This window comes from Gemmata obscuriglobus, assembly GCF_008065095.1.
Lineage (GTDB): Bacteria > Planctomycetota > Planctomycetia > Gemmatales > Gemmataceae > Gemmata > Gemmata obscuriglobus.
Genome location: NZ_CP042911.1, coordinates 1,376,217 through 1,606,902, shown reverse-complemented (window position 1 = coordinate 1,606,902; position 230,686 = coordinate 1,376,217). Strand labels below are relative to the sequence as shown.

Annotated in this window: 196 protein-coding genes, 1 tRNA gene and 7 pseudogenes (1 of these 204 running past the window's edge); 78 read left to right on the top strand and 126 right to left on the bottom strand. The window is 69.4% G+C overall.

Annotated features, from left to right (window positions below; all coding sequences use genetic code 11):
• Positions 1 to 1,112, top strand: the 3' portion of a protein-coding gene (locus GobsT_RS06680) for a sigma-54-dependent transcriptional regulator (protein WP_010042835.1). The gene continues 280 nt to the left of window position 1, outside the view; the window shows 1,112 of its 1,392 coding nt (coding positions 281-1,392); its start codon lies off the left edge, out of view; the stop codon is at positions 1,110 to 1,112.
• Positions 1,113 to 1,335: 223 nt separating this feature from the next.
• Positions 1,336 to 3,153, top strand: coding sequence for a hypothetical protein (locus GobsT_RS06675; RefSeq protein WP_010042837.1), 1,818 nt, complete (start codon positions 1,336 to 1,338; stop codon positions 3,151 to 3,153).
• 79 nt (positions 3,154 to 3,232) lie between these two features.
• Here GobsT_RS06675 and GobsT_RS06670 read toward each other — a convergent pair whose 3' ends face one another.
• Entirely contained in the window at positions 3,233 to 4,114 is an 882-nt protein-coding gene (locus tag GobsT_RS06670; RefSeq protein WP_010042839.1) for an XrtA system polysaccharide deacetylase, read from the bottom strand.
• Between the two features lie 547 nt (positions 4,115 to 4,661).
• On the opposite strand from GobsT_RS06670, the gene GobsT_RS06665 reads away from it, so the two are divergent.
• Complete coding sequence (locus tag GobsT_RS06665; RefSeq protein ID WP_010042843.1) at positions 4,662 to 5,426, top strand: hypothetical protein; 765 nt, start codon at positions 4,662 to 4,664, stop codon at positions 5,424 to 5,426.
• 152 nt (positions 5,427 to 5,578) lie between these two features.
• Positions 5,579 to 9,991, top strand: coding sequence for a tetratricopeptide repeat protein (locus GobsT_RS06660; RefSeq protein ID WP_010042846.1), 4,413 nt, complete (start codon positions 5,579 to 5,581; stop codon positions 9,989 to 9,991).
• Positions 9,992 to 10,794: 803 nt separating this feature from the next.
• Here GobsT_RS06660 and GobsT_RS06655 read toward each other — a convergent pair.
• From GobsT_RS06655 to GobsT_RS06635, 5 genes are all read right to left on the bottom strand, one after another.
• Positions 10,795 to 10,989 (bottom strand): hypothetical protein, encoded by a 195-nt coding sequence (locus tag GobsT_RS06655; protein ID WP_010047387.1) that lies wholly within the window; start codon positions 10,987 to 10,989, stop codon positions 10,795 to 10,797.
• A 110-nt stretch (positions 10,990 to 11,099) separates the two neighbouring features.
• Entirely contained in the window at positions 11,100 to 11,468 is a 369-nt protein-coding gene (locus tag GobsT_RS06650; protein WP_010047390.1) for a TraR/DksA family transcriptional regulator, read from the bottom strand.
• Between the two features lie 913 nt (positions 11,469 to 12,381).
• Positions 12,382 to 14,088, bottom strand: a complete 1,707-nt coding sequence (locus GobsT_RS06645) for a SulP family inorganic anion transporter (RefSeq protein WP_010047393.1) — start codon at positions 14,086 to 14,088, stop codon at positions 12,382 to 12,384.
• Positions 14,089 to 14,199: 111 nt separating this feature from the next.
• Positions 14,200 to 15,654: a sigma-54-dependent transcriptional regulator gene (locus GobsT_RS06640; protein WP_010047397.1), complete on the bottom strand. Its 1,455-nt coding sequence runs from the start codon at positions 15,652 to 15,654 to the stop codon at positions 14,200 to 14,202.
• 18 nt (positions 15,655 to 15,672) lie between these two features.
• Entirely contained in the window at positions 15,673 to 17,124 is a 1,452-nt protein-coding gene (locus tag GobsT_RS06635; protein WP_010047400.1) for a sensor histidine kinase, read from the bottom strand.
• Between the two features lie 350 nt (positions 17,125 to 17,474).
• On the opposite strand from GobsT_RS06635, the gene GobsT_RS06630 reads away from it, so the two are divergent.
• The 5 genes from GobsT_RS06630 (at position 17,475) to GobsT_RS06615 (ending at position 28,733) form a co-directional block, all read left to right on the top strand.
• The gene (locus tag GobsT_RS06630) at positions 17,475 to 20,567 is read left to right on the top strand and encodes a DUF2309 domain-containing protein (RefSeq protein WP_010047401.1); all 3,093 of its coding nucleotides are present in this window, start codon (positions 17,475 to 17,477) and stop codon (positions 20,565 to 20,567) included.
• Entirely contained in the window at positions 20,560 to 22,041 is a 1,482-nt protein-coding gene (locus tag GobsT_RS06625; protein ID WP_109571242.1) for a proton-conducting transporter transmembrane domain-containing protein, read from the top strand. Before GobsT_RS06630 ends, GobsT_RS06625 begins: the two co-directional genes overlap by 8 nt.
• A complete protein-coding gene (locus GobsT_RS38640; RefSeq protein WP_010039332.1) occupies positions 22,038 to 23,432 on the top strand; it encodes a proton-conducting transporter transmembrane domain-containing protein in 1,395 nt (464 codons plus the stop codon). The genes GobsT_RS06625 and GobsT_RS38640 overlap by 4 nt, the downstream gene beginning before the upstream one ends.
• A gap of 45 nt (positions 23,433 to 23,477) precedes the next feature.
• Entirely contained in the window at positions 23,478 to 24,467 is a 990-nt protein-coding gene (locus GobsT_RS38635) for a phosphoglycerate dehydrogenase (protein ID WP_010039334.1), read from the top strand.
• Positions 24,468 to 24,866: 399 nt separating this feature from the next.
• The gene (locus GobsT_RS06615) at positions 24,867 to 28,733 is read left to right on the top strand and encodes a hypothetical protein (RefSeq protein ID WP_010039335.1); all 3,867 of its coding nucleotides are present in this window, start codon (positions 24,867 to 24,869) and stop codon (positions 28,731 to 28,733) included.
• Positions 28,734 to 28,954: 221 nt separating this feature from the next.
• Here the strand turns inward: GobsT_RS06615 and GobsT_RS06610 are convergent, their stop codons facing one another.
• Positions 28,955 to 31,498 carry an excinuclease ABC subunit UvrA gene (locus GobsT_RS06610; protein WP_010039337.1) on the bottom strand — a complete coding sequence of 848 codons (2,544 nt, stop codon included), beginning with the start codon at positions 31,496 to 31,498 and terminating at the stop codon, positions 28,955 to 28,957.
• A gap of 526 nt (positions 31,499 to 32,024) precedes the next feature.
• Between GobsT_RS06610 and GobsT_RS06605 the strand changes: the two genes are divergently transcribed.
• Positions 32,025 to 32,393: a TIGR03066 family protein gene (locus tag GobsT_RS06605; RefSeq protein ID WP_010039341.1), complete on the top strand. Its 369-nt coding sequence runs from the start codon at positions 32,025 to 32,027 to the stop codon at positions 32,391 to 32,393.
• 367 nt (positions 32,394 to 32,760) lie between these two features.
• Positions 32,761 to 33,090 (top strand): hypothetical protein, encoded by a 330-nt coding sequence (locus tag GobsT_RS06600; RefSeq protein ID WP_010039343.1) that lies wholly within the window; start codon positions 32,761 to 32,763, stop codon positions 33,088 to 33,090.
• Between the two features lie 32 nt (positions 33,091 to 33,122).
• Here GobsT_RS06600 and GobsT_RS06595 read toward each other — a convergent pair whose 3' ends face one another.
• The 5 genes from GobsT_RS06595 to GobsT_RS06575 form a co-directional block, all read right to left on the bottom strand.
• Complete coding sequence (locus tag GobsT_RS06595; RefSeq protein ID WP_010039345.1) at positions 33,123 to 33,752, bottom strand: hypothetical protein; 630 nt, start codon at positions 33,750 to 33,752, stop codon at positions 33,123 to 33,125.
• Positions 33,753 to 33,906: 154 nt separating this feature from the next.
• Positions 33,907 to 34,335 (bottom strand): hypothetical protein, encoded by a 429-nt coding sequence (locus tag GobsT_RS06590; protein ID WP_010039347.1) that lies wholly within the window; start codon positions 34,333 to 34,335, stop codon positions 33,907 to 33,909.
• A 90-nt stretch (positions 34,336 to 34,425) separates the two neighbouring features.
• Positions 34,426 to 34,968, bottom strand: a complete 543-nt coding sequence (locus GobsT_RS06585) for a hypothetical protein (RefSeq protein WP_010039349.1) — start codon at positions 34,966 to 34,968, stop codon at positions 34,426 to 34,428.
• 97 nt (positions 34,969 to 35,065) lie between these two features.
• Positions 35,066 to 35,605, bottom strand: a complete 540-nt coding sequence (locus GobsT_RS06580) for a hypothetical protein (protein WP_010039351.1) — start codon at positions 35,603 to 35,605, stop codon at positions 35,066 to 35,068.
• Positions 35,606 to 35,717: 112 nt separating this feature from the next.
• Positions 35,718 to 35,999 (bottom strand): hypothetical protein, encoded by a 282-nt coding sequence (locus tag GobsT_RS06575; protein WP_010039353.1) that lies wholly within the window; start codon positions 35,997 to 35,999, stop codon positions 35,718 to 35,720.
• A gap of 563 nt (positions 36,000 to 36,562) precedes the next feature.
• On the opposite strand from GobsT_RS06575, the gene GobsT_RS06570 reads away from it, so the two are divergent.
• Entirely contained in the window at positions 36,563 to 37,420 is an 858-nt protein-coding gene (locus GobsT_RS06570) for a hypothetical protein (RefSeq protein WP_148087634.1), read from the top strand.
• Positions 37,421 to 37,641: 221 nt separating this feature from the next.
• On the opposite strand, the gene GobsT_RS06565 is transcribed toward GobsT_RS06570, so the two are convergent.
• Positions 37,642 to 40,170, bottom strand: coding sequence for a PAS domain S-box protein (locus GobsT_RS06565; protein ID WP_010039357.1), 2,529 nt, complete (start codon positions 40,168 to 40,170; stop codon positions 37,642 to 37,644).
• Positions 40,171 to 40,504: 334 nt separating this feature from the next.
• On the opposite strand from GobsT_RS06565, the gene GobsT_RS06560 reads away from it, so the two are divergent.
• The 4 genes from GobsT_RS06560 (at position 40,505) to GobsT_RS06545 (ending at position 44,025) form a co-directional block, all read left to right on the top strand.
• Positions 40,505 to 41,464: a WD40 repeat domain-containing protein gene (locus GobsT_RS06560; protein WP_010039360.1), complete on the top strand. Its 960-nt coding sequence runs from the start codon at positions 40,505 to 40,507 to the stop codon at positions 41,462 to 41,464.
• A 198-nt stretch (positions 41,465 to 41,662) separates the two neighbouring features.
• A complete protein-coding gene (locus GobsT_RS06555) occupies positions 41,663 to 41,866 on the top strand; it encodes a hypothetical protein (RefSeq protein WP_010039362.1) in 204 nt (67 codons plus the stop codon).
• Between the two features lie 69 nt (positions 41,867 to 41,935).
• Positions 41,936 to 42,091 (top strand): hypothetical protein, encoded by a 156-nt coding sequence (locus GobsT_RS06550; protein WP_010039364.1) that lies wholly within the window; start codon positions 41,936 to 41,938, stop codon positions 42,089 to 42,091.
• 122 nt (positions 42,092 to 42,213) lie between these two features.
• Complete coding sequence (locus tag GobsT_RS06545) at positions 42,214 to 44,025, top strand: RNA polymerase sigma factor (protein ID WP_010039367.1); 1,812 nt, start codon at positions 42,214 to 42,216, stop codon at positions 44,023 to 44,025.
• A 233-nt stretch (positions 44,026 to 44,258) separates the two neighbouring features.
• On the opposite strand, the gene GobsT_RS06535 is transcribed toward GobsT_RS06545, so the two are convergent.
• The 5 genes from GobsT_RS06535 to GobsT_RS39440 form a co-directional block, all read right to left on the bottom strand.
• Complete coding sequence (locus tag GobsT_RS06535) at positions 44,259 to 44,573, bottom strand: TrmH family RNA methyltransferase (RefSeq protein ID WP_010039368.1); 315 nt, start codon at positions 44,571 to 44,573, stop codon at positions 44,259 to 44,261.
• A gap of 557 nt (positions 44,574 to 45,130) precedes the next feature.
• Complete coding sequence (locus tag GobsT_RS06530) at positions 45,131 to 46,069, bottom strand: SPFH domain-containing protein (protein WP_010039369.1); 939 nt, start codon at positions 46,067 to 46,069, stop codon at positions 45,131 to 45,133.
• Between the two features lie 187 nt (positions 46,070 to 46,256).
• Positions 46,257 to 47,168, bottom strand: coding sequence for an SPFH domain-containing protein (locus GobsT_RS06525; protein ID WP_148087633.1), 912 nt, complete (start codon positions 47,166 to 47,168; stop codon positions 46,257 to 46,259).
• Positions 47,169 to 47,312: 144 nt separating this feature from the next.
• Positions 47,313 to 49,271 carry an alpha/beta hydrolase family protein gene (locus tag GobsT_RS06520; RefSeq protein WP_246862607.1) on the bottom strand — a complete coding sequence of 653 codons (1,959 nt, stop codon included), beginning with the start codon at positions 49,269 to 49,271 and terminating at the stop codon, positions 47,313 to 47,315.
• A complete protein-coding gene (locus GobsT_RS39440; RefSeq protein WP_246862606.1) occupies positions 49,252 to 49,563 on the bottom strand; it encodes a hypothetical protein in 312 nt (103 codons plus the stop codon). The genes GobsT_RS06520 and GobsT_RS39440 overlap by 20 nt, the downstream gene beginning before the upstream one ends.
• 332 nt (positions 49,564 to 49,895) lie before the next feature.
• Here GobsT_RS39440 and GobsT_RS06515 point away from each other — a divergent pair, with 332 nt between their 5' ends.
• From GobsT_RS06515 to GobsT_RS40420, 7 genes and pseudogenes are all read left to right on the top strand, one after another.
• On the top strand, positions 49,896 to 50,087 hold the full coding sequence (locus GobsT_RS06515) for a hypothetical protein (protein ID WP_148087632.1): 192 nt from the start codon (positions 49,896 to 49,898) through the stop codon (positions 50,085 to 50,087).
• Positions 50,088 to 50,181: 94 nt separating this feature from the next.
• Positions 50,182 to 50,727 carry a hypothetical protein gene (locus tag GobsT_RS06510; RefSeq protein WP_148087631.1) on the top strand — a complete coding sequence of 182 codons (546 nt, stop codon included), beginning with the start codon at positions 50,182 to 50,184 and terminating at the stop codon, positions 50,725 to 50,727.
• A gap of 215 nt (positions 50,728 to 50,942) precedes the next feature.
• Positions 50,943 to 51,530: pseudogene (locus GobsT_RS40430) on the top strand (adenylyl-sulfate kinase); the annotation flags it as partial.
• Positions 51,428 to 51,640, top strand: a pseudogene (locus GobsT_RS40955) (hypothetical protein); the annotation flags it as partial. The pseudogenes GobsT_RS40430 and GobsT_RS40955, both read left to right, overlap by 103 nt.
• Positions 51,641 to 52,095: 455 nt before the next feature.
• Positions 52,096 to 52,776, top strand: coding sequence for an alpha/beta hydrolase (locus GobsT_RS06500; protein WP_010039376.1), 681 nt, complete (start codon positions 52,096 to 52,098; stop codon positions 52,774 to 52,776).
• Positions 52,777 to 53,609: 833 nt separating this feature from the next.
• Entirely contained in the window at positions 53,610 to 54,284 is a 675-nt protein-coding gene (locus GobsT_RS40425) for an ISAs1 family transposase (protein WP_010034323.1), read from the top strand.
• A complete protein-coding gene (locus GobsT_RS40420) occupies positions 54,220 to 54,756 on the top strand; it encodes an ISAs1 family transposase (protein WP_157506518.1) in 537 nt (178 codons plus the stop codon). Before GobsT_RS40425 ends, GobsT_RS40420 begins: the two co-directional genes overlap by 65 nt.
• Before the next feature lie 5 nt (positions 54,757 to 54,761).
• On the opposite strand, the gene GobsT_RS06485 is transcribed toward GobsT_RS40420, so the two are convergent.
• Complete coding sequence (locus GobsT_RS06485) at positions 54,762 to 55,262, bottom strand: hypothetical protein (RefSeq protein ID WP_148087630.1); 501 nt, start codon at positions 55,260 to 55,262, stop codon at positions 54,762 to 54,764.
• Between the two features lie 365 nt (positions 55,263 to 55,627).
• The gene (locus GobsT_RS06480) at positions 55,628 to 57,781 is read right to left on the bottom strand and encodes a zinc ribbon domain-containing protein (protein ID WP_109571244.1); all 2,154 of its coding nucleotides are present in this window, start codon (positions 57,779 to 57,781) and stop codon (positions 55,628 to 55,630) included.
• A 561-nt stretch (positions 57,782 to 58,342) separates the two neighbouring features.
• Between GobsT_RS06480 and GobsT_RS06475 the strand changes: the two genes are divergently transcribed.
• A complete protein-coding gene (locus tag GobsT_RS06475; RefSeq protein WP_010051022.1) occupies positions 58,343 to 59,002 on the top strand; it encodes an HNH endonuclease in 660 nt (219 codons plus the stop codon).
• Positions 59,003 to 60,137: 1,135 nt separating this feature from the next.
• Positions 60,138 to 60,314 carry a hypothetical protein gene (locus tag GobsT_RS37560; protein ID WP_010051692.1) on the top strand — a complete coding sequence of 59 codons (177 nt, stop codon included), beginning with the start codon at positions 60,138 to 60,140 and terminating at the stop codon, positions 60,312 to 60,314.
• 111 nt (positions 60,315 to 60,425) lie between these two features.
• On the opposite strand, the gene GobsT_RS06470 is transcribed toward GobsT_RS37560, so the two are convergent.
• Positions 60,426 to 61,301 carry an immunity 49 family protein gene (locus tag GobsT_RS06470; RefSeq protein ID WP_010051693.1) on the bottom strand — a complete coding sequence of 292 codons (876 nt, stop codon included), beginning with the start codon at positions 61,299 to 61,301 and terminating at the stop codon, positions 60,426 to 60,428.
• A gap of 176 nt (positions 61,302 to 61,477) precedes the next feature.
• Between GobsT_RS06470 and GobsT_RS39420 the strand changes: the two are divergent.
• Positions 61,478 to 61,825: pseudogene (locus GobsT_RS39420) on the top strand (helix-turn-helix domain-containing protein); the annotation flags it as partial.
• Positions 61,826 to 62,113: 288 nt separating this feature from the next.
• On the opposite strand, the pseudogene GobsT_RS06460 reads toward GobsT_RS39420, so the two are convergent.
• Positions 62,114 to 62,618 (bottom strand): annotated as a pseudogene (locus tag GobsT_RS06460) (DUF6444 domain-containing protein); the annotation flags it as partial.
• 902 nt (positions 62,619 to 63,520) lie between these two features.
• Between GobsT_RS06460 and GobsT_RS06455 the strand changes: the two are divergent.
• The gene (locus tag GobsT_RS06455) at positions 63,521 to 64,363 is read left to right on the top strand and encodes a hypothetical protein (protein WP_148087629.1); all 843 of its coding nucleotides are present in this window, start codon (positions 63,521 to 63,523) and stop codon (positions 64,361 to 64,363) included.
• Between the two features lie 46 nt (positions 64,364 to 64,409).
• Here the strand turns inward: GobsT_RS06455 and GobsT_RS06450 are convergent, their stop codons facing one another.
• From GobsT_RS06450 to GobsT_RS06440, 3 genes are all read right to left on the bottom strand, one after another.
• Positions 64,410 to 65,465: a gluzincin family metallopeptidase gene (locus tag GobsT_RS06450; protein ID WP_010034237.1), complete on the bottom strand. Its 1,056-nt coding sequence runs from the start codon at positions 65,463 to 65,465 to the stop codon at positions 64,410 to 64,412.
• 536 nt (positions 65,466 to 66,001) lie between these two features.
• Positions 66,002 to 67,735, bottom strand: coding sequence for a vanadium-dependent haloperoxidase (locus GobsT_RS06445; RefSeq protein ID WP_050790204.1), 1,734 nt, complete (start codon positions 67,733 to 67,735; stop codon positions 66,002 to 66,004).
• A 455-nt stretch (positions 67,736 to 68,190) separates the two neighbouring features.
• A complete protein-coding gene (locus GobsT_RS06440) occupies positions 68,191 to 69,522 on the bottom strand; it encodes an IS701 family transposase (protein WP_010034245.1) in 1,332 nt (443 codons plus the stop codon).
• 280 nt (positions 69,523 to 69,802) lie between these two features.
• Here GobsT_RS06440 and GobsT_RS06435 point away from each other — a divergent pair.
• A protein-coding gene (locus GobsT_RS06435) for an IS5 family transposase (protein ID WP_010038832.1) occupies positions 69,803 to 70,626 on the top strand; the annotation gives its coding sequence in 2 pieces (ribosomal slippage) (positions 69,803 to 69,848 and positions 69,848 to 70,626; 825 coding nt in all).
• 59 nt (positions 70,627 to 70,685) lie between these two features.
• Here GobsT_RS06435 and GobsT_RS06430 read toward each other — a convergent pair.
• The 9 genes from GobsT_RS06430 to GobsT_RS06390 form a co-directional block, all read right to left on the bottom strand.
• Entirely contained in the window at positions 70,686 to 71,387 is a 702-nt protein-coding gene (locus tag GobsT_RS06430; RefSeq protein ID WP_010034247.1) for a hypothetical protein, read from the bottom strand.
• Positions 71,387 to 74,473 (bottom strand): DEAD/DEAH box helicase, encoded by a 3,087-nt coding sequence (locus tag GobsT_RS06425; protein ID WP_010034248.1) that lies wholly within the window; start codon positions 74,471 to 74,473, stop codon positions 71,387 to 71,389. The genes GobsT_RS06430 and GobsT_RS06425 overlap by 1 nt, the downstream gene beginning before the upstream one ends.
• Before the next feature lie 11 nt (positions 74,474 to 74,484).
• Positions 74,485 to 75,198, bottom strand: a complete 714-nt coding sequence (locus GobsT_RS06420; protein WP_010034253.1) for a hypothetical protein — start codon at positions 75,196 to 75,198, stop codon at positions 74,485 to 74,487.
• On the bottom strand, positions 75,195 to 75,665 hold the full coding sequence (locus GobsT_RS06415) for a hypothetical protein (protein WP_148087628.1): 471 nt from the start codon (positions 75,663 to 75,665) through the stop codon (positions 75,195 to 75,197). The genes GobsT_RS06420 and GobsT_RS06415 overlap by 4 nt, the downstream gene beginning before the upstream one ends.
• Before the next feature lie 604 nt (positions 75,666 to 76,269).
• Entirely contained in the window at positions 76,270 to 77,640 is a 1,371-nt protein-coding gene (locus tag GobsT_RS06410) for an AAA family ATPase (protein WP_010034258.1), read from the bottom strand.
• A gap of 3 nt (positions 77,641 to 77,643) precedes the next feature.
• Positions 77,644 to 79,110: a hypothetical protein gene (locus tag GobsT_RS06405; RefSeq protein ID WP_010034265.1), complete on the bottom strand. Its 1,467-nt coding sequence runs from the start codon at positions 79,108 to 79,110 to the stop codon at positions 77,644 to 77,646.
• Positions 79,107 to 80,054 (bottom strand): hypothetical protein, encoded by a 948-nt coding sequence (locus GobsT_RS06400; RefSeq protein ID WP_010034268.1) that lies wholly within the window; start codon positions 80,052 to 80,054, stop codon positions 79,107 to 79,109. The genes GobsT_RS06405 and GobsT_RS06400 overlap by 4 nt, the downstream gene beginning before the upstream one ends.
• Before the next feature lie 98 nt (positions 80,055 to 80,152).
• Positions 80,153 to 80,869: a M48 family metallopeptidase gene (locus tag GobsT_RS06395; protein WP_010034273.1), complete on the bottom strand. Its 717-nt coding sequence runs from the start codon at positions 80,867 to 80,869 to the stop codon at positions 80,153 to 80,155.
• Positions 80,869 to 83,316 (bottom strand): type I restriction endonuclease subunit R, encoded by a 2,448-nt coding sequence (locus GobsT_RS06390; protein ID WP_010034275.1) that lies wholly within the window; start codon positions 83,314 to 83,316, stop codon positions 80,869 to 80,871. Before GobsT_RS06390 ends, GobsT_RS06395 begins: the two co-directional genes overlap by 1 nt.
• Before the next feature lie 106 nt (positions 83,317 to 83,422).
• Between GobsT_RS06390 and GobsT_RS06385 the strand changes: the two genes are divergently transcribed.
• The gene (locus GobsT_RS06385; RefSeq protein WP_010034279.1) at positions 83,423 to 85,030 is read left to right on the top strand and encodes a GmrSD restriction endonuclease domain-containing protein; all 1,608 of its coding nucleotides are present in this window, start codon (positions 83,423 to 83,425) and stop codon (positions 85,028 to 85,030) included.
• 221 nt (positions 85,031 to 85,251) lie between these two features.
• Here the strand turns inward: GobsT_RS06385 and GobsT_RS06380 are convergent.
• Positions 85,252 to 86,739, bottom strand: a pseudogene (locus tag GobsT_RS06380) (type I restriction-modification system subunit M); the annotation flags it as partial.
• Between the two features lie 740 nt (positions 86,740 to 87,479).
• Between GobsT_RS06380 and GobsT_RS37555 the strand changes: the two are divergent.
• On the top strand, positions 87,480 to 87,656 hold the full coding sequence (locus tag GobsT_RS37555; protein ID WP_010034285.1) for a hypothetical protein: 177 nt from the start codon (positions 87,480 to 87,482) through the stop codon (positions 87,654 to 87,656).
• Between the two features lie 111 nt (positions 87,657 to 87,767).
• On the opposite strand, the gene GobsT_RS40415 is transcribed toward GobsT_RS37555, so the two are convergent.
• Positions 87,768 to 87,971, bottom strand: a complete 204-nt coding sequence (locus tag GobsT_RS40415) for an Imm49 family immunity protein (RefSeq protein WP_071529229.1) — start codon at positions 87,969 to 87,971, stop codon at positions 87,768 to 87,770.
• Positions 87,972 to 88,037: 66 nt separating this feature from the next.
• On the opposite strand from GobsT_RS40415, the gene GobsT_RS06370 reads away from it, so the two are divergent.
• On the top strand, positions 88,038 to 88,373 hold the full coding sequence (locus tag GobsT_RS06370; protein WP_168217247.1) for a helix-turn-helix domain-containing protein: 336 nt from the start codon (positions 88,038 to 88,040) through the stop codon (positions 88,371 to 88,373).
• A 288-nt stretch (positions 88,374 to 88,661) separates the two neighbouring features.
• On the opposite strand, the gene GobsT_RS06365 is transcribed toward GobsT_RS06370, so the two are convergent.
• The 11 genes and pseudogenes from GobsT_RS06365 to GobsT_RS06315 form a co-directional block, all read right to left on the bottom strand.
• A complete protein-coding gene (locus tag GobsT_RS06365; protein WP_148087627.1) occupies positions 88,662 to 88,886 on the bottom strand; it encodes a hypothetical protein in 225 nt (74 codons plus the stop codon).
• A gap of 299 nt (positions 88,887 to 89,185) precedes the next feature.
• A complete protein-coding gene (locus tag GobsT_RS06360) occupies positions 89,186 to 90,346 on the bottom strand; it encodes a DUF1501 domain-containing protein (protein ID WP_029600648.1) in 1,161 nt (386 codons plus the stop codon).
• A 74-nt stretch (positions 90,347 to 90,420) separates the two neighbouring features.
• Positions 90,421 to 91,746: a DUF1800 domain-containing protein gene (locus tag GobsT_RS06355; protein ID WP_029600649.1), complete on the bottom strand. Its 1,326-nt coding sequence runs from the start codon at positions 91,744 to 91,746 to the stop codon at positions 90,421 to 90,423.
• A 3-nt stretch (positions 91,747 to 91,749) separates the two neighbouring features.
• Entirely contained in the window at positions 91,750 to 94,557 is a 2,808-nt protein-coding gene (locus tag GobsT_RS06350) for a sigma-70 family RNA polymerase sigma factor (RefSeq protein WP_010034300.1), read from the bottom strand.
• A 170-nt stretch (positions 94,558 to 94,727) separates the two neighbouring features.
• Positions 94,728 to 97,568 carry a sigma-70 family RNA polymerase sigma factor gene (locus GobsT_RS06345; protein WP_010034307.1) on the bottom strand — a complete coding sequence of 947 codons (2,841 nt, stop codon included), beginning with the start codon at positions 97,566 to 97,568 and terminating at the stop codon, positions 94,728 to 94,730.
• Positions 97,569 to 97,690: 122 nt separating this feature from the next.
• The gene (locus tag GobsT_RS06340) at positions 97,691 to 100,567 is read right to left on the bottom strand and encodes a sigma-70 family RNA polymerase sigma factor (protein WP_162097337.1); all 2,877 of its coding nucleotides are present in this window, start codon (positions 100,565 to 100,567) and stop codon (positions 97,691 to 97,693) included.
• 234 nt (positions 100,568 to 100,801) lie between these two features.
• A complete protein-coding gene (locus GobsT_RS06335) occupies positions 100,802 to 103,699 on the bottom strand; it encodes a sigma-70 family RNA polymerase sigma factor (protein ID WP_010034310.1) in 2,898 nt (965 codons plus the stop codon).
• A 420-nt stretch (positions 103,700 to 104,119) separates the two neighbouring features.
• Complete coding sequence (locus GobsT_RS06330) at positions 104,120 to 105,277, bottom strand: transposase (protein ID WP_010033207.1); 1,158 nt, start codon at positions 105,275 to 105,277, stop codon at positions 104,120 to 104,122.
• 100 nt (positions 105,278 to 105,377) lie between these two features.
• Positions 105,378 to 106,040: pseudogene (locus tag GobsT_RS06325) on the bottom strand (N-6 DNA methylase); the annotation flags it as partial.
• Between the two features lie 93 nt (positions 106,041 to 106,133).
• Positions 106,134 to 108,785 (bottom strand): S8 family peptidase, encoded by a 2,652-nt coding sequence (locus tag GobsT_RS06320; RefSeq protein ID WP_010034315.1) that lies wholly within the window; start codon positions 108,783 to 108,785, stop codon positions 106,134 to 106,136.
• An 8-nt stretch (positions 108,786 to 108,793) separates the two neighbouring features.
• Positions 108,794 to 109,777 (bottom strand): ATP-binding protein, encoded by a 984-nt coding sequence (locus GobsT_RS06315; protein ID WP_029600650.1) that lies wholly within the window; start codon positions 109,775 to 109,777, stop codon positions 108,794 to 108,796.
• 300 nt (positions 109,778 to 110,077) lie between these two features.
• On the opposite strand from GobsT_RS06315, the gene GobsT_RS40410 reads away from it, so the two are divergent.
• On the top strand, positions 110,078 to 110,752 hold the full coding sequence (locus tag GobsT_RS40410; RefSeq protein ID WP_010034323.1) for an ISAs1 family transposase: 675 nt from the start codon (positions 110,078 to 110,080) through the stop codon (positions 110,750 to 110,752).
• Positions 110,688 to 111,224, top strand: coding sequence for an ISAs1 family transposase (locus tag GobsT_RS40405; protein ID WP_157506518.1), 537 nt, complete (start codon positions 110,688 to 110,690; stop codon positions 111,222 to 111,224). Before GobsT_RS40410 ends, GobsT_RS40405 begins: the two co-directional genes overlap by 65 nt.
• Positions 111,225 to 111,900: 676 nt before the next feature.
• Here GobsT_RS40405 and GobsT_RS06300 read toward each other — a convergent pair.
• The 9 genes from GobsT_RS06300 to GobsT_RS06260 all read right to left on the bottom strand — a co-directional run bounded on the left by GobsT_RS06300 (position 111,901) and on the right by GobsT_RS06260 (position 120,221).
• A tRNA-Sec gene (locus GobsT_RS06300) sits at positions 111,901 to 111,996 on the bottom strand.
• 195 nt (positions 111,997 to 112,191) lie between these two features.
• Positions 112,192 to 113,571: a sigma-54-dependent transcriptional regulator gene (locus GobsT_RS06295; protein WP_010034325.1), complete on the bottom strand. Its 1,380-nt coding sequence runs from the start codon at positions 113,569 to 113,571 to the stop codon at positions 112,192 to 112,194.
• Positions 113,568 to 115,010, bottom strand: a complete 1,443-nt coding sequence (locus GobsT_RS06290; protein ID WP_010034326.1) for a sensor histidine kinase — start codon at positions 115,008 to 115,010, stop codon at positions 113,568 to 113,570. Before GobsT_RS06290 ends, GobsT_RS06295 begins: the two co-directional genes overlap by 4 nt.
• 15 nt (positions 115,011 to 115,025) lie before the next feature.
• Complete coding sequence (locus tag GobsT_RS06285; RefSeq protein ID WP_010034329.1) at positions 115,026 to 116,288, bottom strand: anion transporter; 1,263 nt, start codon at positions 116,286 to 116,288, stop codon at positions 115,026 to 115,028.
• Positions 116,289 to 116,304: 16 nt separating this feature from the next.
• Complete coding sequence (locus GobsT_RS06280; protein ID WP_010034332.1) at positions 116,305 to 116,502, bottom strand: hypothetical protein; 198 nt, start codon at positions 116,500 to 116,502, stop codon at positions 116,305 to 116,307.
• A gap of 294 nt (positions 116,503 to 116,796) precedes the next feature.
• Positions 116,797 to 118,017 carry an MFS transporter gene (locus tag GobsT_RS06275; RefSeq protein WP_010034336.1) on the bottom strand — a complete coding sequence of 407 codons (1,221 nt, stop codon included), beginning with the start codon at positions 118,015 to 118,017 and terminating at the stop codon, positions 116,797 to 116,799.
• A 46-nt stretch (positions 118,018 to 118,063) separates the two neighbouring features.
• A complete protein-coding gene (locus GobsT_RS06270) occupies positions 118,064 to 118,600 on the bottom strand; it encodes a hypothetical protein (RefSeq protein WP_010034339.1) in 537 nt (178 codons plus the stop codon).
• A 74-nt stretch (positions 118,601 to 118,674) separates the two neighbouring features.
• Positions 118,675 to 119,493, bottom strand: coding sequence for a hypothetical protein (locus GobsT_RS06265; protein ID WP_010034341.1), 819 nt, complete (start codon positions 119,491 to 119,493; stop codon positions 118,675 to 118,677).
• Positions 119,494 to 119,864: 371 nt separating this feature from the next.
• Positions 119,865 to 120,221 carry a hypothetical protein gene (locus tag GobsT_RS06260; RefSeq protein WP_010034343.1) on the bottom strand — a complete coding sequence of 119 codons (357 nt, stop codon included), beginning with the start codon at positions 120,219 to 120,221 and terminating at the stop codon, positions 119,865 to 119,867.
• Between the two features lie 123 nt (positions 120,222 to 120,344).
• Between GobsT_RS06260 and GobsT_RS40830 the strand changes: the two genes are divergently transcribed.
• From GobsT_RS40830 to GobsT_RS40950, 12 genes are all read left to right on the top strand, one after another.
• The gene (locus GobsT_RS40830) at positions 120,345 to 121,637 is read left to right on the top strand and encodes a tyrosine-type recombinase/integrase (protein WP_081471430.1); all 1,293 of its coding nucleotides are present in this window, start codon (positions 120,345 to 120,347) and stop codon (positions 121,635 to 121,637) included.
• A 147-nt stretch (positions 121,638 to 121,784) separates the two neighbouring features.
• A complete protein-coding gene (locus GobsT_RS06250) occupies positions 121,785 to 122,042 on the top strand; it encodes a hypothetical protein (RefSeq protein ID WP_010034352.1) in 258 nt (85 codons plus the stop codon).
• A 1,351-nt stretch (positions 122,043 to 123,393) separates the two neighbouring features.
• Positions 123,394 to 123,948 carry a sigma-70 family RNA polymerase sigma factor gene (locus GobsT_RS37545; RefSeq protein WP_010034354.1) on the top strand — a complete coding sequence of 185 codons (555 nt, stop codon included), beginning with the start codon at positions 123,394 to 123,396 and terminating at the stop codon, positions 123,946 to 123,948.
• A 16-nt stretch (positions 123,949 to 123,964) separates the two neighbouring features.
• Positions 123,965 to 124,444 carry an HK97 family phage prohead protease gene (locus GobsT_RS06240; RefSeq protein ID WP_010034357.1) on the top strand — a complete coding sequence of 160 codons (480 nt, stop codon included), beginning with the start codon at positions 123,965 to 123,967 and terminating at the stop codon, positions 124,442 to 124,444.
• Positions 124,445 to 124,578: 134 nt separating this feature from the next.
• Positions 124,579 to 124,803 carry a helix-turn-helix domain-containing protein gene (locus tag GobsT_RS06235; protein ID WP_010034360.1) on the top strand — a complete coding sequence of 75 codons (225 nt, stop codon included), beginning with the start codon at positions 124,579 to 124,581 and terminating at the stop codon, positions 124,801 to 124,803.
• Positions 124,804 to 124,820: 17 nt separating this feature from the next.
• A complete protein-coding gene (locus GobsT_RS06230; RefSeq protein ID WP_010034362.1) occupies positions 124,821 to 125,279 on the top strand; it encodes a hypothetical protein in 459 nt (152 codons plus the stop codon).
• 21 nt (positions 125,280 to 125,300) lie between these two features.
• The gene (locus GobsT_RS06225) at positions 125,301 to 126,146 is read left to right on the top strand and encodes a hypothetical protein (protein WP_010034364.1); all 846 of its coding nucleotides are present in this window, start codon (positions 125,301 to 125,303) and stop codon (positions 126,144 to 126,146) included.
• Between the two features lie 58 nt (positions 126,147 to 126,204).
• Positions 126,205 to 126,588, top strand: coding sequence for a hypothetical protein (locus GobsT_RS06220; protein WP_010034365.1), 384 nt, complete (start codon positions 126,205 to 126,207; stop codon positions 126,586 to 126,588).
• Positions 126,589 to 126,649: 61 nt separating this feature from the next.
• Positions 126,650 to 126,940, top strand: a complete 291-nt coding sequence (locus GobsT_RS06215; protein WP_010034366.1) for a hypothetical protein — start codon at positions 126,650 to 126,652, stop codon at positions 126,938 to 126,940.
• 30 nt (positions 126,941 to 126,970) lie between these two features.
• A complete protein-coding gene (locus GobsT_RS06210) occupies positions 126,971 to 127,909 on the top strand; it encodes a hypothetical protein (RefSeq protein ID WP_010034368.1) in 939 nt (312 codons plus the stop codon).
• 59 nt (positions 127,910 to 127,968) lie between these two features.
• Entirely contained in the window at positions 127,969 to 129,237 is a 1,269-nt protein-coding gene (locus GobsT_RS06205) for a pentapeptide repeat-containing protein (protein WP_071529232.1), read from the top strand.
• 92 nt (positions 129,238 to 129,329) lie between these two features.
• Positions 129,330 to 129,650 (top strand): HNH endonuclease signature motif containing protein, encoded by a 321-nt coding sequence (locus tag GobsT_RS40950; protein ID WP_063744555.1) that lies wholly within the window; start codon positions 129,330 to 129,332, stop codon positions 129,648 to 129,650.
• Between the two features lie 485 nt (positions 129,651 to 130,135).
• Here GobsT_RS40950 and GobsT_RS06195 read toward each other — a convergent pair whose 3' ends face one another.
• From GobsT_RS06195 to GobsT_RS06185, 3 genes are all read right to left on the bottom strand, one after another.
• Positions 130,136 to 130,528, bottom strand: a complete 393-nt coding sequence (locus GobsT_RS06195) for a hypothetical protein (RefSeq protein ID WP_148087623.1) — start codon at positions 130,526 to 130,528, stop codon at positions 130,136 to 130,138.
• A gap of 592 nt (positions 130,529 to 131,120) precedes the next feature.
• A complete protein-coding gene (locus GobsT_RS06190) occupies positions 131,121 to 131,843 on the bottom strand; it encodes a hypothetical protein (RefSeq protein WP_148087622.1) in 723 nt (240 codons plus the stop codon).
• Between the two features lie 90 nt (positions 131,844 to 131,933).
• A complete protein-coding gene (locus GobsT_RS06185; protein ID WP_148087621.1) occupies positions 131,934 to 132,143 on the bottom strand; it encodes a hypothetical protein in 210 nt (69 codons plus the stop codon).
• 67 nt (positions 132,144 to 132,210) lie between these two features.
• On the opposite strand from GobsT_RS06185, the gene GobsT_RS06180 reads away from it, so the two are divergent.
• Positions 132,211 to 133,339 (top strand): IS3 family transposase gene (locus GobsT_RS06180; RefSeq protein WP_417936319.1). Its coding sequence is split into 2 segments (ribosomal slippage): positions 132,211 to 132,489 and positions 132,491 to 133,339, totalling 1,128 coding nucleotides; the frame shifts between segments, so codons are not numbered across the junction.
• Between the two features lie 115 nt (positions 133,340 to 133,454).
• On the opposite strand, the gene GobsT_RS06175 is transcribed toward GobsT_RS06180, so the two are convergent.
• The gene (locus GobsT_RS06175) at positions 133,455 to 133,688 is read right to left on the bottom strand and encodes a helix-turn-helix domain-containing protein (RefSeq protein ID WP_010034376.1); all 234 of its coding nucleotides are present in this window, start codon (positions 133,686 to 133,688) and stop codon (positions 133,455 to 133,457) included.
• A 178-nt stretch (positions 133,689 to 133,866) separates the two neighbouring features.
• On the opposite strand from GobsT_RS06175, the gene GobsT_RS06170 reads away from it, so the two are divergent.
• The 4 genes from GobsT_RS06170 to GobsT_RS06160 all read left to right on the top strand — a co-directional run bounded on the left by GobsT_RS06170 (position 133,867) and on the right by GobsT_RS06160 (position 134,879).
• Positions 133,867 to 134,061, top strand: a complete 195-nt coding sequence (locus GobsT_RS06170; RefSeq protein WP_010034379.1) for a hypothetical protein — start codon at positions 133,867 to 133,869, stop codon at positions 134,059 to 134,061.
• Positions 134,062 to 134,125: 64 nt separating this feature from the next.
• The gene (locus GobsT_RS06165) at positions 134,126 to 134,338 is read left to right on the top strand and encodes a hypothetical protein (RefSeq protein ID WP_010034385.1); all 213 of its coding nucleotides are present in this window, start codon (positions 134,126 to 134,128) and stop codon (positions 134,336 to 134,338) included.
• 66 nt (positions 134,339 to 134,404) lie between these two features.
• Complete coding sequence (locus GobsT_RS37535) at positions 134,405 to 134,563, top strand: hypothetical protein (protein ID WP_010034388.1); 159 nt, start codon at positions 134,405 to 134,407, stop codon at positions 134,561 to 134,563.
• A 28-nt stretch (positions 134,564 to 134,591) separates the two neighbouring features.
• On the top strand, positions 134,592 to 134,879 hold the full coding sequence (locus GobsT_RS06160) for a hypothetical protein (protein WP_010034393.1): 288 nt from the start codon (positions 134,592 to 134,594) through the stop codon (positions 134,877 to 134,879).
• Between the two features lie 801 nt (positions 134,880 to 135,680).
• Here the strand turns inward: GobsT_RS06160 and GobsT_RS06155 are convergent.
• The 4 genes from GobsT_RS06155 to GobsT_RS06140 form a co-directional block, all read right to left on the bottom strand.
• Positions 135,681 to 136,241, bottom strand: a complete 561-nt coding sequence (locus GobsT_RS06155; protein WP_157506527.1) for a response regulator — start codon at positions 136,239 to 136,241, stop codon at positions 135,681 to 135,683.
• A gap of 156 nt (positions 136,242 to 136,397) precedes the next feature.
• On the bottom strand, positions 136,398 to 137,135 hold the full coding sequence (locus tag GobsT_RS06150; RefSeq protein ID WP_010034403.1) for a hypothetical protein: 738 nt from the start codon (positions 137,133 to 137,135) through the stop codon (positions 136,398 to 136,400).
• 76 nt (positions 137,136 to 137,211) lie between these two features.
• On the bottom strand, positions 137,212 to 138,369 hold the full coding sequence (locus GobsT_RS06145; protein ID WP_010034405.1) for a C1 family peptidase: 1,158 nt from the start codon (positions 138,367 to 138,369) through the stop codon (positions 137,212 to 137,214).
• 65 nt (positions 138,370 to 138,434) lie between these two features.
• Positions 138,435 to 139,040: a hypothetical protein gene (locus GobsT_RS06140; protein ID WP_010034406.1), complete on the bottom strand. Its 606-nt coding sequence runs from the start codon at positions 139,038 to 139,040 to the stop codon at positions 138,435 to 138,437.
• A gap of 1,766 nt (positions 139,041 to 140,806) precedes the next feature.
• Here GobsT_RS06140 and GobsT_RS06135 point away from each other — a divergent pair.
• Positions 140,807 to 142,090, top strand: a complete 1,284-nt coding sequence (locus tag GobsT_RS06135) for a DUF4214 domain-containing protein (protein ID WP_010053197.1) — start codon at positions 140,807 to 140,809, stop codon at positions 142,088 to 142,090.
• A gap of 318 nt (positions 142,091 to 142,408) precedes the next feature.
• Here the strand turns inward: GobsT_RS06135 and GobsT_RS06130 are convergent, their stop codons facing one another.
• Positions 142,409 to 143,233 carry a DUF1559 family PulG-like putative transporter gene (locus tag GobsT_RS06130; RefSeq protein WP_010040460.1) on the bottom strand — a complete coding sequence of 275 codons (825 nt, stop codon included), beginning with the start codon at positions 143,231 to 143,233 and terminating at the stop codon, positions 142,409 to 142,411.
• 558 nt (positions 143,234 to 143,791) lie between these two features.
• Here GobsT_RS06130 and GobsT_RS40945 point away from each other — a divergent pair.
• The 4 genes and pseudogenes from GobsT_RS40945 to GobsT_RS40940 form a co-directional block, all read left to right on the top strand.
• Positions 143,792 to 144,088, top strand: a pseudogene (locus GobsT_RS40945) (acyltransferase family protein); the annotation flags it as partial.
• Between the two features lie 26 nt (positions 144,089 to 144,114).
• The gene (locus GobsT_RS39405) at positions 144,115 to 144,303 is read left to right on the top strand and encodes a hypothetical protein (RefSeq protein ID WP_010040464.1); all 189 of its coding nucleotides are present in this window, start codon (positions 144,115 to 144,117) and stop codon (positions 144,301 to 144,303) included.
• 229 nt (positions 144,304 to 144,532) lie between these two features.
• Positions 144,533 to 145,624, top strand: coding sequence for an acyltransferase family protein (locus GobsT_RS06120; protein WP_010040466.1), 1,092 nt, complete (start codon positions 144,533 to 144,535; stop codon positions 145,622 to 145,624).
• A 284-nt stretch (positions 145,625 to 145,908) separates the two neighbouring features.
• Positions 145,909 to 146,859: an acyltransferase gene (locus tag GobsT_RS40940; RefSeq protein WP_071529283.1), complete on the top strand. Its 951-nt coding sequence runs from the start codon at positions 145,909 to 145,911 to the stop codon at positions 146,857 to 146,859.
• A gap of 186 nt (positions 146,860 to 147,045) precedes the next feature.
• Here the strand turns inward: GobsT_RS40940 and GobsT_RS06110 are convergent, their stop codons facing one another.
• The 4 genes from GobsT_RS06110 to GobsT_RS37530 are packed head-to-tail and all read right to left on the bottom strand — an operon-like array spanning position 147,046 to position 152,780.
• Positions 147,046 to 148,359, bottom strand: a complete 1,314-nt coding sequence (locus GobsT_RS06110; RefSeq protein WP_148087620.1) for a hypothetical protein — start codon at positions 148,357 to 148,359, stop codon at positions 147,046 to 147,048.
• Positions 148,360 to 148,369: 10 nt separating this feature from the next.
• Positions 148,370 to 148,612: a spike base protein, RCAP_Rcc01079 family gene (locus GobsT_RS06105; protein WP_033198379.1), complete on the bottom strand. Its 243-nt coding sequence runs from the start codon at positions 148,610 to 148,612 to the stop codon at positions 148,370 to 148,372.
• Positions 148,613 to 148,656: 44 nt separating this feature from the next.
• Positions 148,657 to 151,134, bottom strand: coding sequence for a glycosyltransferase (locus GobsT_RS06100; protein ID WP_081471650.1), 2,478 nt, complete (start codon positions 151,132 to 151,134; stop codon positions 148,657 to 148,659).
• A gap of 29 nt (positions 151,135 to 151,163) precedes the next feature.
• Positions 151,164 to 152,780 (bottom strand): hypothetical protein, encoded by a 1,617-nt coding sequence (locus GobsT_RS37530; RefSeq protein ID WP_029600913.1) that lies wholly within the window; start codon positions 152,778 to 152,780, stop codon positions 151,164 to 151,166.
• A 111-nt stretch (positions 152,781 to 152,891) separates the two neighbouring features.
• Here GobsT_RS37530 and GobsT_RS06090 point away from each other — a divergent pair, with 111 nt between their 5' ends.
• Both GobsT_RS06090 and GobsT_RS06085 read left to right on the top strand, forming a co-directional pair.
• A complete protein-coding gene (locus GobsT_RS06090; protein WP_010040478.1) occupies positions 152,892 to 153,290 on the top strand; it encodes a DUF1304 family protein in 399 nt (132 codons plus the stop codon).
• 120 nt (positions 153,291 to 153,410) lie between these two features.
• On the top strand, positions 153,411 to 153,596 hold the full coding sequence (locus tag GobsT_RS06085; RefSeq protein ID WP_010040480.1) for a hypothetical protein: 186 nt from the start codon (positions 153,411 to 153,413) through the stop codon (positions 153,594 to 153,596).
• Between the two features lie 103 nt (positions 153,597 to 153,699).
• On the opposite strand, the gene GobsT_RS06080 is transcribed toward GobsT_RS06085, so the two are convergent.
• A complete protein-coding gene (locus GobsT_RS06080; RefSeq protein WP_010040482.1) occupies positions 153,700 to 154,860 on the bottom strand; it encodes a hypothetical protein in 1,161 nt (386 codons plus the stop codon).
• Positions 154,861 to 155,502: 642 nt separating this feature from the next.
• Positions 155,503 to 155,976 (bottom strand): hypothetical protein, encoded by a 474-nt coding sequence (locus GobsT_RS06075; protein WP_162097362.1) that lies wholly within the window; start codon positions 155,974 to 155,976, stop codon positions 155,503 to 155,505.
• A gap of 239 nt (positions 155,977 to 156,215) precedes the next feature.
• On the opposite strand from GobsT_RS06075, the gene GobsT_RS06070 reads away from it, so the two are divergent.
• Positions 156,216 to 156,659 (top strand): hypothetical protein, encoded by a 444-nt coding sequence (locus GobsT_RS06070; RefSeq protein ID WP_033198376.1) that lies wholly within the window; start codon positions 156,216 to 156,218, stop codon positions 156,657 to 156,659.
• A 1-nt stretch (position 156,660) separates the two neighbouring features.
• Here the strand turns inward: GobsT_RS06070 and GobsT_RS06065 are convergent, their stop codons facing one another.
• The 14 genes from GobsT_RS06065 to GobsT_RS06000 all read right to left on the bottom strand — a co-directional run bounded on the left by GobsT_RS06065 (position 156,661) and on the right by GobsT_RS06000 (position 165,925).
• Entirely contained in the window at positions 156,661 to 157,806 is a 1,146-nt protein-coding gene (locus GobsT_RS06065; RefSeq protein WP_010040486.1) for a hypothetical protein, read from the bottom strand.
• A 1-nt stretch (position 157,807) separates the two neighbouring features.
• A complete protein-coding gene (locus tag GobsT_RS06060; protein ID WP_010040488.1) occupies positions 157,808 to 159,052 on the bottom strand; it encodes a hypothetical protein in 1,245 nt (414 codons plus the stop codon).
• On the bottom strand, positions 159,027 to 159,329 hold the full coding sequence (locus tag GobsT_RS06055) for a hypothetical protein (protein WP_010040491.1): 303 nt from the start codon (positions 159,327 to 159,329) through the stop codon (positions 159,027 to 159,029). Before GobsT_RS06055 ends, GobsT_RS06060 begins: the two co-directional genes overlap by 26 nt.
• Positions 159,326 to 159,793 (bottom strand): hypothetical protein, encoded by a 468-nt coding sequence (locus GobsT_RS06050; RefSeq protein WP_010040493.1) that lies wholly within the window; start codon positions 159,791 to 159,793, stop codon positions 159,326 to 159,328. Before GobsT_RS06050 ends, GobsT_RS06055 begins: the two co-directional genes overlap by 4 nt.
• A gap of 11 nt (positions 159,794 to 159,804) precedes the next feature.
• The gene (locus GobsT_RS06045) at positions 159,805 to 160,182 is read right to left on the bottom strand and encodes a hypothetical protein (protein WP_010040495.1); all 378 of its coding nucleotides are present in this window, start codon (positions 160,180 to 160,182) and stop codon (positions 159,805 to 159,807) included.
• Positions 160,183 to 160,189: 7 nt separating this feature from the next.
• Complete coding sequence (locus GobsT_RS06040) at positions 160,190 to 160,693, bottom strand: hypothetical protein (RefSeq protein WP_033198377.1); 504 nt, start codon at positions 160,691 to 160,693, stop codon at positions 160,190 to 160,192.
• 2 nt (positions 160,694 to 160,695) lie between these two features.
• On the bottom strand, positions 160,696 to 161,076 hold the full coding sequence (locus GobsT_RS06035) for a hypothetical protein (RefSeq protein ID WP_010040499.1): 381 nt from the start codon (positions 161,074 to 161,076) through the stop codon (positions 160,696 to 160,698).
• 1 nt (position 161,077) lies between these two features.
• Complete coding sequence (locus GobsT_RS06030) at positions 161,078 to 161,539, bottom strand: hypothetical protein (RefSeq protein WP_010040506.1); 462 nt, start codon at positions 161,537 to 161,539, stop codon at positions 161,078 to 161,080.
• Between the two features lie 4 nt (positions 161,540 to 161,543).
• Complete coding sequence (locus tag GobsT_RS06025; protein ID WP_010040508.1) at positions 161,544 to 161,891, bottom strand: hypothetical protein; 348 nt, start codon at positions 161,889 to 161,891, stop codon at positions 161,544 to 161,546.
• A gap of 2 nt (positions 161,892 to 161,893) precedes the next feature.
• Entirely contained in the window at positions 161,894 to 162,121 is a 228-nt protein-coding gene (locus GobsT_RS06020) for a hypothetical protein (RefSeq protein WP_010040510.1), read from the bottom strand.
• 105 nt (positions 162,122 to 162,226) lie between these two features.
• On the bottom strand, positions 162,227 to 162,517 hold the full coding sequence (locus GobsT_RS06015) for a hypothetical protein (RefSeq protein ID WP_010040512.1): 291 nt from the start codon (positions 162,515 to 162,517) through the stop codon (positions 162,227 to 162,229).
• Between the two features lie 40 nt (positions 162,518 to 162,557).
• Entirely contained in the window at positions 162,558 to 163,763 is a 1,206-nt protein-coding gene (locus GobsT_RS06010; protein WP_010040514.1) for a phage major capsid protein, read from the bottom strand.
• Positions 163,764 to 164,000: 237 nt separating this feature from the next.
• Positions 164,001 to 164,714, bottom strand: coding sequence for a hypothetical protein (locus GobsT_RS06005; protein WP_010040516.1), 714 nt, complete (start codon positions 164,712 to 164,714; stop codon positions 164,001 to 164,003).
• A gap of 62 nt (positions 164,715 to 164,776) precedes the next feature.
• Positions 164,777 to 165,925: a hypothetical protein gene (locus tag GobsT_RS06000; RefSeq protein WP_010040518.1), complete on the bottom strand. Its 1,149-nt coding sequence runs from the start codon at positions 165,923 to 165,925 to the stop codon at positions 164,777 to 164,779.
• Positions 165,926 to 166,549: 624 nt separating this feature from the next.
• Here GobsT_RS06000 and GobsT_RS05995 point away from each other — a divergent pair.
• From GobsT_RS05995 to GobsT_RS05975, 5 genes are all read left to right on the top strand, one after another.
• Positions 166,550 to 168,733, top strand: a complete 2,184-nt coding sequence (locus tag GobsT_RS05995) for an ATP-binding protein (RefSeq protein ID WP_202903399.1) — start codon at positions 166,550 to 166,552, stop codon at positions 168,731 to 168,733.
• A gap of 103 nt (positions 168,734 to 168,836) precedes the next feature.
• A complete protein-coding gene (locus GobsT_RS05990) occupies positions 168,837 to 169,184 on the top strand; it encodes a hypothetical protein (protein ID WP_010040523.1) in 348 nt (115 codons plus the stop codon).
• Between the two features lie 63 nt (positions 169,185 to 169,247).
• A complete protein-coding gene (locus tag GobsT_RS05985; protein WP_010040525.1) occupies positions 169,248 to 169,670 on the top strand; it encodes a hypothetical protein in 423 nt (140 codons plus the stop codon).
• A 22-nt stretch (positions 169,671 to 169,692) separates the two neighbouring features.
• A complete protein-coding gene (locus tag GobsT_RS05980; RefSeq protein WP_010040528.1) occupies positions 169,693 to 170,103 on the top strand; it encodes a hypothetical protein in 411 nt (136 codons plus the stop codon).
• On the top strand, positions 170,100 to 170,486 hold the full coding sequence (locus tag GobsT_RS05975) for a hypothetical protein (protein ID WP_010040536.1): 387 nt from the start codon (positions 170,100 to 170,102) through the stop codon (positions 170,484 to 170,486). Before GobsT_RS05980 ends, GobsT_RS05975 begins: the two co-directional genes overlap by 4 nt.
• Before the next feature lie 13 nt (positions 170,487 to 170,499).
• On the opposite strand, the gene GobsT_RS05970 is transcribed toward GobsT_RS05975, so the two are convergent.
• The 29 genes from GobsT_RS05970 to GobsT_RS05835 form a co-directional block, all read right to left on the bottom strand.
• On the bottom strand, positions 170,500 to 170,955 hold the full coding sequence (locus GobsT_RS05970; protein WP_010040538.1) for a response regulator: 456 nt from the start codon (positions 170,953 to 170,955) through the stop codon (positions 170,500 to 170,502).
• Between the two features lie 1,056 nt (positions 170,956 to 172,011).
• Entirely contained in the window at positions 172,012 to 172,605 is a 594-nt protein-coding gene (locus GobsT_RS05965; protein ID WP_081471961.1) for a GNAT family N-acetyltransferase, read from the bottom strand.
• A 147-nt stretch (positions 172,606 to 172,752) separates the two neighbouring features.
• Positions 172,753 to 173,304 (bottom strand): hypothetical protein, encoded by a 552-nt coding sequence (locus tag GobsT_RS05960; protein WP_148087619.1) that lies wholly within the window; start codon positions 173,302 to 173,304, stop codon positions 172,753 to 172,755.
• Entirely contained in the window at positions 173,246 to 174,133 is an 888-nt protein-coding gene (locus tag GobsT_RS05955; protein WP_010049280.1) for a hypothetical protein, read from the bottom strand. Before GobsT_RS05955 ends, GobsT_RS05960 begins: the two co-directional genes overlap by 59 nt.
• Positions 174,130 to 174,792 (bottom strand): hypothetical protein, encoded by a 663-nt coding sequence (locus tag GobsT_RS05950; RefSeq protein WP_010049283.1) that lies wholly within the window; start codon positions 174,790 to 174,792, stop codon positions 174,130 to 174,132. Before GobsT_RS05950 ends, GobsT_RS05955 begins: the two co-directional genes overlap by 4 nt.
• 260 nt (positions 174,793 to 175,052) lie before the next feature.
• Entirely contained in the window at positions 175,053 to 175,295 is a 243-nt protein-coding gene (locus GobsT_RS05945) for a hypothetical protein (RefSeq protein WP_148087618.1), read from the bottom strand.
• A 194-nt stretch (positions 175,296 to 175,489) separates the two neighbouring features.
• Entirely contained in the window at positions 175,490 to 176,089 is a 600-nt protein-coding gene (locus GobsT_RS05940) for a hypothetical protein (RefSeq protein WP_010049287.1), read from the bottom strand.
• Positions 176,090 to 176,506: 417 nt separating this feature from the next.
• Entirely contained in the window at positions 176,507 to 176,884 is a 378-nt protein-coding gene (locus GobsT_RS37525; protein ID WP_162542174.1) for a hypothetical protein, read from the bottom strand.
• 25 nt (positions 176,885 to 176,909) lie between these two features.
• Positions 176,910 to 179,708: a phage portal protein gene (locus GobsT_RS05930; protein ID WP_010049288.1), complete on the bottom strand. Its 2,799-nt coding sequence runs from the start codon at positions 179,706 to 179,708 to the stop codon at positions 176,910 to 176,912.
• A 249-nt stretch (positions 179,709 to 179,957) separates the two neighbouring features.
• Positions 179,958 to 180,188: a hypothetical protein gene (locus GobsT_RS05925; RefSeq protein ID WP_010052869.1), complete on the bottom strand. Its 231-nt coding sequence runs from the start codon at positions 180,186 to 180,188 to the stop codon at positions 179,958 to 179,960.
• Between the two features lie 297 nt (positions 180,189 to 180,485).
• Entirely contained in the window at positions 180,486 to 180,641 is a 156-nt protein-coding gene (locus GobsT_RS37520) for a hypothetical protein (RefSeq protein WP_010052865.1), read from the bottom strand.
• A gap of 108 nt (positions 180,642 to 180,749) precedes the next feature.
• Positions 180,750 to 181,109 carry a hypothetical protein gene (locus GobsT_RS05920; RefSeq protein ID WP_010052862.1) on the bottom strand — a complete coding sequence of 120 codons (360 nt, stop codon included), beginning with the start codon at positions 181,107 to 181,109 and terminating at the stop codon, positions 180,750 to 180,752.
• 351 nt (positions 181,110 to 181,460) lie between these two features.
• Positions 181,461 to 182,246, bottom strand: coding sequence for a TIGR02996 domain-containing protein (locus GobsT_RS38630; protein ID WP_010047352.1), 786 nt, complete (start codon positions 182,244 to 182,246; stop codon positions 181,461 to 181,463).
• A gap of 4 nt (positions 182,247 to 182,250) precedes the next feature.
• Positions 182,251 to 182,958, bottom strand: coding sequence for a DUF6948 domain-containing protein (locus tag GobsT_RS40400; RefSeq protein ID WP_010047356.1), 708 nt, complete (start codon positions 182,956 to 182,958; stop codon positions 182,251 to 182,253).
• A gap of 5 nt (positions 182,959 to 182,963) precedes the next feature.
• Positions 182,964 to 183,767, bottom strand: a complete 804-nt coding sequence (locus GobsT_RS05905; RefSeq protein ID WP_010047359.1) for a DUF6948 domain-containing protein — start codon at positions 183,765 to 183,767, stop codon at positions 182,964 to 182,966.
• A gap of 173 nt (positions 183,768 to 183,940) precedes the next feature.
• Positions 183,941 to 185,461 (bottom strand): hypothetical protein, encoded by a 1,521-nt coding sequence (locus tag GobsT_RS05900; RefSeq protein WP_029601194.1) that lies wholly within the window; start codon positions 185,459 to 185,461, stop codon positions 183,941 to 183,943.
• A 66-nt stretch (positions 185,462 to 185,527) separates the two neighbouring features.
• Positions 185,528 to 186,946 carry a 50S ribosomal protein L10 gene (gene rplJ / locus GobsT_RS05895; protein WP_010047364.1) on the bottom strand — a complete coding sequence of 473 codons (1,419 nt, stop codon included), beginning with the start codon at positions 186,944 to 186,946 and terminating at the stop codon, positions 185,528 to 185,530.
• Positions 186,943 to 187,497, bottom strand: coding sequence for a hypothetical protein (locus tag GobsT_RS05890; RefSeq protein ID WP_010047366.1), 555 nt, complete (start codon positions 187,495 to 187,497; stop codon positions 186,943 to 186,945). Before GobsT_RS05890 ends, rplJ begins: the two co-directional genes overlap by 4 nt.
• A gap of 103 nt (positions 187,498 to 187,600) precedes the next feature.
• On the bottom strand, positions 187,601 to 187,936 hold the full coding sequence (locus GobsT_RS05885) for a hypothetical protein (RefSeq protein WP_010047368.1): 336 nt from the start codon (positions 187,934 to 187,936) through the stop codon (positions 187,601 to 187,603).
• Between the two features lie 230 nt (positions 187,937 to 188,166).
• A complete protein-coding gene (locus tag GobsT_RS39390; protein ID WP_010047371.1) occupies positions 188,167 to 188,322 on the bottom strand; it encodes a TIGR02996 domain-containing protein in 156 nt (51 codons plus the stop codon).
• Positions 188,323 to 188,326: 4 nt separating this feature from the next.
• Positions 188,327 to 189,082 (bottom strand): DUF6948 domain-containing protein, encoded by a 756-nt coding sequence (locus tag GobsT_RS05875; RefSeq protein ID WP_010047373.1) that lies wholly within the window; start codon positions 189,080 to 189,082, stop codon positions 188,327 to 188,329.
• A gap of 4 nt (positions 189,083 to 189,086) precedes the next feature.
• Positions 189,087 to 189,797: a DUF6948 domain-containing protein gene (locus GobsT_RS05870; protein WP_033199489.1), complete on the bottom strand. Its 711-nt coding sequence runs from the start codon at positions 189,795 to 189,797 to the stop codon at positions 189,087 to 189,089.
• A 5-nt stretch (positions 189,798 to 189,802) separates the two neighbouring features.
• Positions 189,803 to 190,525, bottom strand: a complete 723-nt coding sequence (locus tag GobsT_RS40395) for a DUF6948 domain-containing protein (RefSeq protein ID WP_010047375.1) — start codon at positions 190,523 to 190,525, stop codon at positions 189,803 to 189,805.
• Positions 190,526 to 190,654: 129 nt separating this feature from the next.
• Positions 190,655 to 192,190, bottom strand: a complete 1,536-nt coding sequence (locus GobsT_RS05860; RefSeq protein WP_010047377.1) for a hypothetical protein — start codon at positions 192,188 to 192,190, stop codon at positions 190,655 to 190,657.
• Positions 192,105 to 192,860 carry a terminase small subunit gene (locus GobsT_RS05855; protein ID WP_010047379.1) on the bottom strand — a complete coding sequence of 252 codons (756 nt, stop codon included), beginning with the start codon at positions 192,858 to 192,860 and terminating at the stop codon, positions 192,105 to 192,107. Before GobsT_RS05855 ends, GobsT_RS05860 begins: the two co-directional genes overlap by 86 nt.
• Before the next feature lie 625 nt (positions 192,861 to 193,485).
• Positions 193,486 to 194,331, bottom strand: coding sequence for a hypothetical protein (locus tag GobsT_RS05850; protein ID WP_010053397.1), 846 nt, complete (start codon positions 194,329 to 194,331; stop codon positions 193,486 to 193,488).
• Positions 194,332 to 195,170: 839 nt separating this feature from the next.
• Positions 195,171 to 197,894, bottom strand: coding sequence for a phage/plasmid primase, P4 family (locus GobsT_RS05845; RefSeq protein WP_109571250.1), 2,724 nt, complete (start codon positions 197,892 to 197,894; stop codon positions 195,171 to 195,173).
• Between the two features lie 542 nt (positions 197,895 to 198,436).
• Positions 198,437 to 198,958, bottom strand: a complete 522-nt coding sequence (locus GobsT_RS05840; protein WP_010052829.1) for a TIGR02996 domain-containing protein — start codon at positions 198,956 to 198,958, stop codon at positions 198,437 to 198,439.
• A 294-nt stretch (positions 198,959 to 199,252) separates the two neighbouring features.
• Positions 199,253 to 199,855: a helix-turn-helix domain-containing protein gene (locus GobsT_RS05835; RefSeq protein ID WP_010052831.1), complete on the bottom strand. Its 603-nt coding sequence runs from the start codon at positions 199,853 to 199,855 to the stop codon at positions 199,253 to 199,255.
• Positions 199,856 to 200,007: 152 nt separating this feature from the next.
• Between GobsT_RS05835 and GobsT_RS05830 the strand changes: the two genes are divergently transcribed.
• A complete protein-coding gene (locus GobsT_RS05830) occupies positions 200,008 to 200,307 on the top strand; it encodes a hypothetical protein (protein WP_010052833.1) in 300 nt (99 codons plus the stop codon).
• Positions 200,308 to 200,892: 585 nt separating this feature from the next.
• Positions 200,893 to 201,204: a hypothetical protein gene (locus GobsT_RS05825; RefSeq protein ID WP_010053134.1), complete on the top strand. Its 312-nt coding sequence runs from the start codon at positions 200,893 to 200,895 to the stop codon at positions 201,202 to 201,204.
• Here the strand turns inward: GobsT_RS05825 and GobsT_RS05820 are convergent.
• Positions 201,131 to 201,367 carry a hypothetical protein gene (locus GobsT_RS05820; protein ID WP_010053136.1) on the bottom strand — a complete coding sequence of 79 codons (237 nt, stop codon included), beginning with the start codon at positions 201,365 to 201,367 and terminating at the stop codon, positions 201,131 to 201,133. The genes GobsT_RS05825 and GobsT_RS05820 overlap by 74 nt on opposite strands.
• A gap of 111 nt (positions 201,368 to 201,478) precedes the next feature.
• Here GobsT_RS05820 and GobsT_RS05815 point away from each other — a divergent pair, with 111 nt between their 5' ends.
• The gene (locus GobsT_RS05815; RefSeq protein ID WP_010053138.1) at positions 201,479 to 202,258 is read left to right on the top strand and encodes a hypothetical protein; all 780 of its coding nucleotides are present in this window, start codon (positions 201,479 to 201,481) and stop codon (positions 202,256 to 202,258) included.
• 219 nt (positions 202,259 to 202,477) lie between these two features.
• Here GobsT_RS05815 and aat read toward each other — a convergent pair whose 3' ends face one another.
• Together aat and GobsT_RS05805 are read right to left on the bottom strand one after the other, a co-directional pair.
• Positions 202,478 to 203,197: a leucyl/phenylalanyl-tRNA--protein transferase gene (gene aat, locus GobsT_RS05810; RefSeq protein WP_010053774.1), complete on the bottom strand. Its 720-nt coding sequence runs from the start codon at positions 203,195 to 203,197 to the stop codon at positions 202,478 to 202,480.
• A 286-nt stretch (positions 203,198 to 203,483) separates the two neighbouring features.
• Positions 203,484 to 204,050: a hypothetical protein gene (locus GobsT_RS05805; protein WP_010051486.1), complete on the bottom strand. Its 567-nt coding sequence runs from the start codon at positions 204,048 to 204,050 to the stop codon at positions 203,484 to 203,486.
• A gap of 225 nt (positions 204,051 to 204,275) precedes the next feature.
• Here GobsT_RS05805 and gyrA point away from each other — a divergent pair, with 225 nt between their 5' ends.
• Positions 204,276 to 207,008 carry a DNA gyrase subunit A gene (gene gyrA / locus GobsT_RS05800; protein ID WP_109571251.1) on the top strand — a complete coding sequence of 911 codons (2,733 nt, stop codon included), beginning with the start codon at positions 204,276 to 204,278 and terminating at the stop codon, positions 207,006 to 207,008.
• A 111-nt stretch (positions 207,009 to 207,119) separates the two neighbouring features.
• Here gyrA and GobsT_RS37515 read toward each other — a convergent pair whose 3' ends face one another.
• Positions 207,120 to 207,296 carry a hypothetical protein gene (locus GobsT_RS37515; RefSeq protein ID WP_162542175.1) on the bottom strand — a complete coding sequence of 59 codons (177 nt, stop codon included), beginning with the start codon at positions 207,294 to 207,296 and terminating at the stop codon, positions 207,120 to 207,122.
• A gap of 124 nt (positions 207,297 to 207,420) precedes the next feature.
• On the opposite strand from GobsT_RS37515, the gene GobsT_RS05795 reads away from it, so the two are divergent.
• Together GobsT_RS05795 and GobsT_RS05790 are read left to right on the top strand one after the other, a co-directional pair.
• Complete coding sequence (locus GobsT_RS05795; protein ID WP_010049112.1) at positions 207,421 to 208,434, top strand: NAD-dependent epimerase/dehydratase family protein; 1,014 nt, start codon at positions 207,421 to 207,423, stop codon at positions 208,432 to 208,434.
• A gap of 528 nt (positions 208,435 to 208,962) precedes the next feature.
• Complete coding sequence (locus tag GobsT_RS05790; protein WP_010049113.1) at positions 208,963 to 211,596, top strand: TIGR02996 domain-containing protein; 2,634 nt, start codon at positions 208,963 to 208,965, stop codon at positions 211,594 to 211,596.
• A 106-nt stretch (positions 211,597 to 211,702) separates the two neighbouring features.
• Here the strand turns inward: GobsT_RS05790 and GobsT_RS05785 are convergent, their stop codons facing one another.
• The 4 genes from GobsT_RS05785 to GobsT_RS05770 all read right to left on the bottom strand — a co-directional run bounded on the left by GobsT_RS05785 (position 211,703) and on the right by GobsT_RS05770 (position 214,905).
• The gene (locus GobsT_RS05785; protein ID WP_010049115.1) at positions 211,703 to 212,017 is read right to left on the bottom strand and encodes a hypothetical protein; all 315 of its coding nucleotides are present in this window, start codon (positions 212,015 to 212,017) and stop codon (positions 211,703 to 211,705) included.
• 287 nt (positions 212,018 to 212,304) lie between these two features.
• Entirely contained in the window at positions 212,305 to 213,228 is a 924-nt protein-coding gene (locus tag GobsT_RS05780; protein WP_162097397.1) for a DUF1559 domain-containing protein, read from the bottom strand.
• Between the two features lie 214 nt (positions 213,229 to 213,442).
• Entirely contained in the window at positions 213,443 to 214,648 is a 1,206-nt protein-coding gene (locus tag GobsT_RS05775) for a LolA-like protein (RefSeq protein ID WP_010049119.1), read from the bottom strand.
• The gene (locus GobsT_RS05770) at positions 214,645 to 214,905 is read right to left on the bottom strand and encodes a hypothetical protein (RefSeq protein WP_010049121.1); all 261 of its coding nucleotides are present in this window, start codon (positions 214,903 to 214,905) and stop codon (positions 214,645 to 214,647) included. Before GobsT_RS05770 ends, GobsT_RS05775 begins: the two co-directional genes overlap by 4 nt.
• A gap of 738 nt (positions 214,906 to 215,643) precedes the next feature.
• Between GobsT_RS05770 and GobsT_RS05765 the strand changes: the two genes are divergently transcribed.
• The 4 genes from GobsT_RS05765 (at position 215,644) to GobsT_RS05750 (ending at position 219,739) form a co-directional block, all read left to right on the top strand.
• A complete protein-coding gene (locus GobsT_RS05765; RefSeq protein WP_010036086.1) occupies positions 215,644 to 216,501 on the top strand; it encodes an FkbM family methyltransferase in 858 nt (285 codons plus the stop codon).
• A 328-nt stretch (positions 216,502 to 216,829) separates the two neighbouring features.
• The gene (locus GobsT_RS05760) at positions 216,830 to 217,837 is read left to right on the top strand and encodes a transposase (protein ID WP_050790225.1); all 1,008 of its coding nucleotides are present in this window, start codon (positions 216,830 to 216,832) and stop codon (positions 217,835 to 217,837) included.
• 99 nt (positions 217,838 to 217,936) lie between these two features.
• Complete coding sequence (locus tag GobsT_RS05755; protein WP_033197911.1) at positions 217,937 to 219,400, top strand: IS66-like element ISGob3 family transposase; 1,464 nt, start codon at positions 217,937 to 217,939, stop codon at positions 219,398 to 219,400.
• Positions 219,401 to 219,418: 18 nt separating this feature from the next.
• Complete coding sequence (locus GobsT_RS05750; protein WP_148087617.1) at positions 219,419 to 219,739, top strand: hypothetical protein; 321 nt, start codon at positions 219,419 to 219,421, stop codon at positions 219,737 to 219,739.
• Between the two features lie 125 nt (positions 219,740 to 219,864).
• On the opposite strand, the gene GobsT_RS05745 is transcribed toward GobsT_RS05750, so the two are convergent.
• From GobsT_RS05745 to nikR, 3 genes are all read right to left on the bottom strand, one after another.
• A complete protein-coding gene (locus GobsT_RS05745) occupies positions 219,865 to 220,740 on the bottom strand; it encodes a metallophosphoesterase family protein (RefSeq protein ID WP_010036099.1) in 876 nt (291 codons plus the stop codon).
• A gap of 97 nt (positions 220,741 to 220,837) precedes the next feature.
• Positions 220,838 to 221,710, bottom strand: coding sequence for a hypothetical protein (locus GobsT_RS05740; RefSeq protein ID WP_010036101.1), 873 nt, complete (start codon positions 221,708 to 221,710; stop codon positions 220,838 to 220,840).
• A gap of 93 nt (positions 221,711 to 221,803) precedes the next feature.
• Positions 221,804 to 222,253 carry a nickel-responsive transcriptional regulator NikR gene (nikR, locus tag GobsT_RS05735; RefSeq protein WP_010036102.1) on the bottom strand — a complete coding sequence of 150 codons (450 nt, stop codon included), beginning with the start codon at positions 222,251 to 222,253 and terminating at the stop codon, positions 221,804 to 221,806.
• A gap of 106 nt (positions 222,254 to 222,359) precedes the next feature.
• Here nikR and GobsT_RS05730 point away from each other — a divergent pair, with 106 nt between their 5' ends.
• The 3 genes from GobsT_RS05730 (at position 222,360) to GobsT_RS05720 (ending at position 226,500) form a co-directional block, all read left to right on the top strand.
• Positions 222,360 to 223,361, top strand: coding sequence for a DUF1559 domain-containing protein (locus GobsT_RS05730; RefSeq protein ID WP_010036103.1), 1,002 nt, complete (start codon positions 222,360 to 222,362; stop codon positions 223,359 to 223,361).
• A 49-nt stretch (positions 223,362 to 223,410) separates the two neighbouring features.
• Positions 223,411 to 224,079: a DUF4198 domain-containing protein gene (locus GobsT_RS05725; RefSeq protein WP_010036104.1), complete on the top strand. Its 669-nt coding sequence runs from the start codon at positions 223,411 to 223,413 to the stop codon at positions 224,077 to 224,079.
• Positions 224,080 to 224,160: 81 nt separating this feature from the next.
• Entirely contained in the window at positions 224,161 to 226,500 is a 2,340-nt protein-coding gene (locus GobsT_RS05720) for a 2OG-Fe(II) oxygenase (protein WP_010036106.1), read from the top strand.
• A 19-nt stretch (positions 226,501 to 226,519) separates the two neighbouring features.
• Here the strand turns inward: GobsT_RS05720 and GobsT_RS05715 are convergent, their stop codons facing one another.
• Positions 226,520 to 227,296, bottom strand: coding sequence for a hypothetical protein (locus tag GobsT_RS05715; RefSeq protein ID WP_010036107.1), 777 nt, complete (start codon positions 227,294 to 227,296; stop codon positions 226,520 to 226,522).
• A 1,209-nt stretch (positions 227,297 to 228,505) separates the two neighbouring features.
• Here GobsT_RS05715 and GobsT_RS05710 point away from each other — a divergent pair.
• On the top strand, positions 228,506 to 229,474 hold the full coding sequence (locus tag GobsT_RS05710) for an integron integrase (RefSeq protein ID WP_010036109.1): 969 nt from the start codon (positions 228,506 to 228,508) through the stop codon (positions 229,472 to 229,474).
• Positions 229,475 to 230,306: 832 nt separating this feature from the next.
• Positions 230,307 to 230,435, top strand: a complete 129-nt coding sequence (locus GobsT_RS40390; RefSeq protein ID WP_261341489.1) for a hypothetical protein — start codon at positions 230,307 to 230,309, stop codon at positions 230,433 to 230,435.
• Positions 230,436 to 230,686 lie beyond the last annotated feature (251 nt).

Here is a 230,686-nt window from a genome sequence, read left to right as displayed (position 1 = left end):
AGACCGCCGTGGAGGCGATGAAGGCCGGGGCGTTCGACTACGTGCTGAAGCCGTTCCGGCTCCAGCAGGTGCTGCCGGTGCTGGACCGGGCGATGGAGGTGCGGCGGCTGCGGCGCGAGAACGCGAACCTGCGCCGGTACGTGCAGCGGCTCACGTTCGAGTCCGACCGGTACCGGATCGTCGGGTCCGGCCCGGCGGTGCGGAAGGTCGTCCAGCTCATCGAGAAGGTCGCGCCCACGACCGCGACGGTCCTCGTCCGCGGGCCGAGCGGCACCGGGAAGGAGCTGGTGGCGCGGGCCGTCCACGGGAACAGCGCCCGCCGCGACAAGCCGCTGGTGACGGTCAACTGCGCCACCCTGCAGGAGACGCTCCTGGAGAGCGAGCTGTTCGGGCACGAGAAGGGCGCGTTCACCGGCGCCGACCGCCCCAAGCCCGGCCTGTTCGAGGTGGCCGAGGGCGGCACCCTGTTCGTGGACGAGGTCGCGGAGATGGCGCCCGCGCTCCAGGCGAAGCTGCTCCGGGTGCTGGAGGACGGGCACTACCGCCGGGTCGGGAGCACCCAGGAGAAGCGGGCCGACGTGCGCATCATCGCGGCCACCAACAAGCCGCTCGAGGCCGAGCAGAAGGCCGGGCGGTTCCGCGAGGACCTGTTCTTCCGGCTCAGCGTCATCACCGTCGACCTGCCCGCGCTCAAGGACCGGCGGGAGGACGTGCCGGAGCTGATCCAGCACTTCCTCCACACGCGGCAGGTGGGCCGCGGGCCGATGACCGTCGACCCGGCGGCGCGGTCCCTCCTGTGCCGGTACGACTGGCCCGGGAACATCCGCGAGCTGGCCAACGTGCTGGAGCGGGCGCAGATCCTGGCCGAGGGGAGCGTCATCACGCCCGACGACCTGCCGGACAACCTCGCCGCGGGGAGCGGGCCGCCCGCCGCGGGCGAGGAGCCGGCCCCGACGACCGGCCCGGACGACCTGGACCGCGTCGAACGGCACCACGTCCGCGACGTGCTGCACCGGCACGGGGGGAACAAGGTGCAGGCGGCCAAGGCGCTGGGCGTGAGCCGGCGCACGCTGTACCGGCTGATCGACAAGTACAAGCTCAGCGGCGAGTGACGCCGGGGCGTGCTGAAGACCGATCGTTTGTAGCGCCTCGGCTTGTCGTCACAGCGCGCGGCCCGCGCCCGCTCCGTTCGGCATCCGCAGCTCCCCAACGGCACCTGGGCCCCGCCCGCCCCCGCCCCCGCCCCGGGCGGCGCCGCCCCCGGGGCTATTCGCGCGCCGCGCACCGCGTTATCATGCCCGCATGGCGCCACCCGCGCCGCACCGAGGTCATGCCATGTCCCTCCTGTTCCGCGCCGCACTCGCGGCGGCCACTCTCGGCTCGCTGCTGGCGCTCGCGCCGGCCGCCGGGGCGGCGCCGGTCCCCGGCGCCGCCGGGAAAGCGGTCACGTTCCCGTTCCCGGCGAACGCGCCGGTCGCGGTCCAACTCACCGGCGTCGGGGCCGCCCGCGAGCGGCTCTCGGCCATGCTCAAGGCGGCCCTCCCGGACGAAGCCAAGGAGCTCGACAAGCAGATCGACGAGGCGCTGAAGCCGGCCCTCGCGGACCGCAAGCTGACCGCCGTGCCGAAGGACGGCCGCGTGTTCGTCGTGGTGAGCGACATCGCCAGCCTGTTCGAGGGCGAGCCCGCGTTCGCGGTGCTGGTGCCGGTGAGCAGCTACAAGGAGTTCAAGGCCACGTTCCTCACCGCCGACGAGCGCAAGACGCTCGGCGAGGGCAAGGGCGTGGACGAGGCGAAGCTGAGCCTGATGGGGGCCGAGCACACGGTCTACATGGTGGACCTGAAGGAGTACGTCGCGCTCACGCCCGACAAGGGCACCGCGGACGTTTACGCCGGCAAGTTCACCCGCGCCACCACCGCCGCGATGCCGGCCGAGCTGGCCCGCTCGTTCGTGGGCAGCGACCTGGCCGTCTACCTCAACGCCGACGCCATCAACGGCAAGTACGCGGAGCAGATCAAGGGCTTCAAGATGCTCATCGACTTCGGCCTCCAGCAGGCCGAGATGGGCGGGATGCTGCCCGGCGTCAACAAGAAGCAGCTCGCGGCCGCGAAGGTGATGCTCGGCGGCGCGTTCCAGGCGCTGGAGGACTGCCGCGGGGTGGTGCTCGGGGCAGAGTTCCGGCCCGAGGGGCTGAACCTGCGGTTCCAGGCGCAGTTCGCCGACGACACCGCCAGCGCGGCGGTGCTGAAGGCCGAGAGCCCCGGGGCGCTCGCGGACATCGGCAAGCTCCCGGCCGGGCTGGGCCAGTACGCCGCGACGAAGTTCGGCAAGAGGTTCCACGACATGATGAAGGGCCTGAACCCCGAGTTCGCCCCCGCGGACGACGACGAGAACGGCAACGCGGCGCTGGAAAAGCACCTCACGGCCCTCCACGCGGCGGGGCCGCAGGGCGAGGTGAGCGGGTCCGGCGGGGCCGGGACGAACTTCACCGCCGCGAAGTACACCGACGCGAAGAAGGCCGTGGCGGCGCTGACCGGGTGCTACGAGGCGATGGCCGCCGGCGGGCGGCTCAACAGCGCGATACTCAAGGGCGCCCCGAAAATCACCAAGGACGCCCGGAAGCACGGGGCGTTCACCTTCACCGAGGTGCGGGTCGCGTTCGACTTCGAGGCCACCGTGAAGGACCTCCCGGAGGGGCTGAAGGAGAACACCATCGCCCAACTGAAGCGGGCGCTGACCGAGCAGATGACGCTGTGGATCGGCACCGACGGCAAGACCGTGATCCAGGTGACCGCGAAGGACTTCGGCGCGGCGGCGGCGGCAGTGGACGCGTTCCTCGACCCGAAGACGCCCGTGGGCGAGACGGACGGCTTCAAGCTGACCCGCAAACAGCTCCCGGCCGACGCGAACGCCCTGGTGCTGGCCGAGACGGGGCAACTGGTCACCGTGCTGCTCGACTCGCTGAAGGCGATGCAGGACACGGTCCCCGGGTTCCCGCGGCTCGGGAAGGTGCAGCCGCTGAAGGGGGAGCCGACGTTCATCGGGATCGCGGTCACGCTGAAGGACGCCGCGACGCTGAACGTGTTCATCCCGGGCGAAGCGCTGGCGGCCGGGAAGAAGATCATCTCCCGGCTGTTGACGAACGTCGAGTAGTCCGACCCGTGGCGCCCGCCCGCGCGGCCGCGCGGGCGGGCCGGAAACGCCGCACCAAATCGGGCCGCGGCTCCGGTCGCTAGGCGACGCGAAACCGCGGAAGCGGGACGCCGCTCGCCCGGATCGCGCGCACCGCATCGATCGCCCGGGTGAACGGGAACGCCCGCAAGAGGCTCGCCAGCCGGGCGGTCGTGCGGTCCACCCCCACATACGTCCGCCAGCGCGACAGCCGCTTCAGCGGGAGCCGCGGTTGCCCGGGATCGAACTCCCACGGGTGGAAGTACAACATCCCCACGTTCGGCCCCGCCGCCCGCGCCGCCTGCCGCAACCCGGCCCGCATCACCGCCAGCGGGAACAGCCGGAAGTACCCCCCGCCCGCGACCGGAAGGTTCACGCCGCCAACACGATAGGTCAGCGGCGGTAGTTCCAATATCTCGCCCGCCGCCCCCTGCGCGACGAACGGCCCCCGGGGCGCGTCCGGCACCCCGTACCGGTCGTGGCGCACCGGGAAAATGGAGCTGTCGTACACGAACCCGCAGTCCGCGAGCGCGTCGACCGCCCAGCCGGTTTCGCGCATCACGCTAAAGGTCGGCGCGCGGAACCCGAACACCGGGGCGCCGGTCACCTGTTCCAGCGCGTCCTTACTGGCCCGCAGGTCGTCGCGGAAGCTCGCGGGGGTGAACCGGTGGACCCGCCGGTGATCCCAACTGTGCGACCCCACCTCGTGCCCGGCCGCGTGAATGTCCCGCACCAGCCCCGGGTGCGACCGGGCGATCTCACCGACCACGAAGAACGTGGCCAGGACCTGCGCCTCGGCGAGTTGTGCGAGGAGCCGCCGGGTCGCGGCCTCCATGCGGGTCGCGTAGTCGGCCCGAAGCTCGGCGGGGCAGTTGAGCCCCACCGCGGCCTCGATCCGGAAATGCTCCTCAATGTCGAAACTCGCGACGTTGGCCGCACTCACTCTCCGCCCCCTTTCAACCACCCCACCCGGTCCGGCCCGGGCCGCCCGACCGAAAAGGTAGCACCGGGCCGCCGGCGGGCTCAAGTCGGCCGCGCCCAGGACCGAGTGTTAACTTCTGGATGCGCTGCCGTTCGTCCCAGTGTTCAGGGGCGGAAATGAACCCGGTGCGCAAGATTTCACACGCCGCCAGCGTACTACCCGAGGCGACGTGCGAAATCCTATCCGGAACAGTAGTTGCGTTCGCCGGCATCGGCGATTTCTGATTTTGCAGATTTGACATTGCGTTTGCCACGCGAAATCGGGATTCTACCGGGAATCGGGTTGACACTGTAGGGGGCATCCCGCTTTCCTAATGTGGTAGACCCGCGGACGACCGCGAGAGTCGCAACGCCGGGCGCCCCTTCAACGCCCGTCCCGGTTCGATCAGAAGGCGAACGCGGCTGGTCGCACGGCTCCGTCACCCCTCTCGGTAAGGTGGGGTGGTTCGAGGTCCGGGCAAGTGCTATCACTCGTTCCGCCCAACCGCTTCAGACAGGAGCACACCGTCATGTTTCTGCGCCAGTTCCGTCGGACCATCGCGAGCTTGGCGGTTGTCGCCGCAATTGCCGCCTCACCGGCCGAATCGAAGGCCGGCGTGCAGATCCTCGTTGAGGAGATCAACAACGGTTCCGTCGTCGGCTCCCAGTACGCGACCCTCTCCGGGTCCGGGATCACGACCTTCAACGGCACCGCGTTCACCAACGTGCTCGTGACGGTCAGCTCGAACAGCGCGGCCGGCAGCCCGATCGCCTCGCTGACCCCCTCGTTCAGCGGCCAGTTGACCGACAAGTTCAACGTCGCCCTGGACCAGTTGCGGATCACCGTGACCGACGACGGGTTCACCCCGAACGGCAACCTGGGCACGCTGCGGGTCGAAACCAGCGGCTCCACCGGGTTCGCGAGCGGGACCGAAGCCGTGTCCAGCACGACCCGGCTCTACAACCCGAACGCGGGCTCCCAGGTGCCGGCGAGCAGCATGACCCAGCTCGCCAACGGGCAGACGATCGCCGGCCCGATCAACCTGACCACCCCGAACGGCATCAAGGTCACCGGCGAGAGCGAGGTCAACGGCCTGGTCAGCCCGTTCGCGATCCAGCAGACCCTGACCGTGTCGTTCAGCGGCGACATCCCGGCGGGCGCCACGTTCGGCGCCACCGGCGGCGCGAGCGTCACCGCGGCCGCCGCCGTTCCGGCCCCGGGCGGGCTGGTCCTGGCCTGCTTCGCGCTGCCGCTGATCGGCCTCCGCCGCGCCTTCCGCAAGCCGGCCGAGTGACCGCCGGGCTGTGCGGTTCCAGGTCGAGCTAAAATGTGCTACTTTGGACGGGGGTAACGGTTGTTACCCCCGTCCGCGTTTTTTGGGGCCGGTAGCAGCCCGCGCGAGCCCTCCCCGCCCGCCGGCCCGCCCCGATCCGCCAGAGGTGAACTGTGCGCCGAACCTTGTACTGGAAGCGGCTCCTGATCGTTGTGACGGCGCTACTCATGTGCGGCGGGGCGACGTTCGCCCTCCACCGGGTCCAGCTCCGCAGCCAGGTGACCGTTTACAAGGAAGCCGCCGAGCGGGCCGAAGCCGGGATCGACGGCGACCCCAAGAAGCGCGGCGAGGTCATCGACCTGTACGCCAAGTACCTCAAGTTCCGCCCCGCCGACGAGGGCGCGTACCAGAAGTTCGCCGCCCTCCTGTTCGCCCAGGCGAGCGCAGAGCCGGCCGCCGGCCCCCGCGCCGTGGCGGGGGTGGAAGGGTTCCTGCGGGCGTTCCCGGCGCACCCGGACGAGCGGCGCCAGTTGGCGGAGATGTACGCCAAGAGCGGGCGCCACATGAACGCCCAACAGCACGTCGACATGCTGCTCAACGCCCCCGACGCCCCGGCCGACGACGTCGCGACGCGCGAGCTGGCCGCCGAGTGCGACTGGGCGCTCGGGAAGAAGCCGGAGGCGATCGCGCACCTCCGGAAGGCCATCGCCACGAAGAAGGCCCCGGTGCGGGTGTACAAGCGGGCGCTGGAGCTGACCCACCAGTACACGGTCGACCCGCAGCGCGAAACGAACCTGGGCGACCTGCTCCGGGCGCTGCGCGAGGAGGAGCGGTTCCGCAACGACCCGGAGGCGTGCCTCGCGGCCGCCCGGTTCAAGCTGTTCCTCGGCTGGAACGACGCCCGCGCCAACGCCGAGTACGCGCTGCACAACATCCCGGGCGGGGAGCAGAACCCGGACGCCCTGTTCACGATGGCCGAGGTCGAGATCGCCGAGCTGAAGGCCACCAGCGACGCGCCGGCGAAGCTCAAGGAGATCGAGTCCCTGCTGCGCCGGGCGCGGGACCGCGACCCGAAGAACATCGCGGTCGGCTCGCTGCTGTGCGACGTCCTGGTCCGCCAGGGCAAGCGGGACGACGGGCTCGAGGTGCTCCGCGCCACCGCGAAGCTGCTGGACCCGAAAGAGAACGACTACGTGATGGTCGCCGACCGGCTCATCGACCTGGGCGAGGCGGAGGACTCGGCCCGGATGACGGACGTGATCGCCGCCGACGAGGCCCGCAAGGCGGTGGTGCCGTACCTCCGCGGGCGGCTGGCGGCGCTCAAGAAGGACTGGAGCACCGCCCTTCGGCTGCTCGAAGAGGCCCGCCCGAGCATCGCCCGGGCGCCGGCGCTCAACAAGAAGCTGCTGGTCGCGCTGGCCGCGTGCTACGCCGCCGTGCTGAACCCCGACAAGCAGCTCGAGTACTGCCGCACGGTGCTGGCGACGGAGCCGGACTACCCGCCGGCCGTCGTCGGCGAGGCCGAGGCGCTGGCCAAGCTGAACCGCGTCGGCGAGGCCCTGCCCCGGTACCGGCGGATCGTGAACGGCTACCGGCTGAACGAGCACCGCACGGAGCTGGTGCGGCTCGAACTGTACCACGTGCTGGCGCAGCCGGGCGCCAGCGGGGAGCGCGACTGGGACCGGTTCAACGAGGCGGTGAAGCCGGTGCCGGTCGCGGAGCGGCCGGTGGAGATGCAGGTGCTGTGCTCGGACGCGCTGGCCGCACAGGGGAAGACCGACCAGGGCGCCGACGAGCTGCGCCTGTGGATCGACAAGAACCCCAAGAGCCCGAAAGCGAACGCCGCGTTCGTGGCGCTGGCCCGGCTCAACACCGGGGGGACCGCGGAGTCCGCGCTGGCGGTGCTCGAGGAGGCCAAGACCAAGTTCGGCGACTCGGTGGACCTGCGGCTGGCCCAGGCCGGGCTGCTGGTCGCGCGCAACCGGGTGCCCGAGCCGGACAAGTTCGCCGCGCTGGCCGACGGCCCGCCGGGGATCGCCAAGCCGGACCAGTTCCGGCTGTGGTACGGCCTGGGCCAGGCGGTCGGGCGGGTGGCCGACCTGCAGCCCGACGGGGCGCAGGCGCAGGGGCTCCGTGAGGTCGCGCTGAAGCTCCTGCGCGCCGCCGCCGACCTGGTGCCGGGCGACCTGGGCTGCCGCACGGTGCTGCTGGACAACGCCATCGCGGCCGGGCGCGCGGACCTGGTCGCGCAGGCGCTCACCGAGATCGAAACGATCGAGGGCGGCGGCGGCCCGTACGCCGCGCTCGGGCGGATCGCAGTCGAGCTGCCGCAGGTGAAGAAGATGACCGACAAGGCGGCCCGGGACGCGGCCGCCGCCCGGCTCCGCGAGCTGGGCCGCCGCGCCCAGATCGCCCGCCCCGGCTGGGGCCGCGCGTACGTGGCCCTGGCCGAGCTGGACTACATGCAGGGGCTCAACGACGCGGCGCTGGAGAACTACCGGAAGGCGATCGACAACGGGGAGCGCCAGGAGTTCGTCATCCGCCGGACGATCGAGCTGTTCCGGGTGAAGAAGCAGGACGACCTGGCGGTCGGGGTGCTCAACAAGCTGCGCACCGAGATCCGCCTGCCGGACGACCTGGAGCGGTACCGCGCGATCCGCGACCTGCTGGCCGCCCCGGAGGTGCCCCGCAACTCGAAGGCGACCGTGGACGGCATCGCCCCGGTCGACAGCAAGGACCACCGGCTCCAGTTGCTCCGCGGCGCCCTGCTGGCCACGATCCGCGAGGACGCCGGGGCCCTGACCGCGTTCAGGCGGGCGGTGGAGCTGAACGACCGGTCGCCGGAGACGTGGGGCTCGCTGGTGTCCCAGCTCGTGCGGACCGGGGACCTGCCCGGCGCGACGCAGGCGGTGGCCCAGGCCGAGGTGAAGCTCGCGGCGGCCCCGGCGGCGACCCCCGAGGCGCGCGCCGAGCTGCAAGTCGCGCTGGGCGGGTTGCACGAAATGGTGGGCGACCGCAAGGCCGCGCTCGGGCACTTCGAGGCCGCGGCCGCCGCCGCCCCGCTCGACCTGAACGCCACCCGCCAGTTGATCCAGTTCCACCAGCGCACCGGCCAGGCGGCGACCGCCGACCGGCTCCTCGCCGCCGCGAAGGACTCGCCCGCCCAGGACACGGCCCGCTGGGCCCGGCGGCACCTCGCGCTCACCACGATCGCGCGGCCGAACGCCTACGTGGTGCGGAACGAGGCCCTGGCGCTCGTGGAGCGGAACCTGAAGGACGCGCCCAAGGACCCCGAGGACCTGAAGGCCCGGGCGGTCATCTGGACGGTGGACCCGGCGACCCGCGGGGCGGGCATCAAGGTGCTGAAGGAGCACGGGGACCAGGGCGACCTGACGCCGGACGAGTGCTACCTGCTGGGCCGGCTCGCGTTCGACGTGGGCGAGTACGCCGAGGCCGAGGACCACTTCAAGCGGGCGGCCCGCATCCGCCCCGGGGTGACCGCCGAACACATCGCGGCCCTGGTGCGCGTGCAGGTGGCCCTCTCCCCGCTCGGCCAGTTGGGGCGCGCCGAGGCGACGCTGGACCGGCTCAAGATCAACAACCCCGGGAGCTGGGAGGCGGTCCGGGAGGAGGCCCGGCTGCTGCACCGCAAGAGCCGCGACGCCGCCACCGTCGCGGACACGGCCGACGCGAAAAAGCTGGTCGAGAAGGCCCGCGCGGTGCTCAAGAGCTTCAAGGGCTGGGACGAGCCGGACGCGATCGTTTCGCGCACCGGCCCGGTGTTCGAAGAGATCGGGCTGCCGGACGAGGCCGAGGCGCTGTACAAGAAGGTGGCGTCCGGCACCGCCCCCGACGCCCACCAGCCGCTGGCGATCCTCTACATCCGCCAGAAGCAGCCCCAGCAGGCCATCGCCCTGGCGTTCGAGCGCGAGCGGAAGGCCCCGGTCCTGCTGACCGCGCAGCTCCTGACCGGCGCCGTGCGCACCAAGCGCCCGGACGCCGCCACGGAGGCGAAGGTCGAGAAGTGGCTCGACGAGGCGCTGGCCAAGTCCGCGGCCGACCCCGAGCTGGAAGCCGCGCTGATCGGCGCCAAGGCCGAACTGGCGGACGCCCGGGGCGAGTACGCGACCGCGATCCGGGAGTACGAGCGGTCGGCCGCGAAGCTCGCCCGGGGCCGCGACTCGAAGGGCCGCAAGGACGTGATCACCAACAACCTGTGCATGCTGCTCGCGCTGCACCAGCCGGCCCGCGCCGACGAGGCGGTGAACCTGATGTCGGAGCTGATCGCGATCCGCGGCCCGGTCCCGGCGTTCCTCGACACCCGGGCGGTCGCGTACCTGGTGAGCAGCCGCCCCGAGCTGGCGATCAAGGACCTGGAAATGGCGCTCACCCAGTACGACCGGGCGGCGTACCACTTCCACCTCGCGTGGGCCTACGACCAGAACGTGCTGGCGGCGCAACGGACCCGGGCCGTTGACGAGGTGGACGCGGCCCGCCGCCTGGGGCTCACCGCCGACGACCTGCACGCGATCGAGTTCAAGAAGTACGAGCAGCTCCAGACCAAGTACCCGCCGCGGGTGAAGTGACGAACCCGCCGCCCCGGGTTGCGCGAGCACCGATCAACACGCGTGTGGTCGCTTCCCGAGCCGCGCGGCTCGGGAAGCGACCACATGCGTGTTGATCGCCACTCACGCCGGTTTCTGTAACGGGTCGCGGTGGGACCGGTGGTAGACGCGTGATGTCGCGCCCGCGTCACCGCGGTTCCGGCCTTGGGGAGTGTGGTCCGCTCACTCCGTGCAGAGGTATTATCACGGTTCTGGCACGGCGGCGGCTTCGGTAATCTGGACGCAACTGCAAATCAATAGACTCGTTGCGCAATAGGGCCGGTTTTCGCCGTAGGTCCTTGCTTGAAAACGAGTTGCGGCATTGAATGTGAATTCGCCACAAACTCTTTCTAAACAAGGACTTGCTGCCTATTGCGCTACGAGTCTAATTATGCAGTTGCGTATGTGTTGTTCTGGTACACGTGCCCGATGGTCGTGTCGCTTTGTTGACGAGCCGCGACCGCCAGGAGCGGTGACACGTATACCGCTCCCTGGCGGTCGCGGCTCGTCAACAAAGCGACACCGCAGATGGGTTCATGTATGGGATACTCGGTTCCGACGTGGATGGTCCGACTCACGACCGGAGCCCCGCGAGGGGCCTATTGACCCTCGCAGGGCGTTTCGCAGGCGCTACATTCCCTCGACCACAGCCGCGACCGATCCGTGATAACACCGCTCACCGAGTGAGCGGACCACACTCCGGGCCAGAACCGCGGCGCGAACTTGAAACTGCTGGACTTGGTACCCACGCGCACCACGCACGGGGGCGATTCACGTGCGCCGGATCAGCCCGCGACGGGCACCGGGGCGAAGGTCGGAACCGGTTTCGCGGCCGGGGCCGGGGCCGCAACGGGTTCCGATTCGCGGGTCGCGAGGTACGCGACCGAGACGGCGATCGTGCTGAAAACGCTCAGGGCGGTCAGCGAGCACATCGCGGAGATGGCAACCAGTTCCCACATTTCCAGTCCGACCGGCATCATGGTAGTATCCCCGCCACCTGTGAGTGAGGTACTGGGACTCGCCGGGGCGGGTGGTGCGCCGGTCGGCGGTCCGGAATCTCCAAATCGTGTTCAGTCCAATCCGGTCCGGGTCAGCCGTTGTGCCCCGCCTCGGCGGCGCGGGCGCACTTGATGCAGTTACGGGCGTACGGGATCGTGGCCAGCCGCGTCCGGGCGACCGCGCGTCCGCACCGCTGACATCTGCCGAACGTCCCCTCGTCGAACCGCGCGAGGGCGGCCTGCGCCTCGCCGAGGATCTGCTCCTCGGACAGCAGGACGCTGCGGGCGACCTCCTCGTCGCCTTCGTTACCGGCGGCGGTCGCGGCGGCGGTTCCCGGACCGACCGGGCGCTGCGCCTCGGCCGTCAGTTGCGCGACGCCGTTGGACAGCCGGTCGACCAGAACTTCCAGTTGCTTGCGGCAGGCGCCGAGGACATCCTCGCGCGGCGTCGTGGCACTCATGGTGGCTCCTTCGAGACTTCCTGTTGTGTGCGTGCCGGTACTAACGCAACGCCCGTGCCGCACCCCGCGAGAACGCGGCAATGAGCTGAAAACGCTAGGAAAACAAGGCTTTTGACGCGACGCAAGCGGGCACGCGGGCGCCGCGGTGTGCGGCCGTGACACGCCCGCGCGCGGGTGCGCCACAGCGGGTGTGCGGCCCGCCGGGCCGACGCGCGGCGCCCGCCCCGGGCGGGAGCGCAACAGCGAGACGGGGTGCGGATCGTTTGGCGACAGCGGCCGCTCGGTCCGTCGAGCGGCGGCGAATCGGTCGCACGAGTTCGCACCACGTCGAGCGGTTCGGTCCCGTTGGACGCGCGGTGCTGTAACGGGGGTTACAGCACCGCACGGGTGGTCACTGACGCACCCGCGCCTTTTGGGTGCGGCGGCACTCGGCTGTAACGGGGGTTACAGCGCCACGCGGGCGGGCACTGGTGGGGCATCGGCCGGTCGGCGACGGGACATCTGCTGGCGGTTGAGTGGCCGTTCGCTGGGGACATCGCTACCCGCGAATCCCGCTCTCAAGCTCTGGCAGTGAGCCTCGGGGCAACGGATTCCGGTTTCAACCGCGTTCGACGGATGTGACGCAACGCGATTTCGCCGCAGCACTTACGGTCGATTTATCGTGTGCGCGCGGGAGCAACCTTCAAACAAGAACCCGGGCGCCGGGCGCTCCCGACGCGGGCGCGATTTTTGGAAACGCTGCAATGAGAGAAATGAGGTGGAGAACAGCCCGACGTGCCGGTCGCTCCGTCCGCAGCGGTTTCGGGAACGGAGCGGGTTTTGATGCGGCGGCCCCGGAACGGGTCCGGGCGGACCGCGCCGGGGCTCCCACAGGGGTTGAAACGTGGTCGCCGTCCGGCGCGGCCCGTGGCCCCTACACCGCCGCGGGGGTCGACTCGCGGCCGGCGCCCTTTCGCGCCGCCAGCGGGTGCCCCGAGAGCGGCACGTGCTCCTCCAGGCCGATCACCTTCAGCCGCTTCCCGAGGTGCGCGAAGTCGTCCTCGAGCTGGTGCAGCTTCTCCATCACCGTGTGGTCCACCAGCCGGGTGCGCGACAGGTCGAGCACCACCTCGTCGCGGCGCTCGGCCTCGCGGAAGATGACGGCCCGCACGCCGAGCCAGTTGGAGAACACGGCGGCCCGCCGGACCACCAGCACGACCAGCCGGTCGCCCTCCGGCACCGCCTCCACGTCGCACGTGAACAGCCCGCGCACCGAGCACCCGTGCCACACGTGGAACGCGACCTTGAGCCCGATGCCGACGCCGATGCCGATCAGCAGGTCCGTCGCGAGCGTCGCCAGGATGGTCCCGACGAAGACGATGAACTGCTCGCTGCCCACCTTGTAGGTGCGGACGAACTCGACCGGGTTCGCGAGCCGGAACCCGGTGTACACGAGCATCGCCCCCAGGGCCGCCAGGGGGATGTGGTGGATCAGGTTCGGGAACAGCAGCACGAACCCGAGGAGGAACAGCCCGTGGAACAGGTTCGCCGCCTTCGTGCGCCCGCCGCTGTCGATGTTCGCCTTGCTGCGGACGATCTCCGAGATCATCGGCAGCGCGCCGATCGCCGCACACAGCGTGTTCGCCGCCCCCACCGCCAGCAGGTCGCGGTCGAAGTTGGTCTTGCGGCGCCACGGGTCCACCAGCTCGATGGCCTTGGCGCTGAGCAGCGATTCGAGGCTGCCGATGAGGCAGAACAGGACCACGTACTGGATGCCGGTGGCGGTCAGCACCCCGCGGAAGTCCGGCACCGCGAACGCCTCGGCCGGGTTCTGGAGCACCTCGGGCATGTCCACCAGGAACCGCGGGCCGACCTCGAACTCGGCCCGGTGGTTCATGTCGAAGAAGCTGTCCGGGAACAGGTACGTGTGCTTGTGCTCGAGGTCGAACGCCAGCCCGAGGGCGACCGCGGCCACCAGCACGACGAGCTGCGCCGGCACCTTCCGCACCCACCCGGCCTTCACCAGCGGCAGCCCGAACAGGATCAGCAGCCCGACGAGCCCGATGAGCGCGATCTCGGGGTTGATGCGCCCCAGCGCCGCCGGCAGCCCGGCGTACAGCTCGAGCGGCCCGGCCCCCTTCTCCGGCGCCACCCCGAGCACCTCGTAGGCCTGCTTGGCGATGATGATGAGGCCGATCGAGGCGAGCATCCCGTGGACCGGGGTGAGCGGGAAGAAGTCCGCCAGCCGCCCGGCCCGGACCAGCCCGAGGAGGATCTGGACGACGCCCGCGGTCACGCCCACGCCCAGCGCGAGCTTGTACCCGAGGAACGCCCGGTCCGCGTCCGACAGGTCGGCCCCGAACTCGGCCCCGAGCTCGGTCACCGCCCCGTACACGATCACGATCAGCCCGGCCGCCGGCCCCTTGATCGTGAGCTGCGCGTTACTGATGAGGGTGCAGAGGACGCCGCCGACGACCGCGGTCCAGATGCCGGCGATGGGCGGGAACCCGCTGGCCCGGGCGATCGCGAGGCACAGCGGCATCGCGATCAGGAACACCAGGAACCCGGCGACGGCGTCGAACTTGAGGTTGGGCAGGAGGCCCGGCGCGAGCGGCGGGGGGGCGTTGGTCGGTGCGGCCACGGAAGTTGCCCTCGGGTGTGTTGGTCCGCCACAAGGCAACGCTCGTGCCGTTATGAAAAACACTTGAGAACACGCGAATCAGCCCGCGTGGCCCCGACAGCCGGTGATCGCTCAGGCGTCACCCTGCTCGTCGTCGGACCACACCGAGCGGGCGATGCTGATCCCCAGGGCGCGGATCTTGTTGCGGAGGCTGCCCCGTGTGATCCCCAGAACGCGGGCCGCCTGGAGCTGGTTCCCGTCGGTGTGCTTGAGCACCCGCACCAGCACCTCGCGCTCCATGCGCTCGAGGGCCTCGGCGTACAGGTTCTCGCTCCCCGCCCCGATGCGGCCGCCGACGAACTGGTCCCAGTCGAACGCCCCGTTTTCGCCAACCGTCGCGGGCGCGGCGCCGGCCGTCGGGTTGCGGACGTGCTCCGGGAGGAAGTCCGCGAGCAGCGCGGACCCGCTCATCCGCAGCACCGACTGCTTCAGCACGCTCTGCAGCTCGCGCACGTTCCCGGGCCACGGGTACGCCCGCAGCGCCGCCGCCGCCGCCGGCTCCACCTCCGCCACCGGCTTCCCCAGCTCGTGCCCGAACCGCTTCAGGTAGTGGTCGACGAGCAGCGCCACGTCGTCGCCCCGCTCGCGCAGCGGCGGGAGCGTGATCGTGAACACGTTCAGCCGGAAGTACAGGTCGCGGCGGAACCGCCCGTCCTCCGTCATCCGCTCCAGGTCGGCGTTGGTGGCGGCGATCAGCCGCACGTCGGTCTGGACGGTCTCCGCCCCGCCGATGCGCTCGAACCGCTGCTCCTGAATCAGCCGCAAGATCTTGGCCTGGGTGAGCGGCGTCATCTCGCCCACCTCGTCGAGGAAAATGGTGCCGCCGTGGCACTGCTCGAACTTCCCGATGCGCTTGCGCTCGGCGCTGGTGAACGCGCCCTTCTCGTGCCCGAACAGCTCGCTCTCCAGGAGCTGCTCGGGGATGGCGGCGCAGTTGATCGCCAGGAACGGCTTGTCCGCCCGCCGCGAGTGCTGGTAGATCGCCCGGGCCACCAGCTCCTTGCCGGTGCCGCTCTCGCCCAGCACGAGCACGGTCACGTTCTGGCCGGCGACCCGGCCGACGGCCTTGTACACCTCCTGCATCGCGGGGCACCGGCCCAGCAGCACGTCGCCCGGCACGGGCGCCGGCTCCACCTCGGGCATCACCGCGGGGGTGCGCATCAGCCGGCTGGACTGCGCGGCGCGGCCGATCAGTTGCCGCAGGTCGGCCAGCTCGAGCGGCTTGAGGAGGTACTCGTAGGCCCCCTCCTTCATCGCCTCGATGGCGAGGTCGGTGGTGCCGTGCCCGGTCACCAGCACGACCGGCACCCGGGCGTCGATCGCGCGCGCGCGGCGGAACGTGTCGAGCCCGGAGGCGTCCGGGAGGTGGACGTCGAGCACCACCACGTCGGGGCGGTCCCGGGCGAACTCCGCGAGCCCCTCGGCGGCGGTGGTCGCGGTGCGAACGGCGTAGTCCCCGTCGCGGAACGCGCGCTGGAAGGCGTGTCGGATCGCGGACTCGTCGTCGATCACCAGCAGCGTCGGCATGGGTGCGCACCAGGGGGTTCAGGGCGCCGCGGGCTCGCGGCCGGCGCCGGCGGGGAGCCGAACGAAGAAGCTGGCCCCGCCGCCCGCGCGGTTCCCGGCGTTCATGGTCCCGCCGTGATCTTCCACGATCCGCCGGGAGATCACCAGCCCCAGCCCCAGGCCGGTGTCTTTGCTGCTCGCGAACGGCACGAACAGCCGCGGCAGCATGGTTTTACTGATTCCCGGGCCGGTGTCGGACACCTCCACCTCGATCCCGCCGCCGGCCGCGCGGGCGCGGACGGTCAGCGCCCCGCCGGTGGGCATCACGTCGAGGGCGTTGAGCACCAGGTTCACGAACACCTGCTGGAGCTGCCCCGCGTCGGCGGTCAGCACCACCGGAGGGCCGGGCAGCTCCAGCCGGGTGGCCACGCGCTGCTGCTCGGCGCGCCCCCGGACCAGCCCGAGGACCGACTCGAGCACGGCGCCCAGGTCGGTCGGCCGGCGCTCCAGCTTGGGCGGCCGGGCGAACTCCAGGAACGTCTGGAGGGACCGCTCCATGCGCCGGATCTCGGACTCGATGATCCGCAGGTCCTCGGCCGACAGCGGCGGGGCGGCGCCCTCCAGCCCCGTCTGCACCAGCATCTTGATGGAGGTGAGCGGGTTCCGGATCTCATGCCCGACGCCCGCGGCGAGCTGCCCCACCGCCGCCAGGTGCTCGGAGCGGATCACCTCCAGCTCGCGCTCGTGGAGCGCCTGCATGACGCCCTCGATGCGCGCCGTGAGGGACTCCAGCTCGTCGTGCAGGCCGCCGAACCCGGGGTCGCCCGTCAGCAGGATCTCGGGCTGGTTCGGCCCGAGCTTCCCGGCCGCGTCGCGGATCTGCACCTGGAGCCGCCGGATCGACTGGCTCAGGAGCCGGGCGACGCCGTACCCGAACACCACCCCGGCGACCGCCCCGAGCCCCGCGACCACCGCCATGCCCCACGCGAGCCGGCTCAGCACCCGCTCGTGCTGGGAGGTGGTCTCCTCGACCCGCTGGTCGTTGAACGCCTCGATGTCGCGGCACGGGTACAGCACGTTCGCCTCGAGGAACTGGGTCGCCGCCTCGACCTGCCGGGCGTGCTCGGGCGCCCCCTTCGGGGGCATCGACTCCCACAGTTTCAGGTACCGGGCGAACCCGTCGTCGAGCTGGGCGGACAGGTCCTGCTCGCGCGGGTGGTTGGCGAGCTGGCGGATGTCGGCGAGGTGGACCAGGGCGCGGGCGTGCAGGTCCGTGACCGACTCGATCTGGTTGCTCTCGAGGGCGATCAGCGTGTTCAGGCACCCGCGCAGGTCGGACGCCGCCCGCCGGCTGGACACGTTCTCGCGCAGCACCCCGGTGATGGTCACCTGCTGGTGGAACAGCGACACCGCGGCGAACGCGCACAGGGCGACGAGGCACAGCGTGCCGAGCAGCACCGGCCACAGGAACCGCCAGCGGAGTGCGTTCATGGGTGGCCCTTTCGGATTCGGCCGCTGGCCGCCGGGCGACCAGGGTGGCGCCCGCGCGACCAGCACGAAGGACAGACGCTCATGCAAAACGGGAAACGTTCTCGGGCGAGCCGTTGGGGCTTCGGGTCAAAAGTCCGATCGTCGAAAGTCGGCCGCAACGTTACAAATCCGGTGAGAGAATGGTTTGTGACGTTACGACTTGCGGACCTGACGACTTGTGACCCGAAGTCCTGTAGACTTCGCACGGGCCGAACGTGAACAACGGCCCCATCCAGCACGCAGCGCGCCGGCACGCCAATTGCGTGCCACATTACCCCCATACACCAATTTATGCCCAGGCGAGTACACTGGTGGTCGTGAAGGACCTACATCACCCGGACCACGCGCCGCGCGACGGGCACACCAGCACACCTGCGGACCGCTTCAGGGCCGCGGTTGAGCACGGCGCGCACCTGCTGCCCGCGCAGGGGCCGATCAACGTCTTCATCCACCACAACACGCTCCACGCGTTCGAGGCGCTGCCGTTCGAGACGGCCGTGGCCCATGGCGCCGCGGTGTTCGGGTGCGAGCCGTACCTGACGGAGGCGCGGTACCGGGACGCGCTCGCGAAAGGGCGCATCCGGTTCTCGGACCTGCGCGAGGTGCTGGCCGACGACCTCGGGGGCCTCGCGCTCGCCCCGGTGAAGCCGCACGGCACGCGGCTCGACCTGCGCCTGGCCATGCTGCAGTACCCGCTGGCGGGCGGAACGGCCGACGAGCTGCGGTGGCTGATCGCCGAGACGGACGCGCTGACCCGGGTGCGGCCGGAGGCGTCGGCCGCGGCGCGGGGGCGGCTCGTGTCCGAGACCCGGCGCTGGGTGATGCGCGACCTCCGCGGGCGCAACGGCACCAACCCCGCCTGGATGCGCGACCTGTTCGCGCGGTTCGGCCTCGCGGGCATTGAGACGTGGCCCGAGGCGACGTGGGAGGCGTTCGCGCTCGAGGCGCTGTGGGCGCTGTGCCGCGAAGGCGCCCGCGCCACCGCGGACACCCAAGCGCCCGCGCCGCCCCCGATCCGGCACCGCGACCTGCTGCTCCGGGCCGGCGCCGCGGACACGGACCTGTGGGTCCACGACGTGCTGACCCGGTTCACCGCGGCGTTCCTCGATCAGGGCGTCTCGCACTGGCCGCTGCCGGGCCGCGAGCTGGGCTACTTCAAATCCTTCTGCGCGCTGTACTCGCACTCCGGCGGCCCGCCGGACCGGTGGATGGCCGGTCTGCCGGCCGAGGCCAGGGCGCTGCTCGCGGCCGGCACCGACCCGGCGGCGGCGGCGTGCGACGCCCTCGCCGCGCTGGGCGTGCCCGAAAGCGAGTGGGACGCCTTCGTCGGCGCGACGCTGCTCCCGCTCCGCGGGTGGGCCGGGATGGTGCACCAGGTCGAGACCCGCGGCGACCGGGTCGCGCTCCCGGTGCCGGGCGGGAGCCTGGTCGAATTCGTGGCGGTGCGGCTGTTACTCGAGAAGCACGCGGCGGCTTACGCGGCCCGCGAATCGCTCGGCGACACCGGCCCGCTGGCGCGGCTCCGCGAGCGGCTCCGGGCCGCCGCGAAGCCCGGCGGCCCGCGGGGCGAAGACGAGCGGGCGTTTCCGGTGTTCCAGCTCGCGCAGCTCCTCGGCTGGGGTGCCGGCGAGCTGGCGGCCCTCGGGCCGGACGGGTGGGCCGCGCTGTTCGCGGAGGTCGACGGGTTCCCGGCACTTGCCCGGCGCCGCGCGTTCCACCTCGCCTACGAGCGCCGGTTCCGCGAGCAGTGCCTCGACGCCCTCGCCCTCCACGCGCCGCAGAAGCCCCGGGGGCCGCGGTTCCAGGCGATCACCTGCCTGGACGAGCGCGAGGAGTCGTTCCGGCGGCACCTCGAAGAGGTCGCGCCCGACTGCGAGACGTTCGGGGCCGCGGGGTTCTTCGCGGTGCCCATGTACTACAAGGGCGCCGGCGACGCGCACTTCGTGCCGCTGTGCCCGATCGTGCTCACCCCGGCCCACTGGGTCGAAGAGCGGCCCACGGGCGCGGAGGAGGAGAAGGCCCGGCGGCTGAAGCAGACGCGGCGGCTGCTCGGGTCCGTGTCGCACCGGGCGCACGTGGGCACGCGGACCTTCGCCGTCGGGGCGCTGCTGACCGCCACGCTCGGCGTGCTGGCCTCGGTCCCGCTCGTGCTGCGCATCCTCTTCCCCCGGCTCACGGCCCGGCTCCGCGGCCGGCTCGGCAAGTTCGTCGCGCGCGAGCCCGGTACGGCGCTCCGGCTCGAGCGCGCCCCGGAGTGCGCCCCGGCGGGCGCGCCCGGGCACCTGGGGTTCACGGTGCCGGAGATGGCGACACAGGCCGAGCGGCTGCTGCGCGACATCGGGCTGGTGGACGGGTTCGCGCGGCTGGTGTTCGTGATCGGGCACGGGTCGAACAGCTTCAACAACCCGCACAAATCGGCCTACGACTGCGGCGCCTGCGGCGGCAGCCCCGGGGCGCCGAACGGCCGCGCCGCCGCCGCCATCCTCAACGACGCCCGGGTCCGCGCCAGACTGGCGCAAAACGGGATCGCGATCCCGGCGGAGACGTGGTTCGTGGGCGGGTACCACAACACCTGTGACGACTCGGTCACGCTGCTCGACACCGAGGGCGTGCCCGACACGCACCGCGACGCGCTCCGGGCGGCGGGCCGCGACATCGAGCAGACGTGCGCCCGCAACGCCCACGAGCGGTGCCGCCGGTTCATGTCGGCCCCGCTGACGCTCTCCCCGCAGGACGCCCTGCGGCACGTGGAGGGGCGGAGCGAGGACCTGGCCCAGACGCGGCCCGAACTCGGGCACGCGACCAACGCCCTGTGCGTCGTGGGGCGGCGCGAGCGGACCCGCGGGCTGTTCCTGGACCGCCGGGCGTTCCTCACCGCCTACGACCCGACCCGGGACGACGCGCACGGGACGGTCCTGGCCCGCACGATGGCCGCGGTGTTCCCGGTGTGCGGCGGGATCAACCTGGAGTACTTCTTCTCGCACGTCGACTCGCCGGGGTACGGGTGCGGCACCAAGCTCCCGCACAACATCACCGCGCTGCTGGGGGTGATGGACGGGGCCGCCAGCGACCTGCGCACCGGCCTGCCGTGGCAGATGGTCGAGATCCACGAGCCGGTGCGGCTCCTCATCGTGTGCGAAACCACTGTGGACATCATGCAGAAGGTGCTCGACGGGAACCCGATGGGGCGGTCGATGACCGAGAACGGCTGGGTGCAGCTCGCGGTCCTCTCCCCGACGGACAACACGCTCAAGGTGTTCCGCGACGGGGCGTTCCGCGACTACGCGCCGACGGCCGACGCGCTGCCGGCGGCGGCCTCGTCCGCGGACTGGTACCGCGGCTGGCGCGAGCACCTGGAGTTCGCCGAGATCGCCCCCGGCGCGGCGGGGGTGGAGCATGTCTGACCTCGCCCAGTTCGGGTCGTTCCTCGGGGCGCTCGCGATCCTGTGCCCGTTCGCTCTGGTGGTCATTTTGGGGCTGCCGGCGCTGGCCGGCGCGCCGGTGACCGAGCGCGCGGCCGACCGCGCGTGCCGGTGCCTCATCGCGACCGGGCTCGCGGCCACGCTCGGGGTGCTCCTGGTGATGCTGGCCACCGGCGAGCGGCATTTGGTGGTGAACCTGGGCAACTGGGTGACGATCGCCTCGCACGGGGGCGCGGACCACGGGCACTACCACTTCGCGATCAAGTTCGAGTTCGACCGGCTGTCGGTGCCGCTCGCGCTGCTGTCGTTCGCGCTGTGCGGCACGATCGCCGCGTTCGCGACCCGGTACCTGCACCGCGAGCCGGGGTACAACCGCTTCTTCGTGCTGTTCTCCGTGTTCCTGGCCGGGATGGTGACCGCGTCGCTGGCCGACACGATCGAAACGCTGTTCGCGGGCTGGGAACTGGTCGGGCTGTCGAGCGCGCTCCTGGTGGCGTTCTTCCAGGAGCGGGCCAACCCGGCGCGGAACGGGTTCCGGGTGTGGATCGTGTACCGCGTCTCGGACGCGGCCCTGCTGTTCGCCGCGGTCGCGCTGCACCACATGACCGGCGAAGGCGACTTCGACAAGCTCATGGCCGCCCGGTCGTGGCCGGACGGGCAGACGACGCTGACCGAGGGGCAGGCGCTCCTGATCGGCTCGCTGCTGCTGCTGGCCGCGATGGGGAAGTCGGCGCTGGTGCCGTTCTCGGGCTGGCTGCCGCGGGCGATGGAAGGCCCGACCCCGTCGAGCGCGGTGTTCTACGGCGCGCTGTCGGTGCACCTCGGGGCGTTCCTGCTCCTGCGGCTCAGCCCGCTGATCGCGGTGTCGCCGCCGCTGGCCGTCGCGATCGTGGCGGTGGGGCTGCTGACCGCGCTCTACGCCCACCTCGCCGGCACGGTGCAAACGGACATCAAGAGCGCCCTGTCGTTCGCGTCGCTCTCCCAGGTGGGGCTGATCGTCGCGGAGATCGGGGCCGGGCACTGGGAGCCGTTCATGTGGTACGTCGCGCTCACGCACCTGCTCGGGCACGCGTGCCTGCGGACCCTCCAGTTCGTGCGGGCGCCGTCGCTGCTGCGCGACTACCGGGAGCTGGAGAACGCGCTGGGCGCCCGGTTGCCGCAGCAGGCGGGGCCGCTCGCGGTGGCGCCGGGCCGGTGGCGCGCCTGGCTGTACCGGTTCGCGCTCGAGCGCGGGTACCTGGACGCGGTCCTCGGTGACTACGTCGCGGCGCCGTTCGTGAAGCTGTTCAAGCTGTTCGACCGGTGGGAGCGGCAGTGGACGGCGTTCCTGAACCAGGAGGGGGCTTCGGACGCGCCCGCCCGGCCGGCGCTTCCGAAGCCCCCTCCCGATGAGCGCCCCGCCCCTGCCCTCGCCCCAGCACCGCCCGCGCCCGAAGCCGTGGAGAGTGGATCATGACGTTCGGATCCGTCCCGTGGCTGGAGTGCGCGGTCGCGGTCCCGCTCGCCGGCGCGCTGTGCCTTTCGCGCGTCCGCGATGTCCGGGTCGCGTCGCGCTGGTGCCTCGCGTTCATGGGCGCGGGGCTGGCGTGCGCGGTCGCCGCCTGGGCCGGGTTCGCGTTCGGCTGGGCGGCCGACGGGAGCAGCCCCGCCGCCGTTCTGCCGAAGCTGTTCGGCCGGCCGGTGTTCACCCTCGACGCCCTGAGCGCGCCGCTGGTGCCGCTCGTGGCGCTGCTGCACTTTCTCACGGCCCTCGCCACCGCCCGCACCAAGATGACGCGGTTCTCGTTCGCGTGGCTCCTGGCCGGCGCGGCCCTGCGGGTGGCCGCGTTCTCGTGCCGCGAGCCGTGGGACCTGGGCGTGCTGCTGCTCCTGGGGGTGGCCCCGGCGTACTTCGAGCTCCGCCGGCGCGGCCGGCCGGTGCGGGTGTACGCGGTCCACATGGCCCTGTTCGCGGCCCTGCTCGTGACCGGCCTCCTGGCGCGCGCGATCGACGCGTCCGCGCTGGCCGCGGTTCTGCTCATGGGCGCCGTACTGGTGCGCAGCGGCACGTGCCCGGTTCACGTGTGGGTGACCGACCTGTTCGAGAACTGCTCGTTCGGCGGGGCGCTCCTGTTCGTGGCGCCGATCACCGGGATGTACGCGGCGCTGCGGTTGGTGCTCCCGCTCCACCCGCCGGAGTGGGTGCTGCAAGCGGTCGGCATCGTGTCGCTGGCGACCGCGGTGTACGCGGCCGGCATGGCGGTGGTGCAGGCCGACGCGCGGCGGTTCTTCGCGTACCTGTTTCTGAGCCACGCGTCCCTGGTGCTGGTGGGGCTGGAGCTGCACACCTCGATCAGCCTGACGGGCGCGCTGGCCCTGTGGGGGTCGGTGATGGTGTCCCTGGGCGGGTTCGGGCTGACGCTCCGCGCGCTGGAGGCGCGGTTCGGCCGGCTGACGCTGTCCGAGTTCCGCGGGCTGTACGCCGCGTCGCCGGCGCTGGCGGTGTGCTTCCTCCTGACCGGGCTGGCGAGCGTGGGGTTCCCGGGCATGTCCGGGTTCATCGCGGCCGAACTGCTGGTGGACGGCGCCGTCGAGACGAACCTGTTCGTGGGGCTGGTGGTGGTGGGCGCGGCGGCGCTGAACGGGGTGGCGGTGCTGCGGGCGTACTTCGCGCTCTTCACCGGGGCGCGGTACACGCCGGGGGTGCCGGTGGGCATCACGACGCGCGAGCGGGTCGCCGTGCTGACGCTCACCGCCCTCATCTTCGCCGCCGGTTTCTTCCCGCAAGCCTACGTACTGACCCGACACCGCGCGGCCGAAGAGGCCCTGGCCGGCGAGACCGTGACGGAAGGCCGGGCGGAGCACTAAAACTCACGTGGTGAGTCCTCCTGCCCTCCCCTCTCGGAACCGTCCATGCCCAAAGTGCTGATCGCCCCGCGCGAGGTGGCGAAGTTCGCGGACAAGTTTCGCGCGCCGCTCGATGAGGCCGGGTTGGAAGTGGTTGCGCTGCCGCCCGCGGAAGCGAACCTCCCGGCCGAGTCGGAACTGATCGCCGCCCTTCACGGTGTCGAAGCGGTCATCGCCGGCTCGGAAGCGTACAACCCGCGCGTGTTCGCCGCCAACCCGCAGCTCCGGGTGATCGCGCGGGTGGGCGTGGGTTACGACGCGGTCGATCTGGCCGCCGCCACCGCGGCCGGGGTCGCGGTCACGATCGCCCCCGGCACGAACCAGGGCTCCGTGGCCGAGCACGCGTTCGCGCTGATGCTCGGGTTCACGCGGCACATCCCGGCGCGGCACGCCGCGCTGAGTGCGGGCGGCTGGAACCGGCTCATGAGCCTTCCCCTGCGCGGCCGCACGCTGGGCCTAGCCGGGCTGGGCCGCATCGGAAAAGCGGTCGCCACCCGCGCGCGAGCGTTCGAGATGCGGGTGATCGCGTTCGACCCGTTCCCCGACGCCGCGTTCTGTGCCGCCACCGGCGTCGAACTCGTCCCCTTCGAGCGGCTGCTGGGCGAATCCGATTTCCTTTCCTTGCACCTCCCACTGACGCCCGAAACGCGGCACGTCATCCGCGCGAGCACCATCGCTGTGATGAAGCCCGGGGCGGTGCTGGTGAACACCTCGCGCGGCGGGCTGGTGCGCGAGGCCGATCTCGTCCCGGCCCTTCAGAGCGGCCGGCTCGGGGGCGCGCTGCTGGACGTGTTCGAGGACGAACCGACGCCCGCCGACAACCCGCTGCGGGCGTTACCGAACGTGGTGCTGACGCCGCACGCCGCGGGCGTGGACACCCAATCGCTCGAAGACATGGCGCGGTCGGCGGCCGAGGCGATCGCATCGCTCCGGCGGGGTGAGTGGCCGACCGAGAAAGTGGTGAACCCGGCGGTGCAAGCGGCTTTTCGGTGGTGAGTGAGTGCCACAGCTTCGGCGATCCCGACGCGCAACGCCGTGAGGGGAGTGCCTGATACCAAATCCACCAGGGTCTGGTGCGATCGGAGCGGCGTAAGGGCGGAGGAAGAGTTTTGACAGGATCAACAGGATAGACAGGATCGACGCGTGCGGAGCGGACCGCGCTTGCTCTCGCCTGGTTGTGTTTCACTCTTCATCGTGTCTATCCTGTTGATCCTGTCGAAACTCTTCCTCCGCCCGCGCCGTAATTGAGTGCCAAGAGCATATCCTGTCGTGATTTCGGGCTACAGCGCAGTTCGGCTTGCGGACGGTCGCGGAATGCGTTCCAATCTCCTCACCCTCTGAATCCGCAGCACGGACGCGCGCCCTGGAACGATTCCGGGCGGACGGAACTTCGCCATGATGGCCCCGCTCCCGAACCCGACGCCCGGCGACCGGCCCGACCTGCCCCGGGTCCGGTTCGGCGTGCGCACCGCGGCCGGGCGCGTGATCGGTCACGATTTCCTCGGCGAAGAGTTCCTCATCGGCACCGCCCCCGGGTGCGACCTCCGCTTGAGCGCGCCGGGCTCCCCCCCGGTGGCCGTTCAGTTCACGCGCCGGCCGGACGGCGTCCGCGTGCGCCGGGTCGCGGCCGCACTGCCGGTCGCGCTCAACGACGACCCGCTGCCCACGGGCGGCGCGGTGCCCGTGCACCACGGGGACACGCTCCAGGTCGCCGGGCTGGTGATCGGCGTTCACATCCCGTCCCCGGCCGTGCCCGAACCGGGACCCGCGTACCTGTCGCCGAAGCTGGTGCCGCTCGACGACGTGCCGCTCGCGGTCGCGGTGCCCGAAGAGCCCGCCGCGCCCGACCTCACCGCCGAGTACGAGAAGCTCGACGCCCGCCGCCGCGCGCTCGACGCCGAGGAGGCCGACCGCCGGGCCGAGTGGGAGGCCCGCGACGCCGAGTTCGTTCGCCGGCGGCGCGAGCTGGACCGGTCCGCCGAGGAGCTCGACGCCGACCGCAACCTGTGGCACGACCGGCGCCGGGCGATCGAACAGGAGCTGGCCGACCTGCGCGCGGCCGAGGCGGCGGCGAAAGAGGCCGAGCTGGCGCGCACCCGCCACGAGCTGACCGACCTGCGCCGGCAGTGGGTGGAGGAGTGCCGGGGGCAGCGCGAGGAGCTGGGGCGGCGGGCCGATCAGGTCCAATCGGAGCGCGAAGCGCTGGACGCCGAGCGGGCGGCCCACGAGCCCCGGGCGCAGGCGCTCCGCGACGGAGAGACGCGGCTGGCGGCGCAGGCCCAGGAGCTGTCGCGGCAGCGCGACATGTTCGCCGCCGACCGCGACATCTTCGAGCGCGAGCGCACCACGTTCGAGGCCCAGAAGGCGGCCGACGCGGAGCGCCTCACCGCGTGGGAAGCCGACCTCTCGACGCGCGAGCGGGTGGTGTCGGACCGCGAGACCCTGGTCCGGGCCGCGCGCGACGAGTTCGAGGCCGAGCGCGCCCGGTTCCAGGACGATTTGGCCCGCCTCGAGCGCCGGACGGCGGCCCTTGAGGCGGCCGAGCGGGCGGTGGCCGTTCGCACGCAGGAGGTGAACGTCCGGCTCGACCAGCTCAAGCGCGACGCGACCGAGTGGGAGGAGACGGTCGGCCTCGCGGCGGCCGAGCAGGAGCGGCTCCGGTCCGAGGCCGAGCGGCTCGACCACCAACGGACCGAACTGGACGCGCAGTCCGCGGCCCTCGCCGAGCGGGCCGCGCAACTGGAGGCGCAGCAGGCGGTGGTCGCGGTGTTCCGGGCGAAGCTCGACCGCAGCCGCCAGGACATGGAGCGCGAGGCGTGGCAGCTCGCCGCGGCCCGCACCCGCGAGGACGACGCGCTGGCGGAGCTGCGGCGCCGCATCCAGGAGGCCGAAGAGGTGCGGGCCGCGCTGAGCGCGGTCCAAGAGAACGCCGACCAGGAGCGCCGCCGGCTCGACGAGCGGGACTCGCTGCTCGCCGCGGGGCTCGAGGAGATCCGCGTCCAGAAGGAGCAGCTCGCGGCCGAGGCGAAGCGCCTCCGGGACCGCGAAGCGGAGCTGGACGTCCGGTCCGCCGAGTTCGCCGAGCAGGCGGGCATGCTCAAGGGGCGGATGTCGCAGGCCGTGGACCTTCAGGGCCGGCTCGAAACGGACCGGGTCGCGCTCCGCGAGCGCGAGGCGGCGCTGTCCCAGTCCGAAGAGGCCCGCCAGGCGCTCCAGGAGCAGTTGCGCCGGCGGGCCGAAGAGCTCGGCGCCCGGGGGCGCGCGCTCGACGAGCGCGAGCTGCAACTCGCGGCCGAGCGGGCGCAGGTCGAGCAGGCCCGCGCGGCGCTCGACGGCGCCCGGCAGGCGATCGAGGACGAGACGGCCGCCCGCCGCCAGGACCTCGACGCCCGGGCCGCGGCGCTGGAGCGGCAGGTGGCCGATTTCGCCACGAAGGAGGAAGCGCTCGCCCGCCAGGTGGGCCGGCTGAAGGACGTGGGCGCCGCCGTCGCCGCGGAACGAAAGGCCCTGGCGACCGCCCGCGGGACGTGGGAGGCCGACCGCGCCGCCGCGCTAGCGGCGGACCGCGACGCCCGCGAGCAGCTCGAGGCGTTCCGCGCCCGGGCCGCCGCCGACCTCGACGCGCTCCGGGCGCAGGCGCCCGAACTCGACGACCAGGCGAAGCTCGCGCTGGAGCGCCTGTCCGGCGCCCGCGACATGCTCCGCGGGCACCTCAACGAGCTGAACGAGTTCGCGCGGACCAGCCGGGCCGACCTCGAAGCGGCCCGCGCCCAGGTGCGCGAGGAGGCCGAACGGCTCCGCGAGAAGAACGAGGCGCTCGACCGCGCCCGGGACGAGCACCGGCTGGCGGTCACGGCGTTCCGGCAGCAGCTCATCGAGTGGCAGGGGACCGTGGCGGACATGCGGCGGCTGCTGTCGTCGAGCGAGAACCGGCTGGACGCGAAGCAGGCCGCCGCGGCCGAGGCCGCCACCGCCGCCAGCGACGCGGCCAAGCAGCTCGCCGAGGAGACCGACCGGCTGCGCCGCGAGCGGGAGGAGCTGACCGTTCGGCGCACGGAGGTGGAGCGGCACCTGTCGGACATGCGCGAGTGGTACCGGAAGAAGCTCCGCGAACTCGCGCAGTCGAGGGCCGACGGCAAACGCACCGCGGACGCGCCGCCGGACGAGCCGCCGGCCGCGCCCCGGCTGCACGAGCCGGGCGTCCCGGCGGCCGACGCGCCGCCCCGCATTCCGACCGACGCCCTCGTCGCGGAACTCGAGCCCGGGGACGTGCAGCTTGGCGAGCTGCTGCGCTCGCTGGGGCTGGTGGACGCCGACATTGTCACGGCGCTGTGGGAGGAGGCGACGCGGCAGCGCCGGACGCTGCGGCAGGTGCTGCTCGCGAGCGGCGCCATCACCTTGTACCAGCTCGCGCTGATCGAGGCCGGCAACCTGGACGCCCTGGTGCTCGGGCGGCTGCGGGTCATCGACCGGCTGCGGGTGACGCCGAAGGAGGCGATGTACCGCGTGTTCGACCCCGCCCGCGCGGGCGAGCGCTCGGGCGGGCTGTACCTGCTGCGGCACCTGAGCGAAGCCGAGATGCAGGACCCCGTCCACCCGGACGAGTTCCGGCAGCGCTTCGGCGCGGCCCACGGGGCCGCCCACCCGAACCTCGCGGGCGTGGTGGAGGTGCTGGAGATCAACGGCCGGCCCGCGGTGCTGCTGGAGTGGCTGACCGGGCTGTTCAGCGCCGACTGGCCGGCGTTCGCGGCCCACCCGGGGTGCTGGATGCGGCTCGCGCTGATGGCCGCGAGCGCGCTCGACGCGGCGCACAAGGTCGGGCTGGTCCACGGGCGGCTGACGTCCGACTCGTTCGTGCTGACGCCCGAGGGGGTGCTCAAGGTAACGGAGTTCGGCGAGCCGGCGTGGCTGGCCCAGGTGCCGGCGGCGGGCGCGGAGCCGTCCGCCGCGGCCGACCTGCGGGCGTTCGGGCAGGTGGCGTTCGGGTGGTCGCAACTGGCCGGCCGCAAGCGGGTGGCGCGGACCAAGGGGTTCCCGGAAGCGGTGTGGGGGGTGATCCGGCGGCTGGAGGCGGACGCGGAACCGCCGATGGCCGACACGGTGCCGATGGCCCAGCCGTACGAGTCGGCCGCGGAGCTGCTGGCGGACCTCCAGCGCATCGCGCGGGACACGCCGTTCAGTGACGACGCCTGGGAGAAGTTGCTGAAGCACGTGCTCGACAACGCACCGGATGTCGCCGTCGGCTTGAAGAAGGCCGGGTAGGGGAAAATAGATCGGATTAATTTGACAGGATCGACAGGATTCACCGGATAAAGACCGATCGATCTGAAATCCTGTTTATCCTGTCGATCCTGTCAAAACTTGTCTTCGCGAACACGCGGCCCGCCGGGGTCGGAACGAAGCCGCAACGCCCCGTCCCTTCCGCCGCCCGTTCTCATTACAAAGCGCGCAGGAGCAGCCGCGTCCCGTACCGGTGCGGCCTATCAGGATAGCGTGCGCAACAGGTACGGGGCCGTGCGGCTCGCCTTGCTCCGGGCCACGTCCGCCGGCGGGCCGGTCGCCACCACCGTGCCGCCCTCGTCGCCCGCCCCGGGGCCGACGTCGATGACCCAGTCGGCGCGGGCGATCACCTGCATGTCGTGCTCAACGACCACGACGGTGTTGCCGGCCGCGACGAGCCCGTCCAGTTGCGCCAGGAGCTTCTCGACGTCCGCGGGGTGGAGGCCGGTCGTGGGCTCGTCGAGCACGTACAGCGTGTCGCCGCGGCCGGCGCGCTGGAGTTCGGTGGCGAGCTTGATCCGCTGCGCCTCGCCGCCGGAGAGTTCCGTCGCGGGCTGCCCGAGCCGCAGGTACCCGAGCCCGACGTCGCGCAGCGCCGCGAGCGGCCGGCGCACCTGCGGCTCGTCGACGAAAAACGCCCACGCGGCGTCCACGGTCATACCGAGCACGTCGGCGATGCTCTTCCCGCGGTACTCGATCTCGAGGGTCTGCGCGTTGTACCGCGCGCCGCGGCACGCCGGGCACGGCGCGTACACGCTCGGCAGGAACAGCAGCTCGACCATCACGAAGCCTTCGCCCGAGCACGTCTCGCACCGCCCGCCGGCCACGTTGAAGGAGAACCGCCCTGCCCCGTACTTGCGGCCCTTGGCCGCCGCGGTGGCCGCGAACAGCTTCCGCACGTGGTCGAACAGGCCCGTATAGGTGGCGAGGTTCGAGCGCGGCGTGCGGCCGATCGCCTTCTGGTCGACGACCACCAGGCGCGTGACGCGGTCCGCCCCGCTCGCGATGCGCCCGCCGACGGGCGCGACCGGGGCGCGCTCCAGTTCGTTCCCCTCGTCCTCCTCCGCCAGCGGCGCGCGCCCGAGGTGGGCCGCGACGAGTTCGACCAGCGCCTGGCTGACGAGGCTCGACTTGCCCGACCCGGACACGCCGGTCACCGCGGTGAGCGCGGCCAGCGGGAACGCGGCGTCGATGCCGGTCAAGTTGTTCCGGGTCACCCCGGTCAGCCGGAGCCACCCGCCGGGCGCCCGCGGCGGCGCGGGCCGGCGGGCGCCCTCTGCGAAAAGGTGCGCCCGCGTCCGGGACTCTTTAACCTTTCTTAAACCGGCGGGCGGGCCGCTGTAGAGGACCCGCCCCCCGCCCTCTCCGGCGTCTGGCCCCACGTCAACAATCCAGTCGGCGTGCCGTACCACTTCGAGCTCGTGCTCGACGACGAAGAGCGAGTTGCCGGCCGCTTTAAGCCGGTCGAGCGCGCGCAAGAGGGCCTCGGTGTCGGCGGGGTGGAGCCCGGCGGACGGTTCGTCCAGGACGTACACCACGCCGAACAGGTTCGAGCGCACCTGGGTCGCGAGCCGCAGCCGCTGGAGTTCGCCGGGCGAGAGCGTGGGGGTGCTCCGGTCGAGTGTAAGGTACCCGAGCCCCAGATCGAGCAGCACCTCGAGCCGGCCGGTCAGGTCCCGGGCGATCCGCCGAACGACCTCGGCCTTCTCCGGGTGCTCCGCCGCGAGCGCCGCGCGCCCCGCGGCGCGCCCGTCGGCGTGGGGCCGGAAGAGCGCGAGCAGGCGCTTGAGCGGCTGCCGCGACAGGTCGGTGATGTCGAGGCCGCCGAAGGTGACGGCGAGCGCCTCGGGCCGGAGCCGCTTGCCGCGGCACGTCGGGCAGTCGGTGCTCACCAGGAACTGCGCCGCCCGCCGCTTCATGAGCGGGCTCTCGGACTTGGCGAACGTCTCCAGCACGTACCGGCGGACGCTGGTGAACGTGCCCAGGTAGTCGTGCCGCTCCTTCTTCTTCTGCGCCCGCTTGACCTCCTCGAGGCTGGCGTGCGGGTACACGGGCACCTGCGGCTGCTCGTCGGCGAACAGGATCCAGTCGCGCTCCGTCTTCGGCAGGTCCCGCCAGGGCGTGTCGATGTCGACGCCGCGGGCGGTGACGATGTCGCGGAGGTTCTGCCCCTGCCACGCCTGGGGCCACGCGGCGACCGCCCCGGCGCGGATCGAGAGCGCCGCGTCGCGCAGCACGGACGCCTCGGTCGCGTCGTACACCCGGCCCAGCCCGTGGCACGTCGGGCACGCGCCCTCGGGCGTGTTCGGGGAGAACGACTCGGCGTACAGGAGCGGCCGGCCGGGCGGGTAGTCGCCGGCGCGGGAGTAGAGCATGCGGAGCAGGTTCGAGAGCGTCGTCACGCTCCCCACCGAGGACCGGGTGGTCGGCGCCCCGCGCTGCTGCTGGAGCGCGACGGCCGGCGGCAGGCCCTCGATCTCGTCCACCTCGGGCACCCCGACCTGGTTGAACAGCCGCCGCGCGTACGGGGAGACGGACTCCAGGTAGCGCCGCTGCGCCTCCGCGAACAGGGTGCCGAACGCGAGCGACGACTTGCCCGACCCGGACACGCCGGTGAACACGACGAGCGCGGCGCGGGGCACGTCCACGTCCACGCCTTTGAGGTTGTGCGTGCGCGCCCCGCGGACCCGCACGAACCCGGCGTGCGCGCCGCCGGTCGGTTCGCTGGGGCGGTTCTTGGTGCTCATAACGAAACCAGTCGTTTCAGGTTCCAGGTTCCAGGTCGGACCAGGGCTCGTCAAAAAGCTCCGGCGGTTCGTGTCGCTCGCGACTCCACTCGGAACTTGGAACCTGGAATCCGGTTGAAGAGTATCGGTGGTTGGGAGCGCCACCCGCCGGCTGACACCGGCGGTTCGACGAGCCGCGGTCGAACCGCCGGTGTCCCGGCGGGTGCAACCGACGCCCTGCCGAGCGGTTACTTCTATCGGATTCCAGTCGTTTCAGGTTCCACGTTCCAAGTTTCAGGTTCCGAGTCGAGTCACAGTCGCACGAATCGTTGGAGCTTTTGCCGAGCCCTGGGCCGACTTGGAACCTGGAACTTGGAACCTGAAACGACTGGAATCGACGCACACGATGGGCACACGGACCGGCGCCTGTGGCGCGGCCGCCCACGGCGCGCGGCGGCGCCGGTCCTCGTATACTCAGCCTTGGCCCGGCACCCGGGGCCACGCATTGGGCGCCCGGGGCGCCGGGCGGCACGTAGAGGAGCAGGCGATGCGAGTCATCCTGGGTTGCGCGCTGACGGCCCTTCTGGTCGCTGCGGCCGGCGTCGGGGCCGATGATAAGGTCGAGAAGATCGATGCCGGCAAGCTGATCGGCAAGTGGCACCCGAAGGAGAAGAAGGACGTGGTGATCGAGTTCAAGAAGGAGGGGAAGCTGGGCCTCACCCTCGGAGAGGGCGACAAGGCGTTCAAGGCCGAGGGCACCTACAAGCTGGACGGGAACAAGCTCACCACCACCCTGAAGGCCGGGGCCCAGGAGAAGACGAACACGATCACCATCTCCAAGCTGACCGACACCGAACTCACGGGCAAGGACGAGAACGGCAAAGAGGACACGCTCGTGCGGATCAAGGACAAGTAACACCCCGCCCGGTCCCGGGCGCGTGGTCCCCAGAGTGGAAGCGGTCCCGTGCAGAACGCGCACGGGACCGCTTTGCGTTTCACGTGCGCCCGGCGCGTTTCGATTCCCGCATTCCCGTCCCGCGACACCGTTTCTCCCGACGCGAGCCCCCCCCCGCGAGTGATATTTCGCCACGCGGGTTCAGGCTTTCCGTGTGGCCCGCTCGCTCTGCGCGCGGTTGCGACATCGTGCCGGGTGCATTCGATGTCGTCAATTTGATGCGCAAAGCACCGCCCGCCGACCACACCTCAAGGCCCGAAACTCCGTGCAGCACCGGCGCCCGGCCACATAAGGCCGGTGATCCCAAAGAAGGATTGGAAGCGAACGGATGAACGAGGACGAATTGCTCCGCGAGTTGGCCGGGGCGTGGCTCCTAAGCCGGACCCCCGACCGGATCACCCTGGCGACTTTGCACACGAGAGTTGTGGGCGCGACCGGCGAACACGGCATCGAGATGTTCGCACGCGAAGCCGCAGCCGCCGGCCGTGCCGGTGCCGCGACGTTCCCGGTCTGGCTCCCCCGCCCCGCGCTGGCGGCGCTCCTTGAGGAGGCGCTACTCGATCTGCCGATCGGGCGGGTCACGTTATACGACGCCGGCGACGAGCCCCGGCCGCTGTGGCTCCGCGATACGATCGACGCGCTGAAGGGCACGTCCTGACCGCGCGCTCGTGGCGTGGGCGGGCCTCCTGGTCAGTTCCACCGGGCGTTGCGGCCCACGGTCATCATGAGGCCGACGAACAGCGCGGCGATCACGATGAGTACCGCCGGCGGGCCGCCGGCCAGGAGCAGGGCCGCGCGGCTCAGGTCGCCGAGGTGCAGGGCCACGCTCGCCCCGACCAGTCCGGCTATTACCGCGACCAGTTTCCACAGCGACCCGACGCGGCCCCCCGGCGTCGCCTGGCGGATCGAGCCCAGGATAAACACCAGCGCGGCCGCATCGACCGCCCACGCGGCGAACAGGGCGATCCGGACGCCGACCGCGGGGCCGTCCTCTCCCGGCGACGGCCGCAGCAGGAGCGCGGCCGCCCCGACCGCCACCCACACGACCCACGAGACGACCGCCACCGGCCACAGGCGGCCCCGGTTCAAGCGCCACCCCCACGGGATCAGGTATCCGGCCGCGCGGTTCCGCCAGGTGATCCGGCCGACCGCGCTCACCCGCAGCAGGACCGCCCCGAGCACGCACGCCCCGGCCGCCGCCGCGGCCCAAAGCAGGAGGGCCGGCCCGGCGCCGAGGCCCTCGGCCAACCCGTAGCACGCCGCGGCCGCCGCGGCGACCAGCGCGGCCCGCCGGGTAAATAAGGCGATAAAAAGCGCCACGCCCTCATCTCCTTGGCTTCATCGTCGTCGCCCGCCCCCACATGCTCGAACCCGACCTTGGGTAGAACCGCGCATGGGGCGTTTTCTTCCGGCCGCGTGTGGGGCGCCGTCGCGACCCCGGCCCCCGCACGGACGCTCTCATCGGGCACGTGTATCAGCTCACCGCGCCTGGGGCGCCTGTGAGCCGGCCCAGCGGCCAGTGCGCGACGGCAAACAGGAGCAGCGCGTACCCGCCCAGTGCGGCCGCCGGGTGGAGCGCCCGGAACGGCTCGCCGGTGTCCGGGTCGGTGTACTCGCCGGTCAGTCCGACCGCCGACCCGAACACCAGCACGGCGACGCTACCGACCGCCGCGACCGCCGCCCACGCCGAACGAGACTGCCACGCCCGGCCGAGGGGCGTCCGGCGAAGGGCGCGACCCGCCAGCAGACCTCCGCCGACGAACGCCGCGCTGACGACCGCCCCGCACGCCGGTAGGAGGATCGTGTCCGGAAAGCCATCGTACCCGTTCCACCCGATGGCGGCCGCGACGTACACACCCGCCCCGAGCAGCCACGCCGCCGTTACCGTTAGAAGACGCCGCACATCGAAGCCCTCCCGACGAACGTAACGCTCACCGGCCCGGCCGCGATACCAATCAGCGACAACGAACGTCGGCAAGCAGCGGGAACCAAATCACGTGGCCGGGTTCGGGGCGGCAGCGGAGGGCTCGTTACCGAGGACGTGCTGCTTGAAGTAGTTGTAATAACGGCGCACATACGGGCTCGTTAAGTTCAGCCGGCCCTCGGCCTGAGCCCACCAGTTCCCGACCCCAATCCTCCGCACCAGTTTGGCGTACTCCCGGTACTCGCGCGGGGTGTTGCCGGCGACCAACATTGCAACAACCCGCCGGCGAATCCGCTCTTGCTGCTCTGGGGTGAGGGCGGCGCGCCGCAGCGCTCGCGCGGTGTTGGATTTCAGCACCCGGCCGAACGGAAAGGGCGAATCCTCCTCGATGAACGCGATCCCGAGTTCAACGCAGGCGGCGTCCCCGCGCTCGATCCCTTCGATGACCCGCATCATGACCGGGTAGATCCAGCGCTCGCCCGCAGCCGTTACCTCCAGCGGGCGCAGATCTGCGGGCGCTTCGATCCGGAGACGGCGCGCCAGTTCGCCGTAGCGGGCCAGGATGGCGGCACGGCTCCAGCGCCCCGCCCCGTTGTAGTCGTGCTGCACCAAACCAAGCCCTCCCTGCGGCCGAATACGGAATCCACCGGCTCGCGCGCCTCGGGGTGCGGCCGGGCTACTCGAAGCGCGGCGGGCCGCACCAAGCGAGTTACGTGGCCGGGTCCGGTGTTGCCTCGGGTTCGGTATGCCTCTGTTCGCCCGGTAACGGCACGCCGCTGGCGGTCGCGTACCCTTCCAGGATGTCCAGGTACGGTTGGCCCGGCCCGGCGTCACCCATGAGGCGTCCGAAACAGGTAAACCCCTGCGCGTAGGCGAGGGCGTACAGCTCGGCGGCTCGCGCCTTGCGGTCCTCCCACGACCCGCCCCCGTACCCGCCGACGTACATCCCGGCGAGGTTGAACGAGGCCGGGCCGATGCCGGCCGCCGACGCCGCCGTCAGATACCGGCCGGCCTGCTCGGCGTCCGCCCGCATGGTGGCCTCGTCGATGACCGGCCCGGCGCCCGCGTTGAGCTGCTCCAGGTTCTCGAACCGGTGCAGGCTGCACTGCATCAGGGCGCCAATTTGGGCCTGAGCCTCGGCGTCCCCGGCTTCGGCGAGAGGCAGCCACAGTTGATACGCCTCGGCGAACCGACTCGCTTCGTTGGCGGCGCTCGCCGCCGCCCGTCGGTCCTCCGTGGTGTCGCTCACTGCGAAGCCCTCTCTGGACGAACTGAACGCTCAACTGCCGCAGGCATCATGCGCGGTCACAGCGTACACAGTCTACCATGGCTCGGTGCCGCGGCGGGTTGGGCGCGGCGAGCTACACCGCCGCGGCCGCCGCGGCGTACACCACCCACTGAGCAGATACTACGGCGAGCAACCACACCACGAACAGGGCGAGCGCCCGCCCTCGAAATCGGACCCCGTCGGCCCACAGGGCAATCGTGACGGCCGCCAGCAGCGCCGCCGGCACCGGCACGGTGAGCGGGTGGAACGCCATCGGTCCCGTCCACCCGCCGCAGCCGAGCAGCACCCCGAAGGCGACGACCGGGTAGATTAACCCGACCACGACCAGCCATCCGTCACGGTTCGGTCCGTCCACCGCTGCCCTCCGTAAGCCGAACAACAGCTTGACTGTCGCGCACGCCGCGAGGAGTTTACAATTGAGTGTAGAAGACAAAGGCGCCGGCACCCGTTGACGTGCGCCGCCCCAATTTTGAACGGGCCGGCGTGCTATGGGCCGCCCGTGGCGGCGCCGAACACGCTCCGTCCGGCGGTTGCCCGCGCGAACGGTTACGTTTGGAGCACGTAGTTTCAACTTGCCGCACAGGTTTCGCCAAGAGGTGGTGGCGGAATGAACCCCGCTCGGAGTACCATTGCGGCTGCCGAGGCGAGGGCGGGTCGCACCAACACGCGGTGGCTGAGCCCAGATGATTTTGACAGGATCGACAGGATCAGCAGGATTTCAAATCGGTCGGTCTTCATCCGGTGAATCCTGTCAATCCTGTCAAAATCAGTGTTCGCAAACGCGAAGCCCGTGTGGGCCGGTACGGAGCCGCGACCATCAGTCCATTCCGCCGCCGTTTCTAAGACTCCTTGGCCCCTTGTATTGAGGCGAATCCGCTTTTATCGACTCGATACTGAAGAAGCGAATAGGTGAGCGCCATGGCGATCCTCCTGTCCGTTGTAACAGCCGTCTCCATTACTATCGGCTTGTCACCCGGTGCAACGCTCGAATCGAGAAGGCTCTCGCTCGGGCTGCTGGCGGAGATGAAGATCAATTTAGATGAATACGTATACGATATACTAAAAGCCGCAAACAGAGAAGATGAGTTGTACTTTGACATTTTGCATGTCACCCGTTACTGCGTGAGCCCTTCGGCCGTCTATCGGGCAGCCGCCGTTAGCCCAATTGGCAATATCAACCCACGCTTTGTCGTCCAATACAGGGACCTGCTTGGTCTTGACGGCCCACCACCGAGCTTGTTTTATAATTTATTTTTATATCGCGTCATTATATTCGATCCAGACGACTATTCTTTCATGGCAGTAAACGCGATTGTTCGCAACTGGGGCCTTCGAGTGACGGCATGCGACAAGGCCTTCCTCGCCGCGTGCTCCTTGTTTTTTCGGTCGGACGTCAAGTCGTTTGCCTTGGGCGGACTGGCCCACTGTGCTGACGACTCTGCATTTTGCGCCATTCTCATCTCAAGGCTCCCCCTCTCATCAATTTCCCCACTGTCACACCTTTGCATACTAGATTCAATAGATGACCTTGGAATACACGCACCGTGGTGCGTTCGCCGCATGGATTTTAGCCACTTCTTCAATAGCGACAGCGAAGCCGTCGTACTACAAGCGTTGAAAGCTGCCAACAAGTACAGCAAGACGTCCATTTCATCGGCATTAAAAGTGTTGAGTTTATGCCTCCATGAGAATGGCGACATCAGGCTCAATGCCATGGCATGGCTTCTTGCGCTTATCAAGAAATGTGGTACACCCGTTGACGTGCGTCGCCCCTGATTTTCCGGGCCGGCGCGCTGCGGGCGGCCCGTGGCGGTCCTCGGCGGCGCCGGACTCGGTTCGCTTGGCGGCGCGTGCGGCCTCGTCCGGTTCGGCGCCCCGGGCGGTGAATCCGGCGACCGGTTCGGAGAGTTCCCGGCAGCCGGGACGCGCGGGTTCGTGCCGGGCGCGATGTTACCAACGTCGCCGCGGTTCAACCGCACCGGGCGCCGGACGGGGGGCTAAACGAGCACACGCCCCCCGTCCCCTGCGGCATCAAGCACCTGGCGCACCCGGGTGGCCAGCAGGGCCGGGGTGAACGGCTTCTGCAGGAACGGCACGTCGGCCGAGGACACGCCCCGCCGCATGACGGCGTCGTCCGTGTACCCGCTGATGAACATCACCTTCGCCTCGGGGTGCGTGGCGAGCACCCCGGCCGCGGCCGCCCGGCCGCCGACGCCGGGCATCACCACGTCGCTCAGCACGAGGTGGATCGGCCCGGCGAACCCGGCCGCCACCTGCTCGGCCGTCGCCCCGTCGCCCGCCTCCAGAACGGTGTACCCGCGCCCGGACAGCACCGCCTTCACCAGCCCCCGCACCGCCGCCTCGTCCTCGACGACCAGCACCGTCTCGCTCCCCCTCGGGAGGCTCCGCACGCCCGGCCGGGCGGAGTCGCCCGGGCCGGCGCCGCTCGCCCGCGGCAGGTACACGTCGAACGTGCTCCCCTCGCCGACCCGGGACCGCACCCGCACGTGCCCGCCCGCCTGGCTGACGATGCCGTAGACGGTCGCCAGCCCGAGGCCGGTGCCCTTCCCGACGCCCTTGGTGGTGAAGAACGGCTCGAACACGCGGGCCTGCACGTCCGCCGGCATCCCGCACCCGGTGTCCGTCACCGACAGCACCGTGTACTCCCCCGCCTTCATGTCCGCGAGGGCCGCCTCGGCCGGCCCCACCGCCTCGCTCCGGGCGGCCACCGTCAGGGTGCCGCCCGCCGGCATGGCGTCGCGGGCGTTGACGGCCAGGTTGAGCAGCACCTGCTCGAGCTGGCCGGGGTCGACGAACACGGGCCAGCCCCCGCGCGGCAGGTCGGTCACCAGCCGCACGTCCTCGCCGATCAGCGGCCGCAGCATCCCCGCCGTGTCCGCCGCCGCGGCGCCGACGTCCACCAGCCGCGGCGCGGCCACCTGCTGGCGGGCGAACGCCAGGAGCTGGCTGGTGAGCGCGGCGGACCGCTCCCCGGCCTTGCGGATCTCCGCGACGACGCCCGCCCGCTCGTCGCCCGGCGGCAGCCCCTCGGCCAGCAGGTCGGCGTACCCGTTGATCACCTGGAGCATGTTGTTGAAGTCGTGCGCCACCCCGCCCGCGAGCTGGCCGAACGCGTCCATCTTCTGGCTCTGCCGCAGCTTCTCCTCCAGCGTGCGGCGCTCGGTCACGTCCTGGATCGACCCGCGCACGCGGACCAGTTGCCCGCCCTCGTACACCGGCCGGCCCATCGACCGCACCCACTTCCTGACCCCGGTGGCGGCGGTGAACCGCAGCTCCAGGTCGTACGGCGTGCCGTCCGCGATCGCTCTCCGCAGGGCCTCTTCCAGCCGCGACCGGTCGGCCGGGTCGTAGTGCCGCAGGCACGACGCCACGTCCGGGCGGGCGGCGGGGTCCGCCCCGTAGATGCGGGCCGTCTCCGCCGTCCACTCCCCCTTCAGGGTGGCCGGGTCGAAGCTCCACCCGCCGACGTGCGCCAGCGTCGCCGCCTCCCGCAGCAGCTCCTCCTGGTCCCGCAACTGCTGCTCGATCCGCCGCCGCTCGGTCACGTCCTCGTAGGTGCCGAGCACCCCGACCACCGCCCCGTCCGGGCCGCGGAGCGGCTGCTTGCTGGTCCGCACCCACCGCCGGCTGCCGTCGGCGGCCACCACCACCTCCTCGTAGTCCAGCTTGGGCACCCCGGAATCGATCACCCGCCGGTCGTCCGCGCGGAACTGGTCCGCCAGCTCCAGCCACGCCCCCTGGTAGTCGCTCTTGCCGACCACCTCCTCCGGCGAGTCGTACCCCATGTCGCGGGCGAACGGGCGGTTGCACCCCAGGTAGGTCAGGTCGTTGGCCTTCCAGAACACCCGCTGGGGGATCGTGTCGAGGATGGCCCGGAGGGCCTCCCGCGAGCGGAAGCCTTCGGCCTCCGACCGGTCCCGCGCCTCCTCGGCGGCGTCGAGGGCGGTGACCGTCTGCCAGCCGGCCGCGGCGAGCCGGGACAGGCTGGTCAGCAGGCGGGCGTCCTCGGCGTCGAACCGCCGGTCGGGGGTGTGGGCGATCACCCAAAGCGTTCCGACGGCGCGCCCGCCCACGTGGAACGGGACGAGCAGCGCTTCAACGACCGGCGGGCCGGCCGCCGCCCCGGGGTAGTGCCGCTCCGGGGCGGCGAACAGCAGGGGCTCGTTACGGGCGATCACCTCGCCGCACGGGCAGGCGTGGCGGGCGATCGTGCCCCACACGTTCGGGGCCAGCCGCCCGGCGATCGCGTGCCAGCGGAAGCGGTCGCCCGCGCCGTCGGTTTCAAGGATGGAGATGCCGGCCGAGTCGGCGCCGCACAGCTCCATCGCCAGCTCGGACAGCCGCTGGAGCAGGCGGCGCGGGGTCTCGGCCATCGTGCGGGCCAGGTCGACGAGCGCCCGGGCCTCGGCCGCGTGATCCGGCGGGCGCGGCGAACGGCGGGCGAGCTCGTCGGTGGTCAGGACGGCGTCGAGACCGGCCGAGGCGGTTGTGGGGTCGGCGAGCATTTATCGGGTTGACCCAGGAGACACGGGTTCCCGTGAATCTTAGCACACCCATCCGCACGAGGCCGGGGCGCGGGCGGGCAGCGGGGCCGTGGCCGTAACCTCTTTGCGCCACACGCTCAACGGCCGCGCCCGGCCGGCCGACGGAACCGTTCACGGGCTCAACGGCTCGGAAACCAGGGCTTTTGCGAGATGCCGCGACGGCGGCAAGGGAGGTGACCGGTCGCGGGGGCCAGTCTTCAGTAACTTATGGGTCCGTGCGAACCCCGAAGCTGCGGAGGGGCGGCGTTGCGCCCCCCCCGCGTTGCGGGTCCCTGATCGCTGCGGAGGTCGTCGGATGCACCCACTCGTCCCAGTGCTTGCCGTCCTGAGCTGTTTGAACACCGAGATCAGCGACGTGCGCTTGCTACAGGAGTACCGCATCTCCCGCTACGCCCCCGTTGCCACCGTCTCGCTCGCCGCCGACGGCGGTCGGGGGTGCGCGGCGGATGAGAACTATAACCTCATCTTGTTCGATCGGCACGGCTTCGTGAACCTGACGACCAAGCACACGCTCGACGCAACCGCCGCTTCGATGGCCCCGGACGGCACGCAGTTGGCCCTCGCCGGCTCCGCCAATCGCCTCGCGGTCCTCGGGACGGAGACCCTCAAGCCGGTCGCCACGAAGCCGATGAAGAACACGGTCCGGCGGCTGGACTGGCTCCCCTCCGGCAAGTATCTGATCGCGGCAATGGACGAGGAGGAGCACAAAGCCCTGCTGCCCTGGGACGGCACCCACTTCGGGGCCGCGACCACGGACCTCAAAATCCCCGCGTTCGAGCAGCTGGTGTTCGCCCCCGACCGCGACGCCTTCCTCTTCTCGGTTCAGCCCGACCGGTGGAGGTACGTGCGCGCCGCCGCCGGCCGCTTCCGGCAGCATGACCTCGACTTTGCGACCCGCGGGGTCCGATTCGTCACCGTTCTGGGCCTGTCGAGAACGGGCGTCATGGTAACGGCCGAGGACAACCGCAGTCACCTGCGTTCGGTCGCCGCGCCCGACCAGCGCACGGCGCTGCCGGACGACTTCAGCCGAGCGAGCCAGTTCCTGGGCGGCACGCCGCACTACGCCGAGGTGCGGGGGCAGTCGCTTCGCTTCACCAACGTGGCGACGGGGCGCCGCCACGTGAAGGCGCTGGGCGGTGCCGCCGCCCCGACCGTGCTGTGCTGCGCCGCCAGTGGCACGGCGCTGGCCGTCGGTTTCGAGGACGGATGGGTACACCTGTACGAAGTCCGGATGCGGTTCGGCGTCCCGAGGTGATCCCCGAGAACGCTCGGGCCACGCGCGGGGGCGAGCGCGGGCGGCGGTAACGGAACGTCGGGGCGCCCGACGCGCCCGGGCCGTCACTCGCCCCGCGCGCACCCGCAACGCGGGCGCACCGGGATCGGGTCCGAACCGCCCGCCGGCTCGCTCCGGACGCCACGTTCGAAACGGGCCGCCGGGAGGGACGCTTCCCCGGTGCCGATCCGCACGGCGGTGGTGAACCGCGAGGTGTGGGGCGGGAACCGCACGTCCGCAGGCGCGAAGGCACAGGGCGTGTTGATGTCCGTGTTCGAGACATGCCGACGCCAAGCACTCTCGGTCGTGGATCACCTCAGCCAAACGTTGCGATGGTTCGGCAACCGGCTCCTGCCTCGCCCCGCGCTACTACCGGGGCGCTAAACAAGTACGGTCTTCGAAGTCTTCACCCACGAGCACAACCGCGAAGCCGTTGCGGAGCAGGAATACGAGATGGCGGAGGAACACGTCCGCGAGGTGTGCCTGCTGCGCGACCCGACGAACCCCGACCACCAGAGGCGGTTGCGGGACGCGATGGGCCGGCAGGAGGCGGCTCGGGAGCGGTACGTGCAGATGTTGACGGCATCGGACGCCCCAATCACTTCGTAATGTCGAATCGGTGGATTACCCCCAAGCGAGCCGAACGCAAGCGGGCTGCTCGCCGGGGCAGAATTGATGAGGAGTACCCGGATTCATGCAGGGAATCCGCCACCAGTGGGCAGAATAGGGGTATGGAATCGCTCCTCACCTGGATCCGGCACCGGTCACCCGACCCGCGGTCCGACGACGCCCTGCTGGGCGCGTTCCTCTCCGACCACGACGAGCGGGCGTTCGCCGAGGTCGTCCGCCGTCACGGCCCGGTCGTCTGGGGGGCCTGTCACCGGCTCCTGCCCGACCCGGCCGACGCCGAGGACGCGTTTCAGGCGGCGTTCCTGGTCCTGGTTCGTCGAGGGCGCCAGGCGCCGGCCCTGCTCGGCCCGTGGCTGCACCGGGTGGCCGTCCTGACTGCCCGCGGGGTGCGCCGCCGGAACGCCCGGAGGCTGGCCCGCGTCCGCCCCCTCCCGACCGACCTCCCGCGCCCTCCTTCTCCCGCCCCGGTCGACCTGGACGGGCTGCTTTTGGGTCTGCCGGAGAAGTACCGGGTCGCCGTCGTGTTGTGCTACCTGGAGGGGCGGACCGAACAGGAGGCGGCGGAGCGGATCGGGTGCCCGGTCGGCACCTTGTCTGCGAGGCTGTCCCGGGCGCTGGCACGGCTCCGGGCGCGGACCGGAGCCGACCCGCGGGTGCTTCTCGTGGCCGCGGCGACGGGAGCCGTCCCAGCAGTGGCCGAGGCGGTCGCGGTGCGAACGGCGGTCTCGCGGATCGCGGCCGGGGCAACCGGAGCCATACCGAACAAAGTGTCTTCCCTCGCAGAAGGAGTGGTGCGCATGTTACGGCTCAAGACAGCGGCGTGGGTCGTGGTAGCGGGGCTCGTGGTCGTGGCCTGTGTTGGGCTGATCGTTCGGGCTGCAAGCCCACCCCAGGCCCCGCCGGTCGCACGGTCGCCCGACTCGAAGGCGGCGGCGGGCGGCGGCGGCCCTGACCCGAAGGTGGCGGCGCGGGCCGCCATCCGGGAGTACCAGCGGCACTGGGACCGCCTCGACCGGGTTCGCCTCCAGTACACCCAGTACGGGGCCGCCGAGGCGCCCAAGACGTTCGAGGATGCCGCCGGGCTGCGGTGGAAGAAAATGGACAAGGCGGTCACCGGCGACTTCATCCTGGACGGCCCGCGGTGGCTGCTGAAGGTGGACTACGACGACCCGCCGTTCGACCCGAACGGGCTGGTACCGGACAAGGACAACCCGGACCTGGCGTGGGGTCGGGCCCCGCTCACTTACCGGTACCTGGGGAACGGTGCCGAGAACCTGTACTACTGCCCCCGGGACAAGCACGCGTCCCTGTTCGAGGGCGGGGCCGGAGACCGACTCGGCAGCAGTACGCCGCGGAGTACGCCGCTTCACGTCCTCGGGTTCCGCAACCCCGAGTGCAACCCGCACGACCTGCTGGCGGCTACCGACCGGAACGGGAGTGCGTGGTCGGCCGGCTTGCCGGCCGACGTGAACGGGGCCGCGTGCGTGCCCGTCTCGTTCGTCACCCCGAACGGCTTCCGTACCGTGTTCCACCTCGATCCCCGTCGAGGCCACCTGCCGCTCCGCGTTCAGGTGTTCGGGGACGTGAGCGGGAAGGAAGAGGAGTTCGTGCGGACGGACGTACTCGAGGTGCGGGCGCACCCGGGCGACCGGTGGCTCCCGACGAAGGTCCGGACCATTCGGTTTCCTCCCGCGCAGGGGAAGTTCCTCGTAAACGTGAAGGAGGTAACGAAGTGTGACCTGGAGCCGCCGAAGGAGGACGAGTTGAGCGTCGAACTGGCGGCGGGCACAGGCATCACGCGTCAGGACAAGCCGCAGGCGAAGTACGGCTTCCACTTTCCGCAGGGCGGCCGGGTCGGTCCAGACGACCTGCCGCGACTGATCGCCGACTCCGAGCGGAAGGGGAAACCCTGATCTAGCCCTGGCAGAATCAACTTTCAACAGCGTCGTCGGCATGTTGCCGAGCGGTCGGGTCCGGTCCTGAGTCTTGTGGTTATAGGCGACGCAATTGCCGCACGTATCGCACTTCCAGACCGGCAGCCCGTGCAGATCGGGACGGTGAGTATAGACTTCGCATCCGTCGGTGAGTCGCGCCGGGACGTCCTTCTGGCAGCCGCAACAGTCAAGGAAGCGAATCACTGCGAACGTCACGCGGCGGCTTTCGCCATGCGGTCGCACATGATCAGGCTCCCGGCAACAGCCACATTCAGGCACCGCTGACTCGGGGCGTAGACGACCCGATGGCACCTTTCGAGAGCCTGCTTCGACAGGCCGTAGTCCTCAGCACCAAGCAGGTAAACGCAGCGCTCGGGATGCGTGAACTTCGGCAGCGACACAGCTTTCTCGTGCGGGAACTCGACTCCGATCAATCGGCAATCGTGGGGGAGGTGGGCGTAGAACTCGTCGAACGTCAGGTACTGGAAGAGCGGAATGGACCGCCACGCCTTGGTGGTGTCGCTCAACTGGTGGTGGTAGCGCCGCCCGGAACCAGCGCCGCGTCCGGACCGACCCGTCCCGCGGGCGCGCCGGCCGAGCCGTGCGCCGCGCGTGGCCGCCGTGCCATCAGTCTAATGGGGGGCTCCGCTCCGCCGGCCGGGTGTGAGCCGCCCGTCCGGCACCGGGTATCGTGGGCGGCTCGCGCCGTTCGCCTCCGCCGTGCCCGCCGGCGGTGCCGGAACACGCGGGCGCGGCGGAGGCGAACGGCGGCTGTAACGAGGGTTACACCGCCACCCCGCCGGTACTCGATGGGGCACGGAGTAGACATTCGCTGCCGGCGGACGGGTCACGAGCGGGCGATTCGCTGGGGCACCGCTACCACCGAATCGCGCCCGCAAAACCCGCACAGGGCATCACAATGAACGGAGGGCCGCACCGAATGACATTCCGCAAAATGTTTACGACAAGAGGTTTGCGGCGAAATTGGTTCCCGGAGGCGGTTTCGCCCCGCGAGCGGGAATCGGCGCCGGTGGGCCTCCCGGGCGCGGCGCGGACTTCCGGAAGTGCCGCGCGGGAACGGCGATCAGCGCTTCGGGAGCGGGACGACTTCGGTCAGGTTCAGTTCGCCGTTCTGGAGGTGGTGGTCGAGCGGGCGCACCGTGCCGCCGCGCGCCCGCAGCGCGAGCATCGTGCGGCGCATCTCGTCCCACCACAGGAACGCCAGCGCGTCCGGGTTGGTGCTGCGCACGTCGCGGTACGCCGCGAGCTGGGCCAGGAAATCGTCGGCGTCGGCGCCGGCCTGGCGCAACTGCGACTCGCGGTACTCGGTCGCCTCCTGGCCGAGCCGGTAGCGGAGCGCGTCCGCCTGCTGCCGCCGCTGCTCGCGCTCCTGCTGGGCTTGGAACTCCTTGGTGCGGATGCCCGCCTGCGCCTGCGCGACCGCCTCGAACGCCGCCCGCACCTCGTCCGGCGGGGCGATCTGGGCCACGCTCACCCGCTGCACCCGGACCCCGAGCCGCAGGTCCGGGAGCCGTTCCGCGAGCCGCTCCATGACCCACGCCGGCAGCGCCCCGGGGCCGGTCAGCAGCACCTGATCGACGGTCCGGCCGGCCACCCACTCGGCGGCGGCGGCCTCGGCCGCTTGCGCCAGCGCCGGGTCCACGGCGGCGCGCTGGATCACGTAGTCGTCGAGGTCCCGGTCGGTCTCGCCCACCGCGTAATCGACCACGAGCTGCACGTTGACGAGGTTCTGGTCGCCGGTGAGCAACTGGCCGGCGGGGGCGGCGGCGTCGGCGGCGGTCTCGGGGTCGTAGCCGAGCTTGAGCTGCCGCACGGTGCGCACGGGCACGCGGTCCACGCGGTCCACGCCCCACGGGAGCCCGAAGCCGAGCCCCGGCCCGGGGTGCGACACGATGGCGCCGAACCGGCGCACCACGGCGCGCTCCTCCGGGGCGACCTGGTACACGCCCGTCAGCAGGTACGCGGCCAGCGCGACGAGGAAGACGTTGCGAGCGCGGAACATGGCATTCCTGGCGTGTGGCGCGAAACGGGCGTCGTTCCTGATTCAGGTTCCGGTTGTTGGCGTCTTTGTGGCACAGACATTCCTGCCTGTGCGGCCTTCTCGCGCTGCACAGACAGGAATGTCTGTGCCACAAGAAATAGACATAACCAGCCGGATCGTGAATGAGACCGTGGTCGGCGCGGGGCCGTTACTTCGGCGGGGGCGGGGCGGTCGGCGGCCCCTGGATGATCCGCAGCAGCGGGTGCTTGGTGGTCAGCAGCAGCGTGTCGCGGGTCTCGGCCAGCATCGCCTGGAACGACTTCAACTGTTCGAGGAACAGGTAGAACTCGCGGTCCTGGGCGTAGGCGGCGGCGCGGATGCGGGCGGCGTCGGCGGCGGCCTGGCCCTCGATCACGGTCTTCTGCGCCCGCGCGTCGGCCTCCACGATGCGGGCCGCGCGGTCGGCGTCGGTGGTGATGTCCGCGGCCCGCTTGCGGCCCTCGCTCTCGTACTCGGCGACCTTCTTGGCGCGCTCGGAGCGGATGCGCTCGGCGATGCTGGCCCGCACGTCGTTCGGGTAGCTGAACCGGCGCACCCGGACGTCGATCACCTGGATGCCGTACTCCTCCAGGGCCTTGGCGCGGAGGTCGTCGGCCGGGCCGGCCCCGAGCAGCTTGCGGCGCACCCGCTCGTTGCGCTCGTCGATCAGCCGCACGTCGTCGGCGCGGAAGGACGACTCCGGGAGCCCGAGGATCGGGCCGCCGGCGACCGCGGCGAGGGTGAGCTGCGTGTCGGTCACGCCGATCAGGTCCTCGATCGGCATGGTGCTGATGACGGTGGCGAGGCGGCCGTTGATGATCGGCCCGAGCAGCTTGCGGGCCTGCTCGGGGGTGCGGACCGTCTTCACGAACCGGTCCGCGGCGGCGGCGTCGGGGATCTGCCAGGTGACGAAGGCGTCGACGGCGAGGGTCTTGTCCACCGTGCGGGTGACCGGGTCGCGGGTCAGCGCCTCGACCGCCGGCAGGTCGAACGACTGCAACCGCCGGTCGATGCGGAGCACCGAATCGACCGGCCACGGGGCCTTGAGGTGCAGCCCGGCGCCGCGGGCGCCGTCGTGCAGCGCGACGGGCGCCCCCGAACCGGGTGACGTACACGAACTCGGCCGCGTCCACGGTGTAGAACGCGGTCCGCAGCCACAGCGCCACCAGCACGGATCCGACGACCTGTAGGGAGCGGTTCATGGCGTCCTTCAGCGAGGCCCGGGCTACTTCACCAGCCACTCGACCACCTTCGCGGGGTCGAGCTTGTCGGCGCTGCGGGTTAGCTTATTGGCCGCCCCGGCCGCCTCATAGGCCGCGCGGGACAGTTGCCCGGTGCCGGTGTCCTTGTGGTTGTGGACCAACACCTCCCCGGGCGCGCACAGCGCGAGGAACGCGCCGAGCCCGCCGTACTTCACGGCGCCGGGCAGCAGCATCGGGTCGGCGGGGTCTTTGATGTCCTCGAACTTGAACCCGTTGAGGTCGGCCGCGGTCTTCGCGACCGCGTCGCCCGCGAGGGCCTTGGCGAGGACCGCGATCGGGCCGAACTCGCCCCACCCGACGAGGTGAACCGGCAGCCCGTCTTCTTCGTTCCCGCCGAGTACCCGCTTCTCATTGATGTAAGTGCGACGAATAAAGGAGATCGCAGTCAGCGTGTCGTGTACTCGCTGGGCCGGCAGCGAGCGGTTGTAACCGAAGGTGTAGCCGGAGTACCCCTTGTCAACCGCCGTGAACTTGTCGCTCCGGAGTTCACCGGTTCCGAACGCGTCGATCGCGAAGAGGCTGAGCCCCTTATCTACGAGCGCCTGTGCCGGGGCGACGAGTTTCCCCTTTTCGTACAGGCTCGAGTTGCCGGCCGGGTGCAGCCATACCACCCACTGCCCCGTGTCCTTTGGAGATTCGACCTGATGAAATGGAACAAGATCCCCGTGCCAGTAATCAGCCTCCTGCGGAATTGATGTCATCCTGCTCGGGAGCTTGGTTGTCAGTTCAGCCGTTTTGTACGTGTGCCCTGAGTCAGGGGGACCGACGCGGGCGATAACGCCACGGTCTGTCGGGAACCGACCTGTCCAAGCGCTCAGCAGAATACCTTTCGGCTTGTCACTATTCACCATCGCCCGCAGCGCGGTGCCCACCACCCGCCGGAACTCCTTCAGGCTCGCGGCGTCCGTGGGGACCAGCTTCGCCATCTGGGCGTCGCTGGCCTTCGACATGGCCGCCCGGAGCGCCTTGGCGTCGAGTTCGTCCTTCGGGCGCGGGTGCGCGGCGTCGAATACGCTCAGCTCCTTCGGCGGGACCGGCTTGAAGGCCGGCTCCTTGACCTTCTCCTCCTTGCCCAGAAGGTAGTTGCGCATCCAGAAGTACATGAACTCGCGGGCGTGAACGTTGTACTGGTGCCCGTACCGGAGCCACTCCTTCGCGTCCACGCGGTCGGCGGCGTCGTACAGCTTGTAGAGCCGCTCCAGCTCCGGGTACCCCTTGCGCACGAAGTCTTTCGTCCAGTCGTTCGCGCAGGAGAAGGCCATCGGCTTGGGCGCGAACAGCGCGGCGATCTCGACGTTCCCGGTGTTCACGCGGAGCAGCGAGCAGTTCTCGCACACGCACCCGCCCTGCATCGCGGTGCTCACCATCACGGCCGGGAAGGCGCACGCCAGCCGGTCGTCGATGGCCCCGAGCATGAACGTCTGCGTGCCGCCGCCGGACGCCCCGGTCATGCCGAGCCGCCTGGGGTCCACGTCCGGCAGGGCGGCGAGGAAGTCGAGCGCGCGGACGCTGTTCCAGGTCTGGAGCCCCATCTGGCTCTGGAGCCGCAGCTCGGCCTCCGCGTCCCGGAAGCCCGCCCCGTGCGGGATGGCGGTGCTGTCGGCGTAGCCGAGCATGTCGTACTGGAACACCACGAACCCGAGCTTGGCGAGCGTGGCCGGCAGGGCCTGCATGAAGAACCGGCCGCGGTCCAGGTCCGGTTCGCCGCCGCCGTCGACGCTCGCCTTCGCGGCCTTCTCGCCGGCGTCGTGGAACCGCCCGTCGGCCCAGTGCCCGTGCGCGAACAGGACGCCGGGGCGCTTCTCGTCGCTTTCCCGTTCGCAGGGCGGTACAGGTTCCCGCAAACGTAGTGGCCCGGCGTGCTGGCGAAAGTAGACCTTCTCGATCGTGTACTCGCCCCGATCAATCTTCCCGTGAACCACGGCGTTCAGCGGGGTCTTCTCCGGCAGCCGGCCACAGCCCGGTGGCGACCAGCAGTTGCTCGCGGAGCTGTTTCCGCCGCGCCTCCCACGCCTCTTTCGTCTTGGGAACCACGAAGGGGAAGTAGTCGTTGAGCGTTTTCGGCGCCCCGAGCCGGATGTCGGTCGGCTTCTTGCCGTCGGTGAACACCTTGGTCGGGTCGTCCCCGTCGGCCGCCCGCGCGTGGTGGAGCAGCGGGTGACCGGCCAGAATGCCGGCGGCGGGAAGGGCGAGCGCTTCGCGACGCGAGAGCATGGGGAACTCCTGGAAGGTGCGCCCGACATTACGGCACCCCGGGGGCGGCGTCAACAAGGCGGTGCTATTGGCGCGGGCGCCGCCGGACGTTATGAGAGCCCCGCCCGCGGTGCCCGCGCGGGTCGGTCGAGGGTTACGAATGCCCGGGTGTCGGTCGCTGCTCGTTCTCCTGGCTCCGGTCACGCTGGCGCTGTCGGCGTGCCTTCACGTCGACGCGCACATCGGCCCGCGGCCGGTCGCCCCGCCGGAGGCGCAAGGCCGAACCGGCCCCGCCGGCGAAAGCCGATCCGGCCCCGCCGGCCGCCGTCGAGCCCGCGCGGGCGCAGTTCGCGGTGCTGCCGAAGGTGCCGGGGGAGGTCGTCCGGACCAAGCCCGAGGCGCCCGCCACGACGAGCACGAACACCGCGCAGAAGCCGCCCGAAAAAGGCCCTGCCGTCCCGCCCAACATCTTGAAGGCGGGCAGCGGCGAACCGGCCGCGTTTCCGCCGCTCACGCAGCAGCTCGTGCCGCCGAGCCGCCGCTGATGTCTGCGGTCCGCGCGCACTGTGAGGGGCGGCCCGAGCAGGCCATCGAGATCATCCGCCGGATGGAGCCGAACCAGCAGGAGTTCGTGCTGGGGTGCTGCCGATCCTGGCCCGCGGGGCCAGCGCCGACCTCGCGAACGACCCCGCCACCGCCGCCGCCCTCACCGACCAACTGCGCGCCGCCGCGAGCCGGCTCGAACCGCTGGCCGCCCTCAAAATCGAAAAGGTCGCGTTCTGCACCAACGAGCCGGCCGGGTTCGGGCGGTTCGTCCAGCGCCCGACGGCCAACCACTACCGGCCCAACGAGCGGGTCCACTTCTACCTGGAGCTGCGCAACCTGGGCCACCAGCTCACCCCGGACGGGTTCCTGACCCACGTCCACGGGGCGGTCCGCGACGCGAAAGGTAACGTGGTCGCCCAACTCGCCACCGATGACCACCGCCGGGCGCCGGTCGTCAAATTCGAGAAGCGGTTCGTGACCCGCTCGCCGCTCCAGGACTTTTACGTGTGGTACGCCTTCTCCGCCCCGCCGGCCCCGGGGGTGTACACGATCCACGTTCAGTTGAGCGACGCCAGCGGCCGCCGCACCGTGAGCACCCCGGCCGATCGCGCGTGCGAGTTCAACGTGGCCGGGCCGTGAGGCGGTGCCGATCGCGCCCGGTGCCGGCGCCGTAGCTTGGGGTTTCGAGTCAAAAGTCGTGAGGTCAGCAGGTCGTAAAGCCACAAACCATGATTGCCACTGAATTTGTGACCTTACGACTTTCGACAATCGGACTTTTGACTCGAAGCCCTAAAACTGAAGGTAGCTGATTTCTCTTGTGACGAACCACCGACGCCGGGCACCCTGAACGCGCTATGGCCAACATCGTCTTCCACGCCGGCACGGTGACCCGCGAGGAGCGGGCGCAGCTCCTGAAGCAAACGGGCGCGACCATCTGGTTCACCGGGCTTTCCGGCTCGGGCAAGTCCACGCTGGCGATGGCCCTCGAACAGGTGCTGATCCGGCACGGGCACGCGGCGTACACGCTCGACGGCGACAACGTCCGCCTGGGGCTGAACGCGGGGCCGAAAATTCTGGCCGAGACCCGCGGCTACGGCCCGGAACAGGCCGACCGGTTCGGCCTGGGGTTCTCCGCCGCCGACCGCGAGGAAAACGTCCGCCGCATCGGGGAGGTGGCGAAGCTGTTCGCGGACGCCGGGCTCTTCGCGCTCACCAGTTTCATCAGCCCGTTCCGCAAGGACCGCGACGCCGCCCGCCGGGCGCACGAGCAGAACCGGACCGGCGCCGTCCCGTTTATTGAGGTGTACGTAAACACCCGATCGAGACGTGCGAGCGGCGCGACCCGAAAGGGCTGTACAAGCAGGCCCGCGCCACAGTTGGCGCCGGGCAGAAAAGCGGAGTTCACGGGCATCGACGCCCCCTACGAACCGCCGCTCGCCCCGGAGCTGACCTTCGACGCGTCCGCCCAGACCACCGAACAGGGCGTGGAACTGGTGCTGAAGTACCTGAAAGACAGGGGACTCCTGCATTAACCCCGGCGCAACCGCTCTGACACGCTCGGCCGGATTTAACAGGATCGCGGGCACAGAATCGCGCGATCGCTGTCGCAATCGTGTTGATGCCGCCACGGTAATTCCCTGTTGAATCCGGCGCGGCGCACGGTTATGACGCGCTGCGCGGATGCGCCATCGGATGCGCTTGGCGCGGATGCGCCGCGCATTGCGGGACCGTTCGAGACAGAATTTCTTACTCACATTGACGGGCCTGTTGACCCGACCCAGATTTCCTATTCCACTGCATACAGCGCAGCCGGAGGAACCGTGCGACGAACTGGGAAAACGCGCGATTTTGACTCAACTCCGCAGCGCGGGTTTCTTGAATGTGCTCCGCGCCCAACGTAGAGTTGTCGCGACCTGGCTCACGGGCCACTCGCTCAGGCCCCCTCGGACTCGCGGCGCTCACGGAACGGGCGCCAGAGGGGCCACTAACCGGACCATCGGGTTGACCATGCCGGCTCCCAAACACAACCGCGCCGAGCACCCGGCCGAAGGGTTTCGCTCCGCCTTGCTCCCGGCCGCGGGGAACCGGCCGGTGCGCGTGTACCTGCCCGTGGACTACCAGCCGAAGTACGCGTACCCGCTGGTGGTGCTGTTCCACGCGGACGGCGAGTGCGAGGAGCACTCGGCGCGTCTGGTCCCGCTGCTCAGTCGGCGCAACTACATTGTTCTGTGCCTGCGCGGCCCGATCAATCTCGGTGGCCGGGCCGACGGCCTGCCGGCGTTCGGTTGGTCCGGTTGTAACGCCGACCGCGCCACCAAAGCGGCCCTGGCGCACACGAAGGCCCACTACAGTGTGAACGCGGACCGCGTGTTCCTGTTGGGCGTCGGCGAGGGCGCGGCGGCGGCGTGCCGGCTCGGGCTGCACCTCGGCCCCCGGGTCGCGGGGGTGGTGGCGCTGAACGGCGCTCTCCCGAGCGGACGCATCCCTGCGAACAACTTGCGCGTGCTGATCGGGCACGGCGCCGCGAACCCGGTCGTACCCGTCTCGGAGGCCCGGCGCGCCGCCGCGGCGCTGGCCCGGGCGGGCGCCACCGTCCGCGTGACCCCCTACCCGACCACCCACGGCGCTCACCCCGACATGCTCGCCGACGCCAACCGCTGGATCATGGAACAGGTCAGCGGCGCGTGAGCGGCGGGCGTGCCGCCCCCAGGGGCCGCGCCTCGTCCGGAATCGCGGTCGGCCGTTCGATCGACACATCCAGTTCCCCACCTTCTTTCTCTCCGCGGCACATCCACCATTGCGCCGGACGCTTGCCCCCGCGCCGACTGAGCCGATCGTTTCCCCCGGCTGATGGCACGGCGACCCGGGAGCGTTTCCGTGTGCCCGCGCCGGGAGCAACCCGCCCCTCCGATCGCACCGCCCGCCGAACGGGTGGCGCTCTGGGCCGCCGTCACGCCCGCCGGTGAGATCGCCACCGACTTCTGATGTGCCGAGAGCGGTGCCCGGAACAGACACGCTGTGGGCAGAATGCCCTCGGCTCGGCATGGCGTTGCGGCCGCCGAGGCTACGACGGGTCGCACCAACGCGCGATGGCTGGGCGATGAAGATTTTGACAGGATCAACAGGGTTTCAAATCGATCGGTCTTCATCCGTAAATCCTGTCGATCCTGTCAAAATCTGTTTCCATAAGCACAGTGCCAACGGGCCGAAACGAAGCCGGGACCATCCTCCCGTTCCGCTACCGGCCCGAAAGACCTGACCATTCCGACAATGAGCGGTCGTGAAAACCGTTTTGACCGGTTCGATGAGCCGGGGTGAAAACGAGTGCCGGAAGACGATACACACGACGGGTATGGAGATCGGTCGTGACGGAACGGCAGACCGTGCCGTAGGGCGGCACAAAGCCGCTCACGGAGTATCGTGCAAATTTGCAATCAGTCCCTCCAGGGCTACGCACGGATTGACCTTGGGCAAGGTGCTGCATCTGGGTATGTGAGCGACTCCTCATTCGGGAGTCGTCGATGCCCGGGTCACTGGTTGAGCGGTTGGCCGAGTTACCGGACCCGCGGAGCCGGCACGGTCGCCAGTACCCGCTGGTGGGTCTGCTGACCCTGTGCCTGGTGGCGATCCTGGCCGGTCACACCACGCCCGCGGCCATCGCCCAGTTCGGCCGTCTCCGCCAGAAGCGGCTGGGCCACGCGCTGGGGTTCAAGAACGGCAACATGCCGTGCGCTAATACCATTGCCGGGTTGCTGCGGAAGTTGGACGCCGACCACCTGGACCGGATCATCGGCGCATGGCTGGAGGACCGGCACCCGGACGGGTGGGAGCACCTGGCGTTGGACGGCAAGCGGTTGTGCGGGTCCCGGGACGGGGACGTGCCGGGCACCCACCTGCTGGCCGCGTACGCCCCCCAGGCGTCCGCGGTGCTCGCCCAGATGACCGTCGAAGCCACCACCAACGAGCACAAGGCGGCCCTCCGGTTGCTGGACGTGCTGCCCTCGCTGGGCGGGACCGTGGTCACGGCCGACGCCATGTTTACCCACGCCGACGTGTGCGCGAAGGTGGTCCAGAAGGGCGGCGATTACATCCTCTACGCCAAGGGCAACCAGTCCGAGCTGCGGCGGGACATTGAGACCGCCTTCGCTGCCGAGTCCGGCGGCTTTTCCCCCCTCGGTTCCGGCACAGTGGGCTGAGGACGCGAGCACGGCAACCGACCACCGCAAGGGACACGGGCGTGTCGAGCGGCGGACGATCACCACCACGACGTGGCTCAACGGGTACTTGAGCCACTGGCCGGGCCTGGGACAGGTGTTCCGACTGGAGCGCCGCCGGAAGGCGAACGGGAAGGCCACGGTGGAGGTCGTGTACGGGATCACCAGCCTCAGCCGCTTGGCGGCCGACGCGGCCGCCCTGTTAGGTTACTCACGCCGCCACTGGGGTATCGAGAACGGGTTGCATTACACCCGCGACGTGACGCTCGGCGAGGACCGGTGCCGGGTGCGGCGCGGTCACGCCCCACGCGCGTTGGCGTCCCTACGGAACGTCGCCGTGTACCTGTTGCGGAACGCCGAACACCCCAGTGTGGCCGCGGCAACCCGGGCCATGGTCGCCCGACCCGACCTCGCCCTGGACCTACTTAACGCCCCGGCTTCAATCTCTGAGTAGCCCTGTCAGTCCCTCTTGCTTGACTTGTCTTTTTCTCGATTTTCCGCTTCGCGCACGTGTTTCTCTGCCGATTCGATGAGCCGCGGCCGCGCGGACCGCTGAGCGTCCGCGCCGGGCCGATCGATGTACTCGTGCGGGAGGCTCGTGACCAGCGCCGCCACCACCGGGTCTCCCGCGAGCGCGTCACCATAGGCCGCGGCCAGGACCGCATCTTTCGGGGCGCCGCCCCGCACGATTTCCGTGAGCAATCGTAGCGTTTCAACGGGGTTGGCCCGGTAACACGCGACCAGGTCCGGCGGGAGTGTCAGAGTCCGTTTGCCCTGAAACGGCCCCTCATCGGGCCGCGTGTACGTCGGGCCGTTGTCGTAGACCGAGCGACGGACTTGCACCTGCTGGGCGGCCGTCAGCGGCTTGGCAACCGGCTCGGTCGGCCCCGCTTTTGCGATGCCGCTCATTTGCAATAATGTCAAACCAATGACGGCGACCATCACTTTGAGGCGCGACATGGGTACCTTCACGATTTGGGGCGCCGGAGTGTCGTTAAACGTCTCATACATGGCACCGCCTGCGGTGCCGCTTTCTTGACGAGCCGCGACCGCCAGGGAGCGGGATCACGTGTCCCGCTCCCTGGCGGTCGCGGCTCGTCAAGAAAGCGGCAGTATCACCGGGTACGTGTATCAGAATCGGGTGGCCGCGGCCGAATGCAGGCGCGGCCCGGGCGCGGCGTCCGATCAGTTCGGCGGAGTCGGCGCCTGGTGGTGTTCCGCCGGTCCGCCGAGGTCATCGCCGCGGCGACCGTGCTCGGGTTGGTGATGGGCGCGGCGGCAACGGGCGCGGGCGGAAGCTCCGCAACCGCGAGAGCCTGTCGCGGTCACCACCGCGCGCCCGGATCGACCGGCGGCAGCGGGCCGGCCCCGCCCACCCAGTACACGCACCCGTCGTTCAGGATCAGGTACTTCCCGTCCGGGCTGAGGACCATCTCGGTGGCGCCCGAGTAGGTCGCCCCGAGCAACCGGATGCGGGCCGACGCCGCCCCGGACACGTCGAACGAGTGCAGTTCCCAGTTGCCGAGCGTGTACAGCCGGTCGCCGTGCAGCAGGTGCCGGTTGGGGTGCCCCCGCAGGTCGATCAGCAGCTCGCGCGGCGGGTCGGCGTTCAGGTCGATCAGAGCGGCCAGGGCGTACCGCCGCTGCGTGTTCCCCCGCCCCGACCCCCACCCGAACCCGATCACCCGGCCGCCGCCGATCGCGGCGACGTGGGCGACGTTCGAGCGGATGGGCACCTCGCGCAGCACCCGGAGGGTGTCCGCGTCGACCTCCACAACGGCGCGGGGGGCCGGCCGGTGCTCCGCCGGCCCGGTCGCCACGTACACGCGGGCGGCGTCCGGGGCCACCGCGGCGCCGCCCCGCGCGCCGCGCACGGTCAGTTCGCCGCGCGGCGTCAGGGCCGGGTAGTCGAACGCCCGGAGCAGCCCGCCGTCGTACTCGCGGCCGCTGGCGTAATCGAGCGTGCGGTCGGTGCCGGACATCGAGTACAGCCGCGCCCGGTCCGCGGACAGGCTCCGCCCGGCGGAGGCGAACGTCACCCCGGCCGGGTCGTACCGGGTCGGCTCCTGCGGCCGCCCCCACGCCGACGGCGCCGCCCAGCCGGACCGCGGCGCCGGGGCCGGGTGCGTCACGTCTCCGACCGCCCGCCGGGCGTTCTCTGACGGCCCGTCGCCCCACCCCCGCACCCACTCCCCGGTCTCGTCAACGGCGACGGCGGTGACCGAAGCCGCAACCGGGGCCGCCGCTTCCAGGCGGAAGGACGGGTAGTGGTACCGCGCGAGGTGCGCGGGAGCGGTCATCCTGAGCCCCTCGGGAGCGAGGCTGAGCCACTTGACCGGTGCGCGGGTCGCCGGGTGGACCCGGGGCTGGTCCGGAGTGTTCGGGCCGGTCGACAGGAGCACCGCGTTCTGCCGCGGGGCGAAGACGGCGGCGTTGTGCGCGGGCACCCGGGCGAGCAGCCGCAGCGCGTCCGGGTCCGGCACGTCGGGCGGGGGCTCGGCCGCCTCCTCGGGCGTCACGCGGGCGTGGCGGAACGAGTCGAAGAAGCGCACCACCCGGGGCGACTCCGGGGTGACGCCCGGACCGCTTACGAACAACGTGTACAGCCGGCCGTCGACCAGGAGCATACGAAACACGTACCCCCGCCCGGGGATGTCGGGCACGAAGCACTCGTTCGACGGGTACCCGGCGGTCGGCACGGATCGGTACTGAAACTGGCGCTGGTCCGCGCCGCGTAAGAGCCTCGGCACGTGCGTCAGGTGCCCTTGGCGGAGTTGCTCCGCCGGGATCGCCCGCACCTCCTCCCAGGGCAGCTCTTCCGCCCGCATCGCGTACGTCTCGCCGTTCAGCAGCTCGCACTTGAACACCCACAACGGGTCGTGCCGGACGGCCTTCCCGGTGTGCGGGTCGATGGTCGCGATCTGCTCGGCGGAGTCCGCCGGCGGGGCCGGGAACTCCAGCCCGACCTCCGGGGCGTCGGGCGGGTTGTACCGCGTCCACCCGCCCGCGCCGTTCACGCGCTTGAGCAGCCACCACCCCGCCCCGCCGGCGGCCAGGAGCCCGACCAGTGCGACCGCGGCGCCCCCGGCGGCCCACCACCGGAGCCCGCTGCGGCGCGGGCGGACGGGGACCGCGACCGGAATCTGGCCGGCACCGGCCGGGCGCGCGGGCCGCTCCCGGCGCCGGCGGCGCGGGCGCACGGGCACGGGGCTCTCGGCCGCGGGCTCATCCGCCGGAGGGGCGGGCCGGCTCGGTCGGCGCGGGGGCGGGGCGGCCTTGGTCGGGGCGCCGTCAGCCGGGATCTTCGGGTGTGCGCGGGGCCGCGGCGGTGGTGCCTTTGGGGGCGGCGGCGGCACGTCCGGCCCGAGCGGGCCGAACACGTGGCGGCAGCGGCGGCAGAAGATTTTGGCCGTTAGAACGTCATCTTCCGGAACCGACACCGAGAACCGGCACGCGGGGCACGAAACGCTTACGTCCATCGGTCACCGTGGTTCGGGTGAGGCAATGATACCCCTGGTAACCTGGGACCGGCCAGAGTTCCGCCGCCGTTCGTCGCCACCGCCACACCGCCGGCCCCCGCACCCGCGAGTGGGACCGCGCCGCCAGCCGCCCCGAGAGCCGGGCCAGCATGACGCCGCGCGCGCGGCGCGTCCGACAGTCGGCCCGGCCGCTGTCGGAAACGTACTGCATGATGCTGTCTTGATGAACTGGTGCCCTACCCGGCGGTCAAGGCGCTCCCGCCATACGCTCGCCTGGTGTGGCGCGGGCCGGGCTTCGCCGCGACTTTGGGCGTCCGCGAACACGTCATTCGCTGAGCACCCATTTCCTCACACCACCATGCGCCTCCGCGCCGAGCGCAGTTCGGAGTATCTTGCCTGAGTAAATCAGCCGCCAGTTCGGTGATCGGGCTTCGCACCACAACCAAGGGCCTACATGTGGCCGGTCGCAATTGGTCGCGCTCCGAAACCCTTGTCGCATTTGCTCTTTACTGCCGACTCCCGTTCGGCCGGCTCCACGCGCGGAACCCGGAAATCGCAGCAGTGGCAGTGAAACTCGGCCGGACATCCGCCTCGGTCGCGATGAAGTGCTGCAACCTCGCCTCTCTGGACGAAACACATCAGCAGAGGGGTGTGAAAGGTCTGTCAAAGGTCGCCACCCTCGATCGAACCGTTTGGAACGAGTTTCTGACCGACCCTGACACGGTCAGCTTCGAAGCCGCGAAAGCCCTCGCTGAGCTTGAGTCGCGCCCCGTGCTGCCGGCGATCGAGCCGGAACTCGCACAACTCGAAGGGAAAGAGAAAGAACGAGTCGTTCGTGTGCGTGTGAACCAACACTTCTTCCGAGAACTCATTCTCACCGGCTACGGCGAAGCGTGCGCGGTCTGCGGTCTGCCGGTTTCCGAGCTGCTGGTCGCCGCACACATTGTTCCTTGGGCAACGGACGCCCGTCTCCGCATGAATCCGCGCAACGGCTTGTGCCTCTGCGGGACACATGACCGCGCTTACGAACGCGGTCTGCTCCGCGTCAGCGGCGACTACGTCATTCGGGCCGTCGTCCCCGAACGAGTTCGGTCGTCAACGGCCGTAGCCGACTGGCTCATCCGATTCGAGGGGCAGAAATTGCAACTCCCGCAGCGCTGGATTCCGTCACCTGAACTGTTGGAACGAAAACTCGCTCTGGTCAGCGGCCTGATCGCGTAGCGGTCCCGCCCCCCGGGAGCCGGGGCATCGTCGAGAAACTGATCGCGAAGATGGCGCAGGGCATCTCCGACACGCACCCGGTAATACGGCCGCTGTCTTGACGAGCCGCGAAACTCCGAAGCCCTCCCCGACCTTGCTCAGCAGCGGCAAAACCGTCTCGAACCCGGTGCGGAGCAGGTTCGCAAATGATCCGCTCATCTCGACAACCGAGAACAGGTTCCCGCCGATCCGGTCACGCAACACGGCTGCGGTCGGTTGGAACCGCTCGAAGAACCCCTGTGCGATTTCCGCAACTCGCTTGAAGGCAGGGGCCAGCGAATCACCCTGGCGAGCAGTTGCACGCCGATCTGCTGTAACGTCTCGAAGTTCGCGGCCATCTGCCCGAGCGGCCCGCGGAGCCGAACCGAGCCGCATACCTCAAGCGGGCCAGAGGCCCGCGCTCCGGCGCCGGAGTCGTGGCCTTGACTGGAGCGCGGGCCTCTGGCCCGCTTAACGTAGGCGCCGGGCGTGCGCTTCGACTTCCCGCGGAGCCGAACCGAGCCGCATACCTCAAGCGGGCCAGAGGCCCGCGCTCCAGTCAAGGCACGCCCCCCTTCCTCACTACCGACACTCTTCCGCCGCCGGATCGCGTGCGGTGCCATCAGTTAAGTAGGGGGACGGTCCGCGCGGGCACCGTGCAGCCCCGCCCCATTCGGGCGCATCGTGCGTGTGTGCGAGCTGTAACGGGGGTTACAACCCACGAGAAAAGTGCGATGGGGCCACGACTGGACATCCGCGGGGCTTCGGACTGCCGATTCGCTACCCGCTCGCTGGTCGCCGCTACCACCGAATTGTGCCCGCAAAACCCGGAGAACGCTCCCGGTGAACGCAGACGGGTTGTCGGCTTCGATGAGCGAATGCGCCGCAACGTGTGAACGGGTCGCTAGTTGTGGCGGGGATGTGTCAGGGCGTGGGTTGCTGCTGTGGGACGCGAACCGGGACCGACGGCCCCACGCGGGCCGGGAAAACTGCCGGAAGTGCGTTTTGAGGGGAATGCGATCGGAATGTGCGGGGTGTGCCGAACGGAGCCGGCCCCCCGCCCTTCCCCGCGCTCGAAGGCGAACCAGGGGACGCGACATGATTTCAGCGGGAGCGGATGGGAATCGAACCTTCGCAGAAACTGCCGGAAAACCAGCAGTTCACAAGCGAGGCGGCGCAGAAAGCGGCGCACGAGGCGATGGACCCCGAACTTGCCACACTCATCGCCAATTGGCCGAAGCTGCCCGAGGCAATTAAGGCCGGCATCTTGGCGCTGGTTAAAGCGGCAACCTGAACCGCGTTCAGCGGCTCCCTGGTGTCAACGTCTACGGAACCTCCGATTACGCTCGCAACCTGAGGTTCCGTAGGCGACAGCTTCGTTATCATCCAGCCGGACGGGATGTGGTTACGATGCGGCGGACTCCTGGAACAGCTCACCGGTCACCCACGGGCGAGGCAGATAGTCGGACTCGACCTCGATTGGGATCCCTCGATCATGGGCCAGCACAACGAGAGCGATCAGCCCGAGCGGCCACAGCGCCGTGTGGTTCCCCTTCGTCTCCTCGGGCAGGTCCGCGAATGCCGTCCGCCGTAACTCGAGCGATTCGGCCAAGGCCGCGTTGAATTTGGCGGCATCCTGAACGTCGAGGGCATTTACCATCCGGTCGTTCGCCTCCCCAATCCGCCGGTTGATGGGGCGGACCTTCGCCGGCCGCGCCGCAGCGGCGTGAATCAGGTAATCGGGGGCAAGCGGTCGGTCGGGGTCAAGGGCGGCCTCGGCAAGAGCGCGGTGCTGCTCGACGCGGTGCCGGTCGCGCTCCGGGTCCGAACTGCGGGAGGACGAACGGCGGAGGGCGTCGTAAGCGATTGGCCGCAGTTCGATCAAACAGTCCACTTGCCGCGCGACGACGGCTTGGCTAATGGCGTCCACCCACCGGCCAGAGTGAACGGAACTTTCGTCGACTCGTTCATAGAAGCTGTATGGTGGCCCGTTGTCTAGTCGCCAGGGCCGCGGCGATGCCTTGAGATCAGAGAAAACGAACGCGGCGGTGTTGGCTCGCGCAGCCACGGCCAGCGCCCAGGCGCACACACGCGGGGCGGCACTAATCAGCAGACCGTGGTGGTACGTCACCTCGGCCGAGTGGGCGAGAGAGGTCAGGAGATCGACCCGGCTCGGGTCGCGGAGGATCTCCAGCCTTTTTTGGACCGCTTCGGCCTCAAACTCGTACCGTCGCCGGCTGTCGGCAAGGTCGAGCTTGACGGCGTGTTGAGGGACGAACATGCGTGCTCCCATTGACCGTGTGACGTGCTCAACCCGGCGAGTAGCCCAGGAAGAAAGCTTGGATTTTCCAACGGTCTACCCTCCACGGTGTTGGTGGCCAGCGAAGGCGTTAAACAACGGGACCGCGGGACAGACGGAATAGACCTCATTCAGGATAGCGGCATTTTTGTACTCTAATGGTGCCTCCTGGCCGTAGTGAGAGCCCCATGATCGCGCGCCTGGACAACCTGCGGAAGCACCGGGTGGTGTTCGAGCACCTGACCGGGCTGACGGTCGCGGCGTTCGACGCGCTGGTGCGGGACGTGGCCCCGGTGATCGAGGCGGCGCACCGCCGGAAGTTGGACCGCCCGGACCGGCAGCGGGCGGTGGGCGGGGGCGACCACTTCGACCTGAGCACCGCGGACCAACTGCTGCTGGCGGTCATTTGGCTGCGCCAGTACCCGACCAACGAGGTGCTCGGGTTCCTGTTCGGGGTGTCGGACTCGACCGCCAGCCGGGTCCGGACCCGGTGCGTACCGGCCCTGGCCCAGGCGGGCCGGGACACCATGCGGATGCCGGACCCGGGGGGCCAACGCCGCAAGCGGTTGCCGGCGGTGCTGAGCGACACTCCCGGGCTGGCGGTGATCGCGGACTCGTTCGAGCAGCGGACCCAGCGGGCCTATCACTCGGGCAAGAAGAAGGCCCACACGCTCAAGAGTCCGGTGACCGTGGACGAGGCGCCGGGGCGCATCGTCCACGTGTCCGAGTCGGTGCCCGGGCGGTGGGCCGACATCAAGTTGCTGGATCGGGCGAGGCTCCCGGACGGGGTCGGTGTACTCGGTGACATGGGGGCGGACGACCGGGATCTCATGGACCTGATGAACGGCCGGGTGCGGGTTCTCCCCGGCCAGCGGGTGCTTGCAGTCCCGGCACGTGTCCGGTTTGAGGGTCCGGATCTCATCGGGGGGAGTGCAAGAGCGTGCGCTCGGCTTTAGGGTGCCCTGGTTGCCCGCCCGAGCGTTTGCCCGAGGGCCGCTCGGGTGGGGCCGATTTCACGTGCGGCGGGTCCGACGACGGGGACTTGGACGAGTTCGCGGAGTTCTGGTTGAACTGGAATTTGAGTTCAGCAACCTCCGCCTTGAGTTCGGTAATCGTGGCCTCAAAAACGCGGATATTACGGCGGCGCGCAAGATACGCAAGGCAGAACCGCTGGGAATCACGGGCAACGGCTGTCGGGCCGAGAGCCTGAATGCGTATCTTACGCGCCGCCGTAATATCGGTCACCGGCGGCGGCGGCAGGTTATCGGAGAGGCGCAGCGGCCAAGCAACACACGTCATTACGTAAGACCATATGCGACGCACATACGCCTTTGACAACATCCGAAGACATCAATCAAATTAAATTATAATATCCACAAAAACAAATGCGACAATTTAAACCTGGAAAGTTACGTTAATTTTGCGTGCCATCGATCGCCGTCCAACACCTTCGGCAGCGTTCTCCGCGCGCCCCGGAATGTGTTTCGGACCGTGCGGAACCGTCCCATGCCCGGTGACGCATGGCGACCAAGCGGACCACGGTCGATTCGATCTGATCGTATTTCGAATCGCCGACGGACCCGCGGGATACGCGGAATCGTCGGCACCAGTTCCTGGACATCGTGATTCCTGCGATGTGCGGGCCTACTCGGCCCGACCGCGATCCGCCGGCGGGCCGTCGCCCGGGCCGAGTAGGCCCGCGGGTTCTTGGCGTTGCCCAACGAGATCCCGTCTCGGGGTTGCATGCGCAACCTGCTCATGGCGGTTCAACCCGGGGCGTCTCAGCGGTGCTCCCGAGAGAGGGTCGCCGGCGCCCTGGTGAGCGCGGACGGTCACCGAATGGACTACCCAAGTTACCGTGCGAAGGGTTGACTGATCGGTTCGGGGCCGGTCGAGGCGGCTTGCGAGCAGGTCGTTGGTCAACGAATGAACGGCAGCGGGATGCGGTGGGGCGGAGCCGGTGCAGATGCCATGCGCCACCTCAGCGCCTTGTTTCGAAGCGAGAGAACCCAGTGGGATGACTACTGGGCCTCACTCGCTGCCTGAAACCGGACGGTGTGAGAGACGCTCATCACTGGCCTCCAGTTCGATCGATTTGTCACTTTGCGTAGAATCGAAATAGTCACTAAAGCTACGACCTTCTGCCAGCCGACTGATTAGCGGTGCGATCCGACTATTTCACTAACCAAGAGTCAGTGATGATGACCGCCCGCATTATCGTAATGATCGTGAGCTGCCTCTGCTTGTGTGCCTGTACCCGCGTTGTGGTCCACAAGGATCCCGGCGTCCATGACAAGGGGATTCGGTACTACCGGCCGAAGCCGTATCTGTTTATTGTGCCGGGCGAGGGTGGTGGCGGTGGCAAAGAGCCAGCGTTCACCGTGAGTCAGGGTGCTCCCATTGAGATCAAGTCGGTTCAGGCCGATCCTTCTGTCGGGGCAATCAAGCAGGCTGCCGGCCAGACGGACCCACAGCCCAAGTTGCAGGGGTTGCCCGAAAAGCGCGACAAAAATCAGCCGACGGCGCCCACTCCGACGAAGATCTCCATCTCGATGGCGTACATGCCCGACTTTGCCGAGGAGTATTCGATCCAGTTGCGACCGGGGCTCGGGATCGGCGAGCTTAACGTGACGCTCGAAAACGGGTGGAATCTGACTTCGGTCGGCATCAAGACCGACCAGCAGACGGACGAGATTCTCAAAAGCACCGCCGACCTCGTGAGCAGCGTCGGCGGCCTGCTCAAGCCGCTGGGGTTCAAGGAAGGCGACCCAGAGCCGCCGGGGCGAATCCTGGCGACCAACATCCCGTTCGGGTTCTACGAGGCCGTCATCGCACGGGATCCGAAGGGGAAAAAGCAGTTGTACGGGTGGCGGTATGTGGGCTTCATGCCCTTCCAAGGGTGCCCGGTCGAGGCGGGCGGTTCGTCGCCGGTCTGCTGCGGCGATCCAAGCGCGATCTACGGCCTCGTCATGGATAAGGACGGGATCATGCGGTTCGAGCAGATCGCGACCATTCCGACGTTACCACCGGCCGTCAAGAAGTGAGCCACGGCCACCGCTCCGAGCGTGCGGCACCGGTGGGTGCCGCCACTCAGATGACGGCCGGTAGCGGCGGGAAATCAACGTCCGACCTGATGCTCCCCTGCCGGGCGTCCACGCCACGCTCCCAGAACATCTCGACGATAGCGGCCTCGCTGTCCCGGTCGGCGGTGCCGGCGGCGATGAGAAGGCGGTTGACCGCGACGAGCGAGATGGCACCGTCGGCGAGGCCGCCGTCGTGGGGAACGAAGGAGAGGAACCCGACGGCCAAGGTGTCGGCCCTCGTCCGCCCGAATAACTCGCGGAGCGACCAGAGGCACCCGGACCAGAACTCGGTCAGCCGCAGCGGCTGACCGCCGAGGGGCCCATGGAAGTCGAGTACGCGGGAGAACGGTGGGCTTCCCGTCTGCCCGTCCCCGGCCGCTTCCCAGCTCCCCAGTCCGCGGCGAAACGCGCCCCCTTTGACACCGTCGAAGAACGTCGCGGCGAAGTAATCTGCAGTCCCCTCGGCCAGCGGTCGGGATGCGGCGGCTTGGCCGAAACCGAAGACGATCGCGTTCTGGACGGCGTGACCGTATTCGTGAAGGATGACCTCGGCGTCTTCGGCGTCCGGGGTGCCGCCAGTTGAAAGGGTCACCACCAGCGTGTTCGGGTCGAAAAAGGCACCGCTCCCGCTTCCGCTCGCGTCAACGGATACCCGAACCGCCGCGTGTGCCATGCCTATGCTCTGCAAGTACCGCTGGGCAGTGTCGATGTGGTAATACGCCATAACTTCACGGAAACCCGTATTCTCGCGAGTGACCCGGAAGTCGCCGGACGGACGGCGGATCCGGGCCGCCGCGCTCGTGGCCTCCGTGGTCACCCACGGGCCGGTCAGGAAGCCGCTGTCGTCGAGGTCGAGCAGGGCGACCTCGCGGTACGCTTCCGACGGGATCGGATCGGCGGGCGACAGACCGGGGGCGCCGAGGGCGACCATCGGGTTGGGGGAGAAGATCAGGCCGCTGCCGGTGGCCCGCAGGACTTGCTCCTCGGAGTGAATCACGCGGCCCGTGACGACATCGACGTACACCCGCCACCGGTCCGCTGGGTCCGCGCCCGCCAGGTCCACACTCCAAGTTCGGTGCACGCCCGGGCCGGCCCGGAGGTACGTTAATTTTGGGTCTCGTGTGGCTGCCACGCCCTCAGCAGATCCGACCGACCGAACCGCATGATCGACCGCTTGGTCTGCAGAGAGCACAGCCCGGTGCGGACAGGTTTGACCCGCTCGTTTGGCGCGCGCGGCCGTGAGGCAGCGGTTGGATACGGCGACGACGTGGCCGTCCGGGTCGAGGTCCACCCGGAGCCAGGCGTGGCTCAGCCGCTTACCGCGGAACCGCTGCTGGAAGAGGACGTGCTTGCCGAACCGACTCGATAGCACGCGATCGTAACCCAGCGGGGTCTGTCGCGTGTCAATTTTCAGCCGCGCGGCCCACGCGGTCAGAAAATCTTCTGCGGTCTCTCTGGCCCCGCCCCGTTTCGGCCCGATACGGTCATCGCAAATGAACCGAGGTGTCGACTTAACGGAACCGGGCTGGACGAGGCGTGCGAGTCTGTTTCTCATGGGTAAAAGCCGTTTCTGGTCGTCCGGGTTTGGTCCAGTTGCGGTCACAGCGCGCTGCTGTTGGTGTCCACCAGCACGTCGTCCACGTACACACGCCCGTGGGCGATCCGCACCTTCTTCGGCTCGCCGTCCATCTTCCGGGCGAAGGAGCGGAACGTGAACGTAGGCTTTTCGTTCGCGTCGGTGGTGATGTCGGCCAAGATGCGGGCGGCCAGCGCTTCGCCGAGCATCAGGCTGCGGGTGTTGTCCGTCCGCCAGTGGACGCCGCCCATGCTTCGCCCCATCGCCACGTTCGTCGCCAGTTTGTTCAGCTCGCCCTCAATGGTGAGCGTGTCGGCGATCGAGTCGGGCAGTGGGTTGCGGGTGCCCTCGTCCCCCTCCGGACTGGTCATGATCCCGGTGGCATAGCACTTGATCGTGTCCCCGGCGCCGTAGGGTTGTTCGCGCTCCTTGAGCGTTTTGAACGGCACCGGGATGTCGACCCCGCCCTCGTTAGTAAAGGTCTTGAAGTACGCCTTCAGCACCGTAACGCAGGCACCGGCGACGGTGGCGTGCCCGGCCCCGTAGGCCGGGTGGGTGGGGCTGCCGGCGGTGAACGCCATCGGCAGGAGGAGGCTCTTGTGCTGTTTACGAACCTCTTTCGCCGCGTCCGTGGTGCCGACCCAGCCCGGAAGGCCGTAGGGCCGCTTGCCGTTCGACCCGCCGATGCCGATTTTCTGGACGTGAACGAGGCCGCCGTAGGCCTCGGGTCGCAACCGCAGGTGAACCTGCCACTTCTGGTTCCACACCACCTTCAGCGCCCGCGTGGCCACCTCGGACACCAGCGCCAGGATGTGCGGCCCGCCGAGCACCCCGAACCCGGCCTCCCGCGGCTCCAGCCGTTGCCCGTCGCCGTACGGGTTCCCCGGCGTCCACCGGGCGCCCCCCGAGAGCAGGAGCAGGGCGGCGTTGAAGTAAGCCTGGTGAAGGGCGTCCTTGTTTACGAACCGGGCCAGGTCACGAGGGGTGGAGACGTACCGCCGGTTGGTCTCGAAGTTGTTCGCGCTGTCCTCGTTCGACTGCGGGTAAGCCTGCCCCTTGCCGTCCCGCCCGCTCGACTGGGCGCGCAGCCAGTCAGGGAACTCGGTCAGGTAGTCCCGCCCCTTCTTGTACGGCAGCTGCTTCTGGTCGATCCGCTGGGTGCCGTAGTGGACGTCGCGGATGAAGAACTGGCTCACCAGCGGCCCCAGTTCTTCGCCGGGCAATCCGAGCCGGAACAGATTCTGCGGGGTAATGTCGCTTAGAGCACCGGCCGGACCCGGCACATCGACGCCGGTGATGAGGTGGCCTGCGTCGCCGGTGTCGCCCACCGCTTCCGCGAACCGGGACTCAATTTCCGTAGCCGCGGCCGCCGCCCTCTGGTCCGTGTCGAACTGGTCGAACGGCACATCGCGGAGGAGCGCCATCCAGTACAGCTCGGTCATCTCCGCGGCGGCGGTGACGGACAGCACCTTCGGCGCGGGCGGCATGGAGTACGCGCTTGGGTGCTGCGTCAACCGATCGAATGCCAGCCCCGCTTGAGGGTTGGTGAAGGCGGCCGCCCCGGTCGCCCCGCCGAGCACTGCCGCGAACCCGGACCCGTCGCCTTGGGTGGCCGCCACCAGCTTCTTGAACTCGTCTTCGTCCACTTCCCCCCACTGATTGTGCGGGAGGGTCTTGTGGAAACTGCCCAGGCCGCGGATCCTTGCGGCCCCAATTTTAAACTCGCGAGCAGTGTCGCCGTTATTGGATTCAGCCATGCTGATTTCGCACCTTAAGCGAGAGAAGACGACTACATCGGCATCATCATATTGGATCAGACAGACCATAAAAATGATTTTTTACAGGCATACGAAAAAGTCTCTTTATCGGCAGTGTCTCTCGAAAGAAAAGTCAGGGCGGTTGGCCGCTCCATCGTCCCGGTTCGCGCGGCAGCAAGCTGATCTGGTTCGAAAACGTGTCCGCCGCTTTGGCGAAGGACAATGAATCGGATGTGAAGAACCAAGCCACCCCGACGAACTGAATGAGGGCCAGCCCCCCCTGGTAACGAGCAACAGGAGACGATGCAGCCCGGGCAAGGACGTCCGGGCTACGTCACTGGCAGCCGGTCGACTTGGCTCATTGCACGGTCCGATAAGTGCCGGTACGCCCCACGACCCGACCGGCGGTTCTGGGAGGGTGCATTGGAGCTGTAGTTTCCGCGAATCGGCCGCGCTCACGCGGCCAGATCCAAGCACCGGTGGGCGAGGTCGCGGATTTTCGCGTGGTCGTGGTGCTCGCCCACAACGGCCTGAATCTCCTGGGCCAACAGCTTGTGTTGCCAGGCCCGGCGCTTGTCCGCGTGGCTCGGGCGCCGGTTCGGGTCGTCCCACGGGGATGCGGATCGGTGCCCCACCAGGGCCTCGGCGTTCTGGTTCCAGGCCCACACCTCGGTCAGGGTGTGGGCCCACGCGCACAGGTGGAAGCACCCCACGTTCGACGGCACCCCGCGCACCTGCTGCTGACCCGCCCCGGCGACTTGTTTGAGATCCCGAAAACAGGTCTCCAGGGTGAACCGGTCGGCCACCCGCTCCAGGATGTCGGCCACGGTCGCGGTGGTGTCGGTGCCGAAGAACGCGACCCATCCGTGGGGCTCGTCCACCAACACCACCCGGATCGCCCCACCGGCCGGGCGCCACGTGGCCACGAACGTCTTGTACCGCTTCTCGACCGACTTCCCGTACACGGTGAACATGCCGGTGCTCCACCCGCCGGGGTGGGCGGCCCGCTTGGCCAGCGACACCCGCTCGGTCCCGTACACCCGCGGCCGCCCGGGCCGCCCGGGTACTCGCGCCGGTGGCACCGAGCACAGGGCCGCATCCCGGCGCAGTCGGCTCACCACCGTCACCCCGAGCTTCCGCAGCGGCTTGAGCACCGGCCCCTGGGCGTACGCCCCGTCGGCCACCACCCACACCGCCTTCCCCCACAACGCCAGCCACCCGTGCGCCCACCGCACCAAGCCCACGGCCATGGTCAGCTTGGTTGCGAACGGGGGCCGGTCCGCCGCCCGAACCGCCCCCAGGTTCGCCTTCCGGATGTACCGCCGGGCCAACAGGGGTAACGCCACGACCCCGCCCAGCGGGTGCGCCACCAGCAACCCGAGGACCACCCACACGTGCCCGTACACGAACCCGCTCCCGGCCGGCCCGGGGGTCGGGTTGTGGTGCACCCCGGCCCCTTGCACCTGGGAACCGTACCGCGCCGTCGGGGTGTCATCCAACGCGAGCACGACCCGCGGCCCGGTCACCAACGGCCGGAGCACCTCGACCAACAACCGGGTGGCGATGGCCTCGGCCCGGCGCCCGACGGCGGCCGCGGTGGGGTAGCAGCGGCGGTACTGGGACGACAACCCGGCGGCTCGGATCCAGCAACTCCGGGCCTGTCGCCCGCGGGCCAACAGCACCCCCAGGAACAACAGCGCCAACCGCCGGCCCGAGCGCCGATCCAAGGCACCGGCCAGAATCGAAAACCACTGGCACCGCGGGGCCGGAGTGTGCGAAGATGGCATCGCCGCGTCCGTTCGGGTTGGGAGGTCGTGTGGTAACGCCATCCTCCCGGACGGGCCGGCATTCGTCTACTCCGAACGTACCACCATCACCGCCCGGCCTACAAATTCGCGGAAAGTACAGTTGGTCCGGGGGGGGGGAAAGGGCCACCAACTCATCGCGGTGGTCAGTACGAAGTAGTTGGGTTGCTCGAACATGGGCTCGCCCTCGGTGTGTGGTTCGCCCTTACCCTCCCGCTGAGAGACTGTCCCATATGTGGCGGTTGGGTGGGTAGAATGGTCCATGCGAACCCAATCCTACCCGAGCGACGTGACCGACGAGCAGTGGGGCTCATCGAGCCACACATCCCCGTGTACCCCGGCGGCCGTCCCCGCACCACCGCCCTGCGGGACGTCACCGACGCGGTCTTCTACGTGCTGCGGACCGGTTGCCAGTGGCGGTACCGGCCCAAGGACTTCCCGCCCAAGTCCACGGTCGGGCGGTACTTCGACGAGTGGCGACACAACGGCACCCGCGACACGATCCATGACCTTCTCCGCAAAAAGGTCCGCACCGCCGAGAGGCCGTACTCGCCCCGGACGACCGCGAGCGTGGATAGCCAGTCGGTGGACACGACCTCCGGCGGCGAGGAGCGGGGCCGGGACAACGCCAAGAACGTGGACGGGCGGAAGCGGCACATCCTCGTGGATTCCATGGGGTTGCTGCTGGCCGTGCTGGTGACGGCCGCGAGCGTCGATGATGCCAAGGCGGCGGCCGAACTGTTCGGCCGGCTGGACGAGCAACCGATGGGGAAGGTGCGCCGGGTGTTCGCCGACCGCAAGTACCACAACTACGCCCTGTACGAGTGGGTCGAGACGAACGCCCGGTGGGAGCTGGTCATCGTCCGCCGCCCGGACGGGGCCAAGGGGTGGGTGAAGTTACCGCGGCGGTGGACGGTGGAGCGGACGTTCGCCTGGCTGGGGACGTGCCGGCGGTTGTCCAAGGACCGGGAGAAGACGGTGCGGTCGTCGGAGGCGTTCGTCAAGTTGGCCATGATCCACCTGATGCTCAACCGGCTTGAGCCGAAAGGGGGCGACGCCGAGTTTCAATACCACACGGTGGCATAAATCTCACATATGGGACAGTCACTGAGACTGGTGCCACGGGTACAAACTCGGTGAGGTGGTCACTCGCAAACTACTGGGATCTCCCAGCACGCGAACGAGTCGCCCGCGACAAACCGGAACGCGTTCAGACAGTACGTCCGCGCGACGGCCTGCGTCTCCACCGCCCTCGCCGGCCGCTCGGTGACGAGTAGCAGCGGCGGTTGCCAGTCGTCGGACAAGAGCGAGGCTCGGAAGTCGACCACGTGCTGCGGGCGGTCGTTCCGGTGAACGTGCCCCCAGCTGTCGGTCCCTACCCGCGACTTGTGAATGATGCACGGGGGGTCTAGGACGATGACACCGGCCACGCCGGCTTCCGCCTGAGGAGCTCGGGGGAGCAGCTGGTCCAGTTCCTCGGGGATGGCGACCCACACTTTTCGGGAGCACCAGACCGAACTCGCGCCCTGCGGGCGCTGGGTCACGTAGGCCTGGTGCGGCCACTTCGTAAACAAATCCCGCGCGAGGTCGCGGCTGTGCGGCGCAACGATCCAAACCCCGCCGGCGGGGTTCGAGTCGAGGCGGCCCAGTTGTTCGGCGGCCCGCACGACACCCGGGTGGCCGCCCACGAACCAGCCGACCTGTTCGCGCCCCATCTCCAATACCGTTGCGGCGTCGAGGGTCGCCCACCCCAGCGTCTGTTCCTCCAGACGGGTGCTCAGGCGGCCCCGAACGTGCGCGGTCGGGTACACAGCGGTAAGGCTGGGCATGGGCGTGACGGTGGTCATCAGGTGGTTTCCAGCTTGTGCCCGCAGTTGCTGCAGAACTTGGCTTGGTGGGTGGTCGGGTAGTTGCACTTCGGACAACTCTTGCCCGTCGCGGCGCGTGACTCTTCGGTGGCGGGCTCGGACTCGACGGGCGGGGTCGCCAACTCGCGCCGGAGCATCTCCAACAGGGCTTGCGTTGCCAACTTGCTCGCCGCGATCTCCGCTTGGGGGTTGCGCACGCACCGGAAGCAGCCCTCGTCGGACCCGCACTCGCAACCGCGCACCAGTTCGGCGGAACGGTCCACGAGGTCGCTCATGCGGTCGCACGCCTCGACGGCCAGCCCCACGCCGTACGGAACCATGTCGTAGAGGTACACCGCCGGGGGCGCGTCCTTCGGGCAGTCGGCGGTGGCCGAATAATCCGAGGCGTCGCACGGGCCGGTCACCGTCGGGAACAGACTTCCGAAGAGGCGCGCGGTGGTGTCCAGCGCGGCCTTAGCCGCACCGTCGCCCAGGCGCGCCGTCACCTCGTCCCAGAAGGGCCGCTCCAGCCGGAGCATGGTCCCTTCCGTCGGAAGCCAGTTGTTCGGCATCCCGGCGCCGGGGTACTCGCGGACCTTCGTGCCGTTGAGGTGCTTCTCGGTCACGTTCCGCAGGTAGTCATTGACGTCCAGGACCGCCCGCGCGACGATCACCTGGCCGTGCTTGCGGACGGCGGACGCCCGGCGGACCCGGATGCGGGTGCCGATGTTAGAGGTCGTGACGTGCGGGCTGAACTCCGGCTTGAGGCGGACGATCCGCTCCTTCTGCTGAACGTCCTGGACCCGGTATCGCCGGCCGCCGTGGTAGTAGATGCCGTTCCGCGGGGCCTCGTGGAGCAGGTGGAACGGGTCGATCTCCCCGATTTCTTCCTTGTCCAGCATGAGCCGGTAGGCCTCGTCCCCGGCCCCGCGGACGCGAACGCGCTGGTGGGGGTCGCTAACGTAGAAGATGTCCTCCTGGAGGTCGCCGGCGTCCCGCTGCTTCTTCACCGCGGCGATCTCCGGCCCCAGGGTCGCGGTGTCGAGCCGGCTCTCGTCGCCGGCCTCTTTCATCGCACAGGCGTAGTGCATGTGCGTGACCGAGCGGTTGGCCAGGTTGAGCACGAGCGGCTCGTGGTCCCGGGCGAACAGGTCCTCGGGGTGGTCGGCGTAGTACGTGTCGATCGGCGTTTGCCCCGGGATGAGAACGACCGCGCCCTGTTTGCCCGCTCGGCCCGCCCGCCCCGCGCGCTGCCAGAGGCTCATCATCGTGTTCGGCAGACCGACACAAACGACCACATCGATCGCGCCGATGTCGATCCCAAGCTCCAGGGCACTGGTCGAGAAGACAGCTCGAACGGTGCGGTTCTTCAGCCCCTGTTCGATCTCCTCGCGCTCGGAGCGGGTCAGCCCGGCGCGGTAGACTCGGACAAACGGCGGTTCGGGGTCCTTGTTGTCCTTGCCCGACCGAGCCATCATTCGTTCCGCCGCGGTCCGGCTCATACAGAAGGTCAGGACTGTCAAGCCCGATTCCGCCAGGGCGAGCGTGAGTTTCCGGCCCGCGTCGTAGGGGTGTTCCTCCGAGCGGACCATCCAGAACTTCCGCTCGCCCTGCTGGCTCCCGTCCTCTGAGGGTCCGACGCAGTCGAACGGCAGCCCGGTCAGCCGCTCCATGTGCTCGGAGGGCGACTGCACGGTCGCCGACGTGGCGATGAACGTCGGCGACGAGCCGTAGCGCGCGCAGAGCGCGCGGAGCCGGCGGAACAGGTAGCTGACGTTGGTGCCGAAGATGCCGCGGTACTCGTGGCACTCGTCCGCCACTACGTACCTCAGGTTGGTAAAGAAGCGCTGCCAGTGCCGCTCGTGCCACGCCAGCAGGCCGTAGTGGAGCATGTCCGGGTTGGTCAACAGCACCTGCGCCTCGTTTCGGATGGCCGGCTTGTCGTCGTCCGGGGTCGCCCCGTCGTAGCGGGAGATCAGCCACGGCTTGGCCGCCCGCATCCGGGCGAGTGTGGGGACACTGTCCGCCGCCTCGATCAGCCGCTGCAACTGGTCGTTGGCGAGCGCCTTCTGGGGGAACAGGAAGAGCGCGGTGGCGCTCGGGTCGGTCAACAGGCGGTTGAGAACCGGGACAGAGTAGATGAGGGACTTACCCGACGAGGTTCGGGTAGCGACGACCGTGTGCGCCCCCTTGAGGAGCCCCTGGACGGCCCTCCGCTGGTGGCGGAACAGCCCGTGCGGGTATTGGCGCGCGAGGTACGCCGCGAGTTCCGGCCGGAGGTCCGCCGGCACCGGCTCGAACACGCCGTCGGTCGCGCTCACGGACGAGTCGTAGCCGACCCGCAGGCCCTCGGCCGCGGCGAGCAACTTCTTCACCGTCCCGATCGCACCATTAGCCGGAGGCTTCATAATTGTGTTCCGTTGGCGGGGCTGGGGGAGCCATCCGTGCGCGTCTGTTTGGATCCGCTCGAACAGTTCTTCCAGTTCGCCGCTGAGCCACCACGGCGGGGTGGCGCGGTATTCGCGCGAGACGACGGCCCGCCAGTTCACGAGGAGCTGGGTGCCGGCTACCGGCGTAAGGTAGTCCGCGGCCTCTTGGAGCGCGGCGTCGAAGCGGTCCAACGCGTTCAGGGCCGAATCGAGGAGCGATTTCAGGTGACGCCGCGGGACAGCGTGCTCGACCGCGTCCTGGTACGCTTCGTCGATCGCGAGGAACACGGCCCAGGATTCCATCCGCGCGCCGAGGAGGTCGGCGGAGGCGTCGAGAGCAACGAATTCTTCACCTGATCCCGCCCAGACCTCCTCCAACCGGGTGACCTTCAGCGTCCACTCCCCGAGCAAGCGGTCCCACCGGCGGGCAGCGGCCACCGCAATGTCAGGCGGCAGCGTGCCGTCGGTCGCCCCAAGGTCGACGCCGTAAAGCCGGCAGTGCCCGAGCGCGGAGGCCAACTGGTACGCGGCCCGAAGGGCTTCGTCGTCTGGCTCACCGCCAAGGTCGGCGAGTTTCGGGTGCGCCAGCGCCCGCCGGAACTGCTCGCGCCACCCGAGCGGGTCGTTGCCGTGCTCCGGCGGGGGAATCGGATTCATGTCTGTCATCCCTAATACGTCCGCCGCGGACGCAGTGTCGTGGTCGGGTCGCCCGCGCCGCCAGCCGCCCAGTCGTCGGGCAGCACGTCCCAGGGGCGCCGTCCGGCGGCGTCGAGCGCCCAGGTCGAGGCGGTCCGGAATCGAATTCGGGTCCGCAGCCCGGCCTTCCCTTGCACGAATTCAGTCAGGTCCGGGGCCGAAAAGGTCCCGTCCAGGTTGAGTTTGGCGTATGTCATCAAGACGTACTCCGCGGTCCGTCTCCACCTGTCCGCCGGGTCGGTCGCCCGACAGGCCGCCCCCTTAAAGTAACAGCTGACGACGGCCCCTCCGGCCGGCCGCGACCGGACGACCAACATCGCGCCCGAGGGGAGGACGAGCGCCCATGTCTCCTGGCCGCGACTCGGCCGGCCAGCTGCAGATATCTGAAAATCGTCGTAGAGGACTGCGAGTGGCGCGGTGAGGCACCGCCGCAAATCCCGCTCGACCATTTCTGCCACCCGGGCGATGCACGCCCGCCGCCCCTCCTCGGTCGAACCCGGTGCCCACGCCGCGCGGAGCCCATCCGCCAACGCCGGGGTAAGCCATTCGTCCCACGGCTCCCGCACGTTCGACACGTGCTCCTCAGTTATGTGCCGCCACCGGTGCTCCTCGACCTGCACCGCGCACGGGCCGGCGCAGGGGGCCGCGTCGTCGCGCGGGTCGGGTACGTTGGTCCACGTTGTCACGGTCGCCCCCCGTCCGGTCCCATCAGGTCTCGCACGTAGCGGAGCACCCCAAGACGGACCTTGCCGCGGTGAAGGATCACAGAAAGAGTGTTGCGCCGCAGGTCGAGTTCCCGGGCCAACAGCGCATTCTGGTCCGCGATTCCGTTACCCCGGTCGAGGGAGTCGGGTGGGAACGGGTCAGACGCCGGCGTGCCGTGGGCGGCGCGGTGGTCGCGCACCCAGCCTTGCCACTCGTCGTCAGGGACTTTCCTCCAAAGGGACGCGAGGCAGAGCAGGACGACGCGGTCCCGCAGCGGCCATGCGCGGATCTCGCGGAGGTCGTCGTCGCCGAAGATCGCCGCGGAATCGAGTCCCCGCTCCAACGCGGCGCGGATGTCCGGGGCGGACGGCTCCGGATGTCCGAGTAAACTCTGGCTCTCCCGGCACTGTTCCCACCGCGTCAAGTCGGTCCAACGGTTGTGGAGCACGATATAACACCAGGCCTCGAAGTTGGCGCCCGCAGGGAAGCGGCCGATGACCTCCCAGACGTCCCCCAACACCCCGGCACAGAAGTCCTCTCGCCGCCCTGCGAATCGGACCGACACCCGGCGCGCGACGCCTTCGATGCATGTGGTGAGCCGCTCGAATGCCCCGCGCCGGTTCTTCTCTGGGGCTCTTGCGTCGGCTGCCAATTCGGCCCAACCGTCATGGTCGTCCGGCAGTGGTTGTGGGGCAATCGGGTGGGGCATGGCGCTCGCGTGGCTCCTCTCGCCGGGACTTCGGGCGGCTCGAGCTTCCGCGGACGCCGGACGCGCGCGGGTCACTCCCCCCGTTGTGTTTCGTCTTCTTTCATGCCACCGCCACGTTGCGAATAAGGCCTCGACTAAGCGAGACGCTGCAGGCGGTCAGAACCGGACGCCGCTAGACCGCCTTTGTGGCGGCTAGTTTCGTTGGCCCTGCTGCCGGCCGTCACAGTATCTGACGGACAGCGGCGAATAGGCATTACATACTTCCCAGTTTTAGTTTTACAGCATCTGCTGTGACAGAAGCATCACGCGTACTCCGTTCGGACCAGGCGACCCGTACCGGGCGCTATGCACTCACACGCCACGGCTCGAGCGCCGCGAACACCTCGCGGTGAACCTCCCAGCCGTCGAGGACCGGGTCCGGGTCGTGCCCCAGGTACGCGGCGGTCGGGGGCGGCGGGCAATCGTCCACCAGCTCGCGGTCGCCCGCCCGGCCGACCACCACGCACGCGTGCCGGTGCCGGGTCAGCAGCACGCACATCCGCCCCGGGTCCAGGTGGAACTCGTCCGCCTCGGGTAACCCGGACAGTGGGTGCCAGACGAACGTGACCTCGAACTCCAGCCCTTGCAACTTGTTCGCGGTCTCGACGGTCACCGCGGAGAGCCCGCGTGCGTCCAGCGCGGCGCGCAGGTGGTCCTTCTGGTCGTTGTGACTGACCCCGACCGCAACCTGCTTCGGCGCGAGGGCACTTAGAACCGTCTGCCGTTCGCACCGGGTCCGCGGGCCGCGCTCGAACAGGCGCTCCACAAGGTCCGCAATCAGGGTGACGGCTTCCGGGTCCGCCTGAAGCACCGCCCCGCGCGGTAGCTCCACGTGCGCCCATCCGTCTCGCGCAGCGGTGTCGAGGGCCGCGTCGAGTCGGTGCGATGCGCCGCCCCGTGTCAGCCGCAGTTCGCGCACACCGGGGAGCACCGCAGCATTAAACGCCAAATCGGGGTAGAACAGCCGCGCCACCGACGCCGCTCGCGGGTCGAGCCTCCGGGTGATCGGTAGCCGATATACCGGCGTGTGCGGATGGTTGCGCAACAGAACCCCCACGGCCGTCTGGAGTGGGTCTTCGGGGAGCCCGCGCCACCGGCCCGGGCCCGCGACCGTGGCGAACGGGTTGATCTGGCCCGCGTCGCCCACGAGCAGGTGGACCGGAGCGAGATCGCCGACCGCGAAGTACTTCGCCGAATCGGCCTGGTACGCCTCGTCCACCAGCAGCAGGTCGAACGGCTCCAGGTCGCCGCGGGCGAACGCGTCGCCCAGCTTGCTGAGCGTTCCCACGATCAGCTCGTGCCCGCTGGCGTCCTTGGCTTTCGCCACACGCACGCCAGCCAGGGCCGACACCCGTGGCGGGAGCGTGACGTCGCTGGCGGGAACGAACGTTACGGCCCGGTCCGGGTGGCCCGCGCAGTGCCGCGCCGCGATCGCGCCCACCAGCCCGAACGCCTGCTCGTTGGTCGGGGCCGCGACCACCACCCGCAGCCCTTGCTGTCGGGCTTCGTTCACCGCCGTGACGGTCAGGTGGCTCTTTCCCGCACCGGCCGGAGCGGGCACGACGACCGCGCGGTGGGCACCGCGACCGTTCAGCGCGGCGCCGATCGCAGCAGTCACGGTCGCCTCGGCGGCGGCGACCACAGAAGTATCGAACAGGGGCGCGGCGGTCGCCATCTCTCAAGCCTCCGGGGTAAGGAATTCCAGCGGTGACGGCGGCGCGGCCGGGGCCGGCGGGACGTGCGTCCAGGGGTGCGTATCGGGTAACTGCCCGAGCCATCTCGGCTTCGTCGAGTGGACCGAAAAGCAGACGGTCGCGCCGACCGACGGCAGCGGGTTGGTCGCCGTCGAGGTCGTGAGCTTCAGCACCACATCGGACCCGCCGCCCGGCGCGGGCACGACGTCTTCGACCACGTACTCGGTTCCGTCGGCGTGGCCGGTCCACCACAGCTCCCGGCCGATCGGGATCCGGCACGGCTCCGGCGACCGCACCGTGACCAGTGGGCGGCGAACCGTGCGCTTGGGGCCGGGCTCCTTGTGGTTCGGGTCGAGCGCCACCACCCGACCGCGAACGGCTTTGCCGGCCAGTACGTACGCGGCCATCTTCAGCGGATCGTCGCACGCCTCTTCGGCCTCGAGCAGGCGCCCGGCCTCTTCGGTGTTGCGGAACGCCGTTGCGGCCTGGCGCGGGGTCTGGCGCGTGCGCCGCAGGCCGTTCTGGTTCAGCCAATCCATATGTCGGGTGTAGTCCTGCCGGTCGGCGTCCCACCGGCGGCCCACCGAGGGGGCTTCGGGGCGCGACAGCTCCCGGTCGCGACAGCGCCACAACAGCCCCCACGATCGGCCCAGCAGCGGACGGTAGTGATCTTCGATCGGTGCCCGCAGCGGACCGACCACCGCCGGGTCGGTGCTCCGACCGCGGGCCGCGTTGAACCGTTCGACGAGCGGTATGAGCCGGTCGTCATCGCCCCCGTCCGGCGCCGGGCCGACCGGGCAGAACTCGGCCCGTTCGGCCGCCGCGAACCCGTCCAGCCCCGGCGGCGGGTCGATGAACGCCTCCAGCGCCGGGAGGGACTGGCGCTCGCTGCCGGATTGGGGCGTCATCCAGTGCGCGTTCATCAGGTCGGTCAGTGCGACCAGCAGTTGCGGCCCCGGGAACGAGGCGTGGTCCCAGAGGAACCGCAGGTGGCGCCCGAGGCGCACGAGCGCCGGATCGGCGGCGTTCGGCCCCTCGGTCGGCAGGTACGCCAGCCGGCGCCCCAGGCGGCCGAGCAGTTCGACCGTCGCGCGGTTCGGGACCATCACCTGGGGGGCGGTGCGGGCGATCGTGAACCGGTGCTCGCCGCGGGTGATCGTTTCCCGATCAAGGGCCGGCGCGTCGAAGCGTGCGTTGAACCAGTGCGCGAACGGTAGCAGCGCGGCGAACAGCAGCGTGCGGTTCCGCGACTCGCCGGGGACGGTCGTATGGAGCTGGTTCGCGCGGTCGCCCCAGCCGAGGGCGGCGACCGAAAACGGCTCGCCCCCGAGCTGCCAGGCGACGACCGCCAGCGGCTTCGCGCTCAGCCGGCGGTGCCGAACGGTGGCGCTGGGTACTCCCCGGCGGGCCGCAAAAGCGCGGGCGGCGAGTGCGACATCGATGGGGTTCATGCGGTCCTCCGGGTCGGGAGCGGGGCGGGCACGGCCTCGTCGATCAGCCGGCCGGCGCTCGCGAGCAGCGCGGCGGCGGGCGCTTCCTGGGGCGTCGGCGGGGCGCCGCGGGTGAGTGATTCGGCCCGCCCGAGGTCGAGCACCTCCGGCAGCAGGCGCACCGCCGCGGGGCCGGTGACGCACGGGGCGCCGGCGGCGACGGCCCGGGCGCGGCAGAAGCGGGCGCTCCCGCAGGTGGTGAGGCAGTTCGGCGCGTACGCGGTCCCGACCGTATCGGCGATCTGGTGCAGGGCGTCGAGGCGACTCGCTTCTTCCGCTCCCGTGTCCGCAATCGGGCCGAACGAGACCCCGGCCGGCGTCGCCGCAACCACCTCATCCGCGTCCGGAAGCGCGGCGAGCACCCGCCGGATGCGGACAACCCGCGGGCCGACGCACGCCTCCGAAAGGGTCGGTGTGAGCCCCACGTTGTGCGGGGTGATGAGTAACCCGCGGTCGCTCACCAACTCGGGATCGGCACCGACCGCACCGACCGCGTCGCGCGCCAGCAGCACGTACACCGCGATCTGGTCGAGCGCCGCCCCGAGCTGCTCGGGGTCGACGCGGTCGTCCACCTTGGGGAACGACTTCACTTCGGCCACGCGGATCAGCACGTCGGGCTCGCGGGCCGTGAGCATGTCCGCCTCGAAGTGGGCGGTGCAGCCGCCCACCGTTCCGGCCAGAACCGCCCCGTCGATGAGGTGCGGGGCGCCGGGGGCGCGGCCGACGACCCGCCGCAGCTCCGCAAGGGTGGCCGCCGCCCGAGCGGCCGAGCGCCCCGGGCCGGACGGGAAGCCGTCGCGCAGGTTCACCACGGCGCCCGTTCCCGGCGCGAGCCCGAGCGGCCCGCGGAGTAATTCGAGGGCCGCGGCTCCGGAGCGGTTCCAGTGTGTCCGCGCCGGGAGCAACCAGCCCCTCCGACCGACACTGACGTGCGCCGACCCCGCCGCCCGGCGGGTCTCTTCAACCTCCCGGCGGCGCGGCACGCCCGAAACCGTGGCCGCGGTTAATGGCTCCAGGTCTCGTGCCGCACGGGCAGGCGGTTGAGCGCCTCGCGGCGGGCCTGCCAGTGCGGCATGAACCGGTCCATCAGCGCCACGAACCGGGCGTTGTGGGTCGGCTCCAGCAGGTGAACCATCTCGTGAACGATGATGTACTCCAGGCACGGCCGCGGCTTCTTCGCGAGTTCGGTGTTCAGCCGGATGTTGCCCCGCGCGGGGCTGCAACTGCCCCACCGGGTCTTCATCCGCTGCACGAACACCCGCCCCACCTTCACCCCTAGCACCGGCTCCCACCGGGCGATCAGTTCCGACGCCGCGGCCCGCACCCGCTCCCGGTACCAGCCGTCCAGCAGTTCGCGGCGCCGGGCTTCGTCCGTTCCCGGGCGCACCTGAAGCACCAACTTTTTGTGCCGCAAAGCGACGACCGGCGGCTGCTCGTGTTCGCTCACCTCCATCAGGTACCGCCGGCCCCAGACGTAATGGCTCTCGCGGTCGATGTACTCGCGCGGGGGCTCGCGCTCTTGCGCGCGCAGCCGGTTCTGTTGCTGCTTGATCCACGGCAGCTTGGAAAGGGCGAAGACGCGGACGGTGTCCAGGCTCATGCGGGCGGGCGCGGAAATGCTCACCCGCCCGGCCGGCGGGTGGACGCTCAGGTGGACGTTCTTGATGCTCTTGAACGACACGTCGGCGGTGCAGGCGCCGAGCTGGATCTGCGTGCCCATCAGTACTCCGCCTGCGCCTTGATGATGAGGAACACCCGCTCCACCTCGGCCACGTCCTTCAGCACGCCGTACAGCGCCGCCTTCACCGCCTGCTCGCGGGCCTGAACGCCGCGCCAGGCGTCCTGCCGGGCCGCCCGTACCGCGCCGTCGAGTTGCAGCGCCAGGGTCTCGTTCTGGCCCAGGTTGCTGAACAGCGCCCGCTTGCCCGGCGTGTCCAGCGCCGCCGGGGTCTCGGCGCCGTGGCCCGCCCGCACCAGCTTCGCCAGCTCCGCGATCTGCTTCAAATACTCCTCGTACTCGATCGCCTTGGCCTTGCGCGCCGCGATGATCTCGTCCAGCAGCGCCGACATCTTCGCGTAGTACGCCGGGTCCGTCAGTTCCTCCTTGATGATCTTGCGGCGGACGTTGTTCTCGATCGTTTCGGCCACCGCCTCGCCGTTCCCCTTGATGTCGCCGAGCTGCGCGTCGATCGCGTCCGCCGCGCCGGTCGTCGCGATCAGGTCCAGCAACCCCACGCCGTCGAACGGCGAAATCTTGCGCGGCCCGGACGCCTCAATGTACTTGTCGATGAGGTGCCGCATGTCGGCCTCGAACGGCTTCAGGTCGAGGAACTCCCCGCTCGCCTTCCGGACCACCTCGCGGACCTTCAGGTAGTGGTCGAGGTGCCCCTTGAGCCGGGACACGTCCGCGTCGCTGTAGCCGGCCGGGGCCAGTTCGTCCGCGATGTTGGCGTAGGCGCGAACGAACCCGGCGGTCGCCTTGTAGAGCATGACCCGCTGCGGCTCGCGGGCCTTCAGATCGGTGGGCACCTCGGTGTTGCCGCAGAAGTAGTGAATGTGCTCCAGCTCGCCCTTCGGCAGCGCCACCGGCTCGCACAGCAGCGCCAGCATCTCGGCGGCGGTGTCCAGGCGCTCCTTCCCCTTCTTCAGCCGGTCCTGCATCAGCACCTTCGGGTCGGTCCCGCCGGCGCTGTTGTCGAGTTCGGAACTGTACACCTGGAGCGCGCCCGTCCCCTTCTCGTTGATGAGCCGCTTGAACAGGTCTTTGTAGTCCACGATGTAGCCGAAATCCTTGTCCTCGCCGTCGAGGCGGTTGGTCCGGCAGATCGCCTGAAACAGCCCGTGGTCCCGCATCGACTTGTCGATGTACAGGTACGTGCAGGACGGCGCGTCGAACCCGGTGAGCAGCTTGTCCACCACGATCAGGAGCTTCATCTGCGCCGGCTCCTCCATGAACCGCTGTTTGGCGACCTCCTCGTAGGTCTCGGTCTTGCTCATACCGGGCTCGGCGACGACGTCCTTGAGCAGTTCCGTGTAGGTGTCGTAAATGAACTGCTTGTCGGTCCGGGTGTTCGCGCCGGTCTCTTCCAGCGTCACGTCCTGCGTCTGCGGGTTGTACGACGTGACCACCGCGCACTTGCCCCGCAGCGGCGTCTCCCGGAACAGCGTGAAGTACTTGCACGCCTCGTAGATGCTCGACGCCACCAGGATCGCGTTGCCGCGCTCGCTGGAGAGCCGGGGCTTCACGCTGAAGTCGAACACGATGTCGTCGACCACGCGGCCCATGCGCCCCTTGGAGCTGAGCACGCTTTGCATCGTGCCCCACTTGTTCTTCAGCTCGTCCCTCTGCCAGTCGTTGAGCCCCTTCGTCTTGGCGTCGAACCACGCGTCGATCCGCTCTTGCGAGCCGAGGGCCTGGTCGATGTCGCGGGCCTCGTACACGAGGTCCAGCACCACGTCGTCCTCGACCGCCTCGCTGAACTTGTACGTGTGGATGTAGCTGCCGAAGACCTCGACGCTCTTTTTCTGATCCTCTTTGAGCAACGGCGTGCCCGTGAAGCCGATGAAAACCGCGTCCCTCATGACGGCTTTCATGACCTCGTTGAGCCGACCGCTTTCCGTGCGGTGGCATTCGTCGACGAAGACGAACAGCACGCCGACGGTCTGGCACGGCTGGTTTCCCAGCTCGGTAATGAACTGCTTAAATTGGGCGTCGCTCAGCCGCTTTCCCTTCTCCCCCTTCTTGCCGAACTTGTGGACCAGCGAGCACAGGAGCCGCGGGGTCGCCTGCCCGAGTTGCCGCAGCAGCTCGCGCCCGCTGCCGGTGCGGTGGATCGTCTCCCCGGCGTCCGTGAAAACGCCCTCGATCTGCTTGTCCAGTTCGTCGCGGTCGGTGACGATCGCGACCCGGGCGTTCGAGTTGGCTTCCAGAATCCACTTGGCGAGGAGCACCATCACGATGCTCTTCCCGCTCCCCTGCGTGTGCCAGATGATGCCGCCCTGCTTCTGGCGCACGCGCGCCTGCGCCTCCTTGATGCCGAAGTACTGGTGGACCCGCGGCACCTTCTTCACCCCGCCGTCGAACAGCACGAAGTCGCGCATCAGCTCGGTCAGCCGACCAAACGGTCCGAGCAATTCTTGCCACCGGACCAAGCGCGTCACCGTCACCAGGATTCAGAGCTTTCAGAGTCCTTCTTCTCCACTCCAACCTTGGCGCCGCGACTCCCGCGCTGGATCATAGCACCATCAAAACCGTACCCTTTCGGGAAATAACGTGCCCATCCACATCAAGAATCCGCCGGACGCCAAACCGGAACGGATCTCCCGGCTGATAACCCGGCTCGAAGACGGCGACATCAAGATCCCCGTTTTCCAGCGTCAGTACGTATGGAACCAGCGTCAGGTGATCGAACTGCTGGAAAGCGTGTACCGTGGCTACCCCATCGGCAGCCTGCTATTCTGGCTGACCAAAGAGCGGCTCAGCGCGGCCCGCGACATTGGGGGATTCAAGCTGCCTGACACAAAGGATCAATACCCGCAGAACTATGTACTCGATGGTCAACAACGGATCACGACCATCTACGGAGTTCTGATGTGGCAAGGTGACCCAGACGACGACAGTGTGTTCGACATCTGCTTCGACCTGTGCCACGCGACGCCTGACAAGGCATTCATCCCAACACCAGAATCGCCGCTTCCGACGCACCTGCGAATGAATATTCTGTTTGACACAAAAAAGTTCCGAAACTTCCAACTATCCTTACTGCAAAGACATGATGCCGATGATCTGATGGGAAAAGCAGACGTTCTCTTGGAAACATTCCGTGAGTACTCGATCCCAATTGTAACTGTCACGGAACCGACCGTCGAACAGGTAGCCCTAATCTTCGAGCGGATCAACAGCACCGGCACGAAGCTCACAGTGTTCGACCTAATGATCGCCGCAACTTGGAGCGCTAATTTCAACCTGCGTAGTGAGTTTGATGGGTGCATTCAAGACCTTGCTATCAAAGATTACGGAGACGTTTCCCCGGTGGCAATGCTCCAAGTATTATCGGCCCATATCTCTGGGAGCGCAAAACGCGACACGATTCTTAAACTTCGAAGCAAGACCGATAGAGAATTGCAAGCGAACATGACCGAAGTGCGGGAGGCAATGAAACGAGCGGTCGACTTTCTCACGAATGAGCTTCACGTACGTTCGGTAGGATTTCTACCCTACGAACGGCAACTAGTCGTCATGTCTCATGTATTCTGCAAACGCCCACGCCTGTCCGTCGCTGCTCGCGACGTGCTCCGGAAGTGGTTCTGGCGAACGTCATTCGCCGAGCGATATCGCCGCGGAGGCGAGGGTTTGTTCGATGACGATTTAAAAACCGTTATCGACTCATTTGAAGACATTGCACTACTGACTGGCTTTGGGAACGCACCGTCCGCGGCGGCTATTCAGAAGACCGAATTCCGAAAGGGAGCAGCAATCGCAAACGGTTACGTCGCGCTCCTCGCCTCGGCGCACCCGCGGAACCTGACGAATGGTACCGCCATCGACACGGCACGAGCACTGTCAGCGTACAATCGGAAAGAGTTTCACCACATCTTCCCGCAAGCGTTCCTAAAAAACCTCGGCATTTCTTCCGAGCTGACGAACTCACTCGCTAACATCTGCATGTTGAGCGCGGAACACAATAAGGTTATCTCCGATCGCAGGCCAAGCGATTACGTCGCGCAGATGGAGGCCGATCTCGGGGCAGAGTTCCTCAATGTTATGGAGAGCAATCTGATCCCGGAAGCAGCTATTCCGTTTCTCAAATCGGACGACTTTGCAGGTTTCCTGAAGGCTCGATCTGAGCATATTACACGATCCATCGAGCGATTGATTTAATTCTGAGGAGCGACAACTCTGTCTCTCATGGCGTGCCAAAGTACATTAAATCCCTTATTTTCCATGATTTTCCCCGAGGCAGCAACTACCACTTACACTGGCGATCGTTTCAAAGCCTGCAAGAGGCTAAGGCCTCTTGCAGATTAATACGCGCTAGCCGCACTTCGCGATAAAGCAGCACAAGACGCGGAGAGTTCCATTTCTGCACAGCTGATGGATTCCGACTTATCGACCGCGAGATCGACGAACCCGGGCCGGTTCGGTTTGAAGAGCGCGTTGCGCAGGTTCGGGCACACGTCCCAATAGCGCTGGAGCGCGGCGACGTCGGCCTCGGGGACGCCGCCCTTCAGGTGCCCCTCAATGTTCTGAAGGTCTTCGGCCTCCTGGCTGTCGATGTACCGCGGCAGGTTCAGGTTGAAATCGTTCTTCTCGATCTCCTCGAACGGCACCAGCCGGGAGAACTTCGGGATCGTCCGCCCCTGGGTGAAGGCGTCCACGATCTTGTGAATGTCGCGGGCGCGGAGCCGGTTCTTGGGGCCGTCCTTCATGAACCCGGCGCTGGCGTCGATCATGAAGACGCCGGCGCGGGCGGCGGCGTCCTGCTTGTCGATGACGATGATGCAGGCCGGGATGCCGGTGCCGTAGAACAGGTTCGCGGGCAGCCCGATGATGCCCTTAATGTACCGCTTGGCGACGAGCTTCTTGCGGATCTCGGCTTCGGCGTTGCCGCGGAACAGCACGCCGTGGGGGAGGATGCACGCGCCCCGGCCGGTGCTCTTGAGCGAGCGGACGATGTGGAGCAGGTACGCGTAATCGCCCTGTTTGGCCGGCGGGGCGCCGAAGTGCTGGAACCGCTCGTAGGTGTCCTTGAGCGGGTCGAGCCCGGTGCTCCACCGCTTGTCGGAGAACGGCGGGTTGGCGACGACGTAATCAAAGGTCTTGAGCGCGTCGCCGTCCTTGAATTTGGGGTCGGTGAGGGTGTTCCCCTGCACGATGAGGGCGCCGGCGTTGTCGTGCAGGATCATGTTCATGCGGGCGAGGCCGCTGGTGGCGGCGTCCTTCTCCTGCCCGTACAGCGTGGGCTTCGTTCGGGCCTCGTCGGCCACCTTCAGCAGCAGCGAGCCGGACCCGCACGTCGGGTCGTAGACGGTCGTATTCGCGCTTGTTTTCGCGTCCCGGATGCCGAGCACCTGCGCGATGATCCGGCTGACCTCGGCCGGGGTGTAGAACTGCCCCTTGCTCTTGCCGCTCTCGGTGGCGAAGTGCCGCATCAGGTATTCGTAGGCGTCGCCGAGGATGTCATCGCCGTCGGCGCGGTTCTTGGAGAAGTCGAGCCGCTTGTCCTCGAAGATGGCGACGAGGGTGGTGAGCCGGTCCACCATCTCCTTGCCGCTGCCGAGCTTCGCGGCGTCGTTAAAGTCCAGGTCGCCGAAGTCGATGCCGTTCTCTTTGCCGATCGGGCCGAGCACGTTCTTGTTGATCTGGTCGCCGATGTCGGGCTTGCCCTTGAGCGCGACCATGTCCTTGAACCGGGCGCCTTCGGGGATCTTGATCGGCGGGAACGGGTTGTCGGCGTATTTGTCGCTCACATACTTGATGAACAGCATGAACAGGACGTAGTCCTTGTACTGGCTGGCGTCCATGCCGCCGCGGAGCGCGTCGCAGCTCGACCAGAGCGAGGAGTACAGTTCGGACTTCTTCAGAGCCACTGGCGGAACCCTCGGAGCTGCGCGCACGAGCCGTGCTGGTTGTGCTGTGGAGTCTACCCGGGGCCGCAACCGCCGAACAGCCGCGGGGTCGAATCGCCGGGCCGCCCGCGGAGCGGGGGTGCGGGTTGCAATGAGTTTCAGACCGAACCGGCCCGAACGGGAAACGACTGGATTCGGTCTGAGCGGGCCACACTCCAGACCGCCCTTCCCCACTACCGACACTCTTCCGCCGTCGGGTCGCGCGCGGTGCCATCAGGTGAATAGGGGGACGGTCCGCGCGGGCACCGCGACCGCCCCATTCGGGCGCGTCTCGTGAGCAGAGCTGTAACGGGGGTTACAAGGCACGAGAAAGACGCGATGGGGCCACGACTGGACATCTGCGGGGCTTCGGACTGCCGATTCGCTACCCGCTCGCTGGTCGCCGCTACCACCGAATCGTGCCCGCAAAACCCGGAGAACGCTCCCGGTGAACGCAGAAGGGTTGTCGGCTTCGATTAGTGAAAGCGTCGCAACGTGTGAACAGGTCGCTAGTTGTGGCGGAGATGTGTCAGGGCGTGGGTTGCTGCTGTGGGACGCGAACCGGGACCGACGGCCCCACGCGGGCCGGGAAAACTGCCGGATGTGCGTTTTGAGGGGAATGCGATCGGAATGTGCGGGGTGTGCCGAACGGAGCCGGCCCCCCGCCCTTCCCCGCGCTCGAACGCGAACCAGGGGACGCGACATGATTTCAGCGGGAGCGGATGGGAATCGAACCTTCGCAGAAACTGCCGGAAAACCAGCAATTCACAAGCGAGGCGGCGCAGAAAGCGGCGCACGAGGCGATGGACCCCGAACTTGCCACACTCGTCGCCAATTGGCCGAAGCTGCCCGAGGCAATTAAGGCCGGCATCTTGGCGCTGGTTAAAGCGGCAACCTGAACCGCGTTCAGCGGCTCCCTGGTGTCAACGTCTACGGAACCTCCGATTACGCTCGCAACCTGAGATTCCGTAGGCGACAGCTTCGTTATCATCCAGCCGGAAGGGATGCGGTTACGATGCGGCGGGCGCCTGGAACAGCTCACCGGTCACCCACGACCACGGGAGGTAGTCGCTCTCCACCCGGAACCGCAGGCCGCGGTCCCATGCAAGTGCTGCGACTGCCGTCAGCGACAACGACACCCACCCTTCCATATCATTTCGCCGGCTTTCTGTCGAAGACCAATACTTCGGTGGTGACCTACTTGCGCTGCACAACCGCGTCCTCGTGGCGTAGAACGATTTCGGTCAATTCGGGCGGGGTGCGAACCGAGGGTACGGATCATGGACGAGTTGGGGCCGTTCTGTTGTCAGAACCCGGGCTGTGCCGACGTCGGGAAGCGGGGGCACGGGAATCTGACGGCGACCTCGCGGTATGGACCGAATAAGTCCCGTCGGATGCTCCGGTGCTCGACCTGCAAGGCCCGGTTCTCGGAGCGCAAGGGCACGCCCCTATTCGGGACACGGCGCACCCCGACGACGGCGGTCGCGGTCCTGGCCCACGTGGCCGAAGGGATCGGCACCCGCAAGACCGCTCGGTTCACCGGGGTGCACCCCGACACCGTCACTTGGTGCATCCGACTGACCGGCGACCACGCGACCCAACGGCACGACGAGTGAGTCGCTTTTTCCCCCCAAGACCCATGAGGTCCCGTTCGACGAGAAGTGGGCCTTCGTCGGCCAGAAGCAGAAGAGTTGCGACCCCGAGAACGCCCGACGGGGGGACTGTTGGGACCACGTGGCTCTGGACCCGGAGAGCTGACTGGTGGTGAGCGTGGTGGTGGGCAAGCGGACCGCCGACGCGACCCACGCGCTGGTCCGGGACTTCCGCCGGCGGACCGGGGGGCGGGTGATGCGGCTGATGACATCCGACGAGTACCCCGTGTACGAGGAGGCCATCCGGGACGCCTACGGGCACGTGGTCGTCCCGCCGCGGACCGGTCGCCCGGGTCGCCCTCGGAACCCATACACGGTGGTCCCACCGGCGGTGACGTACGCCACCGTCCACAAGGAGAAGAAGAACAATCGGGTGGTGCGGGTGAGCACGCGGGTGGTGTTCGGGACCGGGGCCGCCGGGCTGGCGGCCCCGGCCGTGAGCACCGTGGTGAACACGTGCTTCGTGGAGCGGCACAACGGGACCGACCGGAACCGCTGTAGCCGCAAGGTTCGCAAGGGTTACGGGTTCTCCAAGGACTGGGACACGCACCGGGCCGCCACCGCGTTCCGCTACTTCAGCGACAACTTCTGCTGGCACATGCGGACCCTACGCGCCAAATGCGAGGACGGCCGCTATCGGGCACAAACCCCGGCGATGGTCGCCGGGTTCACCGATCACGTGTGGTCGCTCGCCGAATGGTTGGCATTCCCGGCCGTGCAACGCGTGCAGGACACAACCGGACGCCAGACCGGAGTCAATTTCGCCCCCCCGCCCGTCACCACGCCCCAAGCGAGACGGGAGCAATTCCTTGTCCCAGCCTCTCCCCGAGCCCGAGCCAGTCGCGGAGCAGAGCCGCGTACACCGCGCGGAAGTCGGTCGTCATCTTCGGCTCGCCCCCGTCCAGGTCGGTCAGGTTCGGCATGGCCCCGGCCACGGGCGCTTTCACGTTCGGGGCGGCGACGAAGCACGCCCCGGCCGTCCCGTGGTCGGTCCCGACCGAGCCGTTCTCCTTGATCGTCCGCCCGAACTCGCTGAACGCGAGCAGGGCCACCCGGTCGGCGAGTTTCGATTCGCTCAGGTCGGCGAAGAACGCCGCCACCGCCTCGGCGAACTCGCTCAGCAGGTTCGCGTGCGTGAACTGTTGTTGCGAGTGCGTGTCGTAGCCGCTCTGTTGGGTGTAGAACACCCGCGCCCCGACGCCGCTCTTCATCAGCCGGGCCGTCAGTTGGAGCCGGTTCGCGAGTTCCGATTGCGGGTACGACGGCCCGCTGGTGGTACTCGCGAGCCGCGCGAGCTTGTCGGCGGCGGTGTGTGCGTCCACCGCCTGCCGCCGCACGAAGCCCAGCAGGTCTTCGGACGTGTCCCGCCCCACGCCCTGCCGCGCCGCCGCGTCTGCGAGGTGCAACTCTTCGAGCCGCTTGAACGCGACCGCCGAGCTGCGCCGCCCGCGGAGCGCCGGCGACACCTCGCCGCCGACCGCGAACAGGCTCCCGCCGCTCGGGTCCAGCGCCCGGCCGAGCCACCCGTACCCCGTCAGCTCCTCCGGGTCGAGGCTGGCAGTGTGCCACCGCGCCATGCTCTCGAAGTGCGAGCGGTTCGGGTTCGGATACCCCACGCCGGGCAGCACCGCCAGCCGCCCCGCGTCGAGCAACTTGTCGAGCGGCTTGAGAGCCGGGTGCAGGCCGATCGAGTCGGTGAGCTTTCGCAGCCGTTTCGGGTCGTGCTTCAGCTTCGGGCGGAGGCGGGCGTAGGTCTCGTCGGCGAGCGGGACGACGGTGTTCAACGCGTCGTTCCCCCCGTCGAGTTCGACCACGACGAGGACGCGCGCGTCCCTGTCCGCGGGCGCGGATGCGAGCGACCGCGAGACGAACAGCGGAACCGTAGGAGCGAGAGCAAGAACTGCGGACGACTGCAAAAACGAGCGTCGGGTGTGCATAGCGGCCTCAGGTTCGGGATCGGTCGAGGGGGCGACCGCGGGCCGAACCGTCGGCCCCGGTCGAGAGACGCACTTCAGCCCAGTTGGGCTTCCGGCGACGACAGAAGAGCGATGACCAGCTTCGGCGGGGCGAGCTTGCCCAGCCGCGCGCGCATCTCGGCCGACGGGTCGGTGCCGAACAGCAGGCGGTGGTGGAACGTCAGCACGTCGTCGAACCCGCGGGCCTTCGCGCCGGCGGCGGGGTCGTAGGGCTCGCTCCGCCCGCTATGCGGCCCGGTCACGAGCGCGGCGGCGTAGTTCGACCGGGCGATCAGGCTGCGGGCGTGGACCCACTTCCGACCGACCGGCCACCCGCCCACGTTCGGCGGGTCGAACACGTCCTGCCCCATGCGCGCGGACCAGTCGGCCATCGCCAGCGTACTCGGGGGCGGGTCGAACAGCTCCAGCGCCCGGGCCGCGCCGACGACGAACTCGACCGGCATCAGCACCCGCGTTCGGATGTTCGCTTCAGCGGAGAAGAGCCGCGACCTCAGTACCGTCTCGACCGCCCAGCCGACATCTAGCTCGCGCTCGCGCAGCCCCGCGGCGAGCTGCTTCGCGGCGTCCGTCGGGACGCCCCCCTCGCCGAAGAACTGGCGAACGAGCTTTGCGACGATGCGGTCCGCGACCGCCGGGTGCTTCAGCAACAGGTTCACGAGGGCCGCGCCGTCGAACTCCGCGGTGCGCCCCAGGACGGTCTTCACGCCACCGTCGTGCCGCTCCGGGACCTCGACGAACCGGCCCTCGTCCACGCTCCAGCCGGTGAGCGCACGGGCGGCCTCCTTGACGTCCGCCTCGGAGTAGTTCCCGACGCCGAGCGTGAACAGTTCCAGCAGCTCGCGCCCGAGGTTCTCGTTCGCGTGCCCCTTGCGGTTCGTCGGTGCGTCGAGGTACAGCAGCAGGGCCGGCTCGCGGACGGCCGCGTTCAGCAGCGCCGCGAACGGGCCGGCCGCGTGCTGACGCAGGGCCTCGTTCTGCCGCCGCATCAGCCCCGCGTCCGCCACCTTGCTGTTCGCCGTGGCGAAGTGGTCGTGCCACAGCAGGGTGAGCTTCTCGCGGAGCGGGTGCGGTCCGAAGAGGAAGCGGTAGAACCACCCCGCCTTCAGCCGCCCGATGTCGCCCTGTGACTCGGCCGCGTCGAACAGCAGCCGGGCCGTGTGGTCGTAGTCGGCCGCGGGCCGAGCGTTCGCGGTGCCGTCGAGCAGCCGGCGGACGGCCTTCTCGGGGCCGTCCTTCAGGTCGCGCTGCAACTCGCCCCAGGTCCCGGCGAACGCAGCCCGGCGGTGCAGGTGGACCACCCGCGCCAGGTCCCACGGGTGCTTGCCGTCGGGCACATAGGGTGCCCAAGGGTTCTCTGACATAGGTCACTCCCCGTCGGATTTTTTGCCCAGGTCGCCCAGGTCTTTCTGCTCGCCGCTTTTCACCGCGAACGGGTGGTAGGCGTTCGCCTTCTTCGGGGCCGGGCGGGGCCACCGGAGTTCGTAGCTCACCCCGGCGATCAGGTTCGTGGCGACGAACTTGCCGTCCTTGTCGGTCGTCGCCTGGGGGTGCAACTCGGTCGCCTTCCACCCGAACCCGTCGCTCAGCGTGTACCGGATTTCGACCGGCACGTTCGCCAGTGGTTTGCCGTCGTCGCTCAGCAGTCGCCCCGTCGCCGTCGCGGTCGGTTGCAGCCGGATCTCCGTCGCCCCCTTTGCCGCGGGCGTCGTGGTCGCCCGCACGCCGAGCCGCTTCTCGGCGTGCAGCACCAGCACCTCTCGCGGGCGCTTGGCGTTCACACGCTCGAACGCCACGTCGGCGGTGTCGACCCGGCCGACCTCGAACGGGCTGAAGTTCGTCCGCTGCGTCACTTTCGCCCCGGCCAGTGGGTTGCCGTCCGGGTCCGCGATCCGGGCCTTCACTGTCGTCCCCGGGTCGACCGTCACGGCGTACTCTTTCACCGGCTTGCCCTCGGCGACCGTCACCACGGCGATGGCGTTCCAGTTGGAAGCGATCTCCACGGGCGCGGAGTCGGTGAGCGTGCGCGGGGTCGTGTCCTTCAGATCCCCCTGCCAGTCGAACTGGTCGGCGGTGAGGTAGCGGCCGTACGTCCGGACGAACACGTACCCCTCGCCCGGCACGGCTAACACCCGGAACTTGCCGTCCTTGTCGGTGCCGTACCACGTCGCGTCGTCGAACCCGCGGGGGGAGTATCCGGGGGTCTCCGGGGTGTCCCCCGGTCGGTAACTGATCACCCCCTCCACGGGCTTGCCCGTCGCTCGGTCGGTCACGGTTCCGCACACCCACACCCCGCGGTACAGTTCGACGTTCGCCGTCACCGGCTGGTCGTTCGCCGACCGCCCGGCTTTGAACACCCGCAGGTGGTACGGGATGTCGAGCGGCGGGACGGCGAGCAACTCTTGCTCGCCGGTCGGCAGCCCGTCCAGCGTGTACTTGCCGTCCGCGCCGGTGACGGCCTGTGTCGCGTCTAGCCAGCCCAGCCGCCGGCGGACGACTACACCCGGCACCGGTTTCCCGGTCGCCGCGTCCGTCACGACGCCGACGAAAGGTTGGCTCGGCTCGACGGTGTAGTCGAACTTCGCCCCGTAGTACGTCCGCGGGGTGTATTGCGACTCCAACTGGTCCCGCGGCGACCGGATCGTGGTCATGGCCCGCGTCACGGCGTCGAACTCGCTCGTGGCGATGCCCGCTCCGGACACCCGGAGCGTGACCAGCCGGTCGCGGCCGAGGCCGGTGATCGTGAACCGCCCGTCCTTGTCCGTCTTCACCGCGTTGATCCCCGCGAGCGGGCCGTCCTGGAGTCGCAAGGACTGCGGGAAGAAGGTATTGAACCCGCTCCCCGCCTGCGCCGTGCTCCGCCGCGCGGCCGCCTCCCAGGCGTCGAGTGTCGAACCGTCGGTGCGGTACAGGGTGACCGGCCGGACGGTGGCCCCGACGACCGGCTTGCCCTGGAGATCGATGACGCGGCCGTCGAGGTTCACGTCGCCCTTCACCAGCGTGAGCGAACAGCGGAGCGCGGTGCCGTCGCCGGGCACTTCGGTCGTGTAATCAAAGCCGGGGCCGAACCCGTCCTTCGTCGCCGCGATCATCGCCCAGACGCGCCCGCCGTTCGCCCTCCGGGTGATGACGAACTGGCCGCCCTCGTCGGTCGTGGCGACGTGCTCCGGGGCCGGGCGGTTCGCTGCGATCAGATCCCCGGCCTCGCCCACCCACACTTTCGCCCCCGCCACCGGCTTGCCGTCCGGCCCCGTCACGGTCCCCTTGATCCTCCGCACCGGCTGCTGCGGTGATACAGGGGCCAATGCTCTCGCCGGCGGCTCGCCGCGCGTCCCGGCGGGTGTGTGCGGGCCGGCCGCGACCGGCACCGACGCGACCCCGAACCCGAGCGCCGCGGCCCCGACCGCCGCCAGTATCGCCAACTTTGTCCGCGCGAGTGTTCCGGTCACGGCAACCCCCTGTGCGAGTGCGGCCGCGGCGGGAGACGGCGAACCGTTCGCCGCGGCCATCACGGACTTGGTCAGTCGCGGCGGGGACGCCCCCGCCGAGGAGGTCGTGGTCAGCAGCAGGGCCACGCCGAGCGCGCACCCGCGGGCGGTGAGCGCGTCGGCCAGCTTCTTCCGACCGCGTTCGAGTTGGCTCTTGAGCGTCGCGACCGGCACCCCCAGGCGGGTCGCGGCCTCGTCCCGCGTCAGCCCTTCCAGGTAGCACAGGATCAGCGGCTCGCGGTACCGCGGCGGCAGCCGCTCCAGCTCCTCGTCCAGCGCCGCCAGCAGTTCCGGACCGGTCCGGGCGTCCGCCGGCGGCACCGCTTCGGTCACCGCCGCGGCCGCCTCGCGCCGGGTCCGGCGCGCGGCCGCGACGCGGGCGTTCCGGGCGACCTTGCGGGCGGTGGCGTACAGCCAGTTGGCCACCGACGCCTGCCAGCGGATCGCTCCGGCCCTCTTCGACAGGACCAGGAACACCGCCTGGCACGCGTCCTCGGCGTCCGCCGGCGAGTGGAGCACCCGCTTGCACACGCCGAACACCATGCCCGCGTGCCGCTCCGCCACCGCCGCGAACGCCGCCTGGTCGCCGGCCTCCGCGAACCGCCGCAGCAACTCCTTGTCGCTGGCCGGTGCGTCGCGTTCCGCCGACCGCGCCGCCTTCAGCAGCGCCGCCCCTTGCTTCGCCATGACACGCCCCTCGAACCGACCTCACCCGTGTCATGTGCGCCGGGCCGCGGTCGGCCGCAGCGCGCACTCCGGTTTCCCCACCGCGGCTCCGGCGCCGCTCACCGCACCGGGCCGCACCGCGGTGTCGCCGCAGTTCGCTGCGCGCACTCGGAAGGTCGTTTCGCGTAGGGTTATCGCAATACTTCCAGCGTGCGGTCGCCGAACGCGTTCGTCTCGCCGGGCTTCAGGGTGACCGGGCCGAGCTTCGGCTTGCCGCCGAAGTACTGCTCGCCCTTGCGAATCTGGAGGTAGAACGCCATCCCGGGCACGACTGCCGGCAGGGTGAAGCCCCCCTTCGCGTCGGTCACCGTTTGCGGCCGCTCCTTCACGGCGAAGCGGTACAGTTCGGAGAACACCCTCTGCCGGGCGTTCACGGTGACCTCGGCCCCGGCCAGGGCCACCCCGTCGGCGTCGACGAACCGCCCGGTCACGGTGCCCGCCGCCGCCAGTTTCACCACGACCGGCTCCTTCTCGTCGCCGCGGATCGTCGCCACCGCCCCGAGGTTCTTTGCCGGGTGGTACACGGCGATCGTCCGCGGCTTGTCCGGGCTCAGGGCGTAGATCGTGGCGCTGGATTCGGGCAGCTTGTAGGTGATCGGCCACGACGCCGTCACTCCCGCGACGAACGCCCCGGTCAGCGGCTTGCCGTCGGCGTCCTGCACCTCAATGCGCCCCGTCCGCCCGCGGTCGACCGTCACCTCAACGTCCGTCTCACCGGTCTCCTTCAGGTCGACCACTCGCACCGCGTGTTCAGTGCCGAGGAACTCGACGGAACCGCCCGCGGCCGTCACCATCCAGGTGTCATCGTCCGGGTCGTAGCGGAACAGTTCCTTGTGCGCCGGGTCGGGTTCGGCCCCGCGGTACGGGTTCAGGTGCGCGCCGTTGAACGTCTCGTCGCCGAATACCTGCACCATCAGCAGCGACTGGCCCGGAATCGTGGTCAGGCGGAACTTGCCGTCCTTGTCGGTCGAGCGCATCGTTTTGTCAGAGCGGTAGGAGTCGGAACCCGGCCCCTTACCGAAGAACGCGTTCCCCGGCAGCGGGGCGAGCCGCACGCCCGCCCGCACGCCCTTGCCCGTCTGCTTGTCGATCACCCGCCCGGTGACGACCACGCCCCGCGCCAGCTTGATGTCGAGGGCGACGGGCGCGAACCCGTCGGTGTCCGCGGCCGTCCCGGACGAGCTCATGTACCCGCCCCCGCCCGGCATTTGGACGTGGACCCCGTACCCCTTCGGGCGCTTGGCCACGCCGACCAGCTTGTACTTGCCGTCCGCCCCGGTCACGGCCGCCAGCGCGTCCCCGAAGCCCGTCGGGGTGCTGACCGCGGCCCCGGCCACGGGCTTGCCGGTGGCGGCGTCGAGGACGGTGCCTTCGATCGTCTTGCCGCGCTCGGCCACGAGCGTCGGGTCCGGCCCGTTCAGCCCGCGGAAGTGGTTCAGCTCGCGGAGATCCTGGTGCTCCTTCCGGAGCAGCACGTCGTTGTAGGGCTTGGGGTCGAATCCGGAGCGGGTGATGACCATCGGGTTCTGCCGCGCCGTCCCGCCGCCCTCGACGACCAGGTGGACGATGCGCTCGCCGCCGAGCCCGCTCAGCGTGAACCGCCCGTCGGCGTCGGTCGTGGCGGCCCCGGTGATCGCTGTGGGCGGAACGTACACCCGCTTTGTCGGGGACGACATGGCCTCGTGCAGGCTCGCCTTCCAGCCCGTGAGGTAGTCGTCGAGCTTCTCGTTCAGCGGGACGTACACGCCCACCGCCGTGACGCTGACGCCGGGGGCGGGTTTGCCCTCCGTGGTGATGACGCGGCCGCGGATCGGCACGTCCGGTACCAGCCGGAGCGTGACCTCTCCGGCCGGGCTTTCGACCCAGTCAATGCCCGCCCCCGGCGCCTGGGCGATCAGGTAGTCGTAGGGGGACTTGTCAGTCAGGGTGGCGTGGAACTGGCCCGCGGCGTCCGTCCGTGCGACCTCGGTCATGACGATGTCGGACGGCGACGTGAGGCGCGGCCCTTTCAGTGCCGGGCGGAAGATCTTGGCGCCTGCGACCGGCTTCCCGTCGACGCCGAGAACTGTGCCCCGGACCGTTCGCTCGCCGGCCTTGGCCGGCGGCGCGTCCGCCTTCGTCGCCGATTTCTCCGCCTTATCGGTCTGCTTTTGCGGGTCGGGGTTCGTGCCCGCCGCGAGCGCGAGCCCGAGCCCCGCCGCGGCCGCTGCTACAGCCAGCAGCCCCCTGAGTTTCCAACTGGTCACGGCAACCTCCCTCGCGAGAGCGGCCACGGCGTCCGGCGGCGAACCGCGGACCGCGGCCAGCACGGATTCGGTCAGTCGCGGCGGGGACGCCCCCGCCGGGGAGGTGGCGGCGACGGCCAGCAGTCCGGCGCCCAGCCCGATGCCCCTCTTGCCGAGGGCGTCGGCGAGCCGCTTGCGCCCGCGGTCCAGGCGGCTCTTGAGCGTGGCCGGCGGCACACCCAGGCGGGCCGCCGCCTCGTCCCGCGCCAGCCCCTCAAGGTGGCACAGCACGAGCGGCTCGCGGTAGATCGGCGGCAGCCGGTCCAGTTCGGCGTCGAGCGCGGCGAACGCCTCCCGCCCGGTCATCTGGTCGAGGGCGGAGGGCACGTCCGGCGGGGCCGGGCGCGCCTCACGCCGGACCCGCCGGCGCGCCGCGCGGTTGGCCCGCGCCGCGATCCGGCGGGCCGTGCCGTACAGCCAGTTGGCGACCGACGCCTGCCACTTGACCGTACCGGCTTTCTGGGCCAGGATCAGGAACGTGGCCTGGCAGGCGTCCTCCGCGTCCTGCACCGTCGGCAGCACCCGCCGGCCCACGCCCAGGACCATCCCGGTGTGCCGGGCGACGAGCGCCGCGAACGCCGCGTCGTCGCCCGCGGTGAAGCGGTCCAGCAGCTCTCGATCCGTCTCGGTGGCGCGCCGCGCCGCCATCAGAACTGCCGGGGCCGCCCGCCCCCCGCGCGTCGCCATGTGTGCTCCTCCGGCCGTCGCAGAACCTCCGCGAAGGTCATCCCCGCCGGGCGGGAAACGGACGCAAGCATAAAGGCGGGGCGCGCGAATCGCCTCACAGTCCGCGTCGCGCCGCGCCGCTCTCATTCCGGTTTCACCACGTCGCCGATATCGCTCACCGCACCGGGCCGCACCACGGTGCCGCCGGGGGCGGCCCGCGACTCGGTCCTCACGGGCTTGTTCTTCTCCGTGAAGAAGACGATGTACCCCGCCGGCCCACTCGGCAGTTCGAGTGTAAACGTGCCCGCCGCATCAGTCGTCGCGGTAGTCCCGCGTGCGATCGTGCCGAAGGCCATGTGCTCGATCTGATTCTTGACGTAAACGTGCGCCGTTGCCCCGACCACTGGCTTCCCGTCGGCGTCCAGCAGCCGACCACTCACGCCGCCCCACGGCTGCAACTTCGCCACTGGTTTTTTCTCGGTTCCGTTCAACTTCAGCACGGCGGACAGCTTCTTCGCGGAGTCCGCGAACAGCAGCGTCCGCGGGTGCTCGGGCTCGAGGGCCAGGGCCGTGAACGAGCCGTCTGCCAGCTTCTGCGGGGTGTCGTAGCAAGCGCTCAGTTCGTACGCCGTCACGCCGGCTGCGGGCTCCCCGTCCGGCCCGACCACCGTGCCCGATACCGTCAGCCCCCGGTCGAACGTGAGCGTCACCTCGACCGACGGCTCGGTCTCCTTCGGATCGATGAGCTTGTACGCCGACTGGCTGTGCAGGGTGACGAGGTGCCGGTCGGCGGCAAGGAACGTCGGCCCCAGGACATCGAGGCTGGACAAGTTCGCGCGCGGTAAGTCCTCCTTCGCTACCCGCAGCTGGGTGTACGGGATGCGGAGCGTCCGCCCTCGCGTCTCTCCCTGCGCGAACAGGATGCCGGTGCCCGGCAGCGCGTCCAATTGGAACCGACCGTCGGCGTCGGTGATGTGGGACCCGCCGCTCTCAACGTACCGCTCGAATTTGTTGGCGGTGAAGAACGTGTTGCCCGACAGCGGCGTGTACCGGACGGCAGCCCCGCGCACCGGCTCGCCGGTCGCCTTCTCCACCACCCGCCCTTTCACCACCACGCCGCGGACGAGTTTTACGTCCGCCCGGATCTCGGTCAGCCCCGCCTTACCGGTCGCGGTCGTACTGGCCGCGAGATACGACCGTCCCGGTGAGGGCAACACGACCACCTCGACCGCCCCCGCCTTTGCCACGCCCGTCAGGCGGAACGCGCCCTTCGCGTCTGTTCTCGTCATCGCGCCGTTCTCGCACCAGCGCGGCCCCCGGACGTTTCCGTTCACCTGCACGCCGGCGAGCGGCTCGCCCGTCGCGGCGTCGGTGACGGTGCCGACGACCGGCTGCGACGGCTTCGCCGTGTGGGTGAACGACGGGCCGTACAGTTCCGGCCCCGGCGTGTACGCCCCGCCGGGCATGGTCGCGGGCGTCGGCTGGCTCACGGTTTTCGGGTCGAACGCCGGGTCGGTCACCACCCGGCACCCCACGGTCTCGATCGCGCTCTCCTCGAATCTCAGCGACACGAGGCGGTCGCGGCCGATGCCGCGGAACTCGAACGTTCCGTCCGCGCCGGTGGTCGTGACATGCGGGAGTCCGGCCGAGACCGGTGCGATCAGCTCCTTCTTCTCAGCGTGCCGCATGGCGAGCTCCGGCCCGCGGGGCCACGCCTCCCACACTTTCTTCAAGTAATCGGGGGGCGCGACGGAGAGCGACCTCACCTGGACCTTCGTCCCGGCTACGGGCTTGCCCTGGAGGTCGGTCACCCGCCCCTTCACCGGCACGTCGGCCACCAACTTCAGGGTGATCGCCGCGGCGGTGAGGTCGCGGACCCAGACCCAGTCCGGGCCGAACCCGGCCTTCGCCGCAACCACCTGCCGGAAGTCCGGTCGGCCGGGCGCCGGGTCGAGGGTCGCGGCGAACGCGCCGTTCGCGTCCGTCGTTGTCAACTCGACGGCGGTCGGGGAGTCCCACCCGCCGGGGGCCATCGTCCGAATGACCGCCCCTGCGACCGGCTTGCCGTCCGGCCCGACCACCGTGCCCTTGACGCTGATCCTGGCCGCATCAGACTTCGGTGGGGCCGCGGGCGGCGCCTTGCTCGCCGCCGGCTTTTCGTCCGCGCTCGCGGTCGACCGGCCCCACCCGAGCGCGAAGGGGGTGCCGAGTAGCCCGAGGATCAGGGCCGCGGACAGAGCCGCGTATTTCAGAACGGCTGTCATGCGGAACGCTCCGTGGGTCAGTGCGACGACGCCCGCGCCCGCGTGCCCGCCGGCCGCCCGCACCGTCGCGTTAACCAGACCTTGCGACGGGAACGTTCCCGCCGCCCGAGAGCCCCCCACCAGCACCGCTAGTAGCCCGGCCGACAGCACGACGCCGCGCCGCTTCAGCCGCCGTTCGAGCAGCACGCGCCCGCGCTCGAGCTGCCCGCGGATCGCCCCGACCGTCGTCCCGAGTTGCTCCGCCGCCTCGTCGCGGGTCAGCCCCTGGACGCTGCACAGCAGCAGCGGCAACCGGTACTTGTCGGCCAGGGCGTTCAGCTCCTCGTGCAGCACGGCGGCGGCCTCGCGCCAGCTCAGGTCCGGCCCCTCGGCCGCCGTGCGGGCGCGGGTCGCGGCCTCGCCCTCGCGCACCCGCCGGCGGTGCGCGTCGGCCCGGCACCGCACCGCGATCCGGTGCGCGACCCCGAACAGCCAGCCCCCGAGCGGGGCCGCGCCGTCCAGTTTCTTCGCCTTCTTGAGCAGAACGAGGAACGTGGCCTGGAACGCGTCGTCGGCGTCGGCCGGGTCCACCAGCACCTGCCGGCACGCCGCGAGCACCGTCTTGCCGTGCCGGGCGACGAGTGCGCGGAACGCGTCCTCGTCCCGGTCCGCCACGAACGCGGCGAGCAGTTCGTGGTCGCTCTGCGCGGGTTCGGCCGGCGGGCGGGCCGACTGTCGCAGCGTGGACGCGATCACGGCGAGTGCGGGTCGGGGCACGGCGGTCACCTCGGCGGGTGGGAAACTCCACCCACACTGCCGCGGCGCGGGCCGCGCGGCGCGCGGAATTTTCGAGCGAGCCGGAGGGCCGGTCGGAGAGGCCGGCAACGAGCCCGCCGGACCGGGCGGCCGTTCGCCGCTTCGCGCCGCTCGCCTTCGTGCGCCTCCGGCCGCGTCCCCCGAGGCGGCACCGCATCTTCACTCACGCGACGCGCGGCGCCGAGTTCTTTTCAGCTAATCCCCTCGGTTCCGCGGCTCGCCCAGCGGCAGGTCGCCGAGCTTCCGCACCTCGCCGTGACCCGTCACCGAGTAGCGCGGCCGCTTATCGAACATCGGGCCGTACAGCGTCGTCCCCCGCGCGAAGAACAGGCCGAACTCCTGGCCGGGGAACACCCGGTCGAAGCGGAACTCGCCGTTCGCCGCGGTCGTCACGCCGTTCGCCTTCTCCATCGCTTGCGTCGCCACTTCCACCTCACGCCGGGCGTACATGAGCTGAACGACCAGCCCCGCCACCGGCTTCCCGGTCCCGTCGAGGACGCGCCCCGTCACGCTCCCGCCTGCGCCCAGTTTCACGGCGGCGTTCGTGTCGTCCGATTTCACGCTCCCGGTGCCCAGCAACATCCGCGTCGGGTGGAACACGGCCAGGAACCGCTCCTCACCCCGCCCCACGTTCGCCACGCTCAGCGTGTCCGTGCCGGGGAACTCGACGGGTGAATCGAACTCGATGTGCGTCACGCCGGCCGCGCTGCACCCGACCACCGGCTTCCCGTCGGCGTCGATCACCTTCACGCCCAGCTTCGTCGCGGGTTCCAGTTCCGCGTCCGCCCTCACTTCGGTGTCGGTCGCCTTGGCATCGATCACCCGGCACCAGTTCCCCTGTACGAAGCCGCGCCCGCCGCGGTACTCGTCGAACAAGAGCCCCCCCCCTTCACGGTGGAAGTGTGCGGGGTACTTCGGGTCCGGTACGGGCGGCTTGAAGTCCCCGCGCTCCTCTCGGTCGGGCGCGGCCGTCAGCAGAACCGGGCCGGGGATCGTGACGACCCGGAACCGCCCGGCCGCGTCGGTCCGGTACAGGTCGGAGAAAGATCCCGCCGCATCCATGAAGCGCGGGTACTTCTCCACGAACGGGTTGTTCGCGAGGACGTCGACGTACATGTGGGAGACGACCGGCTGGCCCGTCGCCTTGTTCCGCACCGTGCCCGCCACCACCACGCCCCTCGCGCACTTCAGGTCGATGGTGACGGGTTCGTACCCCGGGGTGTCCGCCGCGTACTCCTGGCGCGGGAGCAGTCCGGCGGCCGGGTCGGGCGGGCACTCCACCATGTACCCTTTGTGCTTCTTCGCGCCGCGGATCTCGTACTTCCCGTTCGCGTCCGTCACTGCGGCGTTGTGGGCACCGTTCCCGTCGTGCGCCCCCGCGGCGGCCTGCCCGGTGCGGGTGAACGTCACCCGCACCCCGGCCCGGGGCTTGCCGTCCGGACCGGTCACGGTGCCGCGGATGACCTTTTCGGGCTCGACGACGACCACCGGGTCCGGCCCGCTCAGCCACCAGTGACCACCGAACTCTTTGTACTTGTGGCTCCGCGCGGTCTTGTTGAACGGGGCGGGGTCGAACCCGTCGCGGTTCAGCGTGATCACGTCCGTGTCGGCGACGCCCGGCCCGCGGACTCGCAGGTGGATCAGGTGCCCGGCACCGAGCCCGTTGAGGGTGAACCGCCCGTCGGCGTCGGTCGTTACGACGTGCGGCGACCGGCCGTCGGGGTTGCTACCCTCCCGGTACCCGTCCGAGTACCACAGCGCGCGGTCGCCGTCCGGCGGGACGCCGCGGAGGAACAGTTCCTCCGCCCACTTCTTCATGTGCGCGTCGGCCGAGGCGTCCGAGTCGAACGCCGAGAAGCTGCTGGCCACGACCGACGCCCCGCCCACCGGCGCGCCCTGGGAATCGATCACGCGCCCCTTGACTGGGCGCACCTTCGGCAGCCGCAGCACCACGTCCGCGGTTGGCGTCATCGCGTTCTTGATGTAATCCATGCCGGTCGGTGTGAAGTCCGTGGCATGGCCCTTCGCGCGGGCGACCAGCCACCCGCCGGCGCCCTTCACCTTCAGTGGGACCGTGACGCGGAGCGTGCCGTCCGGCTTCGTCCGCCCCAGGGCGACGGGTTTGTCCCTGAGCCACACCGTGAACACCTCCGCCTGCACCGGCGTGCCGTCGGCCCCCAGGACCGTGACCGCTAACGTGCGCTCGGTCGCCTTCGGTTGGTCGGCGGGCGCCGCCGGCGTGCCGGGCGCCTTGGCCATTCGCTCGGCCGGCGGTTGCGCCACGGGCTCGACCGCCAGTGCAACGAACCCGGCGGTCGCCGCTCCGAGCGCCAGGATCAGCGCGAGCGCCCGCTTGACTGTTCCGTTCACAAGGGCTCCTTGTGCGAGAGCGACCGCGGCCGGGGACGGGTGCCCCGACGATGCGGCCAGTATGGAATCGATCAACGTCGGGGATGTGCGCCCGACTTGCGCGGTCGCCGCGAGCGCGAGGAGCGCGAACCCGTCTGCCACGCCGCGCTTCGTGAGCGCGGCCCCGAGCCGCTTCTTCCCGCGCTCCAGGCGCGTCTTCACGGTCGCGGCCGGCGCGGCGAGGCGCGCCGCGATCTCGTCCCGCGTCAGCCCGTCGAGGAAGGCGAGGACGAGCGGCTCGCGGTAGGTGGCGGGGAGCCGGTCGAGTTCCTCGGCGAGCGCGTCGAGGAGTTCGCGCCCGGTCATCGCGTCGAGCGGGGCGACGGCCTCGGGGACGGCGGCCTTACTTTCGCGCGCCGCCCGCCGGGACGCGGCGGTGCGGGCGTTGTGAGCGAGGTTGCGGGCGGTCGCGTACAGCCAGTTGGCGATCGAGTGGCGCCACCGCCCGGCCCGCGCCTTCCGCAGGAGCACCAGGAACACCGCCTGGCACACGTCCTCGGCGTCCGACCCGGACAGCCCGGCGTGTCGGCACACGCCCATGACGAGCCGCGAGTACCGCTGGATCAGTACGCCGAACGCGGCCTGGTCGCCTTCGCGGGCGTACCGCCGCAGGAGCTCGCAATCCGCGACTTCGTGTGGTGCGTGGTCGAGAGCGCGACGAATTCGTGCGAGCTCCTTTACCATGTCTGCTCTCCGAAGAACGCGGCTCCCGTCTGAATCATTTGCGCCCGACCGGGAACGGCGTCAAAGAAATCGTCTGCAATGAACTTGGGGCCGGCGACCCAATCGCGCGGTGGGCAATTTCCGTCCTGTGCAATAACGTTGTCCGCAGCCGAACATCAGCCGCGGTAAGGCTTGACCGCGGTCCGAGCCGCGAGTCGAGGTCTAAAAGACGGTGTTGTGCGCACAGTGACCAGCATGGCGACACTCGGGCGTGCCCTCGTCGTCTGCAGGCGCCGCATCACCGATGCGGCGGTAACGCGTTTGTGTCGTAAGTTGGGAATGACTCAGAGGGGCTGGCCGGTGGTAGACGGGTGGTGTCGCACCGGCCTCACCGAGGCCGGCTACAGAAGACCGTTACTCTTCAACCGGATTCCAGTAGTTTCAAGTTGGCGGCTTGGTTTTGTTGGCCGATCGTGCAGTAGTAATGGACTTATTTTCGCCATCTGTAGGTGCCAGCCCATCGGCCAACAGTATCAGGCATACCGCCGCCAGTGTCCACCCGAGGCCGCGGGCTGAGCGGGACCACAACCAGGCGTTACGCAGGATCAGCCCGACGGCCACCCACAGGAGTCGCACGACCCCATCGGTGGTCGAGGTCCGGGGCCGAACCTGCCCCAACTGGCGGTAGCTGCTCTCGATCCCGAATCGGGTCCGGTACAGGTCCCGAATCGCCACCGGGCTCCCGCTCACCCGCCACGCCGCGTACAGTAACTTCTTGCTCCGCCGGCCCCCGGTCCGCCGGTACCGGTAGCTCTTGTGAGCGATCACCACGTGCACCCGCACCGAGGTGCCCCGATCCGCGTGGGTGTACGCATATCGACCCGCGCCCCGCCGCCGCACGGCCCGCAACCCGACCCCCTTCACCCCGGGCCGGGGCTTGCGGCCCCGGACCACGGCCGGGATCACGAACGGCACACCCCGCGCCTGGAGCAACCGCATCACCGCGATCGAGAAGAACGCCTTGTCCAGCAGCGCGACCCGGACCGTAACCCGTGCCGCCGTCACCTGATCCAACAGCCGGGTGAGCACCGCGGTCATCGGCTCCTTCTCGCCCACGGCCGTCAACCCGAGCGTGTACCGGTCCGGTCCCCCGACGAGGCACGCGGTGGCGTACGTGTGGAACGTGTGGGTGCCGCCGGCCCCCTTGGACCGGGTGGTGTCCCGGTTCGGCGTCCCGAAGTACCCGATCCGGTGGTAGTCGATCGCGACCCGAGCCGCCCGCTTCCGCTTGCCGAGCGGGGCGTGGAGGGCCGGCCGCAACCGCCGCTCGAGGGTGCGGCGCCGCTTGGGCAGCGTGAGGTACAAGCAATCCCAGATGGCCTGCCCGGACGGGGCGTCGGCGATCGCGGCACAGGCCGCGGCCACCGAGCGGGCGAACGCCGCGGCGAACAGCACCACCCGCCACACCACCTCGGGTGTACAGGTGCGGCGACGCTTGGGCAGTTGGACCGCACGGCCGAGCCAGTCGGTCAGGACCGGACGGAGGTGCCGGGTGGCGTGGGCCGGGGTGGCTCGGATAGACTGACGTTTGGGTCGCATGGGGGCTCCGACAGTGGAGGCGTGGTAACCACCATTGACCGGTAAACCCATGCGGCCCGCTACTCATAAATCGCCCAACTTGAAACTACTGGATTCGGTATCACTGGTCCCCCGACGGGAGCAGCGACAGCCCCAGCTCCTTGAGGAAGCGGTTGTGCTTCTCGGTCGCGGCCCGGAGGGCGTTCTCGATCGCGACCAGTTCGGAATGGACCTCATCCAGCTTCACTTCCCCCTCCTGCTCGGCGGTGCTGACGTAGCGCGAGATGTTCAGGTTGTACTCGTTCGCCTCGATCTCCTTCATCCCCACCCGACGGGCGTAGCGCTCGACCTTCTCCGGGCGGTCCTGGTACGTCGCAATGATCCGCGCGATGTGCTCGGGCTCCAGACGGTTCTGCCGCTTCCCCTTCGCGAAGTGCTCGGCCGCGTTGATGAACAGCACGTCCTCCGGCTTCTTACACTTCTTCAGCACCAGCACGCAGACCGGAATGCCCGTCGAGTAGAACAGGTTCGGCGGCAGCCCGATGACGGTGTCGATGTGCCCGTCGGTCAGCAGCTTCGTGCGGATGCGCTCTTCCGCGCCGCCGCGGAACAGCACCCCGTGCGGCAGGATGATCGCCATCACCCCGTCGTCCTTCAGGTCGTGCAGCCCGTGCAGCAGGAACGCGAAGTCGGCCGCGCTCTTCGGGGCCACGCCGTGGGCCTTGAACCGCGGGTCCTCGCTCATCGCCCCGTCCGGCTCCCACCGGTAGCTGAACGGCGGGTTCGGGCCTTTTCAGTTGCTGGAACGGCCCGAACTCGATGACTGGCAAATTGCCGTCCCTTCAAAATGTTCCCAGGCGTGAGTGGCTCGATCGTCCTATCCGAGGGCTTCGATCTCTGCTTCGACTTCGGTTTCGACCTCGACCTCTGCTCGCAGGTTATCCACGGAGACCCGAAGACGTTCGTAAATCGGAATCTCTTTCCCCACCATTTCCACGCTGACGGCAAGCGTGTACGTCGCTGCGGAGTCGGGGTCTTTACTCCACCCCTCGTGGCCCACAACAGCGATGCAAAAGTCCTCGGGTAGGGCATTCGACTTGACGATTGCCCAATCTTTCTGGACCGTCCCGGCGCTTCGCGACACACCGCGGACGGTTCCGTGATTGGCGCTGCTTCCGACCACCCAGGCGAACGGGGCGCCCGCGCCCTCATCTTCCGTTTCCGTTTTGATGGCCCGGCGACGAAACGCTTCGAGCGGTTCGCCCTGATTGCTGCTCTTCCAGTCGAGCCACGTTGACAGGTAACGGCGGCGGTTCCTCCGCGTTCGGCGCGGCTCGGCCGAATACGAGAGGGTGACTTCAACGAGTACGTCGTAGTCGCTGCCCGGCCGACGAATCTCGGCGTCGATGGGAACTTGGTAGATGTGGCACCCGCGGGCCTTAATCGTTCGGTCGCCGCTGGTCACAAGCGTTGTGCGGTGCTCGGTGTTCGATGAAGCCCGCTCGATGTCGGGCACGCCGTACCCGATCCATCGGATGATGTTGCCCTGTTCCGCGGGCGTGGCGTTCCTGGTCCACCCCGGCCAGCGGGCCGACTGAACAATCAGAGCCCGGTAGAGCAGGCACGATTCGTCCGGCAGAACGTCTTGGAGGTGTGCGGCGATGCGGCTCACTTTCGGAGCGGCGAACGAGGTTCCCGCGACGTCTCGCTCGTAGGCGGGGCCGGGCGAGTGCATCGTCGAGCGGACAAGCTCGGGGTAGCACTCACGACCGCACGGCGGGGTGCCGACGTCGGGGGGCGTGTTACGCGAGACGAGGTTGTCGCCTCCGAACTCGACGACTTCGGGTTTAATTGTGTTCCAAATGCCGAGACCGCTTCGTGAGAAGGCCGAGGGGTGATGCGCCTGCCGGGCACACGACAACCAATCGGGGTCTTCAAACTCTCGGTAACTAATGGAGCCGACCGTGAGGGCCTGGAGGCTTTGGGCCGGGTTCGCGACGCGGCACGCGGCCTCGCACAAGTAGTCGGGGTGCGTGCGACCGGCGACCAAGTGCTGACGCACTCCGGGAATAGCGGCCGTGCCAGAAGAATAGAGGTTACCGGAGCTGACCACGAAGAGCACGTCGTGGAGGTGCGAGAGTTGGTCAATTTCTGCCGCCCACGCCGACATGTGCCGCGTCCGGCATGCGGCACTGGCGGTAATCGAGTGGTTGAAAATCCGGGTCCTTCGCGGCCCCTCGTGGAAGCGCCGAATCAGCTCGTTCAGGAGGGCCGGGGGAAAGAGCCGGTCGGGCAGTCTGCATTCGGCGTCGAGCACGCGGGCGTTTTGGAGCCAGCACGCGAGTTCGTAGCTCCCCGAGCGAGGGATTGATTCGCCGTACAGAATGGCCCCCGCGACACGTGTTCCGTGGCCCCCGGGCCTTACGTAATCGGCAACGTCGGTGGGAGAGGCACCCGGTAGGAAGCAGAAGGCCGCGTCCCGATCGACGGCGGGTTCGAGCAGGTAGTGCTCGTGCTGAAGGCCGCTGTCGACGACGCACACGGCCGGGGCGTTCGGCGGTGGGGGAACGAGGGTGACACTCTCCTTATCGCGTGCGACGGCCTCACGCAGTACCTGCGGCAGCGAGACGTCATCGGGTTCCACGACCTCGAAGATGAATGAGTAGTTCAGCACGAGGTCGCGGAGCCCCTTGCCGTTGAGGCGGATGCGGAGCGTGAAGCTGTCGGCGAGAGCCGTGTCGGTGTGCGGCTTGTCGGACTGGCTGAGGATGCTCCCGCCGTAAAAGTTGACAATCGCACTCACTTCGTTATACCTGGCGTCGGCGAGGTCTTGCCAGGCCATGTAGGCGGCATTCCGCTGCTCGGTCCAGTCCTTCATTTTCGTTGCGTGTTCGCCCTGCCGCTTCGCCCAGGTCATATCGGACCAGCGGTGGTTCCGTTTGGGAGCGCCGGGTTGGGGCGGGATTTGAATCTGTCCGCTGCATGCGATCCCCACGTCTACGATGTAATCTCCGTTTTCTGCGAGGGTGGGCCATTCGCTCAGCAGCCGTTCGGAGAGGATGCGGGAGAGCCGCTTCGATTGGTCGGGGTCGTCTTCGAGCCGGTAAATTGCCGCGACGGTGGCCGAGCCCTTCACCTGAGCAATAAAGTCTTGGAGCTTTTTCAGAAAGAGGCTCAGGTCGAGGTCTTCCGAGGCGACGATGACGTACCCGTCCTCCTGCTCGGAGACCAACTCGAAGCCGAAGTTCTTGCGCAACTCGTCGAGGTCGAGGGACGTGTCCACTTCGAGAACGAGCGGGACGTTCTTCGGAAGAACCGGCAAGTTGGCCCGTTCGCGGTCCTCGAACCGTAGCCTCCACGCGGCCGAAGCGTTCGCGGCGGAGTTGGTGAGCCCGCCGCCGTGCCCCGATCGGTTCTCTTTGGCGAGCCTCGTTCGCGGGTCGCCGTGTGGTGGCTTCCCGGAGCGAGCGGGACCGTCGTAGCGAAGGATGAGTGGTAGGTGCGGGAAGGGCTTGTTTGTGGGCGGCATGTAGCGGTCTACGGTGTGGAGGAATTACCTTTTCTGATCTCGCCGATGGCCCGTTGAAGGTCGCCTTCCTCGACGACCTTTCGACCGGCCAGAACCGCCGCCTTCGCCGCGTCCCGAGCGGCTTTGACGACGTATGCCGCGGAGGCGCCCGCGAGCGCACCGGTGACCGCGTTCCAATCCACCTTTCCAACCTTGATGGCAGAAAGTGTCAGCCTGAGGAGGCGCTCGATCTCGGTGTGACCGGGCAGAGGGATCAGGAACACGTCGTCGAAGCGGCGGAAAATAGCTTCGTCAAGTGACTCTTCGACGTTGGTTGTCGCAACCAGTATACCCGGTGCGTCGTACTCGTCCAGGAACTGGAGCAGTGCGTTCACAACGCGCGACGCCTCTCCGATGTCGCGGCTCCCGGTCCGGGAGCGGGCGATGAAGTCGCACTCGTCCAGGAGCAGCACACAGGGCCGCTCCTTGGCCGCCTCGAACACCATCCGAAGGTTCGCCGCCGATTCACCGAAGTACGACGAGAGCAGGGCGTCGAACCGCACCTTCATGAGCGGCAACGTGGTGTTCCAGGCGAGCCGCTTGGCCCCGAGCGATTTGCCGCAGCCGGGCGGGCCGTAAAGAAGCACACGCTTCCGCGGTTGCAGTCCGTAGGCCGAGAGCCGCTCACGGGCGGCGTACTCGCGTTCGACCCGGGCGAAGCGCTCTTCAACGTCTGCCGGCAAGACCATCGAGTGTTCGAGGGTGTCGCGTTGGTGCAGCGAGACGAGCAGCTCACGGTTGCGACGGCTACTGGGCAGTTCGCGGAGGTCCGGTGCCGGGGTGGTTGGGCCACGCTGGCGGGTGCGTTGAAGAATCCTGTCGAGTTCGCCGGCGAGCTTACTATGCCCGCTTTCCCGCTCCGTCTCGATGACTTTTTGGGCAAGAGAGTTCAGGTCGTCTTGAGCCCCTTCAGCGATGGCCCGCACCAGGCGTTTCAGGATATCTGCGTTCATGATTGGGCCTGGTGGAGCTGGACCGAGACATCAGATGCGGTGAAAAAACGACATTGCGATTGTGTGAGGTAAAGGGCTGACTACGCCGCACCGCCGAACTGCCCCGTAACGCCGCATCCCACTCATGTTAACAGCAAACGCATGGCGTCGAGAATGACCGTTTCATCCCTATTCTCCGATTCGCACCATTCCCCGCACGGCGTGGCCGGTCAAGACCGAACGGCAGGGCTACGCACGGATTGACCTTGGGCAAGGTGCTGCATCTGGGTATGTGAGCGACTCCTCATTCGGGAGTCGTCGATGCCCGGGTCACTGGTTGAGCGGTTGGCCGAGTTACCGGACCCGCGGAGCCGGCACGGTCGCCAGTACCCGCTGGTGGGTCTGCTGACCCTGTGCCTGGTGGCGATCCTGGCCGGTCACACCACGCCCGCGGCCATCGCCCAGTTCGGCCGTCTCCGCCAGAAGCGGCTGGGCCACGCGCTGGGGTTCAAGAACGGCAACATGCCGTGCGCTAATACCATTGCCGGGTTGCTGCGGAAGTTGGACGCCGACCACCTGGACCGGATCATCGGCGCATGGCTGGAGGACCGGCACCCGGACGGGTGGGAGCACCTGGCGTTGGACGGCAAGCGGTTGTGCGGGTCCCGGGACGGGGACGTGCCGGGCACCCACCTGCTGGCCGCGTACGCCCCCCAGGCGTCCGCGGTGCTCGCCCAGATGACCGTCGAAGCCACCACCAACGAGCACAAGGCGGCCCTCCGGTTGCTGGACGTGCTGCCCTCGCTGGGCGGGACCGTGGTCACGGCCGACGCCATGTTTACCCACGCCGACGTGTGCGCGAAGGTGGTCCAGAAGGGCGGCGATTACATCCTCTACGCCAAGGGCAACCAGTCCGAGCTGCGGCGGGACATTGAGACCGCCTTCGCTGCCGAGTCCGGCGGCTTTTCCCCCCTCGGTTCCGGCACAGTGGGCTGAGGACGCGAGCACGGCAACCGACCACCGCAAGGGACACGGGCGTGTCGAGCGGCGGACGATCACCACCACGACGTGGCTCAACGGGTACTTGAGCCACTGGCCGGGCCTGGGACAGGTGTTCCGACTGGAGCGCCGCCGGAAGGCGAACGGGAAGGCCACGGTGGAGGTCGTGTACGGGATCACCAGCCTCAGCCGCTTGGCGGCCGACGCGGCCGCCCTGTTAGGTTACTCACGCCGCCACTGGGGTATCGAGAACGGGTTGCATTACACCCGCGACGTGACGCTCGGCGAGGACCGGTGCCGGGTGCGGCGCGGTCACGCCCCACGCGCGTTGGCGTCCCTACGGAACGTCGCCGTGTACCTGTTGCGGAACGCCGAACACCCCAGTGTGGCCGCGGCAACCCGGGCCATGGTCGCCCGACCCGACCTCGCCCTGGACCTACTTAACGCCCCGGCTTCAATCTCTGAGTAGCCCTGGACCGAACGGAGGCACCTCTTGCCCCTTGCTCATGTTAATGGGCGGCGGGGATGCGCCACACCAACTGGAAATTCGGTTGCCCCCCCCTGGTTCGACGAGCCACGGTCGAACCACGGGTGCCAGCCAGACCGCCCTTCCCCACCACCGACACTCTTCAACCGCGCGTGGCGTCCGCCGGATCGCGTGCGGTGCCATCAGTTAAGTAGGGGGACGGTCCGCGCGCACGCACCGCCCCATTCGGGCGCATCGTGCCCGCGCGGGGCTGTAACGGGGGTTACAAGGCACGCGAAACAGGCGATGGGGCCACGACTGGACATCTGCGGGGCTTCGGACTGCCGATTCGCTACCCGCTCGCTGGTCGCCGCTACCACCGAATCGTGCCCGCAAAACCCGGAGAACGCTCCCGGTGAACGCAGAAGGGTTGCCGGCTTCGGTGAGTGAAGGCGCCGCAACGTGTGATCGGGTCGCTAGTTGTGGCGGGGATGTATCGGGGCATGGGTTTCCGCTGTGGGACGCGAACCGGGGCCGACGGACCCACGCGGGCCGGGAAAACTGCCGGAAGTGCGTTTTGAGGGGAATGCGATCGGAATGTGCGGGGTGTGCCGAACGGAACCGGCCCCCCGCCCTTCCCCGCGCTCGAACGCGAACCAGGGGACGCGACATGATTTCAGCGGGAGCGGATGGGAATCGAACCCACCTAGAGCGTTGTTCACACCCTACACAGGTTTTGAAGACCTGGGCCGACACCAGTCGTGCAAACGCTCCCGGGGCTACCGTTCGGCGGTCCGCGACCGCCCGGGCGACGACACCGGACCCGTTCGAGCCGAGGTGCCGCATGGCCAAGTCTAACAAGTCGCAGGCGGTTCGGAAACCGAAGACGCCCGACGCGGTCAGCAATCCGGCGGGCCGGTCCACGCGGCAGCACGCGCCGGTGGTCGGGTGCGCCGCCCGCCCGACCCGGTCACCGGTCGAGGCCGTAGGCGCGCGTCTTCTCGAACAGTTGGCGGCGGCTGATGCCGAGCAGCTTGGCGGCGCGGGTGCGGTTCCCGTCGGCCTGCTCGAGGGCCTGGCGGATCACCCGCCGCTCGGTCTCGGCCACCGCGGCCCGCAGGTCGAGCGGGTCGGCGCCCGGCGCGGGGGCGGGGATCGCGCCGGCCTCGTGGTCGCCGGCGAGGTGTTCGGTGCGCACGACGCGACCCCGCGCGTGGATCGCGGCCCGCGCCAGCGCGTTGCGCAGCTCGCGGACGTTCCCCGGCCAGTCCCGCCGGGTCAGCGCCGCGACCGCCTCCGGGGCGACGGCCAGGCCCGGCCACCCGTGCTTCCGGGACAACTGCTTCACGATGTGGTCGGTCAGGAGCGGGATGTCGTCCCGGCGCTCGCGCAGGGGCGGGAGCGTGACCGCGACCACGTCGAGCCGGTAGTACAGGTCCTCGCGGAACTCGCCGGCCGCGGCCCGCGCCTTGAGGTCGCGGTTGGTGGCGGCCACCACCCGCACGTCGGCCGTCAGGGTCTCCTCGCCGCCCACGCGGTCGAACGTGCCGCTCTGGAGCACCCGGAGCAGTTTCGCCTGGAGGTCGAGCCCCAGCTCGCCCACCTCGTCGAGGAACAGCGTCCCGCCGTGGGCCTGCTCGAACCGGCCCCGGCGCCGGGCCACCGCCCCGGTGAACGCGCCCTTCTCGTGCCCGAACAGCTCGCTCTCCAGGAGCGTCGGGCTCAGGGCCGCGCAGTTCACCTTGACGAACGCCCCGGCGGCGCGGTGCGAGTTCCGGTGGATCGCGTTGGCGACCAGTTCCTTGCCGGTGCCGCTCTCGCCCAGCACCAGCACCGGCTCGTCGGCCGGGGCGACCAGCCCGACGGCCTTGAACACCGCGACCATCGCCGGCGAGCGGCCCACCAGCTCGTCCTCGTCCGGGTCGGGGTCGTCGCGCAGCGGGTCGGCGGACAGCGCCTGCACCTGGGCCACGAGGGACCGCTGCGTGAGCGCCCGGCGGACAGTGAACAGCACCTCGTCCAGGTCGAACGGCTTGGTCAGGTAGTCGTAGGCGCCGAGCTTCATCGCCTCGATTGCGGCCGAACTGCCGCCGTAGGCCGTGACGACCACCACCGGCACCTCGTCCAGCCGGTCGGCGTGCGCGCGGAGGACCGCGAGGCCGTCGCGCTTGGGCATTCGGAGGTCGAGCAGCGCGGCCGCGACGGCCGGGTCGGCCAGCGCCGCGGCCGCCGCGTCGCCGTCGGCCGCCTCGACCACGCGGTAGCCCTCCGAGCGAAGCAGCAGCGCGAGGTTCGAGCGGGTCGCGGGGTCGTCGTCGGCGACCAGGACCGTTTGCGCGTGCCGGCTCATGTGAGTCCTCCGCTCGGTGCGAGTGGGAGCGTGAGCCGGAACGTCGCGCCGGCGCCGCCCGGCGGGTCCAGGGTCACGTCGCCGCCGTGCTGCCGGGCGACCTCGCGGCACAGGGCCAGGCCCAGCCCGGTGCCGTCGGCGCGGGTGGTGAAGAACGGCTCGAAGGCGCGGTCGCGCGCCTCCGGCGGGACGCCCGGACCGGTGTCGGTCACGGCCAGTTCGACGCGCCCGCCGGTCGCGCGGGTGCGGCATGTCAGGCGCCCGCCGGCGGGCATCGCCTGGAGCGCGTTGGTCACGAGGTTCAGCACCACCTGGCCGACGGCCTGGGCCGCGCCGGGCACCGGCGGCAGCCCCGGGGCGAGGTCCGGTTCGAGCGCCACGCCCAGGGCGTCCGCGCGGGCGCGGACCAGTTCGAGCGTCTCGGCCGTGACGGCGTTCAGGTCCACGGGGCGGCGGGCCTCGTGCCCGGCGCGGGCGAACAGGAGCAGCCGGCCGACCAGCTCGTTGATGCGGTCCACCGAGCCGACCACCGCGGCCAGCGACTCCGGGGTGCGGGCCGCGGCGGGCAGCCGCTCCCACAGTTGCACGGTCGAGCGGATCGCGGTCAGCGGGTTGCGGACCTCGTGGGCCACGCCCGCGAGCAGCCGGCCCAGCGCCGCGAGGTGTTCCGACTTCCGCAACTCCTCCCCGAGGCGCTCGCGCCGCCGGGCCTCGGCCCGCAGGGAGCCGACCAGCCAGCCGGCCAGCGTCAGGGCCAGGAGGACGCCGCCGAGCGACAGGCCGGTCGCCAGTTGGAGCCGCCCGAGCCGGGTCTTCTGCTGCTCCGGGCCGGTGAGCCGGACCATGACCCACACGGCCGCGCGGGCCGGCCGCTCCCCGCCGACGCCCGCCGCGGCCACGGCGACCCGGCTCGGCCCCACGTCGCGGACCTCCACCGCCGGCGGCCACCCGGCCTCGGCGCGCGCGGCCTCGCGGCACTGCTGGCGGATGGACGCGGTTTCCAGCGGGGGCGGCTCCCGCCGGACCGCAACTGCCCCGCTGGGCCGGCCCTCGTCCTCTTTCGGGAACGATTTCTTATGGTCGCCCTTTTTCTTGTCCTTCTTCTCGCCGTCCCCGTTCCCGGACCCGCCGACCACGGCCCCGGCGAACTGGTCCGAGGCGGTGAAGTAGAACCCGCCCTCCGCGCCGGGGTAGTTCGCCAGCACGCGCCGGGCGGCCTCCGCGAGCCGCCGGTTGTCGGGCTCGGGCAGGACGGCGCCCGGGCGGTCCGGGGGGAGTTCGGGGAGGGCCGCCGCGAGGTCGGTGGCGGCGGCGCGGAGCTGGTCGCGGGTCGCCAGCTCGTCGGTGCCCTGCCACAGGGCCAGCGCGCTGCTGGCCGCCAGGGCCGCGAGGGACACCACGAACACCAGCACCACGACGACCACCCGCGCCCGGCCCATAGCGCCCCGCCCCCGTTAGTACCGCGCGACGGCCAGCCACGCCGCGCCGACCACGAGCGTCAGGAGCGTGACCGGGACGCCGACCCGGCAGTAGTCCCAGAACCCGATGGTAACGCCTTCCTTCCGCGCCTGCTCGACCACGATCAGGTTCGCCACCGAGCCGAGAACGGTCAGGTTCCCGGCGAACGTGCTGGAGAGCGCCAGCGCCAGCCACGCGGTCTCGCGGGCCGCCTCCGGCATCGCCGCGACCACCGGCTTGAACAGCAGCACCGCGGGCACGTTCGAGACCACGTTCGACAGCACCGCCGACAGCCCCGACAGCGCCCACACCGGGTCCGCCCGGGCCGCCCACCCGTCCACCCCGGACACCGAAAGGACGTGGACCTCGAACGCCCGGACCACGACGAACAGCCCCGCGAACATGAGCAGCAGGCCCCAGTCGATGTGGCCGTACACCTTCGCCGGGTTCACCCGGTCGAGGAGCAGCACGGCCGCCGCGCCGAGCGCGACCACCGCCATCGTGTGCCCGGCGAAGAACAGGGCGACGGCCGCGCCCGTCACCACGATGCCCTTCACGAGGAGCGCCGTGTGCCGCCGCCCGGCGGGGACGCGGTCGGGTTTCCCGGTCGGCTCCGGCGCGCGCCCGCCCGCGTCCTTCGCCCTCAGCGCGGTGCGGTAGGCCGCCAGCACCACGACGTACCCGATGAGCAGGCCGATGAGGGCGGCGGGGGCGAGCTTGGCGGCGAACCGGAGGTACGAGATGCCCGACAGCCCGCCGATGATCATGTTCTGCGGGTTCCCGGTCAGGGTCGCGGCCGAGCCGAGGTTGCTCGCCACCGCGAGGCCCACCAGGTGCGGGCGCGGGTCCAGCCCCAGCCGGCGCGTGAGGTGCACCACGAGCGGGGTCAGCGCCAGACACACCACGTCGTTCACCAGGACGGCGGAGAGGGTGCCGGAGAGGATCATCGTGACCGCCAGCAGCCCTTTCGGCGACCGCACCCGGCCGAGGGCGAAGCCGGAGAGCCGGGCGAAGAACCCGGCGCGGCGCAGGAACGCGACCACCACCATCATGCCGAGGAGCAGCGCGATGGTGGCGAAGTCGACCGCCTTCACCGCCTCGTCGAACGACAACAGGCCACACGCCAGCACACCGGCCGCCCCGACCAGCGCGACCCCGGTCCGGTCGGTGCGCAGCCACGGCACCCGGCCGAGGGCCAGCCCCAAATAGGTCAGCCCGAACCACAACAGCGTCAGCCAAAGAGCGGCACTTCCCGACACGGCTCCTCCATTTCGCTCAGCAGAAAGCGGTTGATGTCACCAGCGGACGGACCACCGGCACGGCGGTGTAGCGGCCCGTCCACGCGCCACCGTCCACGCACAGCCCGGCCGCCCGGACCGGTTCGGCCGACCACACCCGCACCCGGAACTCGTCGGCACCCGGCCCGGCGAAGTCCTCCCAGATTTGGTACGGGTAGTTGTGCTGAAACACCACGACCCGCTCGCCCGCCGCTCGGGCCGCGTCGACCTCCGACCGGAACCACGTGCACGCCCGGCCGAAAGCCCCACCGGGCGCGCCTCCTGGTTGTTGAGCCGCACAAACCGGACCGGGGCGGTCGCGGCCGCCAGCACCGCGGGGTCGCCGACGAGGAACGGCTTGCGGACACCGACGCGGTCGGACCACAGCCCGACGGGGAACTGCACCAGCCCTGCGACGGCGGCCAGCACCCACACGAGAAGTACGCGCCGCGCAGTGCGGCCCGGTTCCGCGGGGCGAGTGTGGAGGTGTTCACTGATCGCCCTCCTTCGTTTCGGGCATGAGGGTGAGGAACACGACCGCGCCAGCGGCGGCGGCGGCGGCGAACGCCCGGAACGCGGGCGCGAACCCAAGGTGCTGAACCAGTGGGCCGGCGACGAGCGGGCCGAGCACCCCGCCCACCGCCAGCGCGGTCGCGAGCAGACCCTGGAGCGCGTTGAACCCGCCCCGCCCGCGGGTGAGGTCGGCGCACACCACCGCCACGACCACGCCGTAAATGCCGGCCCCGATCCCGTCGAACACCTGGAGCGCGACCAGCACCCACGGGTCGGACGTGAACGAGTAGAGGAGGATGCGGACCGGCAGCGCCACGAACCCGACCGCGAAGACCGGCTTGCGGCCCCACGTGTGGCACCAGCGCCCCGCGAGCACCGCGACCGGCACCATCACCACCTGCGCGACGAGCACGACGGCAGCCACCTGCGTGTCCGAGCCGCCGAGCCGGGCGATGTACTGGCCCACCAGGGGCATCACCGGCGCGTTCGCCAGGTGGAACAGGGCCACCGACGCGAACAGCACGAGCACCCGCCGGTCGCGGAACAGGTCGCGGAGGCCCGCCCCGGCTCGGGTCCGCGCCGCGGGTTCGTTCGCGCGGTCGCCCGGGCGGATCAGAAACACGCTCGCCGCGGCCAGCACGGACACGGCCGCAACGGTGTAGAACACGGCACTCAGCCCGAGCCAGCTCGCCACCGCCATCGCGGTCAGGGCGGCGGCGATGTTACCCGCGTGGTTCCACCCCTGGTTCTCACCCATCACCCGGTGCAGGGCCGTGTGCCCCGCGAGCCCCAGCGCCAGGGCGCCCAGAAGGGGAACGAAGAACGCCTGCGCCGCGCCGCCGACGAACACGAGCGGCCCGACCGCCCACCCGGTCGCGGGCACCAGCGGCAGGACACCGAAGCAGGCGCCGACCGCGAGCGACGCCGCCGCGAGCAGGAGCCGGCGGTTGCGGACGCGATCGGTCAGGACGCCGGCGGGCGTCTGCATGAGGAACACGCCGAGACCGCACGCGGCGGCGGTGAACTGGATCGCATCGTCGCGCCACCCGTCCCCGGCCAGCAGCTTCGCCAGGAACGGCATGATCACGCCGGTGAGTTCGGCGAGAAAGAAGTTGGCCGCGTTCAGCCCGACCCGGTCGCGCAGGGCAGCTCCCGGAACAAAGGTCGGTGCGGTCGGCGGTCCGGCGACGGTTGACACGTGTGGCTCCAGTAGATGGTGCGGCGAACAGATCCGCGGTCGGGCGTCAGTGCCGGCCGCCGTGGGCGAGTTTGGTGCCGTTGACGACGGTCGCTTCGATCACCCGGTGACCGGTGACGGTCGGCCGTGCGGTTCCCTCGGCCGCCACGCGGGTGCCGACGGCGAGCGCCACCTGCCGCATGCCGTGCGGCTTCAGGTGAACGAAGTCGCCGGTGTCCAGGACCACCCCGTTCGGCTCGCCGTGCCGCGCGTAGTTCAGGCGCGTCACGACCCCTTCGGCGACCGGCGCCGCGGCCGGTTCCGGGGTGTCGGCGTCGGCGACGAACTCGTACACGGGGTGGTCGCCGGGGGCGTGGTCGGCGGCCCGGTGGTTCGGTGCGACGATCAGGCGAAGGGGCGCGCCCGGCGTCGGCACGGGGCGGGCGGAAGTTCCTGGCCCGTGCAGAAAGTTCACCTGAACCGGGCCGGAATCGGTGTCGAGGAGCACGCCCTCGATCTCGCCCTTCGGGCTGAAGTTGTGCTGGCGGACCGTGCCGGCAAGCGGTCGGGTTTCGGATCCGGCGGGGTTGCGATGCTTGCCCACGAGTCAGGCTCCTTTGGCGGTTCGGGTGGTGAAGAGGGGCGCGCCGAACGGGCGGCGCGCCCGGCGGGCGTGGCTCAGTCCTTGATGGGCGGCAACGGAGGCGCGCCCTTGCCTTTTGGTTCGGGTGCCGCGGGCGGCCCCCCGGCGCCGTCCCACTCGGCGCGGGCGAGGTGCTCGTTCACCCGCAGCCAGGCGTCGGCCGCCCGCGCAAGCTCGGCCGCCTTGCGGTAGTCGCCCGTCTCGTAAGCGGTGCGGGCCTGGCGGTACGCACTTTTCGCGGTCTCGAAGAAATCCCGCCCCGCCCCCTTCGGCGGCGCGTCGGTGCCCGCGAGCTGATCCTGGAGGGCCGTGAGCGCGTCGAGCGACGGGGACCACGGCCCGCGTTCGGCCGGGGCGTTGTCGCGGCCCTTCGGGCCGTCCTTCGGCGGCGGGGGCGCGCCCTTGCCCTTCGGGCCGTCCTTCGGTGCCGGCGGGCCGTCGCGGTCGAGCGGCGGTTCGGGCACCCCGGCGACCGGCTGGAACGAGGACCGCCGCAGGTGTTCGAGGCCACGAACGGCGTCGTTGACGGCGAGCGCGAGTTCGCCCGCCCGGCGCGGGTCATCGGGGTGCGCCGTCAGTGCGGCCCGGTAGAACGCCTTCGCGTGCTCCAGGAGCCGCGCGGCGTCCTTGCCCGCCGGAGCCGTCTGGGCGATCTCGGTGATCCCGTCGAACGCCTTCCGCAACTCCTTCGCGCCCTTTTCGGGTCCGCCTTTCGGCCCCTTGTCCTTGTCCTTCTTCTCCTTGCCAGGTTCTTTGTCCTTGGCGGGCTGGCCGGCGGCCCCGCCGGTGACCACCAGTAAGCCGGTGGCCAGGAACAGGGCCGGCGCGAGAAGCCGGCCGGGGGTGAATCGCATGATCATCTCCGTTGTGCGTGTGACGGCCCGCGCCGTTGCGGTCCGGCCGGGTGGCGCGAGCGGTCACGGTTCGGGAAGCGTGCCGGAGCCGCCCGGCCCTAACGCAAACCGGACGCCGGGACGAGCGCGGGACCGGATGCGGACGAGCGAGCTGAGAGAAAAGACTGGAATTTCCAGGCGTTGGAGCCGCGCAAATTCCGCGCACCGCCTTCGGGCCGGGAACCACACGCACGCGCGGTTGGGCGGTACTCGCCCGCCGGGCGGGGGATCTCCGCCCACGCTCTGAGGCATCGGGGCGGCCCCTATGACTGCGGCCCTCAGCCCCGGCGGGAAGTGCCTGATCCGGAACGGCGGGCGCGGCGGCGACCGCGTCACGCGTTCTCGCGGTCGCGGAGCTTCTGGCCGAGCCAGTTGATGCCGCGCTCGCCGAACACGGTGCCCGTCACGAACCCGAGCACGGTCGCCGCGGCGATGACCTCGGCGGGCCGGCGGAACACCACCAGCCGCGACAGTACGGCCACGCTCAGCGCGAACCCGATCAGCGCGCCCGCGCCGCCGTAGACGAGCGCCTCGAGCAGCCGATCGAGGGGCGAGAGCGACCGGCTGGCCCCGCCGGACCGCTTCGGCACCTTCACCCGGCGCCCGCACCCGCACTCGAACCGCGCGCCGACCTGCTCGTCGGGTTTCACGAACGCGCGGTTACAGAACCAGCACCGGAAGTGAATCATAAGCCCCTCAATTCGCTAGGAATTCTAGCGTTTCATACGCTAGTGGCCAAATGTGAGGGGTGGCAGCGCCCGCCATTTTGAGACAGCACGCAAGCGGCATCGGATTGCACTCACCCTTTCAAAATGAGGTGCAAAATGCCGAAGTCTCCCCTTTTCGAACTCGATGGAGAGTCTCGTACGCTCGCGGAGTGGGCGAGGATTCGCCAGATTTCGCCGTACACGGTATGGACGCGGATTCACCAGCTTGGGTGGGACACGGCACGAGCGCTGAACACACCCGCGAAATCGCGGGGCCGGCGCGGGCGGCCGAAGGCTGGCGTTCCTCGCGCGTGCCCAGAGTACAAGCGCCACCCATCAGGGCGAGCATACTGCCGATGGAAAGCAAACGGCCGGCGGCATGAACGGTACTTCGGAAAGTACGGCAGCGCGGAAGCGGCAACAGCCTACCGGCGGTTTGCCGCAGAGTGGGCAAGCGGTGCCTACGAAACCCTCATCGCGGCTGGTGGACCGGACGGCACTTCTGTCGCGAGCCTGTTCAAAGCCTGGGTATCTCACTGCGAGCGGCATTACGTCAAAGGCGGTGAGCAGACGAGCGAGTTGACCCACGTCCGCGCGGCGGCCCGCGTTGCGGTTAGCTTGTACGGCAACACACCCGCCCAAGATTTCAAACCCGCCATGCTCCGCGTTTGCCGCGAGGAGTTTGTAAACGGCGGCCTCACCCGCGGCGTGTGCAATTCGTACACCGCTCGAATTGTCCGGTGCTTCCGCTGGTGTGCCGCACAATCCCTTGTGTCCGAGACGGTCTACAACACACTGAAATTGGTGGAGAGGCTTGCGCCGGGACGCACGAAGGCGCCGGATCGGCAGCGCCGTAAGCCGACCACGGACGCGCAAATTGAGTCCGCGCTAGCGTGCATCCCCAACCGCTCCCCGGAGCGCCGTTCGCGTGTCGTCGCGATGGTGAGGCTACAGAGGCTCACGGGTATGCGGCCGGGCGAGGTGTGCGCGATGGTGCCGGAGGAGATCGACCAAAGGGGCGATGTGTGGTGCTACGAGGTGGGCAAGGCGAACAAGAACCTACACCGCGGACAGGGGCAAGAATACTTCCTCGGGCCGCAAGCCGTCGAGCTGCTCCGGCCGCACCTCGCCGCGACTAAGCCGGGCGAGAAGGTGTTCCCGATCGACCGCGACTGTTACCGCGCTACCGTGAAGCTCGCGGCGGTGAAAGCTGGTGTGCCCGTGTGGACACCGCACCAGTTGCGGCACGCGCTGGCAACGGCTGTTGCAGAGCGGTTCCGGAGCTTGACGCACGCGGCGGCGGCAATTGGAGACTCGGAGGCCGTGGCGGCAGCGGTCTACGTTCACGTCGATCCGAAGAGGCAGGCGAAAATCGAAGTGGCGCGGGCGATGGGGTAGGAACGCTCGCGTCGCGGTGGACTCGAACACGTCGTACCCTTAAGGGGTGGGTTAAGGGTTGGCTTAACCGGCGGCTCAACCCCTGCCCAACCCCAAGCTGCGATTACCCCGGAGCAGTTGGCTCGCGCGTGCGGCGAATCGTCCGAGGTGGTTCTTGACCTTCTCGACGAACTTGAAAGCGCCGGGGTGTTCTTGCGCGACGGGAACGGAGCGATCTACTCGCGGCGAATGGTTGCGGATGAAGGACTTAGGGCGAAGGCGAGCGCGGCGGGCCGGCTCGGCGGCAACCCCGACCTTAAGGGGAGGGATAAGCCCACCCCCGGCGCAGCGGTTAAGGGCACCCTTAAGGGTGTGGTTAAGGGTGGGGATATTCCCTCAGAGATCAGAGATCAGAGATCAGATTAGGTTCCTTCGGAACCTACTGGGGCTTTTGGTGACACCCCCAAAGGCGGACAAAGGTTGCCCCAAAGGTTGGGGCAGCCCCCGGCTTAAAGGTTCTGCGCAGGCACCTTTGACCGGACCTTTAAAGGTGTCTGCAAAGGTCATGTCGGGGGTGGTTTCGGTGTCTGGTGGGGGCGCCGACGCGCCTCGGGCGGAATTGGGCAGTCCGCCGAACGATGTTGGCGAGAAGGCGGCGCAAAAGTCTACTCCCGGCGACACCTTTAAAGGTTCTCCAAAGGTTGCCCCAAAGGTGCAGCAAAGGTCGCCTCAAACCATGTCCAAAGCCTCAGAGATCAGAGATCAGAGTAAAGACATAGAGGTTCCTACGGAACCTCGCGACGCGCTCGTGTCGTCACGACGGACACAACGGTAGCGTCACACGTGACATCATGCGTAACGCCACCGTAGGCGCGCTGGTGGCGGTGTGGGGTGTTGCGAGACGCAGCGGGAATCGCGACGGTGACGACTTAGTAATCCGTGGGTGCGGCGCCAGCGTGATTGACGCCATCGCGGACATGCCCGGTATGGGTGTGGCTATGATCGCGGTCGGGTGGCTCGTGGAGAGTGGCGGGAACCTTGTTTTCCCGCATTTCTTCGAGGACTTTAACGTAGATCCGACAGGCGATCAGCGAGCCGCGCACGCGGAGCGCCAGAGGCGTTACCGTGAACGAAAGGCGTCTCGGAAGGCTGTCACCGGTGGCGCCACGAGTGATGTAACTGTAGCGTCACAAAGTGGCGCCAGAGAAGAGTAGAGAAGAGACTAAAGACAGTGTTGCCCCTGCGGGGCCGAAGCCTGTCGCAGGGGCAACCGCCCCCGCCTCCATCAACCCACGCCCACAGCGGCACGATCCTCCGCACGCTTCGCCACACGGTCAGAAACGGCCCTAGCACTTGCGCCAGGGCGTGAACGGGTGAACAGATAGGCAGACGGGCGGCAAAGGGTGCGTTTTCGATTTTAGACCCCTTCAATTCAAAATGGCGAGTGGCGCCGCTTGCGGCCACGAATCAGATTGCGAACCTCGACAAATACGCCCCTCAAAAGCAACACTATCGAGCTATGGCACGCACTGGCACTACCGCCGGCTCGGTTGGTGGCTTGGCCACCTCCGAGCAAGAGAACGAATCCGAACCCGAATACGCACCCGAATACGAATACGAATACGGTACATCTGTTTTCACCTGCGCACGGGTGCTTTCATCTGCCCACTTGTGCGCGCATCCGTTTTCGTCCGTGCGCATCCGTTTACAGATGCGTGTTGAGACGCACCCCCGGCCACTCGGCGTGGTAACGACAGACACTTTGCGAGGGCAGCGAATGGGCGTGAGCGAAACGGTTCAGGTAACGGTGGCGGTTCCAGATGCCGCGATCGCAGCGGTTTACGAGTGGGCGTGCGGACACGCTCGATACCGCGCTAAGGGTGCAACCGAGGTTGAGGACGAGCTTACGGACGCGGCGACCAACGCGGTCATGTGGGCCATCAAGAACTGCACGGACGCGACCACGTTCGAGAACTTCGCGAAGGCCGCGGTTCGGCGCTGGGTGTGGCGTCAGATGCACCGGATCAAGCGGAAGCGGGCGAACCGTCCACGGGCCGCGGACCCGACGACGGAGGGCACTATCGAGAGCATGTGCGCACGGACGGAGAAACCCGTGCGCCCGGTGCTGATGGACGACCTGCCAGAAGACCTCGCGTTCATCGTGCGCTTGTACCTAACCGACGGCTTCAGCATGCGCGAAATTGGACTGCTCACGGGCCGCTCGCCGAACACGGTGCAAGTGCACCTGACGAAGGCCGCGAAGCTCCTTCATGATGGGCCGTTGGTCACCCCATCCCGGCGGAACGGTGAGAAGCGGCTGACGGCCGGGTAACCAACGTGAGGGCGTCATGGGCGAACTATTCGGGCTGGTGTGCCCGTTCTATCGCGCGGGCGATGCGGGCACCGAATACGAGTTGGCTGACGGCCGCTTCGAGCGGTTCGCACCGTCGGCGTTCGAGCGCACGCTGAGCCGGCGCCGTGACGTGCGGTGCGATCTGCTCCACAACGGCGAAATCCGTCTCGGGTACACGTCGGACGGGACCGTTCGCCTGTGGACCGATGCGGCCGGTCTGTGGTGCTCCGTGCGGCTCACGGGTGCGGGCGGCGCCTACGTCCGCGAGCTGGTCGCGGGCCGGACCCTGCGGGGCGCGTCCGTGAGCTTTTATCCGCGCGCGTCCCGGTCCTTCACCGTCGGCGGTAAGCGCGTCCTCGAACACCTCGACGTTGACCTTGTGGCCTTCTCGCCGGTGGCAAGCCCGGCGTACCTCGCAACCACGGTGACCGTGCGCGGCGCACCGCTCGAAGTGCTCGAAGGCGAGATGCTGTAAACCCGGCGATCCTAGTACCACACGACCGCGCGGAATCCCCGCGCGGTTTTTTCGTGCGCACCAGGACGTTTCGGGCACCCGGGGAACAGTTGCGGGCGTCAGGGGGCGTCACGAGCGGTCAGGGGTATTCACCAATGCTCACCAACGCGGTTCTGCCCGAAGGCGCAACGGACCTCACCGTTCCGCAATTCGCGCGGGCGAAGCAGGTGTCGGAATCAACGGTGCGCCGGCTCATCAAGTCGGGCGCACTGGTCGTGAACCGGGTCGGGCGGCAACTGCGCATCCCGCGGGAGTTGCTTGGGGACGGCGCGGGCTTGGGTGCGACGCGAGGCGGCAAGGTGGTTGAGATTCGGGGCTGAAGTCACACGGGGGCTGAATGATCTACGCATCGAAAGAACACCAGCGCGGGAACACGGCCGGGATCGCGTCCGCGCTGCTGGACTTGGAGAAGGTGTCGCACGAGGCGGAAGCCGCGGGGGACATCGAGTTGGCGGAAGCGATCGAGACACAGTTGATGCTGGTGCAGCGCTCGCCCGGTCTGGGATTGGGGAGCACGACGTTGCACCTGCGTTCGGGCCGGCGGGTTCCGCTCGACTCGGCGCGATCGCACATCCAGCGAAGCGGGGGCGCGCGGCCCGCTTCGACCGGGAAGAGTCAGTTGACCCGCGACATGGAACGCATCTCGGCGCAGTGCCGGGCGCTCGCCGGGTTGGCCGATCAGCAGCGTATCGCGGCGGCGCTGGCGAACACCTCGCCCCGCTGTGCTCGCCCTGCCAAAGAGGAGTTGTGCGACTTCTGCGGTGAAGAGTTTTACGTCGATTGCCTGTGCGGCTGACGTGGCAACCACCCGGCCGCTGTGGTCGGGCTGAACGGCATCACGAAACGAAAGGTGATCATGGCGAACGAAGCTGAGGCGGATGCGGCGGTTGTGAACGACATGCTCGCGCAGATGGCGCGGGATGTCGCGGGCGAAAGCGAGTCGGGCGCCGCGGTTGCTGAGCGAATGCGACGCGCCGAGCCGGCGCGCACCACGACGCCGCACAAGCGGCAGGGGCCGGAGCCGATGCCCGTGGCTTCCAAGGCCTCGTTACCGGCACCCGTACCCTTCCCGGCCCGCACGGGCGTAGCCATCGTGGGCTTGCCCGATCCGAACAAAGAGCCGGAGGTGGTCGAAGCGCAGGCGGGGTTAACCCGGCTCTCGGAACAGCGCCTCGCGCTGGTGGCGGAAATCACGGCGCTGGAGACCGCGTTAGGGCTGAAGCCGGGCGCGTCGGCGAAGGACGTGGAAAAGCTCGCGGTGCAGCTCTTGGCCGCGGGCCAATCCGACGCGGACATCGAGACGCTTGAACGTCTCCGGACGCGCGTCCGGCGGCTCGCCGGCGCTGAAGAGATCGCGAGCAAGAAGGTTCGCGACGCGCGCGAGCTGGCCGTGCGTCGGCTCTCGGCGGAAGCTGCGCAACGCGAGTTGGTGCCCGCGTGCCGAGCGAAGGCGCTGGCCCTCCTGGCGCTGATCAAATGCGATTGGGAAGAGCGCGGGGCGGCTGATCGACTCCGCGCAGGAGGCTTTAACCCGCCGCCGGCCACGTTCCACAGCGACCTCTTAGACCACTGGCAAAACCGCATCGTGTGCAACCTCGTGCAAGAGGGGCACTTGACCCGCGAAGAGGTGCTCGTGGTCATGCCGTACCTGCACGGCATCTGAGATCCTTCACACGGGCGCCGCACCTCGCGGCGCCTTCCAACCCCAACCAAAGGAACCCATGCCGCAGAACAACTTGACGGCAACGACGATGCTCGAAGGCGACCTCCAGCCGCGGCACTCGGTGCAGAGCGGGGACGGCGCAATCACCCAGTGTTCCGGCACGGTGAGCATCACGAAGGCGACGTCTGCGGCCCTCACGATCGCGGACCCGCGCGCCGGGCGCCGCGACCCGGCCGGCGGCGACGACGGGCAGGAACTCACCATCCTCTCCGAGACGGCCGCGGCCCACTATCTGAGCAACGCGGCCGGGAGCGGGTTCAACGACGGCGGGACGGCTTCCGACTTGGCGACCTTCGGCGGCGCGAAGGGGGACAACATCGTCCTGATCGCGCGAAACGGGAAGTGGTGGGTTAAGTCGGTCCGCAACGTCTCGCTCAGCTAACAGTGTGGTCAGGCGCCGCGACGTTCGCGGCGCCTTCTCTCAACCCCTTCGAGGCTGGAACGTGGAACCACAACCACAGAAGACCGAGGGCGAATACCTCGCGGAACTGCGGCAAGCCGGGCGCGACGCCGCATTGAAGTGGTCCGCGTACATCGGCGCTACTGAGCGGGCGCAACTGCTCCTGCAAGAGGCGCAGGCGGCGGGCGTCCCCGGCGCAGAGCGCATGCTGCCCGCGTGCTGCGACTTCCCCAACTCCCAAAGCCCGAAGCTGCTCGCATCCCTGCGCGAAGTCGTAGCGCGGGAGTTCGCGACCAAAGACGAAGCGCAAGCGGCATTCGATGGCGCTAACTGATCGAACAACCAAGCAATACGGGGGGCACGAATGTCGGTCGTCAGCGCAAACATGACGTGGACCGGTCGCGGTGGTACGGACACCTTCACCCGGCAGCGCACCTACCGCGAGCAGTGGGAGGTGATTACCGATAACCCGCTCGACGATGAGGAAATCGTTGTCGGGACTGCCGCGCTCGTGGGGCTCCCCCGCCTGGGGCAACCGCACCCACGGTTCCCGTTCGCGGTGTGTGTCGAGATCGAAGCGGCGCAAAGTGAAGAGTCTCCGTTTCACTGGCTCGTATCGATCAAGTACGACAGCAACCCTTCGCTCCCGAACGGCACCAGCCCAGAAGGTGCCGGGCAGTCCCCCGCGGACATCCCCGAAAACCCGCTGCTGCGCCCGGTTACCTGGGAGGTGAGTTTCGAGACAACGACGGAGGTTGCGCGCGAGTGGCGAGTCATCACGGCCGGGAACCTCGCGGCGAACTTCACACCGGTGCGCAATTCGGCCAAGCTCCCGTTTGACCCCGGGTTACAAATCGAAGTCGCCCGGCCCGTGTGGCGGCTCACGCGGAACATCCCGTACATTTCCGGGGAGCAGTTGCTTAAATTCGAGAACGCCATTAACGACCGCATGTGGCGGGGAATTCCTAAGTGGTGCGCAAAGGTGCGCGGCACCCGCGCCGGCTCGAAGTACGAAAACGGCGTGGCGTTCGTTGAGTTTGCCGTGGAAGTGGCGCTCAAAAACGAAACTTGGATTCCGGAGGTTCTCGACGCGGGCATGATGGAGCTTGTCCAGCTACCTACCACGCCTGACGGACAGCATCCCGTGACGTGGAGAGCAATGAGGGGGCCTTACGGTGAAGATGGGCCATTCCCGCTGGACGGGCAAGGGCGCAAGCTCGCAGCCGATGCGGAGCCGGTATTTCTCCGGGGACTGCCCAGGAGCCTTCAACTTCAGAACTTCACGGCGTTGCTGGGGATCTGAAGTTGCCTAACGCAAGGCCATTCCTACGTGAGCCTTACCAAAAAAGACTTGGGTGCGTGATGAACCAATTGCATCTGGCTATTGTGCAAGCGGGTAATGAAGAAATTAAAAAATGGCGTCTGGAGGCAGGTGAGGATGACCGGTTAGATTTGACTCACTGCCAACTCAATAAAGCAAACTTTTCCAACCTTGATTTAAGCCACGTAGATTTCACCGATAGCATCTTGCCTGAGGCGGATTTTACCGGATCGACGCTTGTGGGCGCTATATTTAGTCGGGCAGACCTGCGGGGGGCAATTTTTGATCGTTGCCACCTCTTCGCCGCCATCTTTACCAAGGCGGACCTCCAACGTTCAAAATTTCGCAGCGCTGACAACGACCGAGCACACTATAGCGGGTCCCCATCAATAGGGGGGCTGGATGTCAATTTTAGAGACGCCAACTTAACGGGTTCTGATTTTGAAGGCTGTGTTTTTGTAAAAGCTAGCATGGAAGGCTCAGTCATTAACGGAGCGTCGTTTTTGGGGGCGCATCTGCCGAAATCGTTGTGGTGTGGCGCCCAAGGGAATCACATGACATCCTTTGCCAGCGCCAATCTCGTCGCTGCAAGTTTCTCCTTTGCGGTAATCCCGGGGGCAAACTTCGTTGATGCAAAACTTCAACAAACAATTTTTGAAAATGTCGTCATGACTGGTGCGGATGTCTCAAAAGCAAATTTCTTTGAAGCTAAGTTGACCGACGGCATTTGGTCAAGAGTTAAGGGTGCGCCACAGTCTTTACACCTTGACAAAACGCACCCCGAATCAAATGCACAATATTTCGATCATTGCGACATTAATTGGCGGGAAAGGTGGTGTAGCTGGGAGCGACTTCGGACGTTTGGACGGCTGCCTTTGTTCAGTGCGTCTTGGACCGGATTCGCCTTCGTCGCATCTTACGTATACATCATTGCTTGGCATAATGAGCAGGTTAAAAAGCTGGCCGACAGCCCTAGCCCGCGGGGTGTATGGGTGAGTCACTATGTTCACGAATTGCCGCTGCCTTCCCAAACGCTGCTTTTATTCACCTCAACGATATTGCTTGCGGTTGCTTCGACAATCTACAGCATTTGGTGCCCAGCGCGAATACGGGAATTCTCACAAGAGAAGTGGTGCGACGAGCTTAAGCGATCGCTCCTCCACTATTGGCCGCTGGCGTGGAAAACGCCGACGTTACGTGTCATTTGTGGCACCCTTTACGTCACGGGTGCGGCGTGCGCGATCTGGGTTATCGCCGCGAAGATTTGGACCACTGGAACATACATCATCAAAAACATAAGCATCTTTTGAATGCTGTCAAGTTTGTCGAGCGGCTTGGGCAAGTCCCAGGCCGCTTTTCGTTTTCAGGACATGTTGAGCGCGGGCGGAAAACCACCTCCCGTATGCCGAGGAAACCGCCAACGCTGAACACCCGGCCGCGAGGCGTCTCGACAGAAGCAATGCGCCCCTCTGCGGCGAAGCGTGGTTACGACGGGCGGTGGAATCGGACGCGGGCGGTGAAGCTCGCGCGCAATCCCCTGTGCGAGGACTGCGACGAACGCGGGCTGACTTGCGGGGCGACGGAGGTTGACCACATCGACGGGTTGGGGCCGCTCGGACCGAAAGGGCACGACCTCGATAACCTCCGAAGCCTCTGCAAGCCGTGCCATAGCAGGAAGACGGTTCGGGAAGACGGCGGCTTGGGACGCAACGCGAAAGGGTAATCGGGGCGCCCCGACAGGTTGGTTGCTTGTGCTCCGTGGGGGTGGGGATACCCGGTCAGATTTTACAGCTTCGAGCTAAAAGACCGTGTGCCCCCTGACAAAAAAATGTGACCGCTGTTTCGAGCCGAGGGGAGGGGGGTATCTGTGGGCCGTACCGTTGAAGACCGAAAATGCGCGCACTGCTCCGGGCCGATCGTGCGCGTTCCGCGACGCGGGCCGCTTCCGGTCTTCTGCGGGCCTGAGTGCCGATCCAAGGCGGGCCACGTGAAAGAATCGAGCCGGCGGGCGGAACTCCGCATTGGGCTGACCTGCAAGGGATGCGGGGCGAAGTTCGACGCGGACCGGTGGCGTCGCAAATGGTGTTCGTCGTCGTGCTGCTGGAAGCACCGAAGGCGTTAACGTGAACCCGCGATAGTGCCACGCGGGTCGGGCGGCTGGGGAGTGGTTCCCCGACCTCCCAGCCTTTTGATGCACGAGCTGATCGTTTACGAAGCGGTTGGGGGACTCGCCGCATTGACCGCACAACCGCCGAGAGGTTGAACGTTATGTTCCGGGGCGATTTTGCGAGAATCCCAGAGCAGCCCCAAAAGGCAGCGGTGAATTGATTCAACGACCACGTCTTCCTCACCGCAGGTATCGACCGGCAGCGCGCGAATGAAGTTCCGGATATCGCCCATCACCGCGCCCGGCGCGTATCGCGCAACGTCTCCAGGCTCTTGCACCTCAATCAGTTGCGTAAATCGCTTAGTGGCTGGGTCGCATCGACGCATCGCGACAGTGAGCTTGGCGCCGCACTTCTCACGATGAGCAAGAAACATCTCCGCAAGTTCCGTTGCCGTCACTTCTGTGGTGGTCGTGTCCGTGACATCTTCGTTCATGCAATGTCCTTTTGTAATGCGGATTTTGATTAAACATCCGCTTGATATCATCACTCCACACGGCGCGCCAAGTTGGGATTGATGTCTAGAAGTGAACACCACAGGAATCGGCCCATCAAACGCGCAAAATCCCTCACGATCCCGATGCGTGTTATTTCGCACAGATTCGCGTATACGGGCCGATCGGGACCGCAGCGCCCGAATCCCTGTATGGAGGCCTGCTCACTTCTCCTGCGCAACGGGCGGGCCGCTCAGGTGGTCCTTTGTGACCACCTCGCGAAGCCTTCAATCAGGTGTCGGATATCCGCCACCTCACGAAAGAGGGGCGCGCAGAGTGGGTGGCGAAGCTCCGGGCAAAGGGTATGAGCACCAGGGCGATTGCGGATGCGGTGGGAGTGAGTCAGAGCTGCGTCATCAAGGACATGAAGGCAGGTGAACACTTGTTTTCACCTGCCCCTGAACCGGAACCCGACCCAGAACCCGAATCGCCCGATCCGACTCCCTCGCCACTTGCTGCGCCGGCCCTGCGAGGCGGTGAGGTGCGTCATGTGACGCACCTCCACCTGCTCTGGCGCATGCGACCATCCCCTTTTCAGGCGAGCTGCATGTCATGGATGCGGTAGCCTCCCTTACAAGACGGATCGCTTACGAATGACAATTTGTAATTCTGTGGCGTCCCCTGTTCACCTGTTAACGTTTCGGCGGTAACAATCAGGTAAATGGCATACATTGTTCCGGCGGTAAGTGGCGGGCCGGTGTGAAGCGGAATATCGCCCCCCTCAAGCGGGGTCAGATACAGCCCCGTCGGCCGTTCTTGACCAGCTCCAACGACCCAAACCAAACTCGTATCAGCAGGCGCCCCGCCCGGCAGCACAATGTCTTGCCCAAGTGGCTTGGTGCGCCAATGTGGATCAACTCGCGACGCAAATATTGTCCCTCCGTTGTCGCAAGTGATTTCGCGAATAATCACCTTTGGCTTAACCGGAATCTTGCAGCAGTTCGTTACCCGCAAAGAGAGGGTGCGGTAAGGCACATCAAAGATAAATGGGCCGACTGAAACGAGCGGGCGAGACATTCGCTCAACGGCGAGGCCGGCAGCAAAGATCCCACCGAAACTTGCGATCACAACCACGAGTAAGATTGCCAGGTGCCAAGTAGCGAATGACACTTCACGGCCCCAAAATGACCAAGCCGCGAGCGTGCCAATCCCAACGCATGAGCAGATGGAACCTATGAACTTCATGGTCGCGGGGAGTCGCTTGGCCCAAGGCCAAGCTGCCCCGATAGTCTTGATCCACGTCTGAATGAATCGCATTGCTGAATCCAATGAGAGTGCGGAGCTTTCAGTTGCCCGCTTGGATGTCGGCATTCAACCACGAGAACGACACGCAGGCGAGGTCAGTGCTCATCCCCCCTTAGCCGAGGGCGGGTTCTTCATCCTCTCAATGCCGTCTTCAATCGACCACTTCAGGTACGCGCGCAGCCCGACCAACAGCAGGATGCCCGCGAGCAGGGCGCCTGCGAACACCGCGCTGAAGGTGTGAAGCCATGACGGTCCGGGGGATGAGCGGCGGTAGCGCGAGGGGCTTTCGTCATCAAAGGCGAAGTCGGACACGATATAGTGGACCCCGAAAACTGGACCGCCGGTTAAGCTATACCGGAGGCCCAGGAAAGGGGAACCCATGGCGGGCAAGCGGAAGAGTCACTCGGCGGCGTTCAAGGCCCAGGTCGCGCTGGCGGCCCTCAAGGGCGACAAGACCATCAACGAACTGGCGAGTCAGCACGGCGTCCACCCGACCCTGATTCATGGGTGGAAGAAGCAGTTGCTCACCGGGGCCGAGGCCGTGTTCGCCTCGGGGGCGAAGGGCACCGGCCCCCCGGAAGACAAGACGACCGAGTTGTACGAGCAGATCGGCCGCCTCAAGGTGGAACTCGACTGGGTGAAAAAAAAATCGGCCGCCCTCGGCTGAGGCCAAGCGTGCCCGGATCGAGGCCGAGCACCCGGAGCTGAGCGTCCGGCGCCAGTGCGAGCTGATCGGATTGAACCGCTCGACGGTGTACTACGAGCCGACCCCGGAGAGCGCGGAGAACCTGACGCTGATGCGGTTGATCGACGAGCAGTACACGACGTGCCCGTTCTACGGGAGCCGGCGCCTGGCCGCGTGGCTGGGCACCCAGGGCCACGAGGTGAACCGCAAGCGGGTGCAGCGGCTGTTGCGGATCATGGGGTTGGAGGCCCTGTACCCCAAGCCCAAGCTGTCGGTCGGGTCCGGGCACAAGGTGTACCCGTACCTGTTGCGGGGCGTGGCCATCGACCGGGTCCATCAGGTGTGGAGCACGGACATCACGTACATCCCGATGCCCACCGGGTTCATGTACCTGGCCGCAACGATGGACTGGTTCAGCCGGTACGTGGTGGCCTGGCGACTGTCCAACACGTTGGACGGGTCATTCTGCCAGGACATGCTGGAGGAGGCCTTGGGCCGGGGCAAGCCGGAGGTGTTCAACACGGACCAGGGAGTCCAGTTCACGGCCGCCGCGTGGGTCGGGCGATTGGAGCGGGCCGGGGTCGCGGTGAGCATGGACGGGCGGGGCCGGTGCCTGGACAACGTGTTCGTGGAGCGCCTGTGGCGGAGCGTCAAGTACGAGGACGTGTACCTCAAGGGTTACGAGTCGGTGCCGGCCCTGGAGAGTGGGCTCCGGGCGTACTTCGGGTTCTACAACACCGAGCGGTTACACCAGTCCCTGGACTACCGCACCCCGGCTCAGGTGTATGGCGTCGGAGCCACGAAGGCCCCGACGAAACAGTAGCGAAGGATAGCAACTTTTTGGTCTAGACAATGGGGTCCACTGTACAGCGAACCTCCAGAGGGTGACCGGAGGGTATTCGCGGGTGAGGGCGGGAGTTCGACAAAAACGAGCGGTTTTACTTCTTCTCTTCGGTGGGCTCGACGTCTGCCAGAAGTTGGTCAACGGTTGCTCCGAGTGCCGCTGCCAGTCTCGGCAACGCATCAATTCGCGGCTCCCGGGTGCCCGCTTCCCAGTTCTGGTAGCTACGAAACGGCACTTCCGCCACCTCTGCGGTTTGCGCCTGCGTCCAGCCCTTCGCGGCCCGCAACCGTTTCAGATTCTCTTTCAGACCCATCGACTGCGGCTCCATCGGCTTGCCTCGCTCAAGTGTAGTGACTGCGCCGAGTCTACGTCAATCGGGTGTTCGTTGCGATCCCGGTAAGATTTACACCCAAATGGAGTACACTCACTTGACGTACACCCAAGTGGGTGCCTAGCATTCCTTCGCTGTCGGATGTGCCGAACGACACGAACGCAAGGGATGTGAGATGCAAGCCAAGTTCAAGACGCGGGACGGGGTTGAGAAGACGGTGGTTCACGGTGACCCGCTGTTCTGCACGCTGGACAACTGCCGGGTGCGGTTCGTGCGGATGGTGGATTCCACCAGCGTGGAGGTAATGGACGCGAACACCGGGCGCCTGCTCCCCGACTACCGGCACCCGGTCCAACTGTTCGCCTACTGACACCAACCGCGGCCGGGGGGACGGTTCCCCGGCCCTCTCCTCACGAACTTCGGAGTGCGCAGAGATGCCCGCGGAACTGGTCGAAGTCCAGGTTTGGGTTTTGGTGGGCGAGGCCGGAGACTACGAAGTCGCGAAAGCGGCTGACGAGCTTCAGGCGGCAGCGGGCGAGGCGACGCGGTTGGTGAAACTCGTCGTGAAGGTGCCGAAGCCGAAGGCTGTCGAACTGGTCGCGACGATCGCGGACGAACCGGCCGGCGGCGAACTGAAGGGCGTGTAACAGGACCTGACGCAGGCCGTGAGACTCGCCGCGGCCATTCCCCTGAACACAACTCAGAGATTCCACATGGCTACCAAACGGAAGCCCGTGCCGAAGGTGCGCGCCGCCCGCAGCGTCGCGCTAACGAACGTCGTGTGTCCGAAGTGCAACGGGCCGATCTGCTACCACCCGAAACGCTGGCTGTTCTGCCCGCGGTGCCACGCAACGAAGCTCGGAACGAAGTAACCCCAATCACACCACTGAGGGCACAACGATGAAGGGTAAGAGCGGGAAGGCGAAGAAGGCGGGCGACCTCACGACGGGATGGGCGAAGCTCGCGCCCGTGCTGGGGGAGATCGAAGCCGTGTTGCGCAGGATCGAGGCGTTCAACGACGACCCGGACACGCAGGCGCTACGCGAGGCCGCGCCGGCTGCTTTTCACGAGTTGGACATTATTGAGGAGGTGTTGACCGAATCAGCGGGCATCCTGGCGCGTCGGGCGGCCCTGTCGGCTTCGCAGGGTCCGTGCTTACCTTCCGCAATCGGTCTTGTGCGGTTATGAAACGAGCCACTTCAACCGAAGGGGATTCCAGAGGCCAGCGAGCATGATGACGCGAAAGAAGCGAAGTGCCTTTTTTGCAGCACGCACTGACCCATTCGACGGGTACGAGATTGACACCGGCGTAAGGTGGAAACGCGTCACCCCAGCCTATGTTTACCCAACGCGTTGCCACGAGCGAGCCTTTTATTTTGTGCTCGATAACGCTCCCGCACCCTCACCGTTTTCTGCGGAACGCATTCGCTTCGCGCAGGGATTCTACTGGCCGCCGGATTGGCCGCTTGTTCCTATCCCGCATTCTTGGGTCGAAGTCACAGATGACATAATATTCGATGGAGTTTTACAGAGGTTCTACCCTCGTGATGTGTACCTGCAAACGTATCGTGCGGAAGCCGTACTAATTCTGACTCGGGAGCAGATGGTGAAGAAAATGCTTGAGTGTGTCGGAGAGTGGAATTGGATGCCCCCAGACGCCAAAGGGACTTTCGACAGACTCTTAGAACGGTATTCCTGACCCACTCTTTCCGCACCATTCGCCCGGCCCATGCCGGGTGTTTTCGTTTCGCGCACCGAGTTGGAACAAGGTAATAAGTGTACATGTGGCAGGTATGGCAGTTGCCACACCTTTCGACGCACAACCGCCATTTTCTCCGGTATTTTTCATGATGAACGGCAATACAGTACCGCTTTGGCGTTGTGCCGTAAGTGATTCAGTGTAAGATGTTAGGGCGATCCGTCCGCTTGGTGCCGTCTCAGAACCAGCACCGGAAGTGAATCATGCGGGCATTCTACCGCCCGCCGGCGTCAGCAGGTGGCGAGCGCCCGCACCTGGGCCACGAAGGCGTCCAGGCTCGGGAACGGCTTGCGGATGACCGCCGACGCGCCGAGCGCACGCACCGCGGAGGGCTCGAGCGCGTCCGGCGAAGCGGACACGAACGCCGCCCGCAGGTGCGGGCAGAGCCGCCGGAGCGCGGCCAGCGTCTGGGGGCCGTCCTGGACGGGCATCCGGATGTCGATCAGCGCGAAGTCGATCCCGGCCCGGTACGCCGCGACCGCCTGGGCCCCCGACGGGGCCGTCACCACTTCGAGCCCGGCCCGGCGGAGCACGATAGCGATCAGGTTCAGCACGTCCGGGTCGTCGTCCACGACCAGCACCGTCAGGCCCCCCGCGCCCGGTACGGGCGGCGCGGGGCTGCGGGCGTCGAGTTCCTGCTGGGGCCATTCGCCCTCACCCGGGATCGGACGCACCGGCCCCTCGGCTCGGCCGGACGACGCGCCCGCATCGGCCCAGGCGGGTGTGCCGTGAAACCGCACCGCGGACGAAAGCGACCCGCCGACCTCGTGCGCAACTCCCCGGTAACTCATCGCGACCTTAATGAATTGTGGGTAAGGAACTGAGTACACCGGGGCGAGCGGCATGAGTACACGAACACGCGGGTGTGAATGATCGCATTTTCCGAGCTTCCGGCTACCCGGGCTTTCCCCAGGTCGAACCGGGAAAACCCGCACCCATAACACGGGTCAGCGGGGCAGCGGGCAGCGCCCGTTCGGGCAGCTCGGTGCGAGCGGGTGACCGGAAATCGGCGGCGGGTCCGGCGCCGCGACCGCCGCCGCCCCCGGAACTCGCTCGTAGGTGCCCCGCGCGGTGCGCCGCAGGGGGAAGCCGTCGCGGTCCCAGCATTCGGCATCCACGGCCTTCGCAGGCGTGTCCTTCAGGTTCTTCCCGCAGTGGGGGCAGGTCTCGCAATCCGGGCACGTCGGCGGGGCGGCCGCGCGGATCTCCCAGCTCAGCGGTTTCGGCGCGGGCTTGTCGCCGGCGGGCTTCGGCGCCGGGCGGTCGATCTTCTTCGCCGCCCCGTCGATCGCGGTCTTGAGCGCACCGTCTTCGACCGGGCACGCCATGACCGTGTGGACGAACAGCGTGCCGCCCACCGGGTAGCCGACCACCGCCGCGGGGCCGGTCACGTCGCCCAGCGCGTCGGTCCGCGCGACCACCGCCCCCGGGGCCGGGTGCGGCTCCTTGCACCCCACGAACACCACCAGCGGCCGGGACGACTCGGCCGCCGCCTTGTAGCCCGCGGCGTAGTCCTTCACGACCGCCCGCGGGGCCGGGGCCGGGGCGCCCGCGGGCGTGCCGGTCAGCGCCAGCGCGACCCGCGCGCGGCGGTCCCGCGCGGCGTCGGGGTCGGCCGCACGCGCCGGGGCGGCCAGGGCGATCAGGAGCGCGGCGCCCAGCGCCGAGCGGTACACGGTTCGCATGATCTCAACCTCCCAAGGAATTTCAGACACCAGAAGGGGCGCGGGGCGGACCCGCGCCGGCCCGAGGTTACGCGGCTCACCACGCCAGCGCGCCGAGTGCCGGCCGCCCGGCCCCGTCGCGGCCCCCGGGCGCGCGGCTCACGAACCAGTCGATCGGCACCCGCCGCGCGGGGAACCCCTGCACGTCGGAGAGGGCGAAGCTGTCCCCCTGGCGGGCCATCCGATCGACCACGGCGGCATCGACCCAGAACCCGGCGGCCGGGGCGTCCGGCGGCCACACGGGGCCGGTGTGCGCGGCGTCGCCCCACGAGTTCAGGCAGAACGCCCCGGGCCGGGTCCCGCCGCGCCACGCAATAAAACTCATGCAGTGCGCCCAGTTGCCCTGGGGCCGGGCGAAGCCCTGCTCGTCGCGGCTCATCGTGAAGCCCTGGTCGCTGCACACCGCCACCGGGTACCCCTGGGCCAGCGCCCGCTTCACGTCGGCCGCGGACCGCACCAGCGCCGTCTGCTTCACCGGGTGCGCCTTCGCCAGCGCCTCCAACTGGTCGGGCACCCCCACCCCGCGCTGCCCCCACTGGCGGGCGCGCGCCGGGCTGAAGGCGGTGAGGTCGGCGGGCGCGTGCCGCTCCATCGGCACCACCCCGAAGTCCCGGCACCACTGCGCCGCCCACGCCCCGACCGAGCCGTCCCCGCTGATCTGCCCCTTCCCCACCCGCACCCGCGAGCCGGCGTAGATCACCTCCGCGCTGACCGGCTTCCACTCGAACGCGGCCCCCTGGGCGATGGCGGTGGCCTGCACCACGTCGCACGCGTGCTTCCACCCGCACCCCACGCAGCACCCGACGCTCTGCTGGTTCACGTTCGGGTACGCCGACTCGGGCAGCCGCGCGGCCCGGCGCACCGCGCGCCACAGGTACACGTCGTCGTCGCCCAGCGCGGCCCGGCCCGCCGGGGTCGCGTCGAAGTGCAGGGTCCGCGCCGGATCGAGGTTGGCGCGGATCGCGTCGTCGTCGCGCACCCACCCCTGCGTGGGCACGTACTCGAACTCCTCTGCCCGCGGGCTCACCGGGGCCGGGGCCGGCACCTCGACCTCGCGCACCCGCTCGGGCGCGACCTGCACCCCGACGCCGGTGCCGAGCACCAGCGGCAGAATGATTTTCAGGGCCAGGATTGCCAGCCGGCGGAGCCGCTCCCGGCGCTCCGGGTCCGGTTGCCGCATGATGTCGGTGCTCATTCGGGGTTCCGTGTTGGGGGTTAAGAAAGTGGGGCGGACGGGTTCGTTTCGGGAACCGCGGCGGCTCACTTCGCCAGTTCGTCCAGGTGCGCGGCCAGCTTCCGGAACAGCTCCCCGGCCGCGGCCCGCTGCTCGGCGGTGAGGTCCGCGTCGGTGGTGGGGAGCACGGCGGCCAGTTCCGCCGCGACCGCCTGCCGCACCTCGCGCAGCGCGGCCTCGCCGATCAGCGCGGCGGCGGCCTCCTTGAGCTTCTGCCGCAGCGTGCCGGCGGTGGTCAGCCCGGGCTCGGCGGTGAGCTTGGCGGCGGCCCGGTACAGCGCGGCCAGGTCCCGCGCCCACTCGGCCTTCTCGGCGGCGGTGCCGGCGCCGGCGTCGAGCGCCACCTTGAGCCGCGCCCGCAGCGGGTCCGCGGGGGCGGGCGGCGCCGGGGGCGCGGGCGGCTTCGGCGCGGGGCCGTCGATGCCGAGCTTCTCCAGCAGCTCGCGCTGGCGCTTCAGCTCGGCGGCGATCCCGGCCAGCGCCGCGCCCTCGGCCTTGTCGAGTTCGGCGCGCTGCCGCCGGATGCCCGCGATCTGGTCGGCGAGCTGGTCGATGGTCTGGGGCGCGGGCGGCTGGGCAACCGCCCAGGCGGGCGCGAGCAGTCCGAGGACGGGCACAAGAAGGTGGCGCATGGGTCGGGGCTCCGTGTTACCCCCGGCCGATGGCAGCGAGACGTGAACGACGAGACGGCGGGTCGTGCCCCGGTTACACGGAGGGCACGGGGCGCGCGGGGCGGAACTCATGTCCCGGTACGGGCACCCAGCTCCATCCGGTCGAACTCCGGAATCGCTACCGGAAGTTCGACTCCCCTCGGAGAGGGGCGATCGAGACCGGCCGGGGCCGGAAGCCGCGGCACCACCGCCGCGAGCAACTTTCCGCAAATCCTCACACAAACAGCACGTTACGTCGCGGCGGGCGTGGTATTCTCGGTTCCGGCCGGTTCGCGTTCGGCCACCATTCCGGGTTTTAACACCGGGATTCCGTGGTAGCGGGCGACCAGCGAACGGCCCCCGAACCGACAGCTAATGTCCCGTTGTTGCCCCACCGGAAGCCGGTACCGAAGGGATTCCCGGCTCCCCGGGCGACCGAGAATCGACCGGCCCAATGCGGTTACTTCCGATTCCGGTTCCAACTTGGGGGCCGATGCGGTACAAAGTCCGGATCACTCGCGCGGCTCGCCACTTCGCCCGGAACCGGTAACGCCGAGAAACGCCCGGTTTAACCCGAACCCGGAAGGACTTCGGGTCAAAAGTCCGATCGTCGAAAGTCGTAAGGTCACAGATCCGGTGTGAATGATGGTTCGTGACGTTACGACTTGCTGACCGGACGACTCGTGACCCGGAGCCGTAACGCTCCCCATCTATCTGATGGCACCGGGCACGTGTAACGGGGCCTGATACATGAGCCCGCCGTGGGTGTCACTTTCTGACGAGCCGCGACCGCCAGGGAGCGCGGTACGTGCCACCGCTCCCGGCGGTCGCGGCTCGTCAAGAAATGCGACACGACCACCGTGTACGTGTATGAAACAAGCCCCTTGCCGCGGTCCGAGACGTGAGCTGCGGCAGCCGGCGTGCAATATCACGACCGCGGAGAGGCAAATTAAAAAAGCTTAATTCAACTCGACTTGTTCGGTATGTGTGAGTACAAGGATGAAAACCGCCCTGAATTTCACCTAGGACAATAACATGCTTGGTTTCAGCCGATCGTGTCCGAAGTGTCAGAGCCGGGATTTCTGGCTGCGGCGCAACCCGAAGCTCCGCGCCCTGCGGCTGGTGTGCGTCCACGCGCTGCGGTGCCGCGCCTGCCACACCTGCGTCTGGCGGGTGGCCCCGTGGTGGTCCAAGCAAGGCACCACGGTAGCAACAACCCGTTAGAAGCCGGACCGCACCTCCTCTCCCCGCGACTCGCCCGTTTACAGAACTGCAGCGTTTCGATCACCTCTCGCGATCCCGCGGCGGCGCTTCGCCCGTCACGCGGCCGGTCCACGCCTCGTCACGTCCGAGCCGCCCCCGTCGCGCCAAGCTCCCCGTTCCGAATTCACGTGCCCACCTGCGATGTCGCTTTCTTGACGAGCCGCGACCGCCAGGGAGCGGGTACGTGGCACCGATCCCTGGCGGTCGCGGCTCGTCAACACAAGCGACACCGCAGATGGGTTCATGTCTGAGACCGCGGCGGGCGCGGGGCCGCACCGCTGACGAGCAGCGCCATTCAGATTGCGCCACGGCGCGAATTATCATCCTTCATCACAAGAGCAGCGCTAACAACGATTTACGGCGCTAATTTATTGACCACTTCGGCTTCGCGATCTAGTTTCCTGTACCGCCTGAGCGACTCGCGAACGCAAGTAGGCACCCGAGTGGTCAACACCCCTGAGTCTCCGAAATCGAAAGGGTTTCTGATGAAGTTCTGGAGCACCCGCCGAGCGCCCCAAGCCCCCCGCGCCGCTTCCCCCCTGCGATTCGAGGCCCTCGAAGATCGGTCGGTCCCGAGCGCCGCGGACGTGGTGACGATCGACCCCGCGTACCGCGAGTTCCTGGGCCGCGACATCGACCAAACCGGGAAGGTGTACTACGCCCAGCGGCTCGACGCCGGCGCGACGTCCGCACAGGTGGCGCTTGAGATTCAGAACTCCGACGAGGGCCAGGCGTTCAAGGTGACCGAAGCGTTCGCCGAGCTGCTCGGCCGCGCGCCGGGCGACCGGGCCGCGGGCTTCATCACCGGCCTGCGCCAGGGGATGACGCAGGACCAGATCCGGGCCGCCATCGCCGCCTCGGACGAGTTCTTCCAGCTCAAGGGCGGCGGCACCAACGCGGGCTACCTGAGCGCGCTTTACCAGGCCGCCCTGGGGCGCGACATCGGGAGCGGCGAGCTGGCGACCCGGACGGCCCAGCTCCAGTCCGGTGTGTCGCGCCTGCAGGTGGCCCGCGACGTGTACGCGAGCCAGGAGCGCGCCACCCGGGTGGTGAACGAGCTGTACGTCGATTTGCTCGGCCGCACGGGGGAAAGCGCCGGCGTGAGCAACTGGGTCGGCCAGTTACAGTCCGGGGTGCGCGTCGAGGTGATCGCGTCACGGTTCGTCGCTACGGCCGAGTACTTCGACCTCGCGATCCGCGGCCTGCTGCCCACGGGCACCGGCCCCGCGGGACCGCAAGGGCCGGCGGGACCGGCCGGAGCGGATGGTGCGGATGGCGTGGATGGCGCCCCGGGCGCGCAAGGGCCGCAGGGGCCGCAAGGGCTGCAAGGGCCGGCGGGCACGAACGGCACGAACGGCGCGGGCGTGTCGGCGAGTTTTTCGGCTTACCAGCTCGCCACCATTGCCGACTCGACCGTTGTTGGCGGGGCCGACGTTCCCTTCTCGAACAACGGCGCCGCCATCAGCGGTGATGTTACGCACACCGCCGGGACCACCACCTTCACGGTCAATACGACCGGAACGTACCGGCTGACCGCGATCTTGAACTACACCGCCGGCGTGGGTGCGGCGATCGCATTTGCGGTCAACGGCTCCTCGCGCCCCGGGTCGACCCCGCTGCTCACGGCCACCGGGCAGGTCGTACTCGATACGACAGTGACCTTCGCTGCCGGCGATGTGGTTACGCTCCGGAACAACAGCGCCACCCCCCTGGTGATGACGCTGGCGCCTGGTGCGGGGGCGACGCTCACCATCGACCGCATCGCTTGATGCCGGACCGCGGCCGTGGCTCGGTCACGGCCCGTTCGGAGGTGCGGGCACCCACACCTCCGAACGGGCCGGGTGGTTGTGTCTGTTTCTTGTGGCACAGACATTCCTGTCTGTGCGGCGACTGAAGGCCGCACAGACAGGAATGTCTGTGCCACGAAGGCAGCAGCCAAAGTCGGGATGCGAAGACCGTTCTGACGGGATCGACAGGATGAACAGGATTTAAAATCAGCCTGTCTTCATCCTGTTAATCCTGTCGATCCTGTCAAAAACGGCCTTCCCAAGCGTGCGCCCGAACGCCCGGGTGCGGCCCGCGGGCGGTCACTCGGTGGCGGGGCTGAGGCCGTCCCGGCGGTCCCCCAGCGCGACGAGCACGTCGGTCGGCAGCCCGTACCGGACGTGCCGGACGGACCCGTCGCCGAACACCGCGTTCATCCCGGTGCGGTGCGCGGAACCGAACTCGTACCCGGTGTTCTGCGCCCGGTCCCGGCCGAACGGGGCCGCCGTCAGGCTCACGATGTCGTTGTCCCACGCGTCCGCGTACCCCTGGTCGTCGCACCAGTCCCCCGTCTGGTACCGCTCCGTGTGGAGCCGCTTCTCGCCGATCACCAGCGTGTTCGACAGCCCGTCGGTGACGGACTCCGTGGTGGTCCGCAGCGGGTTCCGCACGATCACCCCGTAGTACGGCCCCGCCTCCTCCGCGCCGCCGCCGGGACCGGTGGCGCTCGCGTAATCGATCAGCCCGCGGCCGGCGACCGCGAGGGGCGCGCGCCGGGCCGGGCAGAAGTACCCCGGCACGACCACCGAGACGACCGACGGCCCGCTCCGGTACGCCGTGTCCAGCTCCAGGTACGGGAGCAGTTGGAACGCCCAGCCGGCGTTCTGGGACGAGAGCCACGCCGGGGTTTTGCCGACGTAGGTGGGCGGCTTGGTCCAGTGCCCCCCGCCGCTCGGGAAGTAGCCGACGGCCTCGTGGTGGGTGTGCAGGGCGAGGCCGATTTGCCTCAGGTTGTTGCTGCACGACATCCGGGCGGCGGCCTCGCGCACCTTCTGAACGGCGGGCAGCAGCAGGCCGATCAAAAGGGCGACGATCGCGATGACGACCAGCAGTTCGATGAGCGTGAAGGCGCGGCGTGCGCGGGACATCCTCGGTCTCCGGGTGACGATTCGGGGAACACCCACGACCGTAGCGCGCGTTGCCCCCCGCCGGCCGGCGGGCGAGGGGCGGGGGGCGGAAATAGGGGTCCGCCTGACGCGGAAAATGGGCCGGCAAAAGAAATGTCCACAGTCGCGCAAATGACTATCGCACGCTCGCCAACTCGATTGTTTAACTTAGGAAACATGGGCTGTTTCCGCCCGGAAGCCGTGTTAACGCCGCGTAACCGGGCACCTGAACCCCGCGGCGGCGCCCGTTCCGGCGAGCCGCGGCTGCCGAGTAACGAGGTATGCCCACACAGAAAGCGCCGCGGCAGGCGGACCCGGACGGACCCGTTGTAAACTTGCTGAGCGCCCCCGTCCGAAACCGGCGACCATTGGGGAACTTCGCACGGTGGGTTCGATGGCTTACCGCCGGCGCCACCGCTCCGCGCCCGACCGTCGCCGCATAACTCGGGAGCGGCCGGGCGCGTGCCCGCGTTCGCCGCCGCACAAGCGGGACAATAAACTCACCACTAGCCGCCACGGAGTTGACCGGAGATCGCCCGCGTGAACCGTCTGCCCGCCGTCGATGCACTCCGGGGCGCGGCCGCGCTGGCGGTGGTGCTGTTCCACTACACGGAGTTTTTCGCCCTGTTCGAGGTGCCCGCCGGTCCCGCCGGATCGGCCGTTCTCGCGGTGACGCGGTGCGGCCACCTGGGGGGGCCGGTGTTCTTCGCCCTCAGCGGGTACGTGATCGCGTCGACCGCCCAGCGGTACCAGTTCACGCCCGGCACCGGGTTCCGTTTCGTGCTGCGAAGGCTGGTCCGGACCGTGTCCCTGTGCTGGGCCATGCTGACGTTTATTACGCTGAGCATCCTGGCGGGCACGCGGTGGGGCTGTTCAAGAACACCACGGTTTCGTTCGACCAGTTGCTCGCGCACATGGTGTACGCGCAGGAGGTCCTGGGTTACACCGCGCTGGACGTGGCGTACTGGACGCTCTGCCTGGAGGTCCAGTTCTACCGGGTGTTCACCGCGTCCGCGGTCGCGGTGCGCGCGTGGCCCGGTTCGCGGCCCTGAGCGCCGCGCCGGTCGCCGCCGGACCACATCCAAAACACGAATTATGTTCACATCAATAAATATGGCCTTATTGAGCCGGTTACGCACGGGGCCGTCGGGGTGCCCTGCGGAACGGCGGGTTGCGCGCGGCTGCACCCGGCCAGCGCCCCCCTTTTCGGGCTAAAAACCTAACAATCACACGAATCAATAAAATTACATCATTGTAGTCACAGCGTGTCAGAGGCCATTCATGAGTAACGGCGTTCCCGCACCCAGTCCGGTTTCACCGCGGACACACATCCCGGCACTCGACGTGCTTCGCGCGGCGGCGATCGTGTGGGTCGTCCTGCGGCACACGCACGGGGGCGGATACCTGCCGGAGCACCTGAACCCAAATATCGGGAGGCTCCTGTCATCCGGAGATGCGGGCGTAGACCTGTTCTTTGTTTTGAGCGGCTACCTGATCGCGACGATCGTACTGGGTGAAGCGGGGGCGAGCGGCCGGCTCGACGTCCGGCGCTTCTGGTACCGCCGCTGGATGCGCACGCTCCCGGCCTATTACGTCATGCTGGCCCTGATCGCGCTCGGCGACCTCGTTTATACGGCAGCGGGGTCGTGGTCGCCGCGGTGGAGCTACCTCGTCTTCATGCAATCAACGCTGATCGGGTTCGATAACATGCGGTTCGCCTGGTCCTGGTCGCTTTGCGTAGAAGAGCTGTTCTACCTCATCCTGCCGGTGCTGGTGGTGGGGGCGCTGCGGCTGCGCGTTCCCGCGCGGGCGGCCCTCCGGCTGATCGCCTGCGGCGCAATCGTGATGTCCGTTGCCGGCCGGGCGGCGCTGGGGATGTACGGCGCGGCCGGCAGCCACACGCCCGGGTACGGCGTGCCGTATTGCCGGATGGACGGACTCGCGGTGGGCCTGCTGATCGCGACCCTGGGACCGGGCCGCAGCGCCGCCACCTCGACGTTCCTCGGCCTGCTCGCCACCGCGGCCCTTGCGGTTTACGTCTGGGCCGACCAGCCGGAGTGGTTCAAGGACCAGCGATTCCTCCCGCTCTCGCTGATCTTTGGTGCCATGGTCTATGCCGGCATTTCCGCGGGGCCGTGGCGCAACCTGCGGGTTCCGGGGGCGTCCGGCGTTGCGGCCCTGTCGTACGCGATTTACCTGCTGCACCCGGTCATCGCGGTCGTAGTGATGAAGTTCGTGAGCGCCGCCTGGCCGATCAAAGTGCTCGCGTTCTGGTCCGTGTCTCTGGTCGCGGCGCTGGCGATGCGTTACGCAGTGGAGCTGCCGGCGCTCCGGTGGCGGGACCGGCGCAAGGCCGTAACCGAACAGAAGTAGTTGAAGGCCGACCGCTGAAGTACGGGCTGGTAGGCTTGGTGCTGGTGGCATGCCTCCGCCGGGACACGTCCAGATCGGAGGCGAGTGTTGGGTTGGCAATCGCGCTCTCAACCGCCGCGGCGATCGGGCTTGCCTATCTGCTCTACCTCTGTGGCGAGAAGGCGGTAATCCGCTTGTCCCGCAGGGTACAAGTTTAATCGCGTCTGCCCCACAGCGACTCAGTTCAAGTGAAATTGCCCCCATTACCGAGTTCCACCTAATAGCCTCCATTCAAATCAGCCATTATGCAAAAAAATCGCGATGGCCGCTCAGACGAACTCAAGGCAGTAGCCATTGTGGCCGTCGTATGCATCCATGCAGGTCTTCCGTATGCCGATATTCTCAGGTTTTGCGTACCAGTATTTCTGTCCATCTGGGCGTACCACTATGAACAGGGGTTATCACGTCGCCAAGATCGCACTTGGACATACGCCCAACAGCGATTCGTCCGGTTGCTAATCCCATACTTATTTTGGACTGCTGTATACATACCACTCTTTCACACAAGCAGCGAGTGGCGATCAGTTCCGCCGAACGTGATTGTGAATGGCTGGCTAGGCGGCTACGGCTGGTCCGGACAGTATTTCTTCATCATACTGTTTCAATTAACATTGTTGTTTCCGCTATTGCGCCGCTACGCATCACCACTACCGCTGTGGATCGTTATAGCCGTGGGAGCGATCTGTAACCCACTGGCCGACTATTACTTGTTCAGATCTTACGTTGCGTCAGGGGTAGGCGATAGGCTCTTCGTCTATTGGTTACCCTACGTATTCGTCGGAATTGGCCTCGCACGTGGCACGATTCGACCGACGCTCTTACTGATGCCATTGGCTACTGCGACCCTCTTGACGCCAACTGAGTTCTCACAACTTTTGCTCACCGTCCCGCGAGCATCACCCTACCTAGTGGTCAGTGTCACAGTGGGGTCGCTTGCGATATTGCTTGCAATGGGGCCAACGACTCGTGAGCCCTCGCTGCGGCAACTGCGGTGGCGACAAGTGATCCAGTACATCGGGCGCAACAGCTTTTCGATTTTCCTATCGCACTTACTATTCTTGAATCTTGGCGGCGTCCTGTTTGACATGTCCAATGTATCAATACGAGTTTTAATTACCGGTATTGCCATCATAGGCGGCCTGGGGCTTGGAGTTGCTCTCAAGCGAATCCGCCTGGGAATTCTGGTTGGCCAGTAATCGGCCTTATCAAGTTCGGCGCTAACGCCGGATGTCGGCGATGTGGACGATGGTCTGGGGCGCGGGCGTGGATGGTTTCGCAAGTGCTTCTGCGGCCCACAGAAGCGCCATTAAGTGTATTTAAATAAGACTTTTAAATCATCACACTTGCCTGTTTCAAACCATGCTCAGATTAGGCCGCCGCGATTACATCGCCAGTGCGGTCGCCAGCCCCACCCCCACCAGACCGCCAATCGCGGTGTGCCCGGCCTGGATCGGGTGCGTGCCGTCGCCGGCGGTGCCCGCCGATGCGACGCTACTCAAATCCACGATCACATCCCCATAAATCCCACCCGAGTTGCTCAAGAGCGCGGCGTTAGTAGCCGCCTGAGCAGCCGCAAATGCAGTGGCGTCCGTACCACCGCTGAACAGGCTGGTGCGATTGATCACGGTGGGGCATACGCTCTTGAACCCGGCCGCCCTGGAGTCCGCCACCCACTGCGCATGAGACGCTAGTGTCGATGCGACACTAGCACCAGATGCAAGCGAGTTAGTTAGCTCCCACTGAACCGCAACGTTCTTGGTTCCGGCTTGATACCACGTCCCCCACATCGCCGCATCGCGACTTTGGAGCGCGGACGTGGTAGCGCCAGAACTCCCCCAGTTGCGCCAATCATGGGCTGACACGCTGGCGGCGTCCGCAGCGATCGAGGCGAACGGTGCAAATCCGGCAGACGCGCCGTATGTGATCGAGTTACCGGTGAAGATGACGTTAACGGACCGACTCGGGAGTGTGATCCCGAAGGTAGCCATACGGGCTTGAACCGCTGCCTGGAGTTGCGGGCCAGTGAGTCCGGTCGCCCACACGTCAAGCTGCGCGAGATCCCCCCCCGAATTCACCCCGGAGATGGTCCCGATTCCGATTGCCGGCCTCGTTCCGGCGGCTAATGGCGTGGCGCTGGCGCGAGCCAACCGCCCGTTGACACACCACTGATATCCGCTCGCCACACTCGTGAACCCGATCACCCAGAAACCGGTCAGTGGCGCGCCGTACTCGCTCGGCAGGTAGCTCCCCAAACTACCAATCTCAGGGCGCTGATATCCGTTAATCAAATGCAGCCCCGCGCTACCGAAGTTATCAGCGGTCGTGAGCACGTTCACGCATGAAGCCCGATCCGTCCGGCGCCTCTCGTAAACGATTACCATCGCGTGGTTTTGCATATCCAGGGGCGCCGGCAGCACTCCGCCGATCAGTACCGCTGCGTCGGCGCGCACCGCGTGTTTCCCAATGCCGGCCGCGTCCTTCTGATATGTGCAAAAATTCGACCCAATGTCCGTTAGTTTTCCTCCGCCTACACCTGTCCAGCACTTTACTAATTGGCCGGTCGCCGTCGCCGGGGTAGTACCGGCCGTGTCTGTGAAGTGACCGCCGGTAGACAGCCATGATTCCTGTGGCGATGGCACGGTAATGCCGCCCGTCCGCCGCAACTGATTGATCGCCAGCCCCACGCCCGATTTCATCGCGCTCCCCTCATGCGTAGGCGACGATGTCGGCGGCGGTGGTGCCCGTGGCGTTCACGCGCACGCCCTCGACCGGCAGGCACTCGCCGCCCTGGCAGTTCTTGAACGTGACCGCGGCGCCGTCCTTTCGCACCACCACCACGTCCCCGGCGGCGCCGATCCGCAAGGACCGGAACGCGCGCGGGGCGTTCGCCGTGTTGCTCGGGGTGACCGCGAAATAGTAGTCGCTCGGGTCCGATAGGCTCGCCGGCATGTCCGCATCCTCCACAGGTTCCCGGCCGATGGCACGCGACACAATCACCCGGTCGGGGCGTCCGGCCACGGCCCCCACTTCGGCGCCTGCCCCTTCTTCACCAGCCCGCACGATTCGGTTGCGAGGGGCAGCTTGGCCTCCAGCGGGCACCCGCACGCGGCGCACGCGTCCAGCGCCCGCTCCTCGCACAGCGCGCACTCCGCTTGGCGCGATTCGAGCACCTCCAGCGGCACCGTCCGGCGCCCGCCCGCCACGTGCCGCGCCATCGCCGCCGTGTAGTTCATCGCCTGGCGCCACAGCGCCGGCTTCGCCCTCACGTCCTCGGCGCACCGCGACAGAACCATCAGCCCGTGGTTGTTCCGATCGCGGCGCTTCACCACCCAGCCCGGGTGGCGGTGGCAGAAGGTTCGCAGCGCGTGCAGCACGCCCGGGGCGTCGGGCCGGTCGCCGCTCTCCCCAAACGTCTCGGTGCAGTGAACCACGATGTACTTCGCCACCCGCTCGTGGTGCCGCTCCAGCAGGGGCATGAGCGCGTCGGCGGTGTGATCGGTGTCGATGAACAGCAGGTCCACCGGGGGCAGGTCCGCGGCCGCCGGGTCGGCGGTGCGGCCCTCGAACCGCGCGCCCAGCCAACCCCTCAACCGCTCCCACTGCGGCTTCGGCCGGGGGCACACGCTCACGAACGTGCCGTCGGCCGGGAGGCCGGCGACGAGCGCCGCGTCCGCCGGCTTCATCCACAGCGACAGCTCCGCGGCGCTCGCGCAGCCGGCCGCCAGCGCGCGCAGCGTGCCGACGTGCTCGTGGAAGTCGGACGGCTTCGCGGCCGACGCCTCGGCCCACGCGGCGGGCGTCGGGTGCGCGTTCGCCTCGCACGCCGAGCACCCGGCCGGCTTCTGCGGTTTGAACTGCGTCACGTCCACGCTCGACACCGTCGTCATCGGGCCGGGCCACCAGTGACGCGCCTCGCCCCAGTGCGGGTGCCACAGGGACGCGCCGCGCGGCTCGTAGCACACGTCCCCGTGCGCCGTGAACCGGCCGGCGGTGTGGTTCACGTGAACGGCCGGCGTGCCGCTCATGCCCGCGGGGTCGGCGGGGTCCAGCCGCGCCCAGGCGGACCGGTCGGCCCCGTGGTCCGGTTCGAGGACCACCGGACCACCGCCGGCCGCTTCCGTTTCGGCGCGGGTCAGGTTCGTGAGGAAGGTGTCCCACCGCAGGGCCAGCTGGTGCAGCGGCTCGTGTCGCTCGCGCACCGGCTGCCAGCCGGTGCCGTTGAGGCCGATGTAATCGAGGTGCGATACCACCGGGGCCGACGGGTGCGCGGCGAGGGCGTCGCCGAGCCGGTCGAAGTACCCGGGCGGGTACAGCACGTCGTGCTCGCAGAACGCGACGGCGTCGAACTGCGAGCCGTCCGCGATCGCCGCTGCCGCGGCGGCCCGGATCTGCGCGGCGATGGTGGCGTGCGCGCGGCGCTTTTCACCGGCGAACGTGGTCCAGTGGTCCCCGACCCGCACCCCGGCGACCGGTTCCCACCCGCACGCGCTCACGGTCACGTCGTGCCGTAAGGTCTGGTCGCGGGCGTGGGTCACGGTCTCGGCGCTCCGCTGGAGCAGCGCGGCGGGGGCGCTGTTGTCCGTGTACCAGACCGCCAGGATGCGCTGGCGCTTCGGCCCCGGACGCGGGCCGCCGACCGGCTGCACCGCCTCGGACCGCTCCACCAGCCGCCCCCAGGTGTCCGCGGGCAGCCCCTTCCCGAAGTGCTCGCGGATCTGCGGGACCGCGTCGATTCCGAGTTCCCGGTGACCGATCAGCAGGTTCCACACGTGGTCCTCGGTGCGGAGCGGGTACGGGGGCGGCGGGTTGTTGTGCCAGCCGGACACGTCGCGGAACTTGTGCCGCCACCGCAGCCCGGGCACGCACAGCGCCCGGCCCCCGCGGCGCCGCACCACCTCGTGAACGTACCCTTCTTCGCCCCCGAACCCGTTGAACAGCGGGTGGAACCCGGGCCACGCCGCGGTGCGCATGAGCCACAGCCCGAGGCCCATCATGGGGATCTCGAACGGCTCGCCGGCGGGGGCCGCGCCGCGCGGGTCCGTGTCCCAGGTGCCCCACAGCCCGCCGCCCGGGTTCGGTCGCCAGTGGGTCGCCAGCCCGCGGCCGTCGTCGTGCACCAGCGGCCCGGACACGATGTCCCGCGAGTCCGGATAACGTGAGGCGAAGTAGAGGGCCGCCTGCACCGCACCCGTTTCCAGAATCACGTGGCTGTCGATGCACAGGGCCCACGGGGTGCGAGCGAACCGGAACACGGCGTCCCGGGGCTTGGACGTACCGGTGAGGTCCGGGCGGTGCAGGTACCGGCCGCCCACGGCCCGGGTGATCGCCTCCACCCGCGGGTCCCGCTCCGGGGTATTGTCCACCACCAGGTACTCGACCCGCGGGTGGTTCGCGGCCAGGGCCGAGAGCACGAACCACACGTGGTCCGGCTCGCCCCGGGTCGCCATGCCGATCGTCAGCGGGCTGCTCATCCCGATCCTCTCGTGAAGCTGTGGTCGAATCAGTCCGGACTGGCCGTCGGGCCACCGGTGCCGGTCCCGGTGGTCACGGGCGCCGGCGGCGGTGTGGTGGTCGTGCCCCCGATCCCGCCCACGCACGTGCCGTTGCACAACGCCAGGGACATCGGCCCCGTGACCGTGCAGCCCGCGCACTGGTTAATCGGATCGAAGGAGCACGTGTTGACCCCCAGCGGGCACTGGCAGCAGAAGTAGTCCACCACCGGGCCGGCCGTGGTGGTGGTCGGCGCGGGCGTCGTGGTCGGCGCGGTGGTGGTGACCGGCGGCGGGCCGGCGGTGGTGGTCGTTGTGCTGGTCGTCGCGGGGGCCGGGGTGGTCGTGGGGCCGGCGGTGGTGGTGGTCGGCGGCTGGCACGCGGCCACGCACGCCGCGCTGTCGCCGAGGTACGGGCCGGACTTCTGCACGCACCCGGCGGGCATCGTGGGCGTCGCGGCGCACCCCCAGAACCCGTAGCTCGGGTTCTCCGTGCAGTCGTAGCACCACCACTGGAGCGGGCCGGCGGTGGTGGTGGTGGGCGGCGCGGCGGTGGTCGTGGTCGGCACGCCCTGCACGCACGCGCCGGCGGCCTGCGAGCAGGTGCCGGCCGGGGCGTACAGCGGGCGGTCGCACACGCACCCGGCGCCCACGCACGGCCGCACGATCTGGTTCCAGCTCGCGCCGTCCGTGCTCCCCCAGAGGCAGTCCCCGCCGCACGCGGTCGGCGGGCCGGCGGTGGTCACCGTCTGGCACGGGTTGTTGCCCTGTGGGGAGTAGCACGGGGTGCTCACCTCCTGGCCGCACCGCGAGCCGGGCGCGGCCGGGCGGTCGCACGCGCAGCCCGACACCCCGTAGGACGAGCAACTGCCGGTGACCCACTCCCAGCCGAGTTCCGCGCTCACCCACATCCACCGGCACGAGCCGGTGCAGTAGTAGGGCGGCACCTGGCACGGGGTCGTCGCCTCGGTCGCGCACTCGGACACGGTGCAGGGGCCGGCCGGGCGCGGGCACGGGCAGGCGCCCGAGCACCCGTTCGACCGCTGCACCCAGCCGCGCACCGGGTGGCAGTACCACACGCACCCGGCGGCGCACGCGCCCGGGGTCGTGGTCCCGCACGCGCCCGGGGTGGTCGTGGCGCCGGTGCAGCTCGGCGCCGGCGCGTCCGCGGCGAGGCGCCCGCACGCGGTGGTGGCGCAGGCGTCGGCGGCGGGGCACCACGTCGGGGCGAGGCAGTGACAGCCGGCGGCGCAGGTGGAGGTGGTGCGGGTCCAGGCCTTCGAGGCGGCGGAGTAGGTCCACTGGCACGCGCCGGCGCACGGGCCGGCGGTGGTGGTCGTGGTCGTTGTCGTGGAGGAAGTGGCGCCGGCGGTGACCGCGAACTCGTACCACATCTGGCCGGCGACGAACCCCCGCTCGCGCAACCAGACCACGGTGCCGGGCGCCACCTCGCGGTCGTTCAGCTCGACCGCGGGGTTGACGCTCGTCGTGCCGCGGCGGTAGCCGAGCGGGTCCAGGTCGCCGCCGGTTCCCAGGTCGGTGCCCTGCTCCTTCCAGCCGTAGCGCCAACGGCCAGACGAGTCGTCCTTGGCGGTGATGACGGCGCGGATCAGCAGCGGTTCGGCCATGCCCCGGCCGATGGCAGCGGCCCCGGTTGCCCGTTGCCCCACCCCGGCGGGTCGCTTAAGCTGGCCCGCCGCGGACGCCTCACGCCGAGCGTCCTTCCCACGGGAGCCGACATGCGGATCGCCCCGAACGTCCTCACCGCGCTGCTGGCGGCGGCGCACCTGTTCTTCTTCGTTCTCGAGGCGGTGATCTGGAACACGCCGGCGGCCGACCGGTTCCGTGAAACGCTCAACTTCAAGAACGACCAGACCGAGGGGGCGAAGGTCGCGATCAACCAGGGGCTCTGCAACGCGTTCCTGGCGCGCGGGCTCGTACTGGGCCTGTTGCGGTTGCGGGCGGGCCGGCCCGACGGCCGGCTGGTGCTGTGCCTGTTCCTCGGGTTCATCGCCGTCGCGGGCGTTGTGGGGTACTGGTCGGTTCAGCCGGAGCCGCGCGGGGCGGTCGCGTTCCTGGTCGGGCAGACGGGGCTGGCGCTCGCCGCGCTGGTGTGCCTCTTCCGACAGCCGGCGTGATGCCGACCGGCGCACCAACGTGGCGGATTATCCACTTCGCGCCCGCCTTGCGCCCGGTTACCCTGAAACAGCCGCTCGCGACTCGCCGCAGCGGCCCCTCAGACTCAGCCCGGTCGCCCCATGCATCCCTGGGAATACCTCGCCCTGGCGGCAGCGCTGCTGCTGGTCGCGTTCGCGGCGCTCGGCCCGGCCGGCCGGGCCGACTCGGGCTCCGATGAGCGGAGAGTACCGCTTTGGGTCGCCGTCGTGGCCGCGGTCAGCGCCACGGGGGCCGTGGTAAGTGCGCTGGCCCGGGTCGCGTTCTGAGCCCCCGATCCCCCTTCGCGCCCGCCCGGCCCTGGATTACCCTCAGCGCCGCGGGCGCCGCGCGGGCCGGCCCCGCCGGTGCCCGGCTCGCACTCCCGGCCCGCTATTGCACCACCAGCCCGACCGCGTGGAGGACCGCCGCCTTGTCGGTGGTCAGCCCGATCACCGCCCGGCCGTCGCCGCCGAGCTTGGTTTCCTTTTTGCCGCTCCCGTGTGGGCCGCACCAGGGGCTCTCGTACTTGTCCGCCGGGTCGAGCCGGCCGTCCGGCCGGACCCTCATGAACGTCACCCGAATGCCGTCCACGAACTTGTTCGACTTCACGGTCAGCCCGCCGACCGCGTACCCCGGCCGGGCCATCACCCGCTGCTGGCCGTGATCCGGCCAGTCCCGGTCGAACAGCGGCCACAGGCCGCCCAAGCAGCTCTCGCCGTCCCACCCGCCGACCGAGTAGTCGAACCCGACGACCGGCTTGCCGCCCTCCACCGTCCACCGTTTGAACTTGTGCGGCTCCGGGATGCCGGCCATCTCCGTCTCCTCGCCGGTGCCGGGGCTGGCCCACAGCTCCTTCGGGGGCGCGGGCGGCGGGGTCCGGAGCTTGGCCGTCTCCTCCGCCGTCCACGCCCGGGCGGCCGTGATCGGGAACCGGGTCGTCCCGAGGACCACCGAGTTCGACACCTTGAACGTCTTGCGGAACGCGACCCCGTACCCGTGCTCCTCCCGGATGACGTACAACTCGGCGTCCTTCGGCAACTCCCCGGTCCACGGCCCGCGGTAGGCAACTTCCATCTCGATGGTCCCGGCCCGGTCCCCGCCGGGCGACTGGATCGGAACGCGCATGTCCTTGCCGTTGGCCAAGCGGATGACGACCGTCATGCCGCCGTTGGGACCGTCGGCCACCTTCTCCCAGTCCAGCATGAGGGCCTGCCCGCTGCCGGGCCGCGGGCCGAACCGGGTCGGCTTCGGGGTGCCGATGCGGGGGTTGGACAGCTTGTAGACGGTGTCGGTTTTCCGCGGCCGCAGCGGGGCGGCCGAGGTGTCGGCCGGCAGAAACGCCTCGCCGAGTTCGGGGCCGTACAGCGCCGCGCTGGGTTCCGCGGGGGCCGGCGTGCCGGCGGGGGCCGGAGTGCCGGCGGCTGCCGGAGTGGCGGCGGCACCCGCATTCTCGGTCCGGGCCGGGTCCGGGACTTTTTTGCCACAGCCGGCCGCGAGAGCGACGGCCGCCACAGTGGCGACGAGGAAGCGGTTCCGGGAAGGGAGGCGCACGGCTTTTCCTCTCGTGCAGGGTGAGGGAATCCGCCGCCTATCGTACTCGCCTTCACGCAAACGGCATCGAGCGAAGGTTATCGGCTCGATCACGTAGGCGCCCGTCCACTTCACACCTGCCCACCCGTCGGGTAACCTCTGAGCGCGGGCGGCGCGCGGGCCGGAGCCCGCGGTTCACACCGCCCGCTCGGGTCTGCCCATGCGCACGTGCCTCTTCGTCCTCTCGCTCGCCCTTCTCACCTCCGGTTGTAAACCGAAGTCGGCGCCGACACCACCTCCCGCCGTTGCACAGCAACAACCGGAGCACGACCCACGATCCGCGCCCGCGCCGCACGTCGCACCGGGCGATAAGCCCGAAAAGTCCGAAAAGCCCAAGAAAGACGATAAGCCCGACTTGGGCCTACCTTGGTCCGAAGGCACCGCGAACAAGAAGCTGATCGGGCTGACGGACGACGAAGTGAAGGCGCTGATTGGCAAACCTGATCACGTGAGCCCTTCTTCGGATCTTCAGTTCACCGAGTGGCGATACACTCAAAACAAGTGGCTGAGCCCGCCGGAAGGCTCAACTGACTTGCGACCCACAGGGTTTGTCCTTTGCATGCGGGGTGGGAAGGCGAGGCAAATTTACCGCCTCCCCCCGTATTAGATTACCCCGCCCGGCTGCTGATACAGTGGGTCGGTAAACAGCAGTTGGAACGGGAACGAATCGAAGCTCGGGTGCCGGCCCGCATCCGAGCCGAGTGTGGGCTCCGTGGCGGTGTAGTAGTACCGCCGATCGCTGTAGTTGATGAGCAGGTTGTGCCCCGCCGCAACGCGGTTCCGGTTCGCCGTCAACAGCGGGTTCGACGAGTCGGGCACGTCTGTGCCCTCCCGCGAGGTGTACAGGAACCGCAGCTTCACGTTGCACAGCAGCCCGGCGTCGGCACCGGTTTCCAGCCCCTGCGTGTACAGCTTCGCATCGGGCGTCACCGGGATGTAGCTCGTCGGCGTCGCCCCCAGGAACAGCAAGGAGCCGGCACCGAACCCCAGGAACGGGTACTGGTTGATGGTGTTCTGGAACCGCGTCAAATAGGGCTTTGAATCGCCGTACTGCTGGAAGTACCGGAACGGAACCATGAACCAGTTCAGCTCAATCATCCCGTTCGGAAGGTACAGGTACGATCGGGCCGGCGGGGCCGGCGCTCGCCGCGCTGGTGTGCCTCTTCAGACAGCCGTCGTGACACCCGTCGCCACCGCCTGCGCACCAAAGTGACCATTCGACCACTTCACACCTGCCCACCCATCGGATAACCTCTGAGCGCGGGCGGCGCGCGGGCCGGACGCCCGCGGTTCACACCGCCCGCTCGGGTCTGCCCATGCGCACGTGCCTCTTCGTCCTCTCGCTCGCCCTTCTCACCTCCGGTTGTAAACCGAAGTCGGCGCCGACACCACCTCCCGCCGTTGCACAGCAACAACCGGAGCACGACCCACGATCCGCGCCCGCGCCGCACGTCGCACCGGGCGATAAGCCCGAAAAGTCCGAAAAGCCCAAGAAAGACGATAAGCCCGACTTGGGGTTGCCGTGGAGCGAGGGCACGGCCACAAAGAAGCTGATCGGGCTGACGGACGATGAGGTGAAGGCGCTGTTGGGAAAGCCGAACTCATCAGGTCTGGATACCGACGGAATTCACACCCTCTGGATCTATTGGGAGCCGAAATGGCTGAAGCCCACAGAGTCGTCGATTGATCGTTCCCCTACTGGGATGTTTATTCAGTTGAAAGATGGGATCGTCCGTGGTGTGCAACGGCGACCGAATTAGATCAAATCGCCCCGCCCGGTTGTTGGTACAGAGGGTCGGTGAACAGTAGCTGGAACGGGAACGAATCGAAGCTCGGGTGCCGGCCCGCATCCGAGCCGGGTGTGGGCTCCGTGACGGTGTAGTAGTACCGTCGATCGCTGTAGTTGATGAGCAGGTTGTGCCCCGCCGCAACGCGGTTCCGGTTCGCCGTCAACAGCGGGTTCGACGAGTCGGGCACGTCTGTGCCCTCCCGCGAGGTGTACAGGAACCGCAGCTTCACGTTGCACAGCAGCCCGGCGTCGGCACCGGTTTCCAGCCCCTGCGTGTACAGCTTCGCATCGGGCGTCACCGGGATGTAGCTCGTCGGCGTCGCCCCCAGGAACAGCAAGGAGCCGGCACCGAACCCCAGGAACGGGTACTGGTTGATGGTGTTCTGGAACCGCGTCAAATAGGGCTTTGAATCGCCGTACTGCTGGAAGTACCGGAACGGAACCATGAACCAGTTCAGCTCAATCATCTCGTTCGGAAGGTACGCGTAGACCTGCCCGGTGTAGTTGCGGTTGTGTGGTGCAACGGTTCCGGTCTGCGTTTTGAACATCATCGAACCCAGGCTCGCGGACACCGTTTCGCCGGTCGGCGTGCGCGTGAGCGTCGTGAACCGCCGCCACTCCTCCGCGTAGGTGACCGTTTTGCCCGCGCTGCCGTCGGGTGGGTAGTACGTCAGGTCGCTCTTGACCGCGATGTTCTCGTTCTTCACCAGCGGGTACGGCCGCTTCTGGAAGCGGACCTTCAGGTCGTACGCGGTCCAGTGGGGGTACTGCACCGTCACCGCCGACAGCCCGGTGGGCTTCGAGTCGGCCGCCTGGCTCTTGCCGATGCCGGAAATCGTGATCGCGGAGGCGGACAGTTCCGGCCGGAACGGGTGAACGACAGGGAGCACGCGGTTGATCTTGCCCGCCTCCGCGTACTGTTGGCCGACGACACGCGCCTTCAGGTTCAGCACGCCGCCCAGGAAGCCGTCAACCACGGTGCGCAGCGTGTCCGCGTCCGGGGGCTGGTCCTGCGTGTCACCGATGATGCGGTACGTCGCCTCGGCGGACCCATCTTCCTGCGAAATTGCGGTGGACATACGCTCGCTGTCGCCGGTCAGCTCCATCATCAGTGCCATCTCAGCTCCCCCCAAACATCGCGCCGCGCAGTCCGCCGGCCGCGAACCGGGTCAGCAACCCGGCCGCGCCGGCCGCCCCGCCCCCGCGTCGGCTCCCGCCGCTGCTGGCGTCACCCATTCCGACGAAATCCAGCAGCGCCGCCGGCCCGGGCGGCAGGGCGTCGCGGACCGCGTCGGTTATCATCTGCTTCCAGTTCAACGGGTTCGCCTGGATCTGCCCCACCACCTTCACAAGGTCTTCCAGGTACTCGGTGTCCGTCTGTTTGGTGGTGGCGCCCGAGGTCGCGACAAACGCCCGCTCGTTCAGCCGCTTCAGCACGTCCTCGATCGAACCCGTGCCGGCGTCGGACGGCGCCGCGGTGAGGCCGCTTTTGGGCGCCTTTCGGGCGTCAACTGCGCCCTGCAGCGAGTCCTTGAACCGCTTCAGCGACTCGGTGGCACCCGCCAGTTGTAGCAGCCGCGCGGTCGCGATTACGAGGGCGGTGACGAGCTTCCGGAACGCCTCGGCGGTGAACTTGAGCAGCTCCCGGTTCAGATCGTTCTTCACGCCCAAGAGCTGCCCGAGGCCGGACGCCGCCAGCACGTCCGTAATGGCCTGCTGGACCTCGCCGAACGCCGCGGCCGTCGAGACCAGGCTCTCGATCACCGGCAGCACGCCCTCGAGCCCCTTGGCGAAGCCGTCGATGAGCTTCCCCACCAGGCGGACCGGGCCGATCAGGTACCCGCTCACGGCCGCCGAGATGCGTTCCACCACCGGGCGCAGTTGCTGGATCGACGGGAGCAGGATGCCGGCCCAGTCTTTGAGCGATTTGGTCGCGTACGCGATGATCGGCTGCAGCCCGTACCCGATGGTCGCGCGCAGGTCGTTCTGCGCCCGATCGTACTGCTCGACGGCGGACGGGTTGAGGGCGCCGACGTACGACGCCGACGCCTGAACGACGCCGACGATCGCCATCGGGATCGCGGTGAGCGCGGCGACCACGCCGCTGACGACCGCGCCGGCGACGCCCAGCACCTTGCCGAACTTGCCGACGAACCCGCCGATCATCTCGAGCGGGTTCGTTCCTTTACCCTTACCACCGCCAGCGCCCCCGCCCCCCGCGCTGGGGAGCTTGGGTCCCGGCGCCTTCAGCCCCTTCAGTTGCCCGTTGATCTGACCGACGGCGCCCTGAATCAGCTTCAGGGTGCCGAGCTGTTGCGCGGTGAGCCGGGTGAGGGCCTCAAGCTGTTGGTCCGGTGTCGCCATCGGTTACGGCCCCCAGTCGGCGCTTCAGTTCCTCGATCTGCTCCGGCGGCACGCCCAGCGCCGGCCCGAGCGCGATCAGTTGGGCCAGTCGCGCCGTCCGGTCGGCCGGCTCGTCCCCGGCCCCTTCCGGGAGTTGGATCGCCCCGTCCCGGTCCCGCGGGTGGAAGTACAACTCGTGGACCTGGCGCGGGGTCAGGTCTAGCACCTCGTGCATCCGCAGCCGGTGGACGTTCACGAGGACGGCGTACCGGGCGGTCAGCGCCCCCGGCGTCCTCACCGGCGCTTCGGGCGCGGCCGGTCGCCCCGCGGCTCCGGCGCCGGCCGCGGGGGCGATCCTTTTGGGAAGCTCAGCTCCACCGCCTCGTCGAGCAGCTCGCGCACGTCCGCCTCGCGCTCGGTGAGGAGCTGGAGCACCTCCCCCAGGTCGGCGTCCATCATGCACGAGAGCAGCAGCGCGGCGCCCTCGGTGGTGCCCAGGTGCGCCAGCGTCTTCTCGCTGGAGAACGCGAACTCGCCGGCCTCGTGCCGCGCCCGCAGCTTCGCCACCTCGGCCGCGTACTCCGCGTCCGCGTACAGCTCGCGGGCGCCCTTCAGCGCCGCCCGGGCGCGCTCGTACAGCCGCTCCTCCACCCGGAGCAGCGTGCCCTCGGTCATGACGGGCGCGACGCGGTACGTCTTGCCCCGGTGTTCGATCACCTTCGGCGGGTTCAGCGCGCCGAAGGCTGCCGCGCGTTCGCTCATACCGGCTCCGGTCAGGTGAAGTTGATGGTGAACTCGCCGTCGGTCTCGAACCCGACGGAGCACTGGGCCGGGTCCCCCCCGGCGCTGATCTCGCTGCTGTACTCGATGGTGGACACCCGGGCGTTGACGGCGAGCTCCACGCCCGCCGCGAACCCCAGGTGCAGCACCACCAGGGCGCCGAGCGCGAGCGGCATGTTGCCCGCGTTGTACGGCCCCTCGCACACCGGCGCGCCCGCGACCCCGCCGGGCAGCGTGCGCTGGAAGTTGTGCCCGAAGGCGAAGAACTTCTTCACGCCCCCGTCGAGCGGCAGGCGCCACTTGTTGAAGCTGAACGCGACCGCGCCGAGCTTCACGTAACTGTTGTTGCCGCTGATAAAGTTGTCCGGCATGGGCCCCTCACGTGTGGCCGATGATGACGATGGTCACCGTCGCGGCGTCGGCCCCGGCGTTGGCGACCTTCAGCGTCCTGTGCGTACCGCCGACGGCCCCGCCGCCGCCGGCCGGGGCGCCCATCTTTACGACCGACTCGCCCGCGCCGAGCGCGACCGCCCCGGCCCCGGCGAGCCACTGGAACCCGTTCGCGTCCCCCGGCCCGACGCGGACGGCGATGTCGCTGTTGTCCGGGTCGGCCGGCTCGGCCCGCGCGATCAGCCCCAGCACCGCGGCGAGCGCGACACCGGTCTGACCGGTCAGGTCGGTGAAGTTCGTCAGATCGATCGTTGCGGCGCCGCCCCCCGCGACGGTGAGGACGCCGGCGTACGCCTGGTCCCACGCGGCCGGGTCGAGGGCGCCGCCGAACGCGACCTGGTTGGTCCCCTGCTCCAGGGCCGCCCAGCCGGCCACCGGCCGGGCGAACGAGAAGCGGCAGGCGGCACTGAGGCTGACGGCGTCGAGCGGCATGGTCACAGGTCCAGCAGGGTGCGGATCTCGATCCCCGTTGCGGCCGCGGTGGTCACGTACCCCGCGGTCACGGCGCCCGCGGTCCCGACGAACGGGTACGCCACCCCGCTGTCCCGCACCCAGCAGAACGGGGCGCCGGGCTTGAGGGCGATGGTGTCCGTCGGGCTGCCGCTGCTGTTCAGCTTCAGCGTGCAGTCCGCGTCGACCACGATGAAGATCGCGAGCAGCTTGGCCGCGGCCCATTCGAGGTCGATCAACTGGTGGGTCACGGTCCCGAGCCCGAGCGAAAAGTTCTGCTCGATCCCGCCGGTCTTGCTCACGGCGGTGCCGATCAGGTCGCCACCCGCGCCCCAGGTCAGGCTAATCGAATGCGTAAACGGCATCTCAGGTGCTCCGGGGTTCCACGACCGCCACGTTGAACGTTTGTGCCGAGTAATCGAGGTCGCGCGGGATCAGGCTGCCGTCGAACGGGGCCTTCCCGATCGTCGCCGTGAACAGCCACCCGGGGACGGTCGCGAAACACCCCCGGGAGTCGCCCACGGCCTGCTCGATGAGCGTGCGCCACTCCCGCACCCGCTCGCCGTCCGCCAGCACGCGCCCGTCGCCCGCTCCGATGATGACGACGGTGGTCGGGTAGCGGTTGATCTTGTGCCGGTACGTGAGAATCGTCGTCTGCCCCTCTTCGCCGCCCTCGCCCACGCACACGGCGATGAACGGCGGGTCCACCCCGCTCGGCAGGCTCGGGGTCTTGAGCTTCTGCACCTTGTTGCCGGGCACGAGGTTCAGCGCCCGGACGGCGGCCACCACGGCGTCGGCGATCAGGTTCGGGCTCACCGGGTTCGGCACGGGCTCACCTCTTCCTCGTGACCGGGCACCGCACGATGCGGCCCGCCACCTCGTTCACCTCGGCAACCACCCACACCGTGCCGTCGCCTTCGGTGATCCGGTCCACCGGCTTCAGCACGAACCCGAGCCGGTCCGTGCGGAGCCAGAACTCGTTCTGCGTGGTGTGGACCTCGCCCGACCGGGCCGGCCCGGTGGAGCCCTTGCGGATCAGCTTCGCGGCTGTAACCCCCGTTACAGTGACCGCCGCTACCCCGCTGATGGCATCGACGCTCGCCACCGCGACCGGGGCGGTTCCCTGCGCGAGCGCCTCAAAGTCGGCGCCGAAGTCGATGCCGTCCAGTTCGTCGGCCACGGCTACCTCACGATGCTGGTCTGGGTGAACACGGGGTTGGTGTCCGGGGCGGCCCCGGGGATGGCCCGCAGGCTCTTCTCCTGGTCCAGCAGGCTCTCGTAGTAGGTCTTGCGGTCCACCCGCACGCCCCCGGGGAGCGTGTAGTCCGGCAGCGGGTTCGCCAGCACCTCGGCGATCTTCGCGCACACGTCGCGGTACGCGGCCTGCAAGTTCTGAAGGGGCGTCGGCATGGGCGACCTCGTACCAACTCGTGTGAGTGAGAAACCGCTGACGGCGCGTGTGTTCGCGGGGCGACCGATCGCCCGGCCCCGCGAGCACCCAGTTCCACCCCCACCTCAGTCCGGCAGCTCGGTCGCCACCACCCGGACGCCCGCGCCGTCCACGTCGCCCGGGTCGATGCCCTCCGCCCGCAGGTACTCGCCCACGGCGCTGTCGCGGTCCGGGGCGAGCACGTACCGCTGGGTGCGTGCCCCGAAGGGGTGCCCTTCCAGACGCAGCTTGAACCGCTTGAGCCCCTCCCCCGCCCGCTCGGTCGGATCGCACACCCGCGCGCCGGGCTTCGGGGCGGGCGGTTCGCCCTTCGCGTGCCCCGCCCGCGCGCCCGCCTTCTTGGTCTCGTCGGCCATAATCGGTTCCCGTGGTGTCTGTTTTCCCGGTGCCCGCACCTCACGCGGTGCATTTGCACATGCGGCGCGGCTGGACCGTGTTGAACGTGCTGCGCTTGGACACTTTGCTCTGGAAGATGATGTCCTGATCGAACTCCAGTTGGCTGCCGGCGCCCATCGTGGTGACCGTCAGCGGCCAGTTCTCGATCTGCTCGAAGGCGCCGCCCAGGTCGCCCAGGAACCACGTGGTGTCGGACCCGGACACGGCCCGGAACAACTGGCTGCTCATCACCTGGATCTGCCCGATGATGTCGCCGGTCGGGTTCGGGATCTCGCTGCCCACCGGGTTCCCCGAGGTCGCGTACCCCGGGGCGGTGCGGCGCACCATCCCCTTGAGCGCGAACGGCACGGTGAACGCCAGCGCCGGCGGCACGCAGATGTGCTTGACCGTGACGTTCTGCGGCTCGCCCGTGGCCGGGTCCAGGATCTCGACGAGGGCCTGCCACGCGGCCTGCACGTCCGTGTAATCGACCAACGCGTTGGCCGTCACCAGGTTGTCCCAGGTGTGCGCGCCGCTGTTGTCCCCGTAGGTGGGGATCGGCCCCAGGTTGCGCCACCGGTACCGGTACTGGTTCTTGGGGGTTTCGCCGGCGTCCACCACGCAGGTGATGGCCCGCTTCTCGTCGCTCACCCCCTGCCACTCGCCCAGGGAGTCGAGCTTGGTCATGAACTCGCCGGTCTGGTCGAAGAACACCGCCTCCTTCGTCGCTCGCGCGATCATCCCGCGCTTGCGGGTCTCCGGGGTGTCGGTCCAGTCCTCGCCGACGCCCACCTCCGGGTACGGCTTCCCCTCCTCCACCACGTCGCTCTCGTCCCCGACGTGGGTGACGCCCGCGATGCGCTCGAACTTGAACTTGCTGGGCCGGGTCGGGATGGCGTTCACGAAGACGCGGGCGGGCACGTCGTAGGCGGCCAGCACCCGCTCGTAGGCGAACTGCTGGGTGATGTTGAGGAACGCCGCGGTGCTGTTGGCCCCGGCGGCCTCCTCCACCCGGGCGCGCTGGAGCACCCCGTGCGCGCGCTCGGCGCAGTCGCCCAGGTTCTTGCGGCAGTGGTTGAAGTTGTTCCACCCGAAGCACTCGACGAACAGGTCGCCGAGGTCCAGGTCTTCGGTGCGGATCGCGCCCCCGCGGAGCGAGGCCCGCAGCCCGGCCTCCGTCTCCGCCGGGTGCCGCTTGTACGATTCGACCAGTTTGGCAGTGTTCATAGGTAATTCGGAATGTGGAGTTCGGAATGCGGAACGTTCCCAATTCGGAACGCGGAATTCGGAATTCGGAATAGAACCAACCAACCAACAAACAAACAAACAAAATACAAGACAACGAGCAAGCGGGACGCAATTCGGTGCGGAACAGCCGCAATGCGGAACATCGAACAGGTGCCTGGGCGATATTGTTCTTGTTGTCTTCAATTCCGCATTCCGAATTCCGCACTCCGCATTTCCTCAGCGCGCCTGCCAGCAGCCGGCGTAATCGACGTTGGTGGTTTCGAGGTTGGCGCCGCCGTTCTTGGCGCCCACGAACAGGCTCGCGGGGGCGAGGCCGGTGAGCAGGAGCTGGTGCCGGATCGGCTGGCCGGTGACGGCGTCGCGCATGAGCCGGCCGTCCACGGTGGGGACGCAGGTGGCGTAGCTGCCGAAGGCGTCGAGGACCTCGATCCCGAGCTGCTGGTAGCCGGCCCCGCCGGCGCTCTCCTGGCTCTGGCTCACGGTCACGTCCGAGCCGTTGCGGGTGACGAACCGCCACGCCGTGTCGCCGTCCACCTTGTAGATGGCAACGACCGTCCCGCTGGCGCGGAGCCCGGCGCCGTCGTCCAGGATCAGGTTCGCCCCCACCGACGACGCGAGCCCGAACGCCACGTTGGCGTCGTCGGTTGCGGCCTCGGTGAACTGGATCAGGGCTTCGGCGTATAGCGGCTTGTTGGCGGCGGGCTTGAACAGGGCGATGGTGGTAGCGAGGTACGATTCGTCGTTGTCGGCCACGCTCCCGTCGGAGCTGGTGAGGGTGGCGATCCCGCCGACGCCGGCGGCCACGACGGTGCCGGAGTCGGTGAGGGTGGCGGTCCACAGGTGCGGGCTGATGTACCACGGGAAGTCGTCGTAGACCCCGTGCAGGTCTTTGGCTTCGCGCAGGGCTTGCGGCATGCGGACGATGTTCACGTTCGGGCCTCGTTATGTTGGGGGGCGGTGTGCGGGTGCGGCCGTGCCGGTCCGAGGGGCGGTCACTCGATCCACTCGGCGAACGCCTTCGGGTCGGCGGGCGGCTTCGATTCGCTGGCCCGGGTGAGCGCCCCGAGGCGCCCGCGGCCGGCGCTGGTGGGCCGCTCGGGCGCGGGCGCGGCGGCCCACTGGAGCCGGGCGGCCAGTGCGGCGCGGCGGTCGCGCGGGGCGGCGGCGATCAGCTCCAGGTCCTCGCGCCCGGGGCGGTAGCCGAGCCGCTCGCACACGTCCAGCGCTTCCAGCACGGCCCCGGCCCGGCGCCGCGCGCTCTCCGGCTTCGGGGCGCCGTCGTCGGTGTCGGTGTCGTCGTCGAGCGGCTCGGTTTCGGGCGCGTCGGCGTCGGTGTCGGTGTCGTCAGTGGTGATGTCGGCGTGCGCGCGGAGCATCTTCTTGAGCTTGGCGAGGCACTTGCCGAGCGCCTTCGGGTCGCCCTTGGCGGCCATGCACGCCTTGAGTTCGTCGGTGGCCGCGGCGAGGAACGCGGCGTCGAGCGGGGCGGCGGCGCCGGCGTCGGGCGGCGGGGGCGCGTCGGCGGCCGGCATGTCGGTGCCGTCGGTGCCGTCCGGGCCGTCGATCTCGGCGAGCCGGCGGGCGGCGGTGAGTTGGCGGCGGGTGGACGCCGGGTGCGCGGCGAGCCACTCGACCAGTCGGGCGCGGGTGAACGGCACGGGTGCTCCTTCGAACAGGCCTTTGGTGGTAGCGGGTTGTGCGACGAGGTCGATGGACTCGACGGCCCGGATGGCTTCGACGACCTCGCGCCCGTCGGGTCCGGGCCGGGTGTCGCAGAGCGCGACGTGGCTGAACCCGTACAGCGCGGGGTTGCGCTCGGCGGCCTCCATGACGCGCTCGTACATGGGGTGCGAGCGGAGCAGGTTGAGGGTGCCGCGGGGCCGCCCGTCGGGTCCGGGGCGGACGTTGGTGAACCACCCGAGCCGCCGCTCCACGGTGCTCTCGCGGCCGTGGTCGCAGTTGACCGGCCGGCCCTCGTAGCGGGCGCAGTCGCGGCGCAGCACGGCGACGGGGTAGTCGCGCCCGTTGGCGCTGGCGGTGCCGCAGATGAGCACGCCGTCGATGGTGCCCGACTCGCGGTTCGGGCGGGCGCCGCGGAACGGAGCGCGGACGTGTTCGGTGATGCGCCGGGGTGTGGTCATGCCCGGCCGATGGCAGCGGGCGGAAAATGCAGACCTAACCCCCCAGCCCCCTTCCCTGAAGGGAAGGGGGTGGCGCCGGGAGGAGTGATCCCGGGGCGGTAGGGGCGCGCGGGGCGACCCACCCCCCAGCCCCCTCCCTGAAGGGAGGGGGAGGAAAGGCAACCTAACCCCCCGGCCCCCTTCCCTAAAGGGAAGGGGGTGGCGCCGGGAGGAGTGATCCCGGGGCGGTAGGGGCGCGCGGGGCGACCCACCCCCCAGCCCCCTCCCTGAAGGGAGGGGGAGGATGGTTGATCCGCGAAGCGAACGTGATTCGCGATGCGGAACCGAAGTGCCTTCCTCCCCTCCCTTCAGGGAGGGGCTGGGGGTGGGTTGTCTTCGGTTTTGCTCCCCTCCCTTCAGGGAGGGGCTGGGGGTAGGTTGCCTTCCTCCCCTCCCTTCAGGGAGGGGTTGGGGGTGGGTTGTCTTCGGTTTTGCTCCCCCTTCCCTTTAGGGAAGGGGGCCGGGGGGTTAGGTCTTCGCGCCGGGGCATTCCGGCGAAATCGCGCGAGAGTCGCACGCGCCCGCGGGACGGCCCGTACAGTAGTGTGGACCCGTCTACTGACGACGTTGCGCAACGGAGAACGCATGTCCTCGGCCATGAGCACGGTCGATCTGGTCACCTGCGAGAGCGAGCCGATCCACATCCCCGGGCGGGTCCAGCCGCACGGGGCGCTACTGGCCGTTTCCGAACCCGACGGGGTCGTGGTTCAGGCCAGCGCGAACTGCGCCGACCTCCTCGGGCTGCCGGAACTGCCGCTCGGGCGCCCACTCGCCGACGTGCTGGGCCGCGACCTCACCGCCGCGCTCGCCGCGCCCGACCCGCGCCCCCTCGCCCCGCTCCCGGTGAGCGTCGGCGGGCGCGCGTTCGATGTCATCGCGCACCGGCACGCCGGCCGCCTCATCGTGGAACTCGAGCCCGCCGGGGGCGCGACCACGGACCCCGACCGGCTCGTGCGGTTCACCCTCGCGAACCTGCGCAACGGCCTTCACCTGCAACCCTTCTGCGAGGTGGTCGCGCGTGAGGTGCGGGCGCTCACCGGGTACGACCGGGTCATGGTGTACCGGTTCGACCCGGACTGGAACGGCGAGGTGTACGCCGAGGTCAAGCGCGAGGACCTGGAGCCGTTCCTCGGGCTGCACTACCCGGCGTCGGACATCCCCGCCCAGGCGCGCCGGCTGTACCACCTGAACCTCGTGCGACACCTCCCGGACATCACCTATGCGTCCTCCGCCCTCGTGCCGGAGCTGGACCCGGGCACCGGCGCCCCGCTGGACCTGAGCCACGCGGTGCTGCGGAGCGTGTCCCCGATCCACGTCGAGTACCTCAAGAACATGGACGTGGCCGGGACGCTCACCATCTCCCTCTTGAAGGACGGGCGGCTGTGGGGGCTGGTCGCGTGCCACCACTACGCCCCCCTGTTCCTGCCGTACCGGGTGCGGGCCGCGTGCGAGTCGCTCGGGGTGCTCGTGTCCCTCCAACTGTCCGCCAAGCAGGACGCCGAGGACCTGCGGTGCCGGGCGGCGGCCCAGGAGCGGCTCGGCCGGCTGGCCGCAGCACTCGTCGGCGACGACCCGGTCGCGGTGCTGGCCGAGCGACCCGACGAGCTGATCGGGCTGACGCGCGCCGCCGGCGCGGCCGTCGTGTCCGGCGGGCGGGTGACCCTCGCCGGCGCGACCCCGGGCGCGGAGCAGGCCGCCCGGGTGGCGCAGTGGCTGCGGGACGGCAACCGCGGCGAGTACGACACGCACGCGCTGCCCGCCGCCGTGCCCGGCACCGACCCGGCGACCGCCAGCGGGCTCCTCGCCGTCCCGCTGGGCGGCGGCGACTACCTGCTGTGGTTCCGCCCGGAGCTGATCGCCTCCGTGCGCTGGGCCGGCGACCCGCACTACAAGCGGGTGGTGACCGGCCCGAACGGCCCGCGGCTCTCGCCGCGCGGGTCGTTCACGCTGTGGCGCGAGGAGCAGCGCGGGAAGTCCGAGCCGTGGGGCGCGTGCGACCGGGACGCGGCCCACACGCTCCACGAGATGGTGCTCACCGCGCTCGCCCGGCGCGGGGCCGGGCTGGAGGCCGAGGCCCGGCGCCGCGACGACTTCCTCGCCGCCGTGGCCCACGAGTTGCGGAACCCGATCGCCCCGATCCAGAACGCCGCGCAGCTCGTTCGCATGAGCGCCGGGGGGAACGCGGTCGCCGCCCGGGCGGCCGACATGATCGAGCGGCAGACGGGCGCCCTGCGGCGCATCGTGGAGGACCTGCTCGACGCCAGCCGCGCCGGCCAGGGCAAGCTCCGGGTCGATCTCGTCCCGCTCGACCTCGCCCCGCTCGTGCGGGCCGCGGTGGAGGACGCCCGCGCGGCGCTGGAGGCGAACGGGATCGCGCTCGCGGCCCGCACCCCGGCGGCCCCGGTGCGGGTGCGGGGCGACGCGGTCCGGCTGCGCCAGGTGATCAGCAACCTGCTCACCAACGCCGGGAAGTTCACCGACCGGGGCGGCCGGGTCACCGTCGCGCTCGGCGCCGACGCCACCGCCGCGTCCCTGTCCGTCGCCGACACCGGCATCGGGATCGCCGCGGCGGACCTGCGGCGCGTGTTCCAGGCGTTCGCCCAGTCCGAGGGGTCGCTCGAGCGCAGCCGCGAGGGGCTCGGGCTCGGGCTGGCGCTCGTGCGGTCGATCGCCGAGTTGCACGGCGGCAGCGCCTCCGCGGCCAGCGACGGCCCCGGGCACGGCACCACGTTCACGGTCCGGCTCCCGCTCGACACCTCGGCCCCGTGAGGCCGCGGGGCGAAAATCGGCACCACGTCCTTGCGTCCGCCGGCGCCGCGCGGTACTGGTCGAAGCGTGCCGGGCGCCGCCCGGTCCGTCCGGAGTCGCCCCCATGTGGTACGCCCTCGCGATCGTCGCCGCTCTGGTCGGGTACTGGTCGGCGCGCTACTGGCTCGCGTTCCGCCGGGTGCGGGCACTCCAAGCGGGGCTCGACAAACTCGGCGACCCGCTCGGCCGCACCCGGGCCGAAGTCGCGGCGGCGCTGGGGCCGCCCACCCGCGTACCGGAGCCCACCGCCGACGAGGAGCTGATGATCTGGGTCGAGAAGGGGCGGTTCTCCCTGCTCGACGCCTACACCGTCTCCGCCCACGTGGAGGCCCGGATGCGCTTCCGGGACGGCGTGTGCGTCGCGCTCAACGACCACGACGAGCCCGAGCCCGGCCCCGACCGCCGGATCTGACCCGCGCGGGACGCCTCGAAGTCCCGATGCCCGGCACACCGTTCGCCCCCCGGAGATGACCGTATGCGGTACTTGGCTGTTGCGGCGGCCCTGCTCGTGACCGTCCCGCGCCTCGGCGCGGACGAGCCGACGGCCGCCCGCGTTCTGGAGAAGGTGAAGACGACGTACCCCGCGAAGTCGGTCGCCGAGGGCGCGCGGCTGCTCGGCGGCGTCCTCGAATCCTGCCACGCCGTCGGCGCCGGCACCGCCGCCGAGCTGGCGGCCGCGCGGAAGGGCGACCACGTCCGGTTCCTGTTCCCGAAGCCGCTCCGGGTCGAGGTCGGGGGCCGGACCCTGGAGGCGTCGGAAGTGGTCTACGCGGACGGGGTGCTCTGGCTCGCCTGCGGCCCGCGCGTCGTCCGCTGCACCAAGTACACGCACCTCCAAATGGAACCGTTCCGGAAGTGGTACGAGCAGACGCTGCCGGCCGACCCGCCGCGCCCGTGAGCCCCGCCGCCGGAGCCCCGACATGGCACTGGTCCTGATCCCCGCCGTCTTCGTGCTCCTCGCCTGGGCCAACACCGCGGCCGTGCGCGCGCTCCGGGCTCGGCGCGCCCCCGGCGGCTGGTGGGCCGCCCTAGCGGTGCTCTGGCTGGCCGGGGCCGCGGCCGGCGCGTGGGGCGGGTTCTTCGCGAAGTACCAGGCGTCGCCCACGCTCCGGGTGTACGGTCTGCCGCTGCCGATCGGGGCCGCAATCCTGGTGGGGCCGCCGGGACGGGAGCAGTGGGTGGGGTACGCCTCACCCGCCGGGGTTCTGCTCGCCGCCGCGAACGTGCCGCTCGTCGCGCTGCTGGCCGGGAGCGCCGTCGGCCCGGTGTTCTGGTTGCGGCACAGGAGCCGCTTCCGAACCGCGGGCGGGCACGGAGGGCACAGCGGATGAAACCCACATCGCGAAGGCAGTCGGCCGCGGCGGTCGGCGTGCTGGTCGTCGGGCTCGCGGCCGTCCTGATTTCCTTTCGCGCCCCGGCCCCCGCCGCCCCGCGGGTCGAGCAAATGGAGCGGGTCGTACCGGGACTGACCGAGGCCGAAGTCGTCGCGCTGCTCGGGGCGCCCCCGGGCGACTATTGCAGCGACCCGGGCCGCTTCACCGTCGACCACCGCAGCCTCCCCCAGGTGCCCATCGACCTCGAGCGCGGCCCGCACCGCACCGTGTTCTGGCGGAGCGACGAGGCCCGGCTCGAGGTGCGGTTCGGGGCCGACGGCCGGGTCGTATACCGCCGCGTCTGCGAGTCGGTCGATCAGCGGCCCCGCGCCCGCCGGTAACCGCCCCCGCCCGCTACTGCGCCGCTTGCGCGCGTTCGGACTGCTTCTGCCGCACCGCCCACGAGTGCCACAGCTTGTCCACCACCGTGACCAGTTGGTGCGGGTCCACCGGCTTCACCAGGTGGAGGTCGAACCCGGCCGCCGCGATGCGCCGCCGGCTGTTGTCGTCGCTCATCGCCGTGAGCGCGACCAGCACCACCGGCCCGGCGTCCGGGTCCGGGCGCAGCCGCCGCGCCAGCTCGTCGCCGTCCATGCCCGGCATGTTCAGGTCCAGCAGGCACACCCCCGGGTGGAACGTTGCCGCCAGCGCCAGCGCCGTCGGACCGCTGTAACAGGCCCGCGCCTCGAACCCGACGGCGCACAGCAGCTCGACGGTCGTGTCGGCGGCGTCGTTGTTGTCGTCCACGCAGAGCACCCGCAGCGGCGGTTCCGATTCGGTCGTGCTCTCGCTCGGTGGTACAGGGCACATTGCGACACCTTCCGGTTGTGGATCGGAGGCTACGCGGGATGCCGCACCGTCCGCCGCTATAAGCAAAAGCAACTCCCAGGCCGAGCCAAAACGGAATTTGTGTGGAGAGAACAAGTTACACGCTCCTTGCTCCCGCTTAATATTTGCCCGACACTCATGGCAGGCGCGAATCTTACGCCCCTACCTGCGAAACTGCTGCCCACCGGTGCGCCGGTCATTTCCCAACTACTTTTTCCCTGTGTGGTAGTTCTGGCAGCTCGAACCTCGTCTCTGCCCACACCGGAGGGATTCTGGCGCGTGATTGCCGTCCGGGAAGCGAAGCGGTCCGCACGGATCGCAATCGCTATAAGCACAAAAGCATCAAAGCGTTACGACACAGAACTCGACCATCACCGATAGCGCACCCGCTCGTCTCCTGCCGCATTGGGGGGGCTTTGGGGGCGTGATTCGTGGGTAGCGACCGCCCAGCACCCGACCAGCGAACCGGCAGTCGATCGGCAGCGAATGTCCCGTCGGTGCCCCATCGGAAGCCGACCGGCCCACCTGCTGTAACGGGGGTTACAGGAGGAAAGGCAACCTAACCCCCCGGCCCCCTTCTGAAGGGAGGGGGAGCAGAACCGAAGACAACCTACCCCCCCGGCCCCCTTCCCTAAAGGGAAGGGGGTGGCGCCGAGAACGCTGGTCCCAGCGCGAGAGGCGCGCGCGGGGCAACCCACCCCCCAGCCCCCTCCCTGAAGGGAGGGGGAGCAAAACCGAAGACAACCCACCCCCAGCCCCTCACTGAAGGGAGGGGAGGAAGGCACTTCGGTTCCGCATCGCGAATCACGTTCGCTTCGCGGATCAACCATCCTCCCCCTCCCTTCAGGGAGGGGGCTGGGGGTGGGTCGCCCCGCGCGCACCTCCCGCCCCGGGATCACTCCTCCCGGTGCCACCCCCTTCCCTTCAGGGAAGGGGGCCGGGGGGTTAGGTCTTCGCCTCCGCGCACCCGCACCGTCCCCCGAGCGACATGCGCCGCATACCGGCGGGCCAGAGGCCCGCGCTCCAGTACCACCGCCGCTAACCTTCGCCCCGCGCCGGCGCGAGGCGCGTCACCGTACGGGTGGCGCGGACCACACCGCCGCGCGTCGCCTCCGGCACCCAGAACGTCCCCACCGGCCCCGACCCGGTGTAACGGGGGTTACAGCACCAGAACACGTGCGTCCGCTTGTTGTGCGCCCCGGCCCGCATCGCCACCGGCGTAAACCCCAGCGCCGACCAGAACCCGCCCGCCTCCAGGTCCGCGGCGCACCACAGGGACACCTGCCCGACCGTCGCCGGCAACCGCTCCGCGAACGCCCGCACCAGACCGGTGCCCAGGTGCCGGCGCCGCGCATCGAAGCTCACCGCCGCCTGATAGATCACGGCCACGTCCGCCCGCCGGTGGTAGCGCGGCGCGGCGTACAGGTACCCGGCCGGCAAGCCGTTCTCCAGCGCCAGCAGCACCCGCCCGCGGTCGATGGCCTCGCCCAGCGCGGCACGTGACAGGAACCCGATGGCGTGGTGGTGCAACCGCTGGAGGTGGTCGAGGAACGTCCAGTCACCCGGCACCGCCGGGCGGACCGCCACGGGCGCAGGATCGGGAACCGGAGCCGGCGCAAGAAGGGTGCTCATCCCCGGCCGATGTCACCGGCCGGCCGGGGAGAAGTGCTTGTCAGAGTTGGCCGATATTGCGTTTCTTTTGCAGTTTCTTGAGCCTTGAGGATTGCTTAGCGGTTCGACTAGAGGATGAATTTGCATGCACCTCTGTCCCTTGTCACATCATCCTCTCTTCAAGTCGGGGTGCGGCTCTGGTTCATGCGACTTCGGCGGATCATTGCGGATGGAGCACTGCTCGTTCGGACGAATCATCACTTCGCACGCTTCGAGCAGAGTTGCTCGCCATTCAAGGTGAAGATCCTCCGGCAGCACGCTCTCCTTCGAATCAAGGTGTCTCTCACCGTCGAAGGCTCTCACCTCGCTGTGCGGATAGTCATAGTCCAGTGGTACATGAACCACGCGATAGGTAAATAACGGGCCACCATCCGGCTGACACATGGGTGGTACCAACCGGACTCGCACGCCGATCACCCCCCAGTTCTTCCGAGGGATGTTGGCATGCATATCAAGCCTCAACCACTCCGGGTGGCCGAGAGAACTGCGAGCCATCGAAATGTCAGGAAGGTTCATCGCATCGACGGTAAGCGGAGCGTCCACCGCCGGCCAGATTCTGGTCGGAACGCGCCGGTAGAGGTACTCATCGTCGTGGAATTCATCAATAACGGGACGGCCGGCTCGTTTCATCAATTCGGGCTGTGGCGGCATCTTGCTCATACAAGTGCGTCTCGGTCTGGTGCATCACGGCCCGGAAGCCATCCGCGTCCTGGATGACCTTCTCGACGCGAGGCTTACCCGCGCCCATAAAAGCGGCGTGTGCGTTTCCGGTATTCCGAAACTCAATATACACTGACCGCTTGCCGTCGCGAAAGGTGAAGCCCACTCCGCCCACCGCCGAGGGATTTAGCGCGTCAGGTTCCTTGAAGTTCGTCCTGAGAAATGCCACGAAGGCGCGAGCGTTACCGATCGATTGTTGGCTCGGTGGCTCAGCGCCGTAGCTGTCCCAGTCACGCTCAAAGGTTTGGAGATCGTCCAGTCGTTTTTCCCATTTGTCCTTATGATCCACTGGACGAATAGCCAAATTATTAACGATCACCGACACCGGCATCGGTCTAGCCGCGTTCGCTACCAGTTCGTCGTGTGCGTGCGCCACTGCAGTGGCGTATTTCACCACCTCGGCAAGGTATTTAACCGGCTCCCCTCTCGCCTCACGCGGCACCGGCTCCGATTTTAACAATACAACGGAAACCGTTGGCGCAGAGGGCCGCTTCTCAACCTTACGGGCACCGTAGTAGCCCTTCTCCTGAACGCTCGGAATCAGTTCGAAGCCACCAGCGTCGTCGGCACCGTACCACACTACCTGCTGCACCCAGTTTTGGGAGCCGACACCACGTGAGTAGAGCGCACAGTCTGACGTATGCACCCCGAGACGCGAACCAGAGCTGCTATGGCCTGCCGGCATGTGCGACAGCGTGGTGTAAACGGAGTTGAATCCGATAATACGGTTCGTCTGTGTGTCGTATTCGTTGGAGAGGGTGGTGTTCATAGCTGTTCCCGGAAGCCAACGGTCTTGATGGTCTTGACGGTCTCAGTGCGAACCGCGTTCCACTGACCGATCAGGTCAAAGAGCGCGTCAGGGGCGTTACGCTCTGCGGGTAGGTCGTGGTGGAAGTTAAACGCGAACTGGATGCGATCCCCCTTTACCCCTTCCATCTCGACCAAGATCGGCTTCACATCCAATTTCATGCGAAATGGTCCAAAATCCTTACTCAAGTACGCACCAAACCTTGCATTCGGCTCGGTAAAGCAGGAGTAAATCCCGTCCGTTCGCCCTGCAAACAACTGACGGGTTTCCTCAGCCAAGCGGTTCGCATCCAGCGCGTTATGCCAGTTAAAGTTCAGCCCGACCGCACGATACGGCACTTCTGGAAGCTTCCGGATTAATGTGCCAACTTTCTCCTCAATCAGTACCGAATGCCTTTCTGGCGAGGCGAGGAGAATGAATTGCATCTGATCATTGGTCACAACCAATACAAAATCATCCGTCACCACCTGGACCAGTTGGCCGGTGAATACCGAGTCCGGCTTGTAATCTCCGGTTTCGTTTAGGATACCGTGCTTGGCAAGCCAGACTGGGTTAAAGATGCTGGGATTAAAATGGCGAGCCAGCACGACGACGACGGGGGGGTTTTCAGTCCAGCTCATATCATTTGCCTTGCGGTCCCGCCGCCGTAGCGTTCGTTTTTCTCTGAATTGTGGGGCGCACCGTAATTCAGGGAAAAGACATCCAATATAAATTGGCAGATGAATTTTTCAATGCCCGTAGAGAGCCCATGAAATTATAGGAGAGTCAAGCCCCCCTTGTCCAGTGCTGTTTGCGTAACCCATGGCCTGACAGCAGTTTAGCACCATCGATTTTCCGGCAATGCTCACGACATGCGAAGCGCGGTGAAGCGGCTAACAGGTTACCTCTTGCGCCTTTTCTTCGTCTTCGCGGGCGGTGGCGGACCGGGCACCTCAACCGGTTTCGGTGCTTCGGTCTCCGGGTTCGAAGCACCCTGCGTAGCGTCGTACTCCGCCAGCAACCGACGGGCCTCAGCCAGCGTCTCAGGGTTCTGGAGGATACCACGAGCCAGAGCGGCTACCTCTTCGGGTGTGGACGACTCCCCGAACCGTTCGTACCACGCGACCCGCTCCTCGTCGCTCATCTCGCTCCACAATTTTGCCACGCTGTTCCCGCGCATCGCTCGTCCCCGGTTCGCTTCCACCCGGCCACCACGTCGTGGCCGTTGAGGCCACCAGACTGAAACAACCCGTGCCACGCCTGGAGCCTTAACGTTGCTGCAAACGACCGCACCCCGAGGGGCGTGGGCACGTCTCTTATGCGCGACGTTCAGCTCGGCTAGTTCGGCTCAGCGGCGCCCCTGTCGGCGCGCCCGCCGCCGGCGCCGTCCGCCGCCAGCGCGCTCAGCTCCAGACTCACGTATGCGATGTCGAGCTTCTGGCGGATGTCCTGGGCGCGGGGCACGCCGAGCATCTCCAGCCGGCCGAAGTCGTCACGCACCCGGTCCAGGTACTTCGCCTCGAACGCCTGGATCGCGGCGTCGTGTCGCGAGGGGCAGTCGTCGCGGAACAACTGGCGCGGCGCGACCCCGAGCCGGTGAATGATCTGGTCGAGCCGGGCGTGGAGCGCGGCGTCCGCGGTGCGGAGCTGCGACAGGAGCGCGAAGTTGCCGTCCTCGATCGCGTTGAGGACGACCGCGGCTTGATCGTCAGTGACGTGGCCCAGGGTCTCGATCAGCCGTTCGAGGCCGGTGAGTTGCTCGCCGACCACATCGAAGCGCCCGAGGGCTTCGGCGTGGTCGCGGCGCCGGCAGGCTTCGATGTAATCGCGGAGGGTCTTGGTTTCCTCGCCGCTCTTGCGGTCCCGGCGGAGCTTGATGAAATCCGCGAGCGCTTTGGAGAGGGAACCGATTCCGGCGACGGCGGCGAGATCGAGCATGGGCGGTGCGGGTGCTCACGGGCGGGTTCGGCGCGCGGGTCGCACCGGGTTAGCGATACCGTAACCGGGCGAACGACCGTCGGAAAGCGCATTCCGAGCGCCGGCCGGTACGTGCGCGCGGCACAACCCACCCCCGGCCCCTTGTCGTGCAGGGAGGGGAGGAAGGCAACCTACCCCCAACCCCTCCCTGAAGGGAGGGGAGTAAGAACCACGGCGTGCCCGAGGCGGGATCGGCGCGCGAGCGGCTTTGCTCCCCTCCCTTCAGGGAGGGGTCGGGGGTGGGTCGCCCCGCGAGCGCATGAACGCCCCGGGGTCGTGCGTGCGGCTCAGCCCTTGCGCGCCTTCTGTAACGTTGCCACAAACGACCGCGCCCCTGCACGGAACCGGGGCGCGGGGGATACGTCTTGTATGTGGAGTTCAGCCCGGCGGGTTCGGCGGAGCGGTGCCCCGGGCGGCGGCGAGCAGCCGCTCCAACACGGCCAGTTGCTCGGCGCTCAGGCTCCCCGGGTTCAGCCCGGCCAACCCGCCCGTCAGCACGGCCGCCTTCTGCCCCTCGTCCGTCAGCCCGCTCAGCACCGCCGCCGCCGCGCCCGCCTGCTCGGCCGCCGGGGCACCCGCCACCACCGCCGCCACGTGGGCCGTCATCACGGCTGGTGACGCGCCAGCCAGCGCGCGGGCCAGACCGATCCCGACGGCATCCGGGTGCGCCCCCGCCGCCAGGTGCGCCTGGGCCTCCATTCGTGCCTCAGCCGCCGCCGCCGTCAGATTCGTGAGCGCTTGCTCCTTCGCATCCATTGCTGGCCCCTTCGTTCGTGTATGTTCAGCCCGGCGGGTTCGGCGGAGCGGTGCCCCGGGCGGCGGCGAGCAGCCGCTCCAACACGGCCAGTTGCTCGGCGCTCAGGCTCCCCGGGTTCAGCCCGGCCAACCCGCCCGTCAGCACGGCCGCCTTCTGCCCCTCGTCCGTCAGCCCGCTCAGCACCGCCGCCGCCGCGCCCGCCTGCTCGGCCGCCGGGGCACCCGCCACCACCGCCGCCACGTGGGCATTCCGGACCGCCGCGTTGGCCCCGCTCAGCGCGGCGGCCGTTTGCTTCCCGACGGCCTTCGGATCCACGGCGTGCTTTTGCGACGCCTCAACCATCTCACTCAGCTTATCCGCGGCCTTACCCGTTTGCGCCACGTCGTCAAGTTGCTCTTGGGCCTTGTACCGCTTGAGATCGATCGCCGTGAGCCGCTGAGTCAGGTTGTCGCGCAGCGCCTGCACGGCTTCCGGCTTGCCTTCGCGTAAGGCCGCGTACTGGTCCTTGTTCAGAATCCGAAACGGGCCGAACTCCCGCGCCCGCTTCACCACGCTGTCGGACACGTTAATCACCTGCGGCATCGCGCCGATGCGCAAGTATACCCCGTCTTCCGCTACACCGCCGTTGCCCGTTGCCGGCGTGTGGTACGCCACGACGTAGGCGACGACCGTGTTCTCGCCGTGCTGGGCCGAGTCCTTTAACTTGTTCTGCACCGCGTCCGGGAGTTGATCGTACGCCGCCCCGACGGCGACGCTGAACTTCCCGTCGAGCACAACGCGACACGGCTTACCGTCGATCTCTAGACTACCGGTCACGTCGGCCGCAGCGTTCGACGACGTGCTGACCACCCACCCCGACCCCAGCACCCGGGCAATAACCTGCTCCCACCTCTTCTCAACCTTGTCCTCGTGCTTCCCGCCCTTCGGGATGCCGTTCGCGCGGATCTCGTTCAGCTCGTTCTCATCGGGCACCAGCTTCTCATCCACCAACTGCTTCCCCACCGCCGCCGCGTCGAAACCGTCCTTCGCGCCGGCTTCCGGTTCCCCATCCGCAGCATCATCGCCAGAGCATGCAACGCGCTCTCCATCCGAATAGCAAATCCGCCGACCGAGCGAGTCTTTTGTTTCCCCGTTCGCTGGCGCGTCTGTGCCGCCCGTGCTCTCCCGCGCGAGCCCGTGGCACGCGCACGGCTTGCGCCCCTCCCCCACCGGCGCGTTCGGGCTGCTCCCGTCCCCGCCGGCGCTGCCCGGCGGCGACGGGCTCGGGCCGCCGCCCGGCGTCCCCCCGGCGCCCCCGCCGCCGCCCGGCCCCGGGGGCTCGAACCGCGCCTTCCACGCCCGGATGTTCGCCGCCACCTGCTCCGGGTCCGCGCCCGTCGAGCGCACGAACTCCAGCGGGTCCGCGCAGTTCTGCTGGTACAAGGCCAGGAACGTCCGCGCCTTCTTCTCCTCGTCCGCGATCACTACCGGCCCGCACGTGCCCACCGCCCGCACCCACTTCGACACCCCACGCGGGAGCCGGCCCGAACGCTCACAGAACTCCACCACCCGCGACGCCACACGGCACGCGAACGCCTTCACCCGCTCCTGGCGCGCCTGCGTCAGACGCACGAACGGCGACCCCGTCACCAGCACGCTTGCGAAGCTGGCGTCACCGTCGCCGCTGAAGTAGCTCGGGCACCCCCACCGGAACCCGACCCCGCGCAGCACCATCCGCTCCACCGCCTCGAACCCGGCCGTCCCGCTCGACACCGGCCCCGGCTTCACCTCCCGCCCGCCCTCCGTCCGCACCACCGTCCCGGCCTCGTACCCGGTCACCTCCGTGCCCGCCCCGGCCGAACCCGGAGCCCCCTTGGGCCGGTGGTAGTCCGCCCCCAGCCGCACCTGCGCCGCCACCTGCTCGGCCGTCGCCGCCGGGTACTGTTCCCACCACGCGATCGCCGCCTGGACGCGGGCCACGTGGGCCATGTTGTCCAGCAGCCCCAGCACCTTCCGCAACTGCTCGCCCACCGGCAGGAAGTCCGACAGGCCCCGCTTCACCGTGCGGTCCACGTTCCCTTTCACCCGCACGTACTCGGACGCCGGCACCTCGCGCCCGCGCGACACGTCCGCCGGGTCGCACACCCACAGCCCCTCCTCGCGCTCGTCGTCCCCCTCGGCCGTCACCACGCCCCACCCGCACCGGTCCGCGGTGCTGCCCCCGGGCGGGGTGCGGATCAGTTCCGGCTCCACGTGGCGCGCGTACGGCAGCCCGTCCGACGCCTCGTCGCCCACGAAGAACCGCAGGGTGGTTTCGCCCTCCACGATGAGCCGGCGCCGGCACTCCTCTTCGCGGTCCTCTTCACCCTGCCCCCACTCGGCGAACTCGCACCACTCGGCCCACGCGCGGGTACACGCCGACACCAGCCCCGGGGCGGTGTCGCGTGCGGCGCCGCGGGCGCGGGGCACGAAGCTGATCTGAACGGGGCCGATGAAGTTGGAGACGTGGTCGCGGAACCCGAGCGCCAGGTGGTTGCGGGTACACAGGTCGCGGGCCAGGGCGACGTGCTGGCGCCACTCCTCCTCGTTCAGGTACGAGAGGGGCGCGCGGGTGCGGTCCTGGGTCCGCTGGGCCGGGCGGTTCACCCGCCAGCAGCCGGGGCCGGGGAACCCGTCGCCGGCGTCCAGCCAGTCCTGCGGGGCCAGCAGGTTGTCGAGCGACAGGAGGGTTTCTTCGAGCCGCCGCACCTTGGCGGCCAGCTCGGTGCGGAGGTGCGCGTGCGCGTCCGGCTCGGGGAGCGGGGCGGGAACGTCGAGGGCCGTCAGGGTGATCGCCGGGTACATGCCCGGCCGATGGCACCGGCGCGGGGAGAGGCGGCGGGTGTTGTGAGTGTGGTCCGCTCACTCCGTGAGCGGTCGCCCGGGGCATCGGGTGGCGTGGAGCGCGGTAACGGGCCGGCACGCCCGCGGAGCCAGTCATATGCGCGGAGCGACCGCTCACGGCGTGAGCGGACCACACTCCGAACCAGGACGCGCCGCATGAACTTGAAACTACTGAAACCCGGCCGCGGCATGCGGCATCACCGGCGCGCGTCAGTCGGCCTTGGTTTCAGCGGCCGGCGACCCGCCCTCGGTGGCGCGGGAGCGGGACGGCAGCACCACCCAGCGCGAGTCGCCCGGGCTCTCGGGCATGGCCCGGAGGGCCTCGTCGCGGGTGGGGAACCGGCCCTCGGACAGCCAGCTCTCGCCCGGGCGGCGGGACAGCAGTTCGTAGCTCAGGTCAACGGCCAGCACCGCGTCGATGGCGGCTTGTGAAAGGAACATGGTTGGGCTCCGTCGGGGGCGTCTTGCGCTACCAGAAGTTATCGGTGAGCGCTAACGAATGTTGCCCGGAATTCTCCCGACACCGCCGCCGCGAACCGGTGCGCCGGCCGCACGCGGTGCGGAGGCGTCAGCCTAACGGAACCTCGAACGTGACACCGCCCCCGAACCGGCACGCCAGCAGGGCGTCCGCCCGGCGGCCGGCGCGGCGCAGACGAATTGCCCCCAGGCTGGGCGCACCCCTGATCGGCGGGTGCGCGTACCGCTGGGGGTTGGTAAGACTCGGTTAACCGGCGGGGCTCAGGTGTTGTCGTAGAACTGCTGGTCAGTAACTCCGTCTTCGGCGGTCAGCTTGAACTTTCGGCGAGCCGCCCGGGCGTAAGCGGTGGGAAGAGTGTCGTGGCTCGTCGGGACCGGGAAGCTCACCTTGTGACCATCGATGTACTTATAGAACATCGTATGAGAGCCCTTTCCCCGGCCGGTATCCTCAAACACCCCAAAAGCGAACAAGGCTCGTCTGAGTTGACGCAATGAGAGCGGACGGTCCACGGGCGACTCCTCGCATCAGGCCGTCGCGCACTCGGCGTCCTCGTCCTCGTACTCGCGGGCGCTCACGCCTTCGATCTTGTAGTCCGGCGCCTCGAATTCGATCGCCATTTCGCCGATCGCCACGTCCTTGCCCTTCGCAAACATGACGTAGTATTCGCTCGGTGCGGGCGTGAAAAGGACGTTCGGCGATTGTTCCTTGACCGCGCTGCTGACCTGAAGTTCGATCGCCTCGCACAACATGTTCATGGCTTCGTGCTTGGTGTCACCGAAGCCGAGCAGATCGAACTCCAGACAGTGGGCAACAACGACACTGCGGTCGGCCTTGTCACGGTAAAACACAATTCGGAGTGGTGTTCGGGCGGTAATCTGTTTCATCGGCCACCTCCGCCAGCCACGCGTTTCCTCCTGCCTCACGAATCGCGAGGCGCACCGGGCGTTGGGATAACCACGGTGCCGCGAAAATTGTAGCTGAAAGTCATTCGCACCGCAGTCTTCGCCGCAAAACATTTTTCCGGCGGTCTTCGCGAGCGCGGCATTCTGTTGCTACTACGCACGCATACGGTGCCCCGCGCCCGGCACACGCCGCCTCACACACGCACCCGGTAATACCGCCGCTTTCTTGACGAGCCGCGACCGCCAGGGAGCGGGAGACGTGGCACCGCTCCCTGGCGGTCGCGGCTCGTCAAGAGAGCGACACCGCGGGTGGACTCATGTATCAGGGGCGTGTCAGTGCAACGGGACTTCGAAATCGACACCGTCTCCGAACCGGCACGCCAGCAGGACGCCCACATCCGGGTTGTATTCGGAGGCGCTCGGGTCCGGCTCGCCGGGCGGGGCGTGCGCCGCGCAGCCGGCCCGGTACTCGGCCCAGGTGATGCGCCGGGCGGCCGGGTCGCGGGCGAACGCGAAGTAGCCGTCGCGCCCGTGCGCCGGCGGCACCCAACCGACCTCCGGCACCGTCGTCAGCCGCACGGCGGTGACCGGGTGCCGGGCGCGGATCGCGTCCCCGTGGGCGATCCAGGTCGCGGCGTCGCAGGTGACCGCCGCGATCCAGCCGCCGCGGGAATCGAGCACACAGTTGTAGGGGTTGATGCCGAGCCCGCGGAGCCAGTCGAAGGTGGGCCAGATCTCGCGCGGGTAGACGGTCATGGTCAGTTGCCCCTCGCGCCGCCGGAGCGCCTCCAGCCGCTCGGCGTCCGCGGGGGTCGCGTCGCCGCGGCGGTGCCGGTCGTTCAGCGCCGCGAGTTCGCACTGCACGCGAATGAACTCGGCCCGGCCCGCGCGGCCGTCGGTGAGGCGGCCGGACCCGCCGCACCGGCGGCAGGTGTGCCACGCCCCGGCGGGCCGGAGCGACTGCACGTCGCGGCCGAACACGCGGCCGGCGTCGCACTCGCCGCAGGTGGCGTCGGCGGCCTGCTCCTGGAGCCAGTCGGCGTACACGAGGCGCGGGGTGTCGTCGGCGGGCGCGGCGATGATGGCGGCCAGCAGCGCGGCCTCGTCGGGGTCCGTCATGGTGCTACTCGCCCGGGTGCGCTCGCAGGAACGCTTCCACCTCGGGCGTCGTCGGGATGATCCCGCACGCCTCCAGCATCACCACCTCCCCCGGCGCCTCACGGGAGAGGCGGCACGGCCCCGGCACCACCGCGAAGTCGAACAGCGTCAGACGACCGCCCTCCCACGAGTAGATCTGACGCGCCTTCCCCAGCACCACTTCCCGCCCGTGGTGACCCCGGTACTCACCGCACACGCAGCCCTGATCCCGCGAACGCACGATCACATACGTACCGGGTGAAGGCATGGGAAACTCCTCGTGTGTAATGTGGGGCTTGTTTGGGGTTCCGTAGCCGCCGTGGCCGTAGCCCCCGCCGTTCCCGTAGCCGCGGGCGTAACCGCCTTCCAAGCCGCTACCGGTGCCGGCGATGTCGCAGTAGCCGAAACCGCCGCGGCCTTCACCGCTGCCGGCGCCGTCGCCGGGGCCGTTGTTGAGGTCGCCGTGGCCGCGGTCATTGTCACCATCGCCGCCGCCGTCACCCGCACCAGCGCCTTCACCGTCACCGGCAAGGTCGGTCACCCACGGCGGGGCCGTGCCCTCGTCGCGCACCCAGGCGGCTTCGAGGCCGCGGCCGTGCTCGTCGAGCCAGTCCGCATACGCGAGCCGGGCCGTCACCTCGCCCGGGTAGGCGCCGATGGCGCGAAGCAGCGTGGCTTCGTCGGGGTCGGTCATGGGTGTCACTCGCCCGGGTGCGCCCGCAGGAACGCCTCGACCTCGGGCGTGGTCGGGATGATCCCGCACGCCTCCAGCATCACCACCTCCCCGGGCGCCTCACGCGACAGCCGGCACGGACCCGGCACCACCGCGAAGTCGAACAGCGTCAGCCGACCGCCCTCCCACGAGTAGATCTGGCGCGCCTTCCCCAGCACCACCTCACGGCCGTGGTGCCCCCGGTACTCACCGCACACGCAACCCTGATCCCGCGAACGCACGATCACGTACGCACCCGACTCCGGCATGTGAACCTCCTGGTGGGGGATCAGGTGTTGCAGATTGTGCGCGGCGATGGGGTTGTAGCCGTGGCCTTGACCGTTGCCGTCGCCGTCGCCGTCGCTGTCGCCGTAGCAGTAACCGTAGCCGCGGCCGTAGCCGTGGTTGCCGCCGCGGATGCTGTAGTCGTGGATTTCGCTGCCCCCGCCGCCGGCGCCGTAGCCGCGGCCGTCACCGCGGCCGGCGCCGTCGCCGCAGTTCGTACCGTCGCCGTAGCCGTCGCCGTTGCTGTCACCGTAGCCGTCGCCGTCACCATCGCCGTTACCGCTGCCGTGGTCATCGCCGGTGCCGGTGCCGTCGGCGTCGCAGCCACCGTCACCATCGCCGCCGCCGAGTTCGGTCACCCACGGGGCCGTGCCCTCGTCGCGTACCCAGGCGGCTTCGATCCCGCGGCCGTGCTCGTCGAGCCAGTCCGCATACGCGAGCCGCGCGGTGACCTCGCCCGGGTGCGCGGCGATGGCGCGAAGCAGCGCGGCCTCGTCGGTGGTCATACTCGCCCCGATGGTTCCAGGCGCCACGTGCCGGCGGCGCGCCGCTCGACGAGCCCGGGATCACGCGCGCGGGCGAGCACCGTCTCGTGTACCAGCGTCGTACCCGTAAATGAGGAGCGATCCGGCAGCCCAAGACCCTACGATGTGTCCCACGGATCAGTGGTGCAGAGGTGCTACGCGCCGGCCGTGGCGCTCGGCCCCGCCGGCGGGCCGCCGGACCCGATGGCCCCGTGTGACGGCGCGCCCGGGTGGTACCGCAACAGGCCGTCGCCGAACAGCGCGTACAGCACCCCGAGCGGGTTGTTGTACGCCCGGACCATGTGCTGCCGCGCGGCCAGCAGAGCCGCCCCCACCGGTTCCCCGCCCGCCCCCGGTGCGGCGGGGAGCACCTGCTTCCAGAACTCCTGGCCCAGTTCGAGCCCGAATGTGATGGGCGCCTCGTGGACGACCGCCACGCACCGCACCCGGTGCCCCCGGACCGGCCCATTGTTGGTGAACTGCCCGAAGACGGTCGTCGGTCCTAACCCGTCCAGCGGACCGGTCCCGCACCCGTTGAGGAACACCAGCACCGGCTTGCGCTGGTACTTCGGGATCCTCGCCCCGTCCATGTCGGCGGCCGTCAGTTGCTCCCAGTCCGCGGGGCCGGACCGGGGGGGCCGGAACTCGATCGAGCTGCCGGTCTGCACGTTCGCCCGTGCGACCTCCGCGTGGCCGAAGAACGATACCGCGTCCGCGTCGACGTGGCGGAGGGCGGCGCGGAAGTCGTCCCGTTGGTCGTGGTGGGTCGTGTCCACCCCAGGCCGCTGGAACGGGTGGCCCCGATCGCGGTGCCGATCGGCCGGATCGGCCGACGGGCACGTGGCCGCGACGATCCGGGGCGGCCGATTCTCGAACGCCCGCAGGGTCGACTGCCCCTGGGTCCACTTGAAGGCGGTCTCGAGCTGGTACTTCAGGCCCCAGCACGCCGCCGCCAGCTCGGGCGCGGAGGGCAGTTCGTCGGGGCGCCGGCCGAACAGGTCGGGCGCGGCGGGCAACTTGTCGGGGTGCCGGTCGAACAGGAGCCGCCACGGGAACGGTTCGGTCCAGTGGTCCGCCGGCGGCGGCAGGTGCGGCCGGTTGACGGGGTCCGCCCGGTCCTCTTGCGGCACCTTGAACACCACTTTGGGAGAGGCGCTCGCCAGGTACTCGCGGACCAGCGCGTGCGCCTCGGTCTGGTCCCAGTCGGGCCGCTCCTCGGGCGGGAGGTCGCTCGGCGCCCGCAGGTCCCCGACGAGCCGCTCGAACAGGTTCCGGTACATCTCGTACCCGTGAACCGCGAGCGGGCGCAAGAACGCGCCCAGCTCCCGGTCCCCGGCCCTCGGCAGGGCCGGATCGTACAGCGCGTACAGCGCCGGGTCGCGGCGGTGGGCGGCCTCCACGTGCGCGTCCAGTGCCGCGCGGATCAGGTCCCGGAAGGTCGCAAACGAGCCGTCGACGACGCCCTCGAACAGGGCCGTTGGTGGGCTCCCGTCCGAGGTGTCGTACCGGTGCCGGTCCAGGTACTCGCGGTGCGCCGTCCCGTACGTCGGGTCCAGCGGCACGTTGAGCACCACGTAGGCGCTCGGGGCGCTCGGATCGCGGTAGAACAGATCCACCCGGAGCGACCGCTCCTGGGGGGGGGGCGACAGAACGGCGGTCGTGGGGGCGCGGAGCATGACGGTGGCGTGACCGAAAGGGTGGCGGGCGCCGAGGCCGCGCGTTCGCGGCGCGCGGCGCCGGGCTCAGCCGACAGCGGCGGCCGGCTCGACGGTGAAGTATTGGGACGCCGTGTACACGTCGGAGTCGTGCCGGTCCACGAGGGCCAGGTGCAGGTACTGCCGGCCGGCGGCCCGGGGCCGGAACGTGAACTCGACGGACTGGCCCGGTTGCGGGGGCGTCGAGAGGTACCGCTCGGCCGGGAGCACCCGGCTGCCGGTCGCGAACACCCGCACCGCCACCACCTCCCCGGGCCCCGCCGGCACCCAGTTGTAGTGGCCGTTGTAGTGATCTTCCGTGTTCGCCACGTCAGCTTTCGCGACCACCGCCCGCAGGGTCGCTTCGTGCCCCACGGTCAAGGGTCCGCCGTCCCGCGCGCCGATCTCCAGAACCAGGATGAACTGATCCATTTCGCTTCCCCCGTTGGGGGGCGATGTTCCCTCCGCTTGAGGGGCGAGTTGTTCGCCCAACCCGGTCAACTCGTCCCGCACCTCGGCCCGCACCCGCCGCAGCGCCTCGAGTGCCGCGGCCCTCTGAGGTGCAAATGACGGCCGGGCGGCCAAGCACTGATCGAGCCAGGCGACCGCCGGGGGGCTGCGGAACAGCTCGTTCCGGACGTGCTCGCCCCAGATCGTGCGCACGCGCTCCGGCGCCCGTCCGGCGCCGATCCCGTGCAACAGCGGCAGCCACCGCTCCAGCGCTCGCAGCGCGACCTCCGGGTCCGGTTCCGCGTTCCGAACCGAAGAGCGGACCGGAGCGGCCCCTGGCTCTACACCATTGTTCGGCGGCCGCGGCACAGAAGGCAAGGGCAACCGGGCGCCCGCGCCGGCCGCCGGCCGCACGAACGGACCCGGCACAGAAGGGGCGGGTTCACTCGCCCACGCCGAATCCGTCGCCCCCACCGCGACGGCCGCGGGGGTCCTCTGCGCCCGCACGCCCTGGACCGCCTTGAGGATGCCCGCGAGGTCCGCACCCGGCGCCGTGAGCGCCCCGGCCAGCGCGGCGCCCGGCGCGAGCACCGCGGCGAGGACTTCGCCGATCGCCTCTTGCTTGGTCGGCACCTTGGCGAGCTGCGCCAGGGTCATGGTCTCGCCGTCGGCGATGCCGACCTTCTCTTTGACCTTCTCGGGCACCTTCAGGTCCGGGCGGATCAGCTTGAGAGCCGCCTCCACCGCGGTCCCGAGGGACTTCGCGCTGTCGGCCCCCCAGCACAGAAGGGTCGGGCCGGAGCCCGTCTCCACCGTCATGCCGTTCTCGCTGAACACCTTCCGCACGAAGCTGTTCTTGACCATCTTCACGCGAACCTTCTTCTCGCGAAGGCTCTTGCGAAGCGTGTAGTCGGCCGCGGAGTCCAGCTTCAGCGGCTCCAGCAGCACGAAGTCCCGCACGCCCTGGAAGGTCTTGCGGAGGCTGTTCAGCTCCAGCTCCTTGATCTTCTTGCTCATGTTCGGGGTCCTGCCCCCGGGGCGGCCGGGCGCGGCGCGTTCGTGAGGAGCCGCAAGGAGTCGGACATTTCGCGCGCGATCGCCTCCAGTTCGGCGATCGACCCGGCCGCCTCGATCCGGGGCACGAACCGGGCCGCCAGCAGGCTCACGGTGATCCGATCGACCTCCATGCGCCGCAACTGGTTCAGAAGGAAGACCACCAGCGGCGGCGGGCCGACGGTGAACAGGTACGTTAAGTTCGACGGGTCCTCACTGGTCATGAGGCGCACGGCCGCGAACACGAACCCGACCCCGAGCGCGACCAAGAAGACGAGCAGGACGAACTGGACCCACCACGACACGCTCGACCGGAGCCGCTCACCCACCCGCCGGTCCAAGTCGCGGGCCGCGGCGAGGAGCCGGGTGCGGACCTCTTCGATTCCCGCCGCGGCTCGCGCGCGGCTGCCGAGCGTGATGTCGGGGCCGTGAAGCAGACCTTGCTGCACCTGCTCCGCGGTGGCGATCACCGCACCGAGCTGGAGCGCGCGGGCCGTCGATGAGCGAATGGGCATTGCGATCACTCCGGACAAGGGCACGGTCGGAGAGGTCGGCTGGAAACCCTTGTGATAGTCGAACTGGCAACCGGCGTCCAGACAGGGTCGGCCGAATGCACGCTCATACGACCGGCGCGGGGAGCACCGACAGGTACGCCGCGGCGGAGGCCATCTCTTCCCCGCCGACGAGCAGCTCGACGTGTAGGTGCGCCGGCCCCGCGGCCGAGCAGCACACAAGGAAGGTGGCGTCGGCGGGGAGCCGCACGTCGCGGCCCACCGGCGTCGCCCGCACCCCGGCCCCGAGGACCAGCACCTCCGCGGGCACCGGGGAACCGAGGTCGCCCCTCACGCGTAACGCGAACGGCACTCCCGCGCGGGCCACGTACCGCCCGTCGGCCGGGCCGGGCAAGTCGAGTTCCAGCGTGAGCGGCTCGGCAACGCGCGCGGTGTCGGACATTCTGCCCCCGAGCCACGGTTGGGAGTGAACGGCGAACGTACCAAGCGTAGCGCACGCCACCCGCGGATGCAGTCAGGTTCCGCCGCATAGTAAAATTCGCTCCCGTGTCAAGCCCGCGCGACCGGAGCGCCCGGCGCTCCCGTACCGGCGGCGGGCGGTTTCCGCCGCAGTGCCACACACCCCTCCCCCTTCGCCCGCGCCAGCGCCTTCACCGTCGCCGGCAAGGTCGGTCACCCGGGGCGGGGCCGTGCCCTCGTCGCGCACCCAGGCGGCTTCGATCCCGCGGCCTGCTCCTGGAGCCAGTCGGCGTACACGAGGCGCGGGGTGTCGTCGGCGGGCGCGGCGATGATGGCGGCCAGCAGCGCGGCCTCTTCGGGGTCGGTCATGGTGCTACTCCCCTGGGTGCGCCCGCAGGAACGCTTCCACCGCAGCCGTGGTCGGGATGATCCCGCACGCCTCCAGCATCACCACCTCGCCCGGCGCCTCACGCGACAGCCGGCACGCACCCGGCACCACCGCGAAGTCGAATAGCGTCAGCCGACCGCCCTCCCAGGAGAAGATCTGACGCGCCTTCCCCAGCACCACCTCGCGCCCGTGGTGGCCCCGGTACTCCCCGCACACGCAACCCTGGTCCCGCGAACGCACAATCACATACGCACCCGAAACCGGCATGGGAACTTCCTCGTGGGGGATCAGGTGTTGAAGCTTTCGTGTGGCGATGCGGCCGGCGCGGCCGCCGTCCCCTTCGCCTACGCCGATTCCGCGGCCGCCTAAGCCGCTGCCGTAGCCGTGGCCGTCGCCGCGGCCGCTGCTGTAGCCGTGGCCGTAGACGCCGTGGCTGTAGCTGCGACCGCCGTAGCCGTAGCCGTAGCCGTCCCCGTGGCTGCCGTCGTCGCCGTGACGGTCGTCGTCGTCGCTGTAGTCGCAGCCGTCGCTCTGGCCGTCGCCGTTGCCTTTGCCCTCGCCGTGGCCGCTGCCACCGAGTTCGGTCACCCGGGGCGGGGCCGTGCCCTCGTCGCGCACCCAGGCGGCTTCGAGGCCGCGGCCGTGCTCGTCGAGCCAGTCCGCGTACGCGAGCCGCGCCGTGAACTCGCCGGGTGCCGCGCCGATGGCGCGAAGGAGGGCGGCCTCTTCGGGGTCGGTCATGGGCTCACTCGCCCGGGTGTGCCCGCAGGAACGCCTCGACCTCGGGCGTGGTGGGGATGATCCCGCACGCCTCCAGCATCACCACCTCCCCCGGCGCCTCCCGCGACAGCCGGCACGCACCCGGCACCACCGCGAAGTCGAACAGCGTCAGCCGACCGCCCTCCCACGAATAAATCTGACGCGCCTTCCCCAGCACCACCTCCCGCCCGTGGTGACCCCGGTACTCGCCGCACACGCAACCCTGGTCACGCGAACGCACGATCACATACGCACCCGGCAACGGCATGGGAACCTCCTCGTGTGTAATGTGGGGCTTGTTTGGGGTTCCGTAGCCGCCGTGGCCGTAGCCACCGCCGTTCCCATAGCCGCGGGCGTAACCGCTTTCCAAGCCGCTACCGGTGCCGTCGATGTCGCAGTAGCCGAAACCGCCGCGGCTTTCACCGCTGCCGGTGCCATCGCCGTGGCCGTTGTTGAGGTCGTCGTTGTGACCCCGGTCGTTGTCACCATCGCCGCCGCCGTCACCCGCACCAGCGCCTTCACCGTCGCCAGCAAGTTCGGTCACGCCGGGCGGGGGTAAGCCCTCGTCGCGCACCCAGGCGGCTTCGATCCCGCGCCCGTGCTCGTCGAGCCAGTCCGCATACGCGAGCCGCCCCGTCACATCGCCCGGCACGGCGGCGATGGCGCGGAGCAGCGCGGCTTCGTCGGGGTCGGTCATGGGTGTCACTCGCCCGGGTGCGCGCGCAGGAACGCCTCGACCTCGGGCGTCGTCGGGATGATGCCGCACGCCTCCAGCATCACCACCTCGCCCGGCGCCTCGCGCGACAGCCGGCACGGCCCCGGCACCACCGCGAAGTCGAACAGCGTCAGACGACCGCCCTCCCACGAATAGATCTGACGCGCCTTCCCCAGCACCACCTCCCGACCGTGGTGACCCCGGTACTCACCGCACACGCAACCCTGATCCCGCGAACGCACGATCACATACGCACCGGGTGAAGGCATGGAAACTTCCTCGTGTGTAATGTGGGGCTTGTCTGGGGTTCCGTAGCCGCCGTTGCCGTAGTCGCGGCCGTTGCCGTAGCCAGCACCGTTGCCGCCCCCCCCACCGTAGGGGCCGAGGCCGCAGCCGTGTCCCTCGCCTTCGCCCTCGCCATCGCCCTCACCGCGGCCGTCGCCCTCACCGCGGCCGTCGCCACCGCCGTGGCCACCGCCCTCGCCGGCACCGTAGCCGCCGCCCCCACCGTTGCCGGCGTTGTGGCCAGGACCGTCACCCTCGCCAGCAAGGTCGGTCACCCACGGCGGGGCCGTGCCCTCGTCGCGCACCCAGGCGGCTTCGATGCCGCGGCCGTGCTCGTCGAGCCAGTCCGCATACGCGAGCCGGGCCGTGACGTCGCCGGGCGCGGCGGCGATGGCGCGAAGGAGGGCGGCTTCTTCCACGGTCACGGCAGTTCCGCTCCAGTCGTTCCGGGTCGGTCCGGCGGCTCGCGTCTTCAAGTGTTCCTGCAAACGTACACGGCGCGTGTGCGCGGTTCCAGGGCGGGCGCGTTCGTTCCCGAGGTGATGCGCCCCCACTTACGCCACCAGTTCCTGCAAGCGGATCACGGCGGTGGCCAGCGCGTCCGGGCCGTCGTCGTGGTCGCCGTTGGGCCAGTCCCGGAGCTGCTCCACCAGCACCCGACCGCCCGGGGTGCCGCGCACCCGGATCTGACCGCGGCGCAGGTAGTCGTTCAGCGCCCGGATGCGGATCGCCTTCGGCGCGCTGTTGATCTTCTCCGTGTACACGAACGACAGCACCCGCCCCTGCTCCCGCCGCTCCCGCAGCACCCGCTCCGCCGCCGGCCGCAGCAGCCCCATCGTGTTGTTCGCCTCCGCCACCAGTTCCACCGGCCGCCACTCCGCCGCGATGTCGATCGCCCGCTCCACCCAGCCCGGCTCCCGACGCAGCTCCGCGTCCACGTACAGCAGCCCGAACCGCGACAGCCCCAGCTTCACGTGCGCCTGGTAGTCCGCCTTGTCGCTCACACCCTTCGACGGGTCCAGGCTTTGCAGCCGCACCACCAAATCCGACGGCCAGTCCGTGAACCACAGGTCCGGCCGGTCGAAGCACTCGGGCGGCCACTCGGCCCCCTCCAGCGTGCCCGGTACGCCCTGGTACTCGCTCTCGAAGGCGCTGCCGCCCACCGCCGCGCGTACCAGCATCAGGTCAACGAGTGGGAAGCGGTCCGGCCAGTACACCACCCCGCCCCGGTCCATCTCCGCGCGGTGCTCGGCGTAGAACGCCCGCGCCGTCGCCTCCCGCCCGTCGTCCGCCATGTTCGAGGCGATCCGCTCGAAATCCGCCCACAAATCGGCCCGTTCCGGCCACGCATGCACCGCCCGGTGGACCCGCCCGGACCACCCCGGGAGCTGCCCCAGCCGCACCGCCACCGCTTCCCGGTGCAGCGCGCTGCCCACCGCCAGGAAGTTGGTTCGCTCGTTCCCCGCCGGGATCACCTCGCGCGTCGCCCACTCCCACGCGCGGCGGCGCATGACCGGACTGGTCACGTCCTCGTTGCTCTGAATGTCGTCGAAAATGATCAAACTCGGGCGCTCACTCCGGTTCCGCCGGCCGCGCACCTTTTTGCCGCTCCCCAGAGCTTCCACCAGCGACCCGTTCCGCAGCCGGATGCGCGACTGCTTCCACTCCGGCCCCGGCCCGGTCGCCTCCGGGTACGCCGCGGCCAGCACCTCGTTCTCTTCCAGCTCCTTGCGGATGTGGCGCAGGTGCAGGTCGGCCTGGTCGCTGGAGTCGGACAGGATCAGGGTGTACGGCTCCCACCCCTCGGCGGCGCACCGGAGCGGGTACGCCAGGGTCTTCCACGTACTTTTGGCCCCGCCCCGGGGGGCGATGTCGGACCGCTTCACCCCGCGGGTGAGGTGCAGGTTGTGCAGCTCGCGGTCGAACAGGGCGTGGAAGTCCGCGGGCGGGAACCGGCCGAAGTAGTGCGGCAGGAACCGGGCGTTCCACGCGCCCGGGGTGAGGTCACGGGCGCCCGCCCGTTCCGCCGCCCCCCACAGGCGGCGGAGCGAAGAGGGGCCGCAGGGCAGCGAGCAGTCGGTCGAGTTCATCGGCGGTGATCCCCGACAGGTCGGGCAGGTCCGTGTCTTTGGCCGCGCCGGCGTCCGTGAACATACCCAGGTGCCGGGCCACGGTGACCAGGGCGGCCTGCTGGTCGTTGAGCCGGGCTTCCACCCCGTCCTTGGTCTGCTTCACCCCGGCCCACAGCGCGCGGGCGCCCGGGGACAGTCGCCGCGTGTCCTTCACGTACACCGCCCCCACCCCGTCCCCGAAGCACTCGGGGCACTTGGGGGCCGGGGGGCGGCGCGGGTCGTACCCGGGGCCGCCCAGCGGGTCGAACGGCTCGTCGGCCTTCTTGCCTTCGGCGTGGGCGGCGCGGGCGGCGTCCAGCTCGCTCTGGGTCCAGTGGTAGCGGTGCCCGTCCCCGTGGCAGTACCGGCAGCAGGTGCGGCGGTGCTCGATGATCTCGTTCGGGTCGGCGGTGGCGATGAGCCACAGCCGCTGGAGCACGGCGTCCGGGGTGAGGGCGGGCCGCTCGGGCGGCTTGGCGCACCCGGTGGCCGCCGCGATGGCCGCGGCGATCGGCGGCTTCTTCAGGTTCTGCTCGCCGATCTTCCGCGCCGAGTGCGTGCTGTACCCGGCCCGCACCGCCGCCCCCGACGGGCTCCGGTCCACGAGGTACTCCTGCACGAACCGCTGCTGCCGGGGAGTGAGTTTCATGCGCGCACCGAAAGAATGACGGGAGCAAAGGCAACCTACCCCCCGGCCCCAAAGACAACCTACCCCCCGGCCCCCTCCCTGAAGGGAGGGGGTGGCGCCGGGAGGAGTGGTCCCCGTGCGAGAGGCGCGCGCGGGGCAACCTACCCCCCGGCCCCCTCCCTAAAGGGAAGGGGTGGCGCCGGGAACGCTGGTCCCGGTGCGAGAGGCGCGCGCGGGGCAACCTACCCCCCGGCCCCCTCCCTAAAGGGAAGGGGAGGAAGACCGCCTTGGTCCCGGTGCGAAAGGAACACGCGGGGGCGACCCACCCCCAACCCCTCCCTGCAGGGAGGGGAGGAAGGCACGGGCGCACCGATTCCGCCTCGGGTGCCCGGGCGCCTTTGCTCCCCTCCCTGCAGGGAGGGGCCGGGGGTTGGTCTACGCTCGGCGCGCGTGTCGCGTCGGGACCACTCCTCTCGGCGCCACCCCCTCCCTTTAGGGAGGGGGCCGGGGGGTAGGTTGCCCCGCACGCGCCCCCTCCCGCTCCGGGACCACTCGTCCCGGCGCCACCCCCTCCCTTCAGGGAGGGGCCGGGGTGGGTTGCCTTTGCTCCCCCTCCCTTCAGGGAGGGCGAGTGCCTTTTGCCTTTTCACTTTTGCCTTACTTCCATCTCGGCCAGCAGGTCCGACGCCACCGCCAGCAGCGCGTCCATCAGCGGCCAGCGGTCCCCGCTCAGCGGCACCCCGTGCCGGGCGGCGATCCGCTCCAGCCGCTCCCGGTGCGGGCCGCGCAGCAGGTCCGGCAGCGCCCCGGCCACCCGCCCGCGGTCCGCCCGCACGAGGGCGCGCAGCCCCCGCTCCAGCGCCTTCAGCGACCGGTCGTCGCCGGCCCCGCCCGGCGCGGGTGTAACCCCCGTTACACCCGCGACACGCGACTCCGGTGTAACCCCCGTTACACCCGCGCCGCCCGACTCCGGTGTAACCCCCGTTACACCCGCGACACGCGACTCCGGTGTAACGGGGGTTACACCCGCGTGCGCGGCGTCGGCGAGGTCGCGGGCGACCTGGGTCGGGCTGACGCCCTCGGCCCGGGCGATTTCGCGCAGCGAGCGGCCGTCGTCCCGGGCGGCGCGGACCCGCTCGACCCGCGAGGCCCGCACCGCCTGCCGCTCCTCGGGCGTCAGGTGCCGCCGGTCCACGTTCAGCGCCAGGCACTCGGCCCGCGCCGCCTCGTCGCCCAGCGGCCCGCGGTGCTGCACCGGCACGTCGATTCCCAGCTCGGCGGCCAGTTCCAGCCGGGCGGCGCCGTCGATCACGCACCGCTCGCCCCACGCAGGGCTGTCGTAGGTCACCACCCGCACCAGCACCCGCTTGTGCGCGCGGATGCTGGCCGCCAGCTCGTCCCGCTCCTGCGCGGTGTGCGAGCGGATCAGCCGCGCGAACGGGAAGTGGTACGTCACGTTCCCGAACCGCAGCGCCGGGATCGGTTCCGTCATACAACTGCTCCTCCGCCGGTGCGGCGCGCGCAACACGCGCCGCTCATCGGCCAATGGCACCGGGGCCGCGCCCCGTATCCGCGCTCCGGTGGTCACCCCCGGTCACCCGGTTGGCAGGGGGGTGTGACCGCCGTAACTCCTTGCGGCGCAAGGAGTGGTCACCCCTGGTCACCCTGGTCACCCTGTTTCCTGTTTTTGTCCATCGCACACCGTCTCGCCGGTGTAACGTGTCGCCGGTGTAACGTGGTCCGGCGCTCGTTACACACGCGCCAGGGGGGGCGGCGGAGTGTTACGGGGGGTAGGGAGGGTGTGACCGGGGTGACCGCGGGTGACCAAGCCTTGCGCCGCAACGACTTACGGCGGTCACCCGGGGGTGACCAGAGGGTGACCGGGGGTGACCACCTACCCCCCGGCCCCCTCCCTGAAGGGAGGGGGAGGAAGACAACCTACCCCCCGGCCCCCTCCCTGAAGGGAGGGGGAGGAAGACAACCTACCCCCCGGCCCCCTCCCTGAAGGGAGGGGGTGGCGCCGGGACGAGTGGTCCCGGAGCGGGAGGGGGCGCGTGCGGGGCAACCTACCCCCCGGCCCCCTCCCTAAAGGGAGGGGGTGGCGCCGGGACGAGTGGTCCCGGAGCGGGAGAGGGCGCGTGCGGGGCAACCTACCCCCCGGCCCCCTCCCTGAAGGGAGGGGGGGAAGACACGGGCGAACGCGAAGCGTGGCGTGCGCCTCTCGCGCCGGGACCAACGCTCCCGGCGCCACCCCTTCCCTTCCGCCGGCCCACGGAAGCTCCGCTGACCGGGCCGGCGAGCACGCCGAGGGGGCCGGGGGGTAGGTCTTCCTCACCCCGGGCGGTCGTCGTCCGGGGTCCAGCCGGTGGCGTCCCGGCGGCGGCGGTCGTACTCGGTCAGCAGCCCGTCCGGGCGTCCCTCCGTCCACGTCACCCCGGAGTACACGTTCTGCCGCTCCCGGCCGTTCCGCGGCCGGGACTTCGTCACCCGGCGGAACACCTTCCGCACCTCCGCCCCGAAGTTCCCGTCCGCCAGCGGCAAGTACCGCCGCTGCCGGCACCACTCCACGTACGCCGCGAACAGCTCCACGCACCGCAGCGCCGCGCCCTCCTGCGCCCGCACGTGCTCACCCAGGAACAGCCGGTGCGGGTTGCACAACTCCCGGTGCTCGGCCTTCGCCGCCTCGCACGCCGCGCTGGACGTGAACCCGTTCGCCCGGTGCAGCCGCAGCAGCCCCGCCAGCGCCCAGTTCAGCACGCCCGGCAATTCCCCGGACGATACCCACCACTCCGGCTCGCTCATCCCCCGCACCCGCTCCTCCGCCGAGATCACCGCCGTGAACGGCACCAACTGGTACCGCCGCCACACCCCCTCCGTGCGGTCCGCGAACCGCGGCGGGGTGTTGGTGGAGAGCAGCAGCCGGGCCGTGGGCCGGGCCGAGACCGGGGCCTTGTTCTTCCGGTCGAACGTCATCAGATCGCCGCCCACGAAGCTCTTCAGCTTGGCCTCCGCCACCTTGTCCAGCTCCCCCACCTCGGCCACCGCGTTCACCAGCTTCCCCAGCGTCGCCCCCAGCGTGAACCGCTCGCCGAACTCCTCCAGCGGCACCGACGCGTAGTTGTGGTCGCCGATCAGCGCGCGCAGCGCCGCCAGGAACGTACTCTTCCCGTTCGCGCCGTCGCCCGTTAGTAGGAAAAACTGCTGAAAGCGGGTGTCGAACCGGAGCAAGTACCCGGCGATCTCCTGGAGGAGCGACTGCCGCTCCGCGTCCCCCTCGGTCACCCGGTCGAGGAACCGGAGGAAGGTCGGGCACTCTGCGGCCGGGTCGAACGCGACCGGGATCGCGGCCGGGGTGAAGTACAGCGGCGTGGCCGGGTGCAGCGTCGCGCGGCCGGTCGCGAACAGTTCGGCCACGTCGATCAGCCCGTTGGCGCACGCCACGAACTCGCGCGGCTCCGGGGCCGGGCGCAGCCGGGGGATGTGGTCCGCGTCGGCCGGGTCGGCGGCCAGCAGCACCGGCCACGCGACCGCCCCGTCCAGGTGGCACATGGAGGCCGCGGCCGTCACGGCGTTGCCCACCTTCCGCGTGTCCAGCTTCACCACCTTGGGCCGCGGCCCCTGCCGCCCGCCGTGCCCCCAAGCCGCCACCGCCACCCGGTGCGCCGCCTCGCACTCGCCCCGCAGCACCACCCACGCCCGCTTCTCGAAGTCGTCGTCGGGCACCGACACGTACCGCCCGTCGCGCCACTCCCACCACTCCGCCCGGTGGTAGATCACCGTGGGCAGCTCGCCCGCCCGCGGCACCAGCAGCCGCCCGAGCCGGTGCGGGTCCAGAAAGTCCTCGTGGACCGGCTCCGGATCGTTCGCCCCCTCCCCTGCCCCGCTCGGCGCGGGTGGCGGTGGCGGGGGCGGTGCGGCGGTCCCGTCGCTTCCCGCGGTGGCCGGCGCGGCCGGGCGGCGCGGGGCGTACCCTTCGGTGCGGAGCCGCTCGGCCAGCCGGGCGAAGTCCCCGCCGAACTCCAGGTGGCACCGCAACTGGCTGGGGTTCAGCCCGCGGTCCGGGGGGACGTTGGTGGCGTCGGTGAACCCGTAGAAGATCGGCACCCCGGACACCGGCATCAGGTTGCCGCTCGTGTCGGCGTCCTTGCCCGGTCGGCGGAAGTCCCAGCGCGGCCCGCGCCGCCCCAAGGGGGTCCACCCGTGCCGCTGGAGCAGGTCCCCGACCGCCTCTTCCGTGGCCGCGCGGTTGTACGCCGCGAACACGTCCGTTTCCCCGTCGGGGCCGGGCCGGCGCTGCGGCGCCCGCGCAACGGGGGCGGGGGCGGGGGCGCGGACGGGTTCCGGGGCGCGGGTGTCGGGGGGGATCAGGGCCGGAGAGTCGCCGGTCAGCGACAGCACGTGTTCCACGGCGTCGGCCCCGGTGCGCCAGCCGGTGCCGTCCCACACGGGTGACCAGAAGTCCCGGGCGTGGTGCCGGCCGACCAGCCGGAGCCAGCTCCCGTACCGGGCGTTCGCGCGCAGCTCGCGCTGCTTGGGGAACGTCTCCGGCGCGCCGGGGAGGCCGAACGCGGCGTGGTCACGGGCCAGCCAGCGGCCGAACGCGAACAGCTCCCGGGCCGGCACCGGCTCGGCGAACAGGGCCAGCAGGTGGAACCCGCCGGTGCCGTTGGACTGCGTGAGGAGCGGGCGGAACCCGAGGCCGGTGAGGCGGTCGAAGCCGGCCCGCGCGAACCGCTCGTTGGCGTCCGGGTCGAACGGCCGGTCGGCGTGCGCGTCCACGTCCACCGCGACCCACTTCCCGGTGCCGTCCGGGGCGATGGCGTGCAGCCCGACCACGTGGGCCGCGGCGGTGGCGCTGAAGTGCTGGACGAGCCGGGAGTGGCTGACGAACCCGGGGATCGGCACCTTCGGCGGGCGGGTGGTGCGGTGGACCGTCCCGCCCGCGCCGACGAAGCACCCGCCGCACCGGTCGGTGCGGTTCACCATGCGGAGCAGCGCCCAGCGCGCCAGCTCGTCGGCCCGCGCGTGCCAGGGGTTCGGGTGGGCGACGGTCATAAATCGGTCCAGGCGTGAACGCGAAACAGGAGAGGCAACCTACCCCCCGGGCAACCTACCCCCCGGCCCCGAAGAACCTACCCCCCGGCCCCCTCCCTAAAGGGAGGGGGTGGCGCCGATAGGATTGGTCCCGGCGCGGAAGGCGCACGCGGGGCGTAGACCTACCCCCCGGCCCCCTCCCTGAAGGGAGGGGGTGGCGCCGGGAGGAGTGGTCCTGGCGCGAGCGGGGGCGCGTGCGGGGCGACCTACCCCCCGGCCCCCTCCCTGAAGGGAGGGGGTGGCGCCGATAGGAGTGGTCCCGGCGCGGAAGGCGCACGCCACGCTTCAAGTTCGCCCGTGTCTTCCTCCCCTCCCTTCAGGGAGGGGCTGGGGGTGGGTTGTATTCGGTTCTGCTCCCCCTCCCTTCAGGGAGGGGGCTGGGGGGTAGGTCGCCCCGCACGCGCCCCCCTCTCGCACCGGGACCACCCCTCACCGCGCCACCCCCTCCCTTCAGGGAGGGGGCCGAGGGGTAGGTTCTTCGGGGCCGGGTGGGTCGGTCGCCATCACCCCCGCGCCGGCGCGAGCCGGGACGCCAGCGGGCGCGCCCGCTCCGGACGCACCCCCGCAATGAGCAGGTGCGCCAGCGGTTGATCGTCCTGAAGCGCGTCCAGTACGACACTCGCGGCGTGCGCCGAGCAGAACCGGGCGGCGCGCACGAACCCGCGCTCGAACTCGAACGCGACCGCGTACCGCCGCCCCGAACCGGGCAGCGCCAGCGCGCACGACACCGCCCGCCCGCGCCGGCACCCGGCCCCCGACCCCGCCCCGAACCGGGCGAGCACCCCCGGCACCAGCCGGCGCCAATTCGCCCCTGTCGCCCCCAGCAGCCACCGGTACGCGGCCCGGGGCATGGCCCGCCGCGGCCGGTCCCCGCACGACGCCCGGATGAACTCCGCCGTCGCCGCGTCCCGGTCGCCGGCCCCCCGGTCGTCGAGCCAGTCGGCGTACACGAGGCGCAGGGTGTCGTCGTCGGGCCGCGCCCGGATCGCGCCCAGCAGCGCCGCCCGCTCGGGGTGTGTCGTCACGCGGTGCTCCTCGTACACAAAGGCAACCTACCCCCCGGCCGCGAAGACCTACCCCCCGGCCCCCTCGTCGTGCTCGCCGGCCCGGTCAGCGGAGCTTCCGTGGGCCGGCGGAAGGGAGGGGGTGGCGCCGATAGGAGTGGTCCCGTGGCGAGAGGCGCACGCGAAGCGAGAACCCACCCCCAGCCCCTCCCTGCAGGGAGGGGAGAAAAACCACGGCGCATCGATCTCGCCTTGGGCGCGCGGTGGTTTCTGCTCCCCCTCCCTTCAGGGAGGGGGCCGGGGGGTAGGTTGTCTTCACGCCAGCGCCGCGGCGCGCGGCAGGTCTACCCCGGGCGCGAACCGGTCGTGGCGGGCCGCCAGGGCCACCGCCAGCGCGCGCACGTCGAGCGGCTTCTGGAACAGCGCGTCGAACCCGGCCGCCAGCAGCTCCCCGGGCGCCGTCTCGTCCTCGCCCGTCAGCGCCGCCAGGTACGCCCGCGCGGGCGGCTCCGCGCCCCGCAGCCGCTCCGCGATCGCCACCCCGTCCCCGCGCCCCACCGCCAGGTCCACCACTATTGCTCCTAATGGCACCGCGCTCGCCAGCGCGCCGGCGTGGAACAGCGAGGGCGGCGCCTCCACCTTGAACGCCGGCGCCGGCAGCAGCTCCCGCAGCCGCCCCGCCGCCCGCGGCTCCGCACCGACCAGCAGCACCACGAACGACTCCTCCGCCTCCAGAGCCGCCGTCGGCATCCCGTTCTCGCGCAAAAACCGCATCAGGTTCTCGCGCGGGATGCGGCGGTCATTGGACCCCGGCATCCGGTACCCCTTCAGGCGCCCCGCGTCGAACCACTTCGACACCGTCCGCGGCGCGACGTTGCACAGCTTCGCCACCTGCCCGCTGGTGAACACCTTCTTCACGAGAGCACTCCTCAAAGGGGAACCCGAAGGGTCCGGCGAACCCGGCGCACAGTCCCGCGCGCCGGCGAAATCGTCACAAACAGCCGTCTCGATGTCCGGTCGCGCGACCGTCACACGTATCAGTGGGCGTCCGTTCTCGCAGGAGGTTCGCCGTGCGCAGGCTGCTACCACTGGTGCTGATGTTCGCTTGCGGGCTCGCCGTGGGGCTGGTGGCCCGCGGCCGCCCGGCCCGGCCCGCGCCGGAGCTGCCGCCCATCGACTTCACCGGCCCGGTGACGGTCAGCCGGCTGCACCCGCCCGGCCCCGAGGTGATCAAGCTGCGCCCCTACGCGGTCACCGTGGACGGCCGCAACTGCACCCGCGAGCCCGGCGGCGTCCCCGACGAGCCCTGGCTCATCCACCTCGACGGCGGCCGCATGCAGCTCTCCTGCGCCCTCGAAGAGCGCCACTGAAAGGCAACCCACCCCCGACCCCCTCCCTGAAAGGAGGGGAGGAAAGGCAACCTACCCCCCAGTCCCCTCCCTGAAGGGAGGGGGTGGCGCCGAGAGGAGTGGTCCCGGCGTGAGAGGCGCGCGCGTGCGGGGCGACCTACCCCCCGGCCCCCTCCCTGAAGGGAGGGGGTGGCGCCGAGAGGAGTGGTCCCGGCGCGAGCGGGTGGCGCCACGCTTCAAATTCGCCCGTGTCTTCCTCCCCTCCCTTCAGGGAGGGGGCCGGGGGGTGGGTCTGCGCCCCGCGCCCTCCTTCCGCTTCGGGACCACTCCTCTCGGCGCCACCCCTTCCCTTTAGGGAGGGGGCCGGGGGGTAGGTTGCCTTTACTCCCCCTCCCTTCAGGGAGGGGGCCGGGGGGTAGGTTGCCTTGGGCCGGGGGGTAGGTTGTCTCCCTTGCACATACTGTTCTTTTGTCCACTTATAAAGTGTTAACACTTTTCGCATTCCTGTCAACACTGGTAGCGAGATGCGGTTGCGGGAATTTCGGTTTGCGGTCACACTGGTTGGCGCCGGTGCGGGTGCGCCGGGCTCCGGAACCGAGGGTCGGCATGGCGAAGACGGGGCGCCCGCGCAAGGGCGAAGCGGACCAGGAGACCACCCAGGTGCGGTGCTTCCGGCAGATGGCCCAGCAGCTCGCGGAGCTGACGCTGGTGCTCCCGCTGTCCACGGCCCAACTGCTCCAGCGGGTGGCCGGGGCCAACCTGGCCGAGCTGCACGAGACGCACCGCGAGCAGATCCGCAAGGTGCAGGCCGCCGAGGAGGCCGCCGCCGCCGCCCGGCTCGCGGCTATGGCGGCGGCGGCGGAGCTGGAACGGCAGCGGCAGCGGGCGCCGGCCCGGAAGCCGCGAGCGGGATCCTGAGCCGCATCGGCTCCAGGTCGTCCGCCGCGGTCGCGTACAGCGCCGCCCGCACCGTGTCCGGGTGGTACTCCCGCACCCACAGCCGCGCCGCCGCGCACAGCAGGCCGTACACGTCCCCCGCGTCGATCAGCCGCACCAGCTCCGCACGAATTTCGTCGCCCACACCGTCGCCCTCGCAACTGGTCAATTGTACACTAAACCATAAGCGACGCGCCCGCCCCGTGAGAACCGCTCACCCGTGTGGGACAGGAAAATACACGCCGGGAGCCCGAGCATGGGTTCGACCTACGAAACCGAGCTGCGGCAGATCTTCTTCGCGGCCCGCGGGCTGATGCGGCGGCACGGCCGCGAGCGGCTGCGGGAGAGCCTGAACCTGGACGGGGTCCGCATCACGCTCGGCGCGCGGGCGGAGGCGGCGGACCCGGACGCGAGCACCGCGGACCTGCCGCCGGAGCTGGGGGCCAAGCCGTCGCCGGCGCTGCGGCGTGCGTTCCGGGTGCTGCGGCGGCTGCGGGAGGAGCGCGGCCCGGAGGCGGTGATCCGCGCCGGCGAGGTGGCGGAGCGGTGGGCGCGGGACTACCCGAACAAGCCGCCCAAGAAGGACACGGTGAAGCAGGCGCTGCGGCAGCTCCGGCAGCGGCACGTGGCGTACTCGTCGGACGCGCGGGGGTGGGTGTTCGGGCGCCAGCAGGGGACGCTGTTCCCGGCCCCCGAGCCGGAGCCCGCGCCGCCCCCGCCGGCGCGCCCGAAGCCGCGCCCGCCGGCCCGGACGGTGTGGGTGCCGGGCGAGCTGGAGGGCGAGGCGGTGGTGGTGACCGACGCCCGCACCGAGCAGACGTGCGAGGTGCCGGGCGGGCCGGGCGCGCGGCTGGAGGTGGCGAGCCGGTCGGGCCGGGTGCGGGCGGTGCCGGCGGTGCGCGGGGAGCTGCTGGGCCGGGACGGCCCGCTGGCGCTGGTGAAGCTGCCGACCGGGGAGAAGGTGTACACGCGGGTGCTGGGCGACTGGCACCTGGACGGCCGCCTCGGCCCCGAAGCGGACGCGGACGCGGGGTGAAGGCGCACGCTTCCCGGCCCCCAAGACAACCTACCCCCCGGCCCCCTCCCTGAAGGGAGGGGGTGGCGCCGATAGGAGTGGTCCCGACGCGAGATGGGGGCGCTGGTTTTGCTCCCCCTCCCTTCAGGGAGGGGGCCGGGGGGTAGGTTGCCTTTGCTCCCCTCCCTGCAGGGAGGGGCTGGGGGGTGGGTTGCCTTGGGGTGGGTCGCCTTCGCGCGGTCAGGCGAAGCTGATGCCGGTCATGGCGACGGCGCGGCGGAGCCGCTTCAGGTACTCGCGGCGCGGCACCTCGGTGGCGCCCATCGTCGTCGTGTGGTCCGTCTTCATCTGCACGTCCAGCAGCACGTACCCGCGCTCCCGGAGCCGCTGCACCAGCGCCGCCAGCGCCACCTTCGAGCCGTCCGTCACCCGGTAGAACATCGACTCCGCCGCGAACAGCCCGCCGATGCTCACCCCGTAGGTGCCGCCGGCCAGCTCCCAGGCGTCCGGCCCCGCGCCCCCGGCCCACACCCACGTCTCCAGGCTGTGCGCGTGCCCGAGCCGGTGCAGCTCGGCGTACCCGGCCAGCATCTCCGGGGTCACCCAGGTGCCCTCCGGGCGGCGCTCCCCGCACTCGCGCATCACCGTCGCGAAGCACTGGTTCACGGTCACCCGGAACTTGCCCGAGCGGATGGTCCGGGCCAGCCGCCGCGACACGTGCAGCCCGCCGTACCCCGGCGCCCCGTCCGCCGACTCGCCGTGCAGCTCGATCACCCCGCGCGGGTCCGGGGACCACCACAGGATCGGGTCGCCCTCGTTGAACCACGGGAACACGCCGTCGGCGTAGGCGCGCAGCAGCGTGGCCGGGCGCAGGTCGCCGCCCACCCCGACGAACCCGTCGGGCTCCGCCAGTTCCGGCGGGATCCACGGCACCTCGCGGTTACCCCAAATGCCGCTCACGGTCGCTTCCTTCGGGTACGGACACGGAACAGTGGGGGGCGGAGAATAACCCTTCAGTGTCGCACCGGCCACGCGAGCCCGGCGCGACACCACCCGAGCCGCACCGGCCGCTCCCTTGACGAGCCGCGACCGCCAGGGAGCGGGACACGTTACACCGCTCCCTGGCGGTCGCGGCTCGTCAAGGAAGCGACACCGCAGGCGGGTTCGTGGATCACCCCGGCCGGCTACAGAATACGTCGTGAATTCGGTGCCGGCGGCCCGTGACGGCGATTTGTTCGCGCGCGGGCTACTTGCCCAGCTTGGCGAGCAACTCGCGTGCCTCGGCGGCGGCCTTGGTGGCGCCGTACTTCTGCACCACCAGCGTGAGCAGCGTCTTGGCCGGGTCGGGCTTGCCGCCGTCGATCAGCTTTTTGGCCTGCGCCACCCGGTCGGCGGCGGCTTTTTCGTCCTCGGCGGTCGCGGCGGCGGCGGTGAGCAGCACCCACCCGTCGCGCTTGTCGCCGTCCTTCGACACCACCGTGTAGCCCAGCCCGCCGCCGGCCGCCTTGAGCACCTCGGCGAGCGCGTCCTCGACCGGCTTGTCCTTGCACCGGTAGGTCACCCGCTGCGCGTGCGGGAAGCCGGGGCCGTAGGCCCACAGGATCAGCATATCCGCTCGGGCGTCGGCCTGCGCGGCGAACTCTTTGAGCACGTCCCCGAGCCGCGCGTCCCGGGCCTCCATGCTCACCTTCGCCTTGAGCGCTTTGGTGCGGGTGAGTTCGGCCGCCGGGGTGGCGGCGTCGGGCGCCGGCTGGGCCGAAAAGCCGGGGCCGGCGAGGGCCAGGGCCGCCGCGAACGGGACGATCGAACGCATGGCGAAGTACCGTCGGTGGGGAGGGGCCGCGCGCCCCGCGGAGGGGCCGCCCGGCCAGTTTACTCGGCTTCCACTTTCCGCGCACCAAAAACCGCCCGCGGGGCCGCTACGGCGCTGGCTCGGGGGGCACGATTTCCCTAGAATATCAACGTACTTCGCGGGTTACCAGTCGCCACGGGACCGCCGCCGTTTCGGCCGCGCGGGGCACACTCCAAGGAGCCTTCTTTGGCCGACGCCACCACACCGCCGTCCGGTCCCAACGAACCACCCGCCGCGGGCGCGGTCGCGCCGATCAACCCGCTCGACATCGTCGACGAGCTGCGCGACAGCTACCTCACCTACGCCCAGTCGGTCATCATCAGCCGCGCCCTGCCGGACGTGCGCGACGGGCTCAAGCCGTCGCAGCGGCGCATCCTGGTGGCCATGAACGACCTCGGGCTCGGGCCGGCGTCGTCCACCAGCAAGTGCGCCGGCATCATCGGCGAGACGATGAAGCGGTACCACCCGCACGGCGACGCCAGCATCTACGACTCGCTCGTCCGCATGGCCCAGGACTGGAACCTCCGGTACCGGCTGGTCCACGGGCAGGGGAACTTCGGCTCCATCGCCGGCCTGCCCCCCGCCGCCCACCGGTACACGGAGGCCCGCCTCACGCCCGCCGCCGGCGAACTGCTCGAAGACCTCGAGCGCGACACCGTCGATTTCATCGACAACTACGACGGCAAGTACCGCGAGCCGCTCGTGCTCCCGGGCAAGTTCCCGAACCTGCTGGTGAACGGCTCGGACGGCATCGCCGTCGGCATGGCCACCCACATCCCGCCGCACAACCTGCGCGAGGTGTGCAAGGCGCTCGTCCTGCTGCTCGACAACCCCGGGGCCACGCTCGCCGACCTGATCCAGATCATCCCCGGCCCGGACTTCCCCACCGGCGGCATCATCATGGGCCGCCAGGGGCTGCTCGAGGCCTACGCCCGCGGGGCCGGCAAGATCACCCTCCGCGCCCGCGCGCAGGTGATGGAAGAGGTGAAGGGCCGGTCCCCCAGCATCCTCATCTCCGAGGTGCCGTTCCAGGTCACCCGCAACGCCATCGTCGAGGAGATCGCGCACCTCGTGAAGGAGGAGCGCATCCCGGACGTGAGCGGGGTCCGCGACGAGTCCAGCGCCCGCAACGGGGAGCCGGTGCGGCTGATCGTCGAGATCAAGCGCGGCAAGGACCCGCACCTCGTACTGAACCAGCTCTACCAGTACACGAAGCTCCAGAAGACGGTCAGCATCATCATGCTGGCGCTGGTGGACGGCCGCCCGCGCGAGCTGACGCTCAAGGAGATGCTGCAAAAGTTCCTGGACCACCGGGTCCACGTGATCCGCCGCCGCACCGAGTTCCTGCTGCGCGAGGCCAAGAAGCGCGGCCACGTGCTCGAAGGGCAGCTCATCGCCATCGCGGACATCGAGCAGGTGATCCAGATCTGCCGCACGTCCCCGAACCGGGCCGAGGCCAAGGCCCGGCTCCAGGGGCTCGCGGTCCCGGCCGCCCTCATGCAGCGGGCCATCGGCGAGGGCGCGTTCGCGGCCCTCCAGCGCGAGCTGGGCGCGGTGGCCGAGTACCGCATGACCGAGCAGCAGGCCGAGGCCGTGGTGAACCTGCGGCTCGGGCAGCTCGCGGCCCTCGAGAGCGAGGAGATCCTGAAGGAGTACCTCCAGCTCCGCGAGCTGATCCGCGGGTACGAGACGCTCCTGTCCGACGACGCCAACATCCACGCCGTGATCCGCGAGGACCTGGAGCGGATGGCCGCCAAGTACGGCGACGACCGCAAGACGGAGGTGTCCGACGACGGCGGCGACGTGGACATGGAAGACCTGATCGTGGACGAGCCGAACGTCGTCACGATCTCGCACGAGGGGTTCGTCAAGCGGATGGCGCTGACCGAGTACCGGGTGCAGGGCCGCGGCGGCAAGGGCGTGCAGGGGGGGCTCCGGGACAACGACTTCGTCGAGCACTTCTTCGTCGCCAGCACCAAGGCGTACCTGCTGTGCTTCGCCAACACCGGCCGCATGTACTGGCTCAAGGTCTACCGCATCCCCACCGCCGGCCGCACCAGCCCGGGCCGGGCCATCGCCAACGTGCTGTCCCTGGCCGAGGGGGAGAAGATCAGCAGCATCGTGCCGGTGCGCGAGTTCGTCGAGGGCGCGCACCTGCTCATGGCCACCCGCCAGGGGACGGTGAAGAAGACCGACCTGATGGCGTACAGCAACGTCCGCCAGGGCGGCATCATCGGCATCACGCTTGATGAAGGCGACGAACTCATCAACGTGGCCCTCACCCGGGCCAACGACGAGGTGGTGCTGAGCACCCAGAAGGGGATGGCGATCCGGTTCCGCGAGTCCGCCATCCGCCCGATGGGCCGCACCGCCCGCGGGGTCCGCGGGATCAAGCTCGGCAAGGACGACGCGCTCGTGGGCATGGTGGTCGCGGACCCGGACGGGCTGTTGCTGACGGTGTGCGAGAACGGGTACGGCAAGCGCACCCCGTTCGGGGCCAACACCCCCCTCCCCGAGGGGGCGGTGGAGGCCGACGACGAGGCCGCGCCGGAGCCCGAGGTGGTGGAGCCGGAGGCGCCCGAGGGGGCCGAGGGCGAGGCCGAGGCCGACCCGTCCGGCATGCGGTACCGGCTCCAGGGCCGCGGCGGCAAGGGCGTGAAGGACGTGAAGGTGACCGCCAAGAACGGCAAGGTGATCAGCGTCACCAGCGTCCGCGACGGCGACGAGATCATGCTCATCACCAAGGACGGCATGGTGACCCGCAGCAAGGTGGGCGACATCCGCATCGTGGGCCGCAACACCCAGGGCGTGCGGGTGATGAACCTGCGCGACGGTGACAAGCTGGTGTCCGTCGCCAAGGTGGCCCAGGAGAACGTGGGCGACGCCGAGGCGAAGGAAGAAGACAAGAAGCCGCAATAAGAAGGCAGAAGACAGATTGGCCGCAAAGAAGACCAGGACAGAAGAGCGATTGGCCGCAAAAAAGCACAAAAAGCACAAAAGAAGACAGAAGACCAAGACAGAAGAGTGAGTTTAAAAGCACTTCTCTTTGTCCTGGTCTTCGGTTTCCTTTTGTGCTTTTTGTGCTTTTTTGCGGCCAATCGCTCTTCTGCTTTTCTCTCCTGTCTTCTGTTGTTCCCGTTTTGCGGCCAATCTCTCTGCTGTCTCTTCGGTTTCCTTTTGTGCTTTTTTGTGCTTTTTTGCGGCCAATCTCCTGCCTTCTGCCTTCCTCTGCGGTTTTCTGTTGTGCCCGTTGTGCTTTTTGTGGCTATCACTGCCTTCTGCCTCCTTTGCGGTCGATCTCCTCTCATTTTTGCGGCGAGGGCTCTCTCAAATGCGCGTGCTGATTACCGGCGGGTACGGGTTCATCGGGGCGTGGATCATCCGCAACCTGCTCGGGCGCGGCGACCAGGTGTGGGTGTACGACCTGCGCGAGGACGCCCGCCGGCTCCGGCTCGTCCTGCCCGAGAGCGAGGTCGCGAAGGTGACCTTCGTGCCGGGCGACGTGACGGACCTCAAGGCCCTCTCCGCGGCCATCGCCGCGCACCAGATCTCGCACGTCATCCACCTGGCCGGGTTGCAGGTGCCGACGTGCCGGGCCGACCCGATGCTGGGCGCGAAGGTGAACGTGCTGGGCACGCTGGCGGTGTTCGAGGCGGTGCGGGCGGCCGGGGCGCAGGTGCAGCGGCTGGTGTACGCCAGCTCCGCGGCGGTGTTCGGCGGCCCGGACAAGTACCCGGCCGGCGCGCAGGGGGACGACGCCCCGCTGATCCCCAGCACGCACTACGGCGTGTTCAAGTGCTGCAACGAGGGGAACGCGCGGATCTACTTCCAGGACTTCGGGCTGTCCAGCGTGGGGCTGCGGCCGTGGACCGTGTACGGCGCCGGCCGCGACCTGGGCATGACGTCCGAGCCCACGAAGGCGATCAAGGCGGCGCTGCTGGGGCGGCCGTACCACATCAACTTCGGCGGCTGGACCGACTTCCAGTACGTCGGGGACGTGGCCGAGGTGTTCGTGCAGTCGCTGGCCCGGCCGTACACCGGCGCGAAGAGCTACAACCTGCGCGGCGCGGTGGTGACGATGAAGGACTTCCACGCGGCCCTAGCGGCGGTGCTGCCGGAGGCGGCGAAGCTGGTGACGTTCGGCACCACGCAGATCGCCATCGCCTACGACCTGTCGGACGACGGGTTGCAGCGCGACCTGGGGCCGCTGCCGAAGACGGCGCTGGAGGCCGGCATCCGGGAGACGGTGGCGATCTTCCGCCAGCTCCAGAGCGAGGGGCGGCTGGACACCAGCGACCTGGAAGTACCGAAGACCGCCCCGGTCGTGGTGACCGACGAGCCGTAGGAACGGGGGGCGGGCGCACCCGCGCGGTCGGGGCCGGCGAGCACATACCGCGCGGTGGTGCGGTCGTAGCGGAAGGGAGGGGGAGCAAAGGCAACCTACCCCCCGGCCCCCTCCCTAAAGGGAGGGGGTGGCGCCGGGAGGAGTGGTCCCGGAGCGAGAGGCGCGCGCGGGGCAACCCACCCCCCAGCCCCCTCCCTGAAGGGAGGGGGAGCAAAGGCAACCTACCCCCCGGCCCCCTCCCTAAAGGGAGGGGGTGGCGCCGGGAGGAGTGGTCCCGGAGCGAGAGGCGCGCGCGGGGCGTAGACCCACCCCCCAGCCCCCTCCCTGAAGGGAGGGGGAGCAAAAGCCACCGCGCACCCGAGGCGGAATCGATGCGCCCGTGCTTTGCTCCCCTCCCTTCAGGGAGGGGCTGGGGGTAGGTTGCCTTTGCTCCCTTCCCGCCGGCCCACATTGCCCGCGCCCCGGCTGGCAGCGCCCCGGGCGGGCATCATTCCGCCATGCATTCGTACTCTCGAACGGGGACGAACCGTGAACGACCGCGACGCCCTGATGGCGGCCATCGCCGCGCACCCGGACGAGGACACGCCGCGCCTGGTGTTCGCCGACTGGCTCGACGAGAACGCGGACCCCGAGCGGGCCGAGTTCATCCGGGCGCAGATCGCCCGGCACCAGAACTCCGACGGCAAGGGCGACCTCCCGTCCGGGGAACTGGCCCGGCTCGCCGCCCGCGAGCGCGAACTGCTGGCCCGGAACCGCGACCGCTGGCTCCAGCCCCTCCACGACCTGAACGCGCGCGGCCGGGTGCACGGCGATTTCTCGCGCGGGTTCGTGAACGAGGTGGTGATCGACGCGGCCGTGTTCGTCGAGCGGGGCGACGAACTCTGGGCCGTGTCCCCCGTGTCCGCGCTGCACCTCAGGCACCTCGAACCCGCCGCCGAGCGGTTGGCGGATTGCCCCCACCTCGGCCGGGTCCGCGCGCTGAACCTCAGCGGGGCGGTCGCCCCCGCCGCGCTCCGCACGCTGCTGGGGTCGCCGCACCTCGCGGGGCTCCACCGCCTGTCACTCGAATCGGTGCCGTTCGAGGACGACGCCATTCAGGTTCTCGCTGATGGGGCCGCGCTGTCGTCCATTCGGTCGTTCTCGATGTTCGGGTGCCCGGCGACGGGCGTGACCCTACCGGAACTGGTCGGCCGCTTCCCGCAACTCGAATCCTTGTCGCTCGCTGACATGAATGCGTTCGCCGGCCGGCACCTCGCCGGCGTCCTGGCCGCGCTGAACCCGGACCGCTTTCGGACCCTCGGGGCCGACTACTCGCCCATCGGCACCGCGGGGATGCGTGCCCTCGCCGGGGCCACGCGGCTGACCGGCATCACGGAGCTTTGGCTCCGCGGGTGCGGCTTCACGTCCGAGTCGATGGAGGTGCTGGCCGGCACCACGCACTTCAAGCAGATCAAGAAGCTGTACCTGGGCAACGACGACCTGGGCGAGGCCGGCGGGGTCGCGTTCGCCGGGTGGCCCGGCCTCCGAACGCTCCAGGTGATCCACTTCGACCACGGCAACATCGGGACGGGCGGGGTGGTGGCCGTGGCCACGTCGCCGCACCTCGGCCGGCCCGAGGAGCTGTTCCTGCGACGCAACGGGATCGAAGACGCCGGCGCGGAGGCGATCGCCGCCTGCGACGGGTTTTCGGAGCTTCGCGAACTCGAGCTGTCGCGGAACCAGATCACTTCGACCGGCGCGGGGGCGCTGGCAGCCTCCCCGCGGTTGCGGCGCCTCCGCCAGCTCCAACTGGAGCACAACGCGATCGGCAACGAAGGGGCCAACGCCATCGCGGCCTCACCGCACCTGCGGGGGCTCCGCTGGCTCACGCTCGGCAACAACACACTCGGCGACAACAGGATCGGCCGGGCGGCGGGCCGGCGGCTGATCGCGGCGCTGCCGCACCTGACGGTGTTCAGCGCCGACGCCGGCTTCCTGACCGACGAGCACCTCGAAGCGGTCCGGGCCGAGGTTCAGGCGGGCGGGTCGGACGACGACGTGAACGCGGCCGTCGGCGACCGGCTCGTGCAGGCGATCCTCGACCACCCGGACGACATGAAGACGCGCGAACTGTACAGCAGCTTTTTGCGCGATGTGGACTCGCCCTGGTGGGTCGTCGTCAGCCTCCAGAACCCGGAGGCGGCGGCCCCGGAGGAGGTCATCGCGCGCTGGCGCGGGTGGTTCGAGCGGGGCCGCGACGACTGGCTGGCGCCGCTGCTGCCGTGGGCGGAGCTGTTCGACGACGGCGAGTCGTTCGACCGCGGGTTCCTCCGGAAGGTGCGGTTCAACGGCCCGGTCCCGGACACGATAGCGAACGAGCTGGCCCGGTTCCCGCCGCTGGCGCTGCTCCCGCTGGAGGTGCAGCGCGGGAACATGACCGGCGAGGGGGCGTTCCAGGTGCTCGCCCGCCGCCGGCACCTCGCGCGCATGCCGCGGCTCGAGTTCGCCGCCGTCGCGCCGGCCGAGCTGGCGCACGTCCTCGCGTCCCCGCACGTCGCCGGGCTGGAGGAACTCGCGTTCGGCCCGTGCGGCCTGGACGATACCGCCGCGCGCCTGCTCGCCGCGGCCGCGCCGGAGGGCCTCACGGCGCTCGATTTCGGCGCCCGCCGGGACGAGCCGAACGGCCGGGCCAATCGCATCGGCCCGGAGGGAATCTCCGCGCTCGGGGCGTCGCCGCGCCTGGCGGGGCTGCGGGCGCTCGGGCTGGCGGGCTGCGACACGGTGGGCGACCGCGGCCTGCGGTCCCTGCTCGCCGCGACGCACCTGACGAAGCTGGAGCGCCTCGACCTGCGCTCGGCCGGCCTGACGGCCGACGGCGTGCGCGCGCTGGCGGCGGCCCCGGTGACGGCCCGGTTCACCGCGCTGCGGCTCGGCGGGCGCGACCGGCTGACGGACGACGCGGTGCGGGCGCTGGCGCGGTCGCCGAACGTGCGGAACCTCGAAGAGCTGGACCTGGAGCAGACCGGCGCGACCGCCCCCGGCGACGAGGCGGCGCGGGAGCTGGCCGCCTCGGAGGCTCTGGCCGCGCTGAACGCGCTCACCGTCCGCGGGTGGCGGCTCACGGACCGCGGCCGCGGCGCCCTGCGGGCCGCGTTCGGGGACCGCGTGGTGTGCGAAGATTGAGCGCCCGCCGGGCATCCCGGCGCCCGGCGCAGCGGACGGGACGTCCGCGGTCCCAGGGAAGCACGGCCCGCCCCGTCGAACCGCCCGTGCGCTCCGGCGCGTGCCATCAGTCCCGGAAGTCGGCGCCGTAGGAGCGCGTGGCCCACCGCACGCCGCACGGGCGGCACGGGAAGGCGGTGGCGTCGGGCTCGCGGGTCAGCGGGCGGCCGCACGCCGGACACGGGGCGCGGTTCAGCGGCGCCCGAACGATCACCGCACAGCCCGCCAGGAACCCGACGCCACCAAGCCACACCGCCCACTCACCGGCCCCGAGCGCGTGCGCCGCCCCGCTCCCCACAAGCGCGAGCGCGACGACGGCGGCCCCGACGAGCACGCGCCGCGCGGTGGTGCGGTCGAAATCGGGGTGGGGTCGGCGTTCCACGCGGGTGCCCTCTGATACATGAACCCGTCTGCGGTGTCGCTTGTGTTGACGAGCCGCGACCGCCCGGGAGCGGGGCACGAAGGGAGCTTTTGACAGGATTAACAGGATAAACAGGATTTAAAATCCGGTCTATCTTCATCCTGTCGATCCTGTCAAAAGCTCCCTTCAAAAGCTTACGGCCCCCACGGGTCGCGGCTCGTCAAGACAGCGGCCGTATCACCGGGTAAGTGTACGGGTTCGGCGGCTCGGAGCGCGTGCGGCGGCGGGTCAGCGCGGGGCGGGGAGAGTTACTCGGGAGCGGAGACGGCCTCGCCGCCGGCGCGGGTGGCGAGCGCGGGCAGGATGTCGTCGGCGGCGTAGCGGAGGAAGCGGACGGACCCGTCGGCGAACGCGAAGTGCGCGCCGCCCGGGTGCGGGCTCCAGAAGTGGAACGCGTCGCACGGGTTGTCGAGCCGGCCGGCGGTGAAGCGGTACGGCCCCTCGTCGCAGGTGGCGCGGTAGCGGTTGTAGCAGCGGGTGCGGGCGCCGAGCAGGAACTCGGCGTCGCCGTTCTGCGCCTGCCCCCACCCGGCGTACCACCAGCCGAGGCTGAAGTCGGCGTTGGGCGGGCGCTCGCCGACGAGGAGCGTGCTGCTGGTGCCGTCGGTGGCGTCCGAGAGGGCGTGGCGCGAGTCCATGTACAGCAGCCCGTCGGCGACGCCGGCGTTGCGGCCCTCGACGCCGAGGTACGACGTGTGGGCCACCGCGTGCAGGGTGGCGTCCTTCCCGGCCGGGCCGCTCAGCCGGCCGTCGCTCGGGCAGAGGAAGATCGGCACGAGGGCGGAGCGGGCCGCGTGGGCGGGGGTCAGGAAGTTGCGCTCCTGCCGGAACGCCGCCTCGGTCTGTTCCCAGAGGGCGTCCCGTTCGAGGTGCGGGAGCAGCCGGGCGAGCCAGCTCAGGTACGGCTCCGGGACCTTGCCGTCGTCGCGCGCCATGCCCGTTGGGAGCCGGTGGCGGGCGCCGTGGTAGCCGTGCGCGGCGAGGGCGATCTGCCGCAGGTGGTCGGCACAGCCGAGCCGCGCGGCGGACACGCGGGCCCGCTGCACCCCGGCCAGAATGAGCCCGGCGAGCACCGACAGGATGCCGACGGCGACGAGCAGTTCGAGGAGGGACAGCCCGCGACGGGCGATCGCCGTGACCCCACCAGCGCCGCGGACCATAGACGTGCTCACGAGTGTCCTTCGGTCGATACCGCCAGAGGCGGGCCGGGGCGCTGATACACGCACCCGGTAATACGGCCACTGTCTTGACGAGCCGCGACCGCCCGGGAGCGGGGCACGGAGGGAGTTTTTGACAGGATCGACAGGATGAACAGGATTTAAAATCATCCTGTTCATCCTGTCAAAAACTCCAGAAAGCACAGGGCCGGCGCGGCGGATCGGAACGTCACCTTTCCTCCGAACGGGGGTTCACGGGCGGTTCGGCGGTGACCGGGAGCGTTCGCCGCCGCAGGGCTCGTCTCCGGACGACCAGCAGCGCGGCCACCGCGAGGGCGAGCACGACCCCGCAGGCCGCAACGAGGACCGAGCGGGATGTCCACCACGGGGGCGGAACACTCCCCAGGAGTTCGCCCGGCTCGGTGCGGAGCAGGTCTTCGTAGCCGACGTTGTTCCACTCGCCCGGAACGATCGGCCGGCGGCCCCCGTCCCCGCGGACGATGTGAGAGGCGGTCAACTGGGACTGCCCCTTACTGTCCGTGTACTCGTCCACGACGGTGTTCGGCGGGAAGTCGATCTCGAGGTCGCCGGCCGCGACCGACGGGTTGAGGGTCACCTCGACGAGCGTAAACACGGTCCGCCGTTGCAGCGCGGCCCCCGACATCGACTGAACGGTCCACGCCTTCGGCAGCCACACGCCCGACGGGTGCCTCTCCGTGGTGACATCGATCCGGGTGTGCAGCTCCCCGGCGGCGGTGTACATGTCGTGCCGCCGGACGGCGTAGTCCTGCGCCGGGTCCACCCACACTTTCGACTCGCCGCTGACCTCCGTCCGCTGTTGAACGAGCTCGACGACCGGCCGCCCCTGGAGCGTCGCGCGGCGGGCCAGGGCGTGGGTCTCCAGCGTCTCGTTCGAGAGCCGCGGGTCGGCCCCACGAACCGCCACCCGCAACGGCCAGTAGTCGATGAGGTTAAACGTCATGGACGCCTGCGCGACCTCGCCCGGCTTGCGGCGGATCAGTCCGTACGGGAACTGGTTGTGGCCGGGCTGGTGGTGGATGAGGGTGACGTACCGCTCGCCGTCGAACGCGACCTCGCGGTGCTCCGGGACGAAGCCGTAAGGCGGCTCGGACCAGATCAACCCGCGGGTGGCGAGGCGCCACTTGTTGCCCTCCAAAAGGACGCGCCCGGTGCCGTCGTTCACGACGTCCTTGCCCGGCCCCTTCGTTCCGACCACGACCCCTTTCGGGTGCACGGTGCGGCCCGTCCACACGAACCGGGCGGTGCGCGCCGCGTCCTGGCGCTGCTGCCACGCGGCCCGCACCTCGGCCAACAGCTTGGCGGAGTCGTCCGCCGCGGCCGGCGCCGCGGTGCCAACGACGAGCCAGACGCACACCGCACCGCCGACCAAGCGGGCCATCACTCCGCCGCTCATCGCGCCACCCTCCATTCGGACCCAAAGACGGTTGCCGAAACGGGCGTGCGGTTGCGTGCGTGCCGCGCCCACGGGAACCGGTCCGTTTCCCACACCTCGCCGAAGTCGGGGCGTGTGGGATCGGCACTCGGTGAGGCGTGCTCGGGCTCGGGCGCCGGCTCCTCGCGGCGGTTCGGCCACCGTGCGGCGACCGCCCCGCGGCCCGCGGCCAGGGCGCTCGCGGCGACCACCAGAAGTCCGAACCGTGTGCGGGTCACCGGGCCAGCTCCCCAAACGTCCAAAAGCTCAATTTGCGGATCGGATAATAAGACCCAATGCCCGCCCGCGTCAAGAGCGAAAGCAGAAAAGCCTTACCGCCTGCAATCCGTCAGCAAAAGACGTTCTGGGCGGCATCTGCCCCGATACGGAAGTAACGAGCTGTCAAAACCCGAGCCGACACGCATGCGAGGCAGTGTGGGCACGCCAGCGCGCCGTTAAGGCGGGTGCGAACACGTTCCCCCCGGACCCCCTCGTCGTGTTCGCCGGCCCGACCCGCGGAGCTTCCGTGGGCCGGCGGGAACGGAGGGGGCTGGGAGGTAGGTTGCCCCGCAGGGGGCGGCCGTTTGCGGACCGTGCCCCTCCTCAAAGCGTTCGGTGCTCCATGATACCCGAACCGGCGCCGCGCGGGGCGGTCGGGCCAGCGGGCCACGCGGCCCGGGCGCGCGGGGCCGGTCTTCTTCGCCTCGTCCCGGATCCAGTCGTTCCAGGTTCCAGGTTCCAAGTGGAGTCACGAGCGACACGAACCGCCGGCGCTTGTGACGAGCGGGGTTCCGACTTGGAACCTGGAACCTGGAACGACTGGCATCGGCCTCGGTGTAATATTCACATCAATACGGTGGCCCGCAACCGCACGCCCGTGGTAAATTCGTACCCATCGGTTGTCTCATGTTGAGCCCGCGGCGGCGCAGCGCGAGTCGGCCGGCCGGTGGGGCTCGTTCGGCAACAGGGGGGCGCGCATGCTCGGATCGATCAAACGGTTCCTAATTCGTTGCATGTCTCCGGCGCTGGCCGGCCGGCTCCGTGCGTGGCGCGTCCGGCGCCTGGTCCGGTCCTTTCCGTCGCGGGTCGTTGAGCACTCTTACGGCGGCACCCGTCTGAAGGTGTTCTTGTCGGACCCCTTGTCCCAGGGCTGGTACGACAACGACTGGGACCCCCTGCCCGAGATCGGCGCGCTCCAGCGGGGCCGGCTCCGCACCGGCGCCCGGGTGTTCGACATCGGCGCGCACCAGGGCGTGGTCGCCGCGATGCTCGCGCACGTGGTCGGCCGGTCCGGGCAGGTCGTTGCCGTCGAGGCGAACCGGCACAACTACGACACCGCGGTCAAGAACCGGGAGCTGAACGGCCTCGCCCAGATCGAGGTGGTTCACGCCGCCGCCGCCGACAAGCCCGGCACCCTCCTCTTCAACGAGGGGCTGAACGGCCGGCTCGACGACGGCAGCGGTGGTTGGGGGCGGCAGCCCGTGGAGGCCCTCACGATCGACGGCCTCGCGGACCGCTACGGCCCCCCGGACGTGGTGTTCCTCGACATCGAGGGCGCGGAGCTGATGGCCCTGGCCGGCGCGCCCCGCACGCTCGCCTCGGGGGCCGATTTCTTCGTCGAGGTGCACGTGGGGTGCGGCCTCGAACAGTTGGGCGGGTCCGCCGAGAAGGTGCTCTCGTACTTCCCGGCCGACCGGTTCACCGTCGTCGCCCGGGCGGAGGCGGACGAGTCGTTCCGCCCGCTGCGCCCCAACGACGAGCTGACAAAGGACCGCTTCTTCTTCGTCGCGACCGCCCGGGACGCGCCGCACCGCACCGACCCGGCAGCGGGCTGAGCCCGCCAGTCAGAACGGGCGGCGGGACGGGCGGGTGGCCGCGGCCCACGCCGGCCGCGCGCCCACGACGACGTTTTTATTAGACCGAAACAACCTATCGCGCCAATTAATATTAGAATAAATTGATTTTCAATTGATCGCCGCTTTGGCCCCGTAGGGACGCAGGCGTCTCGCCCAATGGCACTTAATACAACACTGTAACAATTGACATTGTATCGCGGGCACGGTTTTTCGGCACGAGGCCGGCGGTTTGATACGATCGGTTGGCGGGTGCGGCTCGGTGGGTGTGGCCGTACCGTGGTTGGTTCCCGAACGGCGCTGAGATCCGATGAGTACCACACAACCGGCCCGGTCGGCGTCGGAATGGGGCGTGTTCCAACAGTTGCTGGCTCGGGACGTGATCGATGCGCTGGCCCCGCCACCGGCCCGAGCGGTGTACACCCCGTGGGTGGTGCTGTGGCTGCTGGTGTACCAGCGGCTCCACGGGAACGGCTCGCTGGGTGATGCGGTGAGCCACTTCCTCACCCAGTTCCCGAGCGCCGCCGAACAGCCGTCGGGGGCCACCGGGGGGTACCGCCACGCTCGCACTCGGCTCCCCAATGCGGTGGTCGCCACCGCCGGGCGCCGGGTGTTCGACACCCTGGTGGCCGCATACCCCCCGTCGTGGCGCGGGCGCCGGGTGTTCATGATGGACGGCACCACCCTGCGGTTGGCCCCGACCGACGCGCTGCGGGGCGCGTTCACCCCGGCGTCTAACCAGCACGGCCGGTCCCATTGGCCGGTGATGCATCTGGTGGTGGCCCACGAGTTGGCCAGCGGGTTGGCCGCGCCCCCGCAGCACGGAGCCATGTACGGGCCGGGGGCGGTGGGCGCGGTGCAACTGGGGCTTCGGTTGATGCCCGATCTGCCACCCGGTTCGGTGATCCTTGGGGACCGCAACTTCGGGGTATTCGGGTTGGCCCACGGGGCGGTGGCGGGTGGACACGACGCGGTGCTGCGGCTCACCCAGAGCCGATTCCAGGCGCTGGTGAAGAAGGCTCAACCCGCCGGGGACGGGCGGTGGGCGCTCACGTGGCACCCGAGCGTGGCGGATCGCAAGGGGAATCCGGACCTGCGTGCCGACGCGGTGCTCACCGGCTGGTTGCACGAGGTGCCGATCGGGGGCGACCAGCCGCTGTGGTTGTTCGCCACGGTGGACGGCACCGGGGCCGAGTGGGGGGGGCTCTACCGGCGCCGGTTGGACGTAGAGACGGACATCCGGGATGTGAGGCGCACGCTCGCGCTGGACCAGACCCGCGGGCGCACGGTGCCGATGGTGGAGAAGGAGTTGGGGTAACCGTTCACGGGGTGCGGGCCGTGCATTTTCCAGGCCTTTGTGACTCGATTCTGCGCGGGGTTGCCTCAAGAGCCGGTGTTCCGTAATCGAACGGACGCGATGACATCTGTTCCTCAACCGCCGGAGCTACCGAGTGACCTGCCGCCAGCGGTGGTGGCGTACATTCGTGCGCTGGAAGCGACGGTTGCGCAGTTGCAGGCCACGGTCGCGGCTCTCCAGGTCACGGTGGCCGACCTTCAGACCCGGCTCAACCAGAATTCCAGCAACTCGTCGAAACCGCCCTCGTCGGATGGTCCGCAGGTGAAGCCGGCCCCGCCCAAGAGTCCCTCGGGGAAGCGGCGCGGCGGTCAATCGGGGCACCCCAAGGCCGAGCGCACCGTGCTGCCGCCCGACACGGTCCACACCCTCAAACCGGACACCTGCCGCGGGTGTGCGTGCCCACTCACCGGGGACGACCCGAACCCGTCGATTCACCAGGTGCATGAGATCCCGGTCGTCCGGCCGCAGGTGACCGAGTATCGGTGCCATCGGCTCCGGTGCCCGCACTGCGGCGCCGTGACGACCGCACCGGTGCCCGCCGACGCGGCTCCCGGGTACGGTCCCCGGGTCCAGGCGGTGGCCGCCATGCTCACCGGTTCGTGCCGCCTGGGCAAGCGGGTGGTGAGCCAACTGTTCGACGACCTGTTCGGGTTGCCCATCCGTCCGGCCACGGTGTGCAAACTCCAGCACACGACCGCGGCGGCTCTGGCCCCGGTGGCCGAAGCGGCTCTCGCGTACACCCGCGGGCACCCGGCGAACGTGGACGAAACGTGCTGGACGCAAGGGCGCCAGCGGGCCTGGTTGTGGGTCGCGGTGAGCACCTCGGTGGTCGCATTCCTGATCCGCGCCACCCGGGGCCGGAGCGCGTTCGACGACCTGCGGGACGGGTCCGCCCAGGTCCACACGACCGATCGGTATCCGGTGTACACGCATCTGCCGGTGCATCGGCGCCAGGTGTGCTGGGCGCACCTGCGGCGGGACTTCCAGGCGATGATCGATCGGGGCAACGACGGATCCCCGATCGGGGCCGCCCTGTTGGCCTGTTCCGACGAACTGTTCGGGCACTGGTTCCGGGTGCGGGACGGGACGTTAGCCCGGTCCACGTTCGCTCGCGTGTACGCCCGCGCCGTGCGGGCCCGGTTCCGCACGCACCTGGGGCACGGGGGCCGGTGCGGGTGCCCCAAGACCGGGGCCGTGTGCCGCGAGCTGTTGGCGGTGGAGCCGGCCCTGTGGACGTTCGCACGCGTGGGCGGGGTGGAACCGACCAACAACGCGGCCGAGCGGGCCCTGCGTCACGCCGTGTGCTGGCGCAAGACCAGCTACGGCACCGACTCCGAACGCGGTAGCCGGTTCGTGGAGCGGATCCTCACGGTCCTGGCCTCGTGTCGCCGGCAGGGCCGCAACGTGCTCGCATTCCTCACCGACGCCGTCACCGCACACCGTACCGGGGCAAAGCCACCAACACTGATCCCGGTCCCGGCTCAACAACCACCGATGATGAACCCAACTTTCGCTGGCTGTTGAGATACACCCGCATCAACTGTGAACGCTTACGAGTTGGGAGCGGCGCTGCTGGCGTACAACCTGGCCACCCAGGTGCGCCGGGTGGCGGCGGCCGCGCGTGGGGTGGAACCGCGACGAGTCAGTTTCGCCGGGGTGTGGAGCTTGGTACGGGCGATGGTCCCGATGCTCCGACCGGAACCCGCGGACGGGCACTGGGAGACCTGGTTCGAGCGGCTCGTTAAGGCCGCCGGGCAGCGGCTGGTGCCCGCCCGCGAGCCCGGACGTCAGTACCCACGCGAACTCATACCCAAAAGGCGGGGATACCCCGAACGGAAACGACCAAATAAGCAGGCGAGTTAGATATTAAGTGCCATTGGGCGTCCCGCCCGCGCTCAGCAGAGCGGGTGTGTTGGCCGACGACAGGATCGCAAAGGGTTACTCAGGGCAAAGTAAAAGCCGGCGGGACGGCCGCGCTCTGCAGAGAACTACACCCACTTCCAGTTGTGGCGGGTGAACGGCTTCAGGTCGGCGTCGTCGAGCAGCGCGAACGTGCTCTCGTCGCCGTCCCAGTGCAGCACGCCGACGCTGCCGCTCTCGGGGTGCCCGTCGCGGGTGCGCAGCTCGAACCCGGCGAGGTGGTACACCTCCGTCCGGCCGTAGTCGCGCTCGATCCGGGAGCCGTCGCCGGAGTAGTGCCCGAAGAACGCGAACCGCGGCTGCGCCAACTCGACGAGGTCCCGGAGCAGCTCGCTCCCGTACCCGATGCGCTTCGCGTCCCGCGGCGCGTCATGCATCAACAGCACGTCGAAGGGTTCGAGCGCGAGCCGATCGACGGCCTTCTCGGCGACGTACCCGCGCGGCGGGAGGTTCTGGCGCGCGTTCGGGCCGCCCCCGTCGATGCCCCACACCGCCGCGACCCGCGGCCCGCCCGCGAACGCGTGAACGCGGCCGTCATTGATCCCGCGCACGCGGCAGTAGGCGTCCACGACGAAGTCCGTGCGGTCGCTCCCGGCGGCTCGGGCGAACCGCTCGAGCGCGTCGAGCTCCTCGTGGTTACCCGCGGTGAACCACAGGTCGAACGTGCAGTACGGGTCTTCTTCGAGCACGCGGTCCGCGACCGGCGTGCGGGTCACCACGTCGAGCGCGCCCAGCTCCAGCGGGTCGTCTTTCGCGTGCCGGAGGGTCGCTTTGTCGCAGTTCGAGACGTCCGTGTAGTACCCCATGTCGCCGACCTGGAGCAGCCCCGCGAGGTCGCACCCGGTGCGCGCCGACCAGTACGACGCGAACCGGAACGCCGGCAGGATGCGCCCGTGCAGGTCGCCGAACACGAGGAACACGGCGGGGGCGGGCGGCACGTTCATGCCGCGAAGACACGCGCCGCGGGGGGCGGGTTCGGCGCGTCAAGCGAAGTGGCCGCCGCGTTCATCGCGGCGGCCACTTCGCGGTTCCGGTACTTTCTTACTTCTTCAGGCTGGTGGTGGAGTCGCCCGAGATCGGGCCGGACATCTTGATGTCCACCTTGATGTCGTCCATCTTCTGGACCCCTTCCAGCGAGATCTTGCCGTCGAACTTCTCCTTCACGTTCACGCCGGTCTTGAGCGACTTGTACGTGGCCACCTTGAGCTCCATCTCCACGTCGATGGTCGGCTCGCCGTCGTCCTTCATCTTCGCGGTGAGCTTGCCGGTCGACTCGACCACGGCGCACTCCTCGCCGTCCACCGTCTCCACCTTCACGAACTTCTGGTCGAGCTTCCCCTTCACGTCGCTGAACGAGTTCCCGAGCATCTTGGTGAGCGCGGCGGCGTCCACCTTCCAGGTGTGCCCGACCTTCACCTTCTCCGCCGGGTACAGGTCGTCGTCGTTCTCGATCCCGTTGCGGCTGTCGAGCTCTTTCTTCTGCTTCTCGTTCGGCTTGGTGTCCACCAGCGAGTGCTTCCAGGTCTTCCCGTCGCGCTCGCTGATGACCGTTTCCTTCTCGAGCGCGGTCGGCTCGGTGTGGCTCATGTCGTTGCCGCCGAGGTTGGCGGTCACGTCGGCCCGCTCCTTGATGATCTTGGTCTGCGACTTGGTGACGTTGCGGCCGTCTACCGCGAGCACCTTCGACTCCTCCTCGCTGGTGACCACGAGGTTGATCGTCAGGTTCACCGTCTGGCCGGCCACCTTCATGGTGGTGTCGGCGTCCTTGATCTTGAGCGTCCCCTTGTTGACGAACGTCTGGCCCTTGACCGGCGCCGGGCCGCGGAGGTCGTACACGTCGTCGGCCGCGCGGCCGAGGTTGACGGTAACGGCCAGCGCCGCGACGGCCCCGAGCACCCATTTTAGCTTCAGCATGGTTGTCTTCCTTCGGAACGGGGCGTGTGAAATCGACCACGTCATCTTCCGTGTTCGCGGGCCGAAGGGCAACATTTAGGCCCGGAAATGCGATCAGTGCGGGTGAGGATGGGGGTGCGGGTGGTCGTGGCCCGGCCCCCCCGCCCCGGCGAGCGCCAGCGTCCCGGTGTGGACGCCCTTCAGCCCGCGGATCGCCGCCGCGAGGTTCCGGAGGGCCTCGCCCGGGCCGCGCAGCACGATCACCTCCATGCAGCGGTCGTGGTCCAGGTGGACGTGCATTGACGCGATGACGCGGTTCGCGTGGTCGTGCTGCACGTCCAGGAGCTTCTCCACCAGGTGCGGCCGGTGGTGATCGTACACGATCGTGAGCGTGGCCGTCACGGGCGCGTCATCGGCGTCGAACGCGTCGCGGGTCAGCGTCTGCCGCAGGAGCTGGCGGATCGCCTCGCTGCGGGTCGCGAACGCGCCGTCGCGCACGTACTTGTCGAACGCGCCGAGCAGGTCGGCCTCGAGCGAAACCGAGAATCGCGTCAGTTCAGACACGGGACGACCTCCGCGCAGGGTGGAACCGATTTTAGCTGAATATTCACGAGCCGTTTTCGCGTCGCGCGGTATTACGAATCGGGTATTCGTCACACGGGGCCGTGCCATGCGAACCGCTCGTCACCCGCGCCGCGGGTTCACGCTGATCGAGTTGTTGGTGGTGATCGCGATCATCGCCGTTCTCATCGGGCTCTTGCTGCCCGCCGTCCAGAAGGTGCGGGCGGCGGCGGCGCGGATGAAGTGCCAGAACAACCTGAAGCAGATCGGCCTCGCGCTCCACAGCCACGAGAGCGCGACGGGCGCGTTCCCGAACGCATACTGGCGCAAAACCTGGGCGGTCGACCCCACGAACCCGAAGGGGCACTTCCGGTGGTCCGCGCTGGCGCAGCTCACGCCGTACCTCGAACAGACCGCCGTGTACAACGCGCTGGACCTCACGGCCCCGCTGTACGGCGGCGGGACGCTCCAGCCGGAGGTGATCCCGTTCCCGCAGAACCGCGCGCCGCTCGCGGCCGTCGTGCCGACGTTCCTGTGCCCCTCGGACGAGTTCCGGACAGTGAAGGAGGGGCAGGGGCCGAGCAACTACGTGGCCTGCGTGGGGAGCAACGCGGGCGGTGACGCGCTCACCGGCGACGGCATTTTTTACGGCGTGGACCGCGACGTGGTGCTGAACCCGGGTGTGCGGGTCGCGGCCGTGACCGACGGGCTGAGCAACACGGTCGCGTTCTCGGAGTCGCTGCTCGGCGCCGGCGGCGCCGCCCCGGCCGTTAGCACCGACGTGCGGCTCTACTACAAGCAGGTGACGGCGCTGTCGCAGGCCAACTGCGACGCCAGCACGACCCTCGTGACCGACCGCGGCGCGCTGTGGGCGGACGGGGCGTACAACTGCGGCCTGTACAACAACGTCCGCACCCCGAACAACCCGCTGATGGACTGCGTGCAGCACAGCAACCCGGCGTGGAAGGCGGCCCGGTCGCGGCACAGCGGCGGGGTGAACGCGTGCCTCGCGGACGGCAGCGTGCGGTTCGTGTCGGACGGCATTTCTCAGGGAACGTGGGCCGCCGCCGGCACCCGCGCCACGGGCGAGGTGCTCGGGAGCGACTGGTAACAACGGACCCCTTATTCGACCCGCCCGCTGCCAACTTCCGGAGCTACTCATGCGTTACGTGATCGCGCTCGGGGCCGCAGTTGCGTTCGCCGCGGCCGGCCGCGCCCACTTCGTGTTCGTGTACGTCGAGGGGGCCGAGGCCCGGCTCGTGTTCGGGCACAAGGCGGAGCCGGACCCGAAAGCGTCGGCGGCCCGCGCCGAGAAGACCGCCCTGACCGCCCGCACCGCCGGCGGCAAGGAACTCAAGCTGACGACCGAAAAAGGTGACGGGAGCTTCTACCGCGCGAAGCTGCCCGAGGCGCCGGCGGTCGTGTTCGGCACCACCGAGGCCGGGGTCACGCAGCGCGGGGACGATCCGCCGCTGTTGTCCTTCTACTACCCGAAAGTTGTCGTCGGGGACCCATTCGCGAAGGGGCTGACGGCCGGCACCGCGCTGGAACTGGTTCCGGTTAAGGACGGCGGTAAGGTGCGGTTCCAGGTGCTCGTTGCCGGCAAGCCGGTCGAGGGCGTCGAGGTCACGGTGGGCCTGCCGGGCGAGACGGAGGAGAAATCGCCGGTTGTGAAGACCGACAAGGACGGTCTGACCGAGTCGTTCGCTGCGAAGGGGCGGTACTGCGTAGCGGCGCGGCGGGCGGAGGCCAAGCCGGGCGAGTTCGCGGGGAAGAAGTACAGTGCGGTCCGGCACACGGCGACGCTCGTGCTCGATCTGGCGAAGTGAGAGCCGGGCCGCACGGTGGCGGCCCCGCGGCGCTCCGGATACAACGCTCGCAACAGGTTCGCGAGCCCCCGGAGCCCGCCCGTGGCCCACACCGTTTCGGAGCGGCTCGACGCCGCGCTCAAGAAAATCAACCGCCCCGGGTCGTTCTGTGTCACCGGGAGCGTGCGCGCCGCGAACCCGGGTCTGGAGGTGGCCGGAATCGGCCCGGTCGGGCTGCCGCTCACCGCGCACCAGGCGAAGGAACTCGCGGCGGTCTGCAAACAGGCCCCTTACGGGAAGGGCGAAGAGACCCTCGTCGACACCAGCGTCCGGCGGGTGTGGCAGCTCGACCCGGATCACTTCTCCCTCACGAACCCCGAGTGGGACGAGTTCCTCCGCGACGCTGTCGCGACGGTCCAGCGCGACCTCGGGCTCGAAAAGCAGCAGCTCGAAAGCCACCTTTACAATCTGCTGCTCTACGAACCGGGCGGCTTCTTCCTGCCCCACCGCGACGGCGAGAAGCTCGACCGCATGGTCGCGACGCTGGTCGTCGTGCTGCCGTCGCCGTTCACGGGCGGCGAACTGATCGTCCGCCACGACGGGGAGGAGCGCGCGATCGACTTCGGCGCCCCCGGGCTCAACCTGTTCCACACGCACTTCGCGGCGTTTTACGCGGACTGCGAGCACGAGGTCCGGCCCTTGCGGACCGGCCACCGGCTGTGCCTCGTGTACAACCTCACGCTCGCTCGGGCGCAGCCGCGGCTCGCCGCGCCCCGGACGGCCGAGCACGTCGAGGAGGTCGCGGCGGCGCTGCGCGGCTGGCCGGCCGACGGGGCGGCGCACAAGCTCGCGGTCCCGCTCGGGCACCAGTACACCCGGGACGGGTTGGTCTGGGACGCCCTGAAGGGCGTGGACCGGGTCAAGGCGCGGGTGCTTCACGAGGCCGCGACGCGCGCCGGCTGCCAGGCCCACCTGGCGCTGCTGACGCTCTGGGAGTCCGGCGCGGCCGAAGAGGACTACTCGCCCCGCCGGCGCCGGCGCCGCTACAGCGACGACGACGACGACGGCGAGTACGAGATGGGCGAGGTCTACGAGACCACGCTGAACGCCGAGCACTGGAGCGACCCGGACGGCGGCCGCCCGGACTTCGGGGTGATGGAGGTCGAGGAGGACGAGGTGGTGCCCCCGGAGGCGCTCACGAGCGCGAAGCCCGAGCAGAGCGTGAGCGGGTACACGGGCAACGAGGGGCTGACCATGAACCGGTGGTACCGGCACGCGGTCATCGTCCTCTGGCCGAACGCGCGGCACTTCGACGTGCTCTGCGACTGCGGGCTGCACGCCGCCGTCGCGTGGCTCCGGCAGATGGTTACCGGGTGGCAGGGCGCCCGCAAAAAGGACCCGGCCGGGCGAGACCGGTGCGCCGCGCTGGCGGCGAAGGTGGTCGCCCGGAGCGCCGGCGCGCACTGCGGGGACGCCGAGGCGAACGACCTGCTCGACGCGCTGGTCGCCCTGGACGCGCCCGAACTGGTTCGCGCGTTCCTGCGCGACGTGGTCACCGGCAGCCGAACGATCAAGCCCGCGCGGGCCGTCCGGGCGGCGTGCGAGGCGCTCGGCTGGAACACGTTCGAGGCCGAAATCGTCGGCCTGCTCACGGCGACCACCCCCGACCCGCTGACCCGGGTGCCCGGACCGGGCGTCGAGTTCCTGGAGCGGAACCTGGAGCTCCTGGGGGCGCTGTGCGCCACCAAGTCGCGCCGGAAGGCGGGCGAGGGGGAGCGGGTCGCGTTGTGCGGGCGGCTGGCCGGGCTGTTCGTGTCCGTGCTCGGGGCGCTCGATAAGGCCGCCGCCGCGGGCCACGACTGGCGGTTCCGGGGCGTGGACCGGTCGGCGGTTCTGACCGAGCTGCCGCGCGCCCTCCTCGCGGTCCGGCAGTTCGACCTGTTTGCCGCGTTTATCGACCGGGCGCTGGCCCAGGCGAAGCTGTACCCGCTGGCGAACCACATCGCGGCGCTGACCGCATTGCAGCCCTGGCTCAAGACGCACCTCAAGGCCGGGTGCGACGGCGTGTCCCGGTGGGTGGGGTCGGTGCGACAGCAGTTGGAGGTGCTGACGGCGCAGGAGCCGGCGCCGCCGGGCGACTTCCGGCGCGAGGCGAACATCGACTGCACGTGCGGGGACTGTGTCCAATTGCGCCGGTTCCTGGGTGACTCGAAGGAGAGCGTTCACCGGTTCCGGGCGGCGCAGGACCGCCGGTCGCACCTGGAGAACACCATTCGCAACCGCGGCTGCGACGTGGACTGCAAGACGGAACGTATCGGCTCGCCGCACACGCTGGTGTGTACGAAGAACACGGCCTCGTTCCGCGCCCGATTAAAGAAGTACCACGACGACTGCCAGCACCTCGTCACGGTGCGCGAGATCGAGGAAGCGCGGCCCGGGTGAGCCGCCGTTCGGGCTCGGCTCAATCGCACTGGTTGCTCACCCGGATCGTCGCGCACTCCGGGCAGAGCTGGAAGATCAACTGCACGCCGCCGCCGTACCGCCCGAACGTGTGAACCCCGGGCACCGGTTCCGCCGGCAGCAAGGCGATGGGCGTCAACTGCCCCCGCTTCTCCCGGTTGGGGCACGCCGGGTTCAGGCACGGGTCGTCCGGCCGGCCCTGGGCAAAGGGGCTGCACATCACGCGCTCGAACTCCTCGTCCGTTTCCGGGGCGTGGAGCCCCAGGCCGTCCATCAACTCGGCGGTCCGCTCCTTCGCGGTCGCCTGGTCGCGCGCCGAGAGCTTGCCGATGCCGAACACGCCCGCCCAGCGGCACGCGTCCTCAAGGTCGGCGGGGTCGTAACCGAACGCGCCGACTGTGATGGGGCACGTCGGAAACTCCAGCGGGTAGCCCTCGTCGTCGGGCCACGACTCTTCCGGAGAAACGTTCGGGTCGTCGTCCGGGAAGAAGGTGACCAGTTCCTCGTCGGACACCAGCCGGTAGCCCAGATCGTTGGCGCGGAAGTCGAAGCAGTAGTAGAGCGGCAGCCACCGCACGCCCGGTATGCGGATCGGGACGGCCGGGTCCGTCAGGTCCAGCCTGTGCAGCAGGTGGATCAGAATCCCGTTGCAGTCCGCCCGCGCGGTGCCCGTTCGGTCGTGCGGCCCGCCGAGGGTGTGTTCGTGCTTGCCGCGGCCCCTGGTCGCCGTTGCGATGCGGTCGCGACCGAACAGAAACGTCTTACGCGCTTTTGCCATGAATGACACCGGAAGTAGCGGGGGCGCACGCTCGGGGGTACGTGACAAAACCTCTGACATGCTACGGTTCTCCAGCTGTTTTCGGTTCGGCGAGAGGTTCCGTCGCGGGTCTTCGCTTCGTTCGCCCGGGTGCATTGTCCGGGTTTTGCGGACGCGATTTGGTGGTAGTGACGCACCAGCGAACGGGTAGCGAATCGCCCGCGGGACGGCAGTTCGTGTCCCGTCGCTGGCCCAGTCGGCGGGTGCGGTTCGTGTCGCGAGTGTCCCCCCCCCGTTACAGACCCGTGCCCCCGGGACGCGTTTGGCCGCGCGGATGGTGCTTCGGTCACGTGATTCGCACGACGCACTGTGCAGCCCCACCTACTCACCGGATGGCACTCGACGCCGCACGGGCCGTAGGCGTCCGCCGGCCAACGCCTCGCGCCGCCCACCTATTAACCTGATGGCACCGCCTCGCGCGGCTCGCTCCGGCCCACGCATGAGCGCGTGCCAGAATAAATCCCGCTCGGGGTGGCACCGCCGGCCCGGGGCAGCGGCGCTCACAAAGATCGATGCGAAGTATCAGACGGTTTTGGCGGCATCGACGGGATAATCAGGATCTCAAGCTGATCTCAGCCGTTTCACGTGAAGCGAGCGGCACACGAATGGGCCGGGGCTTTTGCCGAACCGGTTCACAACCTGGAACTTGAAAATGCTGGATCGGCCTTAATATTGTTCATCATGTTAATCCTGTCAAAATCTCTCTTCGCGAATACGAGGCCCGCGTGGGCCGAAACAAGGCCGCGATCGGCCGCCCGCTCTGCCACTCGTTCTTAATGGCATTGCAAATGCTGACCGGCGGGTGCGGAGGTGCCGAGCGATGACGGAAGCCGAATGGCTTGGGTGCGAAGACCCAGGCCATTCACGGTCCCAACGCAAGTATTTGCGAGGCAATTACTTGCGAATCTAGTGCTTGCTTGATATTGGTGAACAATTGCTCAATATCCAGCGTGACTCTCGATCAGAAACCCTCAGTTTCCCGGGGAATCTTCACTGCGACCCCTCTGGACATATGGCCACGACCGTGAATGGCCTGGTGCGAAGACCCCGAAGTCATGCTGCGGTATGCCCGCCGCAAGAAACGGGTGAGCTCGTCAGATCCTGTTGACGCCGCTCTTGCGTCTGGTAAACATGTTCACGTGGACACATTAGCAGAAGACGGGGCTCTTAATGTCTGACGCCCAACCGCCCAAATTGCTCGACCGAGTTCGGCACGCATGCCGGGTACGGCACTACAGCATCCGCACCGAGGACGCGTACCACGATTGGGCGGAGCGGTTTATTCGGTTTCACGGGATCAAGCACCCGGACCGGATGGGCGAGCCCGAGGTGAACGCGTTCCTGACCGACCTGGCGGTGACCCGCAACGTGGCCGCGTCCACCCAGAACCAGGCCCTGTGCGCGCTGCTGTTTCTGTACGCGGTGGTTCTGGAGCGGCCGCTGAACGAGCTGATGGTTGTGCGGGCGCACCGGCGGGTGCGGCTGCCGGTGGTGATGTCGCGGGACGAGGTCCGCGCGGTGCTCGCGGAACTGGAGGGCGTGCACCGGCTGGTGGCTCTGATCCAGTACGGCTCGGGGCTGCGCCTGCTGGAGTGCCTGCGGCTGCGGGTGAAGGACGTGGAGTGGGACCTGAACCAGCTCGTGGTCCGCGGGGGCAAGGGCGACAAGGACCGGCGGACGATGCTGCCGCAGGTGTGCCGGGGCCTGCTGGAGTGGCACCTGGCGGACGTGCGAAAATTGCACCAGGAGGACCTGGCGAACGGGCTGGGGGCGGTGTATGTTCCGAAGGCGTTCGCGGCAAAGAACCCGGCGGCACCGACGGCGTGGGCGTGGCAGTACGTGTTCCCGGCGCACCGGCTCTCGGTGGACCCGCGGTCCGGGGCGGCGCGCCGGCACCACCTACACGAGTCCGGGATGAACCGGGTGCTGGCGGACGCGGTGCGGGACGCTGGGGTGGACAAGCGGGTGACCAGCCACAGCTTCCGGCACAGCTTCGCGACCCACCTGATCGAATCGGGTACGGACATCCGGACCGTTCAGGAGCTATTGGGGCACGAGAGCGTCGAGACGACCATGATTTACACTCACGTGCTCAACAAAGGCGGTCGCGGGGTCACGAGCCCGCTCGACGGGTTGTAAGTTTCGCACGGACCCGTTACCTTGTTATTGCGCATATTGTGAAGACGGGTTTTGTGCGACAACTGTAGTAGCGATATCGCGTTCGGTCCGGCGCGTGTGTCGCGCGCCGGCGAAATGATCCCGTGTTATTGTGCGAAGCGTCGCACACTAAACACTGGTTCGGCAACCCTCGCGCGCATGAGGGCGCGTGCGGCGGTGGGCGTGTGGTCCGCGTGGGTGAACCCCGCGCGTCGGGCTCCGCGTGGTGCCCGTGGGTGTGTGGCGCGGCTCACCGCCGCGAGCGTGCGGTGGGCGTGGCCGGTGGTGCCGTGGGACACGGTGGGTCGGATCGGTGGTGCTCCGCCGATACGGTCGGTTGTCGGCGCGGCTCATCGCCGCGAGGTGTCGGTGGTGTGTGGCCTCCGACGTGCGGCGACACGGTGCTCCGGGTCGGCGGTGCTCCGCGTGGCCGCATCGGTGGCGCGGGCATCCGCGGATGCGCGGCGCGGACGTGAGCGAGCCGAACCCGGCGCTGCACCTGACACCGCCATCGGCCACCGTTGTCATGCTCACTTCATCCTGGCAGTGCAGGTGAGCTGCATGTTCGGCACCCAGAAGGGCGCTTGATCGCGCGTGCGGCGGCGGTGGGCGTGTGGTCCGCGTGGGTGAGCCCCGCGGGTCGGGCTCCGCGTGGTGCCGATCGGGTCTGGCGCGGCTCGCCGCCGCGAGTGGCGGGTGGTCGTGGCTGGCGGCACGTGGGGACACGGCGGTTCGGGTCGGTGGTGCTCCGCGTGGCGCCCGCCGGTGGTCGGCGCGGCTCATCGCCGCGAGGTGCGGTGGTGGGTGGCCCTCGGTGGGCCGGGACACGGTGGTGCGGGTCGGTGGTGGCTCCGCGGATGCGCGGTACGAGCGCGGGCTCCGCGGAACCGCAACGGCCAGCGACGAAGCCGAACCCGGCGCTGCACCTGACATCGCCGGCTGACTTGGGACGCACTGCTCATCCGGTGATGGCGGTGCAGGTGAGCTTGTTGTTCGGCAACCCTCGCGTGCTGGAGCGCCCGTGCGGCGGTGTGCGTGTGGTCCGCGTGGGTGAACCCCGCGCGTCGGGCTCCGCAGAGTGCCGGTGGGCGCGGGCGCGGCTCGTCGCCGCGAGGTGCGGTTGGGCGTGGCGGGCGGCGGGTGGGGACACGGCGGTTCGGGTCGGTTGCGCTCCGCCAACACCGGTCGGTGGTC

What these genes read in the sequence shown, in the direction of transcription:
- GobsT_RS06675 (WP_010042837.1), top strand. Translation starts at nt 1,336, where the DNA reads ATGTCCCTCCTGTTCCGCGCCGCACTCGCGGCGGCCACTCTCGGCTCG.
- GobsT_RS06665 (WP_010042843.1), top strand. Translation starts at nt 4,662, where the DNA reads ATGTTTCTGCGCCAGTTCCGTCGGACCATCGCGAGCTTGGCGGTTGTC.
- GobsT_RS06655 (WP_010047387.1), bottom strand. Translation starts at nt 10,989, where the DNA reads ATGATGCCGGTCGGACTGGAAATGTGGGAACTGGTTGCCATCTCCGCG.
- GobsT_RS06650 (WP_010047390.1), bottom strand. Translation starts at nt 11,468, where the DNA reads ATGAGTGCCACGACGCCGCGCGAGGATGTCCTCGGCGCCTGCCGCAAG.
- GobsT_RS06640 (WP_010047397.1), bottom strand. Translation starts at nt 15,654, where the DNA reads ATGCCGACGCTGCTGGTGATCGACGACGAGTCCGCGATCCGACACGCC.
- GobsT_RS06635 (WP_010047400.1), bottom strand. Translation starts at nt 17,124, where the DNA reads ATGAACGCACTCCGCTGGCGGTTCCTGTGGCCGGTGCTGCTCGGCACG.
- GobsT_RS06625 (WP_109571242.1), top strand. Translation starts at nt 20,560, where the DNA reads ATGTCTGACCTCGCCCAGTTCGGGTCGTTCCTCGGGGCGCTCGCGATC.
- GobsT_RS38640 (WP_010039332.1), top strand. Translation starts at nt 22,038, where the DNA reads ATGACGTTCGGATCCGTCCCGTGGCTGGAGTGCGCGGTCGCGGTCCCG.
- GobsT_RS38635 (WP_010039334.1), top strand. Translation starts at nt 23,478, where the DNA reads ATGCCCAAAGTGCTGATCGCCCCGCGCGAGGTGGCGAAGTTCGCGGAC.
- GobsT_RS06615 (WP_010039335.1), top strand. Translation starts at nt 24,867, where the DNA reads ATGATGGCCCCGCTCCCGAACCCGACGCCCGGCGACCGGCCCGACCTG.
- GobsT_RS06610 (WP_010039337.1), bottom strand. Translation starts at nt 31,498, where the DNA reads ATGAGCACCAAGAACCGCCCCAGCGAACCGACCGGCGGCGCGCACGCC.
- GobsT_RS06605 (WP_010039341.1), top strand. Translation starts at nt 32,025, where the DNA reads ATGCGAGTCATCCTGGGTTGCGCGCTGACGGCCCTTCTGGTCGCTGCG.
- GobsT_RS06600 (WP_010039343.1), top strand. Translation starts at nt 32,761, where the DNA reads ATGAACGAGGACGAATTGCTCCGCGAGTTGGCCGGGGCGTGGCTCCTA.
- GobsT_RS06570 (WP_148087634.1), top strand. Translation starts at nt 36,563, where the DNA reads ATGGCGATCCTCCTGTCCGTTGTAACAGCCGTCTCCATTACTATCGGC.
- GobsT_RS06565 (WP_010039357.1), bottom strand. Translation starts at nt 40,170, where the DNA reads ATGCTCGCCGACCCCACAACCGCCTCGGCCGGTCTCGACGCCGTCCTG.
- GobsT_RS06560 (WP_010039360.1), top strand. Translation starts at nt 40,505, where the DNA reads ATGCACCCACTCGTCCCAGTGCTTGCCGTCCTGAGCTGTTTGAACACC.
- GobsT_RS06550 (WP_010039364.1), top strand. Translation starts at nt 41,936, where the DNA reads ATGGCGGAGGAACACGTCCGCGAGGTGTGCCTGCTGCGCGACCCGACG.
- GobsT_RS06545 (WP_010039367.1), top strand. Translation starts at nt 42,214, where the DNA reads ATGGAATCGCTCCTCACCTGGATCCGGCACCGGTCACCCGACCCGCGG.
- GobsT_RS06530 (WP_010039369.1), bottom strand. Translation starts at nt 46,069, where the DNA reads ATGTTCCGCGCTCGCAACGTCTTCCTCGTCGCGCTGGCCGCGTACCTG.
- GobsT_RS39440 (WP_246862606.1), bottom strand. Translation starts at nt 49,563, where the DNA reads ATGCTCTCGCGTCGCGAAGCGCTCGCCCTTCCCGCCGCCGGCATTCTG.
- GobsT_RS06500 (WP_010039376.1), top strand. Translation starts at nt 52,096, where the DNA reads ATGCCGGCTCCCAAACACAACCGCGCCGAGCACCCGGCCGAAGGGTTT.
- GobsT_RS40425 (WP_010034323.1), top strand. Translation starts at nt 53,610, where the DNA reads ATGCCCGGGTCACTGGTTGAGCGGTTGGCCGAGTTACCGGACCCGCGG.
- GobsT_RS06485 (WP_148087630.1), bottom strand. Translation starts at nt 55,262, where the DNA reads ATGTCGCGCCTCAAAGTGATGGTCGCCGTCATTGGTTTGACATTATTG.
- GobsT_RS06480 (WP_109571244.1), bottom strand. Translation starts at nt 57,781, where the DNA reads ATGGACGTAAGCGTTTCGTGCCCCGCGTGCCGGTTCTCGGTGTCGGTT.
- GobsT_RS37560 (WP_010051692.1), top strand. Translation starts at nt 60,138, where the DNA reads ATGGGAATCGAACCTTCGCAGAAACTGCCGGAAAACCAGCAGTTCACA.
- GobsT_RS06470 (WP_010051693.1), bottom strand. Translation starts at nt 61,301, where the DNA reads ATGTTCGTCCCTCAACACGCCGTCAAGCTCGACCTTGCCGACAGCCGG.
- GobsT_RS06455 (WP_148087629.1), top strand. Translation starts at nt 63,521, where the DNA reads ATGACCGCCCGCATTATCGTAATGATCGTGAGCTGCCTCTGCTTGTGT.
- GobsT_RS06445 (WP_050790204.1), bottom strand. Translation starts at nt 67,735, where the DNA reads ATGGCTGAATCCAATAACGGCGACACTGCTCGCGAGTTTAAAATTGGG.
- GobsT_RS06440 (WP_010034245.1), bottom strand. Translation starts at nt 69,522, where the DNA reads ATGCCATCTTCGCACACTCCGGCCCCGCGGTGCCAGTGGTTTTCGATT.
- GobsT_RS06430 (WP_010034247.1), bottom strand. Translation starts at nt 71,387, where the DNA reads ATGACCACCGTCACGCCCATGCCCAGCCTTACCGCTGTGTACCCGACC.
- GobsT_RS06425 (WP_010034248.1), bottom strand. Translation starts at nt 74,473, where the DNA reads ATGAATCCGATTCCCCCGCCGGAGCACGGCAACGACCCGCTCGGGTGG.
- GobsT_RS06410 (WP_010034258.1), bottom strand. Translation starts at nt 77,640, where the DNA reads ATGGCGACCGCCGCGCCCCTGTTCGATACTTCTGTGGTCGCCGCCGCC.
- GobsT_RS06405 (WP_010034265.1), bottom strand. Translation starts at nt 79,110, where the DNA reads ATGAACCCCATCGATGTCGCACTCGCCGCCCGCGCTTTTGCGGCCCGC.
- GobsT_RS06395 (WP_010034273.1), bottom strand. Translation starts at nt 80,869, where the DNA reads ATGGGCACGCAGATCCAGCTCGGCGCCTGCACCGCCGACGTGTCGTTC.
- GobsT_RS37555 (WP_010034285.1), top strand. Translation starts at nt 87,480, where the DNA reads ATGGGAATCGAACCTTCGCAGAAACTGCCGGAAAACCAGCAATTCACA.
- GobsT_RS06370 (WP_168217247.1), top strand. Translation starts at nt 88,038, where the DNA reads ATGGACGAGTTGGGGCCGTTCTGTTGTCAGAACCCGGGCTGTGCCGAC.
- GobsT_RS06360 (WP_029600648.1), bottom strand. Translation starts at nt 90,346, where the DNA reads ATGCACACCCGACGCTCGTTTTTGCAGTCGTCCGCAGTTCTTGCTCTC.
- GobsT_RS06355 (WP_029600649.1), bottom strand. Translation starts at nt 91,746, where the DNA reads ATGTCAGAGAACCCTTGGGCACCCTATGTGCCCGACGGCAAGCACCCG.
- GobsT_RS06350 (WP_010034300.1), bottom strand. Translation starts at nt 94,557, where the DNA reads ATGGCGAAGCAAGGGGCGGCGCTGCTGAAGGCGGCGCGGTCGGCGGAA.
- GobsT_RS06345 (WP_010034307.1), bottom strand. Translation starts at nt 97,568, where the DNA reads ATGGCGACGCGCGGGGGGCGGGCGGCCCCGGCAGTTCTGATGGCGGCG.
- GobsT_RS06335 (WP_010034310.1), bottom strand. Translation starts at nt 103,699, where the DNA reads ATGGTAAAGGAGCTCGCACGAATTCGTCGCGCTCTCGACCACGCACCA.
- GobsT_RS06330 (WP_010033207.1), bottom strand. Translation starts at nt 105,277, where the DNA reads ATGCGACCCAAACGTCAGTCTATCCGAGCCACCCCGGCCCACGCCACC.
- GobsT_RS06320 (WP_010034315.1), bottom strand. Translation starts at nt 108,785, where the DNA reads ATGCCGCCCACAAACAAGCCCTTCCCGCACCTACCACTCATCCTTCGC.
- GobsT_RS06315 (WP_029600650.1), bottom strand. Translation starts at nt 109,777, where the DNA reads ATGAACGCAGATATCCTGAAACGCCTGGTGCGGGCCATCGCTGAAGGG.
- GobsT_RS40410 (WP_010034323.1), top strand. Translation starts at nt 110,078, where the DNA reads ATGCCCGGGTCACTGGTTGAGCGGTTGGCCGAGTTACCGGACCCGCGG.
- GobsT_RS06295 (WP_010034325.1), bottom strand. Translation starts at nt 113,571, where the DNA reads ATGAGCCGGCACGCGCAAACGGTCCTGGTCGCCGACGACGACCCCGCG.
- GobsT_RS06290 (WP_010034326.1), bottom strand. Translation starts at nt 115,010, where the DNA reads ATGGGCCGGGCGCGGGTGGTCGTCGTGGTGCTGGTGTTCGTGGTGTCC.
- GobsT_RS06265 (WP_010034341.1), bottom strand. Translation starts at nt 119,493, where the DNA reads ATGCGATTCACCCCCGGCCGGCTTCTCGCGCCGGCCCTGTTCCTGGCC.
- GobsT_RS06260 (WP_010034343.1), bottom strand. Translation starts at nt 120,221, where the DNA reads ATGATTCACTTCCGGTGCTGGTTCTGTAACCGCGCGTTCGTGAAACCC.
- GobsT_RS40830 (WP_081471430.1), top strand. Translation starts at nt 120,345, where the DNA reads ATGAGGTGCAAAATGCCGAAGTCTCCCCTTTTCGAACTCGATGGAGAG.
- GobsT_RS37545 (WP_010034354.1), top strand. Translation starts at nt 123,394, where the DNA reads ATGGGCGTGAGCGAAACGGTTCAGGTAACGGTGGCGGTTCCAGATGCC.
- GobsT_RS06240 (WP_010034357.1), top strand. Translation starts at nt 123,965, where the DNA reads ATGGGCGAACTATTCGGGCTGGTGTGCCCGTTCTATCGCGCGGGCGAT.
- GobsT_RS06235 (WP_010034360.1), top strand. Translation starts at nt 124,579, where the DNA reads ATGCTCACCAACGCGGTTCTGCCCGAAGGCGCAACGGACCTCACCGTT.
- GobsT_RS06230 (WP_010034362.1), top strand. Translation starts at nt 124,821, where the DNA reads ATGATCTACGCATCGAAAGAACACCAGCGCGGGAACACGGCCGGGATC.
- GobsT_RS06220 (WP_010034365.1), top strand. Translation starts at nt 126,205, where the DNA reads ATGCCGCAGAACAACTTGACGGCAACGACGATGCTCGAAGGCGACCTC.
- GobsT_RS06210 (WP_010034368.1), top strand. Translation starts at nt 126,971, where the DNA reads ATGTCGGTCGTCAGCGCAAACATGACGTGGACCGGTCGCGGTGGTACG.
- GobsT_RS06205 (WP_071529232.1), top strand. Translation starts at nt 127,969, where the DNA reads ATGAACCAATTGCATCTGGCTATTGTGCAAGCGGGTAATGAAGAAATT.
- GobsT_RS40950 (WP_063744555.1), top strand. Translation starts at nt 129,330, where the DNA reads ATGCCGAGGAAACCGCCAACGCTGAACACCCGGCCGCGAGGCGTCTCG.
- GobsT_RS06195 (WP_148087623.1), bottom strand. Translation starts at nt 130,528, where the DNA reads ATGAACGAAGATGTCACGGACACGACCACCACAGAAGTGACGGCAACG.
- GobsT_RS06190 (WP_148087622.1), bottom strand. Translation starts at nt 131,843, where the DNA reads ATGCGATTCATTCAGACGTGGATCAAGACTATCGGGGCAGCTTGGCCT.
- GobsT_RS06175 (WP_010034376.1), bottom strand. Translation starts at nt 133,688, where the DNA reads ATGGAGCCGCAGTCGATGGGTCTGAAAGAGAATCTGAAACGGTTGCGG.
- GobsT_RS06170 (WP_010034379.1), top strand. Translation starts at nt 133,867, where the DNA reads ATGCAAGCCAAGTTCAAGACGCGGGACGGGGTTGAGAAGACGGTGGTT.
- GobsT_RS06165 (WP_010034385.1), top strand. Translation starts at nt 134,126, where the DNA reads ATGCCCGCGGAACTGGTCGAAGTCCAGGTTTGGGTTTTGGTGGGCGAG.
- GobsT_RS37535 (WP_010034388.1), top strand. Translation starts at nt 134,405, where the DNA reads ATGGCTACCAAACGGAAGCCCGTGCCGAAGGTGCGCGCCGCCCGCAGC.
- GobsT_RS06160 (WP_010034393.1), top strand. Translation starts at nt 134,592, where the DNA reads ATGAAGGGTAAGAGCGGGAAGGCGAAGAAGGCGGGCGACCTCACGACG.
- GobsT_RS06155 (WP_157506527.1), bottom strand. Translation starts at nt 136,241, where the DNA reads ATGAGTTACCGGGGAGTTGCGCACGAGGTCGGCGGGTCGCTTTCGTCC.
- GobsT_RS06150 (WP_010034403.1), bottom strand. Translation starts at nt 137,135, where the DNA reads ATGCGAACCGTGTACCGCTCGGCGCTGGGCGCCGCGCTCCTGATCGCC.
- GobsT_RS06145 (WP_010034405.1), bottom strand. Translation starts at nt 138,369, where the DNA reads ATGAGCACCGACATCATGCGGCAACCGGACCCGGAGCGCCGGGAGCGG.
- GobsT_RS06140 (WP_010034406.1), bottom strand. Translation starts at nt 139,040, where the DNA reads ATGCGCCACCTTCTTGTGCCCGTCCTCGGACTGCTCGCGCCCGCCTGG.
- GobsT_RS06135 (WP_010053197.1), top strand. Translation starts at nt 140,807, where the DNA reads ATGAAGTTCTGGAGCACCCGCCGAGCGCCCCAAGCCCCCCGCGCCGCT.
- GobsT_RS06130 (WP_010040460.1), bottom strand. Translation starts at nt 143,233, where the DNA reads ATGTCCCGCGCACGCCGCGCCTTCACGCTCATCGAACTGCTGGTCGTC.
- GobsT_RS06120 (WP_010040466.1), top strand. Translation starts at nt 144,533, where the DNA reads ATGAGTAACGGCGTTCCCGCACCCAGTCCGGTTTCACCGCGGACACAC.
- GobsT_RS40940 (WP_071529283.1), top strand. Translation starts at nt 145,909, where the DNA reads ATGCAAAAAAATCGCGATGGCCGCTCAGACGAACTCAAGGCAGTAGCC.
- GobsT_RS06110 (WP_148087620.1), bottom strand. Translation starts at nt 148,359, where the DNA reads ATGAAATCGGGCGTGGGGCTGGCGATCAATCAGTTGCGGCGGACGGGC.
- GobsT_RS06105 (WP_033198379.1), bottom strand. Translation starts at nt 148,612, where the DNA reads ATGCCGGCGAGCCTATCGGACCCGAGCGACTACTATTTCGCGGTCACC.
- GobsT_RS06100 (WP_081471650.1), bottom strand. Translation starts at nt 151,134, where the DNA reads ATGAGCAGCCCGCTGACGATCGGCATGGCGACCCGGGGCGAGCCGGAC.
- GobsT_RS37530 (WP_029600913.1), bottom strand. Translation starts at nt 152,780, where the DNA reads ATGGCCGAACCGCTGCTGATCCGCGCCGTCATCACCGCCAAGGACGAC.
- GobsT_RS06090 (WP_010040478.1), top strand. Translation starts at nt 152,892, where the DNA reads ATGCGGATCGCCCCGAACGTCCTCACCGCGCTGCTGGCGGCGGCGCAC.
- GobsT_RS06085 (WP_010040480.1), top strand. Translation starts at nt 153,411, where the DNA reads ATGCATCCCTGGGAATACCTCGCCCTGGCGGCAGCGCTGCTGCTGGTC.
- GobsT_RS06075 (WP_162097362.1), bottom strand. Translation starts at nt 155,976, where the DNA reads ATGGTTCCGTTCCGGTACTTCCAGCAGTACGGCGATTCAAAGCCCTAT.
- GobsT_RS06070 (WP_033198376.1), top strand. Translation starts at nt 156,216, where the DNA reads ATGCGCACGTGCCTCTTCGTCCTCTCGCTCGCCCTTCTCACCTCCGGT.
- GobsT_RS06065 (WP_010040486.1), bottom strand. Translation starts at nt 157,806, where the DNA reads ATGGCACTGATGATGGAGCTGACCGGCGACAGCGAGCGTATGTCCACC.
- GobsT_RS06060 (WP_010040488.1), bottom strand. Translation starts at nt 159,052, where the DNA reads ATGGCGACACCGGACCAACAGCTTGAGGCCCTCACCCGGCTCACCGCG.
- GobsT_RS06050 (WP_010040493.1), bottom strand. Translation starts at nt 159,793, where the DNA reads ATGAGCGAACGCGCGGCAGCCTTCGGCGCGCTGAACCCGCCGAAGGTG.
- GobsT_RS06045 (WP_010040495.1), bottom strand. Translation starts at nt 160,182, where the DNA reads ATGCCGGACAACTTTATCAGCGGCAACAACAGTTACGTGAAGCTCGGC.
- GobsT_RS06040 (WP_033198377.1), bottom strand. Translation starts at nt 160,693, where the DNA reads ATGCCGCTCGACGCCGTCAGCCTCAGTGCCGCCTGCCGCTTCTCGTTC.
- GobsT_RS06035 (WP_010040499.1), bottom strand. Translation starts at nt 161,076, where the DNA reads ATGCCGTTTACGCATTCGATTAGCCTGACCTGGGGCGCGGGTGGCGAC.
- GobsT_RS06020 (WP_010040510.1), bottom strand. Translation starts at nt 162,121, where the DNA reads ATGCCGACGCCCCTTCAGAACTTGCAGGCCGCGTACCGCGACGTGTGC.
- GobsT_RS06015 (WP_010040512.1), bottom strand. Translation starts at nt 162,517, where the DNA reads ATGGCCGACGAGACCAAGAAGGCGGGCGCGCGGGCGGGGCACGCGAAG.
- GobsT_RS06010 (WP_010040514.1), bottom strand. Translation starts at nt 163,763, where the DNA reads ATGAACACTGCCAAACTGGTCGAATCGTACAAGCGGCACCCGGCGGAG.
- GobsT_RS06000 (WP_010040518.1), bottom strand. Translation starts at nt 165,925, where the DNA reads ATGACCACACCCCGGCGCATCACCGAACACGTCCGCGCTCCGTTCCGC.
- GobsT_RS05995 (WP_202903399.1), top strand. Translation starts at nt 166,550, where the DNA reads ATGTCCTCGGCCATGAGCACGGTCGATCTGGTCACCTGCGAGAGCGAG.
- GobsT_RS05990 (WP_010040523.1), top strand. Translation starts at nt 168,837, where the DNA reads ATGTGGTACGCCCTCGCGATCGTCGCCGCTCTGGTCGGGTACTGGTCG.
- GobsT_RS05985 (WP_010040525.1), top strand. Translation starts at nt 169,248, where the DNA reads ATGCGGTACTTGGCTGTTGCGGCGGCCCTGCTCGTGACCGTCCCGCGC.
- GobsT_RS05980 (WP_010040528.1), top strand. Translation starts at nt 169,693, where the DNA reads ATGGCACTGGTCCTGATCCCCGCCGTCTTCGTGCTCCTCGCCTGGGCC.
- GobsT_RS05975 (WP_010040536.1), top strand. Translation starts at nt 170,100, where the DNA reads ATGAAACCCACATCGCGAAGGCAGTCGGCCGCGGCGGTCGGCGTGCTG.
- GobsT_RS05970 (WP_010040538.1), bottom strand. Translation starts at nt 170,955, where the DNA reads ATGTGCCCTGTACCACCGAGCGAGAGCACGACCGAATCGGAACCGCCG.
- GobsT_RS05965 (WP_081471961.1), bottom strand. Translation starts at nt 172,605, where the DNA reads ATGAGCACCCTTCTTGCGCCGGCTCCGGTTCCCGATCCTGCGCCCGTG.
- GobsT_RS05960 (WP_148087619.1), bottom strand. Translation starts at nt 173,304, where the DNA reads ATGAGCAAGATGCCGCCACAGCCCGAATTGATGAAACGAGCCGGCCGT.
- GobsT_RS05955 (WP_010049280.1), bottom strand. Translation starts at nt 174,133, where the DNA reads ATGAACACCACCCTCTCCAACGAATACGACACACAGACGAACCGTATT.
- GobsT_RS05950 (WP_010049283.1), bottom strand. Translation starts at nt 174,792, where the DNA reads ATGAGCTGGACTGAAAACCCCCCCGTCGTCGTCGTGCTGGCTCGCCAT.
- GobsT_RS05945 (WP_148087618.1), bottom strand. Translation starts at nt 175,295, where the DNA reads ATGAGCGACGAGGAGCGGGTCGCGTGGTACGAACGGTTCGGGGAGTCG.
- GobsT_RS05940 (WP_010049287.1), bottom strand. Translation starts at nt 176,089, where the DNA reads ATGCTCGATCTCGCCGCCGTCGCCGGAATCGGTTCCCTCTCCAAAGCG.
- GobsT_RS37525 (WP_162542174.1), bottom strand. Translation starts at nt 176,884, where the DNA reads ATGGATGCGAAGGAGCAAGCGCTCACGAATCTGACGGCGGCGGCGGCT.
- GobsT_RS05930 (WP_010049288.1), bottom strand. Translation starts at nt 179,708, where the DNA reads ATGTACCCGGCGATCACCCTGACGGCCCTCGACGTTCCCGCCCCGCTC.
- GobsT_RS05925 (WP_010052869.1), bottom strand. Translation starts at nt 180,188, where the DNA reads ATGTTCCTTTCACAAGCCGCCATCGACGCGGTGCTGGCCGTTGACCTG.
- GobsT_RS37520 (WP_010052865.1), bottom strand. Translation starts at nt 180,641, where the DNA reads ATGTTCTATAAGTACATCGATGGTCACAAGGTGAGCTTCCCGGTCCCG.
- GobsT_RS05920 (WP_010052862.1), bottom strand. Translation starts at nt 181,109, where the DNA reads ATGAAACAGATTACCGCCCGAACACCACTCCGAATTGTGTTTTACCGT.
- GobsT_RS38630 (WP_010047352.1), bottom strand. Translation starts at nt 182,246, where the DNA reads ATGACGGACCCCGACGAGGCCGCGCTGCTGGCCGCCATCATCGCCGCG.
- GobsT_RS40400 (WP_010047356.1), bottom strand. Translation starts at nt 182,958, where the DNA reads ATGACCGACCCCGACGAAGCCACGCTGCTTCGCGCCATCGGCGCCTAC.
- GobsT_RS05905 (WP_010047359.1), bottom strand. Translation starts at nt 183,767, where the DNA reads ATGACCACCGACGAGGCCGCGCTGCTTCGCGCCATCGCCGCGCACCCG.
- GobsT_RS05900 (WP_029601194.1), bottom strand. Translation starts at nt 185,461, where the DNA reads ATGCTCCGCGCCCCCACGACCGCCGTTCTGTCGCCCCCCCCCCAGGAG.
- rplJ (WP_010047364.1), bottom strand. Translation starts at nt 186,946, where the DNA reads ATGAGCAAGAAGATCAAGGAGCTGGAGCTGAACAGCCTCCGCAAGACC.
- GobsT_RS05890 (WP_010047366.1), bottom strand. Translation starts at nt 187,497, where the DNA reads ATGCCCATTCGCTCATCGACGGCCCGCGCGCTCCAGCTCGGTGCGGTG.
- GobsT_RS05885 (WP_010047368.1), bottom strand. Translation starts at nt 187,936, where the DNA reads ATGTCCGACACCGCGCGCGTTGCCGAGCCGCTCACGCTGGAACTCGAC.
- GobsT_RS39390 (WP_010047371.1), bottom strand. Translation starts at nt 188,322, where the DNA reads ATGACCGACCCCGAAGAGGCCGCGCTGCTGGCCGCCATCATCGCCGCG.
- GobsT_RS05875 (WP_010047373.1), bottom strand. Translation starts at nt 189,082, where the DNA reads ATGACCGACCCCGAAGAGGCCGCCCTCCTTCGCGCCATCGGCGCGGCA.
- GobsT_RS05870 (WP_033199489.1), bottom strand. Translation starts at nt 189,797, where the DNA reads ATGACCGACCCCGACGAAGCCGCGCTGCTCCGCGCCATCGCCGCCGTG.
- GobsT_RS05860 (WP_010047377.1), bottom strand. Translation starts at nt 192,190, where the DNA reads ATGAACTCGACCGACTGCTCGCTGCCCTGCGGCCCCTCTTCGCTCCGC.
- GobsT_RS05855 (WP_010047379.1), bottom strand. Translation starts at nt 192,860, where the DNA reads ATGAAACTCACTCCCCGGCAGCAGCGGTTCGTGCAGGAGTACCTCGTG.
- GobsT_RS05850 (WP_010053397.1), bottom strand. Translation starts at nt 194,331, where the DNA reads ATGACGGAACCGATCCCGGCGCTGCGGTTCGGGAACGTGACGTACCAC.
- GobsT_RS05845 (WP_109571250.1), bottom strand. Translation starts at nt 197,894, where the DNA reads ATGACCGTCGCCCACCCGAACCCCTGGCACGCGCGGGCCGACGAGCTG.
- GobsT_RS05825 (WP_010053134.1), top strand. Translation starts at nt 200,893, where the DNA reads ATGGCGAAGACGGGGCGCCCGCGCAAGGGCGAAGCGGACCAGGAGACC.
- GobsT_RS05815 (WP_010053138.1), top strand. Translation starts at nt 201,479, where the DNA reads ATGGGTTCGACCTACGAAACCGAGCTGCGGCAGATCTTCTTCGCGGCC.
- GobsT_RS05805 (WP_010051486.1), bottom strand. Translation starts at nt 204,050, where the DNA reads ATGCGTTCGATCGTCCCGTTCGCGGCGGCCCTGGCCCTCGCCGGCCCC.
- GobsT_RS05795 (WP_010049112.1), top strand. Translation starts at nt 207,421, where the DNA reads ATGCGCGTGCTGATTACCGGCGGGTACGGGTTCATCGGGGCGTGGATC.
- GobsT_RS05775 (WP_010049119.1), bottom strand. Translation starts at nt 214,648, where the DNA reads ATGAGCGGCGGAGTGATGGCCCGCTTGGTCGGCGGTGCGGTGTGCGTC.
- GobsT_RS05765 (WP_010036086.1), top strand. Translation starts at nt 215,644, where the DNA reads ATGCTCGGATCGATCAAACGGTTCCTAATTCGTTGCATGTCTCCGGCG.
- GobsT_RS05760 (WP_050790225.1), top strand. Translation starts at nt 216,830, where the DNA reads ATGAGTACCACACAACCGGCCCGGTCGGCGTCGGAATGGGGCGTGTTC.
- GobsT_RS05755 (WP_033197911.1), top strand. Translation starts at nt 217,937, where the DNA reads ATGACATCTGTTCCTCAACCGCCGGAGCTACCGAGTGACCTGCCGCCA.
- GobsT_RS05745 (WP_010036099.1), bottom strand. Translation starts at nt 220,740, where the DNA reads ATGAACGTGCCGCCCGCCCCCGCCGTGTTCCTCGTGTTCGGCGACCTG.
- GobsT_RS05740 (WP_010036101.1), bottom strand. Translation starts at nt 221,710, where the DNA reads ATGCTGAAGCTAAAATGGGTGCTCGGGGCCGTCGCGGCGCTGGCCGTT.
- GobsT_RS05730 (WP_010036103.1), top strand. Translation starts at nt 222,360, where the DNA reads ATGCGAACCGCTCGTCACCCGCGCCGCGGGTTCACGCTGATCGAGTTG.
- GobsT_RS05725 (WP_010036104.1), top strand. Translation starts at nt 223,411, where the DNA reads ATGCGTTACGTGATCGCGCTCGGGGCCGCAGTTGCGTTCGCCGCGGCC.
- GobsT_RS05715 (WP_010036107.1), bottom strand. Translation starts at nt 227,296, where the DNA reads ATGGCAAAAGCGCGTAAGACGTTTCTGTTCGGTCGCGACCGCATCGCA.
- GobsT_RS05710 (WP_010036109.1), top strand. Translation starts at nt 228,506, where the DNA reads ATGTCTGACGCCCAACCGCCCAAATTGCTCGACCGAGTTCGGCACGCA.